This window comes from Arthrobacter sp. TMT4-20 (assembly GCF_054510775.1).
The window spans coordinates 286,673-517,358 of sequence record NZ_JBTNDW010000001.1; the positions used below are offsets into that span (position 1 = coordinate 286,673).

Annotated in this window: 201 protein-coding genes, 1 tRNA gene and 1 pseudogene (2 of these 203 cut by a window edge); 80 read left to right on the forward strand and 123 right to left on the reverse strand. The window is 63.8% G+C overall.

The window, feature by feature from the left end; translation table 11 throughout:
- Window positions 1-137 carry the 5' end (the start) of a hypothetical protein gene (locus ACX80Z_RS01320; RefSeq protein WP_459314680.1) on the reverse strand. It extends 304 nt beyond the left edge of the window, so the window shows 137 of its 441 coding nt (coding positions 1-137); the start codon lies at window positions 135-137; its stop codon lies beyond the left edge, outside the window.
- Window positions 138-560: 423 nt separating this feature from the next.
- Here ACX80Z_RS01320 and ACX80Z_RS01325 point away from each other — a divergent pair, with 423 nt between their 5' ends.
- The gene (locus ACX80Z_RS01325) at window positions 561-809 is read left to right on the forward strand and encodes a WhiB family transcriptional regulator (protein WP_019483052.1); all 249 of its coding nucleotides are present in this window, start codon (window positions 561-563) and stop codon (window positions 807-809) included.
- A 158-nt stretch (window positions 810-967) separates the two neighbouring features.
- Here the strand turns inward: ACX80Z_RS01325 and ACX80Z_RS01330 are convergent, their stop codons facing one another.
- The 4 genes from ACX80Z_RS01330 to ACX80Z_RS01345 are packed head-to-tail and all read right to left on the reverse strand — an operon-like array spanning window position 968 to window position 9,355.
- A complete protein-coding gene (locus ACX80Z_RS01330; RefSeq protein WP_019481726.1) occupies window positions 968-2,443 on the reverse strand; it encodes a sensor histidine kinase in 1,476 nt (491 codons plus the stop codon).
- A 13-nt stretch (window positions 2,444-2,456) separates the two neighbouring features.
- Window positions 2,457-7,301: an NAD-glutamate dehydrogenase gene (locus ACX80Z_RS01335; RefSeq protein WP_459314681.1), complete on the reverse strand. Its 4,845-nt coding sequence runs from the start codon at window positions 7,299-7,301 to the stop codon at window positions 2,457-2,459.
- Window positions 7,302-7,325: 24 nt separating this feature from the next.
- Window positions 7,326-8,699 carry an AAA family ATPase gene (locus ACX80Z_RS01340; RefSeq protein ID WP_459314682.1) on the reverse strand — a complete coding sequence of 458 codons (1,374 nt, stop codon included), beginning with the start codon at window positions 8,697-8,699 and terminating at the stop codon, window positions 7,326-7,328.
- Window positions 8,696-9,355 (reverse strand): hypothetical protein, encoded by a 660-nt coding sequence (locus ACX80Z_RS01345; protein ID WP_459314683.1) that lies wholly within the window; start codon window positions 9,353-9,355, stop codon window positions 8,696-8,698. Before ACX80Z_RS01345 ends, ACX80Z_RS01340 begins: the two co-directional genes overlap by 4 nt.
- 225 nt (window positions 9,356-9,580) lie before the next feature.
- Here ACX80Z_RS01345 and ACX80Z_RS01350 point away from each other — a divergent pair, with 225 nt between their 5' ends.
- The gene (locus tag ACX80Z_RS01350) at window positions 9,581-9,820 is read left to right on the forward strand and encodes a helix-turn-helix domain-containing protein (protein ID WP_024476745.1); all 240 of its coding nucleotides are present in this window, start codon (window positions 9,581-9,583) and stop codon (window positions 9,818-9,820) included.
- A 5-nt stretch (window positions 9,821-9,825) separates the two neighbouring features.
- Here ACX80Z_RS01350 and ACX80Z_RS01355 read toward each other — a convergent pair whose 3' ends face one another.
- Window positions 9,826-10,377: a hypothetical protein gene (locus ACX80Z_RS01355; protein ID WP_024476744.1), complete on the reverse strand. Its 552-nt coding sequence runs from the start codon at window positions 10,375-10,377 to the stop codon at window positions 9,826-9,828.
- 154 nt (window positions 10,378-10,531) lie between these two features.
- Between ACX80Z_RS01355 and ACX80Z_RS01360 the strand changes: the two genes are divergently transcribed.
- Window positions 10,532-11,266 carry a LysM peptidoglycan-binding domain-containing protein gene (locus ACX80Z_RS01360; RefSeq protein ID WP_459314685.1) on the forward strand — a complete coding sequence of 245 codons (735 nt, stop codon included), beginning with the start codon at window positions 10,532-10,534 and terminating at the stop codon, window positions 11,264-11,266.
- Window positions 11,267-11,282: 16 nt separating this feature from the next.
- Window positions 11,283-11,759, forward strand: coding sequence for an Rv3235 family protein (locus tag ACX80Z_RS01365; protein ID WP_459314686.1), 477 nt, complete (start codon window positions 11,283-11,285; stop codon window positions 11,757-11,759).
- Between the two features lie 3 nt (window positions 11,760-11,762).
- On the opposite strand, the gene secA is transcribed toward ACX80Z_RS01365, so the two are convergent.
- The 7 genes from secA to mtrA form a co-directional block, all read right to left on the reverse strand.
- Window positions 11,763-14,504 (reverse strand): preprotein translocase subunit SecA, encoded by a 2,742-nt coding sequence (gene secA, locus ACX80Z_RS01370; protein ID WP_459314687.1) that lies wholly within the window; start codon window positions 14,502-14,504, stop codon window positions 11,763-11,765.
- A gap of 95 nt (window positions 14,505-14,599) precedes the next feature.
- On the reverse strand, window positions 14,600-15,811 hold the full coding sequence (locus ACX80Z_RS01375; protein WP_459314688.1) for a winged helix-turn-helix domain-containing protein: 1,212 nt from the start codon (window positions 15,809-15,811) through the stop codon (window positions 14,600-14,602).
- Window positions 15,812-15,846: 35 nt separating this feature from the next.
- Complete coding sequence (gene hpf / locus ACX80Z_RS01380; RefSeq protein WP_019481716.1) at window positions 15,847-16,581, reverse strand: ribosome hibernation-promoting factor, HPF/YfiA family; 735 nt, start codon at window positions 16,579-16,581, stop codon at window positions 15,847-15,849.
- A 167-nt stretch (window positions 16,582-16,748) separates the two neighbouring features.
- Complete coding sequence (locus ACX80Z_RS01385; protein ID WP_459314689.1) at window positions 16,749-17,369, reverse strand: ComF family protein; 621 nt, start codon at window positions 17,367-17,369, stop codon at window positions 16,749-16,751.
- 362 nt (window positions 17,370-17,731) lie between these two features.
- The gene (locus ACX80Z_RS01390; RefSeq protein WP_019481714.1) at window positions 17,732-19,468 is read right to left on the reverse strand and encodes an LpqB family beta-propeller domain-containing protein; all 1,737 of its coding nucleotides are present in this window, start codon (window positions 19,466-19,468) and stop codon (window positions 17,732-17,734) included.
- On the reverse strand, window positions 19,458-21,131 hold the full coding sequence (mtrB, locus tag ACX80Z_RS01395) for an MtrAB system histidine kinase MtrB (protein WP_019481713.1): 1,674 nt from the start codon (window positions 21,129-21,131) through the stop codon (window positions 19,458-19,460). Before mtrB ends, ACX80Z_RS01390 begins: the two co-directional genes overlap by 11 nt.
- Before the next feature lie 43 nt (window positions 21,132-21,174).
- Window positions 21,175-21,852 (reverse strand): MtrAB system response regulator MtrA, encoded by a 678-nt coding sequence (gene mtrA, locus ACX80Z_RS01400; protein ID WP_019481712.1) that lies wholly within the window; start codon window positions 21,850-21,852, stop codon window positions 21,175-21,177.
- Window positions 21,853-22,003: 151 nt separating this feature from the next.
- On the opposite strand from mtrA, the gene ACX80Z_RS01405 reads away from it, so the two are divergent.
- The 7 genes from ACX80Z_RS01405 to ACX80Z_RS01435 are packed head-to-tail and all read left to right on the forward strand — an operon-like array spanning window position 22,004 to window position 29,194.
- The gene (locus ACX80Z_RS01405) at window positions 22,004-23,296 is read left to right on the forward strand and encodes a hypothetical protein (protein WP_459314690.1); all 1,293 of its coding nucleotides are present in this window, start codon (window positions 22,004-22,006) and stop codon (window positions 23,294-23,296) included.
- Between the two features lie 20 nt (window positions 23,297-23,316).
- Window positions 23,317-24,003, forward strand: coding sequence for a DUF4129 domain-containing protein (locus ACX80Z_RS01410; protein WP_459314691.1), 687 nt, complete (start codon window positions 23,317-23,319; stop codon window positions 24,001-24,003).
- Window positions 24,003-25,205, forward strand: coding sequence for a DUF4350 domain-containing protein (locus ACX80Z_RS01415; RefSeq protein WP_459314692.1), 1,203 nt, complete (start codon window positions 24,003-24,005; stop codon window positions 25,203-25,205). The genes ACX80Z_RS01410 and ACX80Z_RS01415 overlap by 1 nt, the downstream gene beginning before the upstream one ends.
- A complete protein-coding gene (locus ACX80Z_RS01420) occupies window positions 25,202-26,203 on the forward strand; it encodes an AAA family ATPase (RefSeq protein WP_459314694.1) in 1,002 nt (333 codons plus the stop codon). The genes ACX80Z_RS01415 and ACX80Z_RS01420 overlap by 4 nt, the downstream gene beginning before the upstream one ends.
- Window positions 26,204-26,215: 12 nt before the next feature.
- On the forward strand, window positions 26,216-27,508 hold the full coding sequence (locus ACX80Z_RS01425) for a DUF58 domain-containing protein (protein WP_459314695.1): 1,293 nt from the start codon (window positions 26,216-26,218) through the stop codon (window positions 27,506-27,508).
- Window positions 27,508-28,521, forward strand: a complete 1,014-nt coding sequence (locus tag ACX80Z_RS01430; RefSeq protein WP_459314696.1) for a phosphotransferase — start codon at window positions 27,508-27,510, stop codon at window positions 28,519-28,521. Before ACX80Z_RS01425 ends, ACX80Z_RS01430 begins: the two co-directional genes overlap by 1 nt.
- A gap of 1 nt (window position 28,522) precedes the next feature.
- Window positions 28,523-29,194: a DUF4166 domain-containing protein gene (locus ACX80Z_RS01435; RefSeq protein WP_116778516.1), complete on the forward strand. Its 672-nt coding sequence runs from the start codon at window positions 28,523-28,525 to the stop codon at window positions 29,192-29,194.
- Here the strand turns inward: ACX80Z_RS01435 and ACX80Z_RS01440 are convergent.
- From ACX80Z_RS01440 to ACX80Z_RS01465, 6 genes are all read right to left on the reverse strand, one after another.
- Entirely contained in the window at window positions 29,191-30,216 is a 1,026-nt protein-coding gene (locus ACX80Z_RS01440) for a uroporphyrinogen decarboxylase/cobalamine-independent methonine synthase family protein (protein ID WP_459314697.1), read from the reverse strand. The two genes, ACX80Z_RS01435 and ACX80Z_RS01440, sit on opposite strands and share 4 nt — an antisense overlap.
- Window positions 30,206-30,580, reverse strand: coding sequence for a chorismate mutase (locus ACX80Z_RS01445; RefSeq protein ID WP_019481704.1), 375 nt, complete (start codon window positions 30,578-30,580; stop codon window positions 30,206-30,208). Before ACX80Z_RS01445 ends, ACX80Z_RS01440 begins: the two co-directional genes overlap by 11 nt.
- An 80-nt stretch (window positions 30,581-30,660) precedes the next feature.
- Complete coding sequence (gene mnmA, locus ACX80Z_RS01450; RefSeq protein WP_019481703.1) at window positions 30,661-31,800, reverse strand: tRNA 2-thiouridine(34) synthase MnmA; 1,140 nt, start codon at window positions 31,798-31,800, stop codon at window positions 30,661-30,663.
- Between the two features lie 13 nt (window positions 31,801-31,813).
- A complete protein-coding gene (locus ACX80Z_RS01455; protein ID WP_459314698.1) occupies window positions 31,814-33,022 on the reverse strand; it encodes a cysteine desulfurase family protein in 1,209 nt (402 codons plus the stop codon).
- A gap of 9 nt (window positions 33,023-33,031) precedes the next feature.
- Window positions 33,032-33,964 (reverse strand): diacylglycerol kinase family protein, encoded by a 933-nt coding sequence (locus tag ACX80Z_RS01460; RefSeq protein WP_459314699.1) that lies wholly within the window; start codon window positions 33,962-33,964, stop codon window positions 33,032-33,034.
- Window positions 33,961-34,548, reverse strand: a complete 588-nt coding sequence (locus tag ACX80Z_RS01465) for a pentapeptide repeat-containing protein (protein WP_459314700.1) — start codon at window positions 34,546-34,548, stop codon at window positions 33,961-33,963. The genes ACX80Z_RS01460 and ACX80Z_RS01465 overlap by 4 nt, the downstream gene beginning before the upstream one ends.
- Window positions 34,549-34,751: 203 nt before the next feature.
- Between ACX80Z_RS01465 and ACX80Z_RS01470 the strand changes: the two genes are divergently transcribed.
- From ACX80Z_RS01470 to ACX80Z_RS01490, 5 genes are all read left to right on the forward strand, one after another.
- Window positions 34,752-35,699 (forward strand): J domain-containing protein, encoded by a 948-nt coding sequence (locus ACX80Z_RS01470; RefSeq protein WP_459314701.1) that lies wholly within the window; start codon window positions 34,752-34,754, stop codon window positions 35,697-35,699.
- 9 nt (window positions 35,700-35,708) lie between these two features.
- On the forward strand, window positions 35,709-36,176 hold the full coding sequence (locus ACX80Z_RS01475; RefSeq protein WP_116778522.1) for a tRNA (cytidine(34)-2'-O)-methyltransferase: 468 nt from the start codon (window positions 35,709-35,711) through the stop codon (window positions 36,174-36,176).
- Window positions 36,177-36,200: 24 nt separating this feature from the next.
- Window positions 36,201-37,004 carry a class I SAM-dependent methyltransferase gene (locus tag ACX80Z_RS01480; protein WP_116778523.1) on the forward strand — a complete coding sequence of 268 codons (804 nt, stop codon included), beginning with the start codon at window positions 36,201-36,203 and terminating at the stop codon, window positions 37,002-37,004.
- Window positions 37,005-37,251: 247 nt separating this feature from the next.
- Window positions 37,252-37,869, forward strand: a complete 618-nt coding sequence (gene sigK / locus ACX80Z_RS01485; protein WP_019481696.1) for an ECF RNA polymerase sigma factor SigK — start codon at window positions 37,252-37,254, stop codon at window positions 37,867-37,869.
- 1 nt (window position 37,870) lies between these two features.
- The gene (locus ACX80Z_RS01490; RefSeq protein WP_459314703.1) at window positions 37,871-38,695 is read left to right on the forward strand and encodes an anti-sigma factor; all 825 of its coding nucleotides are present in this window, start codon (window positions 37,871-37,873) and stop codon (window positions 38,693-38,695) included.
- Window positions 38,696-38,769: 74 nt separating this feature from the next.
- On the opposite strand, the gene ACX80Z_RS01495 is transcribed toward ACX80Z_RS01490, so the two are convergent.
- From ACX80Z_RS01495 to ACX80Z_RS01510, 4 genes are all read right to left on the reverse strand, one after another.
- Complete coding sequence (locus tag ACX80Z_RS01495) at window positions 38,770-39,528, reverse strand: PIG-L deacetylase family protein (protein WP_459314704.1); 759 nt, start codon at window positions 39,526-39,528, stop codon at window positions 38,770-38,772.
- A gap of 5 nt (window positions 39,529-39,533) precedes the next feature.
- The gene (locus ACX80Z_RS01500) at window positions 39,534-40,481 is read right to left on the reverse strand and encodes an electron transfer flavoprotein subunit alpha/FixB family protein (RefSeq protein WP_459314705.1); all 948 of its coding nucleotides are present in this window, start codon (window positions 40,479-40,481) and stop codon (window positions 39,534-39,536) included.
- Between the two features lie 45 nt (window positions 40,482-40,526).
- Window positions 40,527-41,354 (reverse strand): electron transfer flavoprotein subunit beta/FixA family protein, encoded by an 828-nt coding sequence (locus ACX80Z_RS01505; RefSeq protein ID WP_459304571.1) that lies wholly within the window; start codon window positions 41,352-41,354, stop codon window positions 40,527-40,529.
- A 66-nt stretch (window positions 41,355-41,420) separates the two neighbouring features.
- A complete protein-coding gene (locus ACX80Z_RS01510) occupies window positions 41,421-42,989 on the reverse strand; it encodes a S1C family serine protease (protein ID WP_459314706.1) in 1,569 nt (522 codons plus the stop codon).
- Between the two features lie 315 nt (window positions 42,990-43,304).
- Here ACX80Z_RS01510 and ACX80Z_RS01515 point away from each other — a divergent pair, with 315 nt between their 5' ends.
- From ACX80Z_RS01515 to ACX80Z_RS01525, 3 genes are all read left to right on the forward strand, one after another.
- Window positions 43,305-45,425, forward strand: coding sequence for a TPM domain-containing protein (locus ACX80Z_RS01515; protein WP_459314707.1), 2,121 nt, complete (start codon window positions 43,305-43,307; stop codon window positions 45,423-45,425).
- A gap of 75 nt (window positions 45,426-45,500) precedes the next feature.
- Window positions 45,501-46,280, forward strand: coding sequence for a PspA/IM30 family protein (locus tag ACX80Z_RS01520; protein ID WP_024475749.1), 780 nt, complete (start codon window positions 45,501-45,503; stop codon window positions 46,278-46,280).
- A gap of 109 nt (window positions 46,281-46,389) precedes the next feature.
- On the forward strand, window positions 46,390-47,790 hold the full coding sequence (locus tag ACX80Z_RS01525) for a cryptochrome/photolyase family protein (protein WP_459314708.1): 1,401 nt from the start codon (window positions 46,390-46,392) through the stop codon (window positions 47,788-47,790).
- Window positions 47,791-47,909: 119 nt separating this feature from the next.
- Here ACX80Z_RS01525 and ACX80Z_RS01530 read toward each other — a convergent pair.
- The 3 genes from ACX80Z_RS01530 to ACX80Z_RS01540 all read right to left on the reverse strand — a co-directional run bounded on the left by ACX80Z_RS01530 (window position 47,910) and on the right by ACX80Z_RS01540 (window position 52,395).
- A tRNA-Met gene (locus tag ACX80Z_RS01530) sits at window positions 47,910-47,983 on the reverse strand.
- Window positions 47,984-48,054: 71 nt separating this feature from the next.
- The gene (locus tag ACX80Z_RS01535; RefSeq protein ID WP_459314709.1) at window positions 48,055-51,078 is read right to left on the reverse strand and encodes a UPF0182 family membrane protein; all 3,024 of its coding nucleotides are present in this window, start codon (window positions 51,076-51,078) and stop codon (window positions 48,055-48,057) included.
- A 216-nt stretch (window positions 51,079-51,294) separates the two neighbouring features.
- The gene (locus ACX80Z_RS01540; RefSeq protein ID WP_459314710.1) at window positions 51,295-52,395 is read right to left on the reverse strand and encodes a YlbL family protein; all 1,101 of its coding nucleotides are present in this window, start codon (window positions 52,393-52,395) and stop codon (window positions 51,295-51,297) included.
- Window positions 52,396-52,698: 303 nt separating this feature from the next.
- On the opposite strand from ACX80Z_RS01540, the gene ACX80Z_RS01545 reads away from it, so the two are divergent.
- Window positions 52,699-54,132 carry a zinc-dependent metalloprotease gene (locus ACX80Z_RS01545; protein WP_459314711.1) on the forward strand — a complete coding sequence of 478 codons (1,434 nt, stop codon included), beginning with the start codon at window positions 52,699-52,701 and terminating at the stop codon, window positions 54,130-54,132.
- A 258-nt stretch (window positions 54,133-54,390) separates the two neighbouring features.
- Here the strand turns inward: ACX80Z_RS01545 and ACX80Z_RS01550 are convergent, their stop codons facing one another.
- The 3 genes from ACX80Z_RS01550 to nudC are packed head-to-tail and all read right to left on the reverse strand — an operon-like array spanning window position 54,391 to window position 58,028.
- The gene (locus ACX80Z_RS01550; protein ID WP_116778701.1) at window positions 54,391-54,939 is read right to left on the reverse strand and encodes a M48 family metallopeptidase; all 549 of its coding nucleotides are present in this window, start codon (window positions 54,937-54,939) and stop codon (window positions 54,391-54,393) included.
- Between the two features lie 9 nt (window positions 54,940-54,948).
- A complete protein-coding gene (locus ACX80Z_RS01555) occupies window positions 54,949-57,054 on the reverse strand; it encodes an ATP-dependent DNA helicase UvrD2 (protein ID WP_116778700.1) in 2,106 nt (701 codons plus the stop codon).
- 2 nt (window positions 57,055-57,056) lie between these two features.
- On the reverse strand, window positions 57,057-58,028 hold the full coding sequence (gene nudC / locus ACX80Z_RS01560) for an NAD(+) diphosphatase (protein WP_459314712.1): 972 nt from the start codon (window positions 58,026-58,028) through the stop codon (window positions 57,057-57,059).
- A 131-nt stretch (window positions 58,029-58,159) separates the two neighbouring features.
- On the opposite strand from nudC, the gene ACX80Z_RS01565 reads away from it, so the two are divergent.
- Entirely contained in the window at window positions 58,160-59,470 is a 1,311-nt protein-coding gene (locus ACX80Z_RS01565) for a macrolide 2'-phosphotransferase (RefSeq protein ID WP_459314713.1), read from the forward strand.
- A gap of 34 nt (window positions 59,471-59,504) precedes the next feature.
- Here the strand turns inward: ACX80Z_RS01565 and ACX80Z_RS01570 are convergent, their stop codons facing one another.
- Genes ACX80Z_RS01570 through ACX80Z_RS01580 form a run of 3 tightly spaced genes read right to left on the reverse strand, consistent with a single transcriptional unit; the run spans window position 59,505 to window position 66,591 of the window.
- Complete coding sequence (locus ACX80Z_RS01570; RefSeq protein WP_459314714.1) at window positions 59,505-62,933, reverse strand: ATP-dependent helicase; 3,429 nt, start codon at window positions 62,931-62,933, stop codon at window positions 59,505-59,507.
- Window positions 62,930-66,166 carry an ATP-dependent helicase gene (locus ACX80Z_RS01575; RefSeq protein WP_459314715.1) on the reverse strand — a complete coding sequence of 1,079 codons (3,237 nt, stop codon included), beginning with the start codon at window positions 66,164-66,166 and terminating at the stop codon, window positions 62,930-62,932. Before ACX80Z_RS01575 ends, ACX80Z_RS01570 begins: the two co-directional genes overlap by 4 nt.
- Window positions 66,163-66,591 (reverse strand): MGMT family protein, encoded by a 429-nt coding sequence (locus tag ACX80Z_RS01580; protein ID WP_019481679.1) that lies wholly within the window; start codon window positions 66,589-66,591, stop codon window positions 66,163-66,165. Before ACX80Z_RS01580 ends, ACX80Z_RS01575 begins: the two co-directional genes overlap by 4 nt.
- 64 nt (window positions 66,592-66,655) lie before the next feature.
- On the opposite strand from ACX80Z_RS01580, the gene ACX80Z_RS01585 reads away from it, so the two are divergent.
- The 4 genes from ACX80Z_RS01585 to ACX80Z_RS01600 all read left to right on the forward strand — a co-directional run bounded on the left by ACX80Z_RS01585 (window position 66,656) and on the right by ACX80Z_RS01600 (window position 70,187).
- A complete protein-coding gene (locus ACX80Z_RS01585; RefSeq protein WP_024475741.1) occupies window positions 66,656-67,342 on the forward strand; it encodes a 3'-5' exonuclease in 687 nt (228 codons plus the stop codon).
- A 213-nt stretch (window positions 67,343-67,555) separates the two neighbouring features.
- Complete coding sequence (locus tag ACX80Z_RS01590; protein WP_019481677.1) at window positions 67,556-68,530, forward strand: methionine ABC transporter ATP-binding protein; 975 nt, start codon at window positions 67,556-67,558, stop codon at window positions 68,528-68,530.
- The gene (locus tag ACX80Z_RS01595) at window positions 68,530-69,276 is read left to right on the forward strand and encodes a methionine ABC transporter permease (protein ID WP_019481676.1); all 747 of its coding nucleotides are present in this window, start codon (window positions 68,530-68,532) and stop codon (window positions 69,274-69,276) included. The genes ACX80Z_RS01590 and ACX80Z_RS01595 overlap by 1 nt, the downstream gene beginning before the upstream one ends.
- Before the next feature lie 71 nt (window positions 69,277-69,347).
- A complete protein-coding gene (locus tag ACX80Z_RS01600) occupies window positions 69,348-70,187 on the forward strand; it encodes a MetQ/NlpA family ABC transporter substrate-binding protein (protein WP_459314716.1) in 840 nt (279 codons plus the stop codon).
- A gap of 197 nt (window positions 70,188-70,384) precedes the next feature.
- On the opposite strand, the gene hemL is transcribed toward ACX80Z_RS01600, so the two are convergent.
- The 8 genes from hemL to hemE all read right to left on the reverse strand — a co-directional run bounded on the left by hemL (window position 70,385) and on the right by hemE (window position 79,145).
- Entirely contained in the window at window positions 70,385-71,710 is a 1,326-nt protein-coding gene (hemL, locus tag ACX80Z_RS01605; protein ID WP_459314717.1) for a glutamate-1-semialdehyde 2,1-aminomutase, read from the reverse strand.
- A 3-nt stretch (window positions 71,711-71,713) separates the two neighbouring features.
- Window positions 71,714-72,691, reverse strand: a complete 978-nt coding sequence (gene hemB, locus ACX80Z_RS01610; RefSeq protein ID WP_459314718.1) for a porphobilinogen synthase — start codon at window positions 72,689-72,691, stop codon at window positions 71,714-71,716.
- Window positions 72,688-73,620 (reverse strand): uroporphyrinogen-III synthase, encoded by a 933-nt coding sequence (locus tag ACX80Z_RS01615; RefSeq protein ID WP_459314719.1) that lies wholly within the window; start codon window positions 73,618-73,620, stop codon window positions 72,688-72,690. The genes hemB and ACX80Z_RS01615 overlap by 4 nt, the downstream gene beginning before the upstream one ends.
- Window positions 73,621-73,664: 44 nt before the next feature.
- Window positions 73,665-74,618, reverse strand: a complete 954-nt coding sequence (hemC, locus tag ACX80Z_RS01620; RefSeq protein WP_459314721.1) for a hydroxymethylbilane synthase — start codon at window positions 74,616-74,618, stop codon at window positions 73,665-73,667.
- A complete protein-coding gene (locus ACX80Z_RS01625; RefSeq protein WP_019481670.1) occupies window positions 74,615-75,829 on the reverse strand; it encodes a ferrochelatase in 1,215 nt (404 codons plus the stop codon). The genes hemC and ACX80Z_RS01625 overlap by 4 nt, the downstream gene beginning before the upstream one ends.
- On the reverse strand, window positions 75,826-76,542 hold the full coding sequence (hemQ, locus tag ACX80Z_RS01630) for a hydrogen peroxide-dependent heme synthase (protein ID WP_019481669.1): 717 nt from the start codon (window positions 76,540-76,542) through the stop codon (window positions 75,826-75,828). The genes ACX80Z_RS01625 and hemQ overlap by 4 nt, the downstream gene beginning before the upstream one ends.
- Before the next feature lie 72 nt (window positions 76,543-76,614).
- Window positions 76,615-78,081: a protoporphyrinogen oxidase gene (gene hemG, locus ACX80Z_RS01635; protein ID WP_116778691.1), complete on the reverse strand. Its 1,467-nt coding sequence runs from the start codon at window positions 78,079-78,081 to the stop codon at window positions 76,615-76,617.
- Window positions 78,082-78,083: 2 nt separating this feature from the next.
- Complete coding sequence (gene hemE, locus ACX80Z_RS01640) at window positions 78,084-79,145, reverse strand: uroporphyrinogen decarboxylase (protein WP_459314722.1); 1,062 nt, start codon at window positions 79,143-79,145, stop codon at window positions 78,084-78,086.
- A 202-nt stretch (window positions 79,146-79,347) separates the two neighbouring features.
- Between hemE and ACX80Z_RS01645 the strand changes: the two genes are divergently transcribed.
- A complete protein-coding gene (locus ACX80Z_RS01645) occupies window positions 79,348-80,670 on the forward strand; it encodes a glutamyl-tRNA reductase (protein WP_459314723.1) in 1,323 nt (440 codons plus the stop codon).
- Window positions 80,671-80,805: 135 nt separating this feature from the next.
- On the opposite strand, the gene moeB is transcribed toward ACX80Z_RS01645, so the two are convergent.
- Entirely contained in the window at window positions 80,806-81,978 is a 1,173-nt protein-coding gene (gene moeB, locus ACX80Z_RS01650) for a molybdopterin-synthase adenylyltransferase MoeB (RefSeq protein ID WP_459314724.1), read from the reverse strand.
- 137 nt (window positions 81,979-82,115) lie between these two features.
- Between moeB and ACX80Z_RS01655 the strand changes: the two genes are divergently transcribed.
- Genes ACX80Z_RS01655 through ACX80Z_RS01670 form a run of 4 tightly spaced genes read left to right on the forward strand, consistent with a single transcriptional unit; the run spans window position 82,116 to window position 84,872 of the window.
- Window positions 82,116-82,736, forward strand: a complete 621-nt coding sequence (locus ACX80Z_RS01655; protein WP_237715215.1) for a TetR/AcrR family transcriptional regulator — start codon at window positions 82,116-82,118, stop codon at window positions 82,734-82,736.
- 60 nt (window positions 82,737-82,796) lie between these two features.
- On the forward strand, window positions 82,797-83,021 hold the full coding sequence (locus ACX80Z_RS01660; RefSeq protein ID WP_019481663.1) for a DUF3107 domain-containing protein: 225 nt from the start codon (window positions 82,797-82,799) through the stop codon (window positions 83,019-83,021).
- Window positions 83,022-83,050: 29 nt separating this feature from the next.
- The gene (locus tag ACX80Z_RS01665) at window positions 83,051-83,353 is read left to right on the forward strand and encodes a hypothetical protein (protein ID WP_459314725.1); all 303 of its coding nucleotides are present in this window, start codon (window positions 83,051-83,053) and stop codon (window positions 83,351-83,353) included.
- A 55-nt stretch (window positions 83,354-83,408) separates the two neighbouring features.
- Window positions 83,409-84,872, forward strand: a complete 1,464-nt coding sequence (locus ACX80Z_RS01670) for a protein adenylyltransferase SelO (protein WP_459314726.1) — start codon at window positions 83,409-83,411, stop codon at window positions 84,870-84,872.
- A 155-nt stretch (window positions 84,873-85,027) separates the two neighbouring features.
- Here ACX80Z_RS01670 and ACX80Z_RS01675 read toward each other — a convergent pair whose 3' ends face one another.
- Window positions 85,028-85,759: a ferritin-like fold-containing protein gene (locus tag ACX80Z_RS01675; RefSeq protein WP_459304057.1), complete on the reverse strand. Its 732-nt coding sequence runs from the start codon at window positions 85,757-85,759 to the stop codon at window positions 85,028-85,030.
- Between the two features lie 96 nt (window positions 85,760-85,855).
- Between ACX80Z_RS01675 and ACX80Z_RS01680 the strand changes: the two genes are divergently transcribed.
- The 3 genes from ACX80Z_RS01680 to ACX80Z_RS01690 all read left to right on the forward strand — a co-directional run bounded on the left by ACX80Z_RS01680 (window position 85,856) and on the right by ACX80Z_RS01690 (window position 90,198).
- Window positions 85,856-87,358: an RNB domain-containing ribonuclease gene (locus ACX80Z_RS01680; RefSeq protein ID WP_459314727.1), complete on the forward strand. Its 1,503-nt coding sequence runs from the start codon at window positions 85,856-85,858 to the stop codon at window positions 87,356-87,358.
- Between the two features lie 247 nt (window positions 87,359-87,605).
- Window positions 87,606-89,330 carry a DEAD/DEAH box helicase gene (locus ACX80Z_RS01685; RefSeq protein WP_459314728.1) on the forward strand — a complete coding sequence of 575 codons (1,725 nt, stop codon included), beginning with the start codon at window positions 87,606-87,608 and terminating at the stop codon, window positions 89,328-89,330.
- 7 nt (window positions 89,331-89,337) lie between these two features.
- Window positions 89,338-90,198, forward strand: coding sequence for a DNA-methyltransferase (locus ACX80Z_RS01690; RefSeq protein WP_459304058.1), 861 nt, complete (start codon window positions 89,338-89,340; stop codon window positions 90,196-90,198).
- Window positions 90,199-90,226: 28 nt separating this feature from the next.
- On the opposite strand, the gene ACX80Z_RS01695 is transcribed toward ACX80Z_RS01690, so the two are convergent.
- Window positions 90,227-91,072 (reverse strand): PHP domain-containing protein, encoded by an 846-nt coding sequence (locus ACX80Z_RS01695; RefSeq protein WP_459304059.1) that lies wholly within the window; start codon window positions 91,070-91,072, stop codon window positions 90,227-90,229.
- 78 nt (window positions 91,073-91,150) lie between these two features.
- Here ACX80Z_RS01695 and ACX80Z_RS01700 point away from each other — a divergent pair, with 78 nt between their 5' ends.
- The gene (locus ACX80Z_RS01700) at window positions 91,151-92,737 is read left to right on the forward strand and encodes an aminopeptidase P family protein (RefSeq protein WP_459304060.1); all 1,587 of its coding nucleotides are present in this window, start codon (window positions 91,151-91,153) and stop codon (window positions 92,735-92,737) included.
- 37 nt (window positions 92,738-92,774) lie between these two features.
- Here the strand turns inward: ACX80Z_RS01700 and ACX80Z_RS01705 are convergent, their stop codons facing one another.
- Window positions 92,775-93,656, reverse strand: a complete 882-nt coding sequence (locus ACX80Z_RS01705; protein WP_459314730.1) for a general stress protein — start codon at window positions 93,654-93,656, stop codon at window positions 92,775-92,777.
- A gap of 118 nt (window positions 93,657-93,774) precedes the next feature.
- Between ACX80Z_RS01705 and ACX80Z_RS01710 the strand changes: the two genes are divergently transcribed.
- Genes ACX80Z_RS01710 through ACX80Z_RS01720 form a run of 3 tightly spaced genes read left to right on the forward strand, consistent with a single transcriptional unit; the run spans window position 93,775 to window position 96,759 of the window.
- A complete protein-coding gene (locus ACX80Z_RS01710; protein ID WP_019481653.1) occupies window positions 93,775-95,055 on the forward strand; it encodes a magnesium transporter MgtE N-terminal domain-containing protein in 1,281 nt (426 codons plus the stop codon).
- The gene (locus tag ACX80Z_RS01715; protein ID WP_019481652.1) at window positions 95,048-95,644 is read left to right on the forward strand and encodes a DUF1003 domain-containing protein; all 597 of its coding nucleotides are present in this window, start codon (window positions 95,048-95,050) and stop codon (window positions 95,642-95,644) included. The genes ACX80Z_RS01710 and ACX80Z_RS01715 overlap by 8 nt, the downstream gene beginning before the upstream one ends.
- Complete coding sequence (locus ACX80Z_RS01720; protein WP_459314731.1) at window positions 95,641-96,759, forward strand: Mrp/NBP35 family ATP-binding protein; 1,119 nt, start codon at window positions 95,641-95,643, stop codon at window positions 96,757-96,759. Before ACX80Z_RS01715 ends, ACX80Z_RS01720 begins: the two co-directional genes overlap by 4 nt.
- A gap of 49 nt (window positions 96,760-96,808) precedes the next feature.
- Here ACX80Z_RS01720 and ACX80Z_RS01725 read toward each other — a convergent pair whose 3' ends face one another.
- From ACX80Z_RS01725 to sigE, 3 genes are read right to left on the reverse strand one after another with little or no spacing between them, the layout of a single operon-like run.
- Window positions 96,809-97,219 (reverse strand): sec-independent translocase, encoded by a 411-nt coding sequence (locus tag ACX80Z_RS01725; protein ID WP_019481650.1) that lies wholly within the window; start codon window positions 97,217-97,219, stop codon window positions 96,809-96,811.
- A 41-nt stretch (window positions 97,220-97,260) separates the two neighbouring features.
- The gene (locus ACX80Z_RS01730; protein ID WP_459304063.1) at window positions 97,261-98,235 is read right to left on the reverse strand and encodes an anti-sigma factor; all 975 of its coding nucleotides are present in this window, start codon (window positions 98,233-98,235) and stop codon (window positions 97,261-97,263) included.
- A 5-nt stretch (window positions 98,236-98,240) separates the two neighbouring features.
- Window positions 98,241-98,873 (reverse strand): RNA polymerase sigma factor SigE, encoded by a 633-nt coding sequence (gene sigE / locus ACX80Z_RS01735; protein ID WP_024476023.1) that lies wholly within the window; start codon window positions 98,871-98,873, stop codon window positions 98,241-98,243.
- 263 nt (window positions 98,874-99,136) lie between these two features.
- Here sigE and ACX80Z_RS01740 point away from each other — a divergent pair, with 263 nt between their 5' ends.
- On the forward strand, window positions 99,137-99,784 hold the full coding sequence (locus tag ACX80Z_RS01740) for an O-methyltransferase (RefSeq protein WP_019481647.1): 648 nt from the start codon (window positions 99,137-99,139) through the stop codon (window positions 99,782-99,784).
- A gap of 58 nt (window positions 99,785-99,842) precedes the next feature.
- On the opposite strand, the gene ACX80Z_RS01745 is transcribed toward ACX80Z_RS01740, so the two are convergent.
- The 4 genes from ACX80Z_RS01745 to ACX80Z_RS01760 form a co-directional block, all read right to left on the reverse strand.
- Window positions 99,843-100,010 (reverse strand): DUF3117 domain-containing protein, encoded by a 168-nt coding sequence (locus ACX80Z_RS01745; RefSeq protein ID WP_019481646.1) that lies wholly within the window; start codon window positions 100,008-100,010, stop codon window positions 99,843-99,845.
- Between the two features lie 155 nt (window positions 100,011-100,165).
- The gene (locus ACX80Z_RS01750) at window positions 100,166-100,744 is read right to left on the reverse strand and encodes a DNA-3-methyladenine glycosylase I (RefSeq protein WP_019481645.1); all 579 of its coding nucleotides are present in this window, start codon (window positions 100,742-100,744) and stop codon (window positions 100,166-100,168) included.
- Window positions 100,741-101,061, reverse strand: coding sequence for a DivIVA domain-containing protein (locus tag ACX80Z_RS01755; RefSeq protein WP_019481644.1), 321 nt, complete (start codon window positions 101,059-101,061; stop codon window positions 100,741-100,743). Before ACX80Z_RS01755 ends, ACX80Z_RS01750 begins: the two co-directional genes overlap by 4 nt.
- A gap of 54 nt (window positions 101,062-101,115) precedes the next feature.
- Window positions 101,116-101,901: an LOG family protein gene (locus tag ACX80Z_RS01760; RefSeq protein WP_019481643.1), complete on the reverse strand. Its 786-nt coding sequence runs from the start codon at window positions 101,899-101,901 to the stop codon at window positions 101,116-101,118.
- A gap of 119 nt (window positions 101,902-102,020) precedes the next feature.
- Here ACX80Z_RS01760 and ACX80Z_RS01765 point away from each other — a divergent pair, with 119 nt between their 5' ends.
- The 4 genes from ACX80Z_RS01765 to ACX80Z_RS01780 all read left to right on the forward strand — a co-directional run bounded on the left by ACX80Z_RS01765 (window position 102,021) and on the right by ACX80Z_RS01780 (window position 105,328).
- Window positions 102,021-102,803, forward strand: a complete 783-nt coding sequence (locus ACX80Z_RS01765; protein WP_050994829.1) for an amino acid ABC transporter ATP-binding protein — start codon at window positions 102,021-102,023, stop codon at window positions 102,801-102,803.
- 44 nt (window positions 102,804-102,847) lie between these two features.
- Window positions 102,848-103,693, forward strand: a complete 846-nt coding sequence (locus ACX80Z_RS01770) for a glutamate ABC transporter substrate-binding protein (RefSeq protein WP_019481641.1) — start codon at window positions 102,848-102,850, stop codon at window positions 103,691-103,693.
- Between the two features lie 97 nt (window positions 103,694-103,790).
- Window positions 103,791-104,465 carry an amino acid ABC transporter permease gene (locus ACX80Z_RS01775; protein WP_019481640.1) on the forward strand — a complete coding sequence of 225 codons (675 nt, stop codon included), beginning with the start codon at window positions 103,791-103,793 and terminating at the stop codon, window positions 104,463-104,465.
- Window positions 104,462-105,328 (forward strand): amino acid ABC transporter permease, encoded by an 867-nt coding sequence (locus tag ACX80Z_RS01780; RefSeq protein WP_019481639.1) that lies wholly within the window; start codon window positions 104,462-104,464, stop codon window positions 105,326-105,328. The genes ACX80Z_RS01775 and ACX80Z_RS01780 overlap by 4 nt, the downstream gene beginning before the upstream one ends.
- A 105-nt stretch (window positions 105,329-105,433) precedes the next feature.
- On the opposite strand, the gene dapE is transcribed toward ACX80Z_RS01780, so the two are convergent.
- On the reverse strand, window positions 105,434-106,525 hold the full coding sequence (dapE, locus tag ACX80Z_RS01785) for a succinyl-diaminopimelate desuccinylase (RefSeq protein WP_019481638.1): 1,092 nt from the start codon (window positions 106,523-106,525) through the stop codon (window positions 105,434-105,436).
- A 33-nt stretch (window positions 106,526-106,558) separates the two neighbouring features.
- Here dapE and dapD point away from each other — a divergent pair, with 33 nt between their 5' ends.
- On the forward strand, window positions 106,559-107,521 hold the full coding sequence (gene dapD, locus ACX80Z_RS01790; RefSeq protein WP_019481637.1) for a 2,3,4,5-tetrahydropyridine-2,6-dicarboxylate N-succinyltransferase: 963 nt from the start codon (window positions 106,559-106,561) through the stop codon (window positions 107,519-107,521).
- A 45-nt stretch (window positions 107,522-107,566) separates the two neighbouring features.
- Window positions 107,567-108,400, forward strand: coding sequence for a hypothetical protein (locus ACX80Z_RS01795; protein ID WP_116778681.1), 834 nt, complete (start codon window positions 107,567-107,569; stop codon window positions 108,398-108,400).
- 8 nt (window positions 108,401-108,408) lie between these two features.
- Here ACX80Z_RS01795 and ACX80Z_RS01800 read toward each other — a convergent pair whose 3' ends face one another.
- Complete coding sequence (locus tag ACX80Z_RS01800; RefSeq protein ID WP_019481635.1) at window positions 108,409-109,011, reverse strand: hypothetical protein; 603 nt, start codon at window positions 109,009-109,011, stop codon at window positions 108,409-108,411.
- A 141-nt stretch (window positions 109,012-109,152) separates the two neighbouring features.
- Between ACX80Z_RS01800 and galE the strand changes: the two genes are divergently transcribed.
- Entirely contained in the window at window positions 109,153-110,166 is a 1,014-nt protein-coding gene (gene galE, locus ACX80Z_RS01805) for a UDP-glucose 4-epimerase GalE (RefSeq protein WP_116778680.1), read from the forward strand.
- A gap of 87 nt (window positions 110,167-110,253) precedes the next feature.
- Here galE and ACX80Z_RS01810 read toward each other — a convergent pair whose 3' ends face one another.
- The 3 genes from ACX80Z_RS01810 to fdxA all read right to left on the reverse strand — a co-directional run bounded on the left by ACX80Z_RS01810 (window position 110,254) and on the right by fdxA (window position 113,155).
- The gene (locus ACX80Z_RS01810; protein WP_019481633.1) at window positions 110,254-111,537 is read right to left on the reverse strand and encodes a citrate synthase; all 1,284 of its coding nucleotides are present in this window, start codon (window positions 111,535-111,537) and stop codon (window positions 110,254-110,256) included.
- 131 nt (window positions 111,538-111,668) lie between these two features.
- Window positions 111,669-112,832 (reverse strand): succinyldiaminopimelate transaminase, encoded by a 1,164-nt coding sequence (gene dapC / locus ACX80Z_RS01815; RefSeq protein ID WP_459314733.1) that lies wholly within the window; start codon window positions 112,830-112,832, stop codon window positions 111,669-111,671.
- Window positions 112,829-113,155, reverse strand: a complete 327-nt coding sequence (gene fdxA / locus ACX80Z_RS01820; protein ID WP_459304070.1) for a ferredoxin — start codon at window positions 113,153-113,155, stop codon at window positions 112,829-112,831. The genes dapC and fdxA overlap by 4 nt, the downstream gene beginning before the upstream one ends.
- 131 nt (window positions 113,156-113,286) lie before the next feature.
- On the opposite strand from fdxA, the gene ACX80Z_RS01825 reads away from it, so the two are divergent.
- On the forward strand, window positions 113,287-113,517 hold the full coding sequence (locus ACX80Z_RS01825; protein ID WP_116778708.1) for a putative acetyltransferase: 231 nt from the start codon (window positions 113,287-113,289) through the stop codon (window positions 113,515-113,517).
- Window positions 113,518-113,624: 107 nt separating this feature from the next.
- Here the strand turns inward: ACX80Z_RS01825 and ACX80Z_RS01830 are convergent, their stop codons facing one another.
- The gene (locus tag ACX80Z_RS01830) at window positions 113,625-114,893 is read right to left on the reverse strand and encodes an MFS transporter (RefSeq protein ID WP_459314734.1); all 1,269 of its coding nucleotides are present in this window, start codon (window positions 114,891-114,893) and stop codon (window positions 113,625-113,627) included.
- Between the two features lie 67 nt (window positions 114,894-114,960).
- On the opposite strand from ACX80Z_RS01830, the gene ACX80Z_RS01835 reads away from it, so the two are divergent.
- Window positions 114,961-115,455 carry an ArsR/SmtB family transcription factor gene (locus ACX80Z_RS01835; RefSeq protein ID WP_459314735.1) on the forward strand — a complete coding sequence of 165 codons (495 nt, stop codon included), beginning with the start codon at window positions 114,961-114,963 and terminating at the stop codon, window positions 115,453-115,455.
- A 10-nt stretch (window positions 115,456-115,465) separates the two neighbouring features.
- On the opposite strand, the gene ACX80Z_RS01840 is transcribed toward ACX80Z_RS01835, so the two are convergent.
- The 4 genes from ACX80Z_RS01840 to ACX80Z_RS01855 form a co-directional block, all read right to left on the reverse strand.
- Window positions 115,466-115,996: a hypothetical protein gene (locus ACX80Z_RS01840; RefSeq protein ID WP_459314736.1), complete on the reverse strand. Its 531-nt coding sequence runs from the start codon at window positions 115,994-115,996 to the stop codon at window positions 115,466-115,468.
- 12 nt (window positions 115,997-116,008) lie between these two features.
- On the reverse strand, window positions 116,009-117,925 hold the full coding sequence (gene typA, locus ACX80Z_RS01845; RefSeq protein ID WP_116778674.1) for a translational GTPase TypA: 1,917 nt from the start codon (window positions 117,923-117,925) through the stop codon (window positions 116,009-116,011).
- 225 nt (window positions 117,926-118,150) lie between these two features.
- Window positions 118,151-119,935: a BCCT family transporter gene (locus tag ACX80Z_RS01850; protein ID WP_459314737.1), complete on the reverse strand. Its 1,785-nt coding sequence runs from the start codon at window positions 119,933-119,935 to the stop codon at window positions 118,151-118,153.
- Window positions 119,936-120,124: 189 nt separating this feature from the next.
- Window positions 120,125-121,948: an ABC transporter ATP-binding protein gene (locus ACX80Z_RS01855; RefSeq protein ID WP_116778672.1), complete on the reverse strand. Its 1,824-nt coding sequence runs from the start codon at window positions 121,946-121,948 to the stop codon at window positions 120,125-120,127.
- An 80-nt stretch (window positions 121,949-122,028) separates the two neighbouring features.
- Here ACX80Z_RS01855 and ACX80Z_RS01860 point away from each other — a divergent pair, with 80 nt between their 5' ends.
- A complete protein-coding gene (locus ACX80Z_RS01860; protein ID WP_116778671.1) occupies window positions 122,029-122,658 on the forward strand; it encodes a PH domain-containing protein in 630 nt (209 codons plus the stop codon).
- A gap of 64 nt (window positions 122,659-122,722) precedes the next feature.
- Here ACX80Z_RS01860 and ACX80Z_RS01865 read toward each other — a convergent pair whose 3' ends face one another.
- From ACX80Z_RS01865 to ACX80Z_RS01890, 6 genes and pseudogenes are all read right to left on the reverse strand, one after another.
- A complete protein-coding gene (locus ACX80Z_RS01865) occupies window positions 122,723-123,772 on the reverse strand; it encodes an ABC transporter permease (RefSeq protein WP_116778670.1) in 1,050 nt (349 codons plus the stop codon).
- Window positions 123,769-125,310, reverse strand: a complete 1,542-nt coding sequence (locus tag ACX80Z_RS01870) for an ABC transporter permease (protein ID WP_459314738.1) — start codon at window positions 125,308-125,310, stop codon at window positions 123,769-123,771. Before ACX80Z_RS01870 ends, ACX80Z_RS01865 begins: the two co-directional genes overlap by 4 nt.
- A gap of 214 nt (window positions 125,311-125,524) precedes the next feature.
- Window positions 125,525-127,303, reverse strand: a complete 1,779-nt coding sequence (locus ACX80Z_RS01875) for an ABC transporter family substrate-binding protein (RefSeq protein ID WP_459304076.1) — start codon at window positions 127,301-127,303, stop codon at window positions 125,525-125,527.
- Between the two features lie 377 nt (window positions 127,304-127,680).
- A pseudogene (locus ACX80Z_RS01880) lies at window positions 127,681-127,881 on the reverse strand (hypothetical protein); the annotation flags it as partial.
- Complete coding sequence (locus ACX80Z_RS01885; protein WP_459314739.1) at window positions 127,874-129,583, reverse strand: glycosyl hydrolase family 18 protein; 1,710 nt, start codon at window positions 129,581-129,583, stop codon at window positions 127,874-127,876. The gene ACX80Z_RS01885 and the pseudogene ACX80Z_RS01880, both read right to left, overlap by 8 nt.
- 107 nt (window positions 129,584-129,690) lie before the next feature.
- Entirely contained in the window at window positions 129,691-132,207 is a 2,517-nt protein-coding gene (locus tag ACX80Z_RS01890; RefSeq protein WP_459314740.1) for a GcvT family protein, read from the reverse strand.
- Between the two features lie 295 nt (window positions 132,208-132,502).
- Between ACX80Z_RS01890 and ACX80Z_RS01895 the strand changes: the two genes are divergently transcribed.
- Complete coding sequence (locus ACX80Z_RS01895) at window positions 132,503-133,282, forward strand: IclR family transcriptional regulator (RefSeq protein WP_459314742.1); 780 nt, start codon at window positions 132,503-132,505, stop codon at window positions 133,280-133,282.
- On the opposite strand, the gene ACX80Z_RS01900 is transcribed toward ACX80Z_RS01895, so the two are convergent.
- Window positions 133,275-134,138 (reverse strand): methylenetetrahydrofolate reductase, encoded by an 864-nt coding sequence (locus tag ACX80Z_RS01900; RefSeq protein ID WP_459314743.1) that lies wholly within the window; start codon window positions 134,136-134,138, stop codon window positions 133,275-133,277. The two genes, ACX80Z_RS01895 and ACX80Z_RS01900, sit on opposite strands and share 8 nt — an antisense overlap.
- 106 nt (window positions 134,139-134,244) lie before the next feature.
- Between ACX80Z_RS01900 and ACX80Z_RS01905 the strand changes: the two genes are divergently transcribed.
- Window positions 134,245-135,549, forward strand: coding sequence for a glycine cleavage T C-terminal barrel domain-containing protein (locus ACX80Z_RS01905; RefSeq protein ID WP_459314744.1), 1,305 nt, complete (start codon window positions 134,245-134,247; stop codon window positions 135,547-135,549).
- Between the two features lie 23 nt (window positions 135,550-135,572).
- On the opposite strand, the gene ACX80Z_RS01910 is transcribed toward ACX80Z_RS01905, so the two are convergent.
- The 9 genes from ACX80Z_RS01910 to ACX80Z_RS01950 form a co-directional block, all read right to left on the reverse strand.
- Window positions 135,573-136,277, reverse strand: a complete 705-nt coding sequence (locus ACX80Z_RS01910) for a nucleoside/nucleotide kinase family protein (protein WP_459314745.1) — start codon at window positions 136,275-136,277, stop codon at window positions 135,573-135,575.
- Window positions 136,278-136,352: 75 nt separating this feature from the next.
- On the reverse strand, window positions 136,353-137,822 hold the full coding sequence (locus ACX80Z_RS01915; protein ID WP_459314746.1) for an MGDG synthase family glycosyltransferase: 1,470 nt from the start codon (window positions 137,820-137,822) through the stop codon (window positions 136,353-136,355).
- A gap of 154 nt (window positions 137,823-137,976) precedes the next feature.
- A complete protein-coding gene (locus tag ACX80Z_RS01920) occupies window positions 137,977-138,966 on the reverse strand; it encodes a WxL protein peptidoglycan domain-containing protein (protein WP_459314747.1) in 990 nt (329 codons plus the stop codon).
- A gap of 80 nt (window positions 138,967-139,046) precedes the next feature.
- A complete protein-coding gene (locus ACX80Z_RS01925) occupies window positions 139,047-140,441 on the reverse strand; it encodes a hypothetical protein (protein WP_459314748.1) in 1,395 nt (464 codons plus the stop codon).
- A gap of 63 nt (window positions 140,442-140,504) precedes the next feature.
- On the reverse strand, window positions 140,505-141,785 hold the full coding sequence (locus tag ACX80Z_RS01930) for a hypothetical protein (RefSeq protein ID WP_459314749.1): 1,281 nt from the start codon (window positions 141,783-141,785) through the stop codon (window positions 140,505-140,507).
- Window positions 141,782-143,050, reverse strand: a complete 1,269-nt coding sequence (locus ACX80Z_RS01935) for a hypothetical protein (RefSeq protein WP_459314750.1) — start codon at window positions 143,048-143,050, stop codon at window positions 141,782-141,784. Before ACX80Z_RS01935 ends, ACX80Z_RS01930 begins: the two co-directional genes overlap by 4 nt.
- On the reverse strand, window positions 143,047-143,937 hold the full coding sequence (locus tag ACX80Z_RS01940; RefSeq protein ID WP_459314751.1) for a heme ABC transporter ATP-binding protein: 891 nt from the start codon (window positions 143,935-143,937) through the stop codon (window positions 143,047-143,049). Before ACX80Z_RS01940 ends, ACX80Z_RS01935 begins: the two co-directional genes overlap by 4 nt.
- Entirely contained in the window at window positions 143,934-145,034 is a 1,101-nt protein-coding gene (locus tag ACX80Z_RS01945; protein ID WP_459314752.1) for a FecCD family ABC transporter permease, read from the reverse strand. Before ACX80Z_RS01945 ends, ACX80Z_RS01940 begins: the two co-directional genes overlap by 4 nt.
- Window positions 145,035-145,105: 71 nt before the next feature.
- Window positions 145,106-146,251 carry a heme/hemin ABC transporter substrate-binding protein gene (locus ACX80Z_RS01950; RefSeq protein ID WP_459314753.1) on the reverse strand — a complete coding sequence of 382 codons (1,146 nt, stop codon included), beginning with the start codon at window positions 146,249-146,251 and terminating at the stop codon, window positions 145,106-145,108.
- Window positions 146,252-146,450: 199 nt separating this feature from the next.
- Between ACX80Z_RS01950 and ACX80Z_RS01955 the strand changes: the two genes are divergently transcribed.
- Entirely contained in the window at window positions 146,451-147,110 is a 660-nt protein-coding gene (locus ACX80Z_RS01955; RefSeq protein WP_459314754.1) for a biliverdin-producing heme oxygenase, read from the forward strand.
- 133 nt (window positions 147,111-147,243) lie between these two features.
- Here ACX80Z_RS01955 and ACX80Z_RS01960 read toward each other — a convergent pair whose 3' ends face one another.
- From ACX80Z_RS01960 to ACX80Z_RS01980, 5 genes are all read right to left on the reverse strand, one after another.
- Window positions 147,244-147,765, reverse strand: coding sequence for a hypothetical protein (locus ACX80Z_RS01960; RefSeq protein ID WP_459314755.1), 522 nt, complete (start codon window positions 147,763-147,765; stop codon window positions 147,244-147,246).
- Window positions 147,766-147,906: 141 nt separating this feature from the next.
- Window positions 147,907-148,191 (reverse strand): type II toxin-antitoxin system RelE family toxin, encoded by a 285-nt coding sequence (locus ACX80Z_RS01965; RefSeq protein WP_116778659.1) that lies wholly within the window; start codon window positions 148,189-148,191, stop codon window positions 147,907-147,909.
- Window positions 148,188-148,562 (reverse strand): type II toxin-antitoxin system Phd/YefM family antitoxin, encoded by a 375-nt coding sequence (locus tag ACX80Z_RS01970; protein ID WP_459314756.1) that lies wholly within the window; start codon window positions 148,560-148,562, stop codon window positions 148,188-148,190. Before ACX80Z_RS01970 ends, ACX80Z_RS01965 begins: the two co-directional genes overlap by 4 nt.
- Before the next feature lie 53 nt (window positions 148,563-148,615).
- Complete coding sequence (locus ACX80Z_RS01975) at window positions 148,616-148,933, reverse strand: hypothetical protein (RefSeq protein ID WP_459314757.1); 318 nt, start codon at window positions 148,931-148,933, stop codon at window positions 148,616-148,618.
- On the reverse strand, window positions 148,930-149,259 hold the full coding sequence (locus ACX80Z_RS01980) for a hypothetical protein (protein WP_459314759.1): 330 nt from the start codon (window positions 149,257-149,259) through the stop codon (window positions 148,930-148,932). Before ACX80Z_RS01980 ends, ACX80Z_RS01975 begins: the two co-directional genes overlap by 4 nt.
- A 213-nt stretch (window positions 149,260-149,472) precedes the next feature.
- Between ACX80Z_RS01980 and ACX80Z_RS01985 the strand changes: the two genes are divergently transcribed.
- Window positions 149,473-150,705 (forward strand): saccharopine dehydrogenase family protein, encoded by a 1,233-nt coding sequence (locus ACX80Z_RS01985; protein ID WP_459314760.1) that lies wholly within the window; start codon window positions 149,473-149,475, stop codon window positions 150,703-150,705.
- 340 nt (window positions 150,706-151,045) lie between these two features.
- Here ACX80Z_RS01985 and ychF read toward each other — a convergent pair whose 3' ends face one another.
- Window positions 151,046-152,131 (reverse strand): redox-regulated ATPase YchF, encoded by a 1,086-nt coding sequence (ychF, locus tag ACX80Z_RS01990; RefSeq protein WP_459314761.1) that lies wholly within the window; start codon window positions 152,129-152,131, stop codon window positions 151,046-151,048.
- Between the two features lie 86 nt (window positions 152,132-152,217).
- Between ychF and ACX80Z_RS01995 the strand changes: the two genes are divergently transcribed.
- Window positions 152,218-153,501: a DNA recombination protein RmuC gene (locus tag ACX80Z_RS01995; protein ID WP_459314763.1), complete on the forward strand. Its 1,284-nt coding sequence runs from the start codon at window positions 152,218-152,220 to the stop codon at window positions 153,499-153,501.
- Between the two features lie 8 nt (window positions 153,502-153,509).
- Here the strand turns inward: ACX80Z_RS01995 and ACX80Z_RS02000 are convergent, their stop codons facing one another.
- Both ACX80Z_RS02000 and ACX80Z_RS02005 read right to left on the reverse strand, forming a co-directional pair.
- Window positions 153,510-154,595 carry a 4-hydroxy-3-methylbut-2-enyl diphosphate reductase gene (locus ACX80Z_RS02000; RefSeq protein ID WP_459314764.1) on the reverse strand — a complete coding sequence of 362 codons (1,086 nt, stop codon included), beginning with the start codon at window positions 154,593-154,595 and terminating at the stop codon, window positions 153,510-153,512.
- Between the two features lie 62 nt (window positions 154,596-154,657).
- A complete protein-coding gene (locus ACX80Z_RS02005) occupies window positions 154,658-155,527 on the reverse strand; it encodes a hypothetical protein (protein ID WP_459314765.1) in 870 nt (289 codons plus the stop codon).
- Between the two features lie 172 nt (window positions 155,528-155,699).
- On the opposite strand from ACX80Z_RS02005, the gene xseA reads away from it, so the two are divergent.
- The gene (xseA, locus tag ACX80Z_RS02010) at window positions 155,700-157,049 is read left to right on the forward strand and encodes an exodeoxyribonuclease VII large subunit (protein ID WP_459314766.1); all 1,350 of its coding nucleotides are present in this window, start codon (window positions 155,700-155,702) and stop codon (window positions 157,047-157,049) included.
- Window positions 157,046-157,297 (forward strand): exodeoxyribonuclease VII small subunit, encoded by a 252-nt coding sequence (locus ACX80Z_RS02015; RefSeq protein ID WP_019481602.1) that lies wholly within the window; start codon window positions 157,046-157,048, stop codon window positions 157,295-157,297. Before xseA ends, ACX80Z_RS02015 begins: the two co-directional genes overlap by 4 nt.
- Window positions 157,298-157,349: 52 nt before the next feature.
- Here ACX80Z_RS02015 and ACX80Z_RS02020 read toward each other — a convergent pair whose 3' ends face one another.
- The 3 genes from ACX80Z_RS02020 to ACX80Z_RS02030 form a co-directional block, all read right to left on the reverse strand.
- Window positions 157,350-158,207 carry a polyphosphate kinase 2 family protein gene (locus ACX80Z_RS02020; protein ID WP_459314767.1) on the reverse strand — a complete coding sequence of 286 codons (858 nt, stop codon included), beginning with the start codon at window positions 158,205-158,207 and terminating at the stop codon, window positions 157,350-157,352.
- A gap of 21 nt (window positions 158,208-158,228) precedes the next feature.
- Window positions 158,229-159,446: a pyridoxal phosphate-dependent aminotransferase gene (locus tag ACX80Z_RS02025; RefSeq protein ID WP_024476874.1), complete on the reverse strand. Its 1,218-nt coding sequence runs from the start codon at window positions 159,444-159,446 to the stop codon at window positions 158,229-158,231.
- Between the two features lie 332 nt (window positions 159,447-159,778).
- A complete protein-coding gene (locus ACX80Z_RS02030; protein ID WP_019481599.1) occupies window positions 159,779-160,210 on the reverse strand; it encodes an NUDIX hydrolase in 432 nt (143 codons plus the stop codon).
- A 110-nt stretch (window positions 160,211-160,320) separates the two neighbouring features.
- On the opposite strand from ACX80Z_RS02030, the gene ACX80Z_RS02035 reads away from it, so the two are divergent.
- From ACX80Z_RS02035 to ACX80Z_RS02045, 3 genes are read left to right on the forward strand one after another with little or no spacing between them, the layout of a single operon-like run.
- On the forward strand, window positions 160,321-160,776 hold the full coding sequence (locus ACX80Z_RS02035; RefSeq protein WP_459314768.1) for a MarR family winged helix-turn-helix transcriptional regulator: 456 nt from the start codon (window positions 160,321-160,323) through the stop codon (window positions 160,774-160,776).
- Window positions 160,776-161,786 (forward strand): nitronate monooxygenase, encoded by a 1,011-nt coding sequence (locus ACX80Z_RS02040; RefSeq protein ID WP_459314769.1) that lies wholly within the window; start codon window positions 160,776-160,778, stop codon window positions 161,784-161,786. The genes ACX80Z_RS02035 and ACX80Z_RS02040 overlap by 1 nt, the downstream gene beginning before the upstream one ends.
- Window positions 161,787-161,829: 43 nt before the next feature.
- Complete coding sequence (locus ACX80Z_RS02045) at window positions 161,830-162,342, forward strand: Lrp/AsnC family transcriptional regulator (RefSeq protein WP_019481596.1); 513 nt, start codon at window positions 161,830-161,832, stop codon at window positions 162,340-162,342.
- Between the two features lie 261 nt (window positions 162,343-162,603).
- On the opposite strand, the gene ACX80Z_RS02050 is transcribed toward ACX80Z_RS02045, so the two are convergent.
- On the reverse strand, window positions 162,604-163,851 hold the full coding sequence (locus ACX80Z_RS02050; protein WP_459314770.1) for an MFS transporter: 1,248 nt from the start codon (window positions 163,849-163,851) through the stop codon (window positions 162,604-162,606).
- A gap of 137 nt (window positions 163,852-163,988) precedes the next feature.
- Between ACX80Z_RS02050 and ACX80Z_RS02055 the strand changes: the two genes are divergently transcribed.
- Window positions 163,989-164,462 carry an Lrp/AsnC family transcriptional regulator gene (locus ACX80Z_RS02055; RefSeq protein WP_459314771.1) on the forward strand — a complete coding sequence of 158 codons (474 nt, stop codon included), beginning with the start codon at window positions 163,989-163,991 and terminating at the stop codon, window positions 164,460-164,462.
- A gap of 293 nt (window positions 164,463-164,755) precedes the next feature.
- Here the strand turns inward: ACX80Z_RS02055 and ACX80Z_RS02060 are convergent, their stop codons facing one another.
- The 4 genes from ACX80Z_RS02060 to galU all read right to left on the reverse strand — a co-directional run bounded on the left by ACX80Z_RS02060 (window position 164,756) and on the right by galU (window position 168,646).
- The gene (locus ACX80Z_RS02060; RefSeq protein WP_459314772.1) at window positions 164,756-165,949 is read right to left on the reverse strand and encodes a phosphotransferase; all 1,194 of its coding nucleotides are present in this window, start codon (window positions 165,947-165,949) and stop codon (window positions 164,756-164,758) included.
- A 61-nt stretch (window positions 165,950-166,010) separates the two neighbouring features.
- The gene (locus ACX80Z_RS02065) at window positions 166,011-167,030 is read right to left on the reverse strand and encodes a hypothetical protein (RefSeq protein ID WP_459314773.1); all 1,020 of its coding nucleotides are present in this window, start codon (window positions 167,028-167,030) and stop codon (window positions 166,011-166,013) included.
- 28 nt (window positions 167,031-167,058) lie between these two features.
- Window positions 167,059-167,739 carry a GNAT family N-acetyltransferase gene (locus ACX80Z_RS02070; RefSeq protein WP_459314774.1) on the reverse strand — a complete coding sequence of 227 codons (681 nt, stop codon included), beginning with the start codon at window positions 167,737-167,739 and terminating at the stop codon, window positions 167,059-167,061.
- 10 nt (window positions 167,740-167,749) lie between these two features.
- Window positions 167,750-168,646 carry a UTP--glucose-1-phosphate uridylyltransferase GalU gene (gene galU, locus ACX80Z_RS02075; RefSeq protein ID WP_019481588.1) on the reverse strand — a complete coding sequence of 299 codons (897 nt, stop codon included), beginning with the start codon at window positions 168,644-168,646 and terminating at the stop codon, window positions 167,750-167,752.
- An 88-nt stretch (window positions 168,647-168,734) separates the two neighbouring features.
- Between galU and ACX80Z_RS02080 the strand changes: the two genes are divergently transcribed.
- The 3 genes from ACX80Z_RS02080 to cpaB all read left to right on the forward strand — a co-directional run bounded on the left by ACX80Z_RS02080 (window position 168,735) and on the right by cpaB (window position 170,611).
- Window positions 168,735-169,370: a 5-formyltetrahydrofolate cyclo-ligase gene (locus ACX80Z_RS02080; protein WP_459314775.1), complete on the forward strand. Its 636-nt coding sequence runs from the start codon at window positions 168,735-168,737 to the stop codon at window positions 169,368-169,370.
- 93 nt (window positions 169,371-169,463) lie between these two features.
- Window positions 169,464-169,817 (forward strand): FmdB family zinc ribbon protein, encoded by a 354-nt coding sequence (locus ACX80Z_RS02085; RefSeq protein ID WP_024476859.1) that lies wholly within the window; start codon window positions 169,464-169,466, stop codon window positions 169,815-169,817.
- Between the two features lie 92 nt (window positions 169,818-169,909).
- Entirely contained in the window at window positions 169,910-170,611 is a 702-nt protein-coding gene (gene cpaB, locus ACX80Z_RS02090; RefSeq protein WP_459314776.1) for a Flp pilus assembly protein CpaB, read from the forward strand.
- A gap of 122 nt (window positions 170,612-170,733) precedes the next feature.
- On the opposite strand, the gene ACX80Z_RS02095 is transcribed toward cpaB, so the two are convergent.
- The 4 genes from ACX80Z_RS02095 to ACX80Z_RS02110 form a co-directional block, all read right to left on the reverse strand.
- Window positions 170,734-174,633 carry a DUF4011 domain-containing protein gene (locus ACX80Z_RS02095; RefSeq protein WP_459314777.1) on the reverse strand — a complete coding sequence of 1,300 codons (3,900 nt, stop codon included), beginning with the start codon at window positions 174,631-174,633 and terminating at the stop codon, window positions 170,734-170,736.
- 123 nt (window positions 174,634-174,756) lie between these two features.
- Complete coding sequence (gene guaA / locus ACX80Z_RS02100) at window positions 174,757-176,307, reverse strand: glutamine-hydrolyzing GMP synthase (protein WP_116778350.1); 1,551 nt, start codon at window positions 176,305-176,307, stop codon at window positions 174,757-174,759.
- Between the two features lie 149 nt (window positions 176,308-176,456).
- Window positions 176,457-176,945, reverse strand: coding sequence for a DUF3817 domain-containing protein (locus tag ACX80Z_RS02105; RefSeq protein WP_019481582.1), 489 nt, complete (start codon window positions 176,943-176,945; stop codon window positions 176,457-176,459).
- Window positions 176,942-177,778, reverse strand: coding sequence for an SURF1 family protein (locus tag ACX80Z_RS02110; RefSeq protein WP_459314778.1), 837 nt, complete (start codon window positions 177,776-177,778; stop codon window positions 176,942-176,944). Before ACX80Z_RS02110 ends, ACX80Z_RS02105 begins: the two co-directional genes overlap by 4 nt.
- A gap of 130 nt (window positions 177,779-177,908) precedes the next feature.
- Here ACX80Z_RS02110 and ACX80Z_RS02115 point away from each other — a divergent pair, with 130 nt between their 5' ends.
- Both ACX80Z_RS02115 and ACX80Z_RS02120 read left to right on the forward strand, forming a co-directional pair.
- On the forward strand, window positions 177,909-179,630 hold the full coding sequence (locus ACX80Z_RS02115) for an ABC transporter ATP-binding protein (protein ID WP_459314779.1): 1,722 nt from the start codon (window positions 177,909-177,911) through the stop codon (window positions 179,628-179,630).
- Window positions 179,623-181,389 (forward strand): ABC transporter ATP-binding protein, encoded by a 1,767-nt coding sequence (locus ACX80Z_RS02120; protein ID WP_459314780.1) that lies wholly within the window; start codon window positions 179,623-179,625, stop codon window positions 181,387-181,389. The genes ACX80Z_RS02115 and ACX80Z_RS02120 overlap by 8 nt, the downstream gene beginning before the upstream one ends.
- A 34-nt stretch (window positions 181,390-181,423) precedes the next feature.
- Here the strand turns inward: ACX80Z_RS02120 and ACX80Z_RS02125 are convergent, their stop codons facing one another.
- The 3 genes from ACX80Z_RS02125 to ACX80Z_RS02135 are packed head-to-tail and all read right to left on the reverse strand — an operon-like array spanning window position 181,424 to window position 184,884.
- A complete protein-coding gene (locus ACX80Z_RS02125) occupies window positions 181,424-181,915 on the reverse strand; it encodes a PTS sugar transporter subunit IIA (protein ID WP_024476852.1) in 492 nt (163 codons plus the stop codon).
- 55 nt (window positions 181,916-181,970) lie between these two features.
- Window positions 181,971-183,695, reverse strand: coding sequence for a glycerol-3-phosphate dehydrogenase/oxidase (locus tag ACX80Z_RS02130; protein WP_024476851.1), 1,725 nt, complete (start codon window positions 183,693-183,695; stop codon window positions 181,971-181,973).
- A 49-nt stretch (window positions 183,696-183,744) separates the two neighbouring features.
- The gene (locus ACX80Z_RS02135) at window positions 183,745-184,884 is read right to left on the reverse strand and encodes a GuaB3 family IMP dehydrogenase-related protein (protein WP_019481576.1); all 1,140 of its coding nucleotides are present in this window, start codon (window positions 184,882-184,884) and stop codon (window positions 183,745-183,747) included.
- A gap of 153 nt (window positions 184,885-185,037) precedes the next feature.
- On the opposite strand from ACX80Z_RS02135, the gene ACX80Z_RS02140 reads away from it, so the two are divergent.
- Entirely contained in the window at window positions 185,038-185,568 is a 531-nt protein-coding gene (locus tag ACX80Z_RS02140) for a MarR family winged helix-turn-helix transcriptional regulator (RefSeq protein ID WP_459314781.1), read from the forward strand.
- Between the two features lie 75 nt (window positions 185,569-185,643).
- The gene (locus ACX80Z_RS02145; protein WP_019481574.1) at window positions 185,644-185,919 is read left to right on the forward strand and encodes a hypothetical protein; all 276 of its coding nucleotides are present in this window, start codon (window positions 185,644-185,646) and stop codon (window positions 185,917-185,919) included.
- 10 nt (window positions 185,920-185,929) lie between these two features.
- On the opposite strand, the gene ACX80Z_RS02150 is transcribed toward ACX80Z_RS02145, so the two are convergent.
- The 4 genes from ACX80Z_RS02150 to groES form a co-directional block, all read right to left on the reverse strand.
- Entirely contained in the window at window positions 185,930-187,783 is a 1,854-nt protein-coding gene (locus ACX80Z_RS02150) for an ABC transporter ATP-binding protein (protein ID WP_035766237.1), read from the reverse strand.
- 55 nt (window positions 187,784-187,838) lie between these two features.
- Window positions 187,839-189,365: an IMP dehydrogenase gene (gene guaB, locus ACX80Z_RS02155; RefSeq protein WP_019481572.1), complete on the reverse strand. Its 1,527-nt coding sequence runs from the start codon at window positions 189,363-189,365 to the stop codon at window positions 187,839-187,841.
- Between the two features lie 279 nt (window positions 189,366-189,644).
- The gene (gene groL, locus ACX80Z_RS02160; protein WP_019481571.1) at window positions 189,645-191,252 is read right to left on the reverse strand and encodes a chaperonin GroEL; all 1,608 of its coding nucleotides are present in this window, start codon (window positions 191,250-191,252) and stop codon (window positions 189,645-189,647) included.
- A 119-nt stretch (window positions 191,253-191,371) separates the two neighbouring features.
- Entirely contained in the window at window positions 191,372-191,668 is a 297-nt protein-coding gene (gene groES / locus ACX80Z_RS02165; RefSeq protein WP_019481570.1) for a co-chaperone GroES, read from the reverse strand.
- Between the two features lie 338 nt (window positions 191,669-192,006).
- Here groES and ACX80Z_RS02170 point away from each other — a divergent pair, with 338 nt between their 5' ends.
- The 3 genes from ACX80Z_RS02170 (at window position 192,007) to ACX80Z_RS02180 (ending at window position 195,409) form a co-directional block, all read left to right on the forward strand.
- Window positions 192,007-193,632: a peptide chain release factor 3 gene (locus ACX80Z_RS02170; RefSeq protein ID WP_019481568.1), complete on the forward strand. Its 1,626-nt coding sequence runs from the start codon at window positions 192,007-192,009 to the stop codon at window positions 193,630-193,632.
- A 1-nt stretch (window position 193,633) separates the two neighbouring features.
- Window positions 193,634-194,872, forward strand: a complete 1,239-nt coding sequence (locus ACX80Z_RS02175; RefSeq protein WP_459314782.1) for a class I SAM-dependent methyltransferase — start codon at window positions 193,634-193,636, stop codon at window positions 194,870-194,872.
- A gap of 99 nt (window positions 194,873-194,971) precedes the next feature.
- The gene (locus ACX80Z_RS02180) at window positions 194,972-195,409 is read left to right on the forward strand and encodes a hypothetical protein (protein WP_019481566.1); all 438 of its coding nucleotides are present in this window, start codon (window positions 194,972-194,974) and stop codon (window positions 195,407-195,409) included.
- Window positions 195,410-195,420: 11 nt separating this feature from the next.
- Here the strand turns inward: ACX80Z_RS02180 and ACX80Z_RS02185 are convergent, their stop codons facing one another.
- Window positions 195,421-196,437 (reverse strand): LacI family DNA-binding transcriptional regulator, encoded by a 1,017-nt coding sequence (locus ACX80Z_RS02185; RefSeq protein ID WP_459314783.1) that lies wholly within the window; start codon window positions 196,435-196,437, stop codon window positions 195,421-195,423.
- Window positions 196,438-196,671: 234 nt separating this feature from the next.
- Between ACX80Z_RS02185 and ACX80Z_RS02190 the strand changes: the two genes are divergently transcribed.
- The 4 genes from ACX80Z_RS02190 to ACX80Z_RS02205 all read left to right on the forward strand — a co-directional run bounded on the left by ACX80Z_RS02190 (window position 196,672) and on the right by ACX80Z_RS02205 (window position 201,994).
- Window positions 196,672-198,741, forward strand: coding sequence for a beta-galactosidase (locus ACX80Z_RS02190; protein ID WP_459314784.1), 2,070 nt, complete (start codon window positions 196,672-196,674; stop codon window positions 198,739-198,741).
- Window positions 198,719-199,657, forward strand: a complete 939-nt coding sequence (locus tag ACX80Z_RS02195; RefSeq protein ID WP_019481563.1) for a carbohydrate ABC transporter permease — start codon at window positions 198,719-198,721, stop codon at window positions 199,655-199,657. Before ACX80Z_RS02190 ends, ACX80Z_RS02195 begins: the two co-directional genes overlap by 23 nt.
- Before the next feature lie 92 nt (window positions 199,658-199,749).
- The gene (locus tag ACX80Z_RS02200) at window positions 199,750-200,583 is read left to right on the forward strand and encodes a carbohydrate ABC transporter permease (RefSeq protein ID WP_026040908.1); all 834 of its coding nucleotides are present in this window, start codon (window positions 199,750-199,752) and stop codon (window positions 200,581-200,583) included.
- Between the two features lie 79 nt (window positions 200,584-200,662).
- Window positions 200,663-201,994, forward strand: coding sequence for an ABC transporter substrate-binding protein (locus ACX80Z_RS02205; RefSeq protein WP_019481561.1), 1,332 nt, complete (start codon window positions 200,663-200,665; stop codon window positions 201,992-201,994).
- 205 nt (window positions 201,995-202,199) lie between these two features.
- On the opposite strand, the gene ACX80Z_RS02210 is transcribed toward ACX80Z_RS02205, so the two are convergent.
- Window positions 202,200-203,891 (reverse strand): glycoside hydrolase family 3 N-terminal domain-containing protein, encoded by a 1,692-nt coding sequence (locus tag ACX80Z_RS02210; protein WP_459314785.1) that lies wholly within the window; start codon window positions 203,889-203,891, stop codon window positions 202,200-202,202.
- A 108-nt stretch (window positions 203,892-203,999) separates the two neighbouring features.
- Between ACX80Z_RS02210 and ACX80Z_RS02215 the strand changes: the two genes are divergently transcribed.
- Window positions 204,000-205,139: a glutamate--cysteine ligase gene (locus tag ACX80Z_RS02215; RefSeq protein ID WP_116778316.1), complete on the forward strand. Its 1,140-nt coding sequence runs from the start codon at window positions 204,000-204,002 to the stop codon at window positions 205,137-205,139.
- Window positions 205,140-205,188: 49 nt separating this feature from the next.
- On the opposite strand, the gene tsaD is transcribed toward ACX80Z_RS02215, so the two are convergent.
- The 6 genes from tsaD to ACX80Z_RS02245 form a co-directional block, all read right to left on the reverse strand.
- Window positions 205,189-206,265, reverse strand: coding sequence for a tRNA (adenosine(37)-N6)-threonylcarbamoyltransferase complex transferase subunit TsaD (gene tsaD / locus ACX80Z_RS02220; RefSeq protein WP_116778315.1), 1,077 nt, complete (start codon window positions 206,263-206,265; stop codon window positions 205,189-205,191).
- Window positions 206,262-206,705: a ribosomal protein S18-alanine N-acetyltransferase gene (gene rimI / locus ACX80Z_RS02225; RefSeq protein WP_459314786.1), complete on the reverse strand. Its 444-nt coding sequence runs from the start codon at window positions 206,703-206,705 to the stop codon at window positions 206,262-206,264. Before rimI ends, tsaD begins: the two co-directional genes overlap by 4 nt.
- A complete protein-coding gene (gene tsaB, locus ACX80Z_RS02230) occupies window positions 206,702-207,361 on the reverse strand; it encodes a tRNA (adenosine(37)-N6)-threonylcarbamoyltransferase complex dimerization subunit type 1 TsaB (protein ID WP_459314787.1) in 660 nt (219 codons plus the stop codon). The genes rimI and tsaB overlap by 4 nt, the downstream gene beginning before the upstream one ends.
- A gap of 9 nt (window positions 207,362-207,370) precedes the next feature.
- A complete protein-coding gene (gene tsaE / locus ACX80Z_RS02235; protein ID WP_459314788.1) occupies window positions 207,371-207,907 on the reverse strand; it encodes a tRNA (adenosine(37)-N6)-threonylcarbamoyltransferase complex ATPase subunit type 1 TsaE in 537 nt (178 codons plus the stop codon).
- Window positions 207,894-209,069, reverse strand: coding sequence for an alanine racemase (alr, locus tag ACX80Z_RS02240; protein WP_459314789.1), 1,176 nt, complete (start codon window positions 209,067-209,069; stop codon window positions 207,894-207,896). The genes tsaE and alr overlap by 14 nt, the downstream gene beginning before the upstream one ends.
- 61 nt (window positions 209,070-209,130) lie before the next feature.
- The gene (locus ACX80Z_RS02245; RefSeq protein ID WP_116778310.1) at window positions 209,131-210,219 is read right to left on the reverse strand and encodes a carbohydrate kinase family protein; all 1,089 of its coding nucleotides are present in this window, start codon (window positions 210,217-210,219) and stop codon (window positions 209,131-209,133) included.
- Between the two features lie 91 nt (window positions 210,220-210,310).
- On the opposite strand from ACX80Z_RS02245, the gene ACX80Z_RS02250 reads away from it, so the two are divergent.
- Window positions 210,311-211,657 (forward strand): family 4 glycosyl hydrolase, encoded by a 1,347-nt coding sequence (locus ACX80Z_RS02250; RefSeq protein WP_459314790.1) that lies wholly within the window; start codon window positions 210,311-210,313, stop codon window positions 211,655-211,657.
- Window positions 211,658-211,702: 45 nt separating this feature from the next.
- On the opposite strand, the gene ACX80Z_RS02255 is transcribed toward ACX80Z_RS02250, so the two are convergent.
- The 8 genes from ACX80Z_RS02255 to glmS form a co-directional block, all read right to left on the reverse strand.
- Window positions 211,703-212,215 carry a GNAT family N-acetyltransferase gene (locus tag ACX80Z_RS02255; protein WP_459314791.1) on the reverse strand — a complete coding sequence of 171 codons (513 nt, stop codon included), beginning with the start codon at window positions 212,213-212,215 and terminating at the stop codon, window positions 211,703-211,705.
- Between the two features lie 11 nt (window positions 212,216-212,226).
- Complete coding sequence (gene mgrA / locus ACX80Z_RS02260; RefSeq protein WP_459304101.1) at window positions 212,227-213,273, reverse strand: L-glyceraldehyde 3-phosphate reductase; 1,047 nt, start codon at window positions 213,271-213,273, stop codon at window positions 212,227-212,229.
- Window positions 213,274-213,322: 49 nt separating this feature from the next.
- Window positions 213,323-215,059: a malto-oligosyltrehalose trehalohydrolase gene (treZ, locus tag ACX80Z_RS02265; protein WP_459314792.1), complete on the reverse strand. Its 1,737-nt coding sequence runs from the start codon at window positions 215,057-215,059 to the stop codon at window positions 213,323-213,325.
- Complete coding sequence (gene treY / locus ACX80Z_RS02270) at window positions 215,056-217,371, reverse strand: malto-oligosyltrehalose synthase (protein WP_459314793.1); 2,316 nt, start codon at window positions 217,369-217,371, stop codon at window positions 215,056-215,058. The genes treZ and treY overlap by 4 nt, the downstream gene beginning before the upstream one ends.
- A gap of 84 nt (window positions 217,372-217,455) precedes the next feature.
- Window positions 217,456-219,636 carry a glycogen debranching protein GlgX gene (gene glgX / locus ACX80Z_RS02275; RefSeq protein ID WP_019481547.1) on the reverse strand — a complete coding sequence of 727 codons (2,181 nt, stop codon included), beginning with the start codon at window positions 219,634-219,636 and terminating at the stop codon, window positions 217,456-217,458.
- Window positions 219,637-219,715: 79 nt separating this feature from the next.
- On the reverse strand, window positions 219,716-221,266 hold the full coding sequence (locus ACX80Z_RS02280) for an NAD(P)H-hydrate epimerase (protein WP_459314794.1): 1,551 nt from the start codon (window positions 221,264-221,266) through the stop codon (window positions 219,716-219,718).
- A gap of 2 nt (window positions 221,267-221,268) precedes the next feature.
- Window positions 221,269-221,667 (reverse strand): holo-ACP synthase, encoded by a 399-nt coding sequence (locus ACX80Z_RS02285; protein ID WP_019481545.1) that lies wholly within the window; start codon window positions 221,665-221,667, stop codon window positions 221,269-221,271.
- A gap of 6 nt (window positions 221,668-221,673) precedes the next feature.
- The gene (gene glmS, locus ACX80Z_RS02290) at window positions 221,674-223,572 is read right to left on the reverse strand and encodes a glutamine--fructose-6-phosphate transaminase (isomerizing) (protein ID WP_459314795.1); all 1,899 of its coding nucleotides are present in this window, start codon (window positions 223,570-223,572) and stop codon (window positions 221,674-221,676) included.
- Window positions 223,573-223,681: 109 nt separating this feature from the next.
- Here glmS and coaA point away from each other — a divergent pair, with 109 nt between their 5' ends.
- Genes coaA through mscL form a run of 3 tightly spaced genes read left to right on the forward strand, consistent with a single transcriptional unit; the run spans window position 223,682 to window position 225,893 of the window.
- A complete protein-coding gene (coaA, locus tag ACX80Z_RS02295) occupies window positions 223,682-224,665 on the forward strand; it encodes a type I pantothenate kinase (RefSeq protein ID WP_019481543.1) in 984 nt (327 codons plus the stop codon).
- Complete coding sequence (locus ACX80Z_RS02300) at window positions 224,662-225,483, forward strand: M15 family metallopeptidase (protein ID WP_459314796.1); 822 nt, start codon at window positions 224,662-224,664, stop codon at window positions 225,481-225,483. Before coaA ends, ACX80Z_RS02300 begins: the two co-directional genes overlap by 4 nt.
- 17 nt (window positions 225,484-225,500) lie before the next feature.
- Entirely contained in the window at window positions 225,501-225,893 is a 393-nt protein-coding gene (mscL, locus tag ACX80Z_RS02305; protein WP_459314797.1) for a large conductance mechanosensitive channel protein MscL, read from the forward strand.
- Between the two features lie 36 nt (window positions 225,894-225,929).
- On the opposite strand, the gene glmM is transcribed toward mscL, so the two are convergent.
- The 3 genes from glmM to rplM all read right to left on the reverse strand — a co-directional run bounded on the left by glmM (window position 225,930) and on the right by rplM (window position 228,396).
- Complete coding sequence (gene glmM, locus ACX80Z_RS02310; protein ID WP_459314798.1) at window positions 225,930-227,282, reverse strand: phosphoglucosamine mutase; 1,353 nt, start codon at window positions 227,280-227,282, stop codon at window positions 225,930-225,932.
- A gap of 131 nt (window positions 227,283-227,413) precedes the next feature.
- Window positions 227,414-227,911, reverse strand: coding sequence for a 30S ribosomal protein S9 (rpsI, locus tag ACX80Z_RS02315; protein WP_019481539.1), 498 nt, complete (start codon window positions 227,909-227,911; stop codon window positions 227,414-227,416).
- Window positions 227,912-227,952: 41 nt separating this feature from the next.
- Window positions 227,953-228,396: a 50S ribosomal protein L13 gene (rplM, locus tag ACX80Z_RS02320; protein WP_019481538.1), complete on the reverse strand. Its 444-nt coding sequence runs from the start codon at window positions 228,394-228,396 to the stop codon at window positions 227,953-227,955.
- A gap of 409 nt (window positions 228,397-228,805) precedes the next feature.
- Here rplM and ACX80Z_RS02325 point away from each other — a divergent pair, with 409 nt between their 5' ends.
- Both ACX80Z_RS02325 and ACX80Z_RS02330 read left to right on the forward strand, forming a co-directional pair.
- The gene (locus ACX80Z_RS02325) at window positions 228,806-229,774 is read left to right on the forward strand and encodes a siderophore ABC transporter substrate-binding protein (protein ID WP_019481537.1); all 969 of its coding nucleotides are present in this window, start codon (window positions 228,806-228,808) and stop codon (window positions 229,772-229,774) included.
- A 95-nt stretch (window positions 229,775-229,869) separates the two neighbouring features.
- Window positions 229,870-230,686, forward strand: the 5' portion of a protein-coding gene (locus tag ACX80Z_RS02330; protein ID WP_459314799.1) for an ABC transporter permease. The gene runs 122 nt beyond the window's last position; 817 of the gene's 939 nt are visible here — the first part of the coding sequence; the start codon lies at window positions 229,870-229,872; its stop codon lies off the right edge, out of view.

Here is a 230,686-nt window from a genome sequence, read left to right on the forward strand (position 1 = left end):
CCGTACAGGTACCACCCAGCGGCGGCGAGCAGTCCGAGCGCCTCCACCAACAGAATCGCAGCAATAACTTTAGCTCCGGCCGGACGAGCACCGGTGGGAAGAGGTTCGGGTGTTGCCTCGCCAGTTGCGCCCGCCATCAGGGTGTCACCCGAGGGAAAGTCGTTCGTTTTAGCTGCAATTTCTGCATAAACGTATCCATATCATCTAGTCAATCGTCTTGACGATTTCTGCACCCTAATTCTTTGGTCCAGCCGTCGAGGCTTGTGGTTTCTCAAGCCTAGTCATGATGATCCTGCCGAGCATCCGAGGTCTTGACACGGAGGCGGCCACCCGACATAGTCGAATCAAAGCGACGCATTGATTTCCGTGCCAGCTGCTAATGGCTGTGATGTATAACTCACCACATTGCACAATTTACCGCTTGTTTCCTCTTGTTTGCTTCGATTTAACGTGGCAGCCTTGAGGAAGAAGCAACCGGGGGCCGTACTGGCCCCTTTACTATGTGGCCATTCGTGAATGTTTTCACAAACACGGATCGCCGAAGGAGAAAGTGATCGTACATGGATTGGCGTAGCCGCGCTGCATGTCTGGACAAGGACCCGGAGCTGTTCTTCCCGGTCGGAAATACTGGGCCTGCCCTTCTTCAGATCGAAGAAGCCAAAAGCGTTTGCCGTCGTTGTCAGGTGGTTGACACCTGCCTTCAGTGGGCTATCGAATCGGGACAGGATGCCGGTGTTTGGGGTGGACTGAGTGAAGATGAGCGCCGCGCTCTCAAACGTCGCGCCGCCCGGGCTCGTCGCGCGTCCTAACTGCCGTCGGGGCCACGAACGCTGACCAGCATTAGGTAATAGGAACGGATCGCCACCCCGGGGGTGGCGATCCGTTCCTATTACCTAATGCTGTGGAAAATCAATGCTGTGGAGAATCACCGCTGTGATGGACTGACTGCTGCTATGAGCGACTGCTGTCATGAGCGGTTGTCATGCAATCCCAGCTCAATAGACACGGCTGTCCCGCCGCCCTCCCGTGGCGCCCACTCGATGGTGCCATCCAACTCGCTGGTGACCAAGGTCCTGACGATTTGAAGGCCAAGGCCCTCCTTGTGGTTTTCGTAGGGCAGGCCGATCCCGTCGTCGGCGACCGTGACGTTCAGGATTTCGTCGCCGTCGCTGCCCGTCCGTCGATTGGCGAGAAGCCACACCGTACCGGTTCGTTCCGCGAGCCCATGCTCCACCGCATTGGTGACCAGTTCATTGATCACCAGGGCCAACGGCGTGGCGAAATCACTGGGCAGTTCGCCGAATGACCCGGCGCGTTCGGTACGCACTACGTGGGCGGGGGACGCTACTTCAGCCGACAGCCGGAATTGCCGTGCGATCAGCTCGTCGAAGTCGACGCTCTGGGATAGTCCCTGCGAAAGGGTCTCGTGCACCAGGGCGATAGTCCCTACCCGGCGCATCGCCTGCTCCAGCCCCTGCTTGGCTTCGTCGCTCACCATGCGCCGGGATTGCATCCGCAACAATGCGGCAACGGTCTGCAGGTTGTTCTTCACCCGGTGGTGGATTTCCCGGATGGTGGCGTCTTTGGAAACCAGCTCCATCTCCCTGCGGCGCAGCTCAGAGACATCCCGACACAGCACCAAAGCGCCGAACCGGTCCTTCTCGTCGCGCAGGGGAATGGCCCGCAGCGACAGGCTCACACCACGTGATTCGATTTCCGTCCGCCAGGGCATCCTGCCAGTAACCACCAGCGGGAGGGTTTCATCGACCATGCGCCGGTCGGTGAGGAGCGAGGTGACTATCTCCGCTAAAGACCTGCCTTCCAGTGTCTCAACATCGCCGAGCCTCCTGAATGCCGAGACGCCGTTAGGGCTCGCATACTGAATAACTCCTTCGACGTCCAGCCGAATCAAACCATCGCCAACGCGTGGGGCCCCGCGCCGGGAACCGGTGGGGGTTGCGAAATCCGGCCACAGCCCGAGCGTGCCCATCCGCAGGAGATCGTGAGCGCATTGGCGGTAAGTCAGTTCAAGCCGCGACGGCATTCGGGAACTGGAGAGGTCCATATGTGTGGTGACCACCGCGAGGGTCCGACCGTTCCGCACCATCGGCACCGCTTCGACCCGCATAGCCATTTCGGTGGTCCAGTTCGTATCCCCGGACCGTTCCATCTTTTGGCTCATCCACGCTTTGTCGACCAGCGGAAGCAGATCGGCCCGGATCCGCTCCCCCACGAAGTCCGTGTGAAAGACGGTGTGGGAGGTGGACGGCCTTACATGGGCCAACGCTACGTACCCACCGTCGTCCAGGGGAAACCAGAGCGCAAGGTCGGCGAAGGCGAGATCAGCAACCATCTGCCAATCCCCGACCAGAAGATGCAACCATTCCGCATCGCCTGGTCCGAAATGCGCGTACTCACGGATCGGATCAGTGAATATTGCCACGAGCTTCCCGGCCCTACCGTCGGACGATCGACCGGAGCAACCGGAGCGCAACCGACAGCGACGCCATGTCGTCGCGTTCGAGGCGGTTGATCTCGGCGAACATGTGTCGGGCGCGCTCAAGCATTTCGGCGTTCTGCTGTTCCCAGGCGACGAGCCGATCCCCTGCTTCTGCCCCCTCCATGCTCGACGAAGCCTTCATCACCGAGACGGTCATATCGGCAATCGCCGAGTACAGATCGTCCCGTAATGCTGCCCTGGCCAGTGCCTGCCACCTGTCCCTGCGCGGAAGGGTGGTAATCCGCTCCAACAGGTTGTCGACAGCAAACCTGTCGTAGACGGCGTAGTAGACCTGCGCAATGCGTTCGACTGGTTCGTCGATTTGCTGGGTGATCAGGGCGACATCGAGCAGACCGAAAGACTCGAACTGTTCGGCCCAGTGCCGGGCAATATCGTCCGGCAAACCCCACTCTTCTGCGCGGGCAAACCACTCGTTGACCCGCTCCTTGTCCCTCCCACGCACGTAGTCAACAAGATGGGTGCGCAGCGGGTCCATCAGCGGCTTGAATGTCTCGATGTCGTCGGCCACTGACGTGCCCTGCCCGACATTGTTGACGAACCACCTGACGGCCCGGTCGAGTAGCCGACGCATGTCCAGATGCACGGCTGACCATCGTTCGGTCGGGAAACTCGCCGGAAGTTCGCCCAGCGCGTCCACCAAAGCATCGAGGTCGTAGATTTCGCGCAGCGCAACGAACGCCCGGGCAATCACCGGCCCTGACACCGAGGTCTCCTCCATCACCCGGAAAGCGAACGTGATACCGCCCAGGTTGATCATGTCGTTGGCGATCACCGTCGAGATAATCTCGCGCCGCAGCGGGTGAGTATCGAGCTGGCTGTCGAAGCGCTCTGCCAGCTGTTTGGGGAAGTACTCCCTCAGAGTGCTGCCGAACCACGGGTCGTCGGCCAGATCGCTATTGGTGAGGGCCTTGGTCAGTTCAATCTTGACGTAGGCTGCCAGCACCGACAGCTCGGGTGAGGTAAGCCCCTGTCCGCTCTCCACGCGAGTCCGCAGTTCCTGCGTGGTGGGCAGCGCTTCAAGTTCCCGGTTCAGGTCCGCGTTCGTCTCCAGCCAATCCATGAGGCGTTCAAAGCTGGGGCTCCATTCCAGAACACGCTGCCGATCGTTCAGGAGCAGAACGTTCTGGTCGATGTTGTCTTTCAGGACCAGCCGTCCTACCTCGTCAGTCATCGAGTGCAGGAATTCAGCGCGTTCCGCCGCGGGTAGCGCACCAGTCCGGACCATCCGGTCAACGAAGATCTTGATGTTGACCTCATGGTCCGAGCAATCGACGCCTGCCGAGTTATCGATCGCGTCGGTGTTGAGCACCACACCAGCCAGTGCAGCCTCGATGCGCCCCAGCTGGGTCATCCCAAGGTTTCCGCCCTCACCCACAACCCGGGCACGCAACTGGTTGCCATTGACGCGGATCGCGTCGTTGGCCTTGTCCCCGACTTCTGCATGGGTTTCGCTGGATGCCTTGACGTATGTGCCAATGCCGCCGTTGTACAGGAGATCCACCGGCGCACAGAGGATGGCACGGAGCAGCTCTGGCGGGCTCAACGTGGTTACTGACTCATCCAGCCCAAGAGCCGCACGTACCTGGGCCGAGATGGGCACAGTCTTGGATTGCCGTGGGTAGATCCCACCGCCCTCGCTGATCAGTGCCGCGTCGTAGTCCTCCCAGCTTGACCGTGGGAGGTCAAACAGCCGACTCCGCTCGGCGAATGATGCTGCCGCGTCTGGGGTCGGGTCGAGGAAGATGTGCCGGTGGTCAAACGCCGCAACGAGCCGAATGTGCTCGGACAGCAGCATGCCATTACCGAAGACGTCACCGCTCATGTCGCCGACGCCCACCACCGTAAACTCTTCGGCCTGGGTGTCGACGCCGAACTCGCTGAAGTGCCGTTTCACCGATTCCCACGCGCCGCGGGCCGTGATGCCCATCTGCTTGTGGTCGTAGCCGACCGACCCGCCTGAGGCGAAGGCGTCCCCTAACCAGAAACCATATTCGGCCGATAGCTCGTTGGCGATATCGGAGAACGCGGCTGTGCCCTTATCAGCTGCCACCACCAGGTAGCTGTCGTCGCTGTCATGCCTCACCACGCGGGGCGGAGGGACGACGGTTTCGCCGTCCTCGCCTGTCACCAGGTTATCGGTGATATCGAGCAATGCCCGGATGAAAGTGCGGTAGCTTGCCTGTCCTTCAGCCAGCCAGGCAGCACGATCCACCGCAGGATTGGGAAGCTGCTTCGCGAAGAAACCACCCTTGGCGCCAGTCGGAACGATCACCGCGTTCTTGACCGTCTGCGCCTTCACCAGACCGAGCACCTCGGTCCGGAAATCCTCGCGACGGTCAGACCAGCGCAACCCTCCGCGGGCGACCTTGCCGAACCGCAGATGGACACCTTCGACCTGCGGTGAGTACACCCAGATTTCGAACTTGGGCCGCGGGTGGGGTGCCCCGTCGATGGCCGAGGTGTCGAACTTGAAACTGACGTGGCGCTTGTCCTGGAAGTAATTGGTTCTCAGGGTTGCGCCGATCAGGTTTCCGAAGGTGCGCAGGACCCGGTCGGCGTCGAGCGTGGGAACCTGTTCCAGCCCGGACTCCAGGGTGGCCCGCGCACTGTCGGTGAGTGACTCCCGTTCGGCTTCGCTGAGGTCGGGGTCGAACCGGGCTTCGAAGAGCATCACCAGTGCGCGGCTGACCGCTGCGTTGGCGAGCAGGGTGTCCGCGACAAAACCGTAGGAGTTGGTGTTGCCCATCTGCCGCATGTACTTGGCATAGCTGCGCAGGATCACCACCTGGCGCCAGTGGAGGTTTTCGCGAAGGACCAGCCGGTCGAACGGGTCAGACTCGGAAGACCCAGCCACAGCTGCGGCGAACGATTCCTCGAGCAGCCGGCCGGTGCGAACAGGGTCAATGCCCGCCGGGTACTTCAGGCCCAGGTCATACAGGAAGAATTCCTTGCCGTCGGAGCGCTCAACCTCGAAGGGGCGTTCATCCAGCACCTCGAGTCCGAGGTTATGGAGGAACGGAAGGATCTGACTCAGGCTTTTGGGCTCCGTCAGGTAGAGCTTTAGTCGGGCGTCCTCCTCCAGTCGTTCGCCTGCTCCCTCGGGAACATACACGTGCATGACCGGCGCGGCTGGGGAGTTCTTCTCGCACCGTTCAAAACGTTCGATGTCCTGAAGGGCGTCCTCCACCTCGTAGTCGACCCGGTAGCTGGCCGGAAAAGCTTCAGCCCACAAACCCGAGACGTCCTCGGCAGTCCGCCGGTCGAACCGTCCACGGACCACCTCATCGATACCTTCGGACCAGGACCGGGCGGCGCCCACCAGCCGTTGCTCAAGCGCTGCCGGTTCCACCGGTGCAACCTCAACGCCCCGCGGCAGCCTGATACGGAAGAACAGCCGCGCAAGGGCAGATTCGCTGATCCGCGCCTCGTAGTCGATGGATTCGGCTTTGAAAGTCTGTCGCAGTTCCTGCTCAATCCGCAGGCGCACCCCGGTGGTGTACCGGTCACGTGGCAGGAAGACCAGTGCCGACATGAATCGGCCGTAAATGTCTGGTCGCAGAAAGAGCCGTGTACGGCGACGTTCCTGGAGCTTCAGGATCCCCATCGCCGTCGTGATCAGGTCCTGGACCTCGATCTGGAAAAGCTCGTCGCGCGGGTAGGTCTCGAGAATGGACAGGAGATCCTTGCCCGAATGCGAGTCGGGTGGGAAGCCGCACTGCAACAGGACAGCATTGACTTTGTCACGCACAATCGGCACGCCGCGCACCGAGCCGGTGTACGCACTGGTCGCGAAGAGTCCGATGAACCGGCGTTCGCCGTTGACGTTCCCCTGCGCATCGAATCGTTTGACGCCAATGTAGTCGAGGTAGGCGGCACGGTGGACCGTCGAGCGGGAGTTCGCCTTGGTGATGACCAGGGCTCGCTTCTCCCTGGCCTTGGCTTTGCCGGCGCTGGTAAGTTGCTGGACCTGACGTCCGCCGACGGGGTGCCTCAACAGCCCCAGGCCGTTCCCGTCTGCGATCCGCAGAACGTCCTGGCCGTCGTCGTCGGTCAGGAGGTCATATTCCTTGAACCCCAGGAAGGTGAAGTTTCCGGCATCCAGCCAGGTAAGCAACTCCCGGGCCTGGTCAAGGTCGGGGATGTCGGCGCCACCTGGAACAGAGTCGAGGGACGCGGCGATCTCGCGGACCTTGCTGCGCATGGCGGGCCAGTCTTCTACCGCTGCGCGTACATCGCCGAGAACGTTGGTCAGCCCGGCAATGATTTTCTGGCGACGGTTGTCGTCGAGGATCCGGCCTACTTCGACGGCGATCCATGACTCGATGTGGGCTGCAACGTCGCCGTCGGCGATCAAGTGTGAGACGTTGGGCAGAGCTGCTGTATCACCGCTGGACACGCCTGCCGAGGACGGTACCCGCTGCAATTTGTGCAGCGCCGCACTTGCCCGGTCCCGGGTGGCGATGAAGGTGGGGTGCATGACGAGCCGGATGGCCACCTGATGGCGCACCAGCTCGGCGGCCACCGAGTCAACCAGGAACGGCATGTCATCGGTCACGATCATGATGACGCTGGCGTCGGACTGGTCAAAGATGTCTACCGCCGCTTCACCAACCTGGCGGTTTTCGGCGAGGCCACGGTGTCGCAGGGCGCGCTCTTTGAGCGCTTCAGCTGTGTGTGCCTTGGCGTCCTCTTCAGCGAGATGTTCATAGTAGTGACTGATGAACTCTCCGGTAGAAGTGTCGGAACTTGGCTGGTCCGTCATGCTGGATCCAGACGACATGAAAACGCCTCCATAAAACGAATATTAAAGGCCGCTCCGTTGCGGCCCGTTACCCATGAGCCTAACGCCGTTGCGGGAAAACTTCACTTCGTTGTGGCCTGCTCCAAATGGCCAGCGCCGCAGTTGTTCAATCGGTACACCGGCAAGCGCTGCGATCCCCTCGCGTAAGGGTGATCGGGGTGCAGATTCCAGCAACACTGAACCTCCCAGAAGCGCGGCGTCGACGGTGGTGAAGTCCGCTGGCAGGAAGGCTTCCACCTGCTGAGCTGGACCAAACCGGTCCCAGGCTTCGCGGAGCTGACGCTCCGGTCCCCGGCCGACGGCGGCCGCCCGAACCTTGTTCAGGACCACCCGTGGGACAGTTCCCGGCACGGAAGCTGTCAGGTCCGCGAGCGCACGGACCAGGCGTGGCAGCCCGACGGCGTCTGCCGCGCCCACGGCGAAGATCGTGTCGGCCGTTTCCAGGCAACAGAGCGTGGCCGCATTCCGGCGGGGTGCGACGGTGTCGAAACTCAACTCCTCATCAGTTTCAAGGCAGAACCCGCAATCGATAACCGTCACATCGGCAACTTCACGAGCGAGCTCAAGCACCCGGGCCAGCGCCGCCGGCCGCAGTTCGGTCCAGCGGTCGGCCCGGGTAACGCCCGTCAGGACGCCAAGCCGAGAGCCCCGCACTGCTACCACCGTGATGGCCCGGCGTAGCCCTGCCCGGTCAAGCGACCCCTGATCCGCGAGCCGGCAGGCCTGCGCAATTCCTGCAGATTCGTCGAGGAGGCCCAGGGATGCAGCAACGCTGGCTCCATAGGTATCCGCATCGATCAGCAACACCGACCGTCCGTCAGCCGCGAGCTCGGCCGCAAGATTCACTGCCACCGTGGTGCGGCCGGGCGACCCCGCCGGCCCCCAGACCGCGAAAATCTCCCCGGTGCCGGTAGCCGTCACCTCCGCCGTGGGGGAGCCCTCGGGATCGACGTCGGAATCGAGCGCAGGCGTGGGATCGGTGTAGGACATCCCACCGGCCTGCAGGCTGCGGGAGCCACGCTGCTGATCACCGGCAGCCTCCACGGCTGCTTCAATTATTGATGCGAGGGTGACGGCAGCAACATCGCTTGTTGTGTGGCGAATGCCCAGCGCTTCGAGGCGGCTCCGGCTGTCGTCGTCGTCAGCCAGGGCGACGACGACGACGTCTGCGTTATCGAACCGATCGATCAGTGAAGAGGTCAGCTCCCCGGCGTCCGCCGACAGGATGACTGCGCGCGCAAGCCCGGTCTGGCATACCGCGATGACCTCCGCGAGGTTATTGCACCAACGGACCACCGTGACCGGGCCCCGCAGGTTCTCCAACCCGGTGACACACTCCCGGGCAGCGCTCCCGCCAGTAACCACGGGGAGATTCACGGCGAGCCGCCAGGGTTGAGGACGATGGCAATTCGCGCCTCGTTCAGCAGTGCGGCCAGCAGCTCGGGTAGCGTCTCGTCGCCTACGAGAACATGAACCAGGGTTGATCCAGTTCCCCCGCCGAGCGCTGACTCGGACACCGTCAACTCCGAGATTTCAGCAGCTTCCAGTAACTGGGTAGGGGGTTCCCAGGTGCCCCCCTCCCCCTCAAGCGACACCCAGACATCGACCCGTGACCCGGTGGCGGTTCCGGCCGGCAGCGGATCGTCAATGGTCAGGCCCACTGGTTTGCGGTCCAGCTCATCGGCGGCGCCCAGGGCGGCCCGCGGCACCAACTCACCCGCCCGCAGCAAGTGGGTGGCAACTGCATCTTCGGGGACCCCCTCATCGACCCCGAGATAGGCCAGCTGGAGATCATCCAACCGCACCGCAACAACTGTCAGGTCGGCGGAGGTTACCACCGCACCCACTGGTATATCCGAGCGGGCCGCGTAGACGCCGGTGGTTTGATCGGCGCTGCCCACCACGGCGGTAACAGCGGCGATGGACGCCAGCACAAGCAGGACGCCTACCAGGAGCCGCGGATCCTTCCACGACGGCTTCCTCAACCGGACCGGGGGCTCATCTCGTTCCGGGGTAACTGCCAATAGGCTCACGATGGCCTCCTACAGACTCCGGCCGCCCAACCGTCCAGCCCCCGGATATTTTTGACCTGATCCAGCAATTCTCGTGGACGACTGCCGCAAAATAAATCCTTTGGAGCCAAATGCTTCCAAACTGTGGATAATCCGGTGAAATCGCGGGCGGTGATGGCAAGATTGGAAGTCAGCGGTATCGAAGGTGCAAAGGTCCTGCGAAACATGGGACGAAAGGCGGAAGACGTGGCCGAGAAGAGGTTCCTAACCCTCGCTGATGTTGGTGAGGTGCTGAACATTTCGTCGTCTCAGACGTACGCCCTGGTCCGGTCCGGGGAGCTACCGGCCATCCAGATCGGTGGCCGCGGTCAGTGGCGGGTGGAATCTCACATCCTCGAAGAATTCATCGCCCGCGCCTATCAAAAGTCGGCCGCCGCGGTGCGGGAGAGCTCTTTCGGCCACGCCCGGGAAGATAGCACTCACTAGTGCTATCAGGGGCGGGACAGCACCGCCTCAACGTTACTGAACGGAATCAGGACCACACCCGCGACGCTGCCCTTGCGCCGCTGTTCCCCGAGCGGCACCGTTGCGAGCTCAAGGAAGTCCTTCCCCACCCGGTCAATAGTGCCGTCTAACCGAACCCCACCAATAGCAAGCTGCAGCGTGAGCAGGGTTCGGTCCCTGGCGAAGGCCCGGTAGACAGAGCCTAATCCCAGCCTCGTAGCCACCACGGAGGGCTCGGCGACGGCCTGTCTGCCCATACCCTCGACGGTACTCAGCGCGATGGCTGGAATCATCGCGGCGCCGGATCCGGTCGCCAATACTAGCCATTCAGATCCGACCTGCCGGACGACGCCACTGAACAAGGCTCCGCTGGGAGTCCGAATTCGCAGGGTGACACCCTGCTGTCCCCGGATGCGGTCCATCGCCGTAAGAGCCGCAAATTCCAGTCGAGACCGCTCGGTAATTTCGCCCTCCACGGCGATCAAGCGGGCCGCAGCGAACTGGGCCTCAAGGTCCTGGAACAAGGATTCCCACCGCACCGGGCCAGCCTAGGACTCTCTGCAAGCCGGGTCAAGGATAGACACCAAACAACATTAAGGTGTACAAACTACCTATACAGATTTAATAAAGCCTAAACAACATCAAACAACAACAAACAACCTACTGACGGTAGCCCAGCGTTCAGGAGAAAAGGTGAAAACTTTCAGCGAAAAAGCTGTTGCAGCGAGCATCCTGCTGCTGGGGGTGGGGCTTTACGCGTGCGGTCAGGTGATTCTAGCCAACGCCGGACCGCTCATCGGGTACCAGCGAATTGAAGGGCTGCTCGGCCTGGCAGCGGCCAGCGCTGGGGTGCTGGTGGTTGGGTGGTGGGTCGTTACGCTGGCTCTCGCCCTTTTGAGTGAGCTGCTGATAGGAGCGGGCTTCCGAAAGGCTGCAAGGGTGGCTGGGCTTTTCACCCCTGGCTTCATGCGAAGGCTTGCCGCCGCCATGGTGGGTCTGCACGTTCTCAGCGGAGTACCGGCGGCGCTGGGCGGAGAACTTCCAGGTCGCCTACTCACTGCGCCGATCGTGTCTGCCCCGGGCGATTCGGTACTTACATCCGGTGCGGAGCCGCGGCGGGATGAACCGCCCACCGTCAGACCACAGTGGAAACCTCTCCCGGCACCCGTCGACGGTCTCCCGTTGCTGCGGGGCCAGACTCGTGCTCCGGCACCAGCGGGCACGGATTCCGGCCTTCCGGTGATCACCGTTCGCCCCGGTGATTCGCTGTGGACTATCGCTGCGGCCCACCTCGGACCGTTCGCCACAGATGTCGAGATTGCCGACGCTTGGCCGCGATGGCATCTCGAGAATCGTGGAGTGATCGGCGACGATCCCCATCTACTCATTCCCGGCCAGTTGCTCCGGGTCCCTCCCACCGCGCGGTAGCCACGCCAGGAGCATCATGTTAACCCAGGCCCAACTAGTCCGTCCTCCCCTGGCCCCCGACCCGACCTCCGGTTCACTCACCGGGTCCGGTCCCGATCGCCAGGTCTCTGCCCCCACACCAACCATTGAGGAGCTCGCTGCAGCAACCCAGGTACAACGCATCACCCGTTCAGTGGTGCAGGCATCCCTCGAAGTCCTCGGTGGCTCCCGGCCACTGCAGCAGCTGGCCGAATGGCTGGATCCGCCCAGCTACGAACGTCTCCAACTTCGCGCCAATCTGGTCCGTAGCCTCAACCGGGGCGCATCCACTGGGCGCCCCGACCATCTGCTGCACCGGAATGTTTCGGTGCGCTCCGTGCGGATCTGTCGCATCACTGAAACCGTCTACGAAGCGTCCGCGGTTGCCTGTGAAAACCACAGAGCCCGCGCCGTCGCTCTCAGACTGGAGCGACGACGCGGGCACTGGAGGGTGACTGCCCTCGAGATCGGCTAGGTGCTACTTCTTTTTGCGCTTCGAAGCCGCACGGGCTTCGGCCCGGTTGCCGCCATTGGCTTCGGCCGTCTTCGCCGTACCGGAGCGCCGCTCCACCCGCGTTTCGACCTCGCCCTGCGCGTTCGGCGCCGAGAAGTTCAGGGTTGCTGGCCTTTCCGGGGCGTCGAGGCCGGCTGCTTTGATGGTTGGGCCCTGCACCAGGCCCCGACCATCAGCCACTCCTGGGAGCCCGGTGGGCGCGGGAGCAGCTACCTCAACGTCCAGGTTGAACAGGAAACCGATGCTTTCCTCCCGGATCGCTTCCATCATCGCCTGGAACAGGATGAACCCTTCACGCTGGTACTCGACCAGCGGATCGCGCTGGGCCATCGCCCGCAGTCCGATGCCTTCCTTGAGATAGTCCATCTCATACAGGTGTTCCTGCCATTTCCGACCGATAACCGAAAGGACCACCCGGCGTTCCAGTTCGCGCATGGTCTGCTCCCCCAGGGCCTCTTCGCGGGCCTGGTAGGCGACCTTCGCGTCCGACAGAATTTCGGCGTGAAGAAAATCCCGGGTGACCTTGGACGGGCCGCCAGCTTCGTCAAGTACCTCGTCAATGGTGAGGCTGATCGGGTAGAGCGTACGGAGGTTGGTCCACAGCTGCTCGTAGTCCCAGTCATCGCCGTGTCCCTGGGCTGTTGCTTCATCAACCATCGCTGTCACGACGTCTTCCAGGAAGAAACTGACCTTTTCATGCAGGTCACCGCCCTCGAGGATGCGGCGCCGGTCCCCGTAGATGGCTTCGCGCTGACGGTTGAGGACGTCGTCGTACTTCAGGACGTTCTTGCGCTGCTCGGCGTTCCGTCCCTCCACCTGTCCCTGAGCGCTCTCGATTGCTTTGGAGACCAGTTTGGACTCCAGGGCGACGTCGTCGGGCATGGTTGACGAATTCATGATTCGTTCGGCTGCACCGGAGTTGAACAGCCGCATCAGGTCATCGGTCAGCGACAGGTAGAAACGCGACCGCCCGGGATCGCCCTGGCGTCCGGAGCGACCGCGGAGCTGGTTGTCGATACGACGCGATTCGTGGCGCTCCGTGCCGAGCACATACAGGCCACCTAGTTCCCGGACCTCGTTGTGCTCTGCCTCGACCGAGTCCCGGGCGGCGATCAGCGCGTCGGGCCACTGGTTCTCATACTCGTCGGGGTTTTCCGCCGGGCTCAGCCCCCGCTTTTCCAGTTCGGCGATGGCGTTGAACTCGGCGTTGCCGCCGAGCATGATGTCGGTGCCACGACCGGCCATGTTCGTCGCCACCGTGACGGCCCCCTTACGGCCGGCCTGGGCCACAATCGAGGCTTCACGCGAATGGTTCTTGGCGTTCAGCACCTCGTGCCGGATGCCAGCTTTCGCGAGCTGCTTCGAAAGATACTCGCTTTTCTCCACGCTGGTGGTACCCACCAGGACCGGCTGACCAGTCTCATGGCGTTCGACGATGTCCTTGACGACGGCGTCAAACTTGGCAATCTCGTTCTTGTAGATCAGGTCCGACAGGTCGGCACGCACCATGGGCCGATTGGTGGGGATGGGCACGACCCCAAGCTTGTACGTGGCCATGAACTCGGCGGCCTCAGTTTCGGCTGTACCGGTCATTCCCGCGAGTTTTCCGTAGAGCCGGAAGTAGTTCTGCAGGGTGACCGTGGCGAGGGTCTGATTCTCGGCTTTGATCTCCACACCCTCCTTGGCCTCGATGGCCTGGTGCATACCCTCGTTATAGCGCCGCCCCGCGAGAATACGGCCGGTATGCTCGTCGACGATCATGACCTCACCGTTGAGGACCACATAGTCCTTGTCCTTCTTGAACAACTCCTTGGCTTTAATGGCGTTGTTCAGGAACCCGATCAGCGGGGTGTTGGCCGATTCGTAGAGGTTCTGGATTCCGAGGTAGTCCTCGACCTTTTCGATACCGTCTTCGAGCACTCCGACCGTGCGCTTCTTCTCATCGACCTCATAATCGGTGTCCTTGGTGAGCTTCTTGACCACCTTGGAGAACTCGGTGTACCACCTGTTGACGTCCCCGGAGGCCTGTCCCGAAATGATCAGCGGGGTACGCGCCTCATCGATCAGGATTGAGTCAACCTCATCGACGATGGCGAAGTTGTGGCCGCGCTGCACCAGTTCGGACGCACTCCACGCCATGTTGTCGCGCAGATAGTCGAACCCGAATTCGTTGTTCGTGCCGTAAGTGACGTCGGCGTTGTACTGCTCGCGGCGGGTCGCGGGATCCTGCTTGGAAAGGATGCAACCGCTGGTCATCCCGAGGAACCGGAAGACACGTCCCATCAGCTCGGACTGGTACTCGGCGAGATAGTCGTTGGTGGTGACAATGTGAACGCCCTTGCCAGTGAGCGCGTTCAGGAAGGCGGGGGCCACGGCGACCAGCGTCTTACCTTCACCGGTCTTCATCTCGGCGATATTGCCCAGGTGCAGGGCCGCACCGCCCATCAGCTGTACGTCGAACTGCCGCAGCTTCAGCGTGCGCGCCGATGCCTCACGGACGGCCGCGAACGCTTCGGGCAGTAGCGCGTCGAGTGTCTCACCGTCGGCATAACGCTGCTTGAGCTTGTCGGCCTCCCCCCGGAGGTCGTCGTCGCTCATCTCGCGAAACTCGTCCTCCAGGACGTTAATGGCGTCAGCATAATTTCGGAGTTTCTTCAGTGTCTTCTTATCGCCGGTGCGGAGGACTCGTTCAAGAAGTGATGGCACTGGTATTTGCTCCCAATCTAGGTGCGCCGAAATCTGGCCTGTTCAGTCTACGGGAGAGACGACTTATCCTGTCGAACTGGTGCCGCCAGAGCGTGCTATTCGTGGGAAACTGCCAGTTTCAGGGCCTTGGCCAGATCACCATTGGGCTCGACGACTACGTCATCGAGCCCAAGCCAGGTGGCCATGAGCCGTAGCTCGGCCGCCAGTTCGACGACGGTATCTGCTGGCGCGCCGGACTCGCTGTGGCTGCCGCGCACCAGAAGCTTTCCCGCAGCCCGGTCGGCCTTGAGATCCACCCGCGCTACCATCGCTTCACGTAATAGGAACGGCAACACGTAGTAGCCGTATCGTCGCGCGGAAGCGGGAGTGTAGATCTCAATCCGGTAATGGAATCCGAACAGTTCCGACAGTCTCCGGCGTTCGAACACCATCGAATCGAAGGGGCTGAGCAACGCCCTTCCCTCGGCTTTCCGTGGCAATACCGAGTTCACATGGCGGAAGGCTGGCCTGTTCCACCCCGTGATGGTGACGGGCTTGAGGATTCCACTGGCAATCAACGATTCGATGGCACCCGCTGTCGGTTTCAGCGGGAGCCGGAAATAGTCGGCAAAACATTTCAACGTCCCGACCCCGAGCGCGCGGGCCGATAGCTCGGTCAGGTGGAGGTGGGCCTCGGTTGGGTGGACGATTGCCAACGCCGCGCCGGGGTCCGGGAAGACCCGCTCCGTAAGTGCATATTTGCGCTCGAATGACGCGCTACGCCCGGCCGAAGAAACCTGACCCCGTTCGAACATGTCCTCCAGGACCCGTTTCACCGAATTCCAGTTCCAGCCCCACTGGTCCGTGGCCCGAGTCTCAATATGTCCCAACCGTTGTTGCAGTTGTGGAGCGGTTAGGGGACTGCTGACGGCGAGGACGTCGCGAATGCGGGAACGAAGCGATTCCCTCAGCCCTTCGGGCACTGAATGAGCCCCAACCCACCGGCGCTCCTGCAACGGACGAAGATAGGGAAAGAGCGTGGGTCTGATGAAGCTGGCTTCGTGCGCCCAGTATTCAACCATCCGGCGGGGGTGTGTGCTGGCTAGCCGATCGAGCTGGTCGCGGTCGTACTGACCCAGCCGGGCAAACAGGGGAAGGTAGTGACTGCGAATGAGGACATTGACCGAATCGATCTGCAGCAGCTGCAGCCGGGCAAAGGCAAGGCCCACCTGCCTCGCCGTAGCGGGGCCGACGGGCCTTACCCGTGCCAGTCCCTGTGCCTCAAGCGCGATGCGTCGGGCCTGGGACAGGGAGAGGACTGTGGTCACCCTTTGACCTTACTGGGGTCCTCTCCCCTGCCGGCTCAGGCCGACGCCGAGGCCGCCGCTTCCCGTGCCCGGTAGGCAAGGAGTTCCTCGCGCGGATCTTCAGTTCCCTCAGCGCACCGAGCGTCGAGGGTGATGACGCCGTAGGTCCAGCCCTGCCGGCGGTAGGCAACTGAGGGTGCACCGGTTGCCGAGTCGACGAAGAGGTAGAAGTCATGCCCCACCAGTTCCATGTTGTCGACTGCATCCTCGAGTGTCATTGGAGTGCCGGAGAAGACCTTCCGGCGGATCAGTACCGGCGAGTCGCCGGCCGGGATGTCATTCTCGATCTCGTAGCTGTCGACGACGCTGTCCTGGGCTTCCTGCGGGGCCTGGGTGGACTGCACTTCGAGGTACAAAGGGGCTGTGGTGCTGGCGGGTTCAAGATCAGCTGTGGCTTCACGAACGGCCATGGGGGTATGGCGGCCGTGGTGGACCTTCCGCCGGTCTCTGGCACGGCGTAGTCTCTCCAGCAGTTTGCTGTAGGCAAGGTCGAAAGCTGCAAATTTGTCGGCTGCTGATGCCTCGGCCCGGATCACGGGGCCCTTCGCCAGGACGGTAAGTTCGACGGTGAGCGCGCTATCCGCATTACGGGCGCTGGGCTCCTTGGTAACTTTCGCCTCTAGCCGCTGCACCTTGTCGCCAAGCTGCTCGATCTTGTCGATCTTGTCCTCGGCGTACTCACGAAAACGGTCCGAAACTGACAGATTTCGACCACTGATCAAAAACTCCATGGTGTCCTCCAAAATCCCTTAGGTGACACAACAGCGGCCGGGGAGTCGTGCTTCCAGCCGCTGTCGACGGATATCTAATTGTCCTCGAGATACCCATACCTCACGTTAGTTCACCCACCCCTGATATTCATCCTTCGGCGGTTGTTTTTTTCCGCTAATTTTGTTCGTTACATTCTTTCGGCACGCGACGGCGGCTCGGTGGCGGCAACCACTGCCGCCCCGGCCACCTCCGCTCCGGCCAACCGCAGAACCCGCGTCACTTCGGCAATCGTCGCCCCGGTGGTCAGCACATCATCAACCACCAGGCACACCGCCCCGGGGACCAGCTGCTGGCCCCGCCGCAGGGTCATGGTGAGGCGGACATTGGCGCGTCGCTGGGCCGATCCGAGGCCCTTTTGCTGCTGCTGCCCACCTCGGCCGGCGAGCGCTGACCCCAGTCGGACGGTTATGCCCCGGTACCCCACCAACCTGGCGGGCCGGCAGCCTGCGGGCAGCTCACCTCTTCGAACCAGCCCGTCAAGGAGCAGGCCGAGAGGATCGTACCCGCGGCGGCGCAGCGACGCTCCTTTTGCAGGCACCGGCACCAGAAGAATCTGTGCCGTTTCACCGCCCTGGCGGAGCCCCTCCACGGCCGAGTGCAGCGCTCCAGCGAGCGCCGTTTGCAGGGGTCTGCCCACATCGGTGCGGTGATGGTTTTTGTAGGCAAGCACCAACCGCGCGAGTGCGGACCGGTAATGGCCTCCTGCTGTGACCGGCAGTGGGTCACCGAAACCTGTGGCTGACTCCATGCGCCCCGGCACCTGAGGCAAGGCGGGCGCACCTCGTTCAACCCTGAGGGGGCGGACCGTCGCTTTGCGGATTGCGGTGAGACACTCGGGGCAAAGTGGGATCAAGAGGCGCCCGCATACAGCACACTCGGTAGGGAACAGGAGCGACCAGAAGCCCACGATGGCACCGGTAAAGCCCTGCACGTCCGGCCTCATCCGGACCGCATCGAGGCGGCCGGCGACGCCCCTCCACAGCGGCGCGGATCGGAATCCGTTCATGCCCTGACTTTGCCACCTCGGCCAGTCCCCGACGTCGCCTTCGTAGCCGAGTGTGGACAAAATCAGTCGCCGAGCCTGGGCAGATCGGCGCCCGTGTGCAGAGCTCAGCCCGGGAACGCCGGATCCTGGACACCTTCCACCGGCTCGTTCGACCAGGTATCCCCAACCCGGTTCCGGACCCCCTCCGAGGTGCCGGCGAAGATGGCCGTCGGCCCGGTGCCCGCACTGATGTGCAGAATGCCCTCAAGGGACGACAGCGCATCGACAGTCCCGTCAAGACCAAGAAATTCAGGGGTCACCTCTTCCTCTGCGGAGGCCTCGGCGACGATGACGGTGTCCTCGTTGACCCACTTCGCGGTATTGACCGGACCGCTGGCGAAAAGCTCCCGCGGAGTACCAAGACTCTGCGGGGTGCGGTCGTTGCTGCGCACGATCCCGGCAAGGAAAACGCGGCTTAGCCCCTCCTGCTCGGTCACGACCAGGGCCCGGGACCCATCCCTCGACACCCTAAGTTCCAGCACCACTGAATCAGCTAGCCAGGGTGCCGTCACCGACACCGCGCTGTCCTGCAACCCGCCGGGAGGAACCGCGGTAACCGTCGATCCCAGGCCTTCGGGCCCGGTGCTGGCCGTCCAAACCCAGTTGTTCGGGTCGAAACTGGGAGAAGTCAGCCTTCGTCCGGTCGCAGCGGTGATGATCTCCTGATCCTGCCCGGTGGTGTAAAGCCGTGTCCGGTTTCCGTTGAGGAACGCAAAGTCCGCCCCGGACAGGGTCATTGCCGGGTCCTGGGGATCCAGTGCCGCCACCGATGGGACGCCTTCAATGGGAACCGTCTCTTCCGTCTGGTACAGGAATAGCTCGTTGCCGGAGACGACAATCTGTTTGTTGCCGACAGCCGGATCGCCGACTGGGATTACCAGGTTCGGGTGGGGGACATTGCCCTCGTCGCCAAGGTACACCGGCTGCCCTTCGACAGTCATCTGCACCGAATTGACCGTGTTCAACCCGGCCAGGTTCTCCCGGAGTTGCTGCTGCATCTGTTGTCGGATCAGGTCACTGGTTTCCTGCAACACATCGGGGGACAACTCGACGGTTGCCGTCCCCGACACGATGGGCACCGATTCGACGCCGAGGGTGGTACTTTCCGGGAACGCGCTGGTCACCGACCCCTGCAAGTATGGAGCCGGACCGTCAAGCATCGCCTCCACAATATTCGTGGCAATGGCTGCCCGGTTCACGAACCACCTGACGTCGGGCACCCAATGTTCAAAGGAACTGCTGTAGAAGTACAGGCTGTATGTTTCAAGCAACAGCTCAGCCTGGCTCGAAGAAATCATGATGCCGTTGGGGATCGAGGTGATACGCCACTGCCCGTCGGCATTCTGCTCGAGCTTCGCGGTGAGGCTTTCAGTGGTGGTAGCAGGAGCCCCCGTACGGATACCTTCGGCGTTGATGGTCCCCTCGACTTCGAGCTGGATCTGGTAGACACCGTCAGTCGGTGACGCAGAAATCTGCGGGTCAGCTCCGTAGATGATGATGCGCTCTTCTGGCCGCCATTGGGCGGCGAACTCGTCGGTGAGGTAGTCCCGTGCGATCTCGTAGTCGCCGGCGGCACCCGTGCCGGCGTCCACGAAGGAGTTCAGGAGGGATTCCGGATCAGCATCCTGCCGGGGCCCGGGTGGATTGAAAATCAGTGGGTCAGTGGTGTCGGACCCGGTGTCAGCGGTGATGACTCCCACTGGACCAGAGGTAGGAATGGACGAGCAGCCGCTGACCACCAGCACGATCGGCAACAGTAAAAGGGCCAGTGACCGGCTCAGCGGACGCCTGTTAGCGGGCATCGTGGGACTCCTTTGGCAGTGTGGTTAGCTGCGGCAGCGAGTCCGGGGAGGTTCCGACCGACGGACGGTCGGGCAGCCCGCCCATCCTTGGCGGCAGCGGCAACGGTGAGACCTTGAGAACGGACTCCCTGAGCTTGGGAAGCGTCAGCCGAAAACAGGCGCCCTTACCCGGGGAGCCCCAGGCCTGCAGCCAGGCTCCGTGGAGATGGGCATCCTCGGTGGCAATTGACAATCCAAGGCCGCTCCCGCCGGTGGTACGGGCCCGGGCCGGGTCGGCCCGCCAAAACCGATCGAACACCCGGGACGCTTCAAGCGGAGTCATGCCGATGCCGTAGTCACGAACCGCGACGGCGACGGCGTCCGGATTCGAGGCAATATAGATCGAGACAGGCTTCCCATCGCCATGCTCCAGCGCGTTCACCACAAGATTCCTGAGAATCCGGTCAATCCTGCGGGGATCCACTTCGACCAGGCATTCGGTTTCGCGGGAGATAATGCTCAGCTCGGAGCCGCACGCATCCGCTAACGGCTGGGCGCCGTCAATCACGTGCCGAACCACCTGGAAAATGTCGACGGATTCCGCTTCAAGCACCGCGGCGCCGGCATCGAACCGCGAGATTTCCAGTAGATCGGCGAGCAGCGCCTGGAATCGTTCCACCTGGTTGTACAGGATTTCGGCGGATCGGCGGTTGACCGGGTCGAAATTGGCGCGCGCGTCGTGGAGCACCTCGGCGGCCATCCGCACCGTGGTCAACGGGGTACGAAGTTCGTGGGAGACGTCCGAAACGAAGCGTTGCTGCATCTGCGACAGTTGTGCGAGCTGGGTGATCTGATCCTGAAGGCTCTCCGCCATATGGTTGAACGACGCACCAAGCCGCGCCACCTCGTCCTCGCCCTTCACATCCATCCGTTCCTGCAATTCGCCGGCCGCCAGCTTTTCGGACACCACTGCAGCATGGCTGACTGGCCCGACCAGGCTCCGGGTCACGAACCAGGCGATCGCCCCAATGATCAGCAACAGGACGATGCCAGCAATCCAGATCACCCCGTGAATGTAGTCAAGGGTGGCCTGCATCGAGGAAAGGTCGTAGATCAGGTAAAGCGCATATTCGGTCTGCCCTGGCGGCAGGGTCACCTTGGTGCCGAACGCCAGCCCCGGCACCCTCTCCCCTGAAGTCGACTCGATCGACGTGGCGGACCAGTATTGGTCATCGCCCGACCTCACCGCGTTGGCCATGGCCGCCGGGATGGCGCTCGACTCGGTCAGGTTGTCGCTCCCGAACGGGGCAACGTAGATATCGGTGGTCTGATCGGGCACTATGGCGAGGATGAACCGCCTGGGTGCATCGGCGCCGCCACCCTCGAGGCTTGGCAGGGTGTCCTGCACCAATCGGAGGGTCGATTCGCTGTCGGTGGTCGAGGCGCTGCTGAAAATTGCTGCGACCTCGCTGAGCCCGTTGCTGGACTCGGCGCGGAACTGTTCGAATCGTTCCTCGTACAACCCGGTCGCAATCTGGTTGGACAGGAAGGCGCCGACGGCAGCGAAGGCTACCGCGGTGAGAAGCAGGGTGGAGACGACAGTGCGGAACTGCAGCGACCGTCGCCACTGCCGGGCGGTCCGCGAAAGCACCGTCCGGATCCAGGACCAGGCATGCGACGCCACGTCACCCAGCCTGTTCCGAACGCTAGCTGCAGCGCGGTCCAACTTACCCCTGTCCTGCCTTGTATCCCACGCCCCGGACCGTCAACACAATCTCTGGCGCTTCCGGGTCCCGTTCAATTTTCGACCTCAACCGTTGCACATGCACATTGACCAGTCGGGTATCCGCGGCGTGCCGGTAGCCCCAGACCTGCTCAAGCAGCAACTCCCGGGTAAAGACCTGCCAGGGTTTGCGTGCCAGCGCAACCAACAAATCGAATTCCAGGGGGGTCAGGGAAATCCGGTCACCGGCGCGGACCACCGAGTGCCCGGCGACGTCGATGGTGACCTCACCGATGCGGAGAGTCTCGGGAGCCTTCTGGTCACCGGGGCGCAGCCGCGCTCGCACCCGTGCCACCAGTTCCGCAGGCTTGAACGGCTTCGGCACATAGTCGTCGGCGCCGGATTCCAGACCTCGCACGATGTCGGAGGTGTCCGACTTCGCAGTCAGCATGACGATGGGGAGGTCGGATTCGTTGCGGATCTGGCGACAGACTTCGATTCCGTCCATCCCTGGCAGCATCAGATCAAGCAACACCAGGTCGGGTTTGGAGCTCCTGAAGATGTCCAGGGCCTGAGAACCGTCAGCGCAGAACACGGGATCAAATCCGTCGTTGCGTAGTACGATGCCGATCATCTCGGCCAGTGCTTCGTCGTCGTCAACGACCAGAATGCGTGCCTTCATATCTCCATAGTCTCCCATTGCCACGGCAATGTCGTACTAGCGCAATCGCTCCGCGCGCCCCAGCGCCGGGCAGGTTCCCGGAAATCCCTCCCGGTAACTATAGTTCTAGGAGACGGGTTCACAAGTGGAACAAACGTTCCGGGGGGACAGGATGAGCAACAATCCGCATGAGAGTGAACCAGCCGACAAGTCGCGGGACGATACGGCGGGCGCACCTCTTCCGCCACCTAACGCCCAGCCACCGCAGTGGGGTCAACCACCACAGCCCGGGCAGAACGCCCAGTGGGGGCAGCAACCACAGTGGGGGCAGCACCCCGAACCCACTGGAGCACCCCAATGGGGAGCGCAGCCCGGGTGGCAGGGCGTTCCGCACGGCCAGTTCGGCGGCTATCAGGCACCGCCTAAACCGGGAATCATTCCGCTGAGGCCCCTGGGCCTGGGCGAGATCCTCGACGGGGCGTTCCAGGCCTGCCGGAAGAATCCGTTGGCAACCTTCGGCACCGCCATCCTGTTCCAGGTAGTGATATCTGTTCTCACCCTGCTGTTGACGGTCGGTTTGTTCGGCTCAATCGCGCAACTGGATCCCGTCGACCCGTCGATGGACGAGGTTGCAGGACTGGCGACGTCACTGGTTTCCGTCGCCACGGCACTGGTGGTGCTCAGCAGCGTGGGTGTCCTCATTCTGCAAGGGGTGCTGGTCATCCCGATCGCACGTGCAGTGCTCAACGAGCGCACTTCTTTTGTGCAACTGTGGAAACTGGCCGTCCGGCGGATCCTGCCCCTCCTGGGTCTGGGATTCCTCCTGCTTCTGCTGGTCATTGCCGGACTGACGGTTCTGGTGGTGATCGCGGTGCTGCTGGCCATGCTCCTCGGTCAGGACTCGGTCTGGTTGATCGTACTGGGAACCCTCGGCTCCCTGGCGCTGATTGTCTGGCTCAGTATCAAATTGGTCCTTGCACCGGCGGTACTCATGCTTGAGGGTGCCGGACCGCTCACCTCCCTGCGCCGGTCCTGGACATTGACTTCCCGCAATTGGTGGCGAACGTTCGGGATCCTGATCCTGACCAGCATCATCGTCTCTATCATCACCTCGGTGATTTCCACTCCCCTGAGCCTGCTCGCCACCCAGTTCGTGTCCTTCAGCGACTCGCCGGCCGAGCTCGGCGAGGAGCTGATGAACTCGCTGCCCATCCTTTTGGTCGGTCAGCTTATTACAGCTGTCTTCGGTGCCATTGGTTACGCCTTCCAGGCCGGTGTGACCGCCCTGCTCTATGTGGACCTTCGCATCCGGCGCGAGGGGTTCGATGTGGTCCTGCTGCGCGAACATGAGGAAGCAACTGCGGGCCGGTTCACCCCGATTCCCGGCCAGTCCGCCAACCCCGGCGGTCAACAATTCGGTCACCGGCCGGGTGGACCACCGAGCCCACCCACCAATGGGACCTGAGCCGGGTGCCACTTTCGCCAATGCTGATCCGTTTGATTGAGTCGTCGGTGCCGATCGCTGGTCGGGTCCCGGTCGTGCCCGACGACGAGGAAGCCCGCGGTTGGCTGGAGGATGAGCTCGCCCAGGGCCGCTATCAGGAGGCGGAACCCAATTTCCTGGAACGGATCGCCACCACGATCCTCGAATGGCTGGGGTCTATCTTCGCCGACCTTCGGCCGCTTGAGGCCGGCCCCGGTACGTTGCTGCTCGCCCTGGGCGCCGCGGTGGTGATCGCCGCAGCAGTGTGGCTGGTCAAACCTCGCCTCAATGCCCGCAACAAACGCGCCCGCACCGGAGTGTTTTCGGGTGACACCGTCCGCACCGCGCAGGAGCATCGTGGACTCGCCGCGGCTGCGGCGGGATCACGGGAATGGGATATTGCGCTGACCGAGCGGCTACGAGCGGTGATCCGCTCGGCCGAAGAGCGGGGAATTATCGATCGCCAGCCCGGGCGCACAGCAGGTGAGACGGGAGTGCAGCTCAGGGCCGCCTTCGGGGCGATCGGCGCCGACACCCTGTGGCTAGCCGACCGCTTCAACGAGGTGCACTACGGCAACCTGCCGGCCCATGAATCCGACTACCAGCGGGCAACGGCGGTCGATGTACTGCTTTCAACCGCCCGCCCGGACCTGCAGCAGCCGGCAACAGAACTGGCAGCGCCCCGCTGATGGCTGTCGAAATAGACCAGGCCACCACCATCGAGGTCGTCGGTGATGGCGGCAGCGCGGGCCGTACCGCAGCCACCCGCATCCGTAGGCTCGCTCCCTGGCTGGTGCTGGGATTTCTCCTGGTGGCTGTGGTGCTGGTGGGATTTTTCGGACGTTCCGGGCAGGACGGCGTCGCACTCTCCCCCGCCAACCCGGCTCCAGCAGGAGCCATGGCGCTCGCAGAGGTGCTTAGGGGACAGGGCGTCGAGGTGATCCAGGCGGAATCGCTCGAAGCCGCCGCGGCTTCGTCGTCGGCTGGCGCCTCGACCCTCCTGCTGCACGATCCGGATTCGTGGCTCAACTCCGACCAGCTGAGCGCCCTGGACGGTGTCGCCGACCGACTGGTTCTGGTCGAGCCGAACACCCTCATCCTGGGCGAACTTGCCCCCTCCATCCGACAGGCGGGTCTAATCCCCGCCTCCGAAGACACCCCCTTGCCGGCAGACTGTGGGGTTGAGGACGCCGCCGCCGCCGGCAGTATCTCCCCCGGCGGTTTCGCCTACCGGGCCGATCTGATCTGTTTCCCCCCCGCTACTGCGCAGGGCGGCCCACCCTCGGGTTCCTACGCCGCCACGGCTGGCCAGGAAGTGGTGGCACTCGGCCACGGAAGCATCATCAGCAACGAGACCATCGACCAGGAAGGCAACGCGGCACTTGCCCTGCGAACCCTGGGGAGCAGCCCCGTCCTCATCTGGTATCAGCCCACGGCAGCCGATCTGGCGCTGACCGACACACCGGTCGATCCCCTGAACCTGCTGCCCGATTGGGTGAACCTTGTGATGCTGTGGCTACTCGGCACTGGCCTGTTGGCCGCTGTCTGGCGGGGACGCCGCCTGGGGCCGCTCGCCGAGGAACCGCTGCCCGTGGTGGTGCGGGCGGCCGAGACGGCCGAAGGACGGGCGCGGCTCTACCAGGATTCTGGGTCCATTGATCGCGCCGCCGCCAACCTCCGAGCCGCCACCCTCATTCGGCTTGCAGCACGGCTTCGCTTGCCGGCCACCAGCTCGGACACCGAGGTGGTAGCCGCGGCGGCACGCCACTCCCCGCGGTCCCCGGCCGACCTCGACCAACTTCTGCGGACCGAAAGACCAGCGTCCGACACCCAATTGGTGCGATGGAGCCAAGACCTTGACGCCCTAGAGAAAGAGATCGACGCGAGATGAGTCAACACATCCCGACCCACCAGGACTCCCCGGTGTCACCGGACGGCCCCGGCCCCGAACGCCAGGCCCTGCTGAACGTGAGGTCCGAGGTAGCCAAAGTGATCGTCGGCCAGGACGCGGCAGTGACCGGAATGCTGATCGCCCTGCTCGCGAAGGGCCATGTGCTGCTTGAGGGCGTTCCGGGTGTCGCCAAAACCCTGCTCGTGCGCACCCTGTCGGCGGCTTTGAGTCTCGATACCAAGCGGGTCCAGTTCACTCCCGATCTGATGCCGGGAGACGTCACTGGGTCACTCATTTACGAGGCACAGAACTCGGAATTCACCTTCCGCGAGGGGCCGGTCTTCACCAACATCCTGCTGGCGGACGAGATCAACCGGACGCCGCCCAAGACCCAGGCCTCCCTACTGGAGGCAATGGAGGAACGCCAGGTGTCGGTCGACGGCGTTTCGCGGGCGCTCCCCGATCCGTTCATCGTCGCAGCCACCCAGAACCCGGTGGAGTACGAAGGCACCTATCCCCTGCCCGAGGCTCAACTCGACCGCTTCCTGTTGAAGCTCACGCTGTCAGTGCCGGACCGGGACGACGAGATAGAGGTGATCCGCCGCCACAGTGCGGGCTTCGACCCACGGGACCTCGCTGCGGCGGGGGTTCGCCCGGTCGCCTCGGCCCTTGATCTGGCGAAGGCCCGGCGCGCGGTGGCAACAGTAGCGATTGCGCCCGAGGTCATCGCCTACATCGTTGATGTGGTCCGCGCCACCCGCACAGCTCCATCTTTCCAGCTCGGTGTTTCCCCGCGCGGTGCCACCGCGTTGCTCAACACCGCCCGCGCCTGGGCCTGGTTGTCAGGCCGCACCTTCGTGACGCCGGACGACGTCAAGGCCCTCACCCTGCCAGCGTTGCGACACCGGGTGTCGATGCGTCCCGAGGCTGAAATGGACGGCGTCGAAGTGGATGATGTGCTGTTGGGGATCCTCGCTACCGTCCCCGTGCCACGCTAGGCCCCGGGCCGCATGACCATCACCGGACGATTTGTCCTCCTGGCATTCCTCGGGATTGTTCCCGTGGCGCTCTACCCGGGCGCGGTGTCCATCCTGATCTGGACCACTGCGTTGGTCCTGGTGGGAGCCCTGGACCTTTCCCTGGCCGCCTCGCCGAGGAAAACGGGCCTCAGCCGGGATCTACCGGACAGCGTCCGGCTGACCGAGGCTTGCACCAGTACGCTCACCGTCCGTAACTATTCCCGGCGTCAACTGAGGGCCACTGTCCGTGAGGCGTGGCAGCCGTCGGCAGGGGCAGCTGATGCCGTACAGCACGTCTCGGTTCCACCGGGTGAGTCCAGGCAACTGTTGATCAGGTTGCTCCCCGAACGGCGTGGCCATCTGCGGGTGGCACAGGTGACGATTCGCAGCGTCGGCCCGCTGGGGCTGACCGGCCGCCAGGTGAGCATTCCGGCTCCCGGGCTCCTCCGGGTCCTACCCCCGTTCCATTCCAAACGACATCTTCCTTCGAAGCTTCGCCGGTTGCGTGAGCTTGACGGCCGGGCCGCCGTCCAGATCCGCGGTGCCGGCACCGAATTCGATTCGCTCAGGGACTATGTCAGGGGCGACGACGTCCGCTCGATCGACTGGCGCGCGACCGCCCGCCGCCGCGACACGGTGGTACGCACCTGGCGGCCGGAACGCGACCGGCGGGTGGTCATCGTGTTGGACACCTCGCGCACTTCAGCTGCGCGGATTGACGATGAGCCCCGGCTGGACACGAGTATCGAGGCTGCCCTGCTGCTGGGCGTCCTCGCACAGCGGGGTGGGGACCGGGTGGATTTCCTTGCCTTCGACCGCCGTCCCCGGGCCAGGGTGAATTCGGCGGCGAAGGGGAATCTGCTGAGCGCCCTCGTCAAGGCGATGGCACCGTTGGAGCCCGAGCTGATTGAAGCCGACTGGTCACGGGTGCCCGGCCAGGTTCGCTCCATCTCCTCCCACCGTTCTTTGGTTGTGCTGCTGACGTCGCTGGATTCGGGCTCAGTAGAAGAGGGGCTGCTGCCGGTGCTGGCCGATCTGACCTCACAGCATGTGGTGGTGGTCGCGTCAGTTCGCGACCCGCGACTGGATGAGATGCGCGGCGAACGCCATTCCGTGTCCGATGTGTATCGGGCCGCGTCCGCGGAGCGTGCCCTGCTGGATCGTGCCGCGGTGACAGCCCAGTTGCGTCATCTGGGGGCAGAAGTGGTCGATGCTACCCCCCACGAACTACCGCCACACCTTGCTGACATGTACATCCGGCTCAAAGCGGCGGGCCGGCTCTGATGATCCCGACCGAAGGTAGTGCCAGGGTCGACTACTCCCGAACAGCCCACCGCACCCCGTGGGCAGCGTTACCTGCGGCGGTTCGCCACCGAATCGCGGCCGAGCTGGGAAGCCCGACGGAGACCGTCAGTCCGGCTGGCGGTGGCTTCACCAACGGCTTCGCAGCTGTCGTTGGCGCCGGGAGCCGCCGCCTCTTCGCCAAGGCGGCGCCGTCAACGGACAGCCACATTTTCGCTGCCTATGTCCGCGAGGCCGAGGTTCTCACTGCACTTCCGGCCGGACTTCCCATCCCGCAACTGCACTCAACCGATCAGGTCCTCGCTGGGGGCACCCGCTGGCAGCTGCTGTGCTTTGAGGCCGTTGACGGCTACATGCCGGGGCAGCCATGGACGGTCAGTGATCTCAGGGCGGTGCACGAGTCACTCCTAGTGGTGCAGGCGGGGCTGCAGGGAACGCCAGCAAACCTCGCGAACGGGTCAATGGTGGAGGAGTTCTTCGGAGCCAGCCCACGGACCGACCTCGTAGAGTGCTGGGCCCCGAACGGAGCGCTTCCCGCCTATCTGCCGTCGCTGAACGTCCAGCACCTGTCCGAGCTGGAAAAATTGACCGCACTGGGTCACGAGGCGCTGGCCGGCGATGCTGTGCTCCACAATGATCTCCGGGCAGACAACATCATGATCCGCCCCCGTGGCGGGCCCAGGCCGACGCCCGTTGCACTCTTCTGCGACTGGAACTTTCTGTCTATCGGGCCCGCCTGGGCTGACTGGGTAGCCCTGTTGGTTTACCCACGCCAGGCAGGGGTCGACGTCGACAGCTGGCTTGCCGACTCTCCGCTGAGCTGCGGGGCCAACCCCGACCACATTGATGCGTGGCTGGCGGTGCTCGCCGCCTACATGGTCACCAGCGGAGACCAACCCGAACTGGCCACCAGCCCCTACCTGCGGATGCACCAACGCTTTACGGCACGAATCCTGATCGATTGGCTCAGTGAACGACGAAAATGGGAGCTCTAACATGCAGTCCATCTACCAGCGCGCCTTGGGCGCCGATTTCAACAGGTTACAGCCCGAACTCCAGGCCTACTTTGGCCTCCACGCCGACGCGGGCCAGGCGGGAATAGGCAGCGGCACCTTCGATGTGGCAGGCTGCCCCGCCTGGTTTATCAGGCCCTTCTTCAGGCTGGCAGCTGCCGAGAACTCGTTTTTCCCCGAGTATGGGACCGATGTCCCCTTCAGCATCAGCAATTTCCCGCACCTTGACCCGTTTGGGCGTGCATCCCTGACCGCCCGCCGGATCCTGCACTTCCCGGCTGCTGAGCGGATTTTCGAGGACACCACCTCGGAGGAGAACGGTCAACTGCTCGACTATGTGGGGGCGCACCGTCTGACGCTCACCGATCTGACCTGCTCGGTCACACCAGCCGGGAGGATGCGGATGGTGTCCACCCGGACCCGGGTATTCGCTGGCCCGGTGCGGCTACCGGTGCCGGACGTCGTCGGGGCGCAGGCCTACATGGAGCAGTGGTGGGATGAGGAAGCCGGTCGGTTCCGGATCCAGACCCGGGTGATCCACCGTCAGCTGGGGACACTCCTGGTCTACGCGGGGGCCTTCGACTACCACCTGGTCGACTTCGACGGTGTCCTGCCGGCTGAGGCGGAGCCGCGACGCTGGGAGAAGCGCCGCTAGTCGTTGGCCATCTCCTGGTTCAGCGCGTCGGCGGTCTGGGTCAACCGGCGCAGGATGTTCGCGGCGGCGGCGGGTGAAACCCCGGCCAGCCCGGTGTCGGGGGTCAACCGCAACTGCGCCAACCGGTTCAACGGCAACCCGAGCATCCGCCAGGGCGACAGGACTGCCCCCGCCAGGGCGGACACCGTTGGAACGGCTCGCGGGTCGGGCATGATGCCCGCCCACAGTTCGCCGCCCGCTTCGAGTTGACCGGCCAGGGACTCCCACTGCGCCATCGACAATCCTGCGAGGGGAAGCGCTACCGCGGTGATGCTGCTGGTCGCCAGCACATCGAGCGGAGCGCGCTCGGCGGGGAATGACACCGCCACAGTTCCGCCCCCGGCTGCCCGCACTGCCTCGGCTACGGTGTCCCACGCGTCGGCGGCTTCCTGGTCCGGCACCGCCCGGAGGGTCCGGTAGCCACTCGCCGTCGGCACACCGCCGGCCAGGACAAACGCGATTTCGGGTTCGTCCAGTTGTACCTGTACCAGGGCGCCCGATGCCGCTGATCTGACCCTGCTGACCAGGTCGGCAGCGCCGGCTGCCAGGGAATCCCTGATTTCGCGGCGCGCCCCGACGTCGAGCAGGGCGCGTTCCCCGCTGTGCAGATGGAGGTTGGCGGCAAGGGACAGCGGGCCCCGCAGATGGATTTTCAACGCTGGCGCCGGCTCTGATTCGGCACCAATCACATCACCGAGCACGTTCAGGTCGGTGGACAGCGCCGACACTGCCCGTCGATGATCCTTGCCGGGCCGGTCAACGAGGCGCCAGCCGTGGGGCTGCACATCCACTGGCAACTCCACCAGGATGGCTGCTGTCCGCCCGACGGCGTCGCTACCGACCCCGCGGCCCGGCAGGGATACCAGGTGGGGAAGGTGCGGGTCACCGAGCTCACCCCGGACCACCCGCGTAGCTTCGAGAGGGTCAGTTCCTGGCCATTCGCCCAGGGCGGTAGCTGTGACCTGGGCGGAGCTAGGCTCCACCAGGGCCCTCCGGTGACCGGCGGTTCTCGGACAGCGCCTGATGGTGACGGATCACCTCGGAGATGATGAAGTTCAGGAACTTTTCGGCGAAGGCCGGGTCTAGGTTGGCTTCTTCGGCCAACGCGCGAAGCCTGGTGATCTGGGCCGCTTCCCGATCCGGGTCGCCCGCCGGTAGCTGGTGCTCCGCCTTGAGGACCCCCACCCGCTGGGTGGCCTTGAACCGTTCGGCGAGAAGATACACGAGAGTCGCATCGATGTTATCGATACTGCTCCGCACCGACAGGAGCTCCGCCATCACCTCGGGTTGTACCTGCCCGGCGAGGGAGCTTGCCCCCGGGTCGTAGCCGCTGCTCGATTCAATCATGCATCAAGTCAAACACCAGTTGCAGACTGCCGACTAATCCGGCGTCGACATATTCAACCGGCAGTGCGACGGGCGTGTCCCTACAGGGCTGGCTGAAGTTCGGGGCGCTCCAGTGACCGGGCAGAGTCGAGGGTCGCCTGGCCCAGGACCCGTGTCCCCTGGTACAGGACGACGGTCTGGCCCGGGGCGACGCCGCGCATCGGTTCGTTCAGCCGGACCACGAGTTCCGCCTGCCCCTCACCATTGTTCTCCATCCAGGCCACCGCGTCGACAGGGTCGCCGTGGGCTCGCACCTGCGCCATGCACTCGAATTCGCTGCCGGCCAGTACCGCGTCGATCGGCAGTCCGGCCCAGGACACCTTGATCCCCCGCAGCTGGTCTACGGCCAGCAGCCGCTCGGGACCGACTACCACCTTGTTTTCTTTCGGCCGGATCTCCAGCACGAAGCGGGGCTTGCCGTCGTCGGCGGGTGTGCCGAGCTTCAGGCCACGGCGCTGGCCTACTGTGAAGGCGTTGGCGCCGGGGTGGGTGCCCACCTGCTCCCCATCGGTGTCGACAATCGCACCCTCGGTCATCTCGATGCGTTCGGCCAGCCAGCCACGGGTGTCACCGTCGGGAATGAAACAAATGTCGTGGCTGTCGGGCTTGTTAGCCACGGACAGACCGCGGCGCTCAGCCTCGGCGCGGACCTCCGCCTTGGACGGGGTTTCGGCCAGCGGGAACATTGAGTGCTTGAGCTGCTCGTGGGTGAGGACGCCCAGCACATAGGACTGGTCCTTGGCCCAGTCCGCGGCCCGGTGCAACTCGCGGTTCCCGTCACTGTCCTCGATGACCTTCGCGTAGTGGCCGGTGCAGACGGCGTCGAAGCCCAGCGCCAACGCCTTTTCCAGGAGTGCCGCGAACTTGATCCGTTCGTTGCAGCGCATGCACGGGTTCGGAGTGCGACCGGCGGCGTACTCGGCGATGAAATCGTCGACAACGTCCTCCTTGAATCGTTCCGAGAAGTCCCACACGTAGTAAGGAATCCCCAGAATGTCGCAGGCACGCCAGGCGTCACGGGAGTCCTCGATGGTGCAACACCCACGACTGCCGGTACGTAAGGTGCCAGGCATGCGCGAGAGCGCCAGGTGGACGCCGACGACGTCGTGCCCTGCCTCCACTGCGCGTGCTGCGGCGACGGCGGAGTCCACTCCGCCGCTCATTGCTGCGAGTACCTTCATGAGTTGTCCTTCACTATCGAAAACCTGTTCCAGCTGTCTGAATGTTTGAAGCATGGCCAGCCATTCCAGCCTGCCGGGCGCGGCGGTAGGCCTCGGGCAACGCAGTTCCAAGGACTTCAACGTCCTCGGGGCCTGAGGTATGCCCGAGCGAGAATCGCTGGGCCCCTCGGGCCTCCGACTCGGTGAGGCCCATCGCGAGCAGCACATGGGACGGCCGGGGCACTCCCGCCGTGCAGGCCGAGCCGGTGGAGCATTCCACTCCGGCAAGATCGAGCAGGAACAAGAGAGAGTCCCCTTCGCAGCCGGGAAACGTGAAGTGGGCGTTGCCGGGAAGCCGCAGGGTCCGGTGCCCTCTGAGGACCGCCTCCGGGATAGCGGACTCCACCTGGGTGATCAGCTGATCCCTGAGGGCGGCGATGCGGGCGGACTCCTGGTCGAGATTGCCTGTGACGAACGCAGCGGCCGCAGCGAAAGCCGCGATACCGGCCGCGTCAAGGGTTCCCGACCGGATATCACGCTCCTGTCCCCCACCATGCTGCACCGGGGTGAGCGTTACCGCCCGCCCGACGAAAAGGGCCCCTACACCCACCGGGCCGCCGATCTTATGCCCACTGACCGCCATCGTCGCGAGTCCTGAATGACTGAAAGACACCGGAAGGGACCCGAAGGCCTGCACGGCATCCGAGTGCACGGGGATGCCGTGCGCCGCGGCTGCCGCTGTGATGTCCCGAATGGGCTGGATGGTGCCGACCTCGTTGTTGGCCCACATCACGGTGATCAGCGCGATGGTGTCCGGGTCGTCGTCGAGCTCGGCCTGCAGCGCCGTCATGGAGACCACGCCATCGGAGTCGACCGGTAGCCAGGTGACCAGCGCCGCTTCGTGTTTGGCCAGCCATTCGACCGTGTCCTGGACCGCCGGGTGTTCGATGGCTGAGCACAGTATCCTCATCCGGCGCGGGTCCGCGGCGCGGCGGGCCCAGAACAGGCCCTTGACGGCAAGGTTGTCAGCTTCGGTCCCACCGGAGGTGAAGATCACCTCCGAGGGATGCGCTCCCGCCGCGGCGGCGAGGGTCTCGCGGGAGTCTTCCACCACCCGACGGGCACGACGCCCTGAGCCGTGCAGCGATGAAGGGTTGCCGCTACGGCTGAGTTCGGTGGTGAGTGCGGCGAGCGCGGGCGCCGAAAGAGGCGTGGTCGCCGCGTGGTCCAGGTACACGGGCATCGGTCAATTCTAGCGGTTCCGGCTCGACACTTCACTTTTCACCGGTCGGAGGACTCTGAGCGCCCGGGGAACGACGTCGATCTGGACCGGCGCCGGCCCTACCGGTTCCCCATCGGCGAAGACCGTCAGGCCGGCCACCTCGACACGGACCGAACGGACCTTTTCGATCCGGACCGCCGGGTGAGACACGTGGGTTCCCGCGAAGAGCCGGGGCAGCATCGCGATCAGCCGGAGTCGTGAGACTGCGGAGACCACCAACAGATCCAGGAGCCCATCATCACAGAGCGCGTCGGGCGTAATCTTCATTCCGCCTCCAATGGACCTCCCGTTGGCCACCGAAACCAGCATTGCGGCCGTCGACTCGGCAGACCCATCGATGACCAGCCGGTAGCCGATGGGTCTGAAGACTGCCAACTCACGCAGCACGGCGAGGGTGTACCGGCTCTTTCCCCTGGGCCAGGACCAGGTGTTGGCCCGGGCATTCACTATCGCATCGAATCCTGCTGAGCAGGCCCCAGCGAACCAGAGCACTCCTTCCCCGTCCTGGTCCCTGCTGATGCGCCCGAGGTCCATCCAGTGGGGCGGTCCGGGGAGTGCTTCATGGATGACGAGGGCCGCTGCTTCCGGGTCTCTGAGGGGCAGGCCGAGGGTCCGGGCCACATCATTGCCGGTGCCGGTCGCCACGATGCCCAGGGGGACCGCGGTTCCCACCAGGACATTGGCTCCCAGCTGCACCATCCCGTCACCGCCCACCACGACCAGCGCGTCCGGCGACCTCTCCGCCACAGCTGAGCTCACCCGGTCAACAAGCGTCGCATAGCTTGGTCCGGCGAGGACAGTGACCTCGTGTCCGAGGGCAATGAGTGAGGTGACTGCCGCGCTTGCCGCCTTCTTCGCGGCCCCCGCCCCGGCCGTAGGGTTGACCGCGACCAGCAGCTTCATCTGATCACGGCCCCCAGGGCCTCGGCAATGGTCATCGCCTGCGCGACGTCGATCACGGCACCGCGGAACTGTACGTTGTCCATCGACAGTTCGCCCAGTTCGCTGCCACGTAGGTCGGTTCCCCGGAGCCGCGCTCCTGCCCATTCAGCATTGGATAATTGGCAATTTCGCAGCGACGCCTTGGTGAGGTTGGCCTCGGTGAAGTCGGCTTCGGTGAGGGACACGCCAGTGAAGTCGGCGGAGGACAGGTCCGCACGCACCAGCGAAACATAGGACCAGTTGCCGCCAGTGACCTTGAGGGGGACCAGCGACGAGTTGACGAAGGAACTGCCGGTCAGCCTGCACCCGGCAAAGGTCGAATCGAAGAAGCTGCAGGATTCGAACCGGCTGCCGTCGAATGCCCCCTCAGTGTGGGTTGAGACATTGAACTTGACGTTGCGGAACACACACTTGCTGAAGTTGGCCCCGCTGGACTGGAGTTCGGTGAAGTCGCAATCCACGAATAGGGTTCCCGCATAGTCTGCACGGTCGAGTACTTTGCCGTACCAGTCCTCGCCCCTGATCACCTTGTCCCGATTTGTCATTGTCCGATGCTACCGAAGCCGAACCCTTTCGCCCGGTTCGCCGTTGAAGGTACAGCGGGTATTTGGTTGGCAGTCGGGAAACCGTCTACAGTCTTGCCCTGATGAGGCATAGCGTGCCGGCCGCGTCTGCGCCCGGAACTTCAGCACATCGGTTCCACCCGCTCCAGGCCCCCCAGCATGCCCGCCGAAGATGAAAGGCCCTCATGGCGACCCCGCCCGACCGGACCTACTACGCCGTCCTGGGATTGTCGCGGAACGCGACCGCCAAACAGGTCAAGGACGCCTACCGCCGGGCCGCACGATCAACCCATCCTGATGCTGGCGGGAGCGCCGAAGAGTTCCATGACGTGGCCGTCGCCTATGAGACCCTCTCGGATCCAGAACGTCGCCGCCGGTATGACCACGGGCTGGGTGGCAGCCCGGCCGCCCATGAACCGACGGCGGCCAGTTCGCCCTCACGGTCAAGTGCTCCCTCTCCTGATCGTGCCGCTGATGACGAAGCTTTCCAACGTCCAGCCGTCTACGAGCCGCCCTTCTCACCAGCGCAGCCTCCGGTGATTCCGCTGACCCTCGCGGGCAGCCAGATCCATGGCACCGCTCGACAGCCTGGATTCTTCAAGCGTCTCGGATCCGGCAGCGGCTCACGGTTCGACGGCGAGCGCCGCACCGCTGCCCTGCTGGAACACCGTTTCCTTCCGGGCTTCCCCGCCGCCCGACTAGTTAACGGTTTGCGGTTCGGCGACGACACCGGAACTGAAGCGGGCCATGCGGTGTTGGCCGGATACCGTCTGGCGGTCGTCGATTCGATGCTCGCTCCACCCGGCAACTATCGCTGGGACGGGCGTGCCCTGCGGCACAACGGCAGAATCGCCGGTGACGTGCGCATTACCGAGTCGGTCCGACGGGTCCAGGATCTCTTTCCCGAGTGCAATGTCCAGGCGTGGCTTGTCCTCCACGGGGGTGAAGGCAACCCCTTCGAGCCGATTGTCGATTACCCGCCAACGCTGGACAAATCTGCACTGACCAGTGTTCATGTGGCGAATCCCGGTACGCTCCTCCGCGAGCTCAAGAAATTTCTGGGTGGCGGGCCGCAGCCCTATGTGGTGCAGCTCCCCGTCCTGGGCCGTTTGCTACAGTACGCCGAGCGCTAGGATTAACGAGTGTTCCGTATCCTGTTCTACACGCCCGAAATCCCCGGCAACACCGGCAACGCCATTCGGCTGGCTGCTGTCACCGGCGCCGAATTGCACCTGGTGGAGCCGCTCGGCTTCAACTTCGATGATGCAAAGCTGCGCCGAGCGGGGCTCGACTACCACGACCTGGCAGTGCTCCAGGTCCACAAGGACCTGGCGAGCGCGTGGGAAGCTCTCACCCCCCAGCGGGTCTTCGCGTTCACTTCCGACGGCGAGGAATCCTATGCGGACATCAGCTACCAGCCAGCAGACGTGTTGCTCTTTGGGCCTGAGTCGGTAGGTCTACCACTGGAGGTCAAGCATGACCCCCAGGTGACGGCCCGGGTCCGGCTACCCATGCTCCCCACCCGTCGTTCACTTAACCTCGCCAACTCGGCGTCTATTGTTCTCTACGAAGCATGGCGCCAGCACAGCTTCGCCGGCGCCGTCGTCTAGCTTTTTCAGCCCTAAGGAGCCACCATGCCACCACGCCATGCCGAGGAAGTGTCCGAGACCGGCGCCGAGGACTTCGAACGCCTGGCACCGCTGCTCTGGAACCCGATGGGAAATGCCGTCGCAGCGGCCGCCGATATCGCCCTCGCTGACCGGGTGCTCGACGTTTACTGTGGCAGCGGTGCCAGCACCATCCCGGCGGCGCAGTCCGCCGGGCCGGAAGGCGTGATCGATGCACTCGACCCATCCCCGGGGCTGCTGGACCTGGCGAAGGCGAAAGCCGAAGCCATGAACCTCGCCACTATCCGGTTTGACACGGCCGATGTCACCGAGCGGCCTGCCGACGGCAGCTATGACGTGGTGCTGTCCTGTTACGGACTGACCCGCTTCGCGGATATGGCGCCTGCCACGGCGCATCTGTCGCGGCTACTGCGTCCCGGCGGACGGATTGCCCTCAGCACCTGGGACGCTGGCGCCCACACGGAGTTCTGGCGAATCCTTCAGGACGCATGCTCCGAGGATCCCTCCCGGGATCCAGCGCTGCTCGAGCGGGAGATCGCCAACGTGGCCAGACTGGCCTCGCCCGAGAAACTGGGAGACTGGCTGCTGGCTAACGGGTTTAATACGGTCGGAGTCGATTCGGTAGCCATTGAATTGCCGCTGGATGCCCAGACAGCATGGTCGGTGGTTCAGGGGACCGCCTTCCGTCACCTTCTCCCGGGCGACGAGTCAGCCGTCGAACGGATCCGGGCCAGCTTCCTTGACCGGCTCGGCAGCGGCTTCGTCCTGGCCGCTCAATCCCTGGTTGCTGTTGCGGAGACCGCTGACTAGCAGCTGGGTAAGATCCAGACTCTCCCCACCCCATCCCCGCACCGCCCAGCTCCGAAGTACTAGTGGCAGCAAAACTTGATCCGCCCGTGTCGTGAAGCACCGATACAGGCGGAGAAAGTCCTGTCTACAGAACATCGAAAGGACGGTGATAGGGATGGGTAGGCAGGTGGGAGGCACTGACCAACTGATCCGCGCCGGCGGGTCGCATGTTCTGAATCGCAGACGGGGCGCTTTATGCTTGGAGTATATGGATACGCCACGAGCCAGCAGAACTACTCCGGCCGGTTCACCAGCGGGTGGATTCGCCGTTGAACCCGGTACCGCTGCAACCCTGACTGAGCTGTTGTTGCGAGTCGCAGCCAAGGACCAGCAAGCCTTTGCCGAGTTCTACGCGCAAACTTCCCGACGGGTCTATGGGCTGGCCCGTCGTGTCCTCATTGACCCGGAGCTCAGCGAGGACACCACCCAGGAGGTCTACCTGCAGGTCTGGAACCTCGCGGACCGGTTCCGACCCGAGATGGGGTCACCGATGGCCTGGCTAATGACCCTGACCCATCGCCGGGCTGTGGACAAGGTTCGGTCTGAGCAGAGTTCCACTGACCGCGAAGCACGATACGGCGCCGCGATGCAGGAAATCGATCACGACGACGTCGTCGACACCGTAACCCAGCGCCTCGAGGCGGAGACAGTGGTCAAATGCCTCGACTCACTGACGGAGACCCAACAGGAATCTGTGAAGCTCGCATATTACGGCGGATTGACCTACCGCGAGGTCGCCGAAAAACTTGGCGTGGCCGTACCTACCATCAAATCGAGAATCCGTGACGGATTGCTTCGACTGAAAACCTGTTTGGGGGTGAACTGAGATGCAGAACAACGACATGTTTGATGGATCGATTGACGATCTGGAGAGTGACCTGACCCACGGCCGTGTGCTTGACTGGGCCGAGATGTATGCCCTGAACGCCCTGAGTGATCGGGAGCTTCGGGCTATCGAGGACTACATCTCAGCCGCCGACCCGATCCAGCGGGAAGCCTTTGATGAGCGCGTCCGGGGTGCCCGTGAGACCCTTGCCCGGGCGTACGCGATCGACGACGTCGAACCGCCCCCCGCCTTGTTCGACCGCATCCTGGCTCAGTTGCCGGCCGGTCTCCCCGAGCAGAGCTCTTCCGCCGCGCCCGCCCGGGCCCAGGCGTCGGCGGGCACCTTCGATGAGCTGGCGAACCGACGCGAGGCAAAGCAACGCCGGCCCGTGGGACGCTGGCTGGCCGCAGCCGCAGCAGCAGTGGTCATCACCGTCGGCGGAGTCAGCGTCGCCCAGAACCTCCAGGAAACCTCGGTTGAACAGGAAGTGTTGCAGGCCCAGGATCTCCAGTCCGAAATCTTCACGATTCCGGCGGGAGGCACCGCGGAGCTGAAGCTCTCCCGTGAGGAAGACGCGGCGGTCATCACCCTCAGTGAGGTACCGGCACCTCCCGTGGGGAAGGTCTACCAGATGTGGCGGGTTCCCACGGACGGGACTGACCCGGTCTCCATCAGCACCATGACCGCTGAGGACCTGCAGGAATCGCTGGTCACTACCGTCGAGGGCATTGGTTCGTCGATGGGGTTCGCCATCACCGTCGAGCCCGACGGCGGGTCCGAACGGCCAACCCTTCCGATCGTCGCGGAGATCCCCTTCGAGGCTTGATCGGGCGCGTGAGGTCGGGCGCATTGAAAGGACCTTACCCAGCTGGACCTGGGCCGCCACCTTTATCGGGGTGGCTAGAATCCGGCAATAGTCTGAGCTGAATTGACTGGCACCACATGGAAAACTTCGGCGCTACGCCCGGCTGGGAGGCCGCCGCGTGCGGCGTTGTCCCGGAGTAGCTGACGCACGACGGCGTCCATCCGGTCGGAGTCCGGATGTTGACTGGTGTGGAAGTGAAGGGCGCGCAGCTTGTCGTCCACCGCGTCAGTAACATCGACGAAGTGGTTTTCCAGGTGGGACGGGCCGGCATAGAGCCACAACCAGGGCACCCGGTGGCTTGCCAGCCCGGCAGCTTCCAGTTCCGGGAAGGCAAACGGATTTTCGGCGGCCGGATACACCGCGCGGGTGACCGCTTCGCCGCAGCCCAGATGGTCCGGGTGGCTTTTTTGAATCCGGTCCCAGTTTCGCTCCGGGTGCATTGCCAGCACCACATCAGGACGGACCCGGCGGATCACTGCCACTACCTGCTTGATCACCTCGGTGGAGGCTTCCAGGAACCCATCACGTTCACCCAGATAGTGGATTTCGCGAACTCCCACCTGCTGGGCCGCAGCAAGCTGCTCGGCCCTGCGGGTCCGCACGATTTCACTCTGCCCCTCGGGGTCGAACCCGCCGGCGTCGCCGTCGGTCATAATGCAGTAGTCGACGACGACGCCCGCCCTTGTCCATTGGGCCACCGTTCCGGCTGCACCGAAGTCGATGTCGTCGGGGTGCGCCGCGAAGCACAACACCCGCACGATCTGATCGACGGCGGGATCAAAAACTGTCGCCACCGTGGTCAGGACCTGCGCTTCAGGATCTCGGCGGTTGCCTGCGGCAGCACCTTGAAAAGGTCACCGACCACACCGAAGTCGGCGATCTCAAACACCGGCGAATCGGCGTCCTTGTTGACCGCGATGATGACCTTGGCGGTTTGCATCCCGGCTTTCTGCTGGATGGCGCCGGAGATGCCAGCGGAGATGTACAACTGCGGCGACACTGTTTTGCCGGTCTGTCCCACCTGGGCGGAGTGTTCGATCCAGCCGGCATCGGTGGCCGCACGGGATGCCCCAACGGCGCCGCCCAGCGCATCGGCGAGTTCCTCGACGGGCGCGAAGTTGCCGTCGACTCCCCGCCCGCCGGCAACGATCACCCGCGCCTCGGTCAGCTCGGGTCGCCCGGTTGCCGGCTTCGCCGTTCGACCGGTGATCCGGGCCGTGTTGGCCGGGCTCACCGACTCAACCGTGACGACGCTTGGGACGCCCCCGTCGCCCACCGGTGCTACCTCGACGGTATTGGCCTTCACCGTAATGAGAGGCGTGCCGGTGGTCACCTTCGCCTCGACCGCGTAGGAGCCGGCCAGCACCGACTTGGTGACGGTGAAATCCTCGCCGATGGCGACCGCATCAGTGATCACCCCCGAGGAAAGCTGAATTCCGGCCCGGGCCGCGATCTCCTTAGCCTCGAAGGTATTCCCCAGCAGGACAGCCGCAGGAGCGACCGACCTCACTACTTCGGCAAGGAAGGCAACCTTCCCGGCGACGAGGGAATCCTCGATGTCGGACGCGGCAGGCTGGTAGACGGACCCGACGCCGCGCGCACCCAATTCCTGAAGGACGGCGTCGTTCAGGTCACCGATGAAGGCGACTGCGGCGTTGCCGAAGGTGGTCGCAAGCGTGAGTAGTTCCCGGTGGCTCTTGTGCAGAACCTCACCCGGGTTATCAATCAAAACGAGAACTGTAGCCATTGAGGTGGCTCCTTTGCGTTGTTCGAGCGCGGGTTCGGGGAGGTGCTACAGCAATTTTTGAGCTGCAAGGAAATCCACCAACCGGATCCCTGCGTCACCTTCGTCACTGATGATCGTTCCCTGGCCACGGGGCGGCCTGGGGTCCGCGACCTGAACCGAAGTCCATGCGCCAGCGAAGCCCACCTCGGCTGGGTCCACACCGATGTCCTGCAACGACAGGGTGCTCAACGGCTTCTTCTTCGCCGCCATGATGCCCTTGAAATTCGGGTACCGCGGCTCATTGATCTGATCGGTGACCGAGACAAGGGCGGGCAGGGTAGCCTCAACCGTCTCCGAGTAGACGTCGCCGTCCCGTCGGGCTGTCAGCGTCCAGGAACCATCCGCTGGCTGCAGCTCGAGAGATGAAGCGAACGTCACCTGCGGCAAATCCAGCCGTTCGGCGAGCTGCGCCGGTACGAGTGAGGTCTCGCCGTCCGTCGATGCCATTCCGGTGATGACCAGGTCTACCGACCCGAGGTGGTTGACGACGGCGGCGAGCGCCCGGGAGGTCCCGGCCGCGTCCGATCCGGCGAGTGCATCATCGCAGAGGTGCACCCCGGCATGAGCGCCGATCTGAAGTGCTTTCTTGACGGCGCTGACCGCAGCGGACGGCCCCATGGTGACCGCGGTGATCCGATGGCCGGCCGCCTCTCCGCCATGGGATTCAACGAGTTGCAGCGCTGCCTCGAGCGCGTACTCGTCCAATTCGGACAGGATGCTCTCATTCCGGTCGGTAGTGCGGTCGTCGCCTCTGATGTGGCGGTCGAACTGCGCGTCCGGCACATGCTTGACCAGGACCACTATGTCCAGGCCTGCGTGCGATGCCTCTTCCATTGCTACCTCTTCTGAAGTTGGGGATCTGCCCAGCCCTAGCTAACCATATCGGGATCCCGGCCTGGGTTAGCCGTCGGCCCGGCCCACTGTCACATCAATGGTCTGCACTTCCCCGTTGCGCTGGAATTCAACGCTCACAGTGTCCCCATCGGCCTGCATCCGCACCGCTGCGGTGAGGTCGCGTGGATCGGTGATTGGGCGCCCAGCCACATTGGTGATGACATCGCCTTCCTGGAACCCTGCTGCCTCAGCGGGCGAACCTGGTTCGACTCCTGCGACCTCCGCTCCTACCGAGAAGGAGGTTTCCCCGTTGGTGTTCTCGGAAGCCGATGGCGAGACCGAAACGCCGAGGAAACCGTGCGAGGCACTGCCGTTGGCGATGATCTCCTGGGCAACCCGCTCAGCATAATTAATGGGAATGGAGAACCCCACACCGATGTTTCCGGTGCTTTCCCCGGAACCCGACGAGGCGATCGCCACGTTGACGCCGATCACACTGCCCTGGCCGTCGACCAGCGCACCACCGGAGTTGCCCTGGTTGATAGCGGCGTCAGTCTGAATGACGTTCAGGTAGATCGACCCCTGCGACTGGTTCTGTGGCATTTCGGTGCCTTCCGGGGGGAGGAAGTTGAAACCATCCCCCTCTTCCTCAGGAACGGCATCGGAAAGCTCCTCCGGTACTGCCGAGGAGGCAACGCTGATCGTCCGGTTCAGCGTGGAAATGATGCCGTCGGTGACGGTTCCGCTGAGTCCGAGGGGCGCCCCGATTGCAATGGCGGTGTCCCCGACGTTCAGCTCATCGGAATTCGCCAGGGTAGCGGGTTGCAGATTGGGGGCGTCCACTTTGATCACCGCAAGATCGGACAGCGGATCGGTGCCGACAATCTCCGCGGGGAACACTCGCCCGTCGCTGGTCCGAACCTCAACGGCCGCGTCGCCCACCTGACCGCCGAGCGTCACCACGTGGGTATTGGTGAGGATGTGCCCGTCGTCGTCGAGCACTATTCCGGACCCTGAACCACCCGAGCCGGCGCCGCTCACAGCGATAGTGACGACGCTGGGGGAAGCCTTGACAGCGGCCCCAGTGACTTCGTTGACGCTTTCGGTGTCATTGACGACCACCGATTGTGACTGACCCGTGGTCGTAGCGGGGACGGTGCCCTGGTCGCCGAGGAGACGATCGGCCCCGGCGACTACCCCACCGCCGAGCAGGCCGGCGACGAGCACACCGCTGACGAAGACCGCTGTTCCAAAGCGTTTCTTGTCCCGTCGGTGGGGAAGGGCTGCCGGGGGCAGAGCGGACCCGTAGAAGCCCCCGCTGGAGTAGGAGCCGTCATCGTAAGCGGTCGCCGTGGACTGGTCCGCGGAATACTGGTCGCTGTGAGCTGCCTGGGAATGAGAAACCTGAGACGGTGACGTAGGCGGCTGCGCCGGGTGCGGCTGCGTTGAGGGGTGCTGCCCTACTGACGGGTGCTGCTCTGCGCTGCCGGAGGGTCCCCCATCGGACGATGCGGCTGAGGCAGCGATCTCGCTCCCGTCGTCGGGACGAGAGGAATCCTGCCACCGGTGAAACGGCGGAGTCTGAGGGCGTGGCGGTATGTTGCGCTCGAACCCGTTGTTATTGTCGTCAGTCATCGGAAAGCCTTTCGTCTCGATGCATCGAACTATGCCAAACCAATCTGGATCTTTGGCGCACGTTCGCTGGATGAATACTGTGAGCCAACCGGGCGTCCGTTAGTCCTCATCCATTCTCCCCGGCCAGACTCCGCCGGCAAAGTCCCGGACCAGGTCCTGATTCATTTCGCTAGGGGCAGAGGTCGGTAGGTGGACTGCCTTATCGCGGCACCCTAGACTTCAAAAAGGGCGTGTGACAGCGTTGACGGCATCTACCGCCGACCGCTGGCCCCCACGCGCAGTGAAATTCCGGGGACACTTTTCGAAGGGTATTGAATGCGATCGAGTACCAGGCGCCTTGCGGCACTAGTAGGCGTCACCGCCGGACTGATGCTGCCCCTCACTACACTCCCCGGCGCATTTGCGGTGCCCCCGGTGGACTTCGGTGCAGAAGAGATCATCGATGAGGCAGGGGTGCTCGACGGCGGTGGGCTGGCCGAGCTTGAAGACGCTATTGCCCAGCTCCGGGACGAAGAGGGCTACCGTTTGCGCGTCGCCTACGTCGACTCGTTCACCGACCCGACTGACGCCGACCAGTGGACCGAGGAAACCGCCACCGTCAGCGAACTGGGCGAGTCCGATGTCCTGCTGACCGTGTCCGTCGAGGGACAGGCTAGGTTCGTTGCAAGCAATTCCAGTCCCGTTCGCGCGGATGCACCACAAATTTTCACCTCCTACATTCTGCCTGAACTGGAGGACGGCAACTGGGCAGCAGCCGGTGTTGCTGCAGCGACCGGAGTGTCGGAGTCCGTGTCCGGCGGTTCGGTGTCCGGTGGTTCGGATAACAGCCAGTCCGGTGGCAGCGGTCTCGGCGCAGTCCTGCTGGTTGGCGCGCTGGTGGCGTTGGCCGGTATCGGCGGTTTCTTCTTCCTACGTTCCCACAGCCAGAAGTCGCTGACCCGCGGACCGTCCCAGACCGAAGACTTCGGGCCCGGACGTGGCCCGGACGGGGAAGTCCTGGACCCGTTGGCAGCTTTCAGCGTGGAAGAACTGCGCAAGAGGGCGGGAAGCCTGTTGATTGCAGCCGATGACGCAATCAAGTCCAGTGAGCAGGAGGTCGGCTTTGCGCAGGCCCAATATGGCGATGCTGCAGTGCAACCCTTCGTCGATGACATCGCTGCGGCGAAGCGGCATATGAGTGAGTCGTTCAAGTTGCAGCAGCAACTGGACGACCATATTCCAGATACCGAAGAGCAGCAGCGCACCTGGCTCGGAGACATCATCCGGCGTTGCGAATCCGTCAACGGTTCGCTGCAGGAGCACAAGGCCGATTTCGACGCCCTGCGCGAGTTGGAGCGCAACGCTCCCGCAGCGCTTGCCGCCGCACAGGCCTCGGCTGAAGCGGTCAGGACCCGTGTGTCCGACGCGGAGCAGCTCCTGCAGCAGCTGCAGCAGAAGTACGCTGATTCGGCTACCTCCCAGGTGCGGGACAACGTGGATCAGGCCAACGAACGGTTGCAGTTCGTTGGCAGTGCCGCCGACTCGGCGCAGCAGCACCTGAGTGCAGGCGATACCGGGTCTGCAGTGATCGCGGTGCGCGCAGCCGAAGAAAGCGTCCACCAGACCACCGTGCTGCTGGACGCAATTTCCAAACGGGCCACCGAACTTGATGCGGCGAAGGTAGAGCTGGACCGTTCGGTCTCCGACACGGCACAGGATCTGGCCCAGGCACAGGCGATGCTCAGCACCGGTCAGCACCAGGATCTCGCCGGCCCGGTGGCGTCCGCCGAAGCCGCTCTCACCACCGTCCGCAACGAATCCACGGCTGGCCGGGTCGACCCGGTGTCGCTCCTGCAACGCATTGAGGCGGCTCACGCCCAACTCGATGCGGCACTGGGCGGAGTCAAAAACCAGACCGAGCAGGCGCAGCGCGCCCGGGAAGCTTTGCAGCATGCAATCATGGCAGCCCAGTCGCGGATTTCCGGCACCTCCGACTACATCCGCGCCCGACGCGGCGGAGTCGGCAGCGAGGCACGCACCAGGCTCGCCGAAGCGGAGCGGAATCTCGACTACGCGGTACAGATCCAATCCGACGATCCGGTTGCGGCACTGTCGCACGCGCAGCAAGCCACCGCGCTAGCTGAACAGGCAGCACAGATCGCTCAACAGGACGTCGATGGCTTTGGCGGCGGCATGGGAGGCTTTGGTGGCGGCGGCATGTTCGGCGGCGGCCGCAATCAGGGTGGCGGAATGGGCGGCGCACTCCTGGGCGGCATCCTCCTCGGCGGTATCCTCAATGGCGGCGGCGGAGGCGGCGGACTTTTCGGTGGCGGCGGAGACAGCGGCGGCGGATTCGGAGGCGGTGGCGGCGACATGTTCGGTGGCGGCGGATTCGGCGGCTTCGGCGGTGGCGGCGGCGGATTCGGCGGCTTCGGCGGTGGCGGCGGCGACTTCTAGCCCGCAAAACTCATAATCCTCACCCCGTAGGGGTGAATATTTACCCAGAACAGACGCTAAGCGAAAGGCAACCCCATGGTAAAACAGTCAATTTTCGGACGTATTGCCCAGCTGGCCAAGGCGAACATCAACTCTCTCCTCGACCAGGCCGAAGATCCCCAGAAGATGCTGGACCAGATGGTCCGCGACTACACCAACAGCATCGCCGAAGCGGAAAGCGCCGTGGCTCAGACCATCGGCAATCTGCGGATGTTGCAGGAAGATTATAAGGAAGATCTTGATAACGCCCGTAATTGGGGCAACAAGGCTCTCGCCGCGTCGAAGAAGGCCGACGAATACCGCAACGCCGGTGACACTGTCGATGCCGAGAAGTTCGACAATCTCGCGAAGGTCGCAATCCAGCGTCAGATGACCGCCGAGAATGAAGCCCGTGGCGCCGAGCCCACCATTGGCTCGCAGGAAGAGATTGTTGAGAAGCTGAAGACCGGCCTCAACCAGATGAAGGGCAAGCTCAATGAACTGACCAGCAAGCGGGACGAGCTGATTGCCCGGTCCCGGACCGCTCAAGCCCAGCAGCAGGTTCACGACGCGGTCAAGAGCATCGACTTCATGGATCCCACCAGCGAAGTCGGCCGCTTCGAAGAGAAGATCCGGCGCGAAGAGGCGAGGGTTCTTGGCCAGGCCGAACTGGCGAACTCAAGCCTGGACTCCCAGTTCGAAAGCCTCGAAGACCTCGGCGAGCAGACCGAGGTCGAAGCCCGGCTGGCTGCCCTCAAATCCGGCGGTTCCTCCGGGCGGACTCCGTCCGCCATCGGCCAGGGTAGCGACACGGACGAGTACCAGCCTGGCCAGTAACACCCAGTAGTGCATCCGGCCGGCGTCACCCACCCAGGGGGGCGCCGGCCTTCTGCTGCCCGGGCAGACAAGCTCAGCAAAGCGGGGCGCTGCAGGTAGATTAGCGTGCATGGCACCAACTATCGTATGGCTCCGCGACGACCTCCGGCTTGGCGACAATCCAGCCCTCTCTGCAGCGCTCGACATCGACGCAGACGACCTCATTATTTGCTATGTGCTTGATGAGGAAAGCCCAGGAATTCGACCCCTGGGCGGGGCGACCCGGTGGTGGCTGCACCATTCCCTGACCAACCTGTCCCATGCCGTTGAGGATCTCGGCGGCCAACTGGTCCTGCGGTCGGGCCCGGCCGGAGCAGTGATCCGCGGGCTGGTCGCTGAATCCGGAGCGGAACGCGTGCTGTGGAACCGGCGCTACGCCCAACCCGAGCGGACGATCGATGCTGACCTGAAATCATGGTGCGGGGACACCGGAGTCGAAGCAGCCAGCTACCAGGCGAATCTGCTCTTCGAGCCATGGCAGGTCACGACGGGCGCTGGCGGCCCCTATAAGGTGTTCACGCCGTTCTGGCGGGCCTGCAAGAACCAACCGGAGCCCCGGGCACCCCTGGCGCCACCCAAACGGCTGGCGGGGCCAATGCTGCCGTCGGAGGAGCTCGCCTCCTGGCAGCTGCTGCCGACCACGCCCGATTGGTCGGGGGGCCTGCAGCAGCAGTGGCACCCCGGGGAAGCAGGTGCCTGGGAACGGCTGGACGATTTCCTTGATGGCCCAGTCGAGGGTTACGCGGTGAACCGTGACCTTCCGGCGGTGGAAGGCACCAGCCGAATCTCACCGCACCTCAGATTCGGCGAGCTCAGCCCCTTCCAGGTTTGGCATGCGGCCAAGGCATCGACCAACTCATCGGCTGCCCGGGACATCCAGGTTTTCGGCTCCGAAGTCGGCTGGCGGGAATTCTGCTGGCAGCTGCTCTTCCACAACCCCGATCTGGCCACTCAGAACTACCGACGGGACTTCGACGGTTTTGCCTGGCAGACGCCTACCCAGAGCGAACTCGGAGCCTGGCAGCAAGGCCGCACCGGGTATCCAATGATCGACGCCGGGATGCGGCAGCTTTGGGACACCGGGTGGATGCACAACCGGGTACGGATGGCTACCGCCTCCTTCCTCATCAAGAACCTCATGGTGGACTGGCGGGTTGGAGAACAATGGTTTTGGGACACGCTGGTGGACGCTGACTCCGCGAGCAACCCCGCCAACTGGCAGTGGGTCGCTGGATCCGGGGCTGACGCCTCGCCCTATTTCCGAATTTTCAACCCGGTGACCCAAAGCAAGAAGTTCGACAAAGAGGGGATCTACCTCAAACGCTTTGTCCCGGAACTCAGGGACGCCGGAAACATTCACGAACCGTGGAAGGACGCTGACGCCCCAGCGGGGTACCCCTCCCCCGTGGTGGACCTGGCAGAAACCCGCGAACGGGCGCTGTCCGCCTATCAGGACCTGCGCGGCACCTAGGAACCCCGCAGCGGGCAGGGATGGCGTTCAAACCGCGACCCTACCCGCTGCTTTCCGGCCTAGAGCACAAAAAAAGATCCCGGTCAGTGTGTCTAACACTGACCGGGATCTTTCTCTCGTTGCGGGGACAGGATTTGAACCTGTGACCTCTGGGTTATGAGCCCAGCGAGCTACCGAACTGCTCCACCCCGCGGCGTAGACTCAACGTTACGGCCCCGGGGTGGATAGTGCAAATCGGCGGGATTTGGGAGGCTATCTGCCGCCCTACTCCCCTGCTGGTGCGGTCCCTGACTGACGTTCCTCGGCGTCAAGCGCCCGGGCCAGAGCGTCGCTCAGTCGATCCTGAGCTTCGCCATAGGCTGCAAAGTCGCCGTCAGAGAGGGCGTCCTGGCCGTCCTGGATGGCCGTGTTGGCATCCTCCAGGGCCGCCCGAAGATCGGCTGACGGGTCGTCGGTGCCCCCAGTGACGGGCTCAGTCGGCTCGGGGGCGGGCTCGCCGTCGGCGGGATCACCTTCTGCAGGAGGCGCAGCAGGGTCTGCCGGGGTCTCACCCACATTCTCGGTATCACCTGTCACGGCTCCCGAGTCACCACCGAACACCTGATCGAGGGCCTCGTCCAGGGTTGGCGCGAAGCCAACCTCCTCACCAAAGCTCACCAGTACGCGCCGGAGAACCGGGAAGGATGAATCACCCGAGGACTGGACATACACCGGCTGGACGTACGCGACGCCGCCACCGATTGGCAGCGTCAGCAGGTTCCCGCTGATCACCTCAGAGGCACCCTGTCGCAGCAGGTTGAGCTCCTGCGACACTGTGGTGTCCGAGTTGAACAGGTTGGCTGCCTGACCTGGTCCGACGGCTGAGTCACGGCCGGAAGAGTCAAGCAGTCTCAGGGTGCCATAGGTATCGGATTTCACGCCGTCCTCGCCGGTGCCGGCGTCGCCGTCTGCAGCGAGGAAGCCGTACAGCACATTTCGTGCTTCCTGGCCCGCCGGGACGAAGGGGATGAATGGAGTGGTCAGCGAGAAGCTGGCCCCCTCCTGTTCCGGCATCTGCAGTGTTAGGTAGTAGGGCGGCTGTGGAACGCTGATGTCGTCGCCCTCGAGGGTTGGATCGTTCGGGACGCTCCATGCCTCGTTGTTGCTGTAGAACGGCTCGGTCTCGGTCACATGGTACCGGGCGAGCAATTCACGCTGCACCTTGAACAGATCCTCCGGGTAGCGGACGTGGGACATCAAATCAGCTGACATCTCGCTATAGGGCTGCAGCGAGGAGGGGTAGATGTTCTGCCACGCCCTGAGAATGGGGTCTTCCTCGTCCCAGGCGTACAGGTCCACCGATCCGTCGTAGGCGTCAACCGTCGCCTTGACGGCGTTCCTGATGTAGTTGACCCGCTCCGGTGGGAGCGCCGTGGCAAGACCCTCGGCGGTCAGCGAGTCCTGGGTCGCCGACTGGAGTTCCTGCTGCGTCGAGTAGGGGTAATCCGAGGTCGTCGTGTACCCGTCGATGATCCACTTGACCCGACCATCGACGATCGCTGGATAACTGTTGCCATCGAGCGTCAGGTACGGGGCGACCTTCTCGACCCGTTCGACCGGGTCCCGGTCGTAGAAGATCTGGGATTCGCTGTTCACCTGATCCGAGAGCAAAAGATCAGTTGACTGGAACTTCAGCGCGTAGACCAATCGATTGAAGATGTTTCCCACATTGGGTCCGCCGCTGCCCTGGAAGGTACTGCGAGACTGCTGATCGGATTCTTCGCTCTGGGGACGGTCGATCTCAATCGGGTTCGCGCCTTCAGGAGCTCCAACCACCGAGTACAGCGGTGACTCCTCGCCGAAGTAGATCCGCGGCTCGTAGGTGGACTCGTCACCGAGCGCACCGGTTGAGGGGATGCCGGACTGGATGAACGTGGGGCGGCCATCCGGTTCGGTGGTCGAACCGGCCGCGGCGACAATGCCGTAACCGTGGGTATAGAGCACATGCTCGTTGATCCAGCCGTCCGGCACACCGGCGGTGTTCAGCTCACGGACCGCGATCACCGTGTCCTCGATCTCACCGTCGATCTCGTACCGGTCTACGTTGAGCGTCTGGGGGAACTGGTAGTACTGACGGAACTGCTGCAGCTGGCTGAACGCGTCGCTGACCAGGTTCGGGTCGAGCAACCGGATGTTCGCGGTGGTCTCCCCATCGGCGTTGAGAGCGCCCGCTTCCGGTGTCTCTACCGGGTTATAGTCGATGGTCTCCACCTCGTCGAGACCGTAGGCGGCGCGGGTCAGATCGATGTTGCGTTCAATGAACGGTTCCTCGCGGCTGAACTCGGACGGCACCACCTGGAAACGCTGAATGACCCACGGGTACACTCCACCAGCGAGAATCGCCACGATGACGAGCATTGCGGTACCGATGATCGGCAACCGCCACCGTCCGATGACTGCTGACACGATGAACAGAACAGCGACAATAATGGCCGCCGCGGCAAGGATCGCCTTGGTGGGGATTACCGCGTTGACGTCCGTGTACAGGGCCCCATCCCAGTTCCCTCCAGTGCCGGTCAGGGTGGCATACCGGTCCAGCCAGTAGTTCACGCCCTGAAGGAGCAGGAACAGGGCAGCCAGCACAGCGACGTGAATCCTGGCGGCCTTGGAAGTGAAGAGTCCCTTTTCCTCAAGGCGGATTCCGCCGTACAGGTAATGGGTGAGGACACCCGCGATGGCGCTGATGATGACCACGCTGATCAGGAAGCCGACCACAAAGGTCAGGAACGGCAAAGTGAAGACGTAGAAGGCAATATCCAGACCAAACTGCGGGTCCTGCTCACCAAACGGTTCCTGGTTGAAGAACAGCAGGACTGGCTGCCACTGGGAGGCGGCCGCCGTTCCGGCGAATGCGGCCAGCACCACGGGGATGCCGAGCATCAGAAGGCGACGGATCGGTTCAAGTTGCGCCTGATACCGGTTCAGGTTGTCCTGGACAGCACTGTCGGGCGCGTAAATTGGGCGGGACCGGTAGGCCACCCGAAGGCTGAAGTACACGCTGGCGCCCATGATCAGGAAGGCAGCCGCGAACAGTCCGATTCGTGAAAGGTTTTCGGTGACGAAGACCTCCACAAAGCCGAGCTGGTTGTACCACAGGACGTCAGCGTAGACCTGTGAGACGTATACGAAGGCGATGACCAGAACGGCCAGCACCACCAACGTCGGGATCAGCGGGCTGCGTCTTTTCGCGCTACTGGAATTGGTTTGGCTCGGCCTGCTGCCGAACGGCCGGTCTGGTCCGGAAGTCACATTTACCTCATCGTTGGATCCGTTGGATCACGGAAACCGCTCTCGAACCGCCAAAATCAGCGGCACGACGGACTGGTTCCATGAATCTCCATTCTGCCTTGAACACGTCCGGGCCACCCAATTTCGTTCCGATCCGGGCGGCCTGACACCAGATCGAAATGAAACTGTGTCCAAATCACCACCCGCCGCGGCCGGGAAGCCGGTCGACTGGCCGACCTACCCGGCTTCGCAGGTGGGGAGGGCCGAACCGTCCTCGCCCGCTCCCAGCGTGCGGACAGCCTCCGCCGCGTCGTCGAGTGTCTCCACCCGCACCACCTGCAAGCCGTCCGGCACATAGCCCACCACTTCATTGCAGTTCGCGGCTGGGGCCAGGAACACTTCAGCTCCTGCTTGCCGTGCACCGGCTAGTTTCTGGCGAATTCCTCCGATCGGCCCCACCTGACCCGCAGAGTCGATGGTGCCCGTCCCCGCGAAGTGTTTACCGCCGGTGAGTTCGCCCTCGGTGAGCAGGTCAACAATGCCCAGGGCAAACATCGATCCCGCCGAGGGGCCGCCGACGTTGTCGAGCGCAATAGTGATATCAAAAGGGAAGGTGAAGTTAGCGACCAGACCCACGCCGAGCTGGAAATCGCCCCCCTCGGATTCTTTGGGGGTCACCGCCTCGGTGACCTCCCCGCCGTCGCGCAGTAGCCCAAGGTCGACTGAGTCGCCGTTCGCGGCGTTCAGGGACTCTCGGAGGACTCCGATGTTCGTGATGTCAGTGCCGTCCACCGAGGTGATGACGTCGCCCTCTTCCAGAATGCCGGTAGCTGCCGCATCCTCGATCAGGCCCGCAACCGAGAGTTCCTCGTCGAAGTCGATATCGAGGTGACCGAGCGCAGCAGCGATAGCCGATTCCTGCGATGAGGTCATGGCGACGGCGTTCTGCTCCTGGATGTCTTCCTGGGTGGCGTCCGGCGGATACCGGAGTTCGCGTGGCACCACAGATTCGGTGGGATTCAGCCAGGCTCTGAACACTTCGAAGATGCCAAGCTGGGTCCCCGGCCCACCCGTCACATACACGGTGGTGAGGTCGAGGTCGCCGGAGGTGGGGTAGGTCTGGCGGCCCTCTACTTCGATCAGCGGCTGGGAGTCGATTTCCCCGATCGTGTTGAACGTTGGCCCAGGCGACTCGACCACATAGGGCGCCGGCAGCAGGACGGCGGCGCCGCCCAGGAGCAGCGCGAGGAACCCGGACACTGCCATCACAGTGAACCGGGGATCCCGTTTGGCCCTGGTGGGCGGCGCTGGCGGGTCGTTGTAGGTGGGCTGGGTCAACAGGAAACCTTCTCTTCGTCAGACACTGCGCATGCCCTGGTGGTCCTTCATGCTGCTCTGCCGCGGCCGAACCGCGCATCATCGAGCTTCTTTAGCGTACTTCCTGGGCGCGAGTCCAGCACCCACCGACCGACCGCCTCCGCTTTGCCCTCAGCGAACGGTTCAGCGCGTTCGGGACAACCCCGCGACACGGCGGGTAACGTGGAAGAACCGACACGATGTTCGACGACTGTGGCTAGAGCCCACAACCAGCAGTAGACGAGCAGCCCATCCCAGCAGCCAATTCCAGGACCGGTGGTAGCAGTGACCTCCAACCCGTCAGATCCGTCCAACGACGACGGCGACACCCCCAAGGATCCCCTCTCCGAGATGCTGGCCCGTCTGATGGGCGGCAATGCGCAGGGCATGGATCCGCAGGAGCTCGCCAAAGCCGCTGGTCTGCCGTCCGATCCGCAGGCCATGGCGATGATGATGCAGCAGGTTCAGGCAATGTTCGCGGCACAAAGCGATGGGCCGGTGAATTGGCAGCTCGCCCACGACCACGCGCGCCGCGTCGCGGCAGCCGATGGGGACCCCTCGGTCACCCCTCAGCAGCGCCGCGACGTCGATGAGGCGCTGAGGCTTGCGGAGATGTGGCTCGACCCTGTCACCGATTTCCCCTCCACCAACGCCCTTGGCCGCGCGTGGTCCCACGCGGAATGGGTCGAGGCCACCATGGACACCTGGAAGCGCCTCACGGAACCGGTGGCGGTGAGCATCGCCAAGGCGCTGTCCGACGCCATTTCCGGGCAACTGCCGGAGGAGATGAAGACCATGATGGGCGGCGCCTCCTCGATGCTGCAGAATCTCGGTGGGGCGATGTTCGGGATGCAACTCGGCCAGGCCGTGGGTGCCCTGTCCAAGGATGTTGTAAGTTCCACCGACATTGGGGTCCCCCTGGCAGAAGGCCAGATGGCCCTGTTGCCAGTGAATGTCGCGGCCTTCGGCGAGGGTCTGGATATTCCCGAGCAGGAAGTCAGGCTGTTCCTCGCCGTCCGTGAAGCCGCCCACACCCGGTTGTTTACCCAGGTGCCCTGGCTTTCAGGGCACCTTCTCGGTGCAGTTGAAAGCTATGCCCGGGGCATTCACATCGACATGTCAAAGATCGAGGAAGTGGCACGGGACATCGACCCGTCCAATCCCGAGTCCATGCAGGCTGCCCTTTCCGAGGGTGTCTTCATGCCGGAACGCACCCCGCAGCAGGACGCTGCGCTGGTGCGGCTCGAGACTGCCCTGGCCCTGGTGGAGGGGTGGGTCGATGAACTGACCGCCGCTGCCACCGCGAATCTGCCGTCGTCTGCGGCGCTGCGGGAAATGGTCCGCCGCCGGCGCGCCACCGGCGGGCCAGCCGAACATGCGTTCGCTTCCCTGGTGGGCCTTGAATTGCGTCCACGACGGCTACGCGACGCTGCCACGCTCTGGGCCCATCTCACCGCCGAACGGGGCATCGAAGGCCGCGATGCGGTGTGGGAACACCCCGATCTGCTACCGACCGCCGAGGATCTCGACGACCCTCAGGGGTTCAGCCAGCGTCGACAGCTCGCCGAGTCGTCGGATTCCGAGGTGGACGCTGCCCTGCAGCGGCTACTGGACGGCGGCTTCGACGAAACTGAGGAGACCCCGTCACCAGACGAGTCGCCCGAGTCCGGGGATCAGCCAACCAACGGCGAAGGTTCCCCAGAGGGCGGCAAGCCCTAGTACCTGAGCAGGGCACAGCTCAGCTGGCCACCCAGTTCGGCCGGACCGGCGTCGGGGTCAGCCGTCCTGCTTCGGTCCCAGGATGTTCGGCGACCGGGGCGACAAGGCGACGGGGGTTCGATCGGGGTCTTCCGTCGTGCCATCGACGCAGGAATCAACCTCATCGACACCGCCAGCATTTACGCCTCCGGGGGTCACCAGTGGGATGATCGGCCCGCACGATGACCCAGCTCGAATCGTTGCTCGGTGCCGCAGCCGCTAGTGGCCTGCCATTCCGTGGTTGGAAGCGAAGGACACACCCTCAAGGAACGCTTTAGCTGCTTCCGTTCGGGGATACGCCTCTAGTAGCCGCCAGAACATGCGGTTGTGGGAGGGCTCAATGAGGTGGGCCATCTCGTGCAGGATGACGTAGTCAACCACCCAGGTGGGCATTCCCTGCAGCTTGTGGGAGAGGCGGATGGTCTTGCGGGCCGGTGTGGCCGATGCCCACCGGGAATTCTGGTTCGTCACCCATCCGATGCTCACCGGTTGGCCGCGCCCGGCCAGATAGGCTTCCGACAGTGCCCCGGCGCGCTGCAGGAGCTCTTCCCCCGGGTTGGTCTGGTCCGCGCCGTCCAGCGCCGGGGTCAGCGACTGCTGTTTGGACAGGAGTTTGGTGACCATGCGGTGCACCCAGTCTTTTTCCTGGGCCGCGGTGAAGTGGGCTGGGATGGAAACGATCACGACGCCGTCGCGCAGGTCAGCGCTGACGGTCCGCCTGCGCTTCGCGGACCGTCTGACTTCGACGGGCGGATCCTTGACAGTCATGGGTTGCTCTCACTCACTTTCCGCGATGATCAACAGCACCGATTCCCCGTACTTCTCGAGTTTGGCCGGACCAATCCCGGCCAGCGCCCCCAGTTGCTCGATCGTTGTTGGCCGTGCCTCGGCAATAGCGACCAGGGTGGCGTCGGTGAACACAACGAACGCGGGCACGTCATTTTCGCGAGCCTGGTCCAACCGCCAGGCCCGCAACGCCTCAAAGGTGGCTTCCTGGTACGTCGCCGGGCAGTCACCACATCGTCCGATCTTTCGTTCGGAGCCGGACCCAAGCACCTTCCCACACACCCTGCAGGTCGACGGAGCCGACACCTTGCGGCTTTGCTTGACCTTGGGCGTCCGGAAGGCCCGATCACCGGAAACGCCTGGGCGAAGCCCGTCGAGGAACCGGGTCGGTTTCCGGCTGGCCCGCCCTCCCGGGGTGCGAGCGGTGGACCAGGAGAGCGCCAGGTGTTCCCTCGCCCGGGTGATGCCCACGTAGAGGAGTCTGCGCTCCTCGTCGACAGCCTCCGGCGTGTCAGCGAAGGAGATCGGCATCAGACCCTCGCTGAGGCCGACCAGGAACACGGCATCCCATTCCAGGCCCTTCGCCGCGTGGAGCGACGCGAGGGTGACGCCCTGTACCGTCGGTGCGTGCTGGGCGGCGGCCCGTTCCTCGAGCTCCGCCACGAAATCCTGAAGGGTGAATCCGTCAGCAGCCCGGGCCGCGCTGAGTTCGTCAGCCAAAGCGACCAGCGCGGCGAGCGACTCCCACTTCTCCCGGACCGCTCCCGAGCTCGCCGGCGCCACCGAGGTGTACCCCAGGCTCGCGAGGATGTCCCGCACCAGTTGCGGGACATCGTCTGTTCCTGCGGTTCTGGCGCCGGCACGCAACTGCAGCAGCGAATCTCTGACTTCCCGGCGCGCGAAAAAACGCTCACCGCCGCGAAGCTGATAGCCAATGCCGGCGCTGGCGAGCGCCTGTTCATAGGCCGCAGACTGGCCGTTCGTGCGGTAGAGGATCGCGATCTCACTCGCCAGCACCCCACCATCCATGAGCGCCTTGATCCGTCTGGCCGCTTCGGCGGCTTCCGCTTCATCGTCGCTGCACTCGGTAAACGAGGGTTCCGGCCCGGCGTCGCGCTGGGCAATAAGCTCCAGCGGGGTAGACCAACTCGAGGAGCCTGCCTGACGGCCGGTTTCTGCGGTTCGCGCGGCCAACAGGTTGTTGGCTAGTTTGACCACCTGCGGCGTCGACCGGTAGTCGCGAACCAACCGCACCACCTGTGCACCCTCATACCGACCGGTGAAATCAAGCAAATGCCGCGAGGTTGCCCCGGTGAATGAGTAAATGGTCTGACTGGCATCACCCACCACGCATAATTCGCGGCGGTCACCGAGCCACAAATCCAGCAACCGCTGCTGCAGCGGGGAAACGTCCTGGTACTCGTCCACCACGAAATGCCGGTACTGGGCGCGCACTGTGGCCGCCACCTTCTCATCCTCCTGCAGGATCCCCACAGTAATCAGCAGCACATCCTCGAAGTCGATGACGTTGCGGTCGAGCTTCAGGTCCTCGTAGCCAGCAAAGATACGGGCGACTGTTGTGTGGTCCATGCCTGCGGGCTCGACCCGACCAGCCGCCGCGGCTGTATACCGCTCGGGGGTAAGCATGGACACCTTGGCCCATTCGATCTCCGCAGCAACATCCCTGATCGCGGCCCGGTCCGTCGATAACCGGAGCCGCCTCGACGCTTCTGCGATGAGCTGCGCTTTGTGGTCCACCAGAGCAGGCAGGGGGCCACCCACTGCCTGTGGCCAGAAGTATTGCAGCTGCCGCAGGGCGGCGGCGTGGAACGTCCGCGCCTGCACTCCCGAGGCGGACAGGTCGCGGAGCCTGGTCCGCATCTCCGCGGCGGCCCGAGCCGTAAAGGTCACCGCCAGCACCTGTTGTGGTTTGTAGACACCGGTGTGGACACCATAGGCAATCCGGTGGGTGATGGCCCTGGTTTTACCCGTTCCCGCGCCGGCGAGAACGCAGAGCGGACCGGTCAGCGTGGAGGCGACTGTCCGCTGTTCATCATCGAGGCCGGCGAGGATCCTCTCTTCGAGAGTTGTCTCCATACCTAGAGCCGGACCCCCTCGACTGCCAGGTCCAGCGAGCCGCCGTACCAGTGTTCAATCAGCGCCCGCGAGACTGAAGCTCCAGTGGGAATAGTGATCTCGCCGCTTCGAACTGCCTCAAGCAGCTCCGTCCGCGTGAACCATCGGAGGTCCACGATCTCCGCACCATCCGGCATCTGGTTGGTGTTCACGGCAGTGGCGATAAACCCCACCATCAAGGAGGCGGGGAAGGGCCACGGCTGCGAGCCCAGGTACAGGGGTGAGTGGACCTCGATACCTGATTCTTCCGCCACCTCGCGGATAACAGCGGCTTCCAGCGACTCTCCCGGTTCGACGAAACCCGCCAGGGTGGAAAACCGTCCCTCGGGCCAGGCGGCCGCCGATCCCAGGAGCAGCCGATCGGCGTCGTCCACCACTGCGACGATGATGGCCGGGTCGGTCCTGGGGTAGTGGCTCGACTCATCGGCTGGACAGCGCCGCACCCAGCCACCTTCAACAACCTCTGTCAACGCCCCACAACGCGGGCAGTGGGTGTGCTTCGCATGCCAGTTCGCAATCGACGCGGCCTGAACGAAGATGCCCGCGTCCCTGCCGGAGAGAGCCAGCGCCACCTCTCGGAGGCCCAGCCAGCTCGTGCCGTCAAAAATTTCGTTGTCCGTGGATTCCAGCACTGCGAGCAGAATGTGGGTACCGGTCGGAATGCCGCCGTGATCGGAATCGTCGGCGAGGGTTCGCCCCAGGTAGACCAAGGTTTCCGGACGGCTAACGGTCGCCGAATCCACGAACAGGAGGTTCCCGTCAACAACTGGGGATTTCCCCTGGGCGATGAACATCACACGCGTGGTGGGAGCACCCCACAGCTCATCGAGCAGCAAGGGACTTGAACGCAGCGCCCCTCCACGGTCCAGCGCCACCCGCGCCAGCGGTAGCGCTCCGAAGGACGGAAGGGTGGGAATCCGGAGGGTTTCGCTCATGGTTCTACGGTACGTTCTCGGTCCCCCAAAACACATTTCAGTACCACTTTTGCTCACCGCGGTGGCAGCTTCTGACGACTCGCCGACCGGCAACGGCTCTTTCTGGGAAGGACAGCCCTACCGTTGAGGATGTGAAACGGACACCCATGGAACTCGCGGCGATTGCCAGCGCCGCCGTACCCGGGCTTACCCCTACCGGGGTGGCAGGCATCCCCGACGATGCCGCGGATTTCGAATCGGCGCTGCTAGTCGACGACTCCGGGAAACAGTGGCGGGTACGGTCCCCTAAACACCCCGACGCGTCAATGAGGCTCGAGACTGAACTGCAGGCGTTGAAGGCATTCACACCCGCGATCAGGGCGGAGCTGCCGTTCCTGGTCCCCCACATCGCGGGGACACTGCGGCAGGGCGAACTGTGTACCTTCGTGTACGCGCATCTCGAAGGTTCCGTCCGCGAGCTGGACGACCTGGCCGGTGGGGGGAATGAGCTGGTCAAGGAACTCGGGCGGATGCTCGCCGCGATCCACGATCTGCCCCCGCTGCTGGTTCATAACGCCGATCTGCCCAGCTACGAGGCAAACGAGTTCCGGCAACGGAAGCTGAACGAGCTCGACCAGGCCGCCACCACCGGCAGAATACCTGCGCATCTACTGCGACGGTGGGAACACGCGCTCGAGGATGTCACGCTCTGGCGGTTCCACGCGACAGTGGTCCACGGGGACCTTCACGAAGACAATCTGCTGATCTCGGCCGGTCGTGTCAGCGCGGTAACCGGTTGGACCGACCTGCGAGTGGGCGATCCAGCCGACGACTTTGCCTGGCTGCTGGCAGCCAGCAACCCAGGATTCGCCGACGCCGTCCACAACGCCTACGTCGCGGCTCGTGGCGAAGCCGCTGACCCGCACCTGATGCGACGTGCCGCTCTCGCCGCAGAATTCGCCTTGGCGCAGTGGTTGGTGCGGGGCGTGGCGATGAACAACTCCGAGATGATCGCCGAGGCCGAGGACATGATGTCAACCCTTGATCGGGACCTGCAGGCCGAGGAAGCAGCTGCCGCCGCCTACCGGGCACAGCAGTCACAGCACCAGCCCGACACCACGATCGCCGACACTAACGGTGCCGACAACAACGGAGCCGACAACAGCGGTCTGGACAACAGCGGTGCCGACAACAACGGTGCCGACGGCGAGGTCGCGGAACCCGCCCTACCGATCGACGACCATTCGGTGGCTGGGGAAACTATTGAGGACGACGGCGGCGACACTTCGGGCTTCGACGACGGCGATCCCGGCACTGGCACTGGTGCCGAGTCGCCGGATACTGATGGCGACGCGGGCAACGAGTCGGCCAACACCACCGAGAATCCTCGCCCGTTTTCAGTCTCACCGGTTCCGGCCGACGACACTGAAACGTCGTCGCTGCCGATCATCAAGTCCAGCTGATCTTCCGCGGCAGTCGGCAGTAAGCGCTGGCAACCTAGTCCTGGTGCAGGGACGTCGCCCTGATAATGATGTCTTCGAGTCCTGCCTCGCTAGCCAGATCATGTGGTCGAATCACCGTATCGGTGCTGGCGTAATAAAACGCCGCTTGAACCGACTCCAGCGGAACTCCCTTCAACCGCGCCCAAGCCAACCGGTAGACAGCGAGCTGCACCGACCGCACCGTTAGTTTCTCCCGCGATGGCGGGGTGCCAGTCTTCCAGTCGACCAGTTCCCACGTTCCGTCGTCGTGCCGGAAGACCGCGTCGATACGTCCCCTAACTACGAGCGGACCCACCTTCGTTTCGATGGGGACCTCAAGTTCCACCGGCAGGCGGTGGGCCCATGCTGACTGCCTGAAGGTAGCGATCATACTGTCGAGGTCCAGGGCATCGTCGATATGGGAATCGGCACCCGGGGTTTCACCGAGGTCCAGCATGCCGCTGGTCCCGTAGTACTCCTCAATCCAGGTGTGGAAGGCTGTGCCACGCCGGGCTGCCATTCCGGGACGCCGCGGCACCGGCCGCCGAAGTTGACGGGCCACCGCAGCAGGATCATCGGATAGCTCCACCAGGAGGGACGCCGAGATGTGCGCCGGGAGTTCGACTTCTGAACTGCCGGTTGCCCGGGAATGCCGGGCCAGAGCCAGTCGTGTCTCCTCGGACCACCGCCCGCCAGCGCCAGCCAGCCCAGTTCCCGCGTTGGTTTCCGACGAATCGGATGCCGCGGCTGCCGCTGTCAGGACCGCAGCCGCTGCGGTCTCCATTTCCGGACGACGCGTGTGGAGCGGGTCTGTTGGCCAGGCGGCACGGGTTTCCGCTGCGTTGGCCGGGTTGTTGTCTCCTTCCTCCTCCTGGGTCAGCCATTGCAGCACAGCGAAGCCCGGCTGGTGGTGTTCGGCCAGGTCGAGCAGCTCAGTGAGGTAGGTGGACACCGGGGTGGGTTTGGTCCGGCCGCCACCCCAGGCCGAAGACGTGCAGACCAACACGTGTTTGGCCCGGGTGAACGCGACGTAGGCAAGCCGGCGTTCCTCCCGCTCGGCGTGGTAGCGTGCCTCCGCGGTGAACTCCTTCTCGCTGGCAATCCACGAAACCTGATCCTCCTGGTCCCAGTCCCAGTGCGGCAGTTCTCCCGCGTCTCCCCTGAGATTCCATGGAATAGCCGAGTCACCGCTGCTCCAGCGCGAGTCGGATCCGCTGGGGAAAGCACCCTCGTTGAGCCCCGGGACAATGACGATGTCCCATTCCAGTCCTTTCGCGGCGTGCACGGTGAGGAGCTGCACAGCATCCCGGTTGGTCTCGAGTGCGGTGACCGGCAACCCATCCTCTTCGGCATCTGCTGCCTCAAGCCAGGCCAGGAACGCGGCCAGGTCCACGCGTTCCGCCGTCGAGCTGAATCCAGCGACGGCGTCCACGAAAGCGTCAAGGTTGCGCCGTGCCTCATGGATCCCCACCCGCGGTTTGGCTGCCACCTCGATGTCGAGCAGGATGCGACGTTCCACTTCGTTGATCAGGGTGGTGAGATCGTCCCCGACGAAGTCCCTGAGCACCCGCAATTCGTCGCGGAGACGAATGAGCCGGATTCGTCCTTCGCCGCTCAGCTCGCGTCCGCTGTTTGAGACCCAATCTGCCGGTGGGAGATGGTCAACTGCCTCGACCAGACTGCCCAGTTCGACGGTGTCGGGCAGCACCGTGTCGGTCTCCTGCCCGGCTCCGGCTCCGACGTCGTCGGCCGGTTCGGTGGCGGGCGTGGACCAGAGCCTACGTCGGGCCAGTTGCCTGGACCAGTCACCCAGGGCCATGATGTCTGCCGCGCCGATCCGCCAGCGGGCGCTCGAAAGCAATCGCAGCAGGGAATCGGATCGATCCGGGTCGCCGAGCACCCGCAGCACTGCGAGCAGTTCAACGATTTCGGGTGTGCGGAGCAAGCCCCCAAGTCCCACAATCTGCACCGGAATGCCACGCTTCGCCAGCTCCTGACGGATGGGTTCAAACTGCCGCCGCCCACGGCATAGGACTGCGACGGTCGGTTTGAGCGCCCGGCCCTCGGCACCGACCTCAAAACCTCGCCGTCGATGGTGCTCCACCTGGTCCGCCAGGGCAGCGGCCTCACCCGTAACCGTTTCGCCGTCCAGCTGTACCGATGCTTCGCACAGGTACCTACCCAGATACACCTCCCCCACTCCTGCCCGGGGTTTCGGTTCCAGCGGAGGGACGAACAGGGTAGAGCTGCGCAGCCAGCTGGGTTGACGATTGAGTTCGGAGGCAACAGCGTTGGCTGCCGCGAGAATACTGGTGCCGTTGCGCCAGGCGACCGAAAGGTTGGCGACCGATGAAGGGCGTAACCCGTCGTCGGCGGTGAGGGGGAACGTGGTGCGGAACGTTCCCAGTTGACCGGCCGAAGCTCCGCGGAAACCATAGATCGACTGGTGGGGGTCCCCCACAGCGGTCACCGCCCGGCCGTCGCCGAAGAGCTTTGAGAACAACACCATCTGTGCAAACGAGGTGTCCTGGAATTCGTCCAGCAGGACTACCCGGAATTTCTGGCGCTCCATTTCCACCGCCTCGGGGATGTCGCTGACAATCCTTGCTGCGAGAGCAACCAGATCACCGAAGTCCAACTGCCGACGGGTGTGTTTGGCATCTGAATAGTGTTCGACCAGTTCGGTGACGGTCACCCGGGTTCGCAGTTTGTCCAGCAGCCTGGCAACAGCCTGTGCCGGGCGGCGCGTTGTGCCCGTCGCGTATTCCAGCTCACCGACGGCCGAGATGTGTTCCCTCAACACCGCCCTCACTTCGGCCGGTGTCACCAGATGTTCAGCGCATTCCCCGGCCATGGTGAGGACCGCCTTGACCAGGGTGGACTTCGCGGCACTGAAATGCTCCCACTCCCCCTCATACGCTTCCACCACGGAACTGGCCAGTTGCCAGGCCTGTGCAGCACCGAGCAGCACCGAGTCCCGCTCCACCCCGATGCGCAATCCATAGTCCTGGACAATCGAGTTGGCGTATGAGTGATAGGTCGACACGCTCGGGTCTAGCCGGTCCTCGTCGGTGCCTTCATATCCGGCGGCGTCCAACGCTGGGTACAGTGCCGACAATTGCTGCCGGATCCGGGTGGACAACTCTCCGGCTGCTTTTTTGGTGAAAGTTACACCCAGGATCTGCTCCGGCCGGACCAGTGCGTTGGCTACCAACCAAACCACCCGGTCAGCCATGGTCTTGGTCTTACCTGATCCGGCGCCCGCAATGACGAGCAGCGGCTCGAGCGGCGCTTCAATAATGGTGACCTGATCTGGTGTGGGGTACTGCACTGGTGAAGTGGGATCACGGTGCAGTAGTTCAGCGAGTTCTCTGGCAGAAAACCGCTGGGCCACCCGATTGGCGGGCACTCCACCAGTTGCGACCGGGGCTGCTGCGCTGCTCATTCGGTCACCTGCCGTCCCTCTTGGCACAGCGGACAGATTTCGGGCAGTCGACAACCTGACCCACCGTGGCCTGATCGCTTCGGATCATGCACCGTATCGAACTGAGCTGACGACATGAGACGTGCTGCTTCCTCGATCATTTCCCGGGCCCACCCATCATCGGCTGCCAGGGCTGGTTGCTGCTGGACTCCCGCTTCCTTGCGGGTGGTTCCCAGCTGGACCAGGGCGGCCCCGCCCGATCCTGCGACCTGCCCAGCAGAGAGTGCCCCCTCATTCACGGCGACCTGGTAGGAGGCCAACTGCGGGTGCCGGTCCAGATCCGCGAGCGAGGGCGAGGACTTGCCGGTTTTCAGGTCGACTATGACCAGCCTGCCCTCAGCATCGATTTCCAGCCGGTCGATCTGCCCCCTCAATCTCGCGACGCGCGGGGCATCCCCGATTGCCACCTCCAGGTCCACTTCGAAATCGACCTCAGTGCCGACCAGTGACCGACCTGCCTGCCGCATCGCAATCACGTAGCCAGCGAGCTTCCGCACCATCTGTTCGGCACGCTGAAAATCGATCCTCCCCTCCCAGTTCTCCTTCATCCCGAGGGAAGGCCAACGGCGCTGCAACTCCTCAACGTATTGACTACCGGTGGCATCCGGGAAGTCCTGGGCAATGCTGTGCACCAGCGTTCCCAGAGACCGCGCGAAGTCCATCGTCGGCTCACCGCCGACCGCCGATACAAACCAGTTCAACGGTGATTTCAGGACAGCATCAACCTTGGAAGGAGACACCGGGATGGGCTGGTCGCCGGGCACCACCGGTGCGCTGGAGGAGAGCTCCTGGAGGCCCCACCACTCACGGGGGTGGGCTCCCGGCACCGTAGGAGAATGGTTGACCATAGCGCCCAGATGGTGGGTCGCTTCCCGAGAGAGTTCAGGGTATGCGGTCGCTTGCTGGGCATACTTCCTCAGCTCAGCCACGAGCGCGCGCAGCGTCAGCGGGCGTTGCACCTCGGTCCGGGACCGCTCCAATTGACCGGGGGGCAACGGATCCACCAGGTCCAGGAACGGTGAGGGCTGTGCCTCATCGGATGCCACGGCACAGCAAATCAATTCTTCGGTGGCCCGAGATACGGCGACCGAGAAGCTGCGAAGCTCGTCGAAGCGGATCTCCTGCATCAGGATCAACGGGTCGCGGTGCCGGCGAAAATCCGCTCCGTAATCCATCAGCGCGGTGAGTTCGCCTGAACCGAGCAATTCCCCTCTGAGCCGCAGATTGGGCCAGGCCCCCTCCTGGATACCTGCCACGATCACCACCGGCCATTCCCGACCGGAAGCGCTGGCGGGGGTGAGCAGCGCCACGGATTCCTGGTTCTGGGCGCGCGGCGCCAACGTGTCCATTGGCAGTTCCTGGCTGGTCAGGTACTCGAGGAACCGGGCCGGCGCCGCCCCGGGCACCTGGTCGACGAACCGTTCGGCCGTCTGGAACAGGGCCACTACTGCGTCGAGGTCGCGGTCCGCGCGGGCAGCGGACGCTCCCTCGGCAACCGCTGAGTCGGCCCATTGAGTTGACCACCCTGAGGCCTCCCACAGCGCCCACAACACCGTCTCGGGGTTGGCTCCCTCCGCCTCAAGAGCTGACGTTCCGGCTGAGATCATCCGCGCGACCCTTCGTGCCGCTTTACCGCCCTGCATCCCTGGGCCAATCAGCGAGGGGTCGGTGAGTGCCTCAACCAGCAACTCGTCGCTGGTCCTCCCCCGGCCGGCCGCCACTTCCGTCTGGCGAAGGCTCTGCCGCAACCGGCGGAGCTCAAGTGTCCCCGCGCCGCCCACCCGTGATGATAGTAAGGACACGGCTAACGCCGCATCCAGGGTCACCTGGCCCAGGACGACCCCAAAAATGTCCAGTAACGGCTTCACCGCTGGTTCGTCACGAATGGCCCGCTCCGCTGCCGGAACGTTGACCGCAATCCCCTGTCCGGTCAGATAACGCTGAAACTCGGCCAGTTGGGCCCCGGTCCTCACGATCACTGCAATGTCGCCGAGACTCCGTCCCGCGAAGAGTTGTGCCTCAAGGATCCGTTGCGCCACATACCGCAGCTCGTGGAATGAGGAATCCACCAGATGCGCGGAGACCAACCCCACCTCATTGAGAATTGTTGGGCCCTGCGGTGCAGGCTCCAGCGTTCTGTACGCGCCCGCACCGCCGACGACCGAGATGCGCGAGGCGACGTTTTGCCATGCCTCCGCCAACGGCCCGGTTAGCCGGTGGGAGGTCCTGAGCGCAACCGTCAGCAGCTTGGTGTTCCCCGTGAGGTCCTGTGCCAGTCTGCCGGTCAGCTCAGGCCGGGCGCCCCTGAAACCGTGGACGACGGTGTCCGGGCACGACGCCACGAGGACGTCGCTGTCCCTGCCCAGCAGGGTGAACAGGGCATGGACAGCCGCGTTCGACTCCTGGTAGTCGTCTACGAGAATGAGCTGCAGCCGGGATCGCTCCTGTGCCAGCAGCTCCGCGTCGACCTCCAGCAGGTTCCGGGCCGCGGTAAGCACGCCCGCCGGATCGAATGCCTCGGGCATCCGCAGATCCAGGACGTCGCGGTACTCCTGGTACAGCTGGGCGCCCGCTGTCCAGTCTGGACGGTTGAAACGACGCCCCAGGTCAGCCAGTTCATCCGGATGCATTCCGTACTCGCTGACCCGGTCGAAAAGCTCCCGCACCTCTTGCCTGAACCCTCTGGTGGGAAGGGCGAGGGTCAAACCCTCCGGCCACCCCAGCGGTGTCGCCCCGGGCCGGTTGTGACCGTCCAGGAGCTCCTTGATGATTAGGTCCTGTTCCGCGCCGGAGAGGAGACGGGGGCTGCGAATCAGCTCGGGGATCCGTCCCTCAATTCGCGCCCTGCGGATCAGGTCAAACGCATAAGACGCCCAGGTCCGTGCTGGTGCTGCGCTTAGGCTGCGGTTCAGGCGGGAGGTCAACGCGTCACGAAGCCGTGCTGCGCTCAGGCGGGACGGCGCCAGCATCAGGACTGAGGCCGGATCCAGCCCGTCCTGATCGATCCGCCGCACCGCCGCTTCGACCAGCACGGTTGACTTGCCGGTCCCTGGTCCGCCCAACACCAGCACCGGTCCGCTACCGGCGCCAAGAGCAACGATTTCTGCCTGTTCAGGGCTAAGGACCGGCGCCGTGGCTGACGGTTGCCCGGCCCGCGCATCTCCTGCTGTTACCAATCGTGGTCTGGCGTTCATGGTTTCAGCCAATCATGGGGGTCTGACGTTTTAGGGATCGGCTCCGAACCCCCGGCCAGTGCGGAACGGGTCACCTCGATTGCACCCCGTTCGGTTTCGGTTGGGTTCCATCGGGCCGCAGCCATCTCGATCGTGTACCCCGGCTCCGCCCGGGCCTGGGATCGGGTATCCCCGCTGGTTCGCAGCGGGGTCCCCTCAGCCACATAACGGGGTAAAGCCTCTGCGCTGTGGCCGAGCGGAGGAAGGCCGCTGGCGCGGACCACCCGCCACCACGGCGTACCGTCGCCGCACCGGGACATTGCGGCACCGACCTGCCGGGGGCCAGCGCACTCCAGCAGCTCGGAGATGTCGCCATAGGAAAGGACTGAACCGCCAGGAATCATTCCTGCTATCTCGTACACCGCCTCGGCGAATTCATCATTCATGAATTCCAGCCTAACCGGACCCACCTCACCCGAAATGTCGGTGCCGGAGGATAGCGTCAAAGGCATGGATAGCTGGCATCACCACCCACGAGCGGCCTTTGACCTCGAGACCACTGGACGCGACCCGCTGGCGGCCCGGATTGTCACCGCGTCGATAGTGCTGGTGGACGCGGATGGCTCAGCGCTTGAGCAACATGAGTGGTTGGCCGACCCCGGTGTTGAGATCCCCCTGGAGGCTGCAGCAATCCATGGGGTCAGCACCGAGCGGGCCCGTGCCGAGGGCCAACCGGTGGCCCGGGTAGTGCAGGAAATCGCCGCAGTCCTGAATCGTCTGTTCACAGCGGGAATTCCCGTCCTGGCTTTCAACGCACGCTACGACTTCACTGTGCTGGCCAGTGAAGGTGCCCGGCATGCGGTACCCGTACCCCATCCGTTCCCGGTCCTCGACCCGTACATCATGGACAAGCAGGCTGATCGTTTCCGCCGTGGAAAACGGACCCTGACAGCTATGTCTGAACACTATGGGGTGGCGTTTGAAAACGCCCACACGTCGGCCGCGGATGTGCTGGCAACCTTGCAGGTCGCGGCGGTCCTTGCCGAACGCTTCCCGCATCTGCAACGTCCCGCAGGAGTACTTCATGCATCGCAGGTGGTGTGGGCGGCCCGGCAGGCCGCGAGCTTCCAGGAATACCTCCGCCGCGAGGATCCGGCGGCAGTCGTTGAAGGGCGCTGGCCCGCGATCGCCTCCTAGGGACATCACGGGAACGCCGCCGCGAGTCCACTTTTCCGAAGATTCTTCGATCTGGAGGCGGGGATGCCCCAGACGGCGCCCGATGAGTGATTCAGGGCACTAAAGTTCAGTCACTTCTTTCATGCGTGTGATGATGGCTTGGGCATCGATCGATTCGCCCTCCGGCCGTGATACACCCGATCATCCGGCCGTCGCCAGCAACCATGAGGGCCCATGATCACAGTTTCCGACCTGCGTAAGACCTATCAGCAGGGCAGCCGCACCATTACCGCCCTTGACGGGGTGAGCCTGACCGTGCCCCGCGGGTCGATCCACGGCATCATCGGTCATTCCGGTGCGGGAAAGTCGACCCTCGTGCGGTGCCTGACCCTGCTGGACCGCCCCACCTCCGGGTCGGTCACCATTGACGGTCGTGAACTGACCGCTGTCAAGGATTCAGAGATCCGCACTGCGCGCCGTCGAATTGGAATGGTCTTCCAGCACGCCAACCTGATGGATTCCCGCACGGCTGCCCAGAATGTGGCGCACCCCCTGGAACTGGTGAAGACCCCCAAGGCAGATATCTCTTCCACGGTGGCACGTCTCCTGGATCTGGTGGGATTGGCTGGCTTCGCCGATGCCTACCCGTCGCAGTTATCCGGTGGCCAGAAGCAGCGGGTGGGTATTGCCCGGGCGCTCGCCTCCGATCCCGACGTGCTGCTCTGCGACGAGCCCACCTCGGCACTCGATCCAACCACCACTGACGACATCCTGGATCTGATCCATAACCTCACTGACACGCTGGGCTTGACGGTGCTGATCATCACCCATGAGATGAACGTCGTGAAGCGCATCTGCGATTCGGTATCGCTGCTGGAGGATGGCCGGGTGGTGGAACATGGCAGGCTGCAGGACGTGGCGGCCCAGCTCGACGGAAAGCTGTCACGGGCGCTGCTGCCGCTACCAGCCCATCGGCCAGGAAGAATGCCAGCGCTCGAACTGCTCCTAGCGGGGGATGTCGCGTCAGGGCCGGTCCTGTCCGATCTGGGCCGACGGTTCGATCTGAGCATCAATGTTCTGGCTGGCAGCGTCGAAAATCTCGCCGACAGCCGCTTCGGCCGGCTACGAATCGAAGTGAGTGAGCTGGCGCCAGTCGAAGAAATGCTGCAGTACCTGCAGTCCCAGGGCGTCGCGGCAAAGGTGGCATGATGGATTTTTTTGATCAGCTCTTCACTAACCCAGGCATCACCCGTGCCCTGCCCGAAGAATTCGCAGCAACGATGCAGATGATCGGCATCTCGGGCTTCTTCACCCTTCTGGTGGGGTTGCCGTTGGGCGTGTTTCTTTCCGCCAGCGCCCCCGACGGGTTGCGGCCGATGCCCCTGACCAACAAGGTGATCAGCGGCGTCGTCGTCAATATCACCCGTTCCATTCCGTTCGCCATCCTGATGGTGTCACTGATCCCGCTCGCCCGGCTCCTGACCGGCACCTCGATCGGACCGGTTGCGGCATCGGTATCACTGAGCATCGGCGCCATCCCGTTCTTCGCCCGACTGGTCGAAACCTCCCTCCGCGACGTCAGTTCAGGCAAGATCGACGCTGCTCTCGTGATGGGTTCCACCCGAATGCAGGTGGTGACCAAGGTGCTCCTCCGTGAGGCGCTCCCGGGTCTGATTGCCGCGTTCACGACGACGTTGGTCACCCTGGTCGGCTACTCGGCGATGGCCGGCATCATCGGCGGCGGCGGTCTCGGCCGACTCGCCTACAACTACGGCCTTCAACGGTTCGACACCACCGTCATGGTGGTGGTAATCATCATCATCGTCCTCATCGTGCAGGCCATTCAGCTCGCCGGGGACTGGGCTGCGCGCCGGGTGGATCACCGCTCGGCAGCGACGGCTGGGAGCGGTAAACGGCTGCGTCGCAAGGCTGCGGTCCAGGTGGTCGGCAGCTGACGCCGTCGCCGTTCCCAACACTCACTGCCTGCACCTACTTTTGTACGCCCCTTGAAAGGAAACCTGTTCTATTGCGTAAGTTACTCACCCTCGCTGCTACCGGCGTCGCTGCTACCCTCATGCTGAGCGCCTGTGGCGGTTCAACCGACACCGAGGTCGTCTCCTCACTGGATCCCGCCAACCCGCAAACCATCACCGTTGGGGCGAGCCCGCAGCCCCACGCCCGGATCCTTGAGTTCGTCGACGAGAATCTCGCCGAGGAAGCGGGACTCGACCTCGAGATCACCGAGTTCGACGATTACACCACCCCGAATATCGCGCTCAGCGACGGTGACCTGGACGCCAACTACTTCCAGCACCTGCCGTATTTCAACAGCCAGGTCGAAGGCCAGGGGTACGACTTCGCCCACGGCGAGGGCGTCCACATCGAGCCGTATGCTGCCTTCTCCGAGCAGCATGAGGACGTCTCGGACATCCCCGAGGGCGGACGCATCGCCATCACCAACGACCCCTCCAATCAGGCCCGCGCACTGACGCTGTTGCAGGATGCCGGGATTCTTGAGGGCATTGCCGAGGACGCCTCAGTACTTGCGCTCTCCGACGAGCAGAACCCGATGGGCCTGGAGTTCATCGAGAACCAGCCCGAACTGCTGCTCAACGATCTCCAGGACCCCAGCGTTGACCTGGCCATCATCAATGGCAACTACATTCTCGACGCGGGACTCAGCACCGCTGATGCCCTCGTCGTTGAATCTCTTGATGGTAATCCCTACGCCAATTTCCTGGCCTGGAACACCGCTTCGGACAATGATGCACGGATCGCGAAGCTCGAGGAGCTGTTGCACTCCCCCGAGGTCAAGGCCTACATCGAGGAACAGTGGCCCAGCGGAGACGTCGCTCCCGCGTCCTAGCCCACACCAGGGAACCCCGCACAGAAACGGCTTTCGTTTCCGTGCGGGGTTCCCTTGTTTGTGCCTGGGTGTCAGCCGACAGGCGTCAGCCGACAGGCGTCAGCCGACAGGCGTCAGCCGACAGGCGTCAGCCGACAGGCGTCAGCCGACAGGCGTCAGCCGACAGGCGTCAGCCGACAGGCGTCAGCCGACGGGCGTCAGCTTACGGGCGTCGCTCCTGCTGCGGCAGCCGCAGCAGCAGGCAACGCGTCGTAGATCCGGTTCATGGCTGCGTCGTCGTGCGCGGAGGACAGGAACCACGCCTCAAAGACGGACGGCGGCAGATAGACACCCGACTCCAGCATTGAATGGAAGAACGGGGCGTAGCGGTAGGAGTCCTGGGCCAGCGCGTCGGCGTAGTTGTGGACGCCGCCCGACGACGTCCCGAAGGCCACGCTGAACAGGTTCCCTGCCCGCTGGATGGAATGGTCGACGCCGGCGCGATCCAGTTCGGTGGAGAGCGCGGCTGACAGTGCCAGGGAGTTCGAGTCGATCTGCTGGTAGACGTCAGCGGTTGCATGGCTCAATTGGGCAACCCCGGCGGCCATTGCCAGCGGGTTCCCGGACAGGGTGCCCGCCTGGTACACGGGTCCCAGGGGAGCCAGGTAACTCATGACGTCCTCGCGACCGCCCAGGGCTGCTGCGGGGAGCCCGCCCCCGATCACCTTCCCGAAGGTCAGCAGGTCGGGGGTCCATGCTTCCTCGGCGCCGGCGGCGCCTCCGGTGAGGCCCCAGTATCCACCCGGCCCCACCCTGAAGCCGGTGAGAACCTCGTCGACAATGAGCAGCGCGCCGTGGGCGGCGGTGATCCGGGACAGGCCCGCATTGAAGCCCGGCCCCGGTGTCACTACTCCCATATTGGCTGGCGCGGCCTCGGTGATGACAGCGGCGATTGAATCCCCGTGGTCGGCGAAAGCTGCTTCGACGGCTGCCAGGTCGTTGTAGGGCAGCACCAGGGTTTCCGCTGCGGTCGCGGCGGTGACCCCGGCCGAGCCGGGGAGCGCGAGGGTCGCCACACCGGACCCGGCTGCTGCCAGGAGGGAATCCAAATGACCGTGGTAGCAGCCAGCAAACTTCACGATCAGGTTGCGGCCGGTGAACCCGCGGGCCAGGCGGACCGCCGTCATGGTCGCCTCGGTACCCGTGGACACCATCCGCAGCCGTTCCACCGCTGGCACCCGATCCTTCACCAGTTGCGCCAGGTCAGCCTCGGCCGGGGTCGACGCGCCAAAGGACAGGCCGTTGTCCGCCGCACGGTGCACCGCGTCCAGCACGGCCGGGTGACCGTGTCCGAGCAGAGCCGGACCCCAGGAACACACCAGGTCGACATACTCGCGACCATCGGCGTCGGTGACGTGGGGGCCTTTGGCCGAGACCAGGAAGCGGGGGGTGCCACCGACCGATCCGAAAGCCCGGACCGGAGAGTTGACCCCGCCAGGCATGAGGGCCTGCGCCCGTGTGAACAATTCTTCTGAAACGGTCATGGTTTACTCCTTTAGCCAGCCGGCGAGTTCGGCGGCCCAGTAGGTCAGGATGATGTTCGCCCCGGCGCGTTTAATGCCGAGAACTGATTCTTCGATAGCCCGACGACGGTCGATCCAGCCATTCGCAGCGGCGGCCTCGATCATGGCGTACTCCCCCGAGATCTGGTAGGCGCCCACCGGCACAGGAGACAGCGCCGCAACATCAGCGAGGATGTCGAGGTAGCTCATTGCTGGTTTGACCATCACCATGTCTGCGCCTTCCTCGAGGTCCAGTTCGACCTCCAGGAGTGCTTCGCGGCGGTTTGCTGCGTCCATTTGGTAGGTTCGCCGGTCGCCCTTGAGCTGCGAATCGACTGCCTCACGGAACGGGCCGTAAAAGGCTGACGCGTATTTGGCGGCGTAGGCCAGAACGGCAGTTTCCTGATGCCCTGCCTCCTCAAGCGCCTGACGGATGACTGCCACTTGACCGTCCATCATGCCTGACGGACCGAGAACGTGCGCCCCGGCGTTGGCCTGGGCGACAGCCATTTCGGCATACACCGCGAGTGTCGCATCGTTGTCGACCGTTCCGTCGGACGCGAGCACGCCACAGTGCCCATGGTCGGTGAATTCGTCGAGGCAGACATCGCTCATGACCACCAGGTCGTTTCCCACCTCAGCCCGAACGTCAGCGATCGCCCGGTTCAGGACGCCGTCCGGGTCAAGCCCTGCGCTGCCCGTCGCATCGCGCTGGGCGGGGATACCAAAGAGCATGATCCCGCCGACACCCAACTGGACCGCCTCCGCGGCTGCACGCTTCAGCGACTCGGTGCTGTGCTGGACCACTCCGGGCATCGAGGAAATGGGGTGCGGGCTGGTGAGCCCCTCGCGGATGAACGCTGGCAGCACCAGTTCGGCGGGGCTCAGTCGGTGCTCGGCGGTCAGGCGCCTCAGCGCCGGAGTGGTCCGCAGCCGGCGTGGTCGGTGTTGGGGGAAACTCATGGGTGCTCCTCTTCTCTTGCAGTCAGCTTTTCACGTTCGGGATGGTCCTGCATCGCGGCTGCGATCGCATCGGCGATCCCCGCGGGCGTCGGGTCGGCTGCTACCGCGGCGATGGGGATACCGCGCCGTTGCGCTTCAGCAGCAGTGCTGGCACCGATCATGACGGCGGCGAGTCCGGCCGGAAAGCCTTCGGCGGGTGAGTGAGTGGTCCGTTCGCTCAACCTGCGGACGGTGCTGGGGGAAGTGAACACCACGGCATCGATAGCGCCAGCTGCGACAGCTGTCCAGAAACCGGCTGGGTCCAGTTCGGGCAGCTCGGGGCACCTATCCGGGGCTTCCGGTCCGCTGGCTCCAGTTCCATCGTGTTCAGCAGGTCCGCCAGGTCCCACACTGGCGGTGATCCGACGCGACGGGTCCGCCGGGTAGGACACGGTACGGTACGCGGTGATTTGCACCAGGTCCCAGCCCTGACTGCTGAGTAGGCGCTCAAGGGTGTCGGCTGCAATGTCGGCTTGCGGGAGGAGGATGCGACCCTCGGGTGCCAGCCCGCTGAAGGCGGCGGCCAGTCCGACGGCCGAACTCTCATGACCGGTCCGATCAGGCACCAGGTCAGCCCTCAGACCTTCGGCGAACAGCGCCCCGGCGGTCGCCTCCCCCACCGCCGCGATGCGTGTGCCGGACGGGACCGCTGAGCCAAGCGCAAGTCCACGGCGAGCCAACTGCTGTTTCAGCGCCCGAACCGTGGTGCTGCTGGTCGCCACGAGCCAGCTAAACGCCCCGCCGGCCAGCTCATTCAGGGCAGCCTCGAGCAATGCTGAGTCTTCGGGAGTCTCGAAGTCAATCAGGGGCAGCAGTTGCACTGCGGCCCCGCGCGAGTGCAGCTCCCCCACCGTCCGGACGGCGTGCTCAGCACCTCGCAGCAACACCACGCGAACACCCTCCAGCGGGTGATTACCGGAAGTTGGGGCTGGGGTCATTGGGCGGTGAGCGGAGCAATGCTCGCGGCACCAGCGGCCAGCAGATCCTCGGCAAGTCCCACGCCCAGCGCATCCGCGCCATCGACTGAGAGGTCCCCGCCGGAACGAGCCAGCCGGAGCAGTTGGGTTCCGTCAAGGCTGCACACCACAGCCTGCAGTGTAAGGACTTCGCCGGTCACCGTGGCGAGGGCCCCGATGGGGGCACTGCACCCTGCTTCGAGACGGCGCAGGACCGCCCGCTCGGCGGTGACTGCAAGCCGGGTGGTGGTGTGGTCGTAGTCCTTGAGGGCTGCAGCGAAGGGTGAGTCGACGGCGTCACCGGTCCGGCATTCGACTGCCAGTGCACCCTGTCCGGGTGCAGGCAGCATCACTGCCGGGTCGATGAGCTCGGTAATGACGCTTTCGCGCCCCAACCGGAACAACCCGGCGGCAGCGAGCACCACCGCGTCGAGGTCACCCGGGCCCGACTCGCTCAGCCCGGCAACCCTGGCAAGGCGGGTGTCAACGTTGCCCCTGATGTCGATGACCTCCAGTCCGGGCCGTGCAGCACGCAGCTGGGCGGCCCGGCGCGGCGAACCCGTGCCCACCGTTGCACCGTCGGGGAGGGTGGCCAAGGTAAGCCCATCCCTGGCGCAAAGCGCATCACGGGTGTCCGCCCGTTCGGGAATGGCTGCGACGTTCAACCCCTCGGCGGGGACCGTTGGAAGGTCCTTGAGCGAGTGCACGGCAAGGTCGCAGCGGTCATCCAGAAGGGCATCGCGCAGCGCCGCAACAAACACGCCGGTTCCCCCGATCTGGGTGAGTGAACCCTTATGCACGTCGCCCTCGGTGCGGATCCGGACCAGCTCGTGGGCTGCGCCGCTGAGCGAGCTGATCCGCTCGGCAACCGTGGTGGTCTGGGTGAGCGCCAACGCACTGGCGCGGGTGCCCACCCGCAGGGGCCCGGTCACGAGGCGGGTGCCGTCCCCGGTAGTCCGACAGTCGAGTCCGCCGCGGCGACAGTGGGCTTGGGGCCCCTGCGGTTGGCGCAGCAATTGGGCCGGCAGACATCGAACCAGGGTCCCAGGTTCGTGGCGGACGGCCGGTCGGCGATGTTGTTGTCCACCGTGCGTTCGCAGACCAGGTCGATCAGGCCCGCGACAAACTTGTCGTGGGTTCCCGGGGTGGGGACCCGCTCGGCGAGGACGCCCAGATCGGCACAGGTCTCAAGGGCCTCGGTGTCGAGGTCCCATTTCACTTCCATATGGTCGCTGACAAATCCGAGCGGAACGATGACGACGCCCTTGGTGCCCGCCGCGGCGAGATCCTTGATCGCATCGTTGATGTCGGGCTCCAGCCAGGGCACATGCGGGGCGCCCGACCGTGATTGGTAGACAAGCGACCAGTCGACGCCGGCGGATTCCGGCACCCGGTCGAGCACAGCCTGGGCTGTGGCCAGGTGCTGGGCGACGTAGGCACCCTCGGCGTAGGCGGGCCCGCCGTCGGCCTCACCGTTGACCCGCGGCCCTGCGGCCTCGGCGTCGCCGGTGGGGATCGAGTGGGTGGCGAACAGGATATGGATTGGGGCGTCGGTTTCACCGCTGTCGGTCAGCTTCTGGCGCAGCGCTGAAAGACCGTTGGTCACACCCTCGACGAACGGCTCGACGAAACCGGGGTGGTCGAAGTATTGCCTGACCTTGTCTACCTCAAGCTTGCCTTCAAGGCCGGTCTCAACCAGGGCCATCCCCAGGTCTTCCCGGTACTGGCGGCAACTCGAGTAACAGGAGTAGGCGCTCGTGGTGACGGTGAGCACGCGGCGGTGTCCGGCGTCGTACGCCTCCTGCAGGGTGTCCGCGATGAACGGCGCCCAGTTGCGGTTGCCCCAGAACACCGGTAGATCGATGCCCCGGTTGGCCAGTTCGGCCTCCATTGCCGCCTTCAGCGCACGGTTCTGGGCGTTGATGGGGCTGATGCCGCCGTTGGCGCGGTAGTGGTGGGAGACCTCTTCGAGGCGTTCGTCGGGGATGCCGCGGCCACGGGTGACGTTCCGGAGGAAGGGAATGACATCTTCCTGACCCTCGGGTCCGCCGAAGGAGGCGAGCACAATGGCGTCGTAGTTTTTGGGCGCCATCCGCCCGTTGTCGTCCACGCCGTCGAGCGGGTGAAAGGCCTGAGCGGTCATCGGAGCACCTCTGCAATCCCGGCGGTATCGATCCGCCGTCCGGTGTAAAAGGGAATTTCGTCGCGCACGTGCCGCCTGGCCTCGGTTTCGCGGAGGTGGCGCATCAGGTCGACCAGGTCGACCAGGTCGGGTGCCTCAAGGGCGAGGATCCACTCCCAGTCGCCGAGGGCGAAGGAGGAGACGGTGTTGGAGAGGACCTGAGGGTAGTCACGGCCCTTCAAGCCGTGGTCGTACAGCATCTCGCGGCGCTCTTCCGACGGGAGGATGTACCAGTCATAGGAGCGGACAAACGGGTAGACACAGACCCATTCGGCCGGTGCCACGCCGCGTGAGAACGCCGGGGAGTGGCTCTTCGAGAATTCAGCGGCCCGGTGAACGCCCATGGCGGACCAGACAATCTCGGCCGTTGCGAATTCGGTGGTCCGACGGATCTTCCGGACGGCGGCCTGCAGTGCTTCGGGCTGGGAGCCATGCAACCAGACCATCACATCGGCGTCTTCGCGCATTCCGGAGACGTCGTAGAAGCCGCGCAGCGTCACCCCGTCGGCGTCGAGGGACTCGATGACCTGCTCAAGGGAGCCGGTGGCGGAGCCCTGTGTCACAGCGCTGCGTTTGAACACCGTCCACAGGGTGAAGAACAGCTCAGCCGCGGCGTCGTCGGCGGTGGCTGTTGAAGGATTTTGCGTGTGCTCCGTGCGGGTTTGCTCACTCATGGTACTAGTCTGCCCCTCAGTGAGGAGCAAACCGAAATCTGAGGTTCTACTGCGCGTAGAAAGTCGCGAAGATCACAGACCAGTTGGGTCGCTGGCCTGCGGGGCCAACCGATCAGCGAGGGCTTTGGCTCTCACCCTGGCGTCGTCGATGACGGCGACCAGACCTGTTCCAGCGAGCCACGCACCAGTGATTTCAAGGTGGCGTTCCGAGGCCGCGGCGGCACGAACCCGTGCCACCAGGTCACGGTGACCTACCGAAGCGTGGGGCAGGGCACCGTTCCAGCGGACCACTTTCCATCCCACCACGTCAGCTTCATCAATGGTGGTCTCGAGGAGCGCTGAGGCGTCGGCGAGCGCTGCCCCGTAGAGCGCGGTGTCGTCGGCCAGTTCATCGCCGAGCTGACCTGCCCGCCCGTAGGAAAGCCTGAGCACGTGGCTGCCCGGCCCCGCCTGATCCGCGAGCCAGGACCATTTCGCGGTGGCGTGGGTGAGCGCTTTGGCACTGACGCCCTCAGCCCCGGCTGCTACCAGGACCCCGGTCCCCCGCGGGTGGGCATCGAGTTCTGGAACGTCGACGACGAGGGTCACCAAAGCCACCCCCGGAACCGCCTGGGGGCGGTCCTCCCGCAGCCTTGGCAGTGCATCACCGAGAAGGTCGACGGCGCCTGGCCCGTCCACCGCCATCACCAGCGCCTCGGCTGCAATGGGGCCGCTGGCGGTGGTTACCGTCCAGCCCGTTCCCGACCGGGCGATTGAGAGCGCCTCACTGTCCGGCCTGAGATCGGCTCCGCCAGCACGAAGTTCGTCGGTCAACGCAGCGGTGAGTTGGGCCATGCCCCCGCTCAGGCCCCCGACGGCCGAGCCGGCGGGCGCTGCAGCGCGCATGGCGCCCACTGCCGCACCGAGCGATCCGTGGTGCTTCATCATTTTGCGAAGTCCGGGCGCCACGGAATCAACGTCAAGGTCATCGGGATCAGCCGAGAACACTCCGCCAACAACCGGCGCGACCAGGCGGGTGAGGACGTCGATGCCCATCCGGGCGCGCACCACCTCGCCCAGGCTGATTCCCTCGTCTTTGTACAGGCTGCCCAGCGGGAGCACCTTGTCCAGTGATGCCCGCAACGCCCCAGCCCTGCCGATGGCCCGCACGATCTCGGGGTCGAGTACATCCGCGGGAATACCGAGGATGCCGCTACGAGGCAGGGGCATGGCACTGTGCTGGGGGTCTTTGCCGGGGAACCTGATCCACGCTCCCGCCGGGTTAGGGATGACGAGGCGGTCGGCCAGGCCAAGCTGACGTGCCAGGGCGGGCACAGTGTCCGAACGGGTGGAATACGATTCAGCTCCGCTGTCAAGCCTTAAGCCCGCCACCTCGTGGTCGGCCACGCAGCCGCCGAAGGCTGATGACCGTTCGAGGACCGTCACGGTCAGACCGCGGGCCAACAGCTCGCGGGCCACGATCAATCCGGCCATCCCGCCCCCAACAACAACGACGGGCTTACCCGGCGTTACGCGTGGGGCACTGCTACGGTGCGGCATCGTTACGGTTCCACCGAGTGGATGAGTTGAACAATCCTTGTCAGGACCGCCGGGTCGGTTTCAGGGGGCACGCCGTGGCCGAGGTTGACGACATGGCCGGGGGCGGCCGAACCCGCCTTCAGCACGTCGAGCACGTGGGCCTCGAGGACCTCCCACGGAGCTGAGAGCAGCGCCGGGTCAATGTTGCCCTGCAGGGGAACTGCGCCACCGAGCCGACGATTGGCTTCGTCGAGGGGCAGCCGGTAGTCAACTCCGACCACATCGACACCAACATCATGCATTGCCACCAGGAGTTCCGAAGTGCCGGTTCCGAAGTGAATCAGAGGCGCTCCGAGGCCTCGCACAAAGTCCAGCGCCCGTCCGGACGCCGGGGCGACGTGCGCCTGATAGTCGGCCAGGCCCAGTGAGCCTGCCCACGAGTCGAAAAGCTGAGCGGCACTCGCCCCAGCCTCCAGCTGGGCCTTCAGGAACTTCCCCGAAGCGTCGGCAGCCCAGCGTGTCAGCGCACCCCAGGTTTCCGGATCGGCATGCATCATGGTTCGTGGGCCGAGGTGATCCCGGGACGGTTTGCCCTCGACCATGTAGGCGGCGAGGGTGAAGGGGGCGCCAGCGAACCCGATGAGCGGGGTGCTTCCGAGCTCAGCGACGGTCAGGGCGACTGCCTGCCGGATAGGTTCGAGCGCCTCATCGGTCAGTTCCGGAAGCGCTGCAACATCCGCGGCGGTGCGGACTGGTGTGCCGAGCACCGGCCCGACCCCTGGCACAATATCGACGTCTACGCCAGCCAACTTGAGCGGGATGACGATATCGGAGAAGAAAATGGCGGCGTCGACGTCGTGCCTGCGAACCGGCTGGAGGGTAATTTCAGAGGCCATCGTCGGGTCGAGGCACGAATCGAGCATCGCCGTCCCCTGCCGCAGTGCCCGATATTCGGGCAGGGACCGACCGGCCTGGCGCATGAACCACACCGGACGCCTGCTGGGACGCTCACCGCGGTAGGCCGAGATCAGCGGCGAGGAGGAAGTCCGGCCATCTACCAGGGGGTGTGTTGCACTTAGAGTCATATCTCGATTGTGCCAAGTTCGGGCGGTTTCGGTTAACCCACCGGACACCAGCGGGGCTCGCCCCTCCCCGGGGGCCGGGCAAAAGCGCTGGCCGGGTGGCGAACCTCACCCCGCCGAGGATCGCCGGAACGGCCGAAAAGACGCCGAACTTAGGCATACCTATTCATGCCTTGGAAGCACGTTTCGCTATGCTGAGTGAGCTGTGGTTTTACTATCTCTGGTTGCAACCCATTCCGATGTGGACTTGGAAACCGTCGCCCGACTAAGTGTCGGCGCCGACCAAGTCGCATCCGCCGTGCTCGCTGACGGCCCCGCCGTCTCAGGGGCGGTCACCCTGGCCACCTGCAACCGCCTCGAAATTTACTGTGATGCCGCCTCCGCAGACGACGTCGAGGCCGCACGCTCTGCAGTCATCACCCGCATCAGCGGACTGTCCGGGTTGCCGGAAAGCTGGGTATCCTCGGCGTTCACCACACGCACCGGTGAAGACGTGGCCCGCCACCTGTTTGCCGTCGGAGCAGGCCTTGACTCGGCTGTGGTTGGCGAACGCGAGATCGCCGGGCAGGTCCGCCGGGCCCTGATCGAATCTCAGGCCAACGGCACCACCAGTGGCCCTCTTGTCCGGCTGTTCCAGGAAGCCTCTCGCACCGCCAAGGACGTCGGGGCGCAGACGGCTCTGGGCAGCCAGGGCCGGTCAATCGTTTCAGTGGCGTTGGAGCTTGCCGCCGATCTGTCGCTGACCCGCGAATTCACCGACAAGTCAGTGGTGGTGTTTGGGACCGGCGCGTACGCCGGTGCAACGATGGCCCTGCTGAAGGAAAAGGGCTGCACTGACATCTCAGTGTTTTCCTCCTCCGGGCGCTCCGAGGCTTTCGTATCCACCCGCGGTGGCGTAGCCCTCACCGCCGATGACCTTCCGGCAGCACTGGCTACCGCCGATATTGTGGTGGGTTGCAGCGGCAGCGACAACCGGGTGGAGGCCGCCGACGTCGAGCGTGTTCGCGCCAGCGTCGACAAGCAGCTCATCGTCGTCGACCTGGCCCTCAGCCACGATTTCGACCCGGCGGTGGGCTCCCTAAACGACGTCGAACTGATTACCCTCGAGTCGGTCCGGCTCGCAGCGCCGAGCGAGCAGGCGGCAGCGCTCAGCCAGGCAAGCTCCCTCGTGGCCGAAGCAGCCCGCTCTTTCCAGGACCGGCAGAACTCACGGGCCATGGACACCGCTATCGTTGCCTTGCGGAAGCACACCCAGCAGGTACTCGAATCTGAGATGCAGAAAGTCAGGGCGCAACACGGCTGCACCGCCGCCGCCGAGGAAGTGGAGTTCGCGCTCCGCAGGATGGTCCGCCAACTGCTCCACGTTCCAACCGTGCGCGCCCGGGAACTGGCTGCCGAAGGACGACAGCAGGATTATGCGGCCGCTCTTGAAGCCCTCTACGGTATTGACCTTGAGGCGCCTGCCGACCAGTCGGCTGAGGCCAGCTGCCCGGTGCGGCAGGATCCGCCAGCGACGGGCACTGCGTAACGCTCGCAGTTTCGTTCCGGGCGATCAAGTCGCTGCATCCCCCACCGCCCTGGACCGCCTCTGCCGCTCATTCCGGGCAAATCCACCACAGCTGCACAAGTGTTCGACGACGGCGCCTGACTTCTGGCTGGGGGCCTAGTAGACCGGCTTGTCGGGCTCAATCCGCTTGACCCATTCGAGGATGCCGCCGTCAACGTTGTAGACCCGGGAGTGTCCTGCCGTGCGAAGGTGCTGCACGATGTCAGCCGACCGGCTGCCCGCCTTGCAATGCACATACACGTCCCTGTCACGGCTGACCGCCCGCTCCCCGGACAGGATTGAGTTCCTGGGCATCAGGGTGGCCCCGTCGATGCTGACAATCTCGTATTCACCCGGTTCCCTGACATCGATGAGGTCGAAGTCCCTGCTTCCACTCCCGCGTTCGCGCAGCAACTTGTCCAGTTCGACCACGCTGACTGAGGGCACACCGGGTGCCTTCCCGGTCGGCAGACCGCAGAACGCCTGATAGTCGATCAGCTCGGTTACTGAGGCCGCGTCTGGATCCCGGCGGACCCGGACCTCGCGCCAGGTCATTTCCAGGGCGTCGAAGATCAGTACCCGACCCAAAAGGGAAACCCCCGTGCCGGTGATGAGTTTGATCGCTTCGTTGACCATCACCGAACCGATCTGCGCGCAGAGGACGCCGAGAACTCCACCCTCGGCGCAGGACGGCACCGAGCCGGGCGGCGGGGCATCCGGGTAAAGATCACGGTAGCTCGGACCGTGCTGAGCCCAGAACACACTCACCTGGCCGTCGAACCGCAGAATCGACCCCCACACATAGGGCTTGCCGAGGATTTCCGCGGCGTCGCTGACCAGGTAGCGGGTCGCAAAATTGTCAGTTCCGTCCAGGATCAGATCGTATTCTGCGAAAATCTGCAACGCGTTGCTGTTGTCCAGGCGCACCACATGCTGTTGGACGGTCACCAGCGGGTTCAGCTCCGCGATGCTCTCCGCAGCCGACTGTGCTTTCGGCTGCCCAACGTTCGACACCCCGTGAATGATCTGCCGCTGCAGGTTCGAAACGTCGACGACGTCGTCGTCGACAATCCCGATAGTGCCCACGCCCGCTGCCGCCAGATACAGCAGCGCCGGTGAGCCCAGCCCGCCGGCCCCGATCACCAGCACCCGGGCGTTCTTCAACCGCTGCTGGGCGGTCAGACCAAAACCGGGAATGATCAGGTGGCGGGAATACCGTTCGGTCTCCTCACGCGATAGATCTGCATGCGGGGCAACCAGGGGGTCAAGCCCTGCTACAGGTGAGCTCATGCATCAAATGTATGCCCGTTGAACTATCGGAGGCCAGCCGTGCCATCCCGAGGTTACCCGCGGGTAAACTGGTGGCTACTCCCCCGGGCCATCGCCCCAGAGTGAACCCGTCCCAACGATCAAAGGCCAAACCAAGCGTGAGCGCAGAAGCACCGACCGGCGGCAAAGCCACACGCCTCCCGCGAGACGAGCGGAGGCGTCAGTTGTTGAACGCTGCCCACGAAGTGTTTGTTGCCAACGGGTACCACGGTGCCGCGATGGACGAGATCGCCGAGGTGGCCAAGGTCAGCAAACCGGTGTTGTACCAGCACTTCCCGGGCAAACGGGAGCTGTATCTGGCACTGCTGGAGAATCATTTGGCTGAGCTGACCGCACTGCTTGTCGAGGCGCTACAGTCCACCAGCGATAACAAGCTGCGGGTCCACGCAACCATGCGCGCCTATTTCCAGTTCATCGCCCAGGACAGTCAGGCCCACCGGCTGGTGTTTGAATCTGACTTGTTCAACGACCCCGACGTCAGTGGTCGGCTCGAGGAGTTCAACGCCCGGTTCGCTGATGCCATCGCCGGGGTTATTGCTGAAGATACCCACCTGTCCCATCTGGAAGCCACCCTTCTGGGACACGGCCTTGCTGGTATGGCGCAGGTCAGTGCACGGTACTGGCTGGAGACCGACGGCACCATGGACATCGATGCTGCCAGTGAGCTGATTTACCGTTTAGCTTGGCGCGGAATCAGTCGCTTCCCCAAGGAAATCTAGAGTAAGTTCCAGTGAGGGCACTTACCCACCCAGTTACCGCAACATCAGGAGGAAACCGCCATGGAAATCAAAATTGGTATCCAGAACGTCAATCGGGAAATCGTTCTCGAATCCGAGCAGACAGCCGACGAGGTTGCTGACATTGTCGCGAAGGCTATGAACGGCGGGGCTGAACTGCGGCTGGCCGACAGCAAGGGCCGCCACGTGATCGTCCCCTCGAACGTTCTCGGCTACGTTGAAATCGGTGCCGAAGAGTCGCGCCGGGTAGGGTTCGGGGCACTCTAAACGGGTCTTGAGGGCGGGCGGGGGCGACCATGCTGACACTGATCGCCGTCGCTGCCGCGACCCTGGTGATCGGCTTCGCCGTGCGGATCACCGACCGACGACATCAGCGGTACAACCCCCTGGTCCTTCCCGGGATTGCCCTGGTCTCGGGGCTACTGGGATGGATCGTCGTGCAGTTCACGGGGCTGGGGTATGACCCGACCCTCTTTTGGCTCAGTTGGGCCCTCCCCATTCTCGCGTCGACACTGCTCACCATCGCCATTGCCTGGTGGCTGGGACGACACCGTGAAATGGAAGAAGCGGAGGCGTTCAGGAGAGTCGCTGATGACTAGCGTGGAAAACTTATTCGGGCTACACCCCGCCCGGTGCCCGCTGTACGCTCGTTAGATGAGTGTCGCACCGCAGCTAGCCGTTACCCTCGACGACCGTTTCGCTCGGGAACTGAGCGAAATGGCTGTTCCCTGGCAGGCCGACGAAGCGCCTGATCCCCGGTTACTGGTCCTCAACGTCCCACTCGCAGCCCAGCTGGGGCTCGATTCGGAGTCGCTGCGGACCGCCGAGGGTTCGCGGCTTTTGACCGGCACTTTGCTGCCGCCGGGTGCCACCCCGGTGGCCCAGGCCTATTCCGGCCACCAGTTCGGCGGATTCTCCCCTCGCCTCGGTGATGGCCGGGCACTTCTCCTCGGCGAAATCACCGATCCTGCGGGCGGGATACACGATCTCCATCTGAAAGGTTCCGGGCGCACACCGTTTGCCCGTGGGGGCGACGGGTTGGCGGCCGTAGGACCGATGCTCCGCGAGTACCTCATCAGCGAGTCCATGCATGCCTTGGGTATCCCCACCACCCGGGCTCTCGCCGTCGTAGCCACCGGACGGCAGGTACGCCGCGAGACTCTCCTGCCAGGTGCCGTTCTCGCCCGGGTGGCTGGCAGCCACCTGCGGGTGGGTAGCTTCCAGTTTGCCCAGGCGACCGGCGACGTCGGCCTGATCCGCCGCCTAGCCGATCACGCGCTAGCCCGCCACTATCCCGAAGCCGCTCAATCCGAGCACCCCTACCTCGCCCTGTTCGAGGCGGTAATGGCTGCGCAGGCGGCCCTGGTGGCTCGGTGGATGCTGGTCGGGTTTGTTCACGGCGTCATGAACACCGATAACATGACCATCTCGGGCGAGACCATCGACTATGGGCCCTGCGCCTTTATGGATGAATTCAACCCAGCGGCGGTGTACAGCTCAATCGACGAGAGCGGGCGGTATGCGTACGCCAACCAGCCGGTAGTGGCCGAATGGAACCTAGCCCGGCTTGCTGAAGCCCTCCTGCCCCTCCTCCACGAGGACCAGGAGAAGGCAGTCGCAATGGCCACCGACGCGCTCGGCGGGTTCCGTCGCCAGTATGGCGACGCGTGGGCGACCGGGATGAAAGCCAAACTCGGCCTGGCCGGCAACCCTGATGATTCGGTGCTCCTGCCCCTGATCGATGAGCTACTCGCACTGCTTCAGGCTGATCGGGTCGATTACACCTCCTTCTTCAGGAGCCTCGGCGCTGCCGCCCGGGGCGACGCCGATCTGACGCGGACCCACTTTGCCGATACTGAAGGGGTCGACGCCTGGCTCCACCGCTGGCGTGCCCTTGGGCCAGACGCCGTCGCAATGGGCCGGTTCAACCCCGTCTACATCCCGCGCAATCATCTGGTGGAGGAAGCCCTGGCAGCTGCGACGGGTGGGGATCTGGTGCCGTTTGAACGACTGCTGGAAGCCGTAACCTCGCCCTACGACGAGCGGCCCGGGCTGGAACGTTATGCTGCTGCCGCACCCGACGATTTCGGCGCGTACCGGACTTTCTGCGGGACCTAAATTCGTTCGCCTTCGCCTGCCTGACGCCGAAGAATGTCAGCGGCATGTCGACCGGCGCAATGCGCCACGGCGCAGGCCTGAGGCAAATGGGCAGGCGCACGCTCAGCAGGGCGCCGACGGGGGAAACAAAACCGCCGCAGGCTGATGGAAGCGAACTAAGCGGTGAGGCCGAGCAGGCTCATGCGGCGGGAGTGGTTGCGGGTGAGCTGGGAAAACAACAGCAGCGTCTCCTTCTCCTGGTCTTCCTCGGCTCCTGCGAACAGCAGCGCGCCGAGGAATGCTCGCTCAATTCCGATGCGCTGTGCCTGGGTGAGAGCCTCCCCGACCAGTCGCCTGCCCCACAGCGCCAGCCGGGAAGCCAACCGCGGGTCGTCGGCAAGTGCCTCCTGCAGCCGTTCCTGCAGCAGCGGCCCCTGCTCATCGGCAGACTGGATCCGCCCGATCAGCTCTCGGGTCGATGCATCCAGCCGTCCGGCGAGCGCCGTATAGAAGTCGTCGGAGATCGCGTCGATCACGTACGCCTTCATCAGCGACTCGTACCAGTCGGCTGGCCGGGTTCGCTCGTGAAAAGAATCGATTGACGGTTGGAAGGGGGACATCGCGGTCTCGACGTCCACCCCCAACACAGCCAGGTGGTTGCTGACCATTTCGAAGTGCTCAAACTCTTTGACAGCCAACCGGCCAAGGGTGGCCCGGTCATGGAGGGTGGGAGAGAAACGCGCGTCTGAGGACAGCCGCTCAAATCCTGAGAGTTCGCCGTAAGCCATCACCCCGAACAGGTCAACGATGAACCGTGCGTAGCGGGGGTCCGCAGGGAGCCGGGGCTGCGTTCCGGCGGTGTGCTCGTCGGAGGCCTGCTGGGGAGGGGAGGACGGCAGTGAACTCATGGGGTTAAGGGTACCGGTGCCCGAACGCCTGAAACCCGGTGACGCGCGCTGCGCGCGATCCGGTGGGCGGTCGGTCGGTGTATTACGGTTGAGATTGTGCCGTACTCGCATCTTGATTTGTCGAATCGGAATTCCCAGCTGCAGCTGACCCGTTCCCTGCAGCTCCTCCGGGAGGAGTTGGGCCTCGAGTCCGACTTCCCGCCCGAGGTGCTCGCCGAAGCTGAGCACGCGGTCAGGAACCATTCCCGCCCGGATACCGATCTGACCGATCTGGGCTTCATCACTATTGATCCACCCGGATCCATTGACCTGGATCAGGCAGTCCATCTGGAACGCCGCGGGGCCGGGTACCGGGTCTGGTATGCGATCGCCGACGTGCCGGCATTCGTGGCGCCGGGTGGTGCGATTGATCTGGAGGCCCGACGCCGGGGCCAGACGGTCTACGCCCCGGACGGCAGGATCTCGCTCCACCCCGAGATCATTTCCGAGGACGCCGCCAGTCTTCTGCCTGGGCTGGTTCGCCCGGCCTACGTGTGGCAGTTCGAGTTAAACGAGGCGGGCGAGGTCGAGGACACCGACCTGCGACGCGCCCTCATCCGCAGCCGGGCCCAGCTCACCTACGAACAGGTGCAGCGCGACATCGACTCAGGCGGCGCCCCCGAGAATCTGCTCCTCCTCCGGGAAGTGGGGCTCCTACGGATCGAGCTGGAACGCCTCCGTGGAGGCGCCAGCCTCAACCTTCCCGAGCAGGAGATAGCCAACGACGGCGACAGGTACTTCATTCTGACGTCGCCACCGCTCCCGGCGGAGGACTGGAACGCACAAATTTCCCTGATGACGGGGATGGCCGCCGCTCAGTTGATGATCGACGGAAAAATCGGTGTGCTGCGCACCATGCCCCCGCCGGACCGGGAGTCCGTGGCCCGCTTCCGCCAGCAGGCGCGGGTGCTCGGCACCCCCTGGCCGGAGGGTATGGCGTACGGGAAATTCCTGCGCAGCCTTGACACCACCGATCCCCGCCAGCTCTCACTGATGCATGCGGCGGCGTCCCTGTTCAGGGGCGCCGGTTATACAGCGTTCGACGGCGAACTCCCCGCCGCCATGAGTCAGGCTGCCATTGCCGCTCCCTATGCTCACACCACAGCGCCGCTGCGGCGGCTGGTTGACCGTTTCGTTCTGGTGATCTGCGCCGCCCTGTGCGGCGACACCGAGGTCCCGGCGTGGGCGCGCGACGCACTTCCGGAACTCAACTCGCTAATGAACTCGTCCAACCAACTCTCCTCCCGGCTCGAACGCGGTGCACTGGACGCCGTCGAGGCAGCGTTGCTGAGTAATCTGGTGGGGCAGGAATTCGACGCCGTCGTCATCTCCGGGGCCAAACCGCCGAACGGAAACTCGCAGAACGGCTATCTGCCCGTCGGAACCATCCAGCTGGCCAACCCGGCCTTCGAGGCGAGGTGTGAGGGGGACCTGGTTGCCGGCGAGGCTGTCCGGGTGCGCCTGGTACGTGCTGACATCGATGCCCGTGTTACCCGCTTCGAACTGATCAATGGCCCGGCTGGTCCCGGCGTGTCGGGCACGCCGGCCGGGGCAGGGTAGAGTTTACTGCGTAGTAATGGATGCCCGGTCGTACTCATCATTCCCTGATAAGTTACCCCTGACCCGCAAGTACCTACGCGATCTTGAGTTCTTCTTAGCCGACAGGATTCGTCCGAATCCCCGGCCTGCAGTCGTAAGCCCGCGATCGGCTTCCACTGGACGCCATGCGCCTGTTCCTCCGGGCTGACCACACGTCAGCCACCCGTCGAGATCCAGCAGCCGTACGGCCTAAATGAACGGTATTTAATTGAACACTGAAAACACCCAGGTGACAGACACCCATCATCTCCATGCTGACAACAGCGACGACGAGATCTTCGTCGAGGAGACACTGGTAACCACCGAGGAGCCCCATAAAGAGGCCGAAGAAACGTTCGCGGACTTCAACGTCCGTGCAGACATTGTGGAGTCCCTGGCTGATGCCGGGATTATCCACCCGTTCCCCATCCAGGCCATGACCCTGTCAATCGCCCTGGGCGGACATGACATCATCGGCCAGGCCAAGACCGGCACCGGTAAGACACTCGGCTTCGGTATTCCCGCCCTGCAGCGCGTCGTCGCCCCCAAGGACGACGGCTACGACCGACTGCCTGTGCCGGGCGCCCCCCAGGCGCTCATCGTGGTTCCTACCCGCGAACTCGCCGTCCAGGTTGCTGGTGACCTCACCACCGCCGCCAAGAAGCGTCACGCTCGGATCGTCACCATTTACGGTGGCCGCGCCTATGAGCCACAGATCGAAGCGCTCAAGAAGGGCACCGAGATCGTGGTCGGCACCCCCGGCCGTCTGATCGACCTGTACCGCCAGAAGCTGCTCTCCCTCGCCAATGTGAAACTGGTGGTGTTGGACGAGGCTGACGAAATGCTTGACCTTGGGTTCCTGCCCGACGTCGAAACGTTGATCGCCGGCACCCCGGCTGTACGGCAGACCATGCTGTTCTCAGCGACCATGCCCGGCCCGGTGGTAGCTATGGCACGCCGGTACATGACCCAGCCGACCCACATCCGCGCGGCTGATCCCGAGGACGAGGGAATCACCAAGAAGGATATCCGCCAGGTCATCTACCGGGCACATAACCTCGACAAGGCCGAGGTGGTGGCCCGGATCCTGCAGTCCCGGGGCCGTGGGCGCACCATCATTTTCACCAAGACCAAACGCACCGCCGCCAAGCTGTCCGAGGAACTGATTGACCGCGGCTTCGCGGCCGGGGCGATCCACGGAGACCTGGGCCAGGGCGCCCGGGAGCAGGCGCTTCGGGCCTTCCGCGGAGACAAGATTGACGTCCTCGTGGCCACCGAGGTGGCAGCCCGGGGCATCGACGTGGAAGACATCACCCACGTGATCAATTACCAGTGCCCCGAGGACGAGAAAGCCTATCTGCACCGGGTCGGCCGCACCGGCCGGGCCGGCAAGAAGGGCACAGCCGTCACCTTCGTGGACTGGGACGACATGCCACGCTGGGGCCTGATCAACAAGGCTCTCGGCCTTAACGCTGCCGAGCCCGTGGAGACCTATTCCTCATCCCCACACCTCTACGAGGAACTTGACATCCCCGAGGGCACCAAGGGACGGCTACCCCGGGACAAGCGGACCCTCGCAGGCATCAACGCCGAAACACTTGAGGATCTCGGCGAAACGGGCAAGAAGCATCGTGCAGCCCCCGAGTCACACGGCTCCGGCAGGGGACGCGGCTCGGAGCGGTCCGGCGGCGGTGACCGTTCACGCGGCGGCGACCGCTCACGGCCGTCCGATCAGCGCGACTCCCAGAAATCCGGCGAAAGCTCCGGCAACCGCCGCCGTCGTTCGGGCGGATCAGCCGAAGAATCTGCACCGTCACGCCAGACGGCAGCCAGCGCGCCAGCATCGGGTGCCGACAACGCACCGGCCACCGACCGTCCCCGCCGCAGCCGCTCCCGCACCCGGAGCCGCAACGGTGAGGTAGTGAACAAGCCTGCAGCCGGAGCCGAGGGCTAGGCACAACATGTCCGTCCCCGCGCCGGCGCCGTTGTGGCGTCCGGACGGCAGCAACCTGGTGGTGCACGCTGACAACGCCGACTACCTCCCGACGCTGCCTGACAATTCCTTCACCATGATCTACGTTGACCCGCCCTTCAACACGGGGCGGGCCCAACGGCGTCAACAAACGTCGATGGTCCGCACCATTGATGGGACCGGGGACCGGGTCGGTTTCAAGGGGCACAGCTACTCGACGGTCAAGGGGATGCTGGCGAGCTACGACGACGCCTTCGAGGATTACTGGGAGTTCCTGGCCCCACGCCTCGCTGAAGCGTGGCGGCTCCTCACCGACGACGGCACCCTGTACGTGCATCTGGACTACCGGGAAGTGCACTACGTCAAGGTGATGCTTGACGCCCTTTTCGGCAGGGACAGCTTCCTGAACGAAATCATCTGGGCCTACGACTATGGCGCCCGTGCGAAGAGCCGATGGCCAGCCAAACACGACAACATTCTGGTCTACGTGAAGAACCCTTCGAACTACTATTTCGACAGCGCAGGGGTGGACCGCGAGCCCTATATGGCGCCCGGGCTGGTCACTCCCGAGAAGGCTGCCCTGGGCAAACTGCCCACCGATGTCTGGTGGCATACCATCGTCTCCCCCACCGGTCGGGAAAAGACCGGCTACCCCACCCAGAAACCCGAGGGGCTCCTTCGCCGGGCGGTCACGGCCAGCAGCCGCGAGGGTGACTGGGTACTCGACTTCTTCGCAGGATCCGGAACCATCGGCGCGGTGGCAGCGAAACTGGGCCGCCGGTTCGTCTGCGTTGACCAAAACCCCCAGGCGATCGACGTGATGAAGGCCAGGCTCGGCGCCTACTGCTGACCGGTTCCCGCTTCGCGCAGGCAGGTGTTCAGCGAACCACTACCGACCCGGTGGCCAACGCTTCAATTTGCTCCAGCACGTCGGGGGCAGTGAGGTTCTCCCCCAGGCGGTTCGGTTTTCCTTCCCCGTGGTAGTCGCTGGATCCAGTGGCCAGCAAGCCATGCTCCGCAGCAATCCGTCGCAGGTCACGGCGTCCCGGCTCCGGGTTGTCGCGATGTTCGATCTCCAGGCCCTGCAATCCGGCATCGATCATCTGGCCCATCACATCGTCACCCACGATCCGGCCGCGGGCCGATGCCACCGGATGGGCGAAGACCGCAACGCCGCCCGCCGCGCGAATCAGTTCCACCGCCTGCGCGGGGTGCGGTGCGTAGTGGCCCACCCAGTAAGGGGACGCGGCAGTGAGGATATCGGTGAAGGCTTCGCTCCGGTTGGAAACGATACCCAGCGCCACCAGAGAATCGGCGATATGGGGGCGTCCGACAGTTGCCCCGTCCGCGATGTGCTCCTGCACATCGGACCAGGTAATGGGATAGTCGGCGCCGAGGCGCTCCACCATTCGCTCGGCCCGCGTCAATCGGGCGTCCCTGGACCGAAGGATTTCAGCCTTCAGTCCGGGGTGTAGCGGATCGTGCAGGTAGGAGAGCACATGAACGCTGATACCCGTGTCAGTCCGGCACGACACCTCCATGCCAGGGATCAGCGCCACGCCATGGGTACGCGCCGCAGCTGCGGCTGCTGCCCAGCCCGCGGTCGAGTCGTGATCGGTCAGGGCAATCACATCAATTTCCGCGTCCAGCGCTGCCTTGATCAGCTCTGCAGGACTTTCGGTGCCGTCCGAGACGGTTGAATGGGTGTGTAGGTCGATTCTCACCCACCTAATCTACGCCCGCAGTGGTGTTCTCCCTGACAACTGTTTGGTTGCCTCCGGTACCGGTGAGATCATGGACTGGTGAGTACAGCAGAGAACAACACCCTGTCCCAGACCGCCGGCGCGCTCTCAACCACCGAAGAGCAGCCTCTTGTTGCCCGGAACGAGAACCGTTCCCAGCGCCCCGAATCGGAGGCGTTTAAGGCGTTCATGGCCCAGCAGTGGGAACCCAAGCCCACCGAGCTGCCCGCCGAGGCTGAGGTAGCCCCGCACGCCGCGAAACGCCGTCGTGCTATCTCAGACCGATTCCCTGGCGAACGGCTCGTCATCCCCGCCGGGCCGTTCAAGGTGCGCTCCAACGACACCGACTACCGCTTCCGGCCGCATTCCGGGTTTGCGCACCTCACCGGTCTTGGGCTCGATCACGAACCCGACGCAGTGCTCATCATGGAGCCCACCGAGGCTGGCCACGGCGACGACGGCGGCCAGCACCACTCCACCCTGTACTTCAGGGAGCTTGCTGGTCACGACAACCCCGAGTTCTATGCCAATGCCCGCTACGGCGAGTTCTGGATCGGCTCACGCCTGTCACACGCGCAGATCAGGACCCTGCTCTCCATCGAGACTGCAGACCTCGCCGAATTGGAAGTCGCAGTCACCAAGGACGCAGGCGTCCCCGAGGTGGGAGGCATGCGGATCCGGTTGCTGCGCGAAGTCGATCTCAACGCGGACGCCCTGGTCGACACCTCCCGGATCAACACCGGCGTCGACCTGGAAAAATCCGATGAGCTCGACGGCAAGCTCGCCGAAGCGCTCTCCGAACTGCGCCTGATCAAGGACGCCTGGGAGGTGGACCAGATGAAGGTCGCCGTCGCGGCGACAGTCAACGGCTTCCACGAGGTGGTCAAGGAACTCCCCCGCGCCATCACCCACCATCGCGGTGAGCGTGTCGTCGAAGGAGCATTTTTCGCCCGCGCCCGTGAAGAAGGCAACGACCTGGGCTACGACACCATTGCCGCGTGTGGCAACAATGCCACGGTGCTCCACTGGATCCGTAACAACGGGCCGGTGCACGCAGGGGAACTCCTGCTCCTCGACGCGGGCGTCGAGGCTGACACCCTCTATACCGCAGACATCACGCGCACCCTCCCGGTCAACGGCAGGTATACCGACATCCAGCGGAAGATCTACCAGGCAGTCCTCGACGCCGCCGACGCCGGATTCGCGGCGGCCCAACCCGGCCGCAAGTTCCGCGATGTCCACCAGGCGGCAATTACCGTTCTCGCGGAACGACTCGACGCCTGGGGCCTCCTCCCCGTGTCCCTGGAGGAAGCCCTGTCGCAGGACGGCCAGCACCACCGCCGGTGGATGCCGCATGGTACGAGCCACCACCTGGGCATGGACGTTCACGACTGCGCCCAGGCCAAGCGCGAGCTCTACCTGGACGGCATCCTGACCGAAGGTATGGTCTTCACCATCGAGCCAGGCCTGTACTTCAAGGACGAGGATCTGGCGGTCCCCGAGGAGTTCCGCGGGATCGGTGTGCGGATCGAGGATGACATCCTGATGACCGCCGATGGCCCCGTGAATCTGAGCGCGGCGCTGCCCCGCGAGGCCGACGACGTCGAAGCGTGGATGGCGGGGATCTACAGCCCTACCGGCGAGTAGCCCCGGCCCCGAGCGTGCCTAGCCCCAACGAAGGTGGCTAGGCACGCTCGTCGGCGGGCTGACCCGATTCCTCGGGACCCTTCGCCGGGCTTTCTGTCGCGGCCGCACTGTTCTCCTGAGGGTTAACCCGGACACCGTACTGCGGCCGCCCGTCGGGGAGGTCAGCGAACTGGCCACGCCGGGGACCGGAGGGGCCTGCACCCTGTGACCCATCCGCTGCGGTGTGTGCAGCCTGGTCCGGCGCGTTTCCCTGGCTAGCGGTCCCGGACTCCGGGGTGCCGGGCTGCTGTGGATTCTGGATGGGCTGGGCGAGCGGGTCTTTCCAGGCCTGCGGCTGCCCGGGCTGGCCCGGCGCCTGCGGGCCGCTACCGGGAGGCGCTGCCGGTGGTTGCCACCCCTGCGCGGACCCGCCGGGGTGCTGGGCCTGACCGTTCATTGGCAACTGTTGCAGCATCCGTCGAGCTTCACCGGCCGATTCCGGTTCGACGATGACATCGTAGCTGGTGGCGATGACCTGACTCGTGGAGGTGAAGTCCCGCTTGCCACGCTGGAAGGCGTAGGTGATGACGCCAAACAGCATCCAGAACACGGCGCCAAGCGCCATCGCGGTGAAGATCGGCAGGTACGCACCGCCGTCGCCGAACAGCGTCAGGATCAGACCCACGAAAAATCCGAACCATGCACCCGTTGCAGCGCTGGCCAATGCCACCCGCGGGTAGCTGAGCCGGCCCGTCACTCGTTCCACAGTCTTCAGATCGCTGCCAATGATCGAGACTTTCTGCACGGGGAACTTGCTGTCGGCTAGGTAATCCACTGCCTTCTGCGCGTCCAGGTAGGCACTGTACCGTCCGACCGTTTCGCCTTTGGGCAGGATGCGGCCTTCATCCCGTGACGCCGTTCGACCAAGCACATTTGACATGGTTCCATTCTCACCCAGAACGGCTGACCTGTGGGCCCGTATCGCTCGCAGTGAACTAGCGCTACGTTGCCGCCGATCGAATAGGGCGGAAGCGGCCGTTCCAAAGTAGCCTAGGCAGGTGAGCACTAATCCCACCCGCGTCTTCGTGGCGCGCCTGCTTGGCCTCGACGTGTTTGACCCACTGGGTGACCGTCTGGGCCGACTTCGTGATGCGGTGGTTCTTGACCTCGGCCCGAACACCGCGCCCCAGGCCGTTGGCCTGGTGGTGGAGGTACCCGGCAAACGGCGGGTCTTTGTCCCGATGACCCGGGTCACGTCGATTGATTCGACCCAGATCATCTGCACCGGACTGGTCAACCTCCGCCGCTTCGAACAGCGCGGCGCCGAAATGCTGGTGGTGGGTGAGCTTTTTGACCGCCGGGTGACCCTGCGCGACGGGAGCGGCGAGGCAGTAATCGAGGATATCGCCATCGAGGTGGACCGCGCCGGCGACTGGCACGTATCGCAGGTATTCATCCGGCGCGGCTCGTCGTCGTCGGCGCTGCGTGGACTCCGCCGGGGCGAACGCCTCATTGTCGACTGGCTGGACGCCTACCACGGGGACGCTGCCGAACCGCAGGGCGCTTCCCAGTTTGTTGCGCAACACGAGGACCTCAAGCCGGCCGACTTCGCGGACGCGCTGCACGAAATGAGCGACAAACGACGCACCGAGATTGCGGGCGCCCTGCAGGATGACCGGCTCGCTGACATCCTGCAGGAACTCCCGGACGATGACCAGGTGCAGATCATCTCTTCGCTCCACCGTGAACGTGCCGCCGATGTGCTGGAGGAAATGGACCCCGACGACGCCGCGGACCTCCTCAACGAACTGCCCGAAGCGCAGAAGGAGGACCTCCTCGCGTTGATGGAACCCGAAGACGCAGAGGATGTGCGACGCCTGCTCCAATACGAGGAGGACACTGCCGGCTCGATGATGACCACCGTGCCGGTCATCCTCCCGCCCGAGGCGACAGTGGCCGAAGCCCTCGCGCACGTCCGGCGTGAGGAACTGACTCCAGCGTTGGCCTCATCGATTTTCGTGTGCCGACCACCGCTTGAGACACCCACCGGACGGTATCTCGGCGTCGTCCACATCCAGCAGCTGCTGCGATTCCCTCCGCCGGAGCAGCTGGGGAACATCGTTGACACCGATCTGGAGCCCGTCGGGGACCAGGCCAACATCAGCGAGGTTGCCCGCATCCTTGCGACCTACAATCTGAACTCCATTCCCGTCGTCAACGCTGAAGGTCGGTTGGTCGGAGCGGTGACAGTCGACGACGTCCTCGACCACCTGCTGCCCGATGATTGGCGCGCTGCCAACGACTACCCGGGATTGACGAAGGGAGCAACCAATGGCTGAGCGGATCAAAACCACTGCGACAGGGCTCGACACCCCGCGCGAGAGCCGTAAACGCTGGCTGCCCCGGCTGCGGCCGAACCCGGACCGGTTCGGGAGCGCCACAGAAAACTTCGCCCGGTTCATGGGGACACCCCAGTTCCTGTTCTACATGACAGTCTTTGTTGCCCTCTGGCTGGCCTGGAACTCCTGGGCCCCAGGCGGACTGCGTTTCGACAGCGCCGCCATCGGTTTCACCCTGCTGACCCTGATGCTCTCCCTCCAAGCATCCTATGCAGCACCCCTGCTGCTTCTGGCACAGAACCGGCAGGACGACCGCGACCGGGTGTCGCTGCGGCAGGATCGGCAGCGTGCTGAACGGAACCTTTCCGACACCGAATATCTGACCCGGGAAATCGCTGAATTGCGGATCGCGATCCGCGAGGTCGCGACGCGCGATTATGTCCGGTCCGAACTGCGCTCAGTCCTTGAGGAAATCCTTGAGACCGCCGAAGACAAAGACACGGCCCTCCATAAAAAGTCGCGCCGGAAGGGCGGCGACCAGACGGCGTCGCTGCCGAAGCTGCAGCCCAACCGGTCTGACCGGTTGTGACATTGCGGGAGCAGGTGGATGCAGCCCTCGCCACCGTGATTGACCCTGAACTTCGCAAACCAATCACCGAGCTGGGTATGGTTGCGGGCACCGATATCGTCGGCGGCGCCGTCACCGTTGAGGTGCTGCTCACCATTGCTGGCTGCCCGCTGCGCGGGACCATCACCCGCGACGTCGAAACCGCGGTAGGGGGCCTCCACGGAGTCACCTCGGTGGACGTACGGCTCTCGGTGATGACCCAACAGCAACGCGACCGGCTCAAGGAACAGCTCAGGGGCCCCGGTGGCCGGAAGGGCATCCCGTTCAACGACGAGGGCTCACTGACCCGGGTGTACGCGGTGGCGAGCGGCAAAGGCGGGGTCGGCAAATCGAGCGTCACAGTGAATCTTGCGGTGGCAATGGCCGCCCAGGGCCTGAGAGTGGGGATTGTCGACGCTGACGTCTACGGCTTCTCGGTACCTTCCCTGCTGGGGATCACCCAGCCGCCAACCCGGGTCGATGAGATGATCCTCCCGCCGGTCGCCTACGACGTCAAAGTCATTTCAATTGGCATGTTCATCGCCGGCAATCAGCCGGTCGCCTGGCGCGGGCCGATGCTTCACCGGGCACTTGAGCAGTTTCTCAGCGACGTGCACTTCGGCGATCTGGACGTATTGTTCCTCGATCTTCCTCCTGGCACCGGGGACATCGCCATCTCTGTGGCCCAACTGCTGCCCTCGTCGGAGCTGTTGGTGGTCACCACGCCGCAGACGGCGGCCGCGGACGTTGCTGAACGCGCCGGGACCCTGGCCAACCAGACGGGCCAGAAGGTTTCAGGGGTGATCGAGAACATGTCCTGGCTTGAGCTTCCCGGTGGGGAACGGATGGAACTGTTCGGCAAGGGTGGCGGGCTCGCCCTGACCGGCCGCCTCACTGAGGCCCTGGGCTACCCGGTCCCGCTCCTCGGCAGTGTCCCACTCGAGATTGCCCTTCGCGAGGGTGGGGATAGTGGGGAACCTATCGTTAATGGGACCAGCGAATCCGCCGCAGCGCAGGAACTTCGCCAGATAGCGGACACCCTCGCCCGCCGTCCGCGTGACCTCGGCGGCCGTCGGCTGAAGGTCACTCCCACCTAGCCAGGCAGGCTTCGCCTGACCGGTTCCGTCCGGGCGCAACAGCCTGGTGCTAGGTGGCTTCCACATCGAACGGCGCCAGCTGGCCGGCGCTGAGCCGTGGTGACGTCGCGACTGACGGCAGCGGCCGTGACCGGGCTGGCGGCGTGACGGAAGCCGGGGCCGCCGGGTTCGGTGCTCCCCCGCTAACAGGCTTGAAAGCGTCCTGGACGTCGTCGATCAGGGCTTCCTTGATGATCCGACGCGGATCGTACTGGCGGGGGTCGAGCTTGCGCCAGTCGACGTCGTCGAGCTCCGGGCCGACTTCCTCACGGAGCTGCTCCCGCGCGCCCGATGCCATCCGGCGGAGATCCTTCACCAGCCTGCCCAGCTGGGCGGCATACTCCGGCAGCCGTTCAGGTCCGAGAACCATGACGGCGATGACAGCCAGCAGCAAAAACTCGAGCCCGTTGATTCCAAACACTGAAGAAGACTACCTTTCGGCGGCGACAGGAGCTATTTGGCTCACTGTCCCGAGGCTGGCTGCGCCAGCTTGTTGAGCCCTCGAAGAATCCTGCTCAGGGGGTCATGCGGAGTCGGCTCGGTTGGCGCCAGCCGGGAGTGCTCGGCCAGTACCAGTTGGCTAACAGCCTGCGGCATTTCTGCTGCGGGAAGACTCGAGACAACGGTGTAGGTCACCGACTGGGAATCGAGCACCACCTGCCAGGAGTGCCCCGGGTGGACCCAGATTTGGCGTTGCATCCCGCCGATGCGTTCGAAGCCGTCGTCGACGACGGAGTTCCCCGTCAAGGCGTTGATGGGCGGTGACGCGACAGGTGCCCGACCGTCGCCGAGTTTGCGCTGTTCGTAGATCGTGACTGAGTCAGTTCCGTCGTTGAGCACCATCATGAGTGCCGGACGGTTCGCCACAGTGATGGCTTCCGCACCCGCCACGCTGAACCCCATCATTTCGAGGTCGGGGCAGTACCAGCCACCGCCCCTGAGCTCTTCGAGCTGGCTGGCATCCAGCAGGGTTGGGGTGTCGGAGGCAACCGACTGCCAGCCAGCCATCAGCGCCCCGCTTCGACCGCTGCCGGCGAGGACCTCATGCTCCGATTCGATGCCAAGGGCATAGGCACCGGTAAGCGTTGCGAGCGCGACGACGGCCAGCCCTCCGCTCACCGCCATCGGTGTGCGGTGGCGTGAGGCAAACCCTGCCATCCGCCGGCGCGGTCCGTGCCTTTCCTCCCCGACGACGTCGGGCGCCACTCCGGGACGCGTCTCTGGGTGGCGCTGGGCGGTCGCCATGATGCGATCGAACAGATCGGCGTCGGGCCGTGGGATCTCTGAGCTTTGCAGCCGGTTTCGGACACCCCGATGCTCCCGCACGGTGTCCCGGCAGGAAGCGCAGCGGGCGAGGTGGCTTTCCACCGCCCTGCGGCGGTCCAAGGGCAACTCCCCGTCTACGAAATCAGCTAGATGCCGCTTCGGATGTCGCATGGCCGCTAACGGGCACCCGCAATCCGGGGCAGCTTCATTCGGGGGCTTTTGGCGGCGGTCAGGGCCGGGTCGCGGTGAGCAAGCTTTTCGCGCAGCATGGTGCGCCCCCGGTGGATCCGTGAGCGCACTGTTCCCAGCTTCACCCCGAGGGCTTCAGCCACCTCGTTGTAGGCGAGCCCTTCCAGATCGCACAGGACCACAGCCGCCCGGAAATCGGGTGGGAGCTCTTCGAGGGCAGCCTGCACATCAATGTCGAGGTTGTTGAATTCAAAACTGCGTTCCGGCCCGGGATGGGCGCTGGGCAGGCGGCTTTCGGCCTCCTCCGTCAGGCCATCGAACCTGATCCGGCTTTTCCGGCGAGCCTGATCCAGGAACAGATTGGTGGTGATTCGGTGCAGCCACCCATCGAGGGTGCCAGGCGTGAAGTTGGCCAGGGACCGGAAGACCCTGACAAACACTTCCTGGGTGAGATCCTCGGCGTCGAACTTGTTGCCGGTCAGGCGGTAGGCCAGCCGGTACACCTTCGGCGAATGGACAACCACCACTTCTTCCCAGGAGGGCGCCACCCAGGCGGCGTCCGTGCCTGCTGCTTCATCGGTGACGGTGGCAGCGGCCACCGTTGTTTGCGAAGTGGACATCAACCTCTCCTCCCAGTGTGAAACAGCATTTTGCCGTCTCCCAAGGTATTCGCGGCCAATGGTTCACCGGATGCCTGGAGCTAGAAATATTGCCCTATCAAGCTGGGAGATCGCTGGAAAACTGGTGTGCCCTGGCCTGCGAAAGCCCTGCGACGGCGCTCGGATTCCGTTGATCACCCAAATGGGGCGAGGAGCCCCCCAACCAGTAGGCTGGGTACCAAAGCGAGAACGTCCCCTGAACGAGAAGACTGAACGGTAAATACATGAGCGCGGACAAACAAAGTAGCTGGTCATACGCCGAGGGGCTGCCCGACGAGGATGAAGTCCTGCTGCGTGCCCGGGACCGGTCCTACGAGCTTGGGGTCACGCCGGTCAGCACCGGTGTCGCGGCCGCGTTAACAGTCCTTGCTGCGACGTCAAAGGCACAGACAGTTGTGGAGATCGGTGCCGGGGCCGGTGTGTCCGGGGTATGTATCCTGCGCGGCCTGGGACCGCAGTCGGTCCTGACCACCATCGACTCCGACGTCGACCACCTCCGCGCGGCGAGAGAGGCCTACGCCGAGGCTGGCGTGCCGGGGAACCGGACACGCACCATCTCAGGCCGGGCCGCTGACGTGTTGCCCCGCCTCACTGACGCCGCCTACGATCTGGTCTTTATCGACGCAGACAAGGCCGGTCTGCCGCTCTACGCAAATCAGGCCATCCGCCTGCTGAAGCCGGGCGGCATGTTGATGCTCAACGACGCACTGGATCAGGATCGGGTGGCAGATCCGGCCATCCGAGAGGATTCGACCAACATTCTCCGCCAGGTGGGACGCACTATTCGCGACCACGAGCAACTGGTGTCGGCCATGCTTCCCACCGGCCATGGCCTGCTGCTCGCCGTTAAGATGCCAGCCATCCGTAAGTAGTCACTGCTGGGGTCGGCACCCTTGGGGCCGACCCCAGCAGCGCTGCCACTTTGGGCGACTACTCGGTGACCGTCAAAAGGCAGTCCTTGAGGTTGCCGGCTTCCTCCGCATTGAGTTCGACCACTAGCCGCCCGCCACCATCAATCGGTACCCGCATGATTAGGCTGCGGCCCTCTTTGGTGACTTCCATCGGCCCATCGCCGGTCCGCGGTTTCATGGCAGCCATAAAGGTATCCCTTCAAATGTGCGCGCCCGGGATCCCCGGCCGCCCGTCAACGAAAATTAACGTCAGTGACACGGCGGCATGCTGGCCCCCGCGCATTGATCCTCCACCATTATCCCGCACAGAGCCGGACTCGGCGAATCGCGGTGCGTTGTGGGTCACATCGAGCCCCGCACCCAGCAGTGCAGCAGATGGTCATTGACGTACCCGGTTGCCTGCATCATGGCGTACCCGGTAGTGGGACCAACAAACCTGAATCCGTGCGACCGCAGGGCCTTTGCCAGTGCCACCGATTCAGGGACAACCGCAGGCACGTCGGTCAGTGCAACCGGGGCGGGACGAGGTGCTGGCCGGTGCGCTTCAAGGATATTGGCGAGGCTTTCACCCGGTGGGAGAGCCAGCAGCGCCCGGGCATTCGCAATGGTTGCGAGGATCTTCGCCCGGTTACGGACAATTCCGGCATCCTGAAGCAACCGCTCGACGTCGTCGTCGTCGAATTCTGCCACCACGGCCGGGTCGAACTCCCTGAAGGCCGCCCGGAAGGACTCCCGCTTCCGCAGAATGGTGATCCAGCTTAGACCGGACTGGAAGGCTTCGAGGCTGAGCCGTTCAAACAGGGCTGCCTCCCCGGAGACGGAGCGACCCCATTCCTCGTCGTGGTAGGTCCGGTAATCGGCAGTAGCGTTGGCCCAGTCGCAGCGCACCCGCCCGTCCTCCCCGAGTGCCGCGCCGCTCATCGGCTGTCCTGGCGGGACCGTCGGAGGTCGGCGATGATCTCGTCCCGCTCGGCGAGCGCTGACGCCAGCTTCTCGAGGACCTCGTCGACCTGGTCCATCCGGTACCCACGCAAGGCGGGGGCGAAGCGGATTCTATCGATGTCGGAAGGGTGGGGGTCGTCGGGCAGCAGCACTGCGGGCAGGGACGGGGCGGGTTCGACCAGCCCCGCAGGATGCCCGGGGACCGTCAGATCCCCTCCCGGACGCTGCCGTCCGACGACGGCGAAAGCCACAGCACCCACCACAGCGATAGCAATAAACACCAGGAAAATACTCACCGTGTCAATGCTGCCAGAGTTAACGGTGCCATTGTTATTGGTGCCAGCGAATGGTCACGGTGACTTGTGTGATGCGGTGTCTGCCTGCACCAGCCGGACGGCTTCGGCTGGGTCGTCCACCAGATGCACCAGGTCCAGGTCCCTGGCGGAGATCATCCCGTTCGCCAGCAGGCTGCCCCTCACCCAATCCCAGAGCGGCGCCCAGAACTCAGTGCCCATCAGGACAATGGGGAAGGAGGTGACCTTCCTGGTCTGGACCAGGGTCATGGCTTCGAATAGTTCATCCAGGGTGCCGAATCCGCCCGGCAGGACGATGAACCCTTGCGCATATTTCACGAACATGGTTTTTCGGACGAAGAAGTACCTGAAGTTCACTCCAAGGTCCACCCACTCATTCATCCCATGTTCGAACGGCAGCTCGATGCCGAGACCAACTGAGAGTCCGCCGGCCTCGCAGGCTCCCTTGTTGGCCGCTTCCATGGCTCCCGGACCTCCACCTGTGATGACCGCATAGTTTGCCTCCACCAGGCGCCGGCCCACCTCCTCACCCATCGCGTAGAACGGCGAATCCCGTGGGGTCCGCGCCGAGCCGAACACACTGATAGCCGGCCCAAGCTCGGCGAGTGTCCCGAAACCTTCGACGAACTCGCTCTGGATACGCAACACCCGCCACGGGTCCGTCTTGGTGAAGTGGTTCCCGCCCCCTGAGTCCAGCAGGTAGCTGTCAGATTGAGGCGCCTGGATCTGCCCACGGCGGAGCTCCACCTGGCCTCGCCGGCGTGACGGGGTGGCGCGGGCGGCATTGGATTCTGGACTGGACAAAAACTCGTTGGAAGCCATCTTTTGAGCCTATCCGCCCTCCGCAACCCCTTTGGGTCTTGGTTGCTCTTGAGTCACGATTTACCAAATCGCAACAATCATGTGTTGCCAGCGGGCATTCGTTCGCTACATTCATCTCTATGACCAGTGATTTCGAAGCGAACTCGCCCGCTGCACCATCATCTGAGACGCCGCTCGTGCTGCTGAAGAACGTCAACAAGCACTACGGCGAACTCCATGTGCTGCAGAACATCAACCTCGAGGTGGCCCGCGGTGAGGTGGTGGTGGTGATCGGACCGTCCGGTTCCGGTAAATCAACCCTCTGCCGTGCCATCAACCGGCTGGAAACCATCGACGACGGAGAGATCCGGATCGACGGCGTTAAACTGCCTGCCGAGGGCAAGGCGCTTGCAAAACTCCGCGCCGACGTCGGGATGGTGTTCCAGTCCTTCAACCTGTTTGCCCACAAATCCATCCTCGAAAATGTGACGTTGGGGCCGATCAAGGTCAAAGGCATGAAAAGTGCCGAGGCCAAGGAGCTGGCCATGTCCCTGCTGAAGCGGGTAGGGGTTGATAACCAGGCCCAGAAACTGCCAGCGCAGCTTTCCGGCGGTCAGCAGCAACGTGTGGCGATTGCCCGTGCGCTTGCCATGCAGCCGAAGGTGATGCTGTTTGACGAACCCACCTCCGCGCTTGACCCCGAAATGATCAACGAGGTCCTCGACGCGATGGTCACCCTGGCCAAAGAGGGTATGACCATGATCGTGGTGACCCACGAAATGGGCTTCGCCCGCAAGGCAGCGGACCGGGTGATCTTCATGGACGGCGGCCAGATCGTCGAGGAGGCCACCCCCGAAGAGTTCTTCACCAACCCCCAGAGCACCCGAGCCAAAGACTTCCTCGGCAAGATCCTGGCGCATTAGCCCCACAAATTTTCATCAAGTCAGACGAAACGCAAGGAGAAATCATGCGCAAGACCCGTTACGCAGCAGCCGCCATGGCAGCTGTAGCAGCACTCACCCTTTCCGCCTGTGGCGGCGGGGACGAGGGTGGCGACGACACCGCGACAGATGCAGGCTCCGACAGCATCCGCATCGGCATCAAGTTCGACCAGCCGGGCCTGGGCTTCGATGAGGGCGGCGAGTACTCCGGCTTCGACGTCGACGTTGCAAAATATGTGGCCACCGAGCTCGGTTACTCCGAGGACCAGATCGAATGGGTCGAGGCTCCTTCGGCCAACCGCGAGAATCTGCTCTCCACCGAAGAGGTGGACATGATTTTCGCTACCTATTCCATCACTGACGAGCGCAAGGAAACCGTCGACTTCGCCGGACCGTACTTCGTTGCCGGCCAGGACCTCCTGGTCCGCGCAGACGACGAGGAAATCACCGGGCCAGAGTCGCTGACCGGCAAGAACCTTTGCTCGGTTGCCGGTTCCACCTCGGCTGCTCGTATCAACGAAGAGTTCGGCGCCGATGCCAACCTGGTTGAGCAGCCCGGCTACGCCGAGTGTGTCTCGCTGATGGGCGGCGGCCAGATCGACGCCGTCACCACCGATGACATCATCCTGGCTGGCCTCGCCGCGCAGGAAGCCAATGCCGGCCAGTTCAAGGTGGTGGGCAACCCGTTCTCCGAGGAGAACTATGGAGTTGGCCTCACCAAGGGCAGCGACCTGTGTGAAGATGTCAACGCCGCCATCGTCAAGATGATCGACGAGGGTGCCTGGGAAGAAGCCATCACGAACAACACCGAGGGCGCTGACTACACCTTCAACGACGAGCTGAACCCACCAGAGCCTGACGCCTGCGCCTAAGCTCGAGCCGTTTTTTTGCCTTGGTGGGGTAGCTTCGCGGCTGCCTCACCAAGGCTTTTCAACTTTACGGTTTTCAACACCACGGAAGAGGTGAACCATGGATAACTTCCTATCGCTCTTTGAGACGTACGACGTCGCTGGAGCGTTCTGGGTCAATATCCAGCTGACGTTTTGGGCCGCTATCTGGTCATTTATCCTGGGAACTATCCTTGCGCTCATGCGCATCTCGCCGATCGCCAGCCTGCAGTGGTTCGGCGCGGCGTATGTGAATATCTTCCGGAACACACCGCTCACGGTGATCATTGCCTTCGGTGTCCTCGGGCTGTGGGGACAACTGAATGTGGTCCTGGCCGAGGATTTCCAGGTGAATTTCCTCCGCCTGGCCATCCTGGGCTTGAGCATCTACCACGCGGCCTTCGTTTGTGAAGCGATCCGCAGCGGTGTCAACACCGTTCCCCTCGGCCAGGCAGAGGCCGCCCGCGCTATTGGGTTAAGCTTCCTGCCGGCCGCCCGCCTGATCATTCTGCCGCAGGCGCTCCGCGGTGCAGTTGCACCGCTTGGTAACGTCCTCATTGCCCTGACCAAGAACTCGACTGTCGCGTTCGCTGGATCGGTGATCGAGTCCTCAAACCTGATGAAGGAAATGATCGAGTTCAGGGGTGACCTGGTGATTCCCATCTTCTTTATCTTCGCCATGGGCTTCGTGATCATCGTTGTCCCCATCGGCCTTCTTACTACCTGGTTGTCAAGGAAACTGGCGGTGGCACGATGAGCGCTCAACAGGTTCTATTCGATGCACCGGGCCCGAAGGGCAAGCGCCGCATCCTTCTTGGCAATATCGCTGGCGTGCTGCTGGTGCTGGGCCTCTTAGGCTACGTAGTAGTAGCTCTGGCCGCCCAGGGCCAGTTCGAAGCCGCCAAGTGGACGCCCTTCCTCGAGTGGCGGACCTGGGAGTTCTTCATTCTCCCGGGCCTGCTCAGCACCCTTAAGGCCGCGGCGGTCGCAGTGGTCACCTCGATCGCGTTTGGGCTGCTGTTCGGGATCGGCCGACTATCCCATATCGCACCGGTCCGCTGGGTTGCTGGTCTCGTCGTCGAATTTCTCCGTGCGGTACCCGTCCTGCTGATGATGATCTTCCTGTGGCTTGCCCTGGCTCAGGTTGGTTTCATCGATGATCCGATCTTTGTGGCAGTTGTGACGGCACTGACCCTGTACAACGGGTCGGTGATCGCCGAACTGGTCCGATCCGGAGTACATGGCCTTCCCAAGGGCCAGCGCGAAGCGGCGATGGCCATCGGTATGACCCCGGGCAAGTCCCTGCGGAGCATCGAGATTCCCCAGGCGCTGGTCGCGATGCTGCCAGCCATGGTCAGCCAGTTCGTCGTCATCCTCAAGGACTCCGCACTGGGCTACATCATCGGCTACGCGGAACTCCTCCAGTTCTCCCGCCGCCTCGGCGTCGGTGAAGGCAACCTGCTGCAGTCCCTCCTGATTGCTGCCTTCATCTTCATCCTGATCAACTTCGCCCTCTCCTCGGCAGCCAACAAGCTCTCCACGCTGCTGAGCTTCAGGACAGGTCGCAAGGTCAAGCAGACCGAGGATCCGGAACTGGCTGCAGCGGCCCCCGTGCCCTAGCCAGCCCACCGACTGCAATCAGCGCACGGCAAGAGTGGGGCTACACCTAAAGGTGGAGCCGCACTTTCTTGTCCAATGGCTGCCTGAGCCCGCCGTCTGGGTGGGCTAGCCCAGCCAGGTCTTCAGCGCCCTCAGGCACTCGCGGATCTCGTCGGCGCTGACGTGCTCGTTATCCGAGTGCGCCAGCAGCGGATCACCCGGCCCGAAGTTCACGGCCGGGATGCCCAACTCGCTGAAGCGGGCGACGTCGGTCCAGCCGTACTTCGGTTTGGGCTCGGCACCCACGGCCGCCACGAAGTCTGCTGCCGCAGGATGGTGCAGCCCGGGGCGGGCGCCGGCGGCAGCGTCGGTGCGTTCGACGTCGTAGCCCTCCAGCACCGCCCGGACGTAAGCCTCGGCGTCGTCGGGCGACTTATCCGGCGCAAACCGGTAGTTCACCTCAACCACTGTCCGGTCGGGGATGACGTTCCCAGCCGTGCCGCCCTTGATCATCACCGCGTTAAGGCTCTCCCGGTAGGCGAGACCATCCACGTCAACGGTGAGTGGTTCGTGGTCGCGAAGCCGGGTCAGGATGTCGCCAGCCGCATGGATGGCGTTCTCCCCCATCCAGGCACGTGCCGAGTGCGCTGCCCGGCCGGTGGTGGTGACATTGAAGCGGGCGGTGCCGTTGCAGCCGCCCTCGACGGTACCGTCCGTGGGTTCCAGCAACACTGCGAAATCGGCGGTCAACCAGTCAGGGAACCTGGTCACCAGCCTGCCAAGCCCACTCAACGACGCATCGACTTCCTCGTGGTCGTAAAACACGTAGGTAATGTCGCGGGCGGGATCGGTCAGCGCTGCGGCGAGCGCCAACTGGACCGCCACCCCGCCCTTCATATCGGTGGCACCCCTGCCGTAAAGCACTTCGCCGTCCCAGGTGCTGGGGACGGTTCCCCGGGAGCCGGGAACACCTGGAAGGGGCACGGTGTCCAGATGGCCGGCGAGGATGACCCGTTCGGCACGGCCCAGTGAGGTCCGCGCGATGATTGAGTCGCCGTCGCGCACCAGCTCCAGATGAGGGCAGGCCTGCAAGGCGGTTTCGACGGCGTCGGCGAGGGTCCGCTCATTGCCGGAGACGCTCTCAATGTCGAGGAGAGAGGCGGTCAGAGCTGCAACATCGGCAGAAAGGTCAAGGGCTGCGGGGAGGTTAGCGGTCATTGATCCAGCCTATCGCTCGGTAGACTTGAGGCCATGACTGAACGAGCCACAGCCCCCACGCCAGCAACCGATCCAGGCCCCCGCTCAGCCCACGGACTGGGTCTGGCGACCTTCGCCGCCAACCGCACCGTCCTTGATGTGTGGTTTCCCCGCCCCGAACTCGGCGACACATCGCAGGAGGATCTCAGAAGCTCTCTCGACGCCCTGGCCGGGAACGATGACCTGCGCGGCACCAGCCAGGAAGTCATTGCGGCGCACGCCGACCTGGATTCGGCGCCGACCGACGCGGCGGACGCATATCTTCGCCTGCACCTTCTGTCCCACCGGCTTGCAGCGCCCAACACCGTCAACCTCGACGGCGTGTTTGGGCTGCTGGCCAACGTGGTGTGGACCAACTTCGGGCCCTGCCCCGTCGAAGACTTCGAAAGCACCCGCCTCCGGCTGCGGACCCGCGGCACGGTAGTGGTCTACGGCGTGGACAAGTTCCCCCGCATGGTCGACTACGTACTGCCCGCCGGGGTACGGATTGCCGACGCCGACCGGGTGCGGCTTGGCGCACACCTAGCCGTTGGTACCACCGTCATGCACGAGGGCTTCGTCAACTTCAATGCGGGCACCCTCGGCCAGTCGATGGTCGAAGGCCGCATTTCCGCCGGAGTGGTGGTGGGCAACGGTTCGGACATCGGTGGCGGCGCATCCATCATGGGCACACTCTCCGGGGGCGGCAAGGAACGGGTGGCGATCGGCGAGCGGTGCCTTCTCGGCGCTCAAGCCGGCATCGGGATTTCCCTCGGCGACGACTGCGTCGTCGAAGCCGGCCTGTACATTACTGCTGGCACCAAGGTCACCCTCCCGGACGGGCGAGTGGTCAAGGCCGCCGAGCTCTCCGGTGAGTCCTTCCTGCTGTTCCTCCGCAACTCGGCGACCGGCGTCGTCGAGGCACGTCCGCGCAGCGGCCACGGGATCGCCTTGAACTCAGTGCTTCACGCCAACTAGGGACCCGTGGCTTACTCGAAAGCCGAAGCGCGTCGCCGTCGTCGGGTGAAGACGACGCTGGTTCTCGTCGTGCTGCTGGCGGTGCTGTCCGGTGGCATCTATCTGGCCGTCAGCCAGGTGAACACGTCGGAAGTCCTGGTGCGGGAGCGCTGCACCGCCGTCGTCGGCGACGATACCTACGAACTTGGCCTCGAACAGGCCGAGAATGCCTCGCTGATCGCCGCTGTCGCCGTCACCCGTGGGCTGCCGGCGCGGGCCGCTTCCATTGCGCTCGCGACGGCGGTCCAGGAGTCGGGGCTCCGCAACCTGGACTACGGTGACCAGGCCGGACCGGATTCGCGCGGGCTCTTCCAGCAGCGGCCATCGCAGGGCTGGGGCACCGACGCCGAGGTACAGGATCCCCTCTACGCGGCCGGGGCGTTCTACGACGCGCTCGTGCTGGTACCCGGCTACGAGGCCCTGCCCATCACCGAGGCGGCGCAGGCCGTGCAACGCAGCGCCCTGCCGGATGCCTACGCCGATCACGAGGCGGAGGGGCGCGCTTTTGCGTCGGCCCTGACCGGCAACTCCCCTGCCTCCCTGAACTGTGTCCTGCGGGGCACCGACCAGGTGGGCGACCCGGCCGCTGTGCAGGCCGCCGCCGAACAGGTTTTCGGCCCCCTCGAAACGTCACTGGACGACGACGGGGCGCTCAGTTTCGCTGCTTCCGGAACCCAGGGCTGGGCAACCGCGCAATGGGCGGTCGCAAACGCCAAGGCGCTGCACATCGAAGCGGTGTCCTATGGTGGTCTGCAATGGACCAGGTCAACTCACGGCTGGGAAGCCGCTGAAACAACGACTGGGCTGATTGTCGTCGAGCTGGCCTTGGCGGACGCCTGACCGGGGTCCTAGGCGAGCAGTTCCACGACCGGCCGAACGTAGCTAGTGAAGGCTAGTGCGTCGTCGGAGAGGTCCTGGCTCATGAGAAGCGTGGCTGGCTCAACGAACCAGGCACGCGGTTCGCTGAGCGGAAGTTCGACCACCTGCAAGGTAAACGCCCGGGAGCTCCGGCCCAACTCCAGTTCCCGCTCCTCGACCAGCTGCTCGAACGGGTCTCTCCGCCGAACCTTTCCCCTCCGGTGTTTCAGCGCGGCATACTCTGCCCTCCGCTCGCGTGACCAGTCGATCGCCGCACCATAGTGGGCTTGAGCCAGCAGCTGAAGGGCGGGCAGGGACGCCAGCTCCGGAAAATGCGGTGCCGTCGCCTCGGCGTCGAAACAGTCCGCCACCAGCTGACGCCACCACGTCTCCCATTCAATCCGGAGCACCGTCAGGCCCCCGGCGTCGTGTACCAGTTGGCTGGGGTCTACCCGATGCACCGAGGGGACCAGCTCGGACACCACCGGGACCCCGACAGCGTCCAACCCAGCGCAGTCCCTCAAATACAGGGAGAACAGCATTACCGGCGACGTGTCAACAACAATGTGCCACCCATGACCACCCGCGGTCATCAACCAATCATCCTTTCTGGGGCGAATCCTCCGGCCTCCCCGGCAGAGACTCGACCTATTGAATCCAAGGGTAGACCGAACGCCCGCGACCCTCTACCCGTGAAGACCACCGATATCCCAGTAACAAACTAGGCTGGAAGCATGAAAATTCTTGTTACCGGCGGCAGCGGCTACATCGGCTCGCATACGACGCTCGCCCTCCTTGAAGCTGGCCACCAGGTGGTGGTTGTCGACAATCTCATGAACTCCTCTGAGACCGCCCTTGACCGGGTCAGGGAACTGAGTGCGAAGGCTCTTACCTTCCACAAAGTGGATCTCCTCGACGAGGCAGCACTCACGGCGGTTTTCGACGCAGAAGCTGTTGATGCTGTAATCCACTTCGCTGGTTTGAAGGCGGTGGGCGAGTCAGTGGCCAAGCCGCTGCATTACTATCACAACAACGTCGGCGGAACGCTGAATCTGCTCCGGGTCATGGATGCAGCACAGGTAAGGACACTGGTTTTCAGCTCTTCCGCCACCGTCTACGGCGCTTCGGAAGAGGTTCCGCTGATCGAGAAAATGCCGCTTGACGCGGTCAATCCCTATGGCCGCACCAAGGAACAGATCGAGGACATCCTCTCGGATCTCGGTGCCGCCGATGGCCGATGGAACATTGCTTTGCTGAGGTATTTCAACCCGGTCGGGGCCCACGAATCCGGGCTGATTGGGGAGGACCCCACTGGCATTCCCAATAACCTGTTGCCCTTCGTGGCCCAGGTGGCAGTGGGGCGCCGGGAGAAAGTGATGGTTTTCGGCAACGATTACCCCACCCCCGATGGCACGGGCATCCGCGACTACATTCACGTGGTGGACCTGGCAGCCGGGCACCTGGCGGCGCTGGATTATCTGACCACCCACGCCGGGGTGCACCGCTGGAACCTGGGCACCGGCAACGGGTCATCGGTGCTTGAGGTACTTGCGGCCTTTTCCGCTGCTGCCGGGCATGAGATCCCCTACGAATTCGCGGCCCGGCGGCCCGGCGACGCGGCGGTCAGCTATGCCGACCCGTCAGCCGCACTGGCGGATCTCGGCTGGTCGGCCCACCGCTCCCTGCAGCAGATGTGCGAGGACCATTGGCGCTGGCAAAAACACAATCCCCAGGGCTACTCGGACTAGTAGTCGCCCGGCGGCTTCCCCGCGTTAACCGCGACGGCCGGTCACCTGCGAAGGTGACCGGCCGTCGTCGTAAGCGGTAGGTGCGGGCTATCTTGCGGGGTAGTTGCGCGCTGCTTCGCCCGTGTAGAGCTGGCGGGGGCGACCAATCTTGGTTTGCGGGTCCTGCATCATTTCACGCCACTGGGCGATCCACCCCGGCAACCGGCCGATCGCGAACAAGACGGTGAACATCTTTTCCGGGAAGCCCATCGCCTTGTAGATCAGGCCGGTGTAGAAGTCTACGTTCGGGTACAGCTTGCGTTCGATGAAGTAGTCATCGGCCAGGGCCTTCTCTTCGAGGCGCATCGCGATGTCGAGCAGTTCGTCATTGCCGCCGAGTTTGCCAAGAATGTCGTGGGCGGTGGCCTTCACGATGGTGGCGCGCGGGTCGTAATTCTTGTAGACGCGGTGCCCGAAGCCCATCAGCTTCACGCCGTCTTCCTTGTTCTTGACCTTTTCCATGAAGTCTTCGGGCTTCATGCCCTTGCCCTGGATATCGCGGAGCATGTTCAGTACGGCTTCATTGGCCCCGCCGTGCAGCGGGCCGAAGAGCGCGTTGATACCGGCAGACACCGAGGCGAACATGTTGGCGTGCGAGCTGCCAACCAGGCGAACCGTTGAGGTGGAGCAGTTCTGCTCGTGGTCGGCGTGCAGGATCAGCAGCAGGTCGAGGGCCTTGACCATCATCGGGTCCAGGTCATACGGTTCCGCGGGCAGCCCGAAGGAGAGCCTGAGGAAGTTCTCGACCAGGTTCATCGAGTTGTCCGGGTACAGCATCGGCTGGCCGATTGACTTCTTGTGTGCATAGGCGGCGATGACCGGCAGCTTCGCCATCAGGCGGAAGGTGGAGAGCTCCACCTGTTCGTCGTCGAACGGGTCGAGGGAGTCCTGGTAGAACGTGGATAGCGCCGAGACGGCCGAGGACAGCACCGGCATGGGGTGCGCGTCGCGGGGGAAGCCGCCGAAGAAACCCTTGAGTTCCTCATGGAGCAGCGTGTGCCGGCGGATGCGGTCGTCGAAGGCGGCCAGTTCGGTGGGGGTCGGCAGGTTCCCGTAGATCAGCAGGTAGGAAACCTCAAGGAAGCTGGAGTGCTGGGCCAACTGGTCGATTGGGTATCCGCGGTAACGCAGGATGCCCTGATCGCCGTCAATGTAGGTGATCGCCGAGGTGGTGGCCGCGGTGTTCATGAAGCCCGGGTCGTAGGTGACGGCGCCGGTCTGCTTGAGCAGCTTCGACACGTCATAGCCATTGTTGCCTTCAGCAGCATTGACCATCGGGAGGCTGAGTTTCCCTCCGTCATAGTGCAACGATGCACCGTTTTGCTCGGTCATTGAACTCTCCTCTAGGAGTGGTGGCATGCATTGGCTTGCGACACCTTCGCACATTCAACAAAACGCTACCGGTAGGGACACCCGGAGCGCTAATCGGCGATCCCGTTCGCCGGACGCTGCATCTACTGGGCCTAATGGGCCTGCTGGGCCGCAGACAGCCTTTGGACTGCCGCATCGATGGCCTGGTCGGAGCCGGTCAGCGCGACCCGGATGAATCCCTGGCCAGCATCGCCGTAAAAAGTACCCGGCCCAACGATGATCCCCAGCCTGGCGAACCGTTCCACAGTGGTCCAGGTGTCTTCGCCCGCGGTAGCCCACAGGTACAGGCCCGCCACCGAATCCTCGAGCCGCAGCCCGAAGCCCTCCAGCGCGGGGATCAGCTGGTCCCGACGTCGCCGGTACAGGTCCTTCTGGGCTTGCACGTGCTCGTCGTCGTTGAGTGCGGCGCGCATGGCTTCCTGGACCGGGAACGGCACGATCATCCCGGCGTGTTTGCGGGAGTTGACCATGTTGGCAATCAGGTCAGGATCCCCAGCAGTGAACGCGGCCCGGTAGCCGGCCATGTTGGATTGCTTGCTCAACGAGTAGACGGCGAGCAGGTTGCTGTGACTTCCCCCATTGACGCGGGCGTCCAGCACGCTGGGGACCGGTTCGCCGCCCCTGGCGCTATCCCAGTCGCCCCAGCCGAGTTCCGCGTAGCACTCGTCGGAGGCGACGACGGCGCCCAGCGCGCGTGCCTCGGTCACGACGTGTGCGAGGTCGGTGGCCGAGAGGACGCGACCCGTCGGGTTGGCGGGCGAGTTGACCCACACCAGCCGGACACGCGCCCTGGTCTCCTCATCAAGGGTGGACAGGTCATCGGCGGCGACTGCCGTGGCACCCGCAAGTTCCGCGCCGATGTCATAGGTGGGGTACGCGACTGTCGGGCGGACGACGACGTCGCCCTCGCCCAGCCCGAGCAACGTTGGCAGCCAGGCGACTAGTTCCTTGGACCCGACCGTCGGCAGGACATCCAACGGATCGAGCCCGTCAACGCCACGGCGGCGGGCGAACCAGTTGCTAACCGCGGACCTGAGCTCGTCAGTGCCGTGGGTGGTGGGATATCCCGGGGCGTCGGCCGCAGCGGTCAACGCCGCCTGGATGACCGCCGGGGTTGGATCGACTGGCGTTCCGATGGACAGGTTCACAGCCCCACCGGTGTGCTGCTTCGCCAGAGTCACGTACGGTGCCATGGCGTCCCAGGGGTAGTCCGGGAGCGCGATCCCGAACTGTCGGCCGCCGTCGTGGGTGGTCATGCGCCCTGGATCTGGGGCGGGAGGGCCGCGATGATCGGGTGGTCTTTGCCAATGTTGCCCAGCTTCGCGGCGCCGCCGGGTGAGCCAATGTCGTCGAAGAACTCGACGTTGGCTTTGTAGTACTCGGCCCACTGCTCGGGGGTGTCATCCTCGTAGTAGATGGCTTCCACAGGGCAGACCGGCTCGCATGCGCCGCAATCGACGCACTCATCCGGATGGATATAGAGGGACCGTTCGCCTTCGTAGATGCAATCTACTGGGCATTCCTCGATGCAGGCCTTGTCCTTCAAATCCACGCACGGCTGTGCGATTACGTAGGTCACTTCCCACGCCTTTCCAGTTGGGGCTGTCGTTCCGGTTCCAGCTTAACGCAATGGCCCGGTGCAGCCGCATCGTGTGCTCGTTCAACCCTATGAGCCCCACCACTACCAACCCTGCCCACTACGCTGATCACATGGACTCCCCCGCACGCCACCTGCTCACACTTCCCGTGGGGACCCGCGTCGTGGTCAGGTATCGCCTTGACGATGGGCTCACCGACGCGCTCGGGGAGCTGGTTCAAATCGATGAGCAGACCTGTACCGTGCGGACCAGGCGCCACGGCGACGTCGTCGTACCCCTCGAGCTGGTAACCGCCGCCAAGCCTGTGCCTCCCCCACCCCCGCGGCGGCCTCGACGCTTCTAGGCCCAGCCGGTCAGCACTCCTGCCCACTGCATGCGGGTGATTCCCCCCTGGCAGCACCCCATCACTGGGAACGATCAGTGCGAAGGAACACTTCAACGTGATGCGGGCTACTGAGCAACCTTGTCGGGGAGCTTCTTCATACCCCAGAAGCCCCCGCCCAGCACGGGAATGGTCGCCACGAGGGTCCCCGCCACCCCGATCCACATTGTCGGGAGGATCCCGAGCTGCTCGCCCAGCACTCCCGCGAGGAGGCCAGCGATCGGCATGACCCCCCACACCACAAACCTGATGGACGCGTTCATCCTGCCGAGCAGCCTCGGGGGACAGACCCGCTGGCGCATGCTGACCTGCATGATGTTGTAGGCCAGGACGCAAAAGGTCATCCCAGCTTCTCCCACAATGAGCAGAGCCAACGCGGCAGGCTTCGACGGCGCGAGTGCAGCCAGCGGCACCAGCATCAGGAAGGCGCTGCTGGCCAGGGACGCGAGCGGGATCACGGTCCCCTCACCGATCCGTGCCGCAATCCAGGGGGTTGCCAGGGCGCCTGCCAGCCCGCCCACCGCAGCGACCGAAAGGATCAGGCCGAGCGCTGCCGCCCCCAGGTCGAGGTCCCGCAGGATCAGCAGGGGCAGCAGGGTGAAGAGCAGCGACGCGAAAAAGTTGACGCCGGCGGTGCAGGCCGCGACGCGCCGGATCAGCGGATGCCGCCAGACGAAGGAAAGTCCCTCCTTGATTTCGACGGCGAGCGGACGCCGGTCCGCAACTGGCGAACGCTGCTCCTCGTCCCGGGTCCGGAGCAGGAACACGGCCGACAGCAGATAGCCAGCTGACTGACCGACGACCAGCAGCGGCGCACTGAGCAGCTGCAATAACCCGCCGCCCAGTGCGGGCCCACCCAGCCTGGAAATCTGGGCGGTCGACTCGAGCTTCGAGTTGGCACTGGGCACCTGGTCGCCTGCCACCAGCACGGGAACGTAGCTTTGGTAGGCGACATCGAAAAACACGGTTGCGATGCCGACGACGCCGGCCACCAGGCAGAGGTGCCAGATGGTAAGCGAATCCACCCACCAGAGCAGGGGGATCGCGAGCATCGCGACCATCCGCACCAGATCCGCCCCGATCATGACCCGGCGTTTGAGCCAGCGGTCAACCCAGGCTCCGGCGGGTAGCCCGACGAGCAGGAACGCTGCCGTGCCGCTGGCATTGAGCACACCGACTTCAAACTCGGAGGCACCCAAAAGCAGAACAGCGATGACCGGGAGGGCAAGATGCCCGAGTTGGGTTCCCAGCTGGCTGATGGCTTGTCCGGCCCAGAAATTGAGAAAGTTCCGATCGCGAAGCAGGGACGGCGGCGGGGATCCGGTCTGGGTGGTCACCGTCACAGTCTGCGTGCAGTGATTGACTACTGTCAATCACTGGGTCGGCCTGACGTATCATTTAGGAATGGATACTGATGAGGATGTGCAGGCCCGCGGCCGAGCGCTCAGCTCCCCCGTTAGGCTCAGAATCCTCCGGCTGTGCCTACATAAGGGCAGAACCAACAAGGAAATCGCTGAGCTCCTCGACCTCAATCCGGCGACCGCACTGCACCACGTACGGACCCTCCTGGTAACCGGGTTCCTGACGGCCGAGGAAACCCGCACCGGCAACCGCGGCGCCAAGGAAATTCCCTACCGGGCGACCGGACTGTCATGGCGAAGCAGGATTCCTAATGCTGCGCCGGTGCTGGTAGAAACTTTCCTGCAGGAGATTGACGGGCTGAATCCGTCGGAGATTGATGTCTGGCGGCTTGGTGTCCGTTTGAACGAAACAAACCGCTCCGAGATGATGCGCAGGATCCGCGAGATCCTAGAGGAATACGCAATCCGCGATTCAGACACCGACGGCACCGCCACGTCCATCATGTTGGCCCATCATCTGGACCGCAGCGCGGACTAGCCGGCACGGCCTAGACCGGACGGGTAGCTCGCCGGGGCCGCAGCACCCACCAGGACACCATCGAAGCGGCGACCGTGACGACCGCCAGGCCAAACACCCAGATGCTTCCCGCGACCGCAGACGGCAAGAGTGGTTCCATCCCCAAGTCCGTCAGCACCAGCGGCTGATCCTCGCTGGCCGCAAACAATCCCACCACCAGGTAAGCGACTCCACCCACCACCGGGGCAAAATATACGTTGCGAGCCCACAGCGCCACGAAAACGGCGACACTCCCTGCCAGCAGCACTGCCGCGGCCGCGCCCACCGGAAGGGTGAGGCCGTCAAAGTCCCACTGCTGGCCATGGAGGGCGGTTCCCAGGACTGCCACAGCAAGCCCCATGGCGAGCGAAACGAGAAACGCCCACCACAGGGGAATTACCTGGTGGTGGGCGTTTCCACGGGCGGGGCGATCCCCCACCGCGGTGCCCATTGGCTGGCTGACGACGACGACGGCTGGGCGCCGGTCGTCGTCGTCAGTCAGTGCCGATGAGCGATCCTGCAAAACGGTCGAAGGCTAGACGCGGGCGCGTGAACGAGCCGCGCGCATCCGCTCGTTGGCATCGAGGATCAGCTTGCGGATCCGGATCGACTCCGGAGTCACCTCAACACACTCGTCTTCGCGGGCGAACTCCAACGACTCTTCAAGGGTCAGCTTGCGGGGAGGGGTGAGGTTCTCGAAGGTATCCGATGAAGCTGCACGCATGTTGGTGAGCTTCTTTTCCTTGGTGATGTTCACGTCCATGTCATCGGCGCGTGAGTTCTCGCCAACGATCATGCCCTGGTACACCTCGGAGGTGGGCTCCACGAAGAAGGAGCCGCGTTCCTGCAGGTTGATCATGGCGAACGGGGTAACGACTCCGGCGCGGTCAGCGATCATCGAGCCGTTGGTGCGGTACTCGATGTCCCCGGCCCAGGGCTCGTAGCCCTCGGAGTAGGAAGCAGCGATACCGGCGCCGCGGGTGTCCGTGAGGAACTTGGTACGAAAACCAATCAGGCCACGGGCGGGGACGATGAATTCCATCCGGACCCAACCGGTGCCGTGGTTGGACATGTTGGTCATGCGGCCCTTGCGGGTCGCGAGGATCTGGGTCACTGCGCCCAGGTACTCCTCGGGTACGTCGATGGTCATGTGCTCCATCGGCTCGTGCACCTTGCCGTCGACCATCCGGGTCACAACCTGAGGCTTGCCGACCGTCAGTTCGAAACCTTCACGACGCATCTGCTCGACGAGGATAGCGAGTGCAAGCTCGCCACGGCCCTGTACTTCCCAGGCGTCGGGACGCTCTGTGGGAAGAACCTTCAGGGAAACGTTACCGATCAATTCACGGTCCAGGCGATCCTTCACCTGGCGCGCGGTCACCTTGGCGCCCTTGACCCGGCCGGCGAGCGGCGAGGTGTTGATACCGATGGTGACCGAGATGGCCGGGTCATCGACGGTGATCAGGGGCAGCGGCTGGGGGTTGTCAATGTCGGTCAGGGTCTCACCGATGGTGATGTCCTCGATGCCGGCGACGGCGACGATCTCGCCCGGTCCGGCGGAATCGGTAGGCACGCGATCGAGGGCGCGGGTGGCCAGCAGCTCGGTGATCTTGACTGACTTCAGCTCACCGTTCTGACGGGCCCAGGCGACGGTCTGTCCCTTACGCAGGGTGCCGTTGAAGATACGCAGCAGGGCGAGACGGCCCAGGAACGGGGATGCGTCAAGGTTGGTAACGTGCGCCTGCAGCACACCGTCCGGGTTGTACCGGGGCGCTGGGATGTGATCGATGATGGTCTTGAACAGTGGCTCAAGGTTGTCATTCGACGGAACCGTGCCGTCAGCCGGCTGCTCGAGTGAGGCTGCGCCTTCACGGGCTGCCGCGTAGACGACTGGCACGTTGAGAACCGAGTCGAGGTCCAGGTCCGGAACTTCGTCGGCGAGGTCCGAGGCAAGGCCCAGGAGGAGGTCCATTGATTCGCTGACCACTTCATCGATCCGCGAGTCGGGACGGTCAGTCTTGTTGACCAGCAGTACCACTGGGAGCTTCGCGGCGAGGGCCTTACGCAGCACGAAACGGGTCTGGGGCAGTGGGCCTTCAGAGGCATCCACCAGCAGGACAACGCCGTCGACCATTGACAGACCGCGTTCCACCTCGCCACCGAAGTCGGCGTGGCCAGGGGTGTCGATCACGTTGATGGTGATGGTCTCGCCATTGGCAGAGGGCCCGTCGTAGAACACCGTGGTGTTCTTGGCCAGGATGGTGATGCCTTTTTCGCGCTCGAGGTCACCGGAGTCCATGACCCGGTCTGCCACGTCGCCGTGGGCTGCGAAGGAATTGGTCTGCCGGAGCATGGCATCAACCAAGGTGGTCTTTCCGTGGTCAACGTGGGCCACGATGGCAACGTTGCGGAGGTCGCTGCGAACAGCTGTGTTGCCTGTGGTTTCAGACATGCGTAATGACTCAATTCAGTAATCTTGAGGGGAATCTAGCGTTATGAGGACGGCGCCTGCTTGTACCAGTCTAAGCTCTCAGGAAAAAATGCCCTAACGCGGCGATCAGCTCGGGTCAAAATAGCAGGTCCTCGGTGTTCCACGCAGAAACGGCCCGCCCCTGAAGGGCGAGCCGTTTCCTTGTCCTACCCCGGTGAACAATGGGGCAGCTCTTTCGCTAAAGTGCTAGGACTTTTTGGAGCGGGAAAGCTTCCAGCGCCGGGCCCCCGAGTTTCCGGCTGCCCCCCGTGGAGCTTCCTCGAGGTGGTAATCCGCCAGCTGATCCTGGATCTGCTGATCCATCCGATCAGACATGTGTTCGCTGACATGGTCGTTGACCTGATCGGCAACAGCTATGCGTGCCTGGCGCCGCTGGGCACGCAGGAAATCCTGGTGCTCCTCGTGGAATGCCTTGACCGTGGCAATGCACATGAAGATCATCACCACACTGAACGGCAGCGCGGTCAGGATGGCCGCCGTCTGGATGGAGGCCAGTCCATCATCGCCAACCAGGAGCAGGGAGATTGCTACCGTAGCGGCGGCAACGGCCCAGAACGCGCGGATCCAGTGCTTGGGGTCCGGGTGCCCGCCGGTTGAGATCATGCTCATCACCAGGGCACCGGAGTCCGCCGAGGTGATGAAGAAGATTGCGATCAGGATGATCGCCCCGATCAACAGGATCGGACCGCCGGGTAGGTCTGTCAGGAGCCCGAACAGCGCGTTATTGGTATCCACCGCACCGTCTTCCCCAACCAGACCGCCGTTGCCGAACAGCTCGCGGTAGAGGGCTGATCCGCCGAGTACCGAGAACCAGAGGAAGGTGAGCAACGTCGGAACGAGCAGCACGCCGGCAACGAATTCGCGCACGGTACGGCCCTTGGAAATGCGGGCGATGAAGATGCCTACGAACGGGGCCCAGGAAATCCACCAGCCCCAGTAGAAGGTGGTCCAGGCCGACTGCCAGGCTTCGCCGTCGGCTCCGGCGAAGGCGAGGGTGTCGAAGGTCAGACCCACAACGTTCTGCAGGTAGTTACCAATGGACTGAACGAACTCACGGAGCAGGAACAGCGTTGGGCCGGTGAAAAGAATGAAGAGAAGCAGCACGCCGGCGAGCACCAGGTTGGTGTTGGACAGCCATTTCATGCCCTTGCCTACGCCTGAGATAACTGACACCAGGGTCAAAGCTGTGATGCACAGGATGAGACCAACCTGGGTGAACTTGGTTGCTTCCATGATGTTGGCGGTATCGAGCCCCGCCGACATCTGGAGAACGCCGAGTCCCAGGGAGGTAGCGACGCCGAATAGGGTGCCAACCAGGGCAACGATGTCAATGGCGTCGCCCCATTTGCCCTTGACCTTGTCGCCCAGCAGAGGTTCGAGGGTCCAACGAATGGAGATGGGACGACCGCGGCGGTGCACCGCATAGGCAATAGCGAGGCCTACTACTACGTAAATGCTCCAGGCGTGGAGGCCCCAGTGGAGGAAGGTCTGGGTCAGGGCTTGCTGGGCAAGCTCAATGCCGGTCCCTTCTGTCCCGGGCGGGGGTGCAGCGAAGTGGTTCAGCGGTTCAGCGACGCCCCAGAAGACCAGGCCAATGCCCATGCCAGCAGCAAAGAGCAGCGCAAACCAGGACATCAGCGAGAATTCCGCCCGGTCCTCGTCCTTACCAAGACGGATATCGCCGAAGCGACTCAGGCCGACCCAGAGCGAAAAAACAACGAACATGGCAACGATGGCCACGTAGTACCAGCCGAACGCGCTGATGACGTTCGTCTGGATGGCGCCGAAGACTTCGGCGGCCGTGGAGGGGAAGATGAGGGCGAAGCCCACGAACACCACGATAAGCGCAGCGGCCGGAATGAACACCGCTTTGGACAGCCGTGAAGCTGGCTGCGGTTTCCCTTCCGTGGGATGGCCGTCTGACTCGCCGGGTGGACTATCGGTTGCCGGATTTCCGGACCTGAGGGACATTCGGGTAACTCCTCATGCTTTTTGTTTTAAGGTGAGAATGACTATTGACAAGGCTCTACCTAGGCAGTAGGGCCTAACCCAGCGTACAGAAGGACCGGTCCCGATGCACAAGGCCGCCTTAACGCGAGAACGACGGCGACCCATCCGCGGAAGGGATGTGTCGCCGTCGTTCCTGGTAAACGGGAGCCGCTACTCGGCTGATGCGAGGAGCTTCGCCCGCAGCTCCCGGCGTTCACGCTGCTTCTCCGGGTTCGGCAGCGGGACCGCCGCGAGGAGCCGCTGAGTGTAGGGATCCTGAGGCCGCCGAAGGATCTGGTCCCTGGTCCCCTGCTCCACAATCCTGCCTCGTCGCATCACGCAGATCCGGTCGGACATGAGGTCGACGACGGCGAGGTCGTGGGTGACGAACAGGCAGGCGAACCCGAGCTCCTGCTGCAGGTTCTTCAGCAGTTCCAGCACGGTGGCCTGCACCGACACATCGAGTGCTGAGGTCGGTTCATCAGCCACGAGAAGCTTCGGTTTCAACGATAGTGCGCGAGCAATACCGACCCGCTGCTTCTGCCCACCCGAGAGCTCATGTGGGTACCGGTTGCGGTAGGCGCGCGGCAGCTCCACCTGGTCGAGGAGGGTCTCGATCCGCTTCTGCAGATCGGCGCCCTTAGCCACCTTCGCCAGGAACATCGGTTCGCCGATGCTCTCCCCCAGGGGCAGCCGGGGGTTCAACGATGAGGAAGGGTCCTGGAAGACCATTCCCACGTTGCGGCGCAGCTCGAACAGTTCCTTACGGGTCGCGTTCGAGATTTCCTTGCCGGTGACGGTCAGCGACCCTGCGGCGACGGGCAGCAAGCCAACTGCCGCACGCCCGATGGTTGTTTTCCCTGATCCTGACTCGCCAACCAAGCCGAGAATCTCTCCCGGGTAGATGGCCAGATTCGCCCCTTCGACCGCCCGGAATGCGGGGACCCTGCCCTGTTTGGGGTACTCGATTGCCACATCTGTGAGTTGCAACACTGCGGCACCGCGCGAGGTGTCAGCGGCGCGTTCTGCTTCATCGAGCCGCGCCTGGTTGTCGCGTTCGCGCCGCATCAGCTCGTCCTGGTCGACGTCCCTGAGCTCGGTGCGGGTGGCGGCTGCAAGCGCTGCGGTGACATCTACTTCATCGGTGTCGCCGCCGCCCTGCCCAAGGTGGGGCACCGCGGCGAGCAGTTTCCTGGTGTATTCGTGCTGCGGGTCATGAAAAATCTGTGCGGAGGTGCCCGCTTCAACGATCCGGCCCTTGCTCATCACTACGATGTGGTCGGCGAGGTCGGCGACCACTCCCATGTCATGGGTGATCAATACGATGGCACTGTTGAGCTTGTTGCGCAGGTTGCGCATCAGGTCCAGGATTTCGGCCTGAACAGTCACGTCCAGCGCGGTTGTGGGCTCGTCGGCAATGAGTAGCTTCGGATCACAGGAAAGCGACTGGGCGATCATGGCCCGTTGGCGCTGCCCACCAGACAGCTGGTGCGGGTAGGACTTGAACGCCTTCTCAGGGTCGGGAAGTTCCACCATGTCAAGCAGCTTCAACGCCCGCTCTTTGGCCTCGTCCGGGGAAATCTCGTTGTGCAGGCGGATGGTTTCGATGATCTGGAACCCGATGGTGTACACCGGGTTCATTGCGGTCATCGGTTCCTGGAAAATGACCGCAACGTCACGGCCACGAACCTGGCGAAGTTTGCTTCCGGTCAGCCCGAGGATCTCCCTGCCGTTGAGCTTGACGCTGCCCGTGGTGCGGCTGTTTTCAGGGAGCAAGCCCAGGAGAGACATGGAGCTCGCGCTCTTGCCCGATCCGGACTCGCCCACGATGGCGAGTACCTCACCGGCCTTGACCTCGTAGTTCAGGTCGATGGCTGCAGGGACCCAGACCTTGTCGACGCCATAGTCGACGCTCAAGCCTTTGACCTGGAGCACAGGGACGTCGCCCTGGGGTGTCTGGCCTGTTTCCGAATTTTCGATGACGCCGTCGGTCATGATTCTGCTTTCCTTCCGCCCGTGGCCTGCCACATTCTGGTGATTAGTGGACTGGCCCGGAATCCTGAAACTATATGGGTATGAATAGCCCGAGTGATGTAGCCAGTCCCGTCATCTTCAAACCACGATTTGGCAAGTGGTTTGCAGGTTTGACCTGGGTGCTGGCCGGGATTGGTATTGCCCTGTCGGTGGCTGGTGACGGCGTTGACGGTTTGATTTCCGCGTGGCCGCTGCTCGCCTTGGCCTACTTTGGCTGGTTGCTGTTCTGGCATCCGTCCGTGGTGATTGCCGACGACGCAGTAACGCTCAACAACCCGCTGCGCTCCATTTCGGTGCCGTGGGCGGCGCTGATTCACGTCGACACGAAGTTTGCCCTTACCCTCGTCACCGTTCGCGGTAGTCACACCGCGTGGGCGGCGCCGGCTCCCGGCGTCTGGGGCACACACCGGGGTAAGCCTGAGCATGTCCAGGGTCTCCCCGAATCCAGCTACGGTCCGGCCCAGTCCATTCGACCGGGAGATCTGAAGAATACCGATTCGGGAGCGGCAGCCTTCCTGGTCCGTACCCACTGGGCGGCCCTGGTCGACGGTGGACTGGTTGACGCCGACGCTACGGAAACCACTGCTGTGGTTACCCGCATCCACTGGGTTGAGATCGGATGTGCAATCGCCCTGATTGCCGCCAACCTGATTGCTTTCTCCCTGGTCTAACCGGTAGGCGCGACGCGGCAGCACCACTGCCGCGCCTACCGGGTCAACCATTCGCTTCGGCACTTTAGGCCTCGGGGCGGCTGGGGTCGGAGATATCGCCAGAGTGCACTGCCTTCTTGGCGTTGAATTTCTTCTGACGCGGATCGAAAGCATCCCGCAGCCCATCACCGATGAAGTTGATCGACAAACAGATCAGGATGATGAAGAGCCCAGGCCACCAGAACAACCATGGCCGGGTATTAAACGCCTGCTGGTTGTCGCTGATCAGACTGCCGAGGGAAATATCCGGGGCCCTGACCCCCAGCCCGAGGAAGGACAGTGCTGACTCAAGCAGGATGGCCGACGCCATCACCAGGGTGGTGTTGACGATAATCACGCCCACGGCGTTGGGCAGGATGTGCTTGAAAATGATCCTGGTATCGGATGCCCCTGCGATCCGGGCAGCGTCAACGAATTCGCGCTCACGGAGGGAGAGGAACTCCCCGCGGACCAGGCGGGCAAGACCAGTCCAGATGATCAGCCCCACAAACACTCCGAGCAGAATTACCCCTGCGCTACCACCCATGATGCTGCGCAGGAAGGTGCCGCTGCCGGTGAGGTTGTTCCCCACGCTACCGAGGACGGCGGCGAGAATGATCAGGGGGATCACGATGATGACGTCGGTGAAGCGCATCAGTACTGATTCGACCCAGCCGCGGAAGTACCCTGACACTCCACCGATGATCACGCCGAGGATCCCACCGAGGATGCCGATGATGAACATGATGATCAGCGAGAGCTGGGTGCCGCGCATGGTCATGGCGAACAGGTCGCGGCCGACGCGGTCCTGACCGAATGGGTGGTCACCGAAGTCGAACGGCAGGACCCAGGTGGGTGCGCCGTTGGGGGTGGCGAGGGGAAGAGTCTGAACGTAGTTCCATTTCCACCAGCCCGGGATGCCCGCATACCCGATCGAGGTGAAAGCGGTGATTACCACGAGGACGAAAACCACCATGCTCACGACGGCGGCTGAGTTGCCGAAGAACCGCTTGCGGACGATCTGACCCTGGCTCAGGCCAATCGAGTCGTCCTTCTTCGGGGTCGGCTTTTGCTTGTTCTCTGCTCTGGTGCTCATGCTTTTACCCTCACTCGTGGGTCAAGTACCGAGTAGGCCAGGTCTGCAACCAGGTTGAAGACGAGGGCCAGGATGCCGGTAATCAGGAAGACTCCCATGATGGGATTCGGATCAACGCGGCCCAATGCTCCAATGAACAGTTGGCCCATACCGCTGAAGGCGAAGACCTGTTCGGTGATGATGGCGCCGCCGATCAGTCCGCCGATGTCAAAGGCGACGAGGGTGGCCAATGGGATCAGCGCGTTCCGGAACGCGTGACGCATCACCACTGTGCGCTCGCCCAGCCCCTTGGCGCGTGCCGTGCGGATGTAGTCCTGGTTCATGATCTCGAGCATCGATGCCCTTGAATAGCGGCTGTAGCCGGCCAATGAGATCAGCATCAGCGCAATGGTGGGGAGCAGGAGATGGGTAAAGGTATCGATGCCCATGATCCAGAAGTCACCCTCAAGGTTCGGGGTGGAGGAACCCAGGGTGGCAATTGGCCTGCCCCGGATCCTGCTGTTGTCCGAGTAGAGGGGCCAGGACTGCATAAATCGGTCGAGGAGGATGGTGAAACCCATGAGGAAAGCAGTGAGTCCCGCAGCGTTCATGCTCTGCCGACGGTCGTAGCCGCCCATGAAGTATCCAACAGCGACGCCGACCAGCACGGTAGCGACAGCCAGCAGGACGATCATCAGCGGGGTCGCCAGGTCGAGCAGTGGCTGCATGGTGAAGTAGGCAATCATGCCGATGCCAACGGTGATCAGCGCCGAGTAGAGCGCCTTGCGGTTCTTCAGCCCTGCGGTCAGGAGGGTGACACCGTAGGCAATTCCGACGCCTGCAATGGCAATGACGACGGGGCCGAAGCCTGGTTCGAGGAACCATTGAGTGAGGTCGAGGAAAAAGAGAATGACTGCTGCGAAGGCGAACCCGGCCGCCCCTGCGATGAGACGCTTCTTCAAAGTCCCTCGGGCGACCAGATACCAGATAAAGGCGGAGACCGAACTGGTGACCAGTATCGCAGTGAGGGAAATATTGGGATCGGCAAGGAACGTGTTGAAGCTGATCGCTCCATACTCCTTCAACAGGACCGCCACCCAGAAGATTGGGAGGGAGAAGAAGAGGAACGCCATGAAGGTGACACCGTAATCGAGTCCGCTGTATTGGCGGAGGGCGGTGATGATACCTAGCGAAATGCCGATCAGGATGGCGAGGACGGTGGCGCCAGTGACGAGGAGGATGGTCTGGCCCATCGCCCGGGCGAGCAACTGGGTTACTTCAATTCCGGCGATGCTGCTGCCGAGGTCGCAGGTAGCAGCGAAGGGGATGAGGCAGCTGGCTGCCCCACCAAGCCATTCGAAGTACCGGATAGGGGCTGGGACGTCGAGACTCAGCAGGTCTGTCCGAAGTTGGATGAGCGTTTCCCGGTTGGGAACGTTGCTCTCGCGCAGATCCCTCAGCGGATCGCCTGAAAATGCGGTCAGCATGTAGACGATGAAGGATGCGCCCAACAGGATGAGCACGGCGGCAACTAAGCGCCGGACGATGTAGGTCACCATAGTGTTTAAACCTCAATGTTAAGGTTCCGGGGATCACCCGGCGTTGTGGCAAGAGTGTAATGCACCGAACAGGCAGCCGATATTTGGGAGATCCCAATCGCTTCCCGCAGATGCGCAATTCCGAGGACGGTGCAGGCGCTAGAAAGCGCTGGGGCCAGCGAGGCCGGCCCCAGCGCTTTCGTGTCTAGCGCACTAGATAATGGGTGTGGCCGAATTACTCAGCAACTGTCCATTCCCAGAAGTTCCACCAGATACCCTCTTGGGTCGGGCTGAAGCCGACGCCTTCGATTGAATCACTGGCAGCGTTGATACCGATCGACTGGAACAGAGGCAGGCCATAGCCGGTCTCGAACAGGCGGGTGTCAACGATGGTCTGCAACTCCTGCTGCTCAGCTTCATCAGTGGTGACGATCAGCTCGTCCATAGCTTCCTGAGCTTCATCATCACAGAATCCGCTGAAGTTGGATGCCGAGCCACAGCCGTAGAGCTGGGGAACACCGGTTACGCCAACGCCCGTGCTGACCCAGCCGAAGATGGTTGCGTCGTACGTGCCGGTGCCGAGAGCTGAACCCCACTCGTTGCCGGGGAGTCCGCCGTCAACAACCTGGAAGCCAGCCTGCTCAGCGCTTTCGGCGATGAGGGTGTAAGCGTCAACCCGGTTGGGGTTGTCGACGCTGTACATGATCCGGACCTCAGGAGTTGCTCCATCGAGCAGTTCCTTTGCTCCTTCGATGTCAACTTCGTCATACTCTTCTGAACCGTTCACGGGAACAGCTGCCTCGTAGCCGGGGGTGCCGACGTCGAAGATGTTGGAGTTGCGGTGGTCAGCTTCTGGATCCAGCTGCGCGATGGTGGAAGCAACAATGGCGTCGCGAGGGATCGTCTTCATGAACGCCTTGCGAACGTTCTCGTCTTCGAAGACACCGCTGTAGTTGAGGTCAAGGTGATCGAAGGAGAGCTCGTCGCCTTCGAAGATGTTGACGCCGTCAATGGCTTCGAGTGACGCGAGCGTGTCAGCTGATGCCTGTGGCTGGATAACGTCGACGTCGCCGTTCTGCAGGCCCTGGACCTGGGCAGTGGCGTCACCGATGTAGCGGATGGTGATTTCGTCGAGCTGGGTCTCGGGGCCCCAGTTGTAGTCTTCGTTCTTGACCAGTGTCATCGACTGGTCAGGAGTCATTGAGTCTACGATGTACGGTCCGCTGGACAGGTACATGGCTGGATCGTCAGGAAGGGTGGTGGTGTCGAAGGCAGTGTTCCAGATGTCAGCGACTGGCTGAAGGTCGGGACGTTCCTGAGGATTTTCCGGATCACCTTCGGGGGTGTTCTGGATGAGTTCGATCAGGGCAGCTTCGTCAGCAAGACCGGCCTGGGTTGCGACAACGTGGGCTGGGGTGTCAATCACGCCGTAGGCGATTTCCCAGTCAGCGTAGGGCTCGGTGTACTCGATGGTGATGGAACGGCCATCTTCGCCCAATTCGGGGAGCAGTGACAGGTCCAGGCCAGCGGTGCTGGCTGCTGCGAAGTACGTGGCGCCGGTTTCTGCTTCGGCGTCCGCGTCGTCAAAGTAACCTGAGCTGACGGCCCAGGAGAACAGGAGATCTCCGCCGTCGATTGGCTCGCCGTCGGACCAGGCGACACCCTCGTTGACGGTGTAGGTGACGGTCAGAGGATCTTCGGAAACAACTTCGTAGGATCCGAATTCTTCCCTCGGAACAACCTCAAGCTGGTCGTTGATGTAGTTGAACCCCGACTTGGTCAAGTAGCTGACCTTGCCGTTGATATCGACGTTGCCTGTAGCGCTGTCTGAGTTGAACGAGGTAAACGGGTTTACCTCGGCAACACTTACGACTCCGCCGCTCGAGGCGCCGGTGTCGCCGCTCGCGTCTGGGTCAGAATTGCCGTCGCCGCTGTCTGTGCTGGCGCAGGCGCTGAGTGCAAGTGCAGCGATTGCCGCGACTCCCACAGCTTTGGAAGTACGTCCGAAACGCATTCCGCCTCCTATTTCGTGTTCTGGATAGAGCCCCATGTGGTTTTACAAAGAGCTGACACGCCCCTCCCTGAGGAGTGGCGTGCCTCACATGACTAGAAGCCTAAGGGCTAATTGTTGCGGTCAGGTGTCCTAACCCCCATCGCAACCGGGTTGTTACCGAGATGCAACCAAATTTTTTTCCCAGTGTTCATTCAGGGCTTTCCCAGCACCCGCAGATCAACATTATTGGCCCAGCTTTTGTAGAGGAAACCGCTGGACACTCATCGGGCGGCAAACGCCTATAGCGGGAATAGCCTGAAGGTTATGCGCTCACTGAGGTGCTGCATCCCACGCCCGCTAACTACCCGGGTCATACCTGAACTCACGGAGTTCCTGGGAACAACGGCAGCTTTGGCGTCCTCGATCACAGCGTGAGAGGCGGCGACGACGGCGGGAAACTCTTCTTCAGGGATCATCATCGCTTCGCTCGGGAATGAGATGAGATATTTGGTCTTGACTCGATGATGGCCGTCATTGGGCACGACGGCAATGGTCTCTGATCGACGATCAGCGTTGCCCTGCAGTCGGCGGTCAGTCATCCACCGGCCGCCACGGCCCCCATTGCTCGGCGCCGGGAACATCACCCCTGGTCCACCACTGCGTCCGGTACATCTCGCCCTCGAAGATCACCCGGCGGCCCTCGGTGTAAACCATGTTTTCCTCCCAGGCCACGGGTTCGGCGTCGGCAGCCTCCTGGGCCGACAGCGAGGGGCCGGCTGCCGGTGGGGCGTCCGCCGTCGTTGCACCCGGGGTGGTTGTGCCGGGGGTGATGGTTGGCGGACTGGGTGGCTGCACCGTGGTCTCGGGCATCACCCTGTCACGTGCCGGGCCTCGTGAGGCTTCGCGCAGCTGATCGGAAAGTACGGTCAGGAGCGAACCGTCCCGGTTGCCTGCCAGGTCCCACCACATGCCACCGCCCAGCCCCTTCTCCAGAATGTAGTCGCTCTTGAGACGCACGGTTTCGGGGTTGTCGTAGCTCCACCATTTGTCGCCGTCGAACCGCCAGGCCGCGCCGAGTGTCGTGTCGGTGAATTCCTCACCGACCTCTCGCAGCTCGTCGTAATCCTCCAGGCCCCGTTCTTCACCGCCCGGCGCGGGTCCGGTGGCTTCGCCCCAAGGCTCCGCCGAGTCAGCACCCATCCAGCCCCTGCCGAACGCGGCGAGCCCGAGACCGAGTTGGGCGGGGTCGATTCCGGCGTCGAGATAGGCACTGACGGTCCGGTCCACTGAGAAACGCTCGCCGTCTGGGCGTGGATCTTCCGGATCGTCGAAAAGGTTTCCCTGGTGGCCGGTGAGGCCCGGTTCCCACGTTCCCCACAGGTCGTAGCCCTGGATATTTCCGAAGTCGAGGTATTCAAAGAGTTCGGGGTCGTTCCAGCCACCGGCTTCGATAACCTCGGGGTTTGCTGGCAGGAAGGCGCTCAGGGAATAGGAGGCACCCGTGTTAGCCCCATGGGCATCGAGCTGCTCCCGGAATTCCTGCAGCAGCAGCCGGAAGTTCTCGGCGTCGTTTTCGGTGTCCACACCGTTACCCTCTAGCCCTTTATCGGTACCCGGCCATTCCCAGTCGATGTCAATGCCGTCGAAGATGCCGGCCGCAGCACCGTCCCCTCCCCTGCCCTCGATCATCGGGAGGTTGCCCTTGATGTAGAGGTCGATGCAGGAGGCAACGAGGGCCTTGCGGGATTCATCGGTCGCCGCAGCGCGGGAGAAGTTCTTCGACCAGGTCCAGCCACCGAGTGAGATCACCGCACGCAGCCCCGGGTTGGCTGCCTTCAGCTGCCGGAGCTGGTTGAAGGATCCGGCCAGCGGTTGCTCTGCTGTGTCACCGATCCCGGCAATGGAGCCAGCCGCGTCGTAGGCCATGCCGTAGTCCGCCCACGCGTCGGAGGCGCCGTCAGAACCGTCCGGGCCGCTTCCCTGAGCCTTGTTCGCTTCGAAGCAAGTCAGCGTCTCGTGGTGGATGTTCCCGAAGGCGTAGTTGATGTGACTCAGGTTTCCGGCGGCTCCAGAGTCCTGAAGGGCCTTCATGGGGAACTGTCGCCCATAGACTCCCCACTGGGGGAAATAGCCGACGCTTCGGTAACCATTGATGCGGGCCGGAGTGGTAGCGGCGTCATCGGAACCGCTTCCCTCTGAGGTGTCCCCGAAGGAACAGGCGGCAATGCCGCTGATTCCTAGGAGGGCAACGACGGCCAAAGCGACAATCCGCTGGGATCGGCGCGGACGCACGCGTTTCATTCGTTCCTCCGGCATATGAGACCAACACCGGCAGGCAGCGGCTTCTCTAGGTTACGGCATGAAGCATGCCGCGGGTGGACCCGGTGCGCAAGCAGCTGCCGGGGTCGCTACCCCCTGATCCGCTTGTTTTCCGGGTCGAACAGAGGGGTGGCATCGGTCGCCGCCACCGTGACGGGATACCGGTCTTCCATGTAGTCAACGGCCAACTCGGTGCCAACCACTGCGAGGGCGGGTGGAAGATAGCTCATCAGCACATGCTTTCCCAGAGAGGGAGCGGACCCCGCTGAGGTGACGTATGAGCGCCGCCCGTGCCCGTCGACTAGCGGTGCGCCGTCCCGCTCAACGATTGGTTCACCGCCAAGCATGTATCGGCGCCGCCCGTTGGGAGAAACGTGGTCGTCCACTGTCAGGGAACAGAGCACGGCTGCGGGATCCCCAGCGCGTTGTGCAAGGTACGCGGCACGGCCGGTAAACTCGGCATCCTTGACGCGGGGCCGCATCATTCCGGCCTCGGCCAGGGTGCGTTCGGAGTCCAGTTCGGCGCCGTGCGCCCGGTAGCTCTTTTCGATCCGACCGGTGCCTCCATAGACACCGATTCCCACCGGAACAAGGCCGTGTGGTGCCCCCGCCGAGCGGATCAGGTCCCACAGTCGCGTGCCCTGCTCCATGGGTACGTAGAGTTCCCATCCCAGCTCGCCAACGTAGGAGATTCGGGACGCGAGCACGGAGAGCGGGCCAACCTCGATGTCACGGCAGGAGCTGAACCGGAAGCCCTCATGGGAAATGTCGTGATCCGTCAGCGCCCCAAGAATGTCGCGTGCACGCGGCCCCCAAAGTCCCACCGTTGTATAGGCCGATGTTTGGTCGACAAGCTGGGCGCTGCCATTGGCTGGCAGGTGATCCTGGAACCGCTTGCGGTCGATATTGCCTGTCAGCCCGCCGGTAACCACACGGAAGTGACCCTCACCGAGTCGCATCACCGTGAGGTCGGCACGGATACCGCCGCGGGAATCAAGCACGGGTGTGTAGATGACGCGGCCAATCCCGACGTCGGCTTGCGCCACGACGGTGCACTGCACTGCCGCGAGCGCGCCCGGACCAACGACGTCGAAAATCGCGAACGCCGACAGGTCAACGACGCCCGCACGCTCACGCATCGCAAGGTGCTCGGCGTTGATGATGGGCGACCACCACCGGCTGTCCCACTCAACTTCCCTCGGCATCACGGCATCACCATAGTCACCCAACAAGGCCTCGTTGGAGTTGTACCACATGGGTCGTTCCCAGCCGGCGGCCTCGAAGAATTCCGCACCAAGTGCACGCTGGCTGGAGTGCATCGGAGCCAGCCGTAGGTTGCGGTTGCTGGCCCACTGCTCACCGGGATGCACAATCCCATAGGTCTTGTTGAACCCCTCCGCTGCGCGTGCCCTCACATGCTCACCGGTTCGCTGGTGTCGGTAAAATCGCGCGACGTCGGCGTGGTAGAGGTCAATTCCGGGGTTCCCGTGAGTCATCCACTCAGCTAACAGGCGACCAACGGCCGGACCTTCCCTGATCCACACCGCGGCCGCAGACCAAAGGCCCGCAACCTCCGGTGTCTGCCCCAGCACCTGCCCACCATCGGCGGTAAGTGAGAGCAGCCCGTTGATCGCGTAATTGATCTTGACATCCGGATTGCCCAGAATCTCAGGCATCAACTCCCTGGCCTGCTTCAGCTGCGGCTCAAAATCTTCCGCGGTAAACGGCATTTCGGTGGGTGAGAGATCCGCCTCGTCAATCGATGGAATCCCATCGGCATCGAGCAGTATGGGACGGTGTGCATAGGAACCGACCTCCATGTCGGAACCGTGCTGGCGTTCGTAGCAGAACGTATCCATGTCCCGGATGATGGGGAACGAGATTTGCCCTGGTGTAGCAGCGAACCGGGGCACCGGACCCACCTTGATGAGCTGGTGCACGGCAGGCGTCAGCGGGATGGACGCCCCAGCCATCGCAGCGATTCGCGGACTCCACACCCCACATGCGATGACGACAGTAGCGGCCTCAATATCTCCCCCGGTTGTCCTGACGCGACGAATCTGGCCATCCTCGACGTCGAGACCGATCACCTCGACCCCGGAAACGACTTGCAGCGCCCCAAGTTCCAACGCCTGCTCGCGCATGATTTCGCCGGCACGCACCGAATCAACAACGCCAGCCGAGGGGGTCCAGAAACCGCCCACCAGCACCGACGGATCAATGAAGGGCACCTTCTCGTGAATCTGCCCTGGTGTGACAAGTTCGGAATCAATACCCCAGGCCTTCGCTGAGGACATCCGCCGGCGCAACTCCTCCATCCGCCCCTCTGTGCGTGCCACCTCAAACCCGCCGGAGGTAGTAAACACGCCCATGTCCTTGTACTGGCGGACGCTGTCCAGGATGAGGTCGGTAACACCCCGGGGGTGGTTAACGGGGAAGATGAAATTTGATGCGTGACCGGTGGACCCGCCGGGGTTAGGGAGAGGCCCCTTGTCGATCTGCACAATATCCCGCCAGCCCAGCCGCGCGAGGTGGTGCACTAGGGAGTTACCGACAATGCCGGCACCAATAACCACTGCCTGCGCCCGGGTTGGAATGGTACTCATATTCTGCTCCTCCATCGCCGGGGTGTCCGCGTTCCCTGCAACCCGCGGTTCGCCGTCGTCCGCCGCGCCTGCTTCCGCACGAAGCCCTCTCAGAATCCTTGTCGGGAATCCGGGTGTCAAGAGTTCGCCCCAATTCCGCAAGCGGTGCATCGTCATACCGCGGATCCGGAACGGCACATCCACTGCCCGGCGCCCGAGCTGAAAGCCCCCGCTGGTAGAGTCTGGACCGGCCGTCGGGGACAATTTTCGGGCGGACCGGAGAAGAATTGCAGCAAGTAAATAAAGGAGGCAGCACGTGGCGAACGGTTCTCAATCCATCGACCGCGCCGCGCTGCTGCTCTCCCTGGTGGTCCGCGCCGACGATCCGATCTCCTTCACCGAGCTGGTGGACCAGACTGGGTTGGCACGGTCCACCGTTTCACGACTGCTTCAGGCACTTGAACGCAACGGGATGCTGGAACGCAACCATGATGGGCGCTTCCTGGGCGGCGCACTGTTCACCCATTACGCCCACCGGTTTGACCGCGTCGAGTCGCTGGCCACCGCCGCACAACCAATGCTTGAGCGAATCGCCGAGGAGACCGGCGAATCCGTGACTCTCGGTGTCCCTCGCGGGGACACGGTAGTCCACGTAGCCCAGACCGACACCACCTACATTCTTGGCACGACCAATTGGGTGGGAGTAAATCTGCCCCCGCACTGCTCTGCGCTCGGCAAAGTGCTGTATGCCTTCGGGGCGCTCCGCCTGCCCAAGGACCCACTTGAGCAGAGGACGCCCAACACAGTGCGGAATGTCGCAGCCCTCGAAGGCGAGCTCACCAGGGTCCGGGAACGGGGCTATTCGCTGACACGAAGCGAGCTTGAGGAGGGGCTGGACGCACTTGCCGCACCCGTCAGTGACAGCCATGGAAGGGTTCTGGCAGCGATCGGGGTATCAGGTCCGGCCTTCAGGCTGGAGCAGTCCCATCAGGAGATTGGCGCTCTACTGGTCGCCGAGGCCGGTTTGCTTTCGCGGATCCTGGGGCGGCGTGCACGCAAGGAAGCAGCTGCTCCTGACCCCGGCGCACTCAGCTGACGGAACCTCCGAGGCGCCCGATGAGGTTCCGTCGCCATTCTTCGGCCTGGCGCACCTGATTAAAGGTGTAGATGTGCAGCCCCTCGACTCTGGACTCGGGTTTCACCAAGGCAGGCGCAAGACGATCAAGGAATCGCTCCGGACTGTAGCCGCCGGGCGCTGCTAGGCGTGCAAAGAGCGACGTGTTCTTGGCAAGGAACCGAGTGGACTCCCCCACCCCGATCCTGGTGGCCACGGACAGCAGTTTAGAACGCTCAACCGGCCCAGGCATGCCAATCCACAGCGGCATGAGGACGCCACGCTTCCGCACGCGTTCAATCCAGGCAGCGATAACCGCAGGGTCCAGGCACAGGTTGCTCACTACATTGGTGGCGTGATTGCGCTTGTCCCACATCGCTTGAATGGTGACGTCGTCGGCAATGACCGGATGGGACTCGGGATAGCCTGCGACTCCCACCGATGGGAAGGGCCGTCCCAGTGCAGTGAGGTCCTGCAGTAATTCGAGCGAACCCGCGTAACTGTCCTTGTCCGGCCGCGCATCCCCTGCCGGGATGAAAACGCTGTCGACGCCGGCAGCCACCAACTGTTCGATGATCTCCTCCAGGTGTTGCCGACCCTGAACCATTCGTGCAGCAACGTGAGGAATGGTCTGGTACCCGGCGCGGCTGAGGGTTTCGGTCACCGCCAGGGTCGCCGCCAGCCCTTTTCCGGCCGATGCCGTGATGGTCAGCCGACGGCCAACAGGCAGATTCGCCATCACCTCATCCGCAATGGCTGCGGTGGGCAGGATTTCATACCGGGCGGTCTCAAGCAGCCTGCGATAAGAAGGCTTCGCGAAATCCCTTGCACGCCACATCGGGGTCATCCTACACTCATCATGTGGGACTGAAGTTCCATCTTATGAGACTACGCCGACTGCCTTGGTTTGCAATTCCCCCGGGCTGGTCGATAGGGAGTTCACCATGCATCACAACGTCCCATCAGTTGACCAACGTGACAGAACAGTTCCGATCAATCTCCGCCAATCGGGCCCGACGCCGGTGGAGTTGCAGATCGACACCCGGGTCCGCAAATCACCGTATTGGCAGCTTTCCTATGAAGCAGGCTGCTGGCGTGCGCAGGTCTACAACCGGATGTACCACCCGAGAGGCTACATTCGTCCCGAAGACGGCGGAATGATGGCCGAGTATGAGGCGCTGGTCAACCACGTCACCATGTGGAATGTTGCGGTGGAGCGGCAGATCCAGGTCAAGGGCCCGGACGCGGAGGCCTTTGTGGACTTCGTCATCACACGCGATGCCAAGAAAATTCCCCCGATGAGGGCGCGGTACGTCATCCTGTGCAACGAAGCCGGTGGAATCCTCAACGACCCGGTGTTGCTCCGCGTTGCCGACGACGAGTTCTGGTTCAGTCTCTCCGATTCCGACCTGTGGCTATGGCTTCAGGGGGTCAATGTAGGCAAGCGCTTCAACGTGAGTATCGGGGAAATCGACGTTTCACCGGTGCAAATCCAGGGACCCAAATCTGTTGACCTTATGGTGGACCTGATTGGGCCGGCAGCCGCAGAAATTCCCTCCTACGGGTTACTGTCCTCGTCGGTTGGCGGTTGTGAGGTCATTGTTTCGCAGACCGGCTTCACCGGGGAGAAGGGGTACGAAATCTATCTCCGCGATGCAACCCTGCACGCGGAACAACTGTGGAATGCCGTTCTGGAGGCAGGCAAACGCCACAACCTCATGGTGGTCGCTCCGGCACACCACCGACGGATTGCAGCGGGAATTCTGTCCTGGGGTCAGGATATGGATGCCGAGACGTTGCCGTTTCAGGTGAACCTGGGCTATCAGATTCCCCGCCAGAAGAACACGGACTACATCGGGAAAGAAGCACTGGAGGCGGCCCGTGACGCCTTGGAAGCCGGCTCACCCCCGTATACCCACACCCTCGTAGGCATGAGGCTCGGCGGTCAGCCGATCGACGACTATGCGCCCGATTTCTGGTTGATCAGCGCAGCACAGGACGGCGATCCGATTGGCTACGTCACCTCGCCCTGGTATTCCCCCGAACTCGGCGTCAACATTGCGATGGGGTTTGTCCCTATTGATCTCGCTGCGCTCGGCACCGAGTTGTGGGTACACCTGCCCGATTCCTATGCCTCGGAGCCCGGAAAGCCGGTCACCGCCGAGGTGGTCGAGATGCCGTTCCGCGAGTCGGTGAATCCCAACCAGCGCGAGCGGTTGAAGATCCGCGGGATGGACGCTGCCGTCTGAGGGCGAGGACAGCCCGGGCTGCACTAGCCAGTCGTCGAATCCAGACGTACGACGAGATGTGCATTTTTCGCGCTTTGTGCGATCAGGCGTGCATTAACTTCATCGGTCCCCCTGGCCCACGCCCTGGCCTCATCATGAGTCTTCCCGAATAGCTCATGGCGTTTGATCAGTTGCTGGTGTCGTACCTCCTCCGGCGGGGCGAGGTACCAGGTGTCTTCCATCACGGAACGCGCGCGTGGCCAGTGTCCGGTGGGCTGGAGCAAATAGTTGCCTTCGGTGACGACCAGGGGCACGTCATAGTGCACAGGAATCGCCGAGCCGATGGGTTCTTCCAGTTCCCGGCGAAACTCCGGAGCGTAGATGTAAGGCTCGGAGTCGCCGGTTTGCGTATGCAGGCGCTCCAGGAGCGCGGAATAGCCGCCGTCGTCGAAGGTGTCGATGGCACCCTTTCTGGAGCAACGACCGAGGTCCTCCAGAACCCGGTTCGCATAGTGGAAGCCGTCCATTGAAACGAGGACTGCGACGCCGGGTCCTAGGCTCGCTACCAGTCGCTCCGCGAGCGTCGACTTACCAGCCCCCGGCGCTCCCGCAATACCGAGGATGCTTCTCTTCCCGCTGCCCGCCAGGGCCCGGGCCCGGAGTTCCAGATCCTCGTAAGTCATAGTCCGGGGCATAACCGCGTCGATTGACATCGCTTCACCACCCTGAAGGTCGGTACTGCTAATCATGGAGTTGCTCGAACCAGGTGCGGGCTCCCAGTGATACGCGATGGATCGCGGGAACCTTGGCTGCCGTAACAAGAGTCACTCGGGAAGGACGGCCGGGGATTCTGACACCTCTTCCACGCGGACCGGCAGTGCCTTGTCTCCCCTTAGTAGGGCGCGGAGCAACCGCCGCACCTCCCATTTGGGCCACGGCGGCGCTTTGCCGCGCCGCAGTACCAGGCCCCCGTCCTTAGTCCCGTACCGCTTCTGTAGATCGTCCAGCTCCTCGGCTTGCAGCAGCGCGACTGTGCTTCCCGCAGTCACGTCGACAAGCCGGATCAGCGCGGACGGCCCAGTCAGGTCGGTGGCGACGACGCGCTGCTCGCTCGCGGCGAGAATAGTCTTCTGCGCTGCGCGGGTGACGATCAGCGGACGTGACGGCCCTTCCAGCAGGCCGGTCAGCACGTCCGCGGCGGCGTCAGGGCGGCCGATTTTCCGCGCCGCCGCCTGCATCCGCTGCAGCCGGCCCGGCTCTCGGAGCACCTCGTCGATCTTCCAGCCGATCGTCGCGGCGGTGTTGCAGCGCACAGCTGCCCCCTGCTCCATCAGGTAGTCCCCGTTGCGAACCTCCTGCCCCGGGATGGGGTTCACCAGCACCATGGGCAGCCCTGCAGCCATGCATTCCGACGCCGACAGCCCGCCCGGCTTTCCCACGAACAGGTCGGCGCGGCGCAGCAGTTGCGGCATTTCCTCCGTGAAACCGAGCACGCGGTAGCGGTCGCCAGCGGGCGCCACCAGCTGCTCGATGCGATGCCGCAGCGCATCGTTGCGTCCGCAGATGATCGTAGCTGTGAACGACGAGCGCATGTGCATCGTCTGCCGCACCACCGAGACCGCATAGTCGCCGCCGCTGGCGCCCGCCGAGATCAGCAGCATCGGAGGCTCATTGGTATCGCGGGTGGGCTCGGACGCACCATCAATTTGTTTGGCGATCGGGATGCCTGTGGCTGCGACGCGGTCGGGAGGGAGGCCGAGCGCCATCAGCTCAACTCTTGCCTCTTCCCTGGCCACGAACAGCGAGTGGAATGCGCCGGGAAGCCACAGGCCCTGGAAGTCGTAGTCCGTGGTTACGACGGCGGTCCTCGCGTCAGTCACACCGCGAAGGAGCAGCGACGCCAGGAGCTGGGCCGGCAGGAAATGCGTGCACACGATAGCGGTCGGCCGGAACCGTTTGATCTCATCGATCACCGGAACGGCGTTCGCCCGTGTCCACGGGTCGATTGGGCCGCGGCGCCGGAAGGGCCGGTCGCTCAGGTCGTAGCCCCAATCCACCAGCCATGGCAGGCCCTCGACCAGCACGAAGTAGCCTTTCCCCAGCAAGGCGCGGTAGAGCACGCTACTCACCTGGAGTACGTCCAAAACCTGTACCTCGGCGATGTCGGCGCGCCCAGCGCACTCCTGCTGTAGCGCCGCCGCGGCGCTGTTGTGACCCGCTCCGACCCCTGCGGACAGGATCAGAACGCGTTCCCCTCCGTCGGTGTGGGACCCTCGTACCGGTGTCTTGCGCATGGTGTGAGGCTAGCAGCCCTCACCCTGAGAAATGCGCGTTCAATCGTGCTCGGACCTTTCCCCGGCGGGGCTCGCAATCTCACTTGGTTGTTCCCGTGCTACATCGACGAACTGGTCGAACGCCCAGTAAACCGATTGAACCAAAACAGACAAATTACGGAGAGGTTATCCGGCATTTGTCTAAAGCAGAGTGGGGTGCGGATGCAGCTCGGTTCCGGGCGATGAGCAGCACCGTCGCAGCGACGAGAACCAACAAGATCAGCTGGCTCCAAGGGATCGCGGGAACCGTAACGTCTGTCGTGACGGGAGCACCAGCAGATCCGCCGACGGAAGTGGGAGTTATGGTTACAGTCCCTGTCGCCACGAACATGGGCCAGGCTCCCTGCACGGTCACGCTCCGGGTTGCACTCGCCCCCGGGACTAGTTCATCGATGCTCGCGCCCAGGGTGGACGCCTCGCCGATCAAACCTGCTACCTGAGCTGTCTCCTCCGCATGTGTTCGGACATTGCCCTTGTTCGTCACGGTATAGGTGATCGTGGGCTCGGTTGGCACAAACGGATTCCAGCCGACAGGGTAGGCGATATCGAGGTCGCTGATTTCCAAGTCGACTACCTCATCACCGGATACTCGCACATTGAGCCTAGTGGCAAGCCGACGGTCCAGTTTCACGGTTCCCTGCGACGTCTCTGAAACGTAGGAGGTTACAACACCGCCGACATGGTCTCCAGGAGAACCATCTGCGGGTATGTCAAGAGTAAATGGCACCTCTTCGGAGTCGCCCGGTTGGACGGTAATGTACTGATCCTCGGCAGTAAACCATGACGCTACATCAGTGGGTGTTTCGCTGGCCGGCTGGAGATCCAGATGTCCACTCACTGACGTCATCCCGTCTGCGGCGTACACCTCGAGGTTGAGTGGCGTGGTGCCCGTGTTAGTCACGATCACGCTGTCCCTGATACTTTCCCCTGGCTGGACCGTGTAGGTGAAGTTGGTCCGAGCGGTCCCATCGCTGGTTCCCGGCCGGATGCTCCAGGACAGATCGGGAACGGAATCGCCGGTCGCGGCGACTGATGTCTGGGGCAAGAGACCGGAGACTAACAATGAGAGCAGGCACAGAAAGACGACGGCTGCAGTACGGAACATGTTTCCTTCAATCGTTCAGAGGTGAAGCCGTGAGGAGGTGGGGACCTCCCGGCGTCGGGTGGTCCCCACCGTTGGTGGTGTTAGTCACTCAGCGCCGTGATGGTGAGCGTCGAGGTGTAGGAGCCGGCTGGCGTCCCTGCCGGAGCTAGCAGACTCAGCCCCGCAGAGATGTCGGCTGATCCTGAAGCATGTCCAGCTGACGCAGAGGCAAGCACGGCTGAGCGGGCCAGCCCGGGAGCCGCCGGGGCGACGGACTGTCCTGCCGAAGCGCCTACAGTGTTATTGGCTACAGTTGGGGTCCAGCCCAGGGCGTTCGCGGCAAAGCTACCCGAGCCTGAGGAGAACTCCGACACGCTGCCGCTCAGCGACCATCCCGGCTGTTCTGCACGGGTATCCGTGACAGTGATCGCAGGTAACGCACCCGTCGCGGCAAATGAACCCGCAGCATTCTCCTGCGCGCTTCCAAGGCTCACTGCTCCTGAACCGCCGATGGTCCACTTGAACTCTTCTGGAGTGGTTGGCGTTGCCGCCGTCGGCACTTCAACTCCAATCTCCAGTTCCTGAGAGTCTCCCGTCGGGCCGGGATCGGCCGGAGTCGTGGGTGCAATCCAGGCCGCACTCAACCCTGTTGCCACTTTTTTGAGATCGGCAGCGCCTCCCGAGGAGTACCAGTAGGATGCCTGACCGGTCTGGTGCTGGAAGTCGATGAAGGACTGGGGGAACGCCCCAGCATTCGGGCCAGACGTCACCTGGTTATCCACCCCGGTTAGCACCACTCCCCGGTAGTCGGGGGTGCCGGTGAAACCGTCCGTGGTGAGCGCCGCATCGGTGAAGGTTGCCAGTTCTACTGTTTGCGGTGCGAGCGATACCCACTTGGTGGGATCTTCCATGCTTGAGCCGTAACCGCTGGCAGTAGCGGTCAGGGTGGCTGACCCATCGGCTTCGACGCTGAGGGCCGGATCAGATGCGGTCCAGTAGGTCATCCCCCCGTAGAAGACCACCGTGAAGTCGCCGTCCCACTGCACGTTGGCAGTTCCCGCGCCTGCATCAACCGTGCCCTGACCCGCGGACAGGACCACCTGATTGTTGGTGCTGCTGCCTGCTGCTGGTGTCACGTTTCTGCCAGCACCGTCAACGCATTTGGTGGACCAGGTGGGGGTGACTTTCGTGCCGTCAACGCCGTCTTTCTCAATCCTGACGTTCCCTGCAGCATTCGAGTAGAAGCCGTCGGACTCGGTCCAAACCCGGCTGGATCCGGCGTCTCCGGCGGCTCCAGCGGACAGGAAGTTACAGCCGCCAAAGTAGGCGCCGCCTCCCGCTTCCTGATTCATTCCCCACCGCATCGTGACATCGCTGATTTGGGTTTCCGCGGCCTGGGCCGAGGGAATAAAGATGCCGCTCAGGGCGGCGACGGCGATTGCTGTGCCTGCCGCTGTGGCGAGACGACCGCGGCTTCTTGTAGCCGGTGCTTTCATGGTTCCTCCGATTAGGTGACAGTGATAATGCATCGAGGTGATGCGTTTTGGTGCCCCACGGCTCTAGGCGGTGGGAGTTTTTCGGGTGCCGGGCAGGACTAGCCAGCCGCGGCGGAAGCCGATGAAGGTGGCCGCCGCGAGGACAAACAGTGCGGAAAGCGCCCAAAGGAAGGCATCTCGATGATCAGCTAACGCCCGAGCGAGGGGTGCGGGAATCAGGCCGGTACCCAACCAGGTCCCCATGAGCTGGACGGCAGCCTGAACTGAATTAGCAAGGTCCTGTGCCATGCCTGCTGGGGCCCCTGAGAAGGGCACGGCAGGTTGCGGCACAGCAGCGGCTGGCCCTCGCGTGTCGCTGGACGAACCGGCCGACGGCGCCTCGACAGCCGATCCTGTAGTGGCAGAGAAAGCAGTCTCTTCAGGGATTACTACCGGTACCGGTTTGTTCGCGTCGTAGCTGATGTAGAGCGGCGCCGCCGGTTTCACGTTGTCCCGTACCCCGCCGGAGGAGTACCAGTACGCCTGCTGACCGGTCTCACCCTGGAAGTCGACGAAGCTCTGGGGAAACCCGCCCCAGTGTTCGCCTTCGCGTACCTGCGCCGTCCCGCCGCCGCGGGGGACTATCTCGATGCCACGGTAGTCAGGTAGAACCGAAATCCCGGTAGCCCCTAGTTCCACGTCCGAGAGCGTAGCGAGTACAACCCTCGTGGGGGACAGCTCCGTCCACTTGGAGGTGTCGTTCATGTCTGACCCGTAGCCCGACAGTGTTGCGCTGAGGGTCCCTTCGCCATCCACGACACTGAGTTGGGGGTCTGTGGCCCACCAATAGGTGAGGCCGCCGTAGAAGACAACGCTGAACGTTCCTTGCCACTGCAGTTCTGCCGTGCCTTCGACAAGATCAACGGCTCCAACTCCCTCATCCATGACCAGCTGCGCACCGGTGCCCTGTTCGGAGGGTGCGGTGCCTACCGCGCGGCCGGTGGGGTCCAGACACTTGGTCGCCCAGCTGGCCCGCTTCCAGCCGCCGGCGCTATCAGGCTTTTGGATGCTGACGTTTCCGTCCTGAGCGCGGTAGAAACCGTCGTCTGCACTCCAGAGCCGGGAACTACCCGTATCACCGGGGACGCCAGCGGACAGAAAATTGCAGCCTCCGAAGAAGGCGCCGCTACCGGCTTCAGTATTGATAGCCCATCTGAGCTGACCGTTGCTGGTGGCTTGCGGGCCAGAGTCCGGAATGATGACGGAGATATTGACGTCCTCAGCGTGAGCCCCGCCGGCAGAAAGCCCCAAACCGAGGGCTGCAACCGTGACGATGCCAGCGATGCGCCGGAGCGTACGAATCACAGCACGCCTCCCTCAGTTGGCTGCGCTTTGAGCGTTGCTGGCTTGATATGGCTTCGGCTCAACGGACCTTCGGTCCGAAAGGCATCCTCTGCAATTTCAGCGTCAGTTTCAGCTTTGACGGCCCGGACCGCTTTTCGCCGGAACAGAGCGGTCAGGAGGGAGGTGAGAAGTACTAGGAATAGCAGCCCGCCCGTGATCAGGGCGGCGATAAGCGGCCAGTACCAGGTGCCGTCCTCCTGGACAGCTTCCCCCTGCACGGCAAGCTGAGCGGCGTCGGCCACTACTGAAAACTCCGTCTGGGCAACTGCACCTGATGCTGCAGCGGAGACCTTGATGGTGTGAGTACCAGGGCGCATGTCTGCCGGCAACTGGACTGCACCGGCAACCTCTCCGTGTTCTCCAGCCTGTAACGGACCTGCGCCGAGGAGGCCGGCGCTCACACTCGCGTTGACCTGCTCACCCGGCATGAATCCCCTGGCATTGAAGGTGAGTACTCGGCCAGCCAGGATCGTCTCGTTCCCGACGCCCAAAGATGCTGTACTCGCCGCGCCCGGCGCGACCGTTTCGTCGTCGTCTGCTGCCGGACCTTCCGGAAGGGAGTCAGCCGCGGGTCCGCCGATTGACTCGGGCCCTGCCTCCGCTGGGCTATCCCCGCCGGTATCCACTTTGGGATCCTCGCCGACAAAACTAATGGGTGTGAACGACTCGTTGACGGGGTTGACTACACCGTGCGCTCCGATGGTGATGATTCCGCACGTCACCGTACGGCAGTCAACCACCTTGCTAGCCCCTGTTCGGTCCTGGGCCGTAAACGTGGCGCCTGGAATGGTCAGGTCGACCGCCCACGTCCCGTCGACGGACACTTCTCCACCGTTTGCCGCAGCTGATGTCCCGGAGCCGGGAAACGTCACAAACCGCTGATACCCCTGGTTTTCCTTGGTCTCGCTGTCCGGGACATACAACAGGTCGGTACCGGTCTGGCCGCCAGCGCTCGGCTGCCAGGCGCCATCCTTCACCCAACCGAAAAAGATATAGATTCCCCCAAACCCGCCCTGAATCGACTGAAATCCATTGCCCGAGAGCCGCACCGAGGTAGGCGCATCGGCGGCTACCTCGGATCCCCCCAATGGGGATTCGACTGTGACCTGACCTGCGGCATAGGCGGGCGCGTCTGCTGCCAGCTGCCCTACAGGGAGGATGAGGACGCCCAGGGCGAGAGCAATGACGCCGAACGGTCGTCCGCGTCGCGTGGAGAGCTGATTCATGATGGTTCCTGAGTTTCGGTTCGGTTGTTCGTGTGGCTGCGGGCGGGCAGCACCACCAGGCCTCCAGCGGAAGGGTGGTCGAGCACAATGACGGGATGCTGATAGACCTCTTCGAGGAGATCAGCTGTCAGAACGATGTGCGGGCTTCCGGATGAACGGACCGTGCCGTCCTTGAGGAGCACAATCCGATCGGCGTAAGCCGCAGCCAGCGAAAGGTCATGGAGCACGACGACGACGGCGGCGCCGGCTTCCGCTCTCCGCCGAACCTCGGAAAGCACAAGTTCCTGGTAGCGGATGTCCATTGCGGCGGTCGGCTCGTCGAGCAAAAGGATCGCAGTCTCCTGAGCCAGTGCACGGGCGAAGGAGGTGCGAGCCATTTCCCCACCGGAGAGAGTGGGGAAACGGCGATCGGCCAGGTGGGAGACCTGAGTGAGCTCAATTGACGATTCGATGGCGGCGTCGTCCGCGGCGTCGTGCTCGGTGTTGCGCCACGGCGCCCGCCCCATGCTGACCACCTCGGTCACCGTAAAGGCAAAGGAAACGCGGGCTTCCTGCAGCTGGACTGCTCTCCGCCGGGCAAGGTGGGCAACGGGGATAGTGCCGAGCGGGACCCCGTGAATCTCTATTTGCCCGCCGCTGCAGTCCTCGTCGCCGGATAACGCGGCGAGCAGCGTGGACTTTCCGGCGCCGTTGGGTCCAACGAGTGCCACCACCTCCCCGCGGTGAACTTCCAGATTCACCCCGGACAGGATGCGCGTTCCCTCGACGGTGACACTGATGTCGTGCGCGGCAAGAACCACTGGTGCGACGTCGTCCGACACCAGCACCGAGGCACCGCTCGGCGAAGAGTGCCGTCCACTCGTAGGCTTCCCGTCGACCGAGGTCATGACCATCCTCCCGCGCCGCGGCGGGTCCGGCGGATCAACCAGAAGAAGAACGGTCCCCCCACAAGGGAGGTGAGCATGCCGATAGGTAGGTCTGCGTACGGCACCATGGTTCGCGCCGAGGTGTCGGCGATCAGCAGTAGGAGAGCTCCTCCGAGCGCACTTGCCGGCAGCAAAATCCGGTGCCCGGGCCCCACCATCAACCGAATGATGTGGGGCACCACCAGCCCCACAAACGCAATGATTCCTGCAAAAGCAACAGCCGCGCTGGTGAGGATTGCCACCAGGACGATCACCTGGATGCGAAGCCGCTCAACGTTGAGTCCAAGATGATGCGCAGGCTTTTCGCCAAGGGACAGGAGATCCAGCTTTCGGGTGAACAGGATAGCGAGGGCAATTCCGATGACCGTAATCGGTCCCACTATCGCCACATGCTCCCAGCGCGTGCCGTTCAAGCTGCCAAGCTGCCAGAAGATAATCTGTTCCCGAGCTGCCGCGTCACCGAGGAAGGTCATGAACGCGATAATGGCGCCGCCCACCGCGTTGACAGCTATTCCGGTGAGGACAAGGGTCACCACCTCTGTCCGGCCTCCCTGCCTGGCCGTCGCGTACACGAGCGCCGTCGCAGCAAGCCCACCCATAAAGGCCGCAGCGACTAGAGTCCAGGGGCCGAAGGCATCCAAGCCAAAAACAATGGCGATGCACGCACCGGCGGCTGCACCAGACGAAACGCCCACCACCCCTGGCTCAGCCAGTGGGTTGCTAAAGACACCCTGCATCAAAACGCCGGCGGTGGCTAACGCGGCACCGATAGTCACCGCCAGCACAACCCGTGGAAACCGGATCGCCCATAGCGCGGAATCCGCATAGTCCTGGGCCGGGAGTGGGCCCCAGGTTAGGCCTAGTCGGTGAAGCACCGAGCCTGCCACCTCGCCAGGGCTGATGTTCATTTGGCCAAGTCCTGCAGAGACGAATGTCAGCGTGACGAGGCTGGCCGCGAGGACGCCGAAGAGTAGCCCGGAGCGTGTGAACCCGGCGCGCACAGGCAACGAAACTCTGGGACCCAGGTGCGGTGACACCCTTTGATTTGAGGTGAGCATGGGGAGAGGGAGCGGTAATCCGGAGTCACGATTCGAGAGAAGGTGCATTGGCGATGACCGCGTCGATTCCCTCAAGGTGTCTCCACAACCGCGGCGGTGTCGGGTGCATAGATCGCGACGGAGAGAGCCTCCAGCACGCTCGCGGTCTTTGGCCCAAAACTGAGAACATCGTTGTCAGCCATGTCAACGATCCGGCGATTCTGCCCAGCCGGGGTCTGCGCGAGTGACGGAACACTAACCAGTAGGCCATCCACCCCGTCCACGGATTCGAGCCCCTTGGTCATCACCAGCACTACATCGGGTTGTGCAGCCACCAAAGCCTCATCGGTCATGGGCTGCATGCCTTCCCAACCAATTTCGGCGGCCACATCCACTCCCCCGAGCGAGCTGATGAGAGAGTCGGTTCCCGATCCTGGGCCGAAAAGGTAATAGATACCCGATTGCCCACGAACGTAGAGGAACACCATCCGGAGCTTCTCCCCTTCAGCCGGGGTGATCTCAGCAATGGCAGCGGTCATGTCAGCTATGTCGGCGTTTGTCTTATTCGCCAGCCTGGCTCCGTCATCGGGAACCCCGAGAGCTGCAGCGACCTGCTCGATGAGTGGACCGACGTTCTCCATGGAGCGGTGCGAATCGACGACGACTACGGGGATACCGGCGTCGCGCATCTGCAACACCGCATTCCATGGGCCAAGACTGGAGTCGGTAATAATGACTGTCGGTGCGAGCTGAAGGATGGCTTCAGCGTTGAGCTCGTGGCCGTTCTGGGTAACCAACGGCAGGTCGGCGATCTCCGGGAAGCTGGAGCTCACGTCACGGCCCACCACGTTGTCACCCAGCCCGAGTTCGAAGACCGTCCGGGCAGTGGTCCCGTAGAGGTCGACCGCCAGGATTCGGCTCGTGTCATGGATCGTAACCTCAATACCCTGGCTGTCGATGATCGTTGCCGGGAGGATCTCATCCTGAGGGTTACTGAGAGGGACAAGGGCAGGATCGCTCAGGAGTGCTGTCGAAGGTCCCTGGTGCGATTTGGGATCCTCCAGCACCACAGCGTCTTCGAAGGCGCGGCCAGTTTGACCCGAAGCTTCTTCAATGTCGGCTCCACAACCAGAGACCAGCACAGTGACCGCGAGGATCGCAGCCAACAGCCTGAACCCGGCCAGGGTTGGGCTATGTGCCCAATTTCGGGCGCGCCGATAGTACGGCTGATGACGCATTTTTGCTCCCATAGATCTGCCGCTGAGGGCCGTCTGAGTGTCTGAATGACCCCGGTTCGAGCGATCGAATCTCGAGGTAAGGTAAACCTAACATTAAGTTCACGAGTTAGGTCACAAATCTCTTACCTAATTGATTTTTGTGTGACAGGCTGTCTCGTGACACCTGAACTTTTCCCTCTGAGTCGAGAGCTGGACATACATGACTACCCTTTCCTACGACCTCAAATCTCATACGGCGGAGTCCCACAGGAAGGCCGAGGACGCCGGCTTTGTCACCGAATTACTGGACGGACGATTGGACGGACAACAGGTTGCACAGCTCCTGTTGCAGAGTCTGGTCATCTATCGGGCCCTTGAAACGGCCATCGATGTCAACCCAGATCCACGATTGACCTCCCTCGCCGATCCGGCTTTGCTGCGGGTGCCCGCCCTGGAGACCGACATGCAGGCCCATTTCGGACCAGAGTGGAAAGCGCGACTGGCATCCGGTGAGCTTCGAGTCACCCAGGGTGCGCTTGCTTACGCGCAAGAATTGAGCACTGTCGGTCCACACTCCGTCACCTACCTCGTGGCGCATCATTATGTGCGGTATCTCGGAGATTTATCAGGCGGACAGATCATCTCGACCCTGGTGCAACGTCACTATGGGCTCACACCTGACGGGTTGAACTTTTACAATTTCGATGGCATCGGCAAGCTGAAAATCTACAAAGATGCCTATCGAACTCGGCTGGATAGGACCCACTTCTCGTCTGAGGAGAAGTCGCAGATCCTGCACTATGCGACCGCCGCCTTTGAGACCAATACGAAGGTCTTCGTCGATCTGATGAATGACCATTTAGCCACAGTTGCGCACTGAACTACACCAGGACTCATCGGGAACCGTACCGGCTCGATCGAGACTGCCCCCGGCTTGCTTGACTCTCTGACCTAGCGAGCTGAGCTCGTGGAAGGATGTTGACCATGCCGACGGCTTATGGGGTGGAGTTTCATCATCCAATCATGTAGGCGAATCCACGCCCCTCCGATGCCACAGCCTGGACGAAGTTTCTGGCTCGATGAAGGAACTCGGTTGCATAGGCAACCTCGGACTCCAGCCTCTGGGACGAGTGGACCCCCTCCAAACCCGCTTCGATGTCGTGGTCGCCAATCATCTCCACATCCCGGGCGACTAGTTCAACCTCGTCCGGTGGGATGGCGCGCAGCCATGGGCGCCAGGTGAAACCATTGTCGAGGTAGGTCACGTGTCCTTCAAACATTCGATAGGCCGGTCTCGCTCTATCACCTGCAACGGGAGGAGCGGTGAGCCGCTGCAGACACGACCACGCCTTATCAAGGTAAAGAAGGTCGCGCTCGGGGACGGATCGCCGAAAATCTGTGGAACCCTGCGTGAAGCCCTCTTCGAGGCCCAGAACGTCTGCGAGCGGGTCGGATCCGATCACGGTGAGTGGGTCGCTGAGCGCCCTCTCGGTCTGCTCGCTATCGAACGCGTATGCGTAGTATCTAATACCCATACGACGATTCTGAGCCCATCAAGACACTTTCACTCGCTGGCATTGGCTATATGTGGATAACCCCACCCCTTGGGCAGTCCTGTACGGTAACGGTGCGACATTCCGACACGGAATAAGAGATCTCGATCCCCCACGCGACAATCACAGAAGAGGATCCACTTGCTGCGCTCGGGGACCGTAGACGTCGCGGCGGTGGCCGACCGTGATCACGGCAACGACAAGAACGTTGTCGTCGACGGTGTAAATGATGCGGTAGTTCCCTACCCTCACCCGGAGCCCAGGCCGCCCCTGAAGCGACTTGGCCACTGGCGGCCGCGGATCCTCCCCAAGAAGCGCAATCGCCCCACGAATGCGGTCGCGATCCTGATGATCGATGCGCCTCAAAGCACGAACTGCAGCAGGGCGCAGCTCGATTTGGTAGCTCACGTCCAGCCTAAATCTGCCTTTACCTGAGCCCAGGGAATATTGGGGCCTTCCTCAGCTATTGCCTCGTCGAACGCAACAACATCTTCGGCATCTTCGAGCGCATCCAGCATCCGCTCATACTGCTCGGGGCTAACGATCACGGCGGCGCGCTGACCGCGACGCTCGATGAACACAGCTTCGCTCTTCGAACGGGCAATGACGTCGGAAAGATGGTTGCGCGCATCTGCGACGCTGCCGCGGTTAGAACCGTCATTCCAACGCGCGGATATCGTCCCTTCCCAGGCCTGAGGGAGATGCTCACGCTGTCCTGCAAATATTTCACCGGGCGTCCTTGTCCGGGGCGAGTCTTGGCAATCCGCGCAATCGTTCACTGCACGAGCGCGCCGTCGACCCCTTTTCTAATCATCCGCGGGATGACATGTCATTAACGCTCGTATCGGAGGGAGCTGGGGTCCTGGTCCCCTGAGACTTGTTTCCAGCCGTCCCTTGCCAGGTCCCGCTTCAGTTCTGCCAGTGCTGCGTCCATTCCCGGGGACCAGCTCTCCTGTGGTGACACCGGGGGGACCGATCTTGCTGAAGGAAACGTCGAGCTCTTGTAACGAGTCTTTCCGTCGACTTGACCCACGAACCGCAGATGAGTGCTTCCGTATTGGGACCCGAGCGTTGTCAGGATGCTCGCCCACCATGACGTGCCCCCGATATCCTCAAGGGCAACGGTGAGCTCCTCCTTCGCCAGCTTCACGAAACTGTTCCTTGAATGACTTTGCGATGCGAGGGTGAACGAAGTGAATGCCACACGCTCGTCGGGTACTCCTCCTTCAGCAGCCATGTCAGGCCACCAGCAAGCACAAGATTGGGCAGCGTCCAGATTCCCAACGGTGTATCAGCATTCAAGAAGACGATGGCACCGGCCAGACCCACTTTGACGGATCGGCCGCGACTGAAAATCAGCAGTCCAATGGCGATTTCGCCCGCATGTTGATCTGCCTCCTCGCTTCCGCGTCGAAGAACGCTTTTTATGGCGTTCGATGATCCGACGCGGTCCGGAGACAACAGGGTCTCTTGCATCCGCTTCACCGGACAGGGCCAAAAGTCCCCGTCGGCGGCAGAGCTACCAGGCAAGGTGAAGGCCCGCCCATGCTCCCTCCTGCTGGTCAGGGCGTCGCCCCTCGGGATTCAGTGACGATCTATGATCTGGTTTCGGGGTGACGGGGCGCTTCAGCTACAGGAGGAAGTCGCTTCCCGGTGCCGGTTCGGCCTCTGCTGTGGAAGACTGCTGGCATGGAGGCCCCAGCGCGCGATCACGACATCGTCCTCTTCGGTGCGACCGGCTTTGTCGGTGAATTGATCGCCGGATATCTTGCGGACCACGCTCCACCGGACCTGCGCGTGGGACTCGCGGGGAGGTCGAGGGTGAAGCTCGAGGCCGTACGGTCCAGGTTGCCTGTCGCCGCACAGGACTGGTCCCTCATTGAGGCGGATTCGGGGCGCCCTGACTCGCTCGCGGCGCTTGCAGCGAGTACCAGAGTTATCTTCACCACGGTGGGTCCCTACGCGAAGTACGGGCTGCCGGTTGTCGAGGCGTGTGCCCGCGCCGGCACCCACTACGGGGACCTGACGGGCGAGGTGTCCTTCGTCCGTGAAGCCATCGACCGTTGGGACGCCCTGGCAAGGACTACAGGTGCACGGATCGTCCATGCGTGCGGCTACGACTCCGTCCCGTCCGACCTCGCGGTGCTCCTCCTGCACCAGGCCGCGGAGGCCGATGGTGCGGGGGGACTGACCGAGGTGCAGCTCGTCGCCAGGGCGAAGGGCGGCTTTAGCGGCGGCACCATCGACTCCATGCGTGGGCAGCTCGACGGTATGCGGGCGGACCCTGTGCTGCGATCGCTCGCGGGTGATCCCTACTGCCTCAGTCCGGACCGGACGGCGGAGACCTCGAACCGGCAGCCGCCGGATCTGGGGTGGGTCGGCCGGTCGGAGGACGGCCTGTGGGCCGCGCCCTTCATCATGGCGTCGGCGAACACGCGGATCGTACGTCGCAGCAATGCCCTGCAGGGTTGGGCCTACGGTAGGTCCCTGCGGTACGGCGAAGTGATGGGTATGGGGCGAGGGCCCGTCGGCGCCGTCATCGCCGGAGCGACGGCGCTTGGCATACGGCTGTTCGGAGCCGCACTGGCCCTACCTTTCACGAGGAAACTACTGGACCGCGTCCTTCCGTCGCCTGGTGCGGGCCCGAGCGAGGCCGCGCGGCGCTCAGGTTGGTTCCATTCTCAGGTGACTGCTTCCACGGAGAGCGGCCGGCGGTACCGGGCCGTCGCAGCCGGGCCCGGCGACCCGGGATACGCTGCCACCGCCGTGATGGCCGGGGAGGCAGCGCTCTTACTTGCCTTGGACGGCGACCGTCTGCCGCCCGCCGCAGGATCGCTGACCCCGGCGACCGCCTTCGGCGACGTCCTGGTTGAGCGGCTGCGCGCCGCAGGCCATACCTACGAGGTCATTTCCCTCACCTGACGCAGGAAGTGGTGCACTGGTCGTGCTCAATGTCCAAAGAGGAGTGAGAGGCCTACTTCGCAGGACGGAAGGCAGAAGCCATGTCCGCAGGCAGATAAGCGGCTTTACAACGTCTTATTCATAAATACAAAGTGCCTCGCCAGGTTACTGACCCGGCCGCGTCATTTCGGACTGAAAGATAGTTGATCGGTGGAATCGAGCTGAGCCTGAGTCTTAGAGACATGTGATCACGGCAACGACAAGGACGTCGTCGACGGAGTAGAGGATGCGGTAGCTCCCTATTCGGACCCGTAGCCCGGGTCCCCCCTGAAGCGACTTGGTCCGTGGTGAGAGGCGAATACTAAACGTTGAAACGGAACTCCACGACGTCGCCGTCGGCCATAACGTATTCCTTGCCCTCAATACGGACCTTGCCACGGGACTTGGCCTCAGCCATCGATCCGGCGTCCACCAGATCATCGAAGGAGACCACCTCTGCCTTGATGAAGCCGCGTTGGAAGTCGGTGTGAATGACTCCCGCAGCTTCGGGAGCGGTCGCGCCCTTGGTGATGGTCCACGCCCTGGTTTCCTTGGGGCCGGCCGTTAGATAGGTCTGGAGGCCGAGGGTGTGGAAGCCCACGTGTGCCAGCTGGTCAAGACCGGACTCGCTCTGACCGTTCATCTCGAGCATTTCGCGAGCCTCTTCCTCGTCCAGCTCGACCAAATCTGACTCGAGCTTGGCATCGAGGAAGATGCAGTCGGCGGGCGCCACGAGTTCGCGGAGCTCGGCCTCGCGTTCCTCGTTCCCTAGGACAGAATCGTCGGCGTTGAAGACGTAGATAAAGGGCTTGGCGGTAAGCAAGCTCAGTTCGCGAAGATGTTCCATCTCCAGCTTGTGTTTGGCGACCGAGGCGAAAATGGTGTCGCCACGTTCCAGCACCGATTGCGCGGCAACCATGGCTGCGAGCTGCGCCGGTTCCCGCTTCTTGATCTTGACTTCCTTCTCAACCCTGGGAATGGCTTTCTCAAGGGTTTGGAGGTCAGCAAGGATCAGCTCGGTATTGATTGTCTCCATGTCGGAACGAGCATCGACCTTGCCGTCAACGTGAATCACATCGGGGTCGTCAAACACACGGATTACCTGAGCAATAGCCTCGGCCTCACGGATGTTGGCCAGGAACTGGTTTCCCAGTCCCTCACCCTCCGACGCGCCCTTGACGATCCCTGCGATGTCAACGAAAGAAACTGTGGCTGGCAGAATGCGCTGCGACCCGAAGATTTCGGCCAGTTTGCCAAGCCGTGCGTCAGGCAGGCTCACCACCCCGACGTTCGGCTCGATGGTCGCGAACGGGTAGTTCGCAGCAAGCACATTGTTGCGGGTGAGCGCGTTGAATAGGGTTGATTTGCCGACGTTGGGCAGTCCGACGATGCCAATAGTAAGAGCCACGGGAATAGAGTCTACCGTTTGCCCCAGCTTTCACCGCGCCGTGGCGGGTGAACCAGAATGTCGGTGCTGACTGAGATGGTGGTGGCATGGACGGATTCATTGTGGTTTTGATCGTATTGTCGGTGCTCATCGGCGCAATTCTCGGGGCGGTGGGTGTCGCCTGGGCGGCACGGCTCAAGGTGCAGCGTTTGGCAGAGGAGCTCGACGACGTCGGCGAGCGTCTGGGGGGCACCAACGCCGCGTTGGCTACTGCAACAGCGGAAAACCGGATGCTGGTCGCCCAAAACCGTGAGCTCACCTCCCGGTCAGTCAGTGATCAGTCGGTCTTGCGTGCGCTGGCGCCGGTGGCCGACAAGCTGACTCATCTCCAGTCTCAGGTGGGGATCCTCGAACGCGACAGGGTGGAGCAGTTCGGGCAACTCGCCGAACAACTCAGGGAGGCACGGCACTCGGACGCGCAACTCCTATCCACCACGCATTCGCTGACGGCTGCACTGCGGAGCAACAGCGCCCGCGGCCAGTGGGGGGAGGTACAGCTTCGACGGGTGGTCGAGGCGGCAGGAATGCTGCCCCGCGTCGACTTCCTGGAGCAGGCAACCATCACACTCAGCGCTGGCGCCAAAGACACCTCAGCCAGGCCCGACATGATCGTTCAGCTGCCCGGTGGTAAACAGCTGGTAGTGGATGCGAAGGTGCCACTGGCTGCGTTCCTTGACGCCCAGGAGTTGCCCGAGGGATCCGACGGTGGAGACGGCCAGTCGGCCAGCCAGCGCGAGATCCTGCTGCAGCAGCATGCCAAAGCGCTGCGGGCACACATTGATGCCTTGGCACGAAAGCGGTACTGGCAGGGCGTGGAGAACACGCCGGAGTTGGTGGTGTGTTTCATCCCCGTAGAGTCGGTGCTTTCATCGGCGCTGCGCGCAGATCCCGGCCTTCTCGATTACGCCTTCACCCGCAACGTGGCACTAGCCTCACCGGTTTCGCTTCTGGCCATTTTGAAAGGTGCGGCGTACAGCTGGCGGCAGGATGTCCTGACCGAAAATGCCAAAGAGCTGTTTGACCTGTCCCGGCAGCTCTATGACCGGCTAGGCACCATGGGAGAGCACGTGACCAGGCTCGGCAATTCACTGAAATCGTCGGTGGAGAAATACAACTCGTTTGTGGGGACCCTTGAGTCACGGGTCTTGCCAACGGCCCGCCGCATCAACGACTTCGATTCCGCTTCCCTGGACGGCTCGTCGACCGATCCGGCGCAGCCGTCCAGCACGCTCCGGGTACCAGCGGTGGAGTCAACACCACGGCTCCTGAGCGCACCCGAGCTGCTTGAGGATAACGCGTCAGGGAACGACGGCGACCGCCGCAGCGCGTAGGACTGGCCTCAGCGCTTGGGCCGGGGTCCCCTGCCACCGATGCCGCTGGTGGAATCCCCCATCGCCTTGAGGGTGGCGCGGATTTCCTTGGGCAACGAGAAAATGATGTCCTCCTCGGCCGTGACCACTTCCTCGACGTCGCCGTACCCATAGTCTGCGAGGAGACGCAACACATCCTGGACCAGATTGTCGGGGACAGACGCACCCGATGTGACACCAATGGTTGAGACGCCCTCGAACCAGCTCTCGTCCACCTCGTTCGCAAAATCGACCCGGTAAGAGGCCTGGGCCCCGTACTCAAGGGCCACTTCAACCAGGCGTACCGAGTTGGAGGAATTGGCTGAACCAACCACGATCACCAGATCCGAGCTGGGTGAGATCTTCTTGATCGCTGCCTGCCGGTTGGAGGTGGCATAGCAAATATCGTCACTCGGCGGGTCCTGCAGGGTGGGGATGCGTTCCTTGAGCAGGTTGACGGTGAGCATCGTCTCATCGACGCTAAGGGTGGTCTGCGACAACCAGATCACCTTGTCGGGGTCGCGGACCGTCACCTTGTCCACATCCTCCGGACCGTTGACGATCTGGATGTGCTCCGGGGCTTCCCCCGCGGTGCCTTCTACTTCCTCATGGCCCTCATGACCGATCAGCAGGATGTCGAAATCGTCCCTCGCAAAGCGGACCGCTTCCTTGTGGACCTTGGTCACCAGAGGGCACGTGGCGTCGATGGTGCGCAGCCCCCGGTCTGCTGCCGATTGGATCACTGCTGGCGAGACGCCGTGGGCGGAAAAGACCACCAGGGCACCCTCGGGTACCTCCTCGTTCTCTTCCACAAAGATGGCACCCTTGGCCTCAAGCGTGGAGACCACGTGCAGGTTGTGAACAATCTGTTTGCGCACGTACACCGGCGCGCCGTAGTGTTCGAGAGCTTTCTCGACGGCGATTACGGCCCGGTCCACTCCGGCGCAGTAGCCGCGCGGTGCAGCGAGCAGGACTTTGCGCCCTCCCGAGACGGGCTGCGCGGCGTCGATCTCGGCAGGCGAGCGCCGCCTCCTAGGCACCGAGGGCATGGGCACTGAGACTGCTGTGCTGGTCATCCCTCAATGCTAACGGTTGTGGGCCCTCTGACCCGAGACAGCTGGCCCTGATCCGCTGAGAGCTAAGCCACGGTTGTTCTTCGACCGCCGCTGATCAGCCGGGATGCTACCCCTACCAGGAGCAACACCACTCCCACTCCGATGACCGCCAGACATAGCGGCTCGCTGACCTCCGCGGCCCGGGCTACCAAACCGTCCTGGAACAGGGCCGAGATGGAACCTTCAGATGCCCCGCGCTCGGCCCGCACCCGTTCCAGAATCTCTGGCGCGGCCCGGACCCCCGCCCAGTAGAGCACCCCGAGGGCCGCCGTGCCCAGGCCCAGCAACGCCAGGGTTGTGCTCCGCCGTCGGGCTAGCCCAAGGGCGCTCAGTGCGCTCACCACCGCGCCGGCACCTAGTATCGGCCACAGCCCCGCGACGGCCGCAAGCTGGCCCACAGTGCTTTGCCGCTCCGGTGAAGCGACTTCCACCAGGGTCTGCTCCGGAGCCGGGACGTCTACCCCCAGTCTTGTCCCCACTTCCTGAAGGGCGAGGGCGAGAACCGGGGCGAGATCGAGCCTCACGGGTTCGGGCGAGTCAACACCGTTGAACACGTCGGCGTCGGCCGGGAAACTCAGCTCGTGCGACCGCTGCAACGTGTCATTCCATGCCGCTGGATAGCCTGGCAGGCCAACGACGTTGCCCGCCGCCTCCGCGATGAGCGGTTCAACAATGCCGGTCAGGGCCTCGGGAAGTCCAGCATTTGCGGTAGCTTCGGAGGCTAGGGCTGACGTTAGCTGCGCCTGAAACTCGGGATCAGAGCCAAGCGGTCCGGCCAGCTCAACGAAACCGTCCACCTGCACGAAGTTCCTGTCGATCCAGGCACCAGGCAAGGCAATCCCGGCCAGCACCAGCGCTACCAGCGTGAAAAACGCCGCACCAAACGTCCGCATATTCTGTCCTGCCTTGTAGTGAGAGAAGTATTGATTATGCCCCGGCCAGCTGGACTCTTCCTCCACACCGAGTCTGTGTGGACCCGGCCGGGGGCGCAAGCTGATAAACATGAAGGGAACAAGGTGCAACGCCACGCCTTGTTCCAGCCACAAGCGTTGGGAGTGTCAACTGATGAATGACGACGGCGCGGTGCAGCCGCGCAACGGTTCCAACGGTGTGCGCCTCCAGAGCCAGGACCTGGCTGGTGTAAACCCATCTCAACCCACGACTCTTCCTGCCACCGCGGCCGAAACAACGGCCGAGCGGCCCTGGCCCCTTCACCTGCTCTCCGAGAAGTTGAAGGCTCATCTGGAACGCGCTCCGGCCGCCTGGGTTGAAGGGCAGATTATTGAAGTGAACCGCCGGTCCAATATGTGTTTCGTGACGCTACGGGATGTCGACGCCGAGGTGTCTCTGCCGTTGACGATCCGCAGCAACGTGTTGTCCCGCCTGGACCTGCCGCTCGAACATGGTTCACGTGTGGTGGCCCAACTGAAGCCTGACTTCTGGCTGAAGACCGGGCGCCTATCCATGCAGACGTGGCAGATCCGGCAGGTGGGCCTCGGTGACCTGTTGGCGCGGATTGAACGGCTTCGGCAGTCACTCGCCGCCGAGGGTCTGTTCGCCGCACGGCTCCGTAAACCCCTCCCTCTGCTCCCCCACCGGATTGGGTTGATCACCGGGCGCGGTTCGGACGCGATGAAGGACGTACTACGAAACGCCAGCCTGCGGTGGCCGGCCGTCGAGTTCGAGATCCGGGAGGTCGCGGTTCAGGGGGTTGGCTGCGTCGGCCAGGTGACCGCGGCACTGGCCGAATTGGACGCCATGCCCACTGTGGACGTCATCATCATTACCCGGGGTGGCGGCTCACTCGAAGACCTTCTGCCGTTCAGCAGTGAAGAAATGGTCCGGGCGGTAGCAGCGGCCCGGACTCCAGTGGTGAGCGCGATCGGGCATGAAGCAGACCGACCACTGATTGATGAGGTGGCGGATCTCCGTGCGTCCACCCCCACCGATGCAGCCAAGCGCGTGGTCCCCGACGTCGCTGAGGAATTCCAGCGGATCCGGCAGTCTAGGGCGCAACTCTCCCGGGCCATTGGAACGCTCGTTGCAAGGGAAACCGAGCGGCTCACCCACCTCCGTTCGCGGCCAGTGTTGGCCCAGCCTGAGGGGATGGTGTCGGTACGGGTGGATGACGTTGAGAGGTTACGAGGGCGCGCACGGCTCGCGGTGACGTCGGCCGTCTCGCGCGACACGGACCGCGTGCACCACCTTCGCTCCCAGATCCGGTCACTTTCTCCGCAGAATACCCTCGACCGCGGGTACGCGGTGGTCCAGCTTGAGGATGGGTCCATCGCGCGGGATGCCGCGTCGACTTCTCCCGGGTCCCTGCTCAAGATCCGTCTGGCGCGCGGAGAACTCGCCGCCTCAACCCTCGCATCCAGCCACCCCCACATCACCAATCCAGAGGACACCCCATGAGCCAGCCCACCGGATCTGCTGCCAACGACCCGACAGCAGATCAAGACGTCAGCAAATTGTCGTACGAACAGGCACGCGAGCAACTCGTCTCGGTCGTCAGCCAGCTTGAGGCCGGCGGAGTGACCCTTGAACGTTCCCTGGCCCTATGGGAACGAGGCGAGGCGCTAGCCGATCATTGCGAATCCTGGCTTGAGGGCGCCAAGAAACGTCTCGCGGCGGCCCGCGACAAAGCCGAGCAAACCGGCTAGCCAGTCACCACGACCAAGGACGGCCGGGCGGGTTGGCAGGTGGCGACGTCGGTCAGGACTGGGCGAGGCGTGCCTGCTCGGCTTCGACGTCGAACTGGGCTTTCGGCCAACTGAGTTGCATATCCTGAAGCGCGTCGATGATGAGTTGCTGAACAGCCATCCGTGCGTACCACTTCCGGTCTGCGGGAACCACAAACCACGGCGCCTCGGGAGTGGTCGTGCGCTCAATCGCCAGTTGATAGGCGGCCTGGTACTCGTCCCACAACTCGCGTTCGTCCAGATCGCCGGTGTTGTACTTCCAGTGTTTGTCTTTGCGTTCAAGCCGTTCCGCCAGTCGAGATTTCTGCTCCTCCGGACTGATGTGGAGCATTACCTTGATGATGCGTGTTCCTGATTCCACCAGCGACGCTTCGAAATCCCTGATGACGTCGTAGCGCTCCTCGATCACCGATGGCTTCGCCAATCCGCGCACCCGCTGGATCAGTACGTCTTCGTAGTGGGAGCGATCGAAGACGCCGATCATTCCGGGACCGGGCAACTGTTTCTTGATCCGCCAAAGAAAGTCGTGGCGCTTCTCTGCGGCCGTGGGTGCCTTGAATGCGTAATGCTTGACGCCCTGCGGATCGACTGCCCCCACCACATGGCGGACAATTCCGCCCTTTCCCGCAGTATCCATGGCCTGGAGCACCACGAGTAGCGAGACCTCGCTGCCGAACCTGCTTTCGGCAAAGAGTTTCTCCTGAAGCTCCGACAGCTCCGCGTTCTCAGCGTCCAGCTTGAGCCGGCCCTTTTTCTTACCACCCGAAAATCCGGGGGTGGAGCGGGAATCGATCGAGGCGAGGTCGATATCCGGCCCCACCAGCAGGGCCTTGCTGGGGCTGGTCTCAAACGCTGGGGTTGCGGGCGTCATAGTGTTCCTTCCAGAAGCGATTTATGGCTTGTAGGTACTGAGGAACTCGGCTAGCCTGCCGATGGCATCCTCAAGGTCGTCCACGTTGGGCAGCGTGACCATTCTGAAATGGTCGGGATTGATCCAGTTGAAGGCGCGGCCGTGGGAAATCAGGATCTTCTGCTGCTTGAGCAGATCGAGGGCGAACTGTTCGTCGTCCTTGATCGGATACATTTCGGGGTCCAGCCGTGGGAACAGGTACAACGCACCCTGCGCCAGTTCGCAACTCACCCCGGGAATCTCGTTCAACAGCTGATAGGCCTTATCGCGCTGCTGCTTCAGCCGTCCCCCGGGCAGGATGAGGTCATTGATGCTCTGGTGCCCGCCCAGCGCTGTCTGGATCGCGTGCTGGGCCGGAACATTGGCACAGAGTCTCATGTTGGCCAGCAGGTTGATCCCTTCAATGTAATCTGCAGCCCGATGCTTGGGCCCAGTAATCGCCATCCAGCCGCTTCGGAACCCGGCGATCCGGTATGCCTTCGAAAGACCGCTGTAGGTCAGGCACAGCACGTCGTCACCCGTGACGGTCGCCGCGTTGATGTGAACCGCATCGTCGTACAGGATCTTTTCGTAGATCTCATCGGCGAAGATGATGAGGTCGTGCTCGCGCGCCAACTTCACCATCCCCTCGATGATTGAGCGTGGGTAGACTGCCCCGGTGGGGTTGTTGGGGTTGATGAGTACTATTCCCTTGGTCCGGCTCGTGATCTTTGCTGCAAGATCCTCGAGATCGGGCCACCAATGGTTTTCCTCGTCGCAGAGGTAGTGCACGGCAGTGCCACCGGCCAGGGACACCGATGCGGTCCACAGTGGGTAGTCGGGGGTGGGCACGAGTACCTCGTCGCCGTTGTTCAGCAAGGCCTGCAACGACATGGTGATCAGTTCGCTGACACCGTTGCCCAGGTAGACGTCGTCGACGTCCATGTGGGTAAGGCCGCGACCCTGGTAGTACTGCACCACTGCCGTTCGTGCTGAAAAAATGCCGCGGGAGTCGCTGTAGCCCTGGGCTTTGGGGAGATGGCGGATCATGTCCACCAGGATGGCTTCCGGGGCTTCGAAACCAAACGGCGCTGGATTGCCAATGTTCAGCTTCAGGATCCGGTGTCCTTCGGCCTCCATGAACTTGGCATGATCGAGCAGCGGCCCCCGGATGTCGTAGAGAACGTTCTGGAGCTTGTTTGACTGCTTGAATTCTGCCATTTACACAGGATGCCACAGCAGAGCGGTGGGATACGTGATTAGCACTCCGTAGCGCCTCTCGGCGCTGCCTTTCGTTACGGCTGACGGAACCTATTCCGATAGTCCTTGGCCTGGACCTCTTCCCTGGCGGCAGGCCGCTCAGATCTGCCTATACTGGTCCAGCCCTGAGGCTAACAACTCTCGACCCGCCCTCGACGCCGTAAGCCTCGAAGCTCTCCCGACGAGCGCGTTGGCCAGGCCTGATTTACCGGCGTACCAGGGAAGTGATTCGTGCATTGGGCGCTAACCCGCTGGGTAAATCCGTACTGCTGCAGCATGTTCACTGATTGTCCTCACAGTAAATTCTCCATGCATAAGGCGACATCTACCAGCCCCACCCGGTCAAGGGTGGGCAGGTCGGAGAGGTTCACCCAGGCGGCCCGGTCGGTCGATCCATTAGCCTCATGGCGGAGCGATCCATCGATGGTGCGAGCTCGATAAACAATCCTGAGTGCGTGCATCGGCCTGTCAGAACCGTTGAGGCGGTCGGATGCTGCGATGTGGAGGCTGTCCACACCCAACAGGTGATCGAGCTCGGCCGTGTAACCGGTCTCTTCATATATTTCGCGGACGGCAGCAGCCGGCGCGTCTTCGCCCAACTCCAAACCTCCGCCGGGAAGAGTCCAGCCAGCGGCCCCGGATTCGTTCCAATGCGCCAGAAGGATTTTGCCGTTGTCGATAATCAGCCCGTAAGCCCCAATCCTCGTATCCCATGCAGCACTCATGGCGGCAAGTCTAACCAGCGTGCGGTGTGAGTGGTCCTGCTCCCGGCAATCTATCGCTCGTCGGATGCTGGAACTTGACCCGCCGGGCAAAATGTTAACTACTTAACAGTATGGATCTCCGACAGTCGACCGTGTTCAAGCTGCACCGGGCAACAACACTGGTGACCCGGGTGTCCGACGAGTACCTCATCGCACGTCATGGCATCCACTACGCACCTTTCCTGGTCCTGTTGACCCTTCGCATCGCTGGCCCGTCTCCGCAGCGGGCAATAGCCCAGGGGCTTGACGTAAGCAGGGCATCGGTCACTCAACGCGTCCACCAGCTCAGGGAACAGGGTCTGGTCAGCGTGTCGATCAACGCCGCAGATCCGCGGGCGAACGTGGTCGACCTGACGCTCTCGGGTCGGCGGCTAACCGACGCCGCGTGGCACGGGCTCGAAGCGACGCTTAACGCCGTCGACGACGGTGTGGACGACGGATTACTCCGACATCAGCTCGAAAAGCTGATTACTAACTGCACCACTGCCCTTTCAGTGGTCAACGCGACCGACCACAGGACTGAGTGATGTTCCCTTCCCCAATCATCGCGGCGCCCATGGCCGGCGGCGTATCGACCCCGGCCTTGGTGTCAGCTGTCGCGCGGGCCGGCGGCCTTGGCTTCCTCGCTGCGGGCTACAAATCAGTCACTGCTTTGCGCGCTGAGATTGCATCGGTCCGCTTGACCGGCCTGCCTTTCGGGGTGAACCTGTTCGTTCCCGGTGGTCCTGCGAAAAACCGGGAACCGCTGTTGGCCTACCGCGCGAAGCTGGCTTCCCTTGCTGACCGTTATGGCGTGGTACTGCCCGATCCCCAGTACGACGACGACGGCTGGGACTCCAAAGTCCGCACCCTGATGGACGAGCCAGTCCCCTTCGTAAGCCTGACTTTCGGGCTACCGGACCGGGCAATCATTGGCGCACTCCAGCAACGCGGCACCGTGGTCATCTCAACGGTGACATGCCAACGTGAGCTAGCCGTAGCCCAGGAGCACGGGGTCGACGCAGCGGTAGTCCAGCACAGTTCAGCGGGAGGGCATAGTGCTGTCTTCGATCCCAGCCATCCGGCCGAGAGGCCAACCACCGACATTGCAGCCCTGATTGCCTCGCTGATCCCGAACTCCACAGTCCCACTGATTGCAGCGGGGGGTCTCACCGGAGGACGGGACATCCGGCGGACGCTCGACGCCGGGGCGACAGCCGTTCAGCTCGGAACACTGTTTGTGCGAACCCATGAAAGCGGTGCGCGCCAGATCCACAGAGACGCTCTCGCCTCCCTGGCATTTCCGGGGACTGCGGTGACCCAGGCATTCAGCGGAAGACCGGCAAGGGGGCTGGAGAATCAGTTCATGAGGGAACACCGCGATGCCCCGCTCGGATACCCGGAAGTGCATCATCTGACATCACCCCTGCGTGCGGCTGCCGCAGCTGCTGGCGATCCTGAGCTGCTGGCGTTGTGGGCCGGCACGGGGTACCGCGCCGCTCAGCCGATTGGGGCGACCGACTTGGTGGCACACCTAATAGCCGAGCTCGACCGCTAGGGTGGAACCCAACCGCAATCGTTCACGAGGAAGTGGCTTGCCCATGGCTGAAGACGCCGCACCTACCCTAGCCGCCCCCAACCGTGCGCGGGATACCCCGATGCTCGATCAGACAGACCAGCAGATCCTGAAGGAGCTGGTCGCCGACGCACGGATCACCAACGCGCAGCTCGCGGAGCGGATCGGGGTGGCGCCGTCGACGGCTCTCTTACGAACGAGACAACTCGTGGACCGCGGAGTGATCAGCGGGTATCACGCACAGCTCGATTTCGCGGCAATTGGCCGCGCCGTTCAGGCCATGGTCTCGGTCCAGCTCAAGGGTCATAATCGCGAGGAGATCGATCGGTTCACTGATCGGGTGCCGAATCTGCCGGAGGTAGTTTCCACCTTTCACGTCGCAGGATCGGTGGATTATTTGCTGCATCTGGCGGTGCCAAGCACGGAGGTCCTGCGGGACTGGGTACTGGACCATCTGACGACAGATCCGGTGGTAGGCCACACCGAGACGACCCTGGTGTTCAACCATTTACCGGGCAATACCGGGGTGTTGCCTTAGCCTCGACGACGGACGCTGCGGGGCCAGGTGCAGCTGGGCCCCTACAGCCGCAGGCCTGAGTGGTGCGCGGCCGCTGGATCCTGCCGTCTCTCGTCGTGAGCATGGATTGGTGCACTGTCGCGGGCCTGATCGAGTGCGAGTCGCTCGCCGATGGAGACCAGGCGGTGACCCACCAGGATGAGAAGGGCGTCGAAACCCGTGGGCCTGACGGGCGGGGAATAGGTGGCAAAAAGTGGGGCCTCAGTAGTTGGGCGGTGAAAGCTACCCAGGGAGGTGGCCTCGAAGTGTGCTGCGCAGGCTTCGCATTGCCAGAGCAAAGCTTGCCAGAGCGATCAGTCCCGCGAAGCCCGCTACCGAACGGTCCAGTCCCCACGCTTGGGTTGCGGCACCAAGGCCGACCACGGGAAGGCTGCTTCCCAGGTAGGTGAGGACATAGAGGGTACTGATGATCTGGGCATGTTGGGATGGCTCCACCCGCAGGGACACCTCGTTGAACACCATCCGAAACGCCACCCCCTGTCCCGCCCCGGCAATAACGCACGCCACAACCAACAGCGGCACACTCTCGATAGACCCAGCCACGGGGATCAGCGCCACCCCCACCCCTAGTGCGGTCAGCCCGAGTCCGACGACATGCCTTCCCCGCACCTTCATCAATTGGCTCAGCGCAGACGAGGCCAGGACCAGAGCTGCCAGGATCCCGATCAGGGGCCGGGAGCTAGTGTCGGCGAGCGAGGCAAAGTACGTCGGCGCCAGGCTGAGGGTGAAACCGAAAACGGCAAAACTGAGGAATCCAACTGCTGATGCATTCCAGAAGGCCCTACCAGCGGCTTTCGATACAGCGGGACGACGCGGCTTCAGGGCACGGAGGGGCGACGCTGGGTCGGCCGTCCTGATGGCTGGCCGGGCCTTCAGGGTGAGCAGCGGAACCAGGAGCATCAGCAGGACCACAGAATAGATGGCGAACGGGGTCCTGCTGGGATCGGGCAGCAGGGATAGCAAGCCGCCGATGATTGGCCCGGCGGCAACTCCCCCGGCTGACGCCAGCAGCGTGAATCGTGAAGCCCAGTCTGGTCGGTGTGGCAATAGGTCCCGCAATGCAGCGGAACTGGCCCCGGTCGCCAGGGCGACCGCCGCGCCCTGCAGGCAGCGCCCCAGAACCAGCATTGGAAGCGAGGTTGCTGCTCCGAATACCCCTGCCCCGGCAAAACCGATCAGGACGGCGAGCACCAGGGCCGCCCGCCGGCCAACATGGTCAGACCAATGGCCCACGAGCAGCAAGCCGACCACCAGCGACACCACATAGGCGGAAAAAGCCACTGTGACTTCGAGCGGCGAAATTCCAATCTTTGACTGCAGGATTGGATAGATCGGCGTTGCCAGGTTGGCCCCAATAAGGAGGGTCGAGATGACCACCGCAGCCAGCACCAGCCGACTTTTGACTGACGCGTCCCAGCCCCAGCGGATCTTGTCCGACGGTTTCATCCGCAGCTCGCTGAGAACACTCACTTCGACTCCATAGAGTTAAACAAACAGCACATATCCCCCTTATTCTCCGGTCCTCAGGTGCAATTGGGGCATTTTGAATAGTAAACTTGAGCTTTATCACCAATTTTTGACAACGGTACTGACAGGAAGTGGACGTCATGAGCAAATTGGACCGGGTCGACATCCGGCTCCTTCTGGAGCTGGTTCGGGATCCGCGGGCGCAAATTGGCGAACTCAGCGATCAGCTGGGTGTTGCCCGCAACACAGCCCAGTCACGTATTCGACGGTTGCTCAGATCTGGGACTCTGCGATCGAGCGGTCGCGAACTGGATTTGGAAGCGCTCAACTACGATGTTGCGGCCTTCGTCACTATCGAGGTCTCCCACCGCGAGCTCGACGGCGTCATTGCCGGCCTTCGACGCCTCTATCAGGTACTGGAAGTCCATGAGATCTCGGGCCGTGGCGATATCTGGTGTCGTGTCACCGCAACCGACACGCATCACCTGCAATCTGCACTTCGATCGATCCTGCGGATCAAGGGAGTGATTCGCACCGAGACCGTCCTGGCCCTGCACGAACACATCCCGTACCGCACCGAACCGCTATTGCAGACCCTCGCCGAGGAGAACTGATTTTTCCCGGACTCTCATGTGGGTCTCATCTTGAGTGGTGATATTCAGGGATGAAGTCCCCACGGGCCCAGCAAGGCACCGCCGCCCACGCCGATGGCACCGTCCCCCTCGTCGTCGCAGTCCGACACTGTGCAAATCCCCTCCCGGAACCTGTTGATACTGGAGCCAGGATCGGGAGGTACTTGGTTACTGTCGGTGGGGTCCTTTCGGGATCCTCAGTAGCTCGTTATATGACCACTGTGCACGGCGTTTGTGAGACGAGAAGGACTGATTATGAGACCTCTCACAATCAGTCAGCTTTCAAGCGTCAACGCTTCGTTGGCGAGGGTCTCCGCGATGGAGAGCCGCTTCAGGGCGTCGGCTCTCCAGGACGTCGGATCCGCGGTGGTCGCCCTGTGTTTGGCGCCGGCCACCAGGGTGAGCGCCACGCCTGCAGCACGGCCACGAAGGGCGGCCGGGTTCACTTCGCCGTCGAATACTGCCAGGAACCGGTGGAGAGCCGCGGGGACATGCTGGTAACGGCTGTCCAGGGCCGGTAAGACCGCAAGATGCCCGATGAAGCAGGCCAGGTCGTCCACCAGGTACCCGGGGCCCAGCGCGTCAACGTCCAATAGACCTGACACATTGCCGCCCGAAACCAACAGATTCCCTTCATAGAAGTCGCCGTGCGACGGGACTTTGGGGCCGGCAGGGCTTGATGCAACGAGACTGTGCACCCGTTCGGCGAGTTCCGAGATTCGTGTCGCTTCGCCCGGTAGGACGGCGGTAGCTCCCTTGGCGTAGTCGCGGACCCGTGCCGACCAGGCTGGCCGCTCCGGCAGCTGCATCGCTTCGGCTGGCAGCCGGCGCAGCAACTCGACCAGGGTCTTCGGGCTAAGCGACTCCGCACCGTCGCGCATGAGTTGTTCAGCAAGCGGGGTGCCGGCAGCTGGGTGCATCGCCAGCACATCGGGTGCCGGAACGTCGATGAGTGACGGGGCGGGTATCGCCGCCGCCCTGAGCATTTGATGACGTGCGGCGAGTTGGGCTGCTTGACCGGCCCGGAGAACCTTCAGATAACGCCGCTGGCCGGCCAGGTCTGCGGTGAGGACTGCCCGTCTGAGGGGACGGTAGCTGACCGTCGCCAGCACCGGAACGCCCTCCGGTAACGACCCGGTTGATTGGCTGTCCAGGAACAGCGCTTCGCCCACTTTTCGGGCATCGCACGCCCACGGCAGCCCGGGTAGCAGTGGATCGTTAGGGTGTAGCCACACCGTTAACGTGGTGTCGTCGGGTCTGCTGAGCTGCACCGTTGCGGGGATGTCGGCAGGTAGTGGCGCGGTGCTGACGCATAAAAAATCTGTGGTGAGTTCGCCGTTTTCGGCTTCCGCCTGCACCTGATATATTCCGGTTGCCCCGGCTCCGGGACGGTGGTGAACCTGTTCCAGTGACCAGTGAGTGGGTCGTCGTCCTAACGTCGCGAGTGCGAGGCGAAGTGGCTCAGCCACGTCGTCTCCCTCAAGCAAACGCAGTTGGGCCGCCTCGGCCCCCTGCCTTGGGTGGGAAGAATCAGGCCCGACGACGCTGTAGGACGTCATCCAGGTTCATCCTGCCAGTGGTGGGGTTGGCGGTTGAGTTGCTTCCCGATGACGTGTCAGGACTGGCTACTGCGGGCGCAGCTGCTCCTTGTTTCAGGGTCGTTTTGGCCTGTGCCTTCGGAGCAGCAGGGAGCTCCAGTGGGGCTGGAGCCTGCCGCTGTGCCTTTGCGGCTGCAACATAAATGGGCTTGGGCACCTCAACGGGCTGCCAGGGTGTTCCTGCGGATTCGGTAGTCGCCTTAGCGTCGGGTGAGACGGAACTGTGGGGATCAGCGCTGGCTGCTTCCGTAACGTTGGCACTGGCGGCGACGGCCAGGGCTGCCTGGCGCAGTTCGGTGGCAGTCAGGTTTGCGGTACCGGTTGTGCCCGTCGTCGACCCCTGCTCGTTAGGAGAGCTCTCTGCTGCGGGGCCCGTTGTTTCGGCGTCGAAGAGGTTGGTCTCCCGCTGCGGGGCGGGAACAGCCGGGGCGGCGAACGCTTGTGCCCGGGGAGGCAGGTCAGTCGTCCGGTGGGACATGGCGTCTGCGAATGCCGCCTCGACCTTACGACGCCGATCGCGGACAGCGAGGACCCGGAGTCCTGCTACCGCAAGCAGGAAAAGCACGAAGGCTCCAGCAGGTACCAGTGCTGGCACCAGGGAGAGGGCGGCGAGAGGTATGCAGACGACGGCCGCTAGAAGCGCTACAGCAGCGATGGCGGCAATGGAGCTGCGCCCGCGCCGGATGGTGAGGTGGCCCTGGGGCGAGTAGGCCTTGGGGGCTGCTCCGCCGCCCATGGTGCCAGCGGCGTCGGTGGTGTGGCCGGACATTTCCATAATGCTCCCCTGAGAGACTTTGCTCTCGGCTGTTGCTGATGAAACTAGGGCGGAGGTGGCCACCGGCTCAACCAACAGGGCCGGGCGGCGGATACGAAGAACGTAGGGGGCAACCCAGATCAGCCAGAGGCCGACAATAGCGGCGAGCACCACCGAGCTGTTCATAGAGAAGTCCACGTCTAAAACCGTAGGTTGTTTACCCTGATCAGGTGAGTATTGCCGGCGGTGTGTCGTCCCCGGGTTGGTGAATTGCCGTGTCCCGGTGGCTACGCGCCACCTGGTTTTTCCAGCGTGCCAGTAGCCCGTCGGGGACCTCGTCGTGGGTCAGCGCGAAGCTGCGATGGTCGGCCCATTGACCGGCAATGTGCAGGTAACTCTCGCGCAGCCCTTCGTCCCGAAATCCCAGTTTCTCGACGACGCGTAGACTCGCCGAATTTTCCGGCCGGATGTTGATTTCCATCCGGTGGAGTCCCAGGCTCCGGAAGCAGTAGTCGGTCACCAGGGCAACTGCGGTGGGGGCGATGCCCTGGCCGGCGCGCTGCCGGTCCACCCAGTAGCCGAGAGTGGCGCTCATCGCCGACCCCCAAACGATCGTCGAAACCGTGAGTTGGCCGACAATGGCGGTCTCCCGGAGGTGAGAGCTGCGTTTAGTGATCAGAAAAGGTAACGCGGAGCCGCTCCGTGCCTGTTTCTTCAACGACCGGACCATCTCGGTGTAACTCGGCAGGTAGCCGCCCGGGGCGGGATTTGATGCCTCCCAAGGCGCCAACCAGTCAGCGTTGCGTTGCCTGACCGCTGACCATTCCCGCTTGTCTCGTAAACGAACGGGCCTGAGGACCAGATCGTCGGTCTCAAGGGTCACCGGCCAGGTGAATTGCCCGCTCACTGGGTACAGGCTAGCCGTTGAGGTTGTTGGTGAAGCTCTTCAACCAGTCCTGGAGGTCTGGGCCGAGATCCTCACGCTCCGACGCGAGGGTGACCACGGCCTTGATGTAGCTGAGCTTGTCTCCCGTGTCATACCGGCGTCCACGGAACACCACTCCGTATACGCCTGATCCTTCGCCGTCGGCAGAGGCAAGAGTCTGCAGCGCATCGGTCAGCTGGATTTCACCGCCGCGGCCGGGGCCGGTGGTTTCCAGAACGTCGAAGACCCGCGGGTGCAGGACATAGCGACCGATGACTGCCAGGTTCGATGGAGCTTCGTCAATTGCTGGCTTCTCCACCAGTTCGCTGACCCGAACATACTCTTCGCCGTCGATGGCTGAAATGTCGGCGCAGCCGTAGGCGCTGATCTGCTCAGGGTCAACCTCGATCAGCGCGATCACTGACCCACCGGTCTTTTCCTGTACCTCGATCATGGTCTTGAGGAGAACATCCCGCTCGTCGATCAGGTCATCGCCGAGCAGGACGGCGAATGGCTCGTTGCCGACGTGAAGCTTCGCACGGAGCACTGCGTGTCCGAGACCCTTCGGGTCGCCTTGGCGGAGGTAGTGGATATCCCCGAGCTCCGATGGACGACGGACCGCGGCGAGCTTTTCGTGATCGCCCTTCGCCTCGAGGGTCTGCTCGATAAATGGCACCCGGTCGAAGTGGTCCTCCAGCGAACGCTTGTTGCGTCCGGTGATCATCAGAATGTCGGTCATACCGGCATGGACTGCTTCTTCGACCACATACTGGATCGCCGGCTTGTCGACTACCGGAAGCATTTCTTTGGGCATCGCCTTCGTGGCGGGAAGAAACCGCGTGCCAAGTCCCGCAGCGGGGATGACAGCCTTGTTCACTCGTGAGCTCATGACACCACCCTACATAACGTCAGTCCGCTTATAGCGACATTTGGCTGCGGGAGGCTAACAGTGGTCGGTTTCGGTAGTGTGTGCCGGTATGGGACACACTACGACGGCGGCGGAAAAGCAAAATGCCAGGCAGCTCTTTCGTTCCAGGCGCCGAGAAATGTCCAATGAAGAGCGTCTCCGCTCGGCTGCTGGCCTGGCTCAGCAGGTCCGACAACGGCTGCAGGCATCGTCAGGCCCCCACGGCGGTTTGATCGCCGCCTACCTATCAATGGACCCTGAACCAGGGACCGCGCGGCTCCTTGACGCGTTAAACCGCGACGGATACGACGTCGTCGTGCCGATCTGCGAGCCTGACTATCAGCTGTCCTGGTGCCAGTGGAGCGCCGACGCCGAACTGCGCCGCAGCCCTCGCGCGCCCCTGATGGAACCTGTAGGTGAACGCTTCAGCTTTTCCGAGCTACTGGACCGTCATGGCTTGCCCTCCCTCGTTTTGGTGCCAGGACTGGCGGTCGACCACACCGGCACCCGCCTGGGACAGGGCGGCGGCTACTACGATCGGTTCCTTGCCCAGGCACGGACGGTGGTGCCGGACCTCCCGGCGGCAGCATATCTCTATGAACACGAACTGTTACCGAAGCGGTCGCTTGCTAAGACCGAACTCGACATGCCGCTCAGCGGCGCGTTCACCCCCTCCGCGTTCCACCGGCTGAGCCCTGCAGCGTAGCGGTGTAGACTTAGCACTCGGGACCTTAGAGTGCCAGTCGAACCGACTTGGGTGACCGATCCCCAAGAACACAGCTTGTCCAGGAGGATTTTCTTGCCTACTTACGCATACGCCTGCAGAGACTGCGAACACGCTTTCGACATTCACCAGGCCTTCTCCGATAACTCCCTGACCGTCTGCCCTGAATGCGACGGATCGCTTCGGAAAAAGTTCAACAGCGTGGGGGTTGTCTTCAAGGGGTCCGGTTTCTACCGCAATGATTCCCGCGACAGCAAGAAGTCAGTCGACGTCGGTGCGAGCAATTCCGTGGCGTCCACCGGCTCGGGTTCTGAATCGTCGTCCAGCAGCTCCGAGAACAAACCCAGCACCACAGGCCCGGGCAAGGATGCCTCCCCGGCCCCCACGAAGTCAGCACCGGCGACAAAGACCACCGCGGCCGCCAGCTAGGGACACCGCTGAACACCGTCTGCCACAGTGGCTTTATCCACATAGCAGGCGAAGCGCCCCTCGTGCTCCCAAGGCGGTTCTAATGTTTGTGGATGGCCCTTGGCAAACATCCACCACGGCACCCCCAACGAGCCGGGGAATCCTCGCACCGCGTCGGGCGGTTCGTGTTCCGAAACCGCAGGCTCCTGGCAGCAATGCTGTTCTGCCTGGCCACGGCAGTGGCCGTGGAGGCGTTGATCCCTCCCGAGCAGACCCGCGTCGGCGTTGTTGCGGCGGCGGCAGATCTCCCGGTGGGTACCGTTCTCACTGCCGCCCACCTGACCATTGTTGAACTGCCGGCCGAGGCGGTCATGTCCGCGTCCTTCGCCGACCCGAGCGAAGTAGTGGGTGAACAGCTCGCCACTCCCCTGCCGCACGGCTTCGTTCTCACCCCCACCGCCTTTGTCGGATCAGGGCTGCTCACCGGCGCACCCGCAGGCACCGTCGCGGTACCCTTACGCCCGTCGGACCCGTCAACGGTCCAGCTGCTGTCCCCCGGCCACTATGTGGAAGTTGTGCTCAGCACGGGGAATGGCTTCGACGTACCTGGTGACACAACCGTGCTGGCTCGGGGTTTGCCGGTGCTGTGGACCTCGGCTACCCCCAGCAGCGGCCCATCGGGCGTCTGGCCGGGCAACTCTGAGAGCGAAGGGCTCGTGGTGGTTGCCGCAGCACCGGCAGACGCCGCAGCCCTGGCGGGCGCCTCCAGCACCGGCAACGTTCATCTGGTGCTGACCGGCGCACCACCCGGCTAGGCCATCGAGTTAGGACATCGAGTTAGACCATCGAGTTAGACCATCGAGTTAGGGCACGGCGAGGACATTGCGCTAGCGCACGGCGTCCTTGGTTCGGCTGCCAGGGCCGCCAGTCAGGACCGTCAGTCCCAGTGCGGGGGACGCTGGTCCTTCAACCACGCTTCATGGGACTCGTCGCGCTCACCCCATGAATCGGCCTCATCCTCTGCAGCGCGCTTGGGCAGGACACTGTCGTGGCTTGCCTGGCCTGTCCCGCTCATGCTCGTCCCGCTCTGTGAGTTTGAATGTCGTCCACTGGTCACCTCGGGCAACCCCAGATAGCGTCCAATCAGATCAGCGCATCCGTTCGGGTCGGTGAACACCTCGATGGTCCAGAGGGGCATGTACCGCCACCCCATCCGCTCAAGGAGTTGGGGGCGAAGCCTGCTTCGCTCCCGAACCGTCATGGTGCGGTACCTTTCGGTCCCATCGGATTCGATAGCGATCGGTGGCGTCTGCATGCCGGAACCTGACTCGTCGGACGGCTTACCTACTGTTCCCGGCCCTGCTGTGGCGACGATGTCGAGAACACCGTCATAGTGGTCCAGCACGTGGGCACCACGGTCGCGAAGTCGATTGACCAGATCCGCGACCAGCGGATCTGGGTTCACCGGTGCTGCGGGCTCCCCTGACGGATCCGGGGTCTCTCCGGTCCCCTCCCCCAGCTCCCGCTCGAGCAGACCGAAGAAATCCAACGCTCCATTGTCGAGCCGGGTGGGGTCGAGGTCCGTTGGGAGGAAGCACGTAACAATGTGGAGTTGGTGACGCGCCCTGGTCATGGCTGTGACGAACCGACCGCGACCATCGGGGCCGGACAGCTGGCCGAAGTTATGCAGTGCCCTGCCGTGCGGGGTCCGCCCGAAGCCAAGGGAGAAGATCACGCAATCCCGGGTGAGGCCCGCGGCCCGCTCGACCGGGACCACTCGGAACGATTCCTTACCCGGGGCGAAGAAGTCAGCCGCCCAGGGCAGCTCTGCCATCCGCTGTCTAATCGCCTGGCCTACCCGCCCTGCGTGCCGGGCGCTAGCGGTTACCACTGCCAGCGAACTGCTGGGACGGCGTCGGATGTGTTCGAAGACCAGTTCCACGACACGGCTGACTTCGGCCGCAACGCTTTCCACACCGGCCTGATCGGCGCTCGGCATTCCGGTGCCGTCCGGTAGATAGTCGACGGTGAGGGCCCGGCCGGTACCCGAAACTTCCGAACCATGAGGTAGCCGGGAGAGCCGGCCGTCATAGAAGGTGTCGCTCAGATAGCCGGTCAAGGCCTTGTCAACGCCCCGATACACCACGCTCAGCGGACTGGTGGGGAAGATGCCAGAGAGGGCCGAGTAGGCGCTGGTGAGCTGGTCGGCTTCCTGAGGTGACTCGGCTCCAGCGCCGACGCTGAAGCTTTGGGGTCCACCGAGGCGGTCATCGCCGAAAGCGATGACCTGGGTTGCCCTCGCCAGAGCCGGAACGGCCGACTGCAGGGAGATTGATTCGGCATCCAGAACAATGACCGCGTCAAAGGTTTTGTCGGCTGGTAGCACCATCGGAAGCATGAGGGGACTCGCCGCCCAAACCGGCATGAGGGCGGTCACCAGGTCGTCATCCTGGGCACTGAGCCCAGCGAGATCCAGGGTGCCTGTGCGGAGCAGTTCCCGGAGCTTCTCCGCTTCCGCGGGATGCGCCGCAAGCGCCGTCCGCCAGCGTTCAGCGAGGGCAAACCGGAGCCGTCCTGGACCGGAAGCGATGTGCGCATTGTCGGCCAGACGGTAGTCCGCTTCGAGCCGGCGCAGGCTCTCGCCGTCGGACATTGCCAGATAGTCGTCACCGCTGATCATGGCGTCGAGGGCAGACTGCCACCACGCCAGTTCCAGTTCGGATCCCACCTGACGCGCGCTTACTTCGCGCCGCGCCAGATCATCGAGCAATTCGCCCAACCCACGTTCACGCATTTCGTCGAGCAGCAGGGTGCGCTCCGGCAGGGTTGCGAGGGTTTGTCTGTCCCTGGCGAGCTCGGCGAGGCGTTGGCCCAGCTCTTCCAGCGGCATAGCGGCCAGGTCAACATGGCCGGGGGTCGTGGCAAGTACTTTGGTGAGCTCGTCCAGCTCCCGGCGGATCTTGTGGTGGAAGTTGTTGATCTCGGCTAGACCCGTTGGCACAGAGGGGTGCCGTTCAGTCGTCGCGTACCGGGTCCAGAGCGTCCGCTGCTGCTGCACTTCCACCAGGGAAGTGTGCAGGTCGGCGATGTGTACACCGGGGCGAACATATTCCTTTGCCACCCTGCGAAGCCGCGATCGGGTCATCGAGCTCATCTCGATGGCGCGCTCCCGACGCCAGGACGATGAGGCCGTGGCGGTGATGAGGTCGGTGACCGGCCGGTCGAAGATATCTGGCGTGAATTTGTCGAGGCTTGCCCGGACCGCCGCGAGGAGCTCCAATTGCTCTCCCCACTCGGTGAACGAACCGCCGAGACTGATTTGGGAATGATCGGCTACCCGCAGCACCTTTTCCCGAAGCAGCGGGATGTCGCGGGCCAGGTCGACGGCCAGCTCGTGTGCACGCTCAGTTTCCTTACGGTTCAGCAGCTTGGCGCCGTACCAGGGACTTTCTACGGCCGAGGCGCTGAAGCTGCCCAGTTCTGCTGCCCTGCGGAGCCGGCCAGCGAGCTCAACGCGGTCGGGGATGCTGTCCATCACGCTACGGAGCAGGCGAACCGTTGTTGCCGGCGAGGGATTCAGCGAGGTCAATTCCGCCAGCGATTGCATTGCCTGGTAGGGCGAACAACCCCAGCGGCTTCGCACGTTGTGCAGAGACCTCACATGGTCCTGCAGCTGATGGCGGTGGTCGACCAGAGTCTGGTGGAGTCCGTCCAGCTCGGGCCGCGTCGCCTTCTCGTTCCGCACGATCGCCCGGATCAGCTGGTCTTTGAGTTGCTGTTCATTGATGTTGGCATTGAGCTGCAGGACCAGCGAGCCAAGGTTCAGTGTGTCCAGTTCCTGGACCACTTCGTTGAGGGTACCGCGACGCTCAGCCACCACTAGGACGCTCTTGCCCTGCTCGGCAAGAGCCGCAACGGCGTTGAGCGCGGTCTGGGTCTGGCCTGATCCTGGGGGTGCCGACACCACCAATGACCGTCCCTGGATGATCTGGTCCAGGACCTGCTGCTGCGCAGAGTCGGCATCCCTGATCAGCAGTTCATCGGCTGGCAGACGTTCATCAATCGGTGTTGCCAGCTCAGGGGCGTCCGGTGCCGCAAGTGCGGGCTGTCCCTCCTTTGCCGCATCCACCAGGGCTGCAAGCACGGGATGGTCGGAGCGGATGGCCGGATCGTCGGCGACGTCAGCGAGATCGGCAAAGGTGGACACGAGGAGATGGTGCTCGATGGCCATCCCACGCACACCCTCGGTCAGTGCACGGAGCTTGTCCAGGACCGGCAACGGATCGAAGCGCGCTGTGCCGTAGGCCAGTTTGGCGACGGACTCGGGGTCGAATGACATCCCCTGTGCTGACCGCAGGTGGCGCACCAGCGCGGGGTTAAGCCGCGCATGCTCGGTGAGCTGGAGTTCGTAGTCATCCTGGGACGCATGAACCGTCAGTGAAACCGAGGTCAACAGAACCGGCGCGGTCAGCGACTCGGACCGGCCGTCGTCGTCGACGCTGCGCCAGGCGGCGGTCCCGGCAGCGAGATAACCGACGTCGATACCGCGCTCGGTGCCCACCTCGTAGATCTTCGCCCGAAGGACCCGTGCCGCCTTCATCGCAGCCGCGTACTGACCCGGGTCCCGGAGGAGAGTGGACAGCCGGGTGCGACGGCCAGCAAGGAGCTGGGCGAGACCCGAGGGGTGGGCGTGCGTGAGATCGATGCTGTTGGCCGACGCAGGTGAGAAGTGCAGCAGGGTGTCGGCACCCGCGTGGGCGCCGAGCTGCTTGAGCCACGGCAGGAGGAAGTTCCCAGCGGAGTCCCCGGGATCCTGCACTGACACGGTGGTCTCCATTTCTGCGGTTATTTTCGACGATCTCGACCAGATGGGCATGCCTTCCAAGCTATCCGACAAGGGTGGTCACGGCGGGGCCGCAACACCGGGGACGGTCAAATACCCTTCCCAACCGGGGTCGGACTACTCCCACTCGATGGTGCCTGGCGGCTTGCTGGTGATATCCAGCACCACCCGGTTCACTCCCTCTACCTCATTGGTGATGCGGTTGGAGATCCGGGCGAGCAGGTCAAACGGCAGGCGGGACCAATCGGCGGTCATTGCATCTTCACTAGACACGGGCCTGAGTACGATCGGATGCCCATAGGTTCGACCGTCACCCTGCACTCCGACGCTCCGAACGTCGGCGAGCAGCACGACGGGCATCTGCCAGACCTCGTTGTCCAGTCCGGCCGCTGTCAGTTCCGCACGGGCGATGGCATCTGCCCGGCGCAGCAGGTCAAGCCGTTCCTGGGTTACGTCGCCGACAATCCTGATTCCCAGACCTGGGCCGGGGAACGGCTGTCGACCCACAATTTCGGCGGGCAGCCCAAGCTGCGCGCCGACCGCCCGGACCTCGTCCTTGAACAGGGCACGAAGGGGTTCGACGAGTTCAAACTGCAGGTCCTCGGGAAGACCCCCCACATTGTGGTGGCTCTTGATGTTCGCAGCACCTTCGCCGCCACCGGACTCAACGACGTCGGGGTAAAGGGTGCCCTGCACCAGGAAGCGGATCTTTTCACCGTGTGCTTGAGCCTCGGCGATGATCGCCCGCTCGGCTTCCTCGAAAGCGCGAATGAACTCGCGGCCGATGATCTTGCGCTTGGTTTCAGGATCGCTGACCCCAGCCAGTGCGTCCAGGAACCGCTTTTGTTCATTGGCTACGTAGAGGTTGACGCCGGTCGCAGCAACGAAGTCACGCTCGACCTGCTCTGCTTCCCCCTCGCGGAGCAGACCGTGATCCACGAATACGCAGGTCAGCTGGTCGCCCACAGCCCGCTGCACCAGGGCTGCGGCGACGGCGGAGTCAACCCCTCCGGAGAGCCCGCAGATGACGCGCGCGTCCCCCACCTGCTCGCGGATGCGGTCTACCTGCTCTTCAAGAATGTTGCCGGTGGTCCAGTTGGCGTCAAGCCGTGCGCCCTTGAACAGGAAGTTTTCCAGCACCTGCTGCCCGTGGTCCGAATGTTTCACTTCAGGGTGCCACTGCACGCCGTAGAGGCGCCGTTTTTCGTCGGCGAAGGCAGCAACCGGGGCACCAGCGGTGCTGGCCAGAACCTCGAATCCATCGGGTGCGGCCTGAACGCTATCGCCGTGGCTCATCCAGGCGTTCTGGTGCTCGGGGACACCGTCGAGCAACGATCCCCCGACGCCGGACGCTGCGACGTCGGTGGAGCCGTACTCCCGAAGCCCGGTCTTCGCGACCGTACCGCCCAGGGCTGAGGCCATGGCCTGGAAGCCGTAGCAGATTCCCAGGACGGGCACGCCTGCCGAGAACAGCTCGGGGTCAACCCGAGGTGCACCCTCGGCATAGACGCTCGAGGGACCGCCCGACAGGATGATCGCCACCGGGTTTTTGGCCAGCAGATCGGCTGTTTTGAGGGTGTGCGGCACCACCTCGGAGTAAACGTCCGCGTCACGGACCCGGCGGGCAATGAGCTGGGCATACTGGGCGCCGTAGTCCACCACCAGCACCGGCCGGTGGCTGGTTTCGGAGATCTCCTCGAGGGGGGTGGCGGTGGCTTCGGCTTGGCCTGAAACTCCGGGTCCGGGTGCGGGAATAGTCACGCATCAACAATAGTCGCCATGGGCACCCGACCGCACATTGCGACGGCCCGATATCGCTAGTACCGAGACGCTGCCTCGGGGTGGGCGGCGAGCTCCTGCTCTACCTGACGGTGGATCCGGCGTTCAACAATGAAGGACAGCAACGGCACAACCCCACCCAGGGCCATCACCAGGAACTGTTTGAACGGCCAGCGCATCATCTGCCACAACCGGAAATCAGCGATCAGGTACACCACGTACATCCAGCCATGCACGATCAGCACAGTGGTGGAAAAGTTGAACCCTTCGGCGGAATCCGAGAACTCCTTGTCAGTCAGGGACAGCAGCCCCTCGGGTCCGCCGATCATGATGTGGGATTGCATGCCGTAGGCGGCAATCATCTCCACGACCACCAGCAGCAGCATGATCCCGGTGGCGTAGGCCAGCACCTTGTAGAACTTCACGGCGGAGAGAATCTGGGCGTGGGTGCCGCCGAACCGTCGCTTGGTTTTCTTAGCGGTACCAGCTCTGCCGTCGATGGATTTGTTGACGTCTGGCGTGCTCACTGTCGTACCTCATTCGTAGTTGTTTCACGCTCGGACGGGGCGACTTCTTCCGCCTCGTCATCTTCTGCTTCTTCGAGGGTGCGCCGGTAATCATCAGCCACCAGGCGCCACCAGAGGAAGAAGGCGAACCCGGCAAAGACAAACCATTCCACGGCGTAGAAGATGTTCAGCCAGTTCAGCGGGGTCTCCTGCGGCTGGGGACCGACTGTGACGACCTCCAGTGGATCCTCGGGTGCCTGCTGCGCTCCAGCCAGCGTGGTGCTTGTTGAGACGACGAAGCCGGAGTAGATGGCCCGGTCCCACCGGTTGGTGAGGTCGGCAGTCGCGAGGGTGGGAATCTGGCCAGCGACTGGTCGCTCGGCGACCGGGCCCTCAGCTGGAAGCAGCCGCCCGATCACGGAGCCTGGACCTACCAGCTCAGGCACCTCAATCGCCGCTGTGGCGTCGGCGATCCAACCGTGCACCACCGGAATTACTGTCTGCTCGTCGAAACCGGTCACCGCCACCGTGGTCCCCTGATCGACCGCAAAGGCCGAGATCAACCAGAACCCCGCCCGGTCTTCCTGAAGCCGATCCTGCACCAACACCGTGGTGTCAGCGAGAAACTCGCCATCCATGGTGATCATCTGGTCCGCGACCGGCGCTGTCATGGGGACACCCGGGCTAAAAACGTCGGTTAGCGGTTGTACCTGCTCGGTGGCGCTCTCTGGGGGCGGCGCTTCACCGGACGAGTTGGAGAACTGCCATTGGCTCAAAAGCACAAAGACTCCCGCAATCACCATGGCGAGGATCAGTGAAAGGATCCAACGGGGTTTCAGCGCGGTTTTGAGCACACCTTAACGGTACTTCGTCACCGTGTAGAAAACCGAATGCACCCGAGAATTCCCAACCGGCCAGCAGTGGGCAATTTAGTGATTGGGAAGTGTCTACCACTTGGGTGCGAAGGCGCTAGGATGGTTGATCGTGCGCTCGTATCCCTACCCTGACCCCGGCCCTCCGGACCTCCGCTCCCCTTCCCGCTATCTGCTCTGGCTCGCATCGAAGCAAAAAGCAACTCTTCTGGCCGGAGTAGTGTTCGGCACTGCCTGGATGGTCGCCCAGGCTGTAATGCCCTATGTGCTGGGCCGGGCCATCGATGAAGGCGTGGTGGCAGGCGACTTCGACCGGCTCCTGCTGTGGGTGGGCGTCCTGATCCTCCTGACCGTCGTGCAGGCAGTCGCAGGCACTCTCGAGCACCGCACGGCAATCAGCGGCTGGCTGCAGGCGGCCTTCCATTCGATCCGTTTGATCGGCTACAAGATCACCCGTACCGGGGATGCTTTGCCGCGGCGGCTCTCCACCGGTGAGGTGGTTTCAACTGCGGCCTCGGACGCCACCCGGTTGGGCGAGATTTACGCGGTATCGGCCCGGCTGGCCGGCTCCATCATGGCCTGGCTGGTGGTCTGTGTGCTCATTTCACAAACCTCCCTCCTGCTCGGTCTGATCGTCCTGATCGGTGTTCCTGCGTGCTGCGGCCTCCTGCTCTTCGTGGTCCGCCCCCTCCAGGCCCGTCAGCGTGAACAACGCGAAGCGTCCGGCAAGATGACCGCCGTCGGCGCCGATACGGTGGCCGGGCTCCGGGTGCTCAGAGGAATCGGCGGTGAGCACATTTTCGTGAACCGCTACCGTCAGCACTCCGCGAAAACCCGGGACTCTGGCATCCGTGTTGCGTACTCCCTGGCCGATCTCGAAGCTTCCCAGGTATTCATTGCCGGGGCCTTCAGCGTGCTGTTCACCTGGGTCGGCGCCAATCTGGCCCTCGCCGGCGAGATCGAGCCGGGACAGCTGGTGGCGCTCTACGGCTATTCGATCTTCCTCATGACTCCGATTCGCGCGGCTGCCGACAGCGTGGCCCGCTTCATCCGGGCACATGTTGGTGCCCGCAAGATTATCGCCGTTCTCGTCGTCGAACCCGACGTAACTGACAGGGACACCACTTCCCCAGCACCACCCCCCGGCGCTACGCTGCACGACGCCAGCACCGGCGTGCTCATCCACCCCGGTCGGATGACCGCGGTGGTGTCGGTGGACACCGCCGCGTCAGCCGATCTGGCAACCCGGCTGGGCCGGTTTGAGGACGAGGTGCTCCACCTCGCCGAAGTCCGCTGGGGTGCCGAACCGTTACACAACATCGCACTGCAGGACATCCGCCAGCGGATCGTGGTGAGCGAGGCGAACCCCCAGCTTTTCACCGGCTCCCTGCGCTCCGAATTGGATCCACAGGCGAGGCATGATGACACGCGCATTCTTGCCGCCCTGGACGCCTCCAGTGCACTGGACATCCTCGACGGAATCGACGACGGCCTGGACCACGAGGTGACCGAGCGCGGCAGGGGCTTTTCGGGTGGGCAGCGTCAGCGCCTGGTCCTCGCTCGCGCCCTGCTGACTGAGGCCGAGACGCTGGTGCTGATCGAACCAACCAGCGCCGTCGATGCCCATACCGAGTCCAGGATCGCTGCCCGGCTGAAGGGCCTGCGGGGCGGCGCCGACCAGACCACGGTTGTGGTGACGGCCAGCCCGCTGATGCTCGGCGTCATGGACCACGTCATTTACCTTGAGGATGGCCGTGTGGCCGCTGAAGGAACGCACCTGGAGCTGCTGACCAGCCAGCCCGCCTACCGAAACGTGGTAATCCGAAGTGAGTGAAACAACTGCCGCTCCCGACCCGACCGGGAAGCTTCCGGTTGCGGACCCGCCCCAGGTTCGAGCCGAAGCCGCGCGGCTAATCAGGCACCACCGCGGCGGACTTTCCCGCGTCATTGCGCTTTATGTTGGGTCTGCCATCGCCGGACTGGTGGGACCAGTACTACTCGGTCGAGTGGTCGACGCCGTGGTCGAGGGAACCACTTCGGACTATATTGCGGTCATTTCGCTGATCATGCTGGGGTTCCTGATAGTTCAGGCCCTCCTGCGACGACTGGCCGTCCGGGCCGGAATGGTGTTCGGGGAAACGGTTTTCGCCGAACTGCGCGAGGACTTCATGAAACAGGTCACCTCGCTGCCGCTGTCCACCGTGGAAAAGGCCGGAACCGGTGACCTCGTATCCCGCACCACCAACGACGTCGACGCCGTCTCCCACACTGTGCGGTTCGGTGTGCCCCAGGTGGTGGTGTCGATAGTGACCATCCTGCTGACCATCGGCGCAGCAGTGATCACCTCGCCGATCCTCGCACTGGCTCTATTGGTCGGCCTCCCCGTGCTGTATCCGGTGACCCGGTGGTACCTCAAGCGAAGCTCGGCTGGTTACCAGAAGGAACGGGAAACCTACGCCGTCGTGAACGGCTCGATCACCGAAACCATCGAGGGCGCCCGCACGGTAGACGCTCTTGGGCTGGGTGCGCTGCGCCGGGACCGCATCGATGGAGCGTTGACGGACAGCTACCGGGCCGAGCGGTACACCCTCTGGCTGCGCACTGTGCTTTTCCCGGCAGCCGACTTTGCCTTCTGGCTGCCGGTGGCGGGTGTGCTGCTCTGGGGCGGCTGGCTCGCCTCCCTCGACGTCGTTACCCCCGGCGTCGTAGCAACGGTTGCCTTGTTTGCCGTGCGGCTCATTGATCCGGTGGATCTCCTGATCATGTGGACCGACGAAATTCAGGTGGGTGCCGCATCGCTGGCGCGCATCGTAGGGATCAAGGAGGTTCGGCCGGATCGGCACGCCACCGATAATGAGCCGTTGAACGACGACATCCTCGTATCCAAGGCACGGTACGCTTACCGCCCCGGCCACGACGTCCTGCATGGTGTGGATCTGCAGTTACGTCGGGGGGAACGGCTGGCAATGGTCGGGCCCTCAGGCGCTGGTAAGTCCACCCTGGGACGGTTGATTGCCGGGATTCACCCGCCCACCGCCGGTTCGGTCACCGTCGGAGACGTGCCCCTGGTTGATCGTCCCCTCGACGCGCTGCGCCGTGAGGTGGCACTGGTCACTCAGGAACACCATGTGTTTGTCGGATCCCTGGCGGACAACATCCGCCTCGGTAAGGACGATGCGACGCAGGCGCAACTCGAACAGGCCCTGGACGACGTCGGGGCGCTGGGTTGGGCGCGCGCCCTACCGCTCGGACTCGAAACCGAAGTGGGTTCCGGCGCGCACGAGCTAACCCCAGCCCAGGCCCAGGAACTTGCACTCGCGCGGCTGGTCCTCGCCGACCCGCACACACTGGTCCTGGATGAGGCAACCTCATTGATCGATCCGCAGGCCGCCCGCGATCTGGAACGCTCGCTGAACGCGGTACTGGAGGGGCGGACCGTGGTGGCCATTGCCCACCGCCTGCATACGGCTCACGACGCCGATCGGGTGGCCATCGTGGAGAACGGCAACATCACCGAGCTCGGCTCGCACGATGAGCTGCTCGCCCTTGATGGTTCCTATGCGGCGTTGTGGAAGTCATGGCGGTCCGAATGACGACCGCCATGACAACGGGCTTCTCGCAGACGGCTCAGTGGTCGAAGAACACCAGTGAGGAATTGATCAACTCGGCGATTACCTCGGTGTCGTGGGCACGCCTGAGTGATTCCCTGAAGTTCTCCTTGAACAGGGACCGCGCCAGCGTGGCCAGCACCTCGAGGTGTTCCGAGAAGGACTGCGACGGCGTGGCGATCAGCAGGACCAGCGTCGCCGGTCCGTCCACTGCCCCGAAGTCGAGGCTGTGGCCATATTTGGTGACGCCCACCGCGATACTGGTCTGGTTAACGTAGTCGCTGCGCGCGTGCGGCAGCCCTACCCCACCCGGCAGCCCGGTAGCCATCTGGTGTTCCCTCGAATTGACCTGCGCAAGGAACCCCTCGAGCTGCGAGATACGCCCCGCCTCGAACAGTTTGGTGGCAAGCTGTTCCGTCGCCGCTTCCTTGTCGGCGGCAACCATCTCCAGGATCACCAGATCAGGGGTGGTCAAAACGGCATCGGTGAATTCCAGGGATCGCTCGGTCATGGTAGACCTCTCGCGGGTTGCATTGGGCAGGCGGCACGGCGTCCAGACCGCGGTCCTAGCTTAGCGGCACAATATCTTCGACTCCCATCCGGGCATTGTCTGCCAGGACGTCGTCGGGCTGCTCCTGACTCAGCCGCTCGGCTTCTACCCGGGCGAGGTAGTGTTTGACCTCGCGGTCCACCTGGGCGTCGCTCCAGTCGAGGAACGGCGCCATCAGCGACGCGACCTCAGGAGCCGCCGACACGCCACGGTCCCAGGATTCAATGGAGATCCTGGTGCGGCGGGTGAGGACGTCGTCGACATGGCGCGCGTTCTCATGGGTTACCGCGTAGACCACTTCAGCTCCAAGATAGTCATCTGCCCCTGGCAACGGCTCGCCGAGGCTCCTGTCCTCGCGGATCAGCGCGAGAATGTCCTCCGCATGGCTTCCATAGCGCTGCAGGAGGTGTTCCACCCGTGCCACGTGGACACCCGACTGGTCGGCCATCCTGGCACGCTTGTTCCATGCCGCCTTGTACCCTTCAGCGCCCAGCAGCGGAACGGTTTCGGTGCAGCTGGCGGGGACCCGCTCGTCCAGTGCCCGGGTCGCCTCATCCACCGCGTCCTTGGCCATCACCCGGTAGGTGGTCCACTTGCCCCCAGCGACGACCACGAGGCCCGGAACCGGGTGCGCGACCACGTGCTCCCGTGAAAGTTTCGCCGTGGAGTCACTTTCGCCAGCCAGAAGCGGCCGCAGCCCGGCGTACACACCCTCGACGTCTTCCCGGGTGAGCGGGCGGCGCAACACCTTATTGACATGCTCCAGGATGTAGTCGATGTCCTTGGAGGACGCGGCCGGGTGCGCCTTATCCAGGTCCCAGTCGGTGTCGGTGGTTCCGATGATCCAGTGACGACCCCAGGGGATAACGAACAGGACGGACTTCTCGGTGCGCAGGATCAGTCCCACTGTGGACTGGAAGCGGTCCCGCGGAACGACGAGGTGGATGCCCTTTGAGGCCCTGACCTTCATCTGGCCGCGGTCGGTGACCATAGCCTGGGTTTCGTCGGTCCAGACGCCCGTGGCATTGATGACCTGCTTCGCGCGGATGTCGAACTGTTCGCCGGTTTCCTGGTCCTTGACGCGGGCTCCGACCACACGTTCACCCTCGCGGAGGAAATCTACTACCGTCACCCGGTTGGCGACTTTGGCCCCGTAGTGATCTGCGGTCCGCACCATGTTGACCACATACCGCGCGTCGTCCACCTGGGCGTCGTAATAGCGGATGGAGCCCACCATTGCGTCTTCTTTAAGGCTGGGGGCGGCCCGGAGGGTCCCGCGACGGGAAAGGTGCTTGTGCATGGGGACGCCCCGCGAGTTGCCTGAGGTCATGCCCATGGTGTCGTACAGCAAGATTCCGGCACCCACATAGGGGCGCTCGAAGAACCGCTTGGTGAGCGGGTAGAGGAACGGTACCGGTCGGACCAGGTGCGGTGCGATTCGCTGGATCAGCAGGCCGCGTTCTTTGAGGGCCTCCTGTACCAGCGCGAAGTCGAGCATTTCGAGGTACCGCAGACCACCGTGGATCAGCTTCGATGACCGTGAGGAAGTGCCTGATGCCCAGTCGCGGGCTTCAACCATCCCCACGTCCAGTCCGCGGGTCACGGCGTCGAGCGCCGATCCAGCGCCGACGACGCCGCCGCCTACGATCAGGATGTCCAACTCTCTACCGGACTCCGAGGTGGCTTTCAACGCTGCTAGCGCGTCTTCACGGTTCTTCGGGCTCAGTGCTCCTGATGACATGGCGGCGATCCTTCGTCGGGTTCGATACTACGTCCCCCAACCTTAGCAATCAGCCGTTGGAAATGTAGGGGGAAAGAACTACTTCCACCCGCTGGAACTCCTTGAGGTCCGAGTAGCCGGTGGTGGCCATCGCCCGGCGCAGGGCGCCAATCACATTGGAGGTTCCATCCGTGTGATGCGACGGCCCCCACAGCACCTCCTTGAGCGGACCCACCGTGCCAATCTTGACCCTGTCGCCGCGGGGTAGTTCGTCGTGGTGAGCCTCCTGGCCCCAGTGCCAGCCCTGTCCCGGCGCTTCCTCGGCGCGGGCCAGTGCCGAACCGAGCATGACCGCGTCGGCACCCATCGCGATGGCTTTGACGATGTCACCGCTGGCACCCATCCCGCCATCCGCGATCACGTGCACGTAGCGACCGCCTGATTCATCCATGTAATCCCGCCGTGCGGCTGCTACGTCCGAAATGGCCGAAGCCAGCGGTGAGTGGATGCCCAGGGCGCGTCGCGTCGTCGTCGTCGCACCCCCGCCAAACCCGACCAGCACGCCGGCAGCACCGGTGCGCATCAGGTGCAGCGCCGGGGTGTAACCGGCGGCTCCTCCGACGATGACCGGGACGTCGAGCTCATAAATGAACTGTTTGAGGTTCAGGGGTCGGTCGTCCTTGGAGACGTGCTCGGCGGAGACCGTGGTGCCACGGATCACGAAGATATCGACCCCGGCGGCGAGGACGGTCTTGTAGAACTGCTGGGTGCGTTGGGGTGTCAGAGAGCCGGCCACCGTGACCCCGGCCTCGCGCATTTCGGCGAGCCTGCTGGTGATCAGGCCCTCCTGGATTGGCGCGTTGTAAATTTCCTGCATCCGGCGGGTGGCCGCCGGACTGAAATTCTCGGTGCTCAGGTTCGCGATCTCGTCCAGCATGGGCTGGGGATCCTCATAGCGGGTCCACAAACCCTCAAGGTTGAGCACGCCAAGACCGCCCAGCCGCCCCATGGCAATGGCGGTCTCCGGTGACATCACGGAATCCATCGGTGCGGCGATGACTGGCATTTCGAACTGGTAGGCGTCGATCTGCCATTGCACGGACACGTCATGGGGGTCACGGGTGCGGCGGGACGGAACCACCGCTACGTCATCGAGGGAGTACGCCCTGCGTCCGCGCTTGCCTCGGCCAATTTCAATCTCGTTAGTCACCTGACAAGGTTATCCCAGGGCGACACGCAAGGACTCCGCGGCGGGTTTCCCGGCGTTCAGCCGGCCTTTCGCCCTGAATTAGGGGGCTCCACCCACCAGATCCCACCAGAAGGTGATAAGCCTACTTTCTTTTCGCCCCACAAGAGGGCTAGGGTGGATGGCATCCCCGACATCGCATCCCGGACATGGGAGCCTACCTGGTACCGGTCCTCCGATCTCACTAGTGAAGGAGTTGTCGACATGCAGGAGCTGGAGCAATGGCCCACCGGGAGGCTATTAACCACCGCGGCGCGACTGGTCGACCATGCCTGGAACGCGGGGCTGGTTGACCTCGGACTCACCCATGCCGGGTACACCGCGCTGCGGGTGTTGCAGGATTACGGCCCGATCAATCAGACCAAGCTGGCTCAGCTGATTCGTGTACAGAATCAGACCATGGGTAAAACCATCGAGAAGCTTCAGGTGAATGGCTACGTCAATCGCGTCCGGGGCGAAGTGGACCAGCGAATCCAGATGGTTTCAGTTTCCGACGCCGGTAGGAGCGCGCTGGTCAGTGCACTCAAGATCGAACAGAACCTCATCGCCGGTGGCGGGCTGCTCTCCGACACCCTCAGGGCGGAGCTGCGCAACCTGATCGAAGAATTGGGTGCAGGACGCAACGGTGGCGCTCAGGCCGCAGGCTAATATTTCGCAGCCCTTTCGACGTAGACTGCCGTGTGCAGGGATTATCCGAGCACATTCTTCGAAAGGCAGAGGCTTATGGGCGACAAAAGTAGGCTTTCACCGGAGCAGCCCTTCCCGGCGGACCTGGCTCCCCTGGAGGATAGCCAGGTTGAAATTCTGAACAGCAAAATCCACCGTCAGCTGGACACCGAATACACCACGGATCACGAGCCCGATCCGGAAACCGAGTCCCGCTACGAGGAGCTCAGGGCCGAACTTGACTACCGAGCCGCGGACCATCAACTGCCCGTGGACGGACGAGACGCGTTTGCCACCTCGGCTCAGGAGCCGAAGGACAAGACCTCGGCTTAGGGCTTGCCGATCAGGTTTCAGTAACGGTGTTCGGGTCAAGCCCAAGCTGGCTCTCAAACATCCTGAAATACCGGCCACGGAGATTCACGAGTTCATCGTGGGTTCCCGACTCCGCGATCTGCCCATCCTCCAGCATGTAAATGATGTCGGCTTTCTCGATGGTCGCCAGCCGGTGGCTGATGGCAATAATCGTGTGTTCCCGGTCGGCAAAGAGCCGGCCGAAGATGCGGTGTTCGGCAAGCGCGTCGATCGCCGAGGTGGGCTCGTCCATCACGATGAACGGGGCACCGCGGTAGAAGTTGCGGGCCATCGCCAGTCGCTGCCATTGCCCGCCGGACAGCCCACTCCCCTTCCGTCCACGGGGGTCTTCCATCCAGTTGCTGACATGGCTTTCGAACCCGTTCGGGAGGCGACTGATGAAGTCGCTGGCCTCGGCGTCGCGGGCGGCCCGCTCGATCCGTGTATCGTCCCGTGGCAATGACACATCCCCGAAGTAAATGTTGTTGGCCGCCGTTGCGAATTCGTACTTGAGGAAATCCTGCGACATCACCGCGAGATGCCGATGCCATGAGCTGATGTCCAGACCCCTCAGGTCCTGCCCATCCAGCAGCACCTTGCCCGACTCCGGCTGGTACAGCCCGGCCAGAACGCGGATCAGGGTCGACTTTCCCGCACCGTTTTCCCCGACAATGGCTATGTGCTGTCCCTTCCGGATGCTCAGGGAAATGCCCTTCAGCACCCGAACTGACCCACCGGTGTAGGTGTAGGAAATATTCTCCAACGTCACCTCAGCCGGGGCTTTGGCCAGCACCTCTCCACCGCCGACGGCCGTGGGGTATTTCATGAATTCCTCGTAGTCCTTGAGGTTCGCGAGGTCCTCATCGATTGAACTGAGTGAAGTGACCAGCGAATTGGCGGTCGTAAGGGCGCGGCTGACAATCTGCTGGATGTAGAGGAACTGTCCCACCGGCTGTGCCCGGGCAATGATTTGACCTACCACCCAGATCAGGGCCACCACTTCGGCGCCGTATTGAAGTGCATCGGCAGCCAGTTGTTTGGGAATGTACCGCTTTTGGAACTCCAGTCGGCGGAGTTCGTCGGCATCGCGGAGGCGGGACCGCAGGTCCATCAGGTAGCCCACGATGCCGTAGAGCCTCATCTCGGCAATATGTTGCGGCCGAATCAGGTTCGTTTCTATCAGCCGACGCTGCCGGCGTGAATCCACCTGGGTATTCCAGTGGGCCATTTGTTCGCGGGATAGCTTGAACTGTAGGTAGACGCTCGGGATGATCGCGATCAGTACGATCAGTGCGACCCACCAGCTGACCAGCAGGAGCGCGCCGATGGCCAGGACCACCGAGGCTAGCTGGGTGAAGATCGCAGCGATCCGGTCGAGAACGCGCGCATAGGAATCCGAGAACCGTTTGGCCCGGTCGTACAGGTCAACGGTGTCCTTGTCGTCGTACCGCCAGAACTCGAGCGCGAGAAACCGTTCGTACATCAGGTCACCCACCACCGCTCCCACCCTGAAGCTCATGACCTGCTGGATATACCGGTCCACGCTGGTGAAGGCGCCCCAAAACAATCCCAGGCCGGCGGTGATCAGCACATAGAGCACTGCCTGCTGGCCGGCGTCGGGATTCCCGGCGTAGGCCTCGGCAAGCGCGGTCGTGGTCAGCGCGGCGAAATAGGTGGTCACCAGCGGGAGGACAGCCGCGATCAGCGACCCCACGACCTTCATGACGACGGCGCCCGGTGACGCTCTGAAGCTCACTCTCAGGACCTGTCCGACGGCGCGCGCGTAGGGTCTCAGGGAAAGCCTCGGTCGAGGGACCCGGGGTGGGCGGAGCTCATCATCTGTCATGGATCCTCACCGTTCTGCCGGGACCCATGCATGCTGCTGACCCGCGCCCGGTGCGTTACTTGCTGCCGTAGTTCGGAGCCTCGACGGTCATCTGGATGTCGTGGGGGTGCGACTCCTTCAAGCCGGCGGAAGTGATACGGACAAACTTGCCCTTTGCCTTCAGCTCTCCGATGGTGCGGGCACCCGTGTAGAACATGGTCTGACGCAGTCCCCCGACCAGTTGGTAGGCGACGGACTCGAGCGGTCCGCGGTAGGCAACGCGGCCTTCGACGCCTTCGGGGATCAGCTTGTCGTCCCCTGTGACGTCGGCCTGGAAGTAGCGGTCCTTCGAGTAGGACGTATTCTTTCCGCGGGTCTGCATGGCGCCGAGGGAACCCATGCCACGGTAGGTCTTGTACTGCTTGCCGTTCACGAAGATCAGTTCGCCAGGGGCTTCGGCCGAGCCGGCCAGCAGCGAGCCGAGCATGACGGTGTCGGCGCCGGCGACCAGCGCCTTGCCGATGTCGCCCGAGTACTGGAGTCCGCCGTCGGCGATCACGGGCACCCCTGCCGGGATGGCAGCCTTGGCTGATTCATAGATGGCGGTCACCTGGGGTACGCCAACGCCCGCCACCACTCGAGTGGTGCAGATGGATCCTGGGCCTACCCCGACCTTGATACCGTCGGCGCCGGCGTCGATCAGCGCCTGGGCGCCGTCCCGTGTTGCTGCCTGGCCACCGATGATGTCGACGTGAGCCACTGATCGTTCGGCTTTGAGCCGGGCAATCATCTCGAGGACACCGGCACTGTGCCCGTTGGCGGTGTCAACGAACAGGGCGTCAACTCCGGCGTCCACGAGGGCCATGGCTCGATCCCAGCCATCACCGAAGAAGCCGATAGCGGCGCCGACCCGCAGCCGGCCTTCGTCGTCCTTCGTGGAGAGCGGATACTGCTCGGCTTTTGTAAAGTCCTTAACAGTTATCAGTCCTCGAAGGATGCCTTCTCCGTCGACGAGCGGAAGCTTTTCAATTTTGTTCTTGGCCAGCAGCCCGATCGCGTCCTCACCACTGATTCCGACCTGCCCGGTCACCAGCGGCATGGGAGTCATGACCGCGCGCACCAGGCGGTGTGGCCACTCATGTTCGGAGACGAATCGGGTATCACGATTGGTGACGATGCCGAGCAGATGCCCGGCGTCGTCGACGACGGGAAGACCCGACACCCGATAGTGGCCGCATAGTTCGTCCAGCTCAGCAAGGGTGGCATCGGGTCCGATGGTGACCGGATGAGCGATCATGCCGGACTCGCTGCGCTTGACCCGGTCCACCTGCTCCGCCTGATCCTGGATCGACAGGTTCCGGTGGATCACGCCGAGGCCGCCCTGTCGGGCCATTGCCACGGCCATGCGTGCCTCGGTGACGGTGTCCATTGCCGAGGACAACAGCGGGGTCTGAACGGTAATGCGCTTGGAAACGCGCGAACTGGTGTCAGCCTCGGACGGGATCACATCGGTGAGGCCGGGCAGGAGCAGGACGTCGTCGTACGTCAGGCCAACGAATCCGAATGGGTCATGGGTTTCGTTGCGCTGGGACGGCTGGGTCACTGCATCGCCTCTTTCTCAGATGGTCTGTGGGTAGAAGCTGGCCGAGGGATATTCGAATTGCCAGACTCTCATCCTAAAACGATTGCCGGGTGCACCCTATTCCGGGAGCGTGCGATTCGACACAGCCCGGATGGATCAGGAATGGAGCAGAGCATCAATCTGGTGGGTTATCAGCCGATAGTAGGAGCTGGAGTGGATAGGGAGAACTGCCCACCAGATGGCAGCACCCCCGGTCCGAGGACCGGGGGTGCTGCCATGTCTGTCTAGCCCTTGAGGGGACTAGTGGCTGTGACCTTCTTCGTCGTCGCTCTCTGGCTTCTCGACCACAAGTGTTTCGGTGGTGAGAATCAGGGCCGCGATCGAGGCCGCGTTCCGGAGTGCTGAACGGGTGACCTTGACGGGGTCGATGATGCCGGCGTCGATGAGGTTTTCGTAGTCACCGGTGACAGCGTTGAAGCCGTGTCCGGGCTCGAGTTCCTCGACGCGATGCACCACAACGTAGCCTTCGTGGCCAGCGTTCTCAGCGATCCAGCGCAGTGGCTGGGCCAAGGCGCGTCGCACCAGGTTGATTGCGGTTGCGGCGTCGCCTTCGAGGGCGAGTACCGAAGCGTCAGTGTCCAGCGCCTTCGAGGCGTGGATCAGCGCCGCGCCGCCGCCGGCAACAATGCCCTCATCGAGAGCTGCACGTGTCGCTGACACGGCGTCCTCAATGCGGTGCTTCTTTTCCTTGAGCTCAACCTCGGTGGCTGCGCCAACCTTGATGACTCCGATACCGCCGGCCAGCTTGGCCAGGCGTTCCTGAAGCTTCTCGCGGTCCCAATCAGAATCGGTGCGCTCAACCTCGGCACGGATCTGGGCTACGCGGTCCGCAACATCGGACTCGCTGCCGATGCCGTCAACGATCGTGGTGGTGTCCTTGGTAACGGTGATCCGGCGAGCGGAACCCAGCACCTCAAGGCCTACCTGGTCCAGCTTGAGGCCGAGGTCTGGTGAAACAACCTGGGCACCGGTCAGCGTGGCGATGTCCTGCAGCATTGCCTTGCGGCGGTCGCCGAAGCCTGGCGCCTTGACGGCAACCACGTTCAGGGTGCCGCGGATCTTGTTGACTACCAGGGTGGACAACGCTTCGCCGTCAATATCCTCAGCAATGATGAAGAGGGGCTTGCCGGCCTGCAGCGCCTTCTCCAGCAGCGGCAGGAATTCCTGCAGTGAGGAGATTTTGCCGGAGTTGATCAGGATCAGTGCGTCTTCGAGCACTGCTTCCTGGCGTTCGGCGTCGGTGATGAAGTAGGGGCTGAGGAAGCCCTTGTCGAACTGCATGCCCTCGGTGAGCACGAGTTCGGTCTGGGTGCTGGAGGACTCCTCGATGGTGATAACGCCATCCTTGCCGACCTTCTCGAAGGCTTCAGCGATGAGCTCGCCGACCTCTGAGCTCTGGGCGGAGATGGAGGCGACGCTGGCGGTCTGCTGACCGACAACTTCGCGGGCATTCTCGAGCAGGCGGGCAGCAACGGCCTCGATGGAGACCTCAATGCCACGCTTCAGCTGCGATGGGGCAGCGCCGGCTGCGACATTCCGCAGGCCTTCGGTGACCAGTGCCTGTGCCAGCACCGTCGCGGTGGTGGTGCCGTCACCGGCGATGTCGTTGGTCTTGGTGGCCACTTCCTTGGCGAACTGAGCACCAAGGTTCTCGAACGGATCGTCCAGTTCGATTTCGCGGGCGATGGTCACGCCGTCGTTGGTGATGGTGGGGGCGCCCCACTTCTTGTCCAGCACGACGTTGCGGCCGCGGGGGCCGAGCGTCACCTTGACGGTGTCAGCCAACTTGTTGACTCCCGCTTCCAGCGCGCGGCGTGCAGCGTCGTCAAACTTCAACTGCTTTGCCATGATGTGTTCCTCTTCCATTGTGCAAATACTGCTTGTGAAAAACCTGGTGGTTCTTGGTACGTCTTCACGCACCGACGAGAGAACCCCGGCCTGTGTGGCCGGGGTTCTCTCGAGTGAAACTATTTAACGACGATCGCCAGAACGTCGCGGGCTGAGAGTACGAGGTACTCTGCGCCGGCGTGCTTGACTTCGGTTCCGCCGTACTTCGAGTAGATGACAATGTCGCCTTCGGCTACATCTACAGGCACGCGGTTTCCGTTATCGTCAACGCGGCCTGGGCCTACTGCAACAACTTCGCCCTCCTGGGGCTTTTCCTTGGCAGTATCCGGGATTACCAGACCCGACGCAGTGGTCTGCTCGGCTTCCAGTGGGCGGACAACAATACGATCCTCAAGAGGCTTAATAGAGACCGGCACGCGGACCTCTCCTTCGCTTGGGTGACAAATGGAATTAAGGCCTTCGGATGGCGCTGACCGTCGTCGCGGTGCCGGCTCACGCTTCCCTGAAGGAGTTAGCACCCTCATGGTGAGAGTGCCAAGTCTGACTTTATGCATTGGTTAGCACTCGGTCAAGGCGAGTGCCAGATTGCGCTGCCAGCGCAGCCCGGTTTCCGACCGGTTTATCCCAGGAATTCATTTCCAGGGGTTCAGCGGCCAGGCCGTGCTCCGACCGCGCTTCGACGCCGTTAGACTCCGCCCAGTAGACTGGGGAACTGGCCAGCAATGGCATTCCCACCACTTTCGAAAGCAGTTTCGTGACCCAGCAGGTACAGGCCTCCACCCAGCGCCACACTGGCATCGCCCAGGAGGCGTCCCGCCGTCGTACATTCGCCGTCATTTCTCACCCCGATGCCGGCAAATCGACCCTGACCGAAGCCTTGGCCCTTCACGCCCGCGTGATCGGCACGGCCGGTGCCACCAACGGCAAGGAGAACCGCCGGGAGACCGTATCCGACTGGATGCAGATGGAGAAGGACCGCGGCATTTCCATCAGCTCCACGGCGCTGCAGTTCTCCTACCGGGACACGGTCATCAACCTGCTGGACACCCCCGGCCACTCGGACTTCTCCGAGGACACGTACCGGGTGCTGGCCGCCGTGGACTGCGCGGTCATGCTGATCGACGCAGCAAAGGGCCTTGAGACCCAGACCATGAAGCTGTTCGAGGTCTGTCGGCAACGCAACATTCCCATCATCACGGTGATCAACAAATGGGACCGACCCGGGCTGGATGCTTTGGCACTCATGGACGAAATCACCGAGCGCACCGGGCTGATTCCGATGCCGCTGACCTGGGCCGTGGGTTTCGCCGGCGACTTCCGCGGCGTGTGGGACCTCAAGCGTGACGAGTTTGTTCGTTTCACCCGCAAGAACGCCGGTGCTTCCCTTGCCGTCGAAGAGCACCTGAGCCCAGCCGAAGCCTTGGCACAGGAGGGCGACGCCTGGACGGACGCCCTCGACGAAGCGTCGCTGGTCATCGAGTCGAACCAGCCGTTCGATCTGGAAAGCTTCCACGCCGGTACGGGCACCCCGGTGTTGTTCTCGTCAGCAGTTCTGAACTTTGGCGTCCAGCACATCCTGGACGCCCTGGTCGACCTGGCACCAGCCGCCGGTCCCCGCAAGGACGTCGACGGCAACCCCCGTCCGGTCGATGCCCCTTTCTCGGGATTTGTCTTCAAGGTCCAGGCCGGCATGAACCGCGCGCACCGCGACCACGTCGCATTCATCAGGGTCTGCTCCGGCGTGTTTGAGCGCGGCATGGTGGTCACCCACGCCAACTCCGGCAAGACCTTCGCCACCAAGTACGCCCAGCAGCTCTTCGGCCGTGAACGGGAGGTGATTGACGAGGCCTGGCCGGGCGACGTCGTCGGGCTCGTCAATGCATCGGCGCTGCGGATGGGCGACAGCCTCTACATCGAGGAGCCGGTGGAGTTTCCGCCGATTCCCCTGTTCAGCCCCGAGCACTTCCGGGTGGCCAGATCCAAGGATGCCGGCCGCTTCAAGCAGTTCCGGCGCGGGATTGAACAGCTGGGCCATGAGGGAATCATTCAGGTGCTGCGCTCGGATCTTCGTGGCGATCAGGCACCGGTGCTGGCCGCCGTCGGGCCGATGCAGTTCGAGGTGGTGGCCGACCGGATGGAGCACGATTTCGGCGCACCGATGCGAATGGAGCCGCTCCCCTATTCGCTGGCCCGGCTCACCACCCACGACGCGCAGGCAGCCCTCAGCGCCATCCGTGGCACTGAGGTGCTGGTCCGGTCCGACGGCGAGTATCTGGCCCTGTTCAACGACATCTGGGCGCTGCGTCGGGTCGAGAAGAATTCCCCCGAGATATCGCTGAGCACCATCGGCACCGATGCCGGGGACGCCCGAGGCTACTGAGATGGCCTCCGACGCCGCGACTGACCTGATCGCGCCGCTCCTGACCCCTGCGGGCTGGGAACTGTTGAACTCCCTGGCTCCGTACAACGAAGCCGACACGATGCGCCTGAGCACCTCGCTGCGCCGGGCAGGACACGACCCGGTGGTCATCTCGGCCGCTCTGACCCAGTCCCGGTTGCGCTCCAAGGCGGAAACGAAGTTTGGGCCGTTCGCAGCCCGCATGCTGTTCACCGCCGCCGGTCTGGAACAGGCCACCCGCCTCGGTGTGGCTGCCCGTCATGCTGAACGCTTTGTCACGGCTGGCCTCGAACGGGTCGCCGACCTGGGCTGCGGGATTGGTGCTGACGCGATCGCCCTGGCCAGCCTGGACCGCCGGGTCACTGCCGTGGAGATCGACGAGACGACCGCCGCCGCCGCAACCATGAACTTGATGCCCTGGCCCAATGCGACTGTGGTGGGTGGCGATGCGGAGTCGTTCGACCTCACCGGGTACGACGGCGTCTGGCTGGACCCTGCCCGCCGCACCACCAGCACCTCGGGCACCACCCGAATCTTTGACCCGGAGGCATTTTCCCCTCCCCTGTCCTTCGTCGAGCGGCTCGCCGACGAAGGGACCCCAGTCGGGGTGAAGCTAGGCCCGGGCATCCCCCACGAGGCGGTGCCCGCCGGGTGCGAGGCGCAGTGGGTGTCCGTCGATGGGGATGTCACTGAGGTGTCACTCTGGTTCAACTCCCTGAAGCGCCCCGACGTGCGCCGTTCCGCGCTGGTGATTAGCTCCCACGGTGCCGCGGAGCTCACCAGTGCAGCCGATTTCGACGACGGAACCCGCCCGCCGATCGGCGCCCCCGAAGGGTACCTATACGAGCCGGACGGCGCGGTGATCCGCGCCGGGCTGGTGGCGGACGTCGCACGTCAACTGGATGGCCACCTGCTGGATCCGCGGATCGCATACATCTGCGCCCCGAACCTGCAGGAAACTCCGTTCGCCCGCGCCTACAAGGTGTTGAGCGTGATGCCGTATAACGTCAAGGCCCTCCGGACGTGGGTCCGCGAGAACGGCATCGGCGTGCTGGACATCAAAAAACGCGGCACCTCGGTGACCCCCGAAGAACTTCGCAAGCAGCTCCTCGCCGGGTCGGGGAAGGCCCGTAAATCCGCCGGAAAGAAGAAGGCCACGCTGGTCCTCACCCGGATCGGTGAGGATCGGGTGGCGATCGTCGTCGAGCCCGTCACCGCCTGACGGCGTCAGCTGCTCCCGCGTAGCCACTCGCCGTCGTCGGCGTCGTCGCCGCCGTCGTCGTCGCCGGAAAGTGTCGGTGGCGGGTGGAAGAGTCTGCTCATGGAAGCAAAAACCCCACGAATAGATGTCATTCTGCGTTCGTTCCTGGCGGACGAAAGTGCGGGCCGCAGTCATGTCGTCGGCGCGCGGTACTACCGGGTGATGGCCCACCTGTGCCATTACCTTGAGTCAGTGGACGCTACGGTGCTGCTAGGGCCGGAATCCGGAATCATTCTCGCTGCCGAACGTGAGTTTCAACCGAACGGTGCCTTCCTGCGGCTGTTCGACGCCCACGATCTGATCTACTGCCTGCCGGGTTTTCTCGACAGCCGGTGGCTGATGACCAATCCCAGCGATGCGCGCACTCAGGTCAGTCTGACGGACCGGCTGCTGCGCTGGGTGCGGCGGCGCTATCGGGAAGACATATATTACTGCGCTGGCGGGATCCGCCAGTGTACCGAGGCAATCAGACAGGCCCGACGACGGCTGCGGGGGTAACGCCCGGCTGCCTAGGCCGATCCCCGCCACATCACTGACGTCTCCAGCACTTCCGCTGGGCTCGGCAACCCTCTGATCTGGGCCAGCACCAGTTCCGCCGCCCGTTTACCCAGCAGATCCGCCGGTTGCCTGACCGTTGACAGCTGTGGCCGGCACCTCAGCGCCCAGCTACTGTCGTCGAACCCGACAATCCCCACGTCCTCCGGGACCTGACGGCCACTTTCCTGCAGGGCCGTCATCGCTCCGGCGGCCACAGCATCGGATGCCGCGAAGACGCCGTCGAGGTCGGGGCGACGCCTGAGCAACTCCTGCATCCCCTCCAGCCCAAACCCATACGTGTACAGCGGGTACTCCACCACCAGCCCTGGATCAAACAAATCCCCCATCGCGGCCTTGAACCCGGCCAGCCGGTCCTGGCCGGAGTCACGGTCAAGCGCGCACGCGATCATGGCCACCCGGGTACGTCCAGTGTCCAACAGTCGGGCGGTGATGGCTTCGGCTGCCGCTGCGTTATCGATAGCAACATACGGAATATCCGGGATCCCCGGTGGGTGGCCGACGAAGGCCGCAGGCACACCGAGATTCTTGACCGCCAAGGCAATCGGGTCGGACGCCCGCGCGGACACGATCACCGCGCCGTCCACCAAGCCACCCTGAAGATAGTCGGCAACCCTGCGGCTATCGCGTTCGGAGTCGATGATGAGCGACACCAGCTGGTAGTCCGCGGCTGACAATACCGCGTTGGCGCCCAGCAGAATCGACCCGATGTTGGGGTCTTCAAACAACAGCGAGTGAGGTTCGTGAATGATCAGTCCGATGGCCCCGGACTCCTGCCGGACCAGATTCCTGGCCACCGAGTTACGCACATATCCGACCCGCAGGATCGCTTCTTCCACGGCCAGTTTCGCATCCTCGGACACATAGCGTTCCCCGTTAACAACCCGCGACACCGTCCCACGGGACAGCCCGGCAGCCGACGCAACATCATTGATGGTTGCCCTGCGGATGCGCGTGCGCGTTGACTCCATACCTGTACCTTAGCCGAGCCGCTGCCTGCGGCCGTGGCCTGCCCCAGGCTCGCATCGCACCCGCGGCCAAATAATTTCGTTGACAAGCAAATGTGACGTGCCTTACTCTGGGAACGTTCACAGAAGACCTCGAAGGCGAGTTCATTAGCCCGATTCTGGGAGCGTTCACAGAACGCATCCGCTTCACCGGCCGCCCTCGAGCTGAACGTCCGCTAACGACGACGAGGAGCCGGGTTGAATTCGAGCACCACCACTGTCACAGATCTCTCCGGCAACGGAGACCTGGTCTACGGCTGCGACTACAACCCTGAGCAATGGGATCCCGCCGTGTGGCCCGAGGACATCCGGTTGATGAAGGAGGCGGGTGTCAACCTCGCCGCCATCAACATCTTCGGCTGGGCTGAGCTGGAACCCGCCGACGGCGTCGTGACGTTTGACCGGCTGGACGAGGTCATTGCGCTGTTGCATGCCAACGGTATTTCGGTGAACCTCGGGACCGGCACCTCCTCCCCTCCCCCCTGGCTGACCGCCCTGCACCCGGAAATCCTTCCGCAAATGGCCGACGGCACCCGGCGGTGGCCCGGCGGACGCCAGGCGTGGTGCCCCAGCTCCCCGATATTCCGCGAGCGCGCACTCCGGCTGGTGGAGCGGGTGGCGCAACGGTACGGCAACCACCCCGCGGTCACCGTATGGCACGTCTCCAATGAACTGGGCTGCCACAACGCGCTGTGTTACTGCGACGTCTCAGCCGCCGCGTTCCGCACCTGGCTGCACCACCGCTACACCACCGTTGACGAGCTCAACCGGGCCTGGGGCACCTCCTTCTGGAGCCAGCGCTACTCGGACTGGGCACAGATCCTTCCCCCGCGGGCCACCATTTCGGCTTTGAACCCCACCCAGGAACTCGATTTCCAACGCTTCAGTTCCGACGCACTGCTTGACTACTACCAGGCTGAAGCCGCAGTGATCCGGAACCACAGTTCCATCCCCATCACCACCAACTTCATGGTTGCCGCCCACATCCGCAACCAGGATTACTGGACCTGGGCCCCTGAGATGGACGTCATCGCCAACGACCATTACCTCGACCACCGGCTCGACGCGCCCCTGGTTGAACTGGCGTTCGCCGCCGACACCACCCGCGGACTCGCCCAGGGCAAGCCGTGGCTGCTGATGGAACATTCCACCGGCGCCGTGAACTGGCAGCCCCGCAACATTGCCAAGGGGCCCGGCGAGATGGTCCGCAACTCACTCGGCCACCTGGCACGTGGCGCCGATGGCCTCTGCTTCTTCCAGTGGCGCGCGTCTCTGCAGGGCAGCGAGAAATTCCACTCCGCCATGCTCCCCCACGCCGGCACCGATTCGCAGACCTGGCGCGACGTCGTCGGCCTCGGCGCAGCCCTCCGAAAGCTGCGCGAGCTGGGCGGAACCACGGTGCACGCCGAGGTGGCGCTCGTCTTCAGCTGGGAGGCATGGTGGGCCCACGACCAGGAGTCGCACCCGTCGGGTGACGTCAGCTACATCGGCCAGGTCCACGCTGCCTACACCGCACTGTGGGAAGCCGGACTCACTGTCGACGTCGTCGCCCCCGGCGCTCCGCTCTCCCGCTACAAGCTGGTGGTGGTCCCGAACCTGTATCTGATCCGGGACGAGCATGCCGCGGTCATCAGGGATTTCGTCGACGACGGCGGGTCCGCCTTCATCAGCTTCTTCAGCGGAATCGTTGACGAGAACGAGAGAGTGCGCCCCGGCGGGTACCCCGGAGCATTCAGGGACCTGCTGGGTATCCGCACGGAGGAGTTCTTCCCTCTCGATCCGGCACATCCGCTCACCCTCGACAACGGGTCCCCCGCCTCTCTCTGGTCCGAAGCGCTCCACCTCACGAGAGCCGAAGCCATCCTGAGTTATGCCACCGGCACCCACGTGGGCACCCCAGCAGTGACCCGCAACCACTATGGGGCCGGTGAGGCCTGGTATGCCGCGACGGTACTGGACCGTGGCGTCTTGAAGGACCTGCTGCTGCGAGCCGCGGTGACCGCCGGCGTGACACTGCCCGAGGTGCAGTCAGGGCTCGAGTCGATCACGCGGCGCGGCAACGGCCATGAGTACGTTTTCCTGCTCAACCACACCACCGAGGACCGCAAACACCGGGTCAGCGGCCTGGAACTGTTGACTGACGAGGCCGTGTCCGGCGTCGTCGTCGTTCCCGCCGGCGCAGTGCGCGTGGTTCGTACCACCCCAGAAATCCCCGACGCCCACGGCCTGGCTCAGGGCCGAAAGGATGCAGGCCATGACAGTCACTAACCCTCCGGTCGGGGCGCCAAAGGCCCCTCCGGTCGTGAGAAAAAACCGTTCGTCGGGAGCGCAGCGCCGCGCCGTCGCCCTGTTCATCGCGCCGTTCGGGCTCCTGTTCCTCGCCTTCTACGCAATTCCGATCGTCTACGCGATTGTGCAGTCGCTGCTCACCGTCGAGCGCGAAGGGACATTCGGCGCACCCCGCCAGGTCTTCGGCGGCTTTGTGCAGTACGAGCAGGTCTTCCAGGACGGCGCGTTCTGGGCTTCGGTGGGCCGGGTGATGGTGTTCGGCGCTGTACAGGTGCCCATCATGCTGGGGCTGGCGCTCCTGTTCGCCCTGCTGCTGGATTCACCGCTGCTGAAGGGGAAAAAGTTCTTCCGCCTGGCGTTCTTCGCCCCCTACGCCGTCCCGGGAGTAATCGCCGCCATCATGTGGGGGTTCCTCTACTCGCCGTCGCTCTCACCCTTCGGCGCGGTGACATCGAACGTCGACTTCCTGTCGGCGAACCTCGTGCTCTGGGCCATAGCCAACATCGTGACCTGGGTGTATGTCGGATACAACATGCTCATCATCTATGCGTCGCTGCTGGCGATCCCCACCGAAATCTACGAGGCCGCGAGGCTCGACGGGGCGAGCAACATCCAGATCGCGTGGCGCATCAAGATCCCCCTGGTGATCCCGGCGATCATCCTGACGGCGGTCTTTTCGATCATCGGCACCCTGCAGCTGCTCGCCGAACCGCAGACCCTGCGTAGCTTCAGCTCGGCGATCAACAGCACGTTCACGCCCAACCTCGCGGTCTACACCACCGCGTCGGTTCCAAACTACAATCTGGCCGCGGCGTTCTCGGTGGTCCTCGCACTCGCCACGTTCATCCTCTCCTTCGTCTTCCTGAAGTCGACCCAGCGGAAGGTTACCCAGTGACCGCAGCCCCAGCCACGGCCTCCAAACGCCCACGCGGTGGAGGACCCAGACCGCCCCGGGAAGACACCGCGCGTGGACCCCGCCAGAGCATCATGTCGCGCAGCGCCGCGATGCTCATCATGGGTGTTTTCACGCTCTACTTTCTGACCCCCATCTGGTGGCTCCTCACCACCTCAACGAAAACCGGTGGCGAAATCACGTCGACGGCGCCGCTGTGGTTCACGGCGAATTCGTTCGGAACCTTCTTCAACAACCTGGGACGGCTATTCACCTACAACGACGGACTGTTCGGCCGGTGGCTCCTGAACTCGGCCATCTACGCGGGGATCGGAGCCCTGCTCGGCACCGTCATTGCCGCGATGTGCGGGTACGCGCTCGCCAAATACGAGTTCAAGGGACGCGAGGCGATCTTCAACATCGTGCTCAGCGGTGTCCTTGTTCCCGCGACAGCGCTGGCTTTGCCGCTCTTCCTGATCTTCAGCCAGGCCAATCTGACAAACACCATGTGGGCGGTGTTCCTGCCGAGCCTGGTCAGCCCGTTTGGCGTCTACCTGGCCCGGATCTACGCGGCGGCCAGCGTCCCCGGGGAGTTGCTCGAGGCAGCGCGGCTGGACGGATCGGGGGAGGTCCGGACCTTCTTCACGGTCTCCACCCGCCTGATGGCTCCCGCGCTGGTCACGATTTTCCTCTTCCAGTTCGTGGCGATCTGGAACAACTTCTTCCTTCCTCTCATCATGCTCCGCGATCAGGTACTCTTCCCGGTCACCCTGGGCCTCTACGCGTGGAACAGCCAGATCAGCCAGATCCCCGAACTGCGGTCCCTGGTGCTTGTCGGAGCTCTCGTCTCGATTGTCCCGCTGATCATCGCGTTCCTCGCACTACAACGCTTCTGGAGCAGCGGGCTCGGCGCCGGCGGCGTCAAATAGCACACAGATTTTCACAATCAGCACCACCTGGTGCAGGGACATCCGCTCCTGCACTGAACTACCACCGATAGGAAAAACAATGCGCGCGCATTACGGAAAAGTCACCGCGGCCTTTGCCATCTCTGCGCTGGCTCTCACCGGTTGTTCAGCCGGCGGGGACAGCTCGGGCGGAGGGGCCGAAGCGGCACCCTGCGAGGCCTCCGAGGGGCCAGTCGAGCTGAACTTCACCACCTGGGTTCCAGGGATGGACCAGGTAGTTGAACTGTGGAACGAGGAGAACCCGGACATCCAGGTCACCGTGCAGACCGGACCCAACGGCAACTCCGGTACCTACCAGAACTTCTTCAATCAGATTCAGGCTGGCAATGCACCCGACCTCGGCCAGATCGAGTACGACGCACTGCCGAACTTCCGTGTCCAGGACGGGCTGGAAAACATCGCCGAGTGCGCTGGCGTCACGGAGGCCGCCGACCAGTTCGTCGATTGGACGTGGGGACAGACGACCTTCGGCGAGGAGGGCTCCGTCTACGCCATCCCGCAGGACAGCGGCCCCATGGCCATGTACTACCGCGCCGATCTCTTCGAGGAGGCCGGCATCGAGGTTCCCACCACTTGGGAGGAATATGCCGTTGCCGCCGAGCAGATCAAGGCGGAGGGCGCCTACATCACCAACTTCCCCAAGACTGACGTCAACTGGTTCGCTGGCATGGTCTGGCAGAACGGCGGCCAGTGGTTCGCCAACGACGGCGAGAGCTGGGACGTTAATCTGACCGGGCCCGAGTCCGAGGAAGTTGCGACCTACTGGCAGGACCTGCTGTCGGAGGACCTCGTGTCCACCCTCCCGTCCTTCTCGGACGAGTGGAACGCATCGTTCAACGAGGGCCAGCAGTGGACCTGGGTTTCGGCCGTGTGGGGTGCAACCACCCTGTCCGACGGCGCACCCGACACAGCAGGCAAGTGGGCCGTTGCCCCCATGCCGCAGTGGGAAGCAGGCGGAGAAACCGCCGGCAACTGGGGTGGCTCCTCCACCGCTGTGTTGAAGGGCTCAGAGCACCCGGCCGAGGCAGCGCAGTTCGCCTTGTGGCTCAACACCGACCCTGAAGCCCTGGCCCTGGCCAACGAACTCGGCGGGCTGTACCCGGCAGCAAAGTCGGCGACCGAGCTTGAGGCCTTCGCTGGCGGCGTCGAATTCTACGACGGACAGCAGATCTATGATGTCTTCGCCGAAGCCTCAGCGAACGTTGACCCCAACTTCACCTGGGGCCCGACCATGACGCAGACCTACACTGACGTCTCCGACGGTTTCGGTGCAGCGATTGGCGGCTCCGGCACACTGCTGGATGCGCTCAGTGAAGGCCAGCAGCAGACCGTCGATGCACTGAAAGCGCAGTCCATCCCGGTCCAGGAATAGCAGTAGCCTCCCTACCCGGCCGTTAGCGCGGCGGCGTTGCGACGGACCCGGATTTGCATGAGTAGTTGATGCCGATCCGGGTCCGCTGTTCATTCACCGCAATGCACCCGTCCGGGTCAGTAACCCGCTGCGCCCGGTCACACACACCGCTGCCAGCCCGTCCTCCCGACCGGGTCGCCGGTTAGCCGGTTAGCCGGTTAGCCGGTTAGCAGCCGGTTCCGGCGTCGTACCCGGCAGCGTCGACCGGAAGTTGTCCCGGCGCTGGAGCGGCCCCCGTCAGGACAGCGAGCACGGCGGCGAACGCGCCCGGCGTGTTTCCGTACGCAGCAATCTCCACGGGAGCATCAACCGCCTCCAGCCACCAGGGGGCATCCAGCGCGACGGCGACGTCGGCCGGCGCTGCACCGGTCCCGCCAGCACCGACCAATGAAACTGTGGTGCCGCCGGGGCCCACGGTAACCCCCGCCGCCTCAGCAGCCTCGGTAAACCGTTGGGCGTCGGCTTCAGTACCACCGACGACCGAAGCCGTACCGTTCAAGAGGTCCCCGCCGCACTGGCCGGTGAGAACGGTGATTGCAGCTGCCGACGCCACACCGCTCGCCTCCGCCTGCTCCCCTGGTTCGGCCGGGTCGGCTTCAGCCGCCAACTCCGCCTGCCACAGCATCAGCGAGACCACACGGGTCGCGGCCTCGGCCAGCCGTTCGTCGGCGAGGCTGCCGTCGTCGATGGCGGCAACAATTGCCGCGTGTGCGGCGTACGAGTCGGTGGGCATCAGGAGCAGGTCCGCGCCGGCGGCTAGCGCACGGGGAGCCGACTGCCCGCCCGGGTATAACGCTTCAACGGCTGCCATGTTCAGGGCGTCGGTGACTATCACTCCGTCGAAACCGAGCCCGCGCAGGGCTGCATAGTTCGGCGCCGAGACCGACGACGGCACGCCCGGGTCCACGGCGTCAACGGCGATATGGCCCATCATCATCACCGGCGCTCCCGAGTCCGCCGCGGCTTTGAACGGCACCCAGTCGCGGGTCTCAAGCTCCTCAAGGGAGGCGGTCTGCACCGGCAACTCAAGATGTGAATCGGCGGGTACCGACCCGTGCCCGGGGAAGTGCTTCACACTGGGCAGCACACCCGACTCCAGTATTCCGGTGACGGCCGCCGAGCCAAGGTCGCCGACCAGGGCCGGGTCATCCGAGTAGGCGCGGGCACCGATGGTGGGGTCACTGGCCCCGGTGGTGACATCCACTGACGGGGCGTGGTTCATGGTGAACCCAAGACCCGCGAGTTCGGAGTTCATGGCTGTCATTGAGGTTGCCACCAGCGCCGGATCCCCGGCGGCACCGTAGCTCATAGGAGTTGGCCAGCCGGTCAAGGGTGCGCCGAGGCGGGCAACCTGCCCGCCTTCCTGATCCACGGAGATGACGGCGGGCCAGGTCCGGCCGTCAGCAGCGACCGCTTCGGCCAGGCCGGACGTGACTGCTGCCATCGCATCCGCATCGGCTGTCCCGTCACCGGCCAGTGGAACGTTGTCTCCCATAATGATGCTGCCCGCGAGGTGCAGGTCACGGATGGCCTGTTGCTGTCCGGCCGGATCGGTGCCCGCGTAGAAGCCCACCATCACCTGCCCCGCCCGCTCCTCGGTGCTCATCGCAGCGACGGCGGCAACGGCGTCGTCGTAATTCGCGATACTCGGGCCCCACGGCAACACGGGGTTGCTGGGTGCCGTCGGTTTCGGGGACGACGACGTGGGCGGACTCTCGGGGGAGGGCGACCCGGCGCCGTTGCCCGCGGGGGTGCACCCGGCCACGAGCAGGAGCGTGAGAACCGCTAATCCTGTCTGGCGTAAGCCCCGAGGACGTGGCGGAATCCCAGTGTTCGCCCGGCGGGCTGCGCGTTTCACTGTATCGATGCTACTCCTGCTCTAATATTGGGACAGTTCTCTTCCGCGGATGACGCGATACCGAGGCAGAATTTTCCAGCAGTCCGGTACCGGTCAGGAGCCAGCTACATGAAGATCGAATTTGCGCAATCAGCCCAGTCAACGCTCGGCGTGGAGTGGGAACTCGCCCTTGTGGACCGCTACAACGGCGATCTGGTCTCGGTTGCCAATCAGGTCCTGCGGGGAGTCGCGGCCAACCATCCCGAGTTGCAGGAGGATGAGGAGCACCCCCATATCAAGCAGGAGTTGCTGCTGAACACGGTGGAGCTGGTGACCGGCATCTGCCACACGGTGGCCGAGGCGAAAGCTGATCTTTCCCGCTCCCTGGCAGCGGTCCGCGAGGTCACCGACCCGATGGGCGTTGAGCTGTTCTCCGCCGGCTCGCACCCTTTCAGCGTGCCACGGTCCCAGCCGGTGACCGATAAGGAGCGCTACTTCAAACTGATTGATCGCACCCAGTGGTGGGGCCAGCAGATGGTCATCTACGGTGTCCACGTGCATGTGGGGCTGGATCGCCGGGACAAGGCGATGCCGATCCTGGACGGCCTGGTGAACTACGTGCCGCATTTCCAGGCGCTGTCGGCGTCGTCGCCGTTCTGGGGTGGCGATGATACGGGGTACGCGTCGCAGCGTGCCCTGATGTTCCAACAGCTACCCACCGCTGGATTGCCGTTCCAGTTCCCATCCTGGGCGGAGTACGAGTCCTATGTGCAGGACATGTTCACCACCGGGGTGATCGACTCCGTGAACGAGATCCGGTGGGATATTCGACCGGTCGCGAACCTGGGCACCATCGAAATGCGGGTCTGCGACGGACTCTCAACCCTCCAGGACGTGGGAGCAGTTGCTGCGCTGACCCAGTGCCTCGTCGACGAATTCTCCACCACCCTGGACAATGGCGGAACCATCCCCACCATGCCGCCCTGGCATGTGCAGGAGAACAAGTGGCGTGCCGCCCGCTATGGGATGGAAGCCATCATTATCCTGGACGCCCAGGGCAAGGAGCAGCTGGTCACCGAGCACCTCGTCGAGGTGCTGGAGCGGTTGCAGCCGGTCGCGAAGAAGCTGGGCTGCGTCGAGGAGCTCGGTGATGTGGAGAAGATCCTGGCCCGCGGTGCTGGCTATCAGCGGCAGCGTCGGGTCGCCGCCGAGCACGACGGCGACCTCAGCGCCGTCGTCCTCGACATGGTGGCCCAGCTTCGCGAATAGCCCCCACTCCGCTGCCCCCAAAACCCCGGATCAGTTGGTGGTGGTGGGGTCAGGCGAAGACGCTGGTCACCGGGAGCGAGGAATCGGTGGCGAAGCGCAATCCCGTGGGTTCCCCACCATTCATCACGATCTGCGCCCCGAGGGCCGCCACCATTGCACCGTTGTCGGTGCACAGGGACAGCGGCGGCACCGTCAAGGTGATCCCGGCGGCCGCGCAACGCTGGGCGGTCAGCGTCCGCAACCGCGAGTTGGCGGCCACCCCGCCGCCGAGCAGCAGACTGGTGATCCCGTGTTCACGGCAGGCCAGCACGGCCTTGGAAGTGATCACGTCGACCACCGCCTCCTGGAAGGACGCCGCGATGTCGGCAACGGGGAGGTCGACGCCGTCTGCCTCGTATTGTTCCACGCAGCGGGCGACGGCGGTCTTCAGGCCGCTGAACGAAAAGTCGTACCGGTGTTCTCCGGGCTGCTCCGCCGTTCCGAGGTACTTGGGCTGGGTGAGCCCACGGGGAAACCGAATCGCCTTCGGGTTACCGTCGGCGGCGATCCGGTCTATTGCCGGGCCACCCGGGTATCCGAGCCCGAGGATGCGGGCCACCTTGTCATAGGCTTCACCGGCGGCGTCGTCGATGGTGGACCCGAGCAGCTCGACGTCGAAGGCCAGGTTGTTGACCCGCAGTATCTCCGTGTGACCACCCGACACCAGCAGGGCACCGAGATTCGGGGGGAGGCCGTCCGGGAACGCCGAATCCAGCACGCCCACACCCACATGGGCCACCAGGTGGTTCACGGCGAACAGCGGTTTACCGGTCGCGAGCGCCAGGGCTTTCGCCGCCGAAACACCCACCATCAGCGCACCCGACAGCCCGGGCCCCGATGTCACAGCGATAGCGTCGATTTCCGCCAGTGAGACGTCAACCTCAGCGAGCGCCTGGTGCAGGGTGGGAACGAAGGCGTCAAGGTGCGCCCGGGAGGCGATCTCGGGGATCACTCCCCCAAACCGGACGTGTTCATCCATTGAGGAGGACACCGTGTTGGTGAGCAGTTGCGTGCCACGGACCAGCCCGACGCCGGTCTCGTCGCAGGAGGATTCGATGCCGAGGACCAGCGGATTGTCACGGTTCACAGGATCAGCCTCATCACCCAGGCGTCGACGCCGTCGCGGTAGTATTTTCGCCGGGTATGAATATGCTCAAACCCGGTCAGCGTATAGAGTTTCTGCGCCCGGGGGTTGTCAGCCCGGACTTCCAGGAGCACCTCGGTGGCGCCGCGGTGTCGTGCCTCGGCCAGCAGCTCGCTCAGCATCGCGGTCCCGATTCCCTGCCCCTCAAAACCGGGCAGCACGCCGATCGTCTGGATGTCGGCAGTCGCCGCCACACACATGACTCCCGCATAGCCGACCATGCGGCCCTCGATCTCGGCGACAAGGTAGCGGCGTGTTTCAGTCTGGGACACCTCATCCAGGAACATCTCCAGCGGCCAGGCGTCAGTAGGGAACAGTTCCAACTCCAGGCGTGCGACAGCCGGAACGTCCTGCAGCAGCAAATCGCGCAACGAGAAGCTCATCCGGTCGCCCGCTTCCGGGGGCCGGGGACCCGCGCGTCGGACTCCCGCAGGTACAGCGGAGCGGTATCCAACAACGCCAGCCCAGCGGAGAGCCGCCGGGAGGCGGACCGCCCCAACGCCGCGGCCGAGGGGTGCAGTTCGGTGAAGCCTGCGACTCCTGCCAGGACGTCGGGGTAGAGGCCCGCGCCTTTGCCATAGGTCGGGAGGGCAGGGAGCGACGACGGCGCGCCCACGTGCGGCCCCTCCAGCACCCCGGGGACGCCGTCGTCGGCCCGGTACCGGGCCCAATAGACCTCTTTCCGCCGGGCATCCGTGGCGACCAGGAACTCGCCGGTCCCGGCATGCGCTGCAGCGTCCTCGGCGATGGAGTCGAGACTCATCACTCCGTGCAGCGGCACGTCCCAGACGTAGGCGAGAGTCCTGGCGGTAGCCAACCCGGCCCGCAGCCCGGTGAAAGGTCCCGGTCCAACGCCCACCACTATCGCCGTCAGATCCGTTCCGGAGATACCCGCTTCGGCCAGCAGATCGGCGACTGCGGGGGCGAGCACCTCCGCGTGGCTCCTCGTGTCTTCGGTCGCGAAAGCCCCGGTCACGACGCCGTCCAGCACCAGGGCTGCACTCGCCGCGGCGGAGGTATCGAGGGACAAAATCAGCATCCTGCCAGCCTAATCGAGGGAGCCGACGACAGACGGCGTATTCGCCCAGCGCTGACCGTACCCTTCGATCAGGACCCGTCGAGGCTCGTCGTCGTCATCGGGGTCAGCGGAGGCGCCGGCCATCGCTGGCCGGTCAAGATGAATCTCGAGGTGGCTCTCGGCCAGATGCTCCACCCGCCCGGCTCCCCACTCGACGACTGTCACGCTGGTATCCATGGTCGATTCCAGGTCGAGGTCATCGATGTCGGCGGCGGATTCCAGCCGGTAGGCGTCGGCGTGCACGAGCGCCGGCCCGCCGGCCAGCGGTGGGTGCACGCGGACGAGGACGAAGGTAGGAGAGATGATCCCCGGCCGGACGCCAAGGCCAACGCCCAGCCCCTGGGTGAAGGTGGTCTTCCCGGCACCGAGTCCGCCGGTGAGGATCAGCAGGTCACCGGCCGCCAGGTCGCCGCCGAGCGCCGCGGCGAACCGCTGCAGTCCGGCGGCCGAGTGCACGGTGAAACTCCGGGACCACGCCGGTCCGCTGTGCCCGCTACTGGTCTGCATTGGCGCTCGTGTCGTTGAGGTAGGTGCGGGGGACGCGGCCGCTGATCCGCGTCACGATCTCGTAGTTGATCGAGCCGCTGGCGTCAGCCCAAGCGTCGGCCGACGGTTCGTCGGGGCCGCCGCCGAACAGCACCGCCGGGTGGCCCAGCGGGCTTCGGCCGGTGCCGGCAATTCCGGTGGTCTGCAGGTCGATGACCAGCTGGTCCATGGCGATCCGGCCCACCACCGGGTACTGGCGCCCATCCACCAGCACCGGTGCACCGGTGGCGACCCGGGGGACGCCGTCGGCGTAGCCCACCGGGATCAGCGCCAGCGTTGTGGGTTGGGTGGTGCGGTAGCTGAGGCCGTAGGAGACCCCCTGCCCGGCGGGTACTTCCTTGCAGTTGGCCACCGAGGTGACGAATCGCATTGCGGGGCGCAGGCCCAGCGCCTGCGAACTCTGGCCGCGGAACGGTGAGAGCCCATAGATGCCGAGCCCCACCCGCACCAGGTCGAAGTGCGTGTCTGGGCGGGACAGTGCGCCGGGGGTGTTGGCGAGGTGGCGGAGTTCGACGTCGACGCCGGCGTCCTCGGCCACCGCAACCGCCGCACGGAAGCGGCGGACCTGGTCGTCCGTTTCGTGGCGGTCCGGTTCGTCGGCGACTGCCAGGTGGGAGAAGACCCCGACCACCCGGAGGAGCCCGGCCTCCTGCTGCTCCAGCGCCCGGCCGATCAGCGTGTCCCACAGTTCCGGTGGGCAGCCGTTGCGTCCCAGCCCGGTGTCGATTTTCAGCTGGATCCGCGCGGGCAGTTGCTGGCGCCGGGCCGCTGCCACTACGTGGTCGAGTTCCCATCCGGAGACACCAATGTCGATACCGTTTCTGATGGCCGCCCCGAAATCGGATTCGACGGTGTGCAGCCAGGCGAGGATGGGTGCTTCGATGCCTGCTTCACGCAGGTCCAGCGCCTCCGAGATGTGGGCGACGCCCAACCAGGCGGCACCGGATTCCAGGGCGGCACGAGCCACCTGCCGGGCGCCGTGCCCGTAGCCGTCGGCTTTCACTACCGCCATGACGCGGGCCGGGCTGACGACGTCGGCGATGTGCCTGACATTGTGACGCACTGCGTCCAGATCGACCTCGACCCGCCGTTCGGCTGCCGGGGGTTCAGCTAAGAAACTCACTGGTCCATTCTGTCATTCCTGCGCGGGGGCTCCCGCCGGGCGACCCCGCGCTCGATGAGGTTCACGCGTCGGATTGGCGGGCGATGGTCGCCGAAGCCCGCCGCACTGCTTCCAGCGGAACACCCGAGACCATGTCCTCGAGGAACTCGTAGCGTTTCAGCCACTGTTTGCGGACCTTGTCGCGGGATTCGCTCACCCGGTGCCACCAGTCGGCAATGTCACCCCACCCGGGTGCGGCGAGGGACCCGCCCACTTCCTGCACGGACAGGGCGGCGCACAGGTTGGCGAACCGTAGCCGGTCGGCGAGGGAGAACCCGGCGAGGTCACCCATCACGAAAGCGGCGGCGAAGCAGTCACCCGCCCCGGTGGGGTCATAGGCTTTCACCGGCAGGGCCGGCACCCACTCCTCCTCCCCCGTGATGGAATCGATGGCGATGGCCCCCTGCTGACCCACCGTGACCACTGCCACCGGCACCCGGTCGGCGAGCGCATACAGGGCAGCCCACGGGTCGTCGGTGCGGGTGTAGGCCATCGCCTCCACATCGTTGGGCACGAAAGCGTGGAAGTACTGCAACGTATCCAGCGCATTTCCCGACCACTGCCCGGTGGGGTCCCAGCCCACATCACCAAACAGTTTGGTCCCATTCGCCTGCGCGGCGAGCGCCCAGGGTTCCAGCTGCGGTTCGACGCTGACGACGGCGGCCCGGGCGCGCGGCGGCGGGTCGCCGAGCAGGTCGGTGGCGGAGACCGGCGAGGGGTGGCCGTGGGTCACCATTGACCTGTCGCGTTGCACCGACAGGGACACCGTGACCGGTGAGTGCCAGTTCTCGAATGTCCTCGACCGGGACAGGTCAACATGTTCCTGATCCCGCAGGATGCCCTTGTTGTAGTCACCGTAGCCATCGTCGCCGAACGCCGCCGACAGGGTGGTGCGTAACCCCAGCCGGCTCGCGGCGATCGCCTGGTTGGCAACACCACCCGGGCAGGATCCCATCCCGTCAGCCCACACCTCGGTGCCCGGTGACGGCAGGTGTTCAAGGCCGGTGAAAACAATGTCGAGGAAGACTGATCCGCTGAGGAGCAGGTCAAACTCCGGATCGGACGCGGAGCGGCTATCAGCCAGAGGATCAAAACGATGCGCGGTGCCCATGTACGGCACAATACTCTTAGGCCTCCGGCGCGCAGCACACGTGTGACGCCGGACGCCCGCTAATGAGGACATTTACTGCTGCGGAGGGTTCATGAAACTGGTCATCGTGGGCGGCGGCGGCTTCCGGGTTCCGCTGGTGTACCGGGCCCTGGCGACCGGCCAGTTCGCGGGCGTCATCACTGAGGTGGTCCTGCATGATTCGGACCCGTCCCGGCTGAAGGCTATTGCCCGGGTCCTGCAGACGATGCCGCTGCCGGCGGGCTCCAGCCGGCCACAGTTGGAAACCGAGTTGGCCCTTGACCATGCCCTGGCCGGCGCCGATGTGGTCTTCGCGGCCATCCGCAGCGGCGGCGCAGCGGGGCGGGTCCTCGACGAGCGTGTTGCCCTGGACGAGGGCCTGCTGGGTCAGGAAACCGTGGGCGCCGGGGGCATCTCCTACGCACTGCGGTCGGTGCCGCAGATGCTGACGGTCGCTGAATCCATGCGACGAGTCTGCCCCGCCGCGTGGCTGATCAACTTCACCAACCCGGCGGGAATGGTGACCGGCGCGATGCAGGCCGTTCTGGGTGACAAAGCGATTGGAATCTGCGATTCGGCGGCCGGGCTGGTGTCACGCGCGGCGACGGCGGCAGGGGTCCCCCTCGTCGAGGGCTCCCTGGCCGGGGTTGACTACGTTGGCCTGAACCATCTGGGCTGGTTGCGTGGCCTGACGGACGACGACGTCGACCGGCTGCCGGGGTTGCTGGCGGACCCGCAGCGGCTCGCCTCCTTCGAAGAGGGCCGGGTGTTCGGGCCGGATCTGCCGAGGCTCCTCGGGGCGGTGCCCAACGAGTACCTGTTCTACTATTACTTCCACCGCGAGGCGGTCCGGTCCCTGTCGGGGGCCGCTGAAACCCGCGGTGCGTTCCTGCACCGTCAGCAGGAGCAGCTCTACACCGAGTTGCTGACGACGCCCGAGCCCTTCGCGGTGTGGGACGGAGCGCGGCTCGCCCGGGAAGAGGGATATCTGGCCGAGGCCCGCCCGGACGCTGAGGAACGCGATGAAGCCGGCCTGGCTGGGGGCGGTTATGAGCGCATCGCATTGGCGGCGATGCGAGCCCTGCTGACCGGCCAGCCCACCGAGCTGATCGTCAATGTCCGCAATGGGGGCACCCTACCGGCCTTGCCGCCGGACGCCGTCGTCGAACTTCCCGCCCGGCTCGACCAGACCGGTGCCACGCCGCTGCCCGCCGGGCCGCTGACCACCCACCAGCTGGGCCTGATGGGGCAGTTGCTGGCGGTGGAGGAGGCGGTGATTCACGCGGCCGTCCACGCCGACCGGGACTCGGCGCTCCGAGCGTTCCTGGTGCATCCGCTGATCGACTCGGCCCACGCTGCCTCGCGGTTGTTGAACGGGTACGAGCGGGCGTTCCCCGACCTGGCCGCGTTCTGGAGGTAGCCACCCACTTTTGGAGGGGTGTTTCGATGCGGCGGAACGGGCCGGTCAGAGCTCCCGGAACATCAGGTGCAGCCCCACAAAACCTTCGGTCGGGTGCCGGAACGCGCCGGGAACGGTGGTGAGGATCCCGAACCCGAGCGATTCCCACAGCCGCACCGCACGGGTATTCGTTTCCACGACCGCGTTGAACTGCATCGCGCGGTATCCCTGCTCCCGGGCCTGCGCCAGCACCCGGCCGGCCAGAAAACGCCCCACTCCCCTGCCGCCGGCGTCACCGGCCACCAGGAAACTGGCGTTCGCCACGTGCGACCCGCCCCCACCCCGGTTCGCGTGCAGCTGGGCGGTGCCGACGACGGCGCCACCGGGCACCTCCGCGACGTATACCCGCATCGTGGCGTCGGAGGGGGCCAACCATTCGACCCGCGCCTGCGCTTCGGAAAGCTCAGCGTCCCAGCAGTAGGTCTCACCGGCGCGCAGCACCGGTTCCATGATGGCCCAGAGGGCTGGCCAGTCCGCCTCGGTGGCTTCACGGACGTGCAGTGCCCCAGCGTCGGACATCGGTGGGGCGCCTAGGCGTCGAGGGCCTTGGCCCACAGGTTGATGTCCGATTCGACGGCGAACTCGTCGATGGCGGTGAGCTCGTCCTGGCTGAACTCGAGGTTCTTCACGGCTGTCAGGCTGTTCTCCAGCTGCGTCACGCTTGACGCGCCGATCAGGGCCGATGTGATGGGGCTGCCCTTGGACTGCTCTCGCAGGATCCAGGCGATTGCCATCTGCGCCAGCGACTGGCCACGGTCCTGGGCGATCCGGTTGAGGCCGCGGACCCGGCGCAGGTTGTCCTCGGAAAGGTGCTCTTCCGACAGCGACTTGTTGGACGCCGCGCGGGAGCCCTCGGGAATTCCGTCGAGGTAGCGGTCGGTCAACAGCCCCTGGGCCAGTGGCGAGAAGGCGATTGATCCGACCCCCTCCTGCTCCAGTACCTCGGGCAGGTTGGGAGTGCCGTTCTCCACCCAGCGGTTCAGCATTGAGTAGGAGGGCTGGTGGATCAGCAGAGGCGTGCCGAGATCCCTGAGGATTGCTGCGGCTTCGGCAGTTTTCTCCGGCGAGTAGGAGGAGATCCCCGCGTACAGGGCCCGCCCCGACCGCACCGCGGTGTCCAGGGCCCCCATGGTCTCCTCGAGCGGCGTGTTCGGGTCGGGACGGTGGCTGTAGAAAATGTCCACATAGTCGAGCCCCATCCGGTTCAGTGACTGGTCGAGGCTCGCGAGCAGGTATTTCCGGGATCCCCACTCGCCGTAGGGGCCCGGCCACATGTCGTAGCCGGCCTTGCTGGAAATGACCAGCTCGTCGCGGAACGGAGCAAAGTCGTCCTTGAGGTGCCGTCCGAAATTCGTTTCGGCGCTACCGGCAGGGGGTCCGTAGTTGTTGGCCAGGTCGAAGTGGGTGACCCCCAGGTCGAAGGCACGCCGCAAAATGGCGCGCTGATCGGCGAACGGCTTGTCATCCCCGAAGTTGTGCCACAGGCCGAGCGACACAGCGGGGAGCTGCAGTCCGCTGCGCCCCACCCGTCGGTAGGGCATCGTTTCGTAACGGTCATCGGCTGGGTGATACGTCATGGGTCTCTCCTGGGTCTGGGGGAAGGGTGGTGCGGCGGGACTGGCTGAATCAGCTGAGAATTGCCGACCCGCGGGCCGGCAGGGTGCAGCGGCCGGCGTCCAGCACCTCGCCTGGGACGGTGGACAGCAGTACCTGTGAGGCGTCCACGGGAACGGTCCGCTCCTCGTCGGCGAGATTGACGACGACGACGGTCCCGCCCCGGCGGATCGCCAGCCACTTCTCGGGCTCGCTGAAGTCGACGGACACAGCAGTGAAGTCGGGATTCATCAGGTCGGGGGTGTCGCGCCGCAACCGGATCAGCTGGCGGTACACCTCCAGGAGGCGCGCGTGGTCGCCGGTCTCCACTTCATCCCAGTCCAGCTTGGCTGACGCGAAGGTCTCTGGATCCTGCGGGTTGGGCACGGTGTCGGCGTCCCAGCCCATCCGTTCGAACTCGCGCAGACGGCCCTCGGCTGTTGCCTTGCCCAGTTCCGGTTCGGGGTGGGAGGTGAAGAACGGCCAGGGGGTGGAGGCACCAAATTCTTCGCCCATGAACAGCATCGGGGTGAAGGGCCCGGCCAGGTTCAGGACGGCGGCCTGCGCCAGTTGGGCGAAGCCAACGGTGGCACCCATCCGGTCGCCGGCCGCCCGGTTGCCGATCTGGTCGTGATTCTGCGTGCAGACCACCAGCTGGTGGGTGGTGATGTGGGCTGGGTCGATGGGCCGTCCGTGGCCGCGTTCGCGGAAAGACGAGTAGGTTCCGTTGTGGAAGAACCCGTCTTCCATCACCTTGGCCAGTGCGCCAACCGAGTCGAAATCTTCGTAGTAGCCGGTGGTTTCCCCGGTCACGTTGACGTGCACAGCGTGGTGGAAATCGTCGCTCCACTGACCGGTCAGCCCGTAGCCGCCCGCCGCACGGGAGGTTATGAGCCGCGGATTGTTCAGGTCTGACTCGGCGACCAGAAACAGGGGTTTGCCCAGTTCCTTGGCGAGGGTGTCAGTCTCCTGAGCGAATTCTTCAAGAATGTGCAGGGCGCGTTCGTCGTGCAGTGCGTGCACTGCGTCGAGGCGGAGGCCGTCGACGTGGAAGTCACTGAACCACATCCGAATATTGTCCAGCACGTAGCGGCGGACCTCATCGGACAGCGGCCCATCGAGGTTCAGCGAATCACCCCAGGTGTTCGCTTTGCCTTCGGTGAGGTACGGGCCGAACTGACCGAGATAGTTGCCGCTGGGTCCCAGGTGGTTGTGCACCACGTCCTGGATGACCCCCAAACCCCGCTGGTGCGCCGCGTCGACGAACCGCTGGTATCCGGCGGGACCCCCGTAGGTCTCCTGGATCGCGAACCAGAGGACGCCGTCGTAACCCCAGTTGTGGGTGCCGTTGAACGCGTTCACGGGGAGGAGTTCAACATGCTGGACGCCGAGCCCAACCAGGTAGTCGAGCTTCCCGATCGCCGCATCGAAGGTGCCCTCGGGCGTGAAGGTCCCGATGTGCAGCTCGTAGATCACTCCGCCGTTGAGACCCGGCGAAGCCCAGGAGCTGTCCTGCCACGAGTGGGCGCTCGGGTCGAAGGTCTGGGAGAGTCCGTGCACGCCGTCGGGCTGGCGGCGGGACCGGGGATCGGGGATCGGCGACTCGGCGCCGTCCACCAGATACCCGTAGGTGGTGCTCTCCGTTGCCGCCTGGAGGGCGTCGACGGTCCACCAGCCGTCGTCGTTTTTGGTCATGGCCGCGGTGGTGCCGTCCGCGTGCAGCGAGAGGGTGGTTGCCTTCGGGGCCCAGACGTCGAATGGTTTCCTCATGATGCGTCCTCCCGGACCAGCAGTGCTACTGGGTAGGTTTCAAAAATGGTTCCGGCCGGCACGGGACCGCCGGAGAAGGTTGCACCGGTAATGGCGCAGCTGTACTGGCCGTCCGGAAGCACGATTGAGGTGTCCTTCCAGCCGCCCTGGCGTTCGAGGCCGAGGGGTAGCCGGGTCACCAGGGTGACGGCTCCCCCGCGGTCGAAGGCGAACACGTGATCGGCGGCCGCACCGGTTGTCGCCACGGCGGTGTACCCGCCGAACAGTTCGGGCCGGTCGCGGCGTAGCTTCAGTGCGCGGGAGACCACGAGTAGCTTCGCCACCGCTGACTCGTCGACCGCCGGCAGCGCACCGAAGGCCAGGTTCACCAGTGCTTGTTTCCGCGCTTCAAAGTCCACGGGCCTGCGGTTGTCGGGGTCCACCAGTGAGTCTTCCCAGAATTCCGAGCCCTGATACACATCGGGGACGCCCGGCATGGTCAGCTGCAACAGCTTCGCGCTCAGGGAGTTTGACCAGCCGTAGCCCTTGATCTTGTCCACCAAAGCGGTGACGAGGGCAGTGACCGCCGGGTTGTCGTAGGCCGCGTCGACCGCGGCGTGCATGCGGTCCTCGAAGGCGGCGTTCGGGGCTGTCCAGTGGGTACTGGAGTCGGCTTCACGGGACGCCTTTTCCACGTAGGCGTGGGCCCGTTCGCGGCTGAGCGGCCACGCGCCGACCATGGCCTGCCACAGCAGTGACGAGAATGCCGGGTCCCCGAGGGGTGCTGCGTCGTCGAGCTGGCCAAGAATTGAGGCCCAGTCGTCGGCCAGCTCGGAGAGCACGGTGATCCTCGCGCGGGTGTCTTCGCTACGTTTGGTGTCGTGGGTGCTGAGCGCTGTCATGGACAGTGGGTTGTCACGCTGGCGCCGCAGCAGCCGGTTGTGCATCTCAGTCCGGTTGATCGAGAAAATGGACGGGTCGGCGCCCACCTCGTTCAGGGAGGTCAGCCGGTTGTACCGGTAGAACGCGGTGTCCTCGACCCCTTTGGCCATCACCATGCCCGAGGTCTGCTGGAACCTGGTGGCCAGCTCCGTCAGTGCGGAGTCAGGGTCGGCAAGATACGGGTTAAGCAGCTGGTGCAGGGCGCCCAGCGTGTCGGCCAGGTCCGGGCGGTGCACCTGCGCGGCGAGGACGGCGTCGTCGAGGTACTCCGCACCACCGGGCAGGTAACTGCGGTAGACCGGGAAACACGCCAGCAGTTCGGCGATAGCGTCGGCGGTCTGCTCGGCGTCGAGGCCGGCATCGGCCGGAACCAGGCGGGTCAGCCGCAGCACCTCCGACCGGAGGATCCCATCGGCGATCCCGCGTTTGGTGCCGTGGATCATCGAGTGGAAATCCTCGGCCGGCGCAACCCGTTCAAGTGCGGCTTGGCCGGCCGGGTCCACGAACAGGCGGTCAATATCGGCGAGCGCGTCGTAGCCGGTGGTGCCTTCGGTCGCCCATTCCGGCGGGAGGACTTCGCCCGGCTCCAGAATTTTCTCGACCAGGACATAGGCCCCGCCGGTGAGTTCACGCAACCGGTCCAGGTAGCCTGCAGGGTCGGCCAGCCCGTCCGGGTGATCGATCCGGAGCCCATCCACCAGGGATTCCTCAAACCAGCTGCGGATCTCGCTGTGGGACTCATCGAAGACCCGTGGCACTTCGACTCGCACCCCCGCCAGGGTGTTGACGCCGAAGAACCGGCGGTAGTTCAGTTCGCTGTCCGCGCGCCGCCAGTTCACCAGCTCGTAGTGCTGCCGGGCATGCACGGCCTGGGCCGTGTCTCCAGTTTCGTAGCTGCCGTCAGCGATCGGGAACCGGTGATCGTAGTAGCGCAGTTCCCCGCCGTCGAGCTCCAGGGCCGACAGTTCGTCATCCCCGTCGCCGAGGACCGGCAGACGGATCTTCCCGTCCGCAGCCGCCCAGTCGACGTCGAACGCCTCGGCGTAGGGCGAGTTCTGCCCGCCCTTGAGCAGCGAGGACCACCAGGGGTTCTGCGCAGGGGTCTGCACCCCCAGGTGGTTGGGCACAATGTCCACCAGGACGCCGAGCCCCGCCGCATGCGCGGCGTCCGAGAGCGCCACGAAGGCGTCCCGTCCGCCGCGCTCCGGGTCGATCGCCGTGGGATCGGTGACATCGTAACCGTGTCCCGATCCCTTCTCAGCCGTCAGCACCGGCGACAGGTACACCCAGTCCACGCCCAGGTCCCGCAGGTAAGGGACCACCGCCGCGGCAGCCCTAAGGTCGAACTCGGATTGAATCTGCAACCGGTAGGTCGACTTCGGGATCCTCATGGATGTACTCCTGAACTTCGGTGCTGTGTGTCGTTCGAACTGCGGCAGGGTGAACTGCTGCGGTGCCTGGGGTGACCCAGGCGGTTAGGCGCCGCCGGGCTGGTGCGAGTTGGCCAACGCAGCCAGTGACGCTGCCACCGAGTGATCGAGATCCTCGGTTTCGGCGTGGGCGCGCAACACCACCATTGACTTGGCTTCCAGCGTGATCGTGGCTTCCGCTGGGATGGCGTCCGAGTCGGCGTACTTGCCGGCGGTATCAATGACCTCGTCCCAGGCCGGAGCGTACTCCTGCGGTGGGAGGGTGAAGTCGACCGGCTCGTCGCTGGCGTTGAATAGCAGCAGGAAGTTCTGGTCGGTGATCCGCTGCCCGCGGGCGTCGCGGCCGGAGATACCCTGGCCGTTCAGGAACACGCCAATGGATCGGCCGAACCCGGTGTCCCAATCCTCCGGCGCCATGACGGTGCCGTCGGTGCCCAGCCATACGATGTCCGGCAGGGCCTCGCCCTCGCCGCGTCGTACCGGCCGGCCGTCGAAGAACCGGCGACGGCGGAACGTCGGGTGCTCCGACCGCAGCCGGTTCACAGCGGCAGTGAATTCGAGCAGTGGCTGGTCCATCTGGTCCCAGTGAATCCAGCTGATCTCGGAGTCCTGTGCATAGGTGTTGTTGTTGCCCTGCTGGGTGCGGCCCAGCTCATCACCGTGCAGCAGCATTGGCACACCCTGCGACAGCAGGAGGGTGGCAATGAAGTTGCGCTGCTGGCGGACCCTGAGGGTATTGACCTCGGGGTTGTCGGTGGGGCCTTCCTCACCGCAGTTCCAGGACCGGTTGTGGGTTTCGCCGTCGTTGTTGTCTTCACCGTTGGCGTCATTGTGCTTCTCGTTGTAGGACACGAGGTCGCGGATGGTGAAGCCATCATGGGCGGTGACGAAGTTGATCGATGCGACCGGGCGGCGTGCTGACTGCTCGTAGAGGTCTGCTGAGCCGGTCAGGCGTGAGGCGAATTCGCCCAGCGTCGACGGTTCTCCACGCCAGAAGTCGCGCACCGTGTCGCGGTACTTGCCGTTCCACTCGGTCCACTGCGGTGGGAAGTTGCCCACCTGGTAGCCGCCGGGTCCAACGTCCCACGGCTCGGCGATGAGCTTGACCTGGGAGACCACTGGGTCCTGCTGGACCAGTTCGAAGAACGCCGACAGGCGGTCGACGTCGTAGAACTCGCGGGCCAGGGTGGACGCGAGGTCGAAGCGGAAACCGTCGACGTGCATTTCCGTCACCCAGTAGCGCAGTGAGTCCATCAGGAGCTGCAGGGAGTGCGGGTTGCCCACGTTCAGTGAGTTGCCGGTGCCGGTGTAATCCATGTAGTACTTCTTGTCGTCTTCGACGAGCCGGTAGTACGCGGAGTTGTCGATGCCACGCATCGACAGGGTGGGGCCCAAGTGGTTGCCCTCGGCGGTGTGGTTGTAGACGACGTCGAGAATCACTTCGATGCCGGCCAGGTGGAGTTCACGCACCATGGCCTTGAATTCCTGGACCTGTTCGCCGGTGTCACCGGCGGAGCCGTAGGTGTTGTGCGGTGCGAAGAAGCCGATGGTGTTGTAGCCCCAGTAGTTGGTGAGGCCCTTTTCCTGGAGGGTGCTGTCATTGACGAACTGGTGCACTGGCATCAGTTCGATGGCGGTGATTCCCAGCTTCTGCAGGTGCGAGATGACTGAAGGGTGCGCAACGCCGGCGTACGTGCCGCGCTGTTCCTCGGGGACCTCCGGGTGCAGCTGGGTGAGTCCCTTGACATGGGCTTCGTAAATGACCGACTGGTGGTACGGGATCCGTGGCTTACGGTCGCCGTCCCAGTCGAAGAATGGGTTGACGACGACGCCCAGCATCATGTGGGGTGCCGAATCGTCATTGTTGATCGAGTTTTCGTCGCCGAAGTTGTACCCGAACAGTGCTGGGTCCCAGTCCATCTGGCCGTGGACGGCCTTGGCGTACGGGTCCAGGAGGAGCTTGTTCGGGTTGCAGCGGTGGCCCTCTTCGGGGGCGTTGGGACCGTGGACCCGGTAGCCGTACTTCTGGCCCGGGACGATGTGCGGCAGGTACCCGTGCCAGACGTAGCCGTCCACCTCGTTGAGGTGCACGCGGGTTTCGGTGCCGTCGTCCTCGAACAGGCAGAGCTCCACCCTGTCGGCAATCTCGCTGTACAACGCAAAGTTGGTACCGGTGCCGTCATAGGTAGCGCCCAAAGGGTACGCTTCGCCGGGCCAGAGTTCCATGTGTTCTCCTGAAGTGGTGTAATTCGTTGGTCGAAAAGTGAACGGTCCAGCTACCTTCATAGCGCAACCAGGTGACTAGTTAGTGAATTGTGTCCTTGCCGGGTGGGGCGGTGAGCAGGTCCGCGAGGACCGCACCGAGATGTTGCGGCAGCTCTGAGACGACGATCGGCCCGAACCGCGCAGCCCTGGTCCCCGCCAGACCGTGGAGCAGCGCCGCAGCTGCTGCTATCGCCGCCCACTTGTCCTGCACCGGTACGCCGATGCGGTCGATGGCAGCGTCGCCGTCGTCGTCGGCAAGTGTTGCCACCAGGGCGCCCAGTATGCCAGCGAGCGTATCCCCCGACCCTGCGGTGGCGAGCCACGGCGTCGCTTCCGCCTGGCTGAACAGCGTGCCCGACGGCGACGCCACCACTGTGACTGCACCCTTGAGCAGCACTGTGGCACCGGTGAGCTCAGCCGCGATGCGGGCGTACTCGGTGGGGGCCGCCTCGATGTCGCGCCGGGTCGCCCTGACCTTGCGCCTCGCCAGCACCGCCTGCAGCTCGCCCGCATGAGGGGTCAGGATCACCTGTGGTCCCAGCCTGCGCGGCAGGAGGGCCAGTGCACCGGCGTCGACCACCGTGGGCAGGCCGGACGCCATCGCGTCGCGGGCCCGGCGCCGCTGGTCCGGGTCCTCGTCGGCCCCGGGGCCAACCAACCAGGCCTGAACGTGGGTCGGCTTGACCTGCCCCTGGGAGCAGACCGCCTCGGGGTGCGTCCGGTTGACCAGGGCGGCGACCGACGGTGGTCCGAGATATCTGACCATTCCCAGCCCGGTGGCCAGGGCGGCTCCGGTCGCCAGGACCGCCGCGCCCGGGTACATCGTCGAACCGGCGGCAATGCCGAGCACTCCGCGGGTGTACTTGTGGTCGGCGGGGCGGGGCCTGCGGTACAGGGCCGCGGCGTCGGCGGACTCAAGACGGAATAGGTCAGGTTCCGGCAGCGACTCGGAGAGCCCAATGTCGACGACGACGACGCGCCCCGCGGCGTGCGCCCCCGGCCCCGTGAGGAGCCCGGTCTTGAGCGCACCGAAGGTGACCGTGAGGTCGGCGTGAAGGACCGGTTCGTTGACCACGCCGGTGTCCGCATCCACCCCGCTGGGAAGGTCGCAGGCGACGACGATGCCGGTAGCCGCCGCGGCGAGCTCCCGGACCAGGGTGGCCGCAGGTTCGCGGAGACCGCCGGACCCGCCGATCCCCAGAATCCCGTCAATGACAAGGTCCGCCGCGGCGGTTGACCCCACCAGGCGTCCGGTGGTCGCTGGGCTGAGCAGTTCAACGCGGCCGCCGGCGCGTTGAAACGCTGCGAGTGCCAGCGGATGAGTGGTGGCGGAGGTGAGGATCGCCGTCGTGCGCACTCCCCTGCCGGCCAGGCGTGCGGCCGCGAAAAGGGCGTCGCCGGCGTTGTTGCCGCTGCCGGCGAGAACCACCGCTGTGCGCCCGTAACAGCCGCCGGTCCGGCTGGTCAGTTCGGCGGCGGCGGCAGCGTAAAGACCGTGGGCTGCGCGCTGCATCAGGGCAGCGCCGTGCCCGGCGTCGAGGAGAGGGGCTTCAGCCGAACGGATCGCACTGCCCGAATAGGCGCTAAGCATACTTAGGAGTCTATCCCGACCGACGGTGCTGTTGATGCCACGGGTCCGGCTTCGGCTTCGGCGACCACCATCGCCGTCGCCACCCCTCCGTCATGGCTGAGCGAGAGGTGCCAGCGGTGCACACCCTTCGCGGCGGCGGCGGCCGCCACGGTGCCTTTGACTTCCACCGATGGGCTGCCGGCAGCGTCGAGCCCAATCCAGCAGTCCTGCCAGTTCATTCCCGCGGGGGCGCCGAGGGCCTTGGCCACCGCCTCTTTGGCGGCGAACCGGGCGGCGAGCGAGCGCAGGTTCAGCACCCGCTCGGCCGGCACGAACAATCGTTCACGCAGGCCAGGCGTCCGTTCCAGCTGCCGCCCGAACCGGTCTATGTCAACAACGTCAACGCCTATGCCAACGATCATGGGTTATTACTCAACCGTGACTGACTTGGCCAGATTGCGGGGCTGGTCGACGTCGTACCCCTTGGCGGACGCCAGCTCGCAGGCGAAGATCTGCAGCGGCACGGTGGTGAGCAGCGGCGCCAGCAGGGTAGGAGTCTTGGGTACGTAGAACACGTGTTCGGCGTAGGCTTGCACCGAGGTGTCGCCTTCCTCCGCGATCACAATGGTGACTGCGCCGCGGGCGCGAATCTCCTGGATGTTGGAGACCACCTTGGCGTGCAGGGAGTCCCTGCCGTTCGGTGACGGCACCACGACGACCACCGGCTGCCCATCTTCGATCAACGCGATGGGACCGTGCTTCAGCTCACCGGCGGCGAACCCTTCGGCGTGGATGTAGGCGAGTTCCTTGAGCTTCAAGGCACCCTCCATCGCCACGGGGAATCCGACGTGCCGGCCCAGGAAGAGCACCGACTTGGCGTTGGACATGTCGCGGGCAAGCTTCTTGACCTTGTCGGCGTTGTCCAGGATGCTCTGGATCTTCGCTGGCATTTCGGCGAGATCGGCGAGGACGTCCGCGATCTCGTCGCCGAACTTGTTGCCGCGCAGTTGCGCCAGGTACAGACCCAGCAGGTAGGCGGCGGTGATCTGGGCGAGGAACGCCTTCGTCGAGGCGACGGCGATTTCCGGGCCGGCGTGGGTGTACAGCACGGCGTCTGACTCACGCGGAATGGTGGATCCGTTGGTGTTGCAGATCGCCACCACCTTGGCGCCCTGTTCGCGGGCGTAACGCACCGCCATCAGAGTGTCCATGGTTTCACCGGACTGGGAGATGGCGACGACGAGTGTCTTCTCGTTGACGATCGGATCGCGGTACCTGAACTCGTGGGAGAGTTCCACTTCAGTGGGGATACGGCACCAGTGCTCGATGGCGTACTTGGCCACCTGCCCGGCGTAGGCCGACGTACCGCATGCGAGGACAACGATCTTGTCCACGGAGCGCAGGATGGTCTCGTCGATCCGCAGTTCATCGAGGATCAGCTTGCCCTTCGCGTCGGAGCGGCCCAGGAGGGTCTGCGCGACGGCGTCGGGCTGGTCATTGATTTCCTTCTCCATGAAGGAGGGGTAGCCGCCCTTTTCCGCGGCTGCCGCGTCCCAGTCCACGTGGAATTCCTTGCCCTCGGCCGGGGCGCCGAAGAAGTCGGTGATGACGACGTCGTCGGGGGTGATGGTGACTACCTGATCCTGGCCCAGCTCAACGGCGCGGCGGGTGAAGTCAATGAAGCCCGACACATCGGAGCCGAGGAAATTCTCGCCGTCGCCGAGACCGACGACGAGGGGCGAGTTGCGGCGGGCCGCGACGACGATACCCGGTGAGTCCTGGTGCACGGCGAGGAGGGTGAAGGCGCCTTCCAGCTGCTGGCTGGCTTTGCGCATGGCATTGGGGAGCGGATCAGGGTCGCCGGCGGCCGACAGCTCCCGGTAGATGCTGCCGAGCAGGGCTGCCGCCACCTCGGTGTCCGTTTCGGAGAGGAAGGTTTCGCCCTGCTCAAGCAGTGCTGCCTTGAGTTCGGCGAAGTTCTCGATGATGCCGTTGTGAATGACGGCCAGCCGGCCGTTGTCAGCGAGGTGGGGGTGCGCGTTGGTGTCATTGGGTGCGCCGTGGGTCGCCCAACGGGTGTGGCCGATACCGGTCAGGGACGCGGTCAGCGGGCGGGCCTCAAGTTCGGCCACCAGGTTGCTGAGCTTGCCTGACTTCTTCCGCGACTCGATGCCGTTGGGGGTCAATACTGCCACTCCGGCCGAGTCGTAGCCGCGATACTCGAGGCGCCGCAAACCCTCCATGACGACGTCGAGCGCGCCATGGGTTCCCGTTGTACCGTCTGGGGACACTGTTGATCGGCCTACGTAGCCTACGATTCCACACATGGGCTTAAGAGTACCGTCAGCCCGGGCGTTCAGACGCAGGCCGCCGCTCCGCGGGAGCGGCGCGACCCGGTGAGGTTCGCATCTGGGGCCGCCAACAGGCACAATTCAGATGGTGAATGAGACAAATCCCGGGGTGACCGCGGGCAATGGTGCGGAGAGCAACTTCACACCCTTCGTTGAGCTGGACCGCCAGACCTGGGCCCGGCTCTCAAATGAGATCAGCTCCCCCCTCGATCTTGAGGACATTCTTCGGCTGCGGGGGTTGGGCGACGAGCTCAACCTCGACGAGGTGCGTGAGGTCTACCTTCCCCTTTCGCGGCTCCTATCCCTTTACGTGGCTGCCGCGGGCGAGTTACATGCCGCAACCACGACGTTCCTGGGCGAACAGCGCACCCGCACCCCTTTCGTCATCGGGGTCGCCGGTTCGGTGGCCGTCGGAAAATCGACGACCGCCCGCGTGCTGCGCGAGCTGTTGAGCCGCTGGCCGGACACCCCCAACGTGGAGCTGGTCACCACCGACGGGTTCCTGTACCCGAATGATGAGCTGGAACGCCGCGGCCTGATGCAGCGCAAGGGCTTCCCCGAATCCTACGATCGACGACGCCTGCTGAGGTTTGTCAGCGAGGTCAAGAGCGGCGCCGATGAGGTGCGCGCTCCGTGGTACTCCCACCTGACCTACAACATCGTGCCTGACCGTGAAGTGGTGGTGAGGCGTCCCGACGTCCTCATTGTTGAGGGCCTCAACGTGCTCGCGCCAGCCAGGACCCGCGCCGATGGGCGGTCCGGCCTGGCCCTGAGCGACTTCTTCGACTTCTCCATTTATGTGGACGCCAAAACCTCCTACATTGAGCAGTGGTACGTCCAGCGGTTCCAGTCGCTGCGCTCCGGTGCGTTCGCCAACCCCCAGTCCTATTTCCACCGGTATGCGTCGTTGACCGATGACGAGGCCCGCGAGACAGCGCTCGGCATCTGGAAACGGATCAACGAGCCCAACCTGATGGCCAATGTGCTGCCCACCCGGGGCCGGGCGCAGCTGGTGCTGACCAAGGAAGCCGACCACTCAGTGCGGCGAATGCTGCTCCGGAAGACATGACCGGGATGCGTCGGTGGCCCGCCCAGCCGCTATTGGTGACGGCTGCGATCCTGGCTGCTGCCGTCTCCGGCTGCGGAACACCCGATCCGGACCCCACGGCATCGGACCTCCCAGGCCTTGCCATCGGGGAGATCCCCGCACCCGCCCAACGGTCGCCGTCGTCAGCGGCCACCGCCACTGCCACTGCTGGCCCGGTCCCTGCCAGCTCGGCGACGGACGCCTACGCCGATCCCTCGGCTGCCACCGTCGTCGTCAACAAACGGCGGCCGCTCGACCCGATCGACTACGCCCCATCGGACCTGGTCCTCCCCGAGGTGCCCCTCGCGACGGACCGCGTCAATGCAACGCTGCGCCCTGATGTGGCCGAGGCCGTGGAGGAGATGTTCGCCGCGGCCGCCGACGACGACGTCTGGCTCACCCTGGTCAGCGGCTACCGCTCCTATGCCGTGCAGGCCGCTACCTACGACTACTGGGTGAGCCGCAACGGCAGCCCCGAAGACGCGGATAACTATTCGGCCCGACCGGGCTTCTCGGAGCACCAGACCGGGCTCGCCTTCGATATCGGTCAGGACGACGGCGCCTGCACCCTCCGGTCCTGCTTCAGCGACACGACGGCAGCAGGCTGGGCAGCGGATAACGCCCACGAGTTCGGGTTCATCCTCAGATACCCGGAGGGCCGGCAGGAAACCACCGGGTTCCTCGCAGAATCCTGGCATTACCGTTTCGTCGGGACAGACACTTCTGCGGCCATGAGGGCTGACGGAGTGGAAACCCTGGAGGAGTTCTTCGGGCTGCCCGATGCGCCCGACTACGGCTAAGCCGATATCCTAGACGAATGCTAAACGGATTCAAGACCTTCATCATGAAGGGCAACGTCATCGACCTTGCGGTCGCAGTGGTTCTGGGTACGGCGTTCGGCGCCGTTGTCAAAGCGCTGGTCGATTCGGTGTTCATGCCGCTGGTCTCGGCGCTAGTGGGATCCCCGAACTTCGACGACTTCGCGAAAGTCACGATCAACGGGAACGACATTCTGTTCGGGGTCCTGCTGACCGCGGTCGTCAACTTCCTGCTGGTAGCAGCGGCGATCTACTTCGTCGTTGTGCTTCCAATGAACAAGGTAATTGAACGACGCAACCGGCACCTCGGCATCGTCGAGCAGGAACCCGCCGTGGATCCCCAGATCGAGCTGCTCACCGAGATCAGGGACAGCCTCGCCGCTCGCCGCTAGCCCGCCCCTGAGCAGGGCGGGCCGGGAAACTCTTGACTACGCCGGAGTGAGGGCCAGCCGACGCTGCACCGTCTCGGCGAGACGGTCCGCGGTGCGCTGCGCTGTCTCCATGTCGGCGGCTTCCACCATGACCCGGACCACCGGCTCGGTCCCGGAGGGACGAAGCAGCACCCGGCCGGTCTCCCCCAGCGCGTCCTGCGCCTCGAGCACTGCCTGCTGGACATGCTCGTTGGTGGTCACCGCTGCCTTGTCCACACCCTTGACGTTGATCAGCACCTGAGGGAGCTTGTTCATGATCTGGGACAGTTCCTTGAGCGACCGCCCGGTACGCGCCACCTGAGCGGCGAGCTGGAGGCCGGTCAGGACGCCGTCGCCCGTGGTGGCGTACTGCGCGAAGATCACGTGACCCGACTGTTCGCCGCCCAGGCTGTACCCGCCGTCACGCATGCCCTCGAGCACGTACCTGTCACCCACACCGGTTTCCCTGAGACTGATCCCCGCATCGCGGAGGGCGAGCTTCAGGCCAAGGTTGCTCATCACGGTTGCTACCAGCGTGTTGTCCTTGAGCGTGCCGGCCGCCTTCATTGCTACAGCCATGATCGCCATAATCTGGTCGCCGTCGACGATTGTTCCTTCATGGTCGACGGCGAGGCAGCGATCGGCGTCGCCGTCGTGGGCGATCCCCAGATCAGCACCATGCTCCAGCACCGCAGCCTGCAGGGGACCGAGATGGGTCGAGCCGTAGCCGTCGTTGATGTTGATCCCGTCAGGATCGGCACCGATCACCACAATTTCGGCGCCGGCGTCGGCGAAGACCTGCGGGGAGCAGCCACTGGCAGCGCCATGGGCGCAGTCCAGCACCACCTTCACGCCCTGAAGGCGGTTGGGGAGGGTCTGCAGGAGGTGGACCACGTAGCGATCTTCGGCGTCGGCGAACCGCTGGATCCGCCCGACGTCCCCTCCGGTGGGCCGCAGCGCGGGCCGGGTCAGCTCCAGCTCGATGGCATCTTCAATCTGGTCGTCGAGCTTTTTCCCGCCGCGGGCCAGGAACTTGATGCCGTTATCGGGCGCCGCGTTGTGTGAAGCCGAGATCATGACCCCAAAATCGGCGTCCAGATCGGCGACCAGGAATGCTGCAGCGGGAGTGGGGAGGATTCCGGCGTCGTACACGTCAACCCCAGCACCGGCCAGACCGGCTTCCACCGCCGCAGCAATGAAGTCACCGCTGATGCGGGGGTCCCGCGCGATCACTGCTGTCGGCCGTCTACCCTCGGTCTTGCGGTGGCCCAACACCACTGCAGCCGCCTGAGCCAGCTGCATTGCCAGCTCCGGGGTGATCAGGTCGTTTGCCAGTCCGCGGACGCCGTCGGTCCCAAATAATCTACTCATCGGTGTACATCCTAGTTCAGGGGAATCGATCCCTATCTTAAACGCCTAACGCCCGTCCGGTAACCGGACGGGCGTTAGGACCACTGAAGGCCGGGCATCCGAAGTGGAAGCGCGCCGGTCCACGTGGTTGGCTAGCGCTTGGAGTACTGAGGCGCCTTGCGAGCCTTCTTCAGACCAGCCTTCTTACGCTCGATCACTCGTGCGTCACGGGTCAGGAAGCCAGCCTTCTTGAGGATGGCACGGTTGTTCTCGCGGTCAATCTCGTTCAGGGAACGGGCGACGCCGAGGCGCAGCGCACCGGCCTGGCCGGATGGGCCACCACCGTGGATGCGGGCTACGACGTCGTAGGAGCCAAGGAGGTCAAGGATCTTGAACGGATCGTTGACTTCCTGCTGGTGCAGCTTGTTTGGGAAGTAATCGGCCAGTTCGCGGCCGTTGACAATCCACTTGCCGGTACCCGGTACGAGCCGGACCCGTGCAACTGCTTCCTTGCGACGACCAACGGCTCCGCCGCCAACAGTCAATGCGGGACGTTCCTTGGCTACAGCCTCGGTGGTCTCGCCGGATTCTGAGGTATAGCTCGTGAGCTCCTCAGTTGGTTCATTCAGCTCTTCAGTGTTCTGAGCCACGGTTCTCCTTGAATTAATTTCTTAGTGTGTGGTGGCCAGGACTACTGGGCGACCTGGGTAATTTCGAAGGTCTTCGGCTGCTGGGCAGCGTGTGGGTGCTCAGCACCGCGGTAGACCTTCAGTTTCCCGATCTGCTGAGCAGCCAGGGAAGTCTTGGGAAGCATGCCTCGGATAGCCTTCTCCACAGCGCGGACTGGATTCTGTTCCAGCAGCTCTGCGTAGTTGACCGACGAGAGGCCACCCGGGAACCCGGAGTGGCGGTATGCACGCTTCTGCTCGAGCTTGGCACCGGTGAGGGCTACCTTCTCGGCGTTGATGATGATGACGAAATCGCCCATATCCATATGGGGTGCAAAGGTCGGCTTGTGCTTTCCGCGCAGCAGTGTTGCGGTCTGGCTGGCAAGTCGGCCTAGGACAACGTCGGTGGCGTCAATGACGTGCCACTGGCGGTTGATGTCGCCTGGCTTCGGGGTGTACGTACGCACGGTTTTTGCCTTCGTTTCTTGTTCGGTGACGCCTTCGCAACCGGGACTTGAATCCCCGCGCGAAAGCTCAGCTTATGCATGCGCTACCGGAACTTCAGGTGAGGGCTGAAAGCCAGTGATCCCGGTTATCTCGGCCATATCCGCGGGCCAGGTGACTCTGCAACCGAGTCGCCACGCGGACATGGACGTATCGAGGTGGGATACGCACAACGACTACCAAGACTAGCGCGAAGCTATGCCCCAGGTCAAAGCGAGCCCCGCGCTGGCTTATCTCGACGGCGGGAGGCTGCCCTGGTGAAGGCGTGGATCCGGGGATTTTGCCGAAACCGGAAACTTAAGGTTAGGTTAGCCTTTCCTAATTGTTCCGGCAGGAAGTGCCGCGAACACACATGTCGATTGGAGTTTCCAGGTGAAGAACATCATGGGCCGGACCGTTGCCCTTCCCGCGGCCGTCATTACGACGGCGCTCGTCCTTGCGGGGTGCGGGACAGCAGCCAGCAGCACCGACGCGACCAGCGAAACGTCGGAGTCAGCTGCCACTGAGCTCACGATTGAACATGCCCAGGGCGAGACCGTCCTGGAGGGCGTTCCCGAAACCGTCGTCACCTTCGACATGGCTTCGCTCGACACACTGGACACCCTCGGGGTGCCTGTCGCCGGACTCCCGCAGGAAAACCTGCCGGATTACCTCGAGAAGTACTCCAGTGCTGACTACCAGAATATGGGAACCCTCTTCGAGCCGGACTACGAGGCGGTCAATGCTGCCGAACCGGACCTTATCATCGTCGCCAACCGGTCCTCAGAGGCGTACGCCGAGCTGAGCAAGATTGCCCCGACCATCGACCTGACCCTGGACTGGGAAGACTATCTCGGAAGCTTCACCCAGAACGTGGAGACGCTCGGCGAGGTCTTCGACAAGACGGCCGAGACTGATGCCGCTCTGGAGGAGGTCTCAGCGAAGATCGACGAGGCGCAGTCCGTGGCAGGGGACGCCGGAACCGGCCTGATCGTCATGACGAGCGCCGGCGAGATTACCGCCTATGGGCCGGGGTCCCGGTTCGGCTGGCTGCACGATGAGCTTGGCCTGGAACCAGCAGTGGCCGACGTCGAGGCGGAAACCCACGGGGATCCGGTATCCAACGAATTCCTGCTCGAAACCAACCCGGACTGGCTCTTCGTCATCGACCGTGATGCAGCGGTCGGCGAGTCCGGTAGCGCCAACGCCCAGGAAGTCCTCGACAACGAGGTAGTTGCCAAAAGCACCGCGTGGAGTGAAGACCAGGTGGTGTATCTCGATCCGGTGCCCTGGTACATCGTCATGAGCGGTCTCACCGCGGTGAACGACATGGTCGATTCCGTCATCGACGGGCTGTCGTAATCGGCCCCCAGGCCCTGCGCACCTCCAGCATTGCCCCGGCCGCTCCCACGGTCCGCCGCCGCGGTCCAGCGCCACTACTGCTGCCCCTCGCCGGGGTGGCCGTAGTGGCGCTGGCGATCGGCAGCACCTTCATCGGCGTCAGCAACGTCACCCCGGCGAGCCTGCTACGGGGTGGGGCCGATAGCGAGGCGGCCTTCCTGCTCCTCGCCAGCCGGGTGCCGCGGACCATCGCGCTGGTACTGACCGGCATTTCCATGTCGGTGGTCGGTCTCATCATGCAGATGCTGGTGCGCAATAAGTTCGTCGAGCCCAGTACCACCGGCACTGCTGAATCAGCTGCCCTGGGATTGCTGGTCGCAACAGTCTTCCTTCCAGAGGTTTCCCTGATGGGGAAAATGCTGGTGGCCGCACTCTTCGCCCTTGCCGGAACATCCCTTTTCCTGTTGATCCTGCGGCGCATCCCGGTCCGGTCGATCGTGCTGGTTCCCCTGGTTGGCATCATGCTGGGCGGCATCATCGGTGCGGTGACCACCTTCTATGCCTACCGCCTTGACCTGCTGCAGACCCTCGGCGTGTGGATGACCGGTGATTTCTCGGGAATCCTCAGGGGCCGGTACGAGCTCCTCTGGGTTGCCTTCGCCATGACGGTCATTGCCTACCTCGCAGCCAACCGATTCACCGTCGCGGGGTTGGGACAGCAGTTCACTAACAACGCTGGACTCAATTACGGGCGCCTGCTGATCTTTGGTCTGGTGATCGTGTCGGTCGTCAGCGCCGTCGTCGTCGTGACGGCCGGCGTCATTCCGTTTCTGGGGCTGGTAGTACCCAACGTCGTTAGTCTGATGATGGGAGACAACGTCAGGAACTCGATGCCCTGGGTCGCGGTCCTGGGCGCCGGGTTTGTCCTTGTCT

Coding starts and splice junctions, on each gene's coding strand:
- ACX80Z_RS01325 (WP_019483052.1), top strand. CDS start 561: ATGGATTGGCGTAGCCGCGCTGCATGTCTGGACAAGGACCCGGAGCTG.
- ACX80Z_RS01335 (WP_459314681.1), bottom strand. CDS start 7,301: ATGTCGTCTGGATCCAGCATGACGGACCAGCCAAGTTCCGACACTTCT.
- ACX80Z_RS01365 (WP_459314686.1), top strand. CDS start 11,283: ATGTTAACCCAGGCCCAACTAGTCCGTCCTCCCCTGGCCCCCGACCCG.
- hpf (WP_019481716.1), bottom strand. CDS start 16,581: ATGGAGTTTTTGATCAGTGGTCGAAATCTGTCAGTTTCGGACCGTTTT.
- ACX80Z_RS01385 (WP_459314689.1), bottom strand. CDS start 17,369: ATGGAGTCAGCCACAGGTTTCGGTGACCCACTGCCGGTCACAGCAGGA.
- ACX80Z_RS01390 (WP_019481714.1), bottom strand. CDS start 19,468: ATGCCCGCTAACAGGCGTCCGCTGAGCCGGTCACTGGCCCTTTTACTG.
- mtrA (WP_019481712.1), bottom strand. CDS start 21,852: ATGAAGGCACGCATTCTGGTCGTTGACGACGACGAAGCACTGGCCGAG.
- ACX80Z_RS01405 (WP_459314690.1), top strand. CDS start 22,004: ATGAGCAACAATCCGCATGAGAGTGAACCAGCCGACAAGTCGCGGGAC.
- ACX80Z_RS01410 (WP_459314691.1), top strand. CDS start 23,317: ATGCTGATCCGTTTGATTGAGTCGTCGGTGCCGATCGCTGGTCGGGTC.
- ACX80Z_RS01415 (WP_459314692.1), top strand. CDS start 24,003: ATGGCTGTCGAAATAGACCAGGCCACCACCATCGAGGTCGTCGGTGAT.
- ACX80Z_RS01420 (WP_459314694.1), top strand. CDS start 25,202: ATGAGTCAACACATCCCGACCCACCAGGACTCCCCGGTGTCACCGGAC.
- ACX80Z_RS01425 (WP_459314695.1), top strand. CDS start 26,216: ATGACCATCACCGGACGATTTGTCCTCCTGGCATTCCTCGGGATTGTT.
- ACX80Z_RS01430 (WP_459314696.1), top strand. CDS start 27,508: ATGATCCCGACCGAAGGTAGTGCCAGGGTCGACTACTCCCGAACAGCC.
- ACX80Z_RS01435 (WP_116778516.1), top strand. CDS start 28,523: ATGCAGTCCATCTACCAGCGCGCCTTGGGCGCCGATTTCAACAGGTTA.
- ACX80Z_RS01445 (WP_019481704.1), bottom strand. CDS start 30,580: ATGATTGAATCGAGCAGCGGCTACGACCCGGGGGCAAGCTCCCTCGCC.
- mnmA (WP_019481703.1), bottom strand. CDS start 31,800: ATGAAGGTACTCGCAGCAATGAGCGGCGGAGTGGACTCCGCCGTCGCC.
- ACX80Z_RS01455 (WP_459314698.1), bottom strand. CDS start 33,022: ATGCCCGTGTACCTGGACCACGCGGCGACCACGCCTCTTTCGGCGCCC.
- ACX80Z_RS01460 (WP_459314699.1), bottom strand. CDS start 33,964: ATGAAGCTGCTGGTCGCGGTCAACCCTACGGCCGGGGCGGGGGCCGCG.
- ACX80Z_RS01465 (WP_459314700.1), bottom strand. CDS start 34,548: ATGACAAATCGGGACAAGGTGATCAGGGGCGAGGACTGGTACGGCAAA.
- ACX80Z_RS01470 (WP_459314701.1), top strand. CDS start 34,752: ATGGCGACCCCGCCCGACCGGACCTACTACGCCGTCCTGGGATTGTCG.
- ACX80Z_RS01480 (WP_116778523.1), top strand. CDS start 36,201: ATGCCACCACGCCATGCCGAGGAAGTGTCCGAGACCGGCGCCGAGGAC.
- sigK (WP_019481696.1), top strand. CDS start 37,252: ATGGATACGCCACGAGCCAGCAGAACTACTCCGGCCGGTTCACCAGCG.
- ACX80Z_RS01490 (WP_459314703.1), top strand. CDS start 37,871: ATGCAGAACAACGACATGTTTGATGGATCGATTGACGATCTGGAGAGT.
- ACX80Z_RS01500 (WP_459314705.1), bottom strand. CDS start 40,481: ATGGCTACAGTTCTCGTTTTGATTGATAACCCGGGTGAGGTTCTGCAC.
- ACX80Z_RS01505 (WP_459304571.1), bottom strand. CDS start 41,354: ATGGAAGAGGCATCGCACGCAGGCCTGGACATAGTGGTCCTGGTCAAG.
- ACX80Z_RS01510 (WP_459314706.1), bottom strand. CDS start 42,989: ATGACTGACGACAATAACAACGGGTTCGAGCGCAACATACCGCCACGC.
- ACX80Z_RS01515 (WP_459314707.1), top strand. CDS start 43,305: ATGCGATCGAGTACCAGGCGCCTTGCGGCACTAGTAGGCGTCACCGCC.
- ACX80Z_RS01520 (WP_024475749.1), top strand. CDS start 45,501: ATGGTAAAACAGTCAATTTTCGGACGTATTGCCCAGCTGGCCAAGGCG.
- ACX80Z_RS01525 (WP_459314708.1), top strand. CDS start 46,390: ATGGCACCAACTATCGTATGGCTCCGCGACGACCTCCGGCTTGGCGAC.
- ACX80Z_RS01550 (WP_116778701.1), bottom strand. CDS start 54,939: ATGACTGTCAAGGATCCGCCCGTCGAAGTCAGACGGTCCGCGAAGCGC.
- ACX80Z_RS01555 (WP_116778700.1), bottom strand. CDS start 57,054: ATGGAGACAACTCTCGAAGAGAGGATCCTCGCCGGCCTCGATGATGAA.
- nudC (WP_459314712.1), bottom strand. CDS start 58,028: ATGAGCGAAACCCTCCGGATTCCCACCCTTCCGTCCTTCGGAGCGCTA.
- ACX80Z_RS01570 (WP_459314714.1), bottom strand. CDS start 62,933: ATGAGCAGCGCAGCAGCCCCGGTCGCAACTGGTGGAGTGCCCGCCAAT.
- ACX80Z_RS01575 (WP_459314715.1), bottom strand. CDS start 66,166: ATGAACGCCAGACCACGATTGGTAACAGCAGGAGATGCGCGGGCCGGG.
- ACX80Z_RS01580 (WP_019481679.1), bottom strand. CDS start 66,591: ATGAATGATGAATTCGCCGAGGCGGTGTACGAGATAGCAGGAATGATT.
- ACX80Z_RS01585 (WP_024475741.1), top strand. CDS start 66,656: ATGGATAGCTGGCATCACCACCCACGAGCGGCCTTTGACCTCGAGACC.
- ACX80Z_RS01590 (WP_019481677.1), top strand. CDS start 67,556: ATGATCACAGTTTCCGACCTGCGTAAGACCTATCAGCAGGGCAGCCGC.
- ACX80Z_RS01595 (WP_019481676.1), top strand. CDS start 68,530: ATGGATTTTTTTGATCAGCTCTTCACTAACCCAGGCATCACCCGTGCC.
- hemL (WP_459314717.1), bottom strand. CDS start 71,710: ATGACCGTTTCAGAAGAATTGTTCACACGGGCGCAGGCCCTCATGCCT.
- hemB (WP_459314718.1), bottom strand. CDS start 72,691: ATGAGTTTCCCCCAACACCGACCACGCCGGCTGCGGACCACTCCGGCG.
- ACX80Z_RS01625 (WP_019481670.1), bottom strand. CDS start 75,829: ATGACCGCTCAGGCCTTTCACCCGCTCGACGGCGTGGACGACAACGGG.
- hemQ (WP_019481669.1), bottom strand. CDS start 76,542: ATGAGTGAGCAAACCCGCACGGAGCACACGCAAAATCCTTCAACAGCC.
- hemG (WP_116778691.1), bottom strand. CDS start 78,081: ATGCCGCACCGTAGCAGTGCCCCACGCGTAACGCCGGGTAAGCCCGTC.
- hemE (WP_459314722.1), bottom strand. CDS start 79,145: ATGACTCTAAGTGCAACACACCCCCTGGTAGATGGCCGGACTTCCTCC.
- moeB (WP_459314724.1), bottom strand. CDS start 81,978: ATGAGCTCACCTGTAGCAGGGCTTGACCCCCTGGTTGCCCCGCATGCA.
- ACX80Z_RS01660 (WP_019481663.1), top strand. CDS start 82,797: ATGGAAATCAAAATTGGTATCCAGAACGTCAATCGGGAAATCGTTCTC.
- ACX80Z_RS01665 (WP_459314725.1), top strand. CDS start 83,051: ATGCTGACACTGATCGCCGTCGCTGCCGCGACCCTGGTGATCGGCTTC.
- ACX80Z_RS01670 (WP_459314726.1), top strand. CDS start 83,409: ATGAGTGTCGCACCGCAGCTAGCCGTTACCCTCGACGACCGTTTCGCT.
- ACX80Z_RS01675 (WP_459304057.1), bottom strand. CDS start 85,759: ATGAGTTCACTGCCGTCCTCCCCTCCCCAGCAGGCCTCCGACGAGCAC.
- ACX80Z_RS01690 (WP_459304058.1), top strand. CDS start 89,338: ATGTCCGTCCCCGCGCCGGCGCCGTTGTGGCGTCCGGACGGCAGCAAC.
- ACX80Z_RS01705 (WP_459314730.1), bottom strand. CDS start 93,656: ATGTCAAATGTGCTTGGTCGAACGGCGTCACGGGATGAAGGCCGCATC.
- ACX80Z_RS01715 (WP_019481652.1), top strand. CDS start 95,048: ATGGCTGAGCGGATCAAAACCACTGCGACAGGGCTCGACACCCCGCGC.
- ACX80Z_RS01730 (WP_459304063.1), bottom strand. CDS start 98,235: ATGCGACATCCGAAGCGGCATCTAGCTGATTTCGTAGACGGGGAGTTG.
- sigE (WP_024476023.1), bottom strand. CDS start 98,873: ATGTCCACTTCGCAAACAACGGTGGCCGCTGCCACCGTCACCGATGAA.
- ACX80Z_RS01740 (WP_019481647.1), top strand. CDS start 99,137: ATGAGCGCGGACAAACAAAGTAGCTGGTCATACGCCGAGGGGCTGCCC.
- ACX80Z_RS01745 (WP_019481646.1), bottom strand. CDS start 100,010: ATGGCTGCCATGAAACCGCGGACCGGCGATGGGCCGATGGAAGTCACC.
- ACX80Z_RS01750 (WP_019481645.1), bottom strand. CDS start 100,744: ATGAGCGGCGCGGCACTCGGGGAGGACGGGCGGGTGCGCTGCGACTGG.
- ACX80Z_RS01760 (WP_019481643.1), bottom strand. CDS start 101,901: ATGGCTTCCAACGAGTTTTTGTCCAGTCCAGAATCCAATGCCGCCCGC.
- ACX80Z_RS01765 (WP_050994829.1), top strand. CDS start 102,021: ATGACCAGTGATTTCGAAGCGAACTCGCCCGCTGCACCATCATCTGAG.
- ACX80Z_RS01770 (WP_019481641.1), top strand. CDS start 102,848: ATGCGCAAGACCCGTTACGCAGCAGCCGCCATGGCAGCTGTAGCAGCA.
- ACX80Z_RS01775 (WP_019481640.1), top strand. CDS start 103,791: ATGGATAACTTCCTATCGCTCTTTGAGACGTACGACGTCGCTGGAGCG.
- ACX80Z_RS01780 (WP_019481639.1), top strand. CDS start 104,462: ATGAGCGCTCAACAGGTTCTATTCGATGCACCGGGCCCGAAGGGCAAG.
- dapE (WP_019481638.1), bottom strand. CDS start 106,525: ATGACCGCTAACCTCCCCGCAGCCCTTGACCTTTCTGCCGATGTTGCA.
- dapD (WP_019481637.1), top strand. CDS start 106,559: ATGACTGAACGAGCCACAGCCCCCACGCCAGCAACCGATCCAGGCCCC.
- ACX80Z_RS01800 (WP_019481635.1), bottom strand. CDS start 109,011: ATGACCGCGGGTGGTCATGGGTGGCACATTGTTGTTGACACGTCGCCG.
- galE (WP_116778680.1), top strand. CDS start 109,153: ATGAAAATTCTTGTTACCGGCGGCAGCGGCTACATCGGCTCGCATACG.
- ACX80Z_RS01810 (WP_019481633.1), bottom strand. CDS start 111,537: ATGACCGAGCAAAACGGTGCATCGTTGCACTATGACGGAGGGAAACTC.
- dapC (WP_459314733.1), bottom strand. CDS start 112,832: ATGACCACCCACGACGGCGGCCGACAGTTCGGGATCGCGCTCCCGGAC.
- ACX80Z_RS01825 (WP_116778708.1), top strand. CDS start 113,287: ATGGACTCCCCCGCACGCCACCTGCTCACACTTCCCGTGGGGACCCGC.
- ACX80Z_RS01835 (WP_459314735.1), top strand. CDS start 114,961: ATGGATACTGATGAGGATGTGCAGGCCCGCGGCCGAGCGCTCAGCTCC.
- typA (WP_116778674.1), bottom strand. CDS start 117,925: ATGTCTGAAACCACAGGCAACACAGCTGTTCGCAGCGACCTCCGCAAC.
- ACX80Z_RS01850 (WP_459314737.1), bottom strand. CDS start 119,935: ATGTCCCTCAGGTCCGGAAATCCGGCAACCGATAGTCCACCCGGCGAG.
- ACX80Z_RS01855 (WP_116778672.1), bottom strand. CDS start 121,948: ATGACCGACGGCGTCATCGAAAATTCGGAAACAGGCCAGACACCCCAG.
- ACX80Z_RS01860 (WP_116778671.1), top strand. CDS start 122,029: ATGAATAGCCCGAGTGATGTAGCCAGTCCCGTCATCTTCAAACCACGA.
- ACX80Z_RS01865 (WP_116778670.1), bottom strand. CDS start 123,772: ATGAGCACCAGAGCAGAGAACAAGCAAAAGCCGACCCCGAAGAAGGAC.
- ACX80Z_RS01870 (WP_459314738.1), bottom strand. CDS start 125,310: ATGGTGACCTACATCGTCCGGCGCTTAGTTGCCGCCGTGCTCATCCTG.
- ACX80Z_RS01875 (WP_459304076.1), bottom strand. CDS start 127,303: ATGCGTTTCGGACGTACTTCCAAAGCTGTGGGAGTCGCGGCAATCGCT.
- ACX80Z_RS01885 (WP_459314739.1), bottom strand. CDS start 129,583: ATGAAACGCGTGCGTCCGCGCCGATCCCAGCGGATTGTCGCTTTGGCC.
- ACX80Z_RS01890 (WP_459314740.1), bottom strand. CDS start 132,207: ATGAGTACCATTCCAACCCGGGCGCAGGCAGTGGTTATTGGTGCCGGC.
- ACX80Z_RS01900 (WP_459314743.1), bottom strand. CDS start 134,138: ATGTGGCGTGCAAGGGATTTCGCGAAGCCTTCTTATCGCAGGCTGCTT.
- ACX80Z_RS01905 (WP_459314744.1), top strand. CDS start 134,245: ATGCATCACAACGTCCCATCAGTTGACCAACGTGACAGAACAGTTCCG.
- ACX80Z_RS01910 (WP_459314745.1), bottom strand. CDS start 136,277: ATGATTAGCAGTACCGACCTTCAGGGTGGTGAAGCGATGTCAATCGAC.
- ACX80Z_RS01915 (WP_459314746.1), bottom strand. CDS start 137,822: ATGCGCAAGACACCGGTACGAGGGTCCCACACCGACGGAGGGGAACGC.
- ACX80Z_RS01920 (WP_459314747.1), bottom strand. CDS start 138,966: ATGTTCCGTACTGCAGCCGTCGTCTTTCTGTGCCTGCTCTCATTGTTA.
- ACX80Z_RS01925 (WP_459314748.1), bottom strand. CDS start 140,441: ATGAAAGCACCGGCTACAAGAAGCCGCGGTCGTCTCGCCACAGCGGCA.
- ACX80Z_RS01935 (WP_459314750.1), bottom strand. CDS start 143,050: ATGAATCAGCTCTCCACGCGACGCGGACGACCGTTCGGCGTCATTGCT.
- ACX80Z_RS01940 (WP_459314751.1), bottom strand. CDS start 143,937: ATGACCTCGGTCGACGGGAAGCCTACGAGTGGACGGCACTCTTCGCCG.
- ACX80Z_RS01945 (WP_459314752.1), bottom strand. CDS start 145,034: ATGCTCACCTCAAATCAAAGGGTGTCACCGCACCTGGGTCCCAGAGTT.
- ACX80Z_RS01950 (WP_459314753.1), bottom strand. CDS start 146,251: ATGCGTCATCAGCCGTACTATCGGCGCGCCCGAAATTGGGCACATAGC.
- ACX80Z_RS01955 (WP_459314754.1), top strand. CDS start 146,451: ATGACTACCCTTTCCTACGACCTCAAATCTCATACGGCGGAGTCCCAC.
- ACX80Z_RS01960 (WP_459314755.1), bottom strand. CDS start 147,765: ATGGGTATTAGATACTACGCATACGCGTTCGATAGCGAGCAGACCGAG.
- ACX80Z_RS01980 (WP_459314759.1), bottom strand. CDS start 149,259: ATGCAAGAGACCCTGTTGTCTCCGGACCGCGTCGGATCATCGAACGCC.
- ACX80Z_RS01985 (WP_459314760.1), top strand. CDS start 149,473: ATGGAGGCCCCAGCGCGCGATCACGACATCGTCCTCTTCGGTGCGACC.
- ACX80Z_RS01995 (WP_459314763.1), top strand. CDS start 152,218: ATGGACGGATTCATTGTGGTTTTGATCGTATTGTCGGTGCTCATCGGC.
- ACX80Z_RS02000 (WP_459314764.1), bottom strand. CDS start 154,595: ATGACCAGCACAGCAGTCTCAGTGCCCATGCCCTCGGTGCCTAGGAGG.
- ACX80Z_RS02005 (WP_459314765.1), bottom strand. CDS start 155,527: ATGCGGACGTTTGGTGCGGCGTTTTTCACGCTGGTAGCGCTGGTGCTG.
- xseA (WP_459314766.1), top strand. CDS start 155,700: ATGAATGACGACGGCGCGGTGCAGCCGCGCAACGGTTCCAACGGTGTG.
- ACX80Z_RS02015 (WP_019481602.1), top strand. CDS start 157,046: ATGAGCCAGCCCACCGGATCTGCTGCCAACGACCCGACAGCAGATCAA.
- ACX80Z_RS02020 (WP_459314767.1), bottom strand. CDS start 158,207: ATGACGCCCGCAACCCCAGCGTTTGAGACCAGCCCCAGCAAGGCCCTG.
- ACX80Z_RS02025 (WP_024476874.1), bottom strand. CDS start 159,446: ATGGCAGAATTCAAGCAGTCAAACAAGCTCCAGAACGTTCTCTACGAC.
- ACX80Z_RS02030 (WP_019481599.1), bottom strand. CDS start 160,210: ATGAGTGCTGCATGGGATACGAGGATTGGGGCTTACGGGCTGATTATC.
- ACX80Z_RS02035 (WP_459314768.1), top strand. CDS start 160,321: ATGGATCTCCGACAGTCGACCGTGTTCAAGCTGCACCGGGCAACAACA.
- ACX80Z_RS02040 (WP_459314769.1), top strand. CDS start 160,776: ATGTTCCCTTCCCCAATCATCGCGGCGCCCATGGCCGGCGGCGTATCG.
- ACX80Z_RS02045 (WP_019481596.1), top strand. CDS start 161,830: ATGGCTGAAGACGCCGCACCTACCCTAGCCGCCCCCAACCGTGCGCGG.
- ACX80Z_RS02055 (WP_459314771.1), top strand. CDS start 163,989: ATGAGCAAATTGGACCGGGTCGACATCCGGCTCCTTCTGGAGCTGGTT.
- galU (WP_019481588.1), bottom strand. CDS start 168,646: ATGAGCTCACGAGTGAACAAGGCTGTCATCCCCGCTGCGGGACTTGGC.
- ACX80Z_RS02080 (WP_459314775.1), top strand. CDS start 168,735: ATGGGACACACTACGACGGCGGCGGAAAAGCAAAATGCCAGGCAGCTC.
- cpaB (WP_459314776.1), top strand. CDS start 169,910: ATGGCCCTTGGCAAACATCCACCACGGCACCCCCAACGAGCCGGGGAA.
- ACX80Z_RS02095 (WP_459314777.1), bottom strand. CDS start 174,633: ATGGAGACCACCGTGTCAGTGCAGGATCCCGGGGACTCCGCTGGGAAC.
- ACX80Z_RS02125 (WP_024476852.1), bottom strand. CDS start 181,915: ATGACCGAGCGATCCCTGGAATTCACCGATGCCGTTTTGACCACCCCT.
- ACX80Z_RS02130 (WP_024476851.1), bottom strand. CDS start 183,695: ATGTCATCAGGAGCACTGAGCCCGAAGAACCGTGAAGACGCGCTAGCA.
- ACX80Z_RS02145 (WP_019481574.1), top strand. CDS start 185,644: ATGGGCGACAAAAGTAGGCTTTCACCGGAGCAGCCCTTCCCGGCGGAC.
- ACX80Z_RS02150 (WP_035766237.1), bottom strand. CDS start 187,783: ATGACAGATGATGAGCTCCGCCCACCCCGGGTCCCTCGACCGAGGCTT.
- groL (WP_019481571.1), bottom strand. CDS start 191,252: ATGGCAAAGCAGTTGAAGTTTGACGACGCTGCACGCCGCGCGCTGGAA.
- ACX80Z_RS02175 (WP_459314782.1), top strand. CDS start 193,634: ATGGCCTCCGACGCCGCGACTGACCTGATCGCGCCGCTCCTGACCCCT.
- ACX80Z_RS02180 (WP_019481566.1), top strand. CDS start 194,972: ATGGAAGCAAAAACCCCACGAATAGATGTCATTCTGCGTTCGTTCCTG.
- ACX80Z_RS02185 (WP_459314783.1), bottom strand. CDS start 196,437: ATGGAGTCAACGCGCACGCGCATCCGCAGGGCAACCATCAATGATGTT.
- ACX80Z_RS02195 (WP_019481563.1), top strand. CDS start 198,719: ATGCAGGCCATGACAGTCACTAACCCTCCGGTCGGGGCGCCAAAGGCC.
- ACX80Z_RS02200 (WP_026040908.1), top strand. CDS start 199,750: ATGTCGCGCAGCGCCGCGATGCTCATCATGGGTGTTTTCACGCTCTAC.
- ACX80Z_RS02205 (WP_019481561.1), top strand. CDS start 200,663: ATGCGCGCGCATTACGGAAAAGTCACCGCGGCCTTTGCCATCTCTGCG.
- ACX80Z_RS02215 (WP_116778316.1), top strand. CDS start 204,000: ATGAAGATCGAATTTGCGCAATCAGCCCAGTCAACGCTCGGCGTGGAG.
- rimI (WP_459314786.1), bottom strand. CDS start 206,705: ATGAGCTTCTCGTTGCGCGATTTGCTGCTGCAGGACGTTCCGGCTGTC.
- tsaB (WP_459314787.1), bottom strand. CDS start 207,361: ATGCTGATTTTGTCCCTCGATACCTCCGCCGCGGCGAGTGCAGCCCTG.
- tsaE (WP_459314788.1), bottom strand. CDS start 207,907: ATGCAGACCAGTAGCGGGCACAGCGGACCGGCGTGGTCCCGGAGTTTC.
- ACX80Z_RS02245 (WP_116778310.1), bottom strand. CDS start 210,219: ATGGGCACCGCGCATCGTTTTGATCCTCTGGCTGATAGCCGCTCCGCG.
- ACX80Z_RS02250 (WP_459314790.1), top strand. CDS start 210,311: ATGAAACTGGTCATCGTGGGCGGCGGCGGCTTCCGGGTTCCGCTGGTG.
- ACX80Z_RS02255 (WP_459314791.1), bottom strand. CDS start 212,215: ATGTCCGACGCTGGGGCACTGCACGTCCGTGAAGCCACCGAGGCGGAC.
- mgrA (WP_459304101.1), bottom strand. CDS start 213,273: ATGACGTATCACCCAGCCGATGACCGTTACGAAACGATGCCCTACCGA.
- treZ (WP_459314792.1), bottom strand. CDS start 215,059: ATGAGGAAACCATTCGACGTCTGGGCCCCGAAGGCAACCACCCTCTCG.
- treY (WP_459314793.1), bottom strand. CDS start 217,371: ATGAGGATCCCGAAGTCGACCTACCGGTTGCAGATTCAATCCGAGTTC.
- glgX (WP_019481547.1), bottom strand. CDS start 219,636: ATGGAACTCTGGCCCGGCGAAGCGTACCCTTTGGGCGCTACCTATGAC.
- ACX80Z_RS02280 (WP_459314794.1), bottom strand. CDS start 221,266: ATGCTTAGCGCCTATTCGGGCAGTGCGATCCGTTCGGCTGAAGCCCCT.
- ACX80Z_RS02285 (WP_019481545.1), bottom strand. CDS start 221,667: ATGATCGTTGGCATAGGCGTTGACGTTGTTGACATAGACCGGTTCGGG.
- glmS (WP_459314795.1), bottom strand. CDS start 223,572: ATGTGTGGAATCGTAGGCTACGTAGGCCGATCAACAGTGTCCCCAGAC.
- coaA (WP_019481543.1), top strand. CDS start 223,682: ATGGTGAATGAGACAAATCCCGGGGTGACCGCGGGCAATGGTGCGGAG.
- ACX80Z_RS02300 (WP_459314796.1), top strand. CDS start 224,662: ATGACCGGGATGCGTCGGTGGCCCGCCCAGCCGCTATTGGTGACGGCT.
- mscL (WP_459314797.1), top strand. CDS start 225,501: ATGCTAAACGGATTCAAGACCTTCATCATGAAGGGCAACGTCATCGAC.
- glmM (WP_459314798.1), bottom strand. CDS start 227,282: ATGAGTAGATTATTTGGGACCGACGGCGTCCGCGGACTGGCAAACGAC.